Below are 230,686 nucleotides of genomic sequence, written 5' to 3' on the forward strand. Positions count from 1 at the left end.
GACTGTCAAAATCCCAAAAGCGCAAAGAGAGGATCGCATTTAAAGACCTATATTTGGCCCTCAAAATATATAGAGAAGCATGCTTTTTAGAAATTCCGCATTCCTGCTCAGCTTAATGGGCTGTACAATTACCTTAAATGCGCAAACCACATACCCTTCAAAACCATTAAACGATACCACGAGAAAACTGAATGAAGTCATGGTCAGAGAAAACAGGCTTCAGCTGCCCTTTTCCCAGCAAAACAGGAACGTCTCTATTATTGACCAGGAGAAGATCAAAAGTCTGCCGGTAAGGTCAGTAAGTGAGTTGCTGAGTTATGTCTCAGGTGTTGATGTCCGTCAGCGTGGCCCGGGAGGCGCACAGGCAGACATCAGCATGGATGGAGGGACTTTTGATCAGACCCTGGTACTCATCAATGGCATCAAAGTTTCAGACCCTCAGACCGGGCACAACATGATGAACCTGCCCATCAGCATGGATGATATTGATCATATTGAAGTACTGAGGGGATCGGCCTCCAGAATTTATGGCATCAACGCATTGACAGGGGCGATCAATATTGTCACCCGTAACGTAAAAAACACCGGCCTTTCTGCCACTGTCTTCTCCGGGAGCAGCTTTAAAAAGAAAGAAGACAATGGGAATACCTATGCCAATTATGGCATCCGTGCAAGTGGAACGCTGGCCTTAAACAGCAGTTCACATTTATTTTCCATTGGTCAGGAAGCCGGAAACGGTTACCGCTACAACACGGCCTTCAATAATCAGAAACTGTATTACCAGGGAAAAATAAATGTGGGAAAAACAGATCAGCTGGAAGTAATGGCTGGCTATACCCACAACAAGTTCGGGGCCAATGGTTATTATGCTGCCCCGGGAGATAAGGAATCTGAAGAAACGGTAAAAACAGCTTTGGCCTCCCTCTCCTATACCACCAAAATCACTGATCACTGGACCCTCACACCCAGAATCAGCTACCGCAACAATGTAGACGATTATTTATACATCAAACAAACTCCGGATAAATTCCACAACCACCATGTGAGCAATGTATTCGATGCAGAACTCAACAATACGATTCAAACCGCAATTGGTACTTTTGGCCTCGGACTGGAAGCCAGGACTGAACACATCAAAAGCACCAACCTCGGGAAAAGGAACCGCAGCAATACCGGCATCTTTGGGGAATATAAATTTGAACCCCTATCCCGTTTACTGATCAATCTGGGAATGTATACCAATTACAATTCGGATTACGGCTGGCAGGCCTTCCCCGGCCTGGATGCAGGCTATAACTTCTATGGCAACTGGCGCATATTTGCCAATCTTGGAACAGGGCAACGCCTTCCGACTTATACAGACCTTTATTATAATGGGCCTACGAATATCGGAAACGACCAGCTTCGTCCGGAAAAATCTAAATACGCCGAAGGAGGGATTAAATTCAACAATGAGCAACTGGTCATGAATGCGAGCTATTTTGTCCGCAGGATTGATAATTTTATTGATTGGCTGAAAGCAAAAGAATCTGATCCGTATCAGCCACAAAATTACAACCAGGTCGATACCAAAGGTTTTACGCTAAGTGCTGATTATCAGTTTTCCGGTCTTTCTGAAAACGGAATGCTCAACAAGCTCAGGTTGGGCAGCTCTTTTACCCATCTCGATCCGGCTTTCAAAACCACCATGCCCACTGCCAATTTTTCAAAATACACCATGGAAAGTCTCAGAAATCAGCTGAGTGGAACGGTCAATGCCCAGCTGTATAAAGTGTTAGACTTAACCCTTACTGCCCGTTATAATGAACGGATCAGTAAGAAAACATATACTGTAATGGATGCAAGGGTAGCCTTTAAACAACGTCATTACAGCATTTATGCAGATGCCGCCAATCTGTTTAATGTACAGTACATTGAAGCCGCCGCCATCCCTATGCCCGGCTCCTGGTTCAGCCTTGGCTTAAAGGCAGGAATCTAGTCTTAAATGGCTATATTTGGTTAGAGATCTCCCGAATATGGCCATTTTATTATCTTCCGGAAACTATTTCGGCATAGAGAAGAAGTTTAACGAACATCCTTTGTTCAAATTAAACCTCACCCACTATGCCCCTGCTGAACACATCCATGAGCATTACCATGAAAATGCTTACCTCAGCCTGCTGATCAAGGGGAATTATGAAGAAGTCAACAAACGCAACGATGGGATCATGAACCCGGGGGAAGTCATCCTCCGTCCTTCCGGTTACCGCCATGCAAATAGCTTTGGAAAAACCGGTGGGAGCTGCATGAACATTGAGTTCAAAAAAGATGCCCTGGATGCTTATAGTCTCCGCTCTGCATTACCGGAGCTTGCCACCACTTACCAGGCAGGAGCCTTCAGTTATCTCTACAAATTGCTCTATTCCTTCAGCAACGATCTTGACCCTGAAATATCAGAAGAATACATCTTCAACTGGCTGGCAGAACATCAGAATACCTCTATTCCTTCCCGTCTGGTCTGGCTTCCAAAGGTTAAAAAGATCCTGGAAACAGAACTGGAAACCCCACATACCATAGACAGCATTTCTGAAAGGGTCTTCGTACATCCCATCTACCTGGCAAGGGCATTCCGGGAACGTGAAGGACTCACTATTGGGGAATACAAACTACAGATGCGCGTAAAAAAATCTATGGAACTGCTGTTTAGCACCAAGTTCAGCATTTCTGAAATTGCCTATGCTACCGGATTTTCTGATGCGGCTCATTTCATCAAGTCCTTCCGCCTGTTTTACCCCGTTTCCCCTCATAAATTCCGTTCCGTATTAAAAGGTTAATCTGATACAATTTTCCTGTAACCGGCTTTCCTTCCTTTGTATAAAAAAAAAGATGAGGTCCAAAATCAAATATATGTATCTATGCTGCCTTCTGGGGTTCAGCAGCATCGGCTATGCACAAAAGAACCTTCAATACCGGATGGAGGTAAAAACAGATTTAACAAAAGGCAGCTTTTCAGTAAAAGGTATCCTATCTTTTCAGACCGAGGCCTATTCGGCAGATTCGGTACAGATCGTCCTAACCAAAGGAGATACAGAGCCGGTCATCCGCCTACTGAATACCGATGTTAAAATCAGCAAGACGGATACCTCCAGGAATTCTTCCGGTGATATCGTCTACCAGCTCAGCTTTTCCAGAAGCCTGGCCCCCGGCAGTCAGCTGAATTTTGATTACCAGTATGAACGTGGTTCCAGACGCAGCTTCCAGTATTTCATAGACAGTACTTTTTGTATGGCAGGTGGTTATGGTACTGCCTGGTATCCACAGGTAAATTCCCTTGCAGATGATGGCAGCAAAAAGTATACAAGAGGTACAGGAACCATCAGCGTTACCACTGCGCCTGCCCTAACTGCAGTGATGGCAGCCAGCACTGCAAAAGTGTTAACCGGCAGCCCGGCCAAAACGCTGGAGTTCAGCTATACCCAACCGGATATTTTCTCTTTATACATCGGAAATTACAATACCCATCATTATAACGGAATTGTCCCCTTTTATGCCTATACCCTGGCCAGTACACCTTATAACGAAGAAGTACCGATAAAATCAGAACAGGTCCTCTCCTTTCTCAGCACCCAGTTCGGCCCTTTAAAAATCCCCAGCTTCAGCATCATTGAATTTCCGGAACATGTGTCCGAGCAAACCGGAATTGGTGGGGCGAGTTTATTGGGTGGCATCCTGATGCCCAGCTCTGCGATCAGGAGATTTAACTATGCCCTGTTCGGTCATGAGCTTGCCCATCAGTGGTGGGGCAATCTGGTAATGGCCAAAGGAAACAAAGGGGAAGCCATCCTTTCGGAAGGAATGGCACAATATGGATCGCTGCAGGTGGTACAGAAGTTTGACCCGGAGCATGCCATTGATTACCGCAAAACAGGTTATCCAGGTTATATCAAAGATCAGTCTGGCTTTGGCTACCTGAAAAATGCGGCTGCAGGAAATGACGAACCACTGACCCGCTTAACCGGTAGCAATGACCACATCATTGCCGATAGTAAAGGCTTTCTTGTCCTGGAATTACTTTCGGAAACCGTAGGAAAGCAAAATTTCAATAAGGCACTTCATCAGATGACCTCCAAATATCAGACTTCCGGTCTCCGCTGGGAAGATTTCACAAAAGAGATCAGTCTGGCCAGCGGAACTAAACTCGATTGGTTTTTTAAACAATGGTTTGAGCAGACCGGTATTCCGGAATGGAAAAGCTCCTGGCAGCAGCAACAAAATGAAGTCCTGCTCAGCATCACACAACAAAACAACAGCTACCGTTTTCCACTCCAGCTCCTTATCACTTATGAAAACGGAGAAAGCAGCCTGAAAAAAGTGGAAATCAGCCAACAAATCAGCAAGCTGAAAATCCCGGTAAAAGGGAAAGTGAAGTCCATCAAAACGGATCCTTATTTTCAGGTGATCCATTGGGGGGAAGAAATGAAACCCGAAGCAGTGGCGATGGCTAAAGTATCTGCAGTCCAGAAACTCCGGATAGAACAGAAATTTGAAGCCGCCGAAAAATTAGCACTTTCTTATATCGATACCCTATCAAAATCCGACAAATACGGGGTTGAGTTCTCTCTCCTCTATATTTTAGGACGTATGAAAGGGACGCAGAAGAAAAACGCAGAAGCACTGGAATATTACATGAGGGCCGTCAGATGTGCTTCAAGAACTACAGATTACCTGGCGTACAGCTATTACAGAATTGCACAGCTTGCAGCAGAAAAAAAAGACCGGGAATTGTTCAACTGGGCGGTTCAGAATGCCTTAAAAGCAGATGAGCTCAACAACGACAACGACCATATCAGGACAATGACAGACCGATTGTCTTTTTAGATACCTGCCGGATGATCTCAATGATCCCTTCCTGCTCAATGATGTACATGCCCAGACGTTCCTGTGAAACGCCTTCTTTTAGCTGATAGGTAAATACCGGTTTGCCTTCTTTAAAAAAGGTATCCATGTATTTAAAAGAAATGTTTTCAAACCTGCGGAGCTCATCGGCCAGTTCAACGATATGGGTGGAAATAAAAAAGATGGAGTTATGGACATGTGAAAGCTCAGAGATAATTAACAAAGAAGCATCAAAAGCATCTTTTACATTCGTTCCTCTAAAGAGTTCATCAAAAATGATAAACATACGCTCCTGTTCCAGGAGCGTTGAAACCGCTTCCTTTACCCTTTTCACTTCGCTGTAATAATGACTCAACCCCTGGTTGAGGTTGTCCGGTAAATTAATGGTGCTCAGCAATCCATTGAAAATGGTCGTCTCCATCTGCGTTGCAGGAACAGGAAAGCCCAGGTGTGACAAATAGATGGCGAGGCTCAGGGATTTCAATAAGGAGGATTTCCCGGCCATATTTGATCCGGTCAGAAAAGTGATGTTTTCTCCTTTTTCCAAAGCAAGGTTATTCTTTACTGCCTGGTCAATCGATGGATGAAACAACCCTGTTAAACTAACCTTAACTTCATTGGCGCCGGAATAAACAGGAAAACTCAAACCCTTTGTACGCGCTGTATTGGAGATGGTTTCGAAAGCATCCAGCTCATAAACGAGCAACAACAAGGCTTTGATCTCCGACTTCAGTTTCCCGCGGCAAGCGTGATCCAGTCTGCTGAGCTGATAAAAACGTAACCTCTTTCTATTCCATCCCCTGGCCACTTTTAGCTGATCAAGCTCAAGAACCTGTCCGATCCTTTGCCCTATTGCTTTCAGGTGTTCCGGGGCATCCTCAGTCAAAAGAATTTCTGTAAAACCGGAAAGGTATTTTAATAAACGGATCAAATGCAGCAGTCCGCTGCTGATGGTATAATAATCACTGCCCGAACGCTTTTGAATAAAATACACCAGGGCATCCAGAATATTGTTTCTGGAATGGGCTTTATTAAACTTCAAATAATGTTCAATCAGGTCCAGCTGCTCGGCTTTGACTTCCAGAACGATCTTTTTATCATAGAAATACTGTATCGCCTCCTTCCGGCGATTCAAAAAGTCAATATCGGACGAGGGCTTTCCCATCATGTCGCGGATCATCTCTTTCCCCCCGATCGTCTTTGTCCACCTGAACAGCTGAACGATAGGATCTGAACCCGAACCATCTGTAAATACATTCAAGTCCCTGTAAGACTGGGCATCCATTTTAAAACTCATAGCATCTGCGATCAAAATCCCATGAAAGGTAATCAAAACATTGCAACAGTTTTCGCCAAAAGACATTTCACAATCATAATTTATAAGTGATCATTGATTATGCCGAATTGCGAATTTTATTTGATATTTTAAATACGGTTTTGAATTACACTTAATTAAATCGGAATGAAATCACGGACTCAAAAGACACTTCTTTTACTACTGGTTTGCCTGTTTTTTTCATTAACCTCACATGCCGATGAAAGCTTATCGGAGAAAGTAAAAAAACTGCCCGATCTTCCTCCCAAAGCCGCACAGGAACTGCTCTATCAGCTTACGATATCCTATATCAGTACGGCAAGCGATACGGATCATATTGCTGCAAATAAAAATATACTTTTAGCCGCACTTGAAGAAAGTAACATCTCCACAAAAAAAGCATTCGCTTATGAAATAGAGGCTTTGGCAGCTAAAAAACTGCGAAAAATGGAAGAAGCAAAACGCTATATCTTACTCGCCCTTAAGGAAGCCGGAGAAGGTAAACCACAAATAGCCAGGTTGCTGAATATCCTTGCTTTTATCGAAACCGATCTTGAAAATTATATGGGGGCCATGGAGAGCTACCTTATGGTTGGTAAAATCTATCAGAAAAACCGGGATACCGCCCGCCTGGTCGCCAATTATAACAACATTGCAGACCTTTATATTAAAAACAACCTGTATGAGGAAGCCATCAATGCCTTAAACCAGGCTACAGAACTGGCCACCAAACACAAAGATGGAGTGGCTCCATATTTCATCTATCAAAACAAAGCCACTGTTTATTTCTACCTTCAAAATCTGGATTCCCTCCAATACTATGCAAAGAAAACACTTAGCGCAAGAAAGAGCTTCCCCTATAACATCATTGCTGAACACCGCTTAAAGTACATGGAGCTCTTCTTAAAAAAAGATACCGCAGTAATTGATGCCATTAAACTGGTGGCAAACAATTACAGAGATCAGGACCATATCTTTACCACCATCCACCTTGCCCGGGCTTACCTGCTATTTGACAAAACCCGGGAGGCTAAAGAACTCATACTAAAACTCCTTTCCTCTCCTGCACTAAAAGATCCGGGATACACCCGGAGCATACTCTACGACTTATTGGGAGATACCTATCAGAAAGAAAAAAACTTCGAACTGTCCTCCCGTTACTATGAAAAAGGGATGGAACAATCCTTACTCAACGCAGAAAACATGATGAGGACCGGCAGCATCCTTACCTTTCTGAAATACGATGAAATTAAAAACAAATATGTCCTGGCACAGGAAAACATGAAAGTCAAAAAGAACTATTTCATGTTGTTAATGGCCCTTGCCCTGGTGCTTATTGTTGCGCTCTTCTTCCTCTACAGATCTGCCAGGGTGAAGAAAAAATACAATGAACTCATGTACAATAAATTAAGCAAAGAAATCTCTTTTATGAACTCCCACGAAGTGAGAAGATACCTGAGTAATATCCAGGGCATCATCATGGTGATTCAGATGAGTGAAGACAAAAAAACCGCCTATGTAGAACTTGAGGATGCACTTTTTGACTCTGCAGAACACCTGGACAATTCCATCAGAAACATCGTGAATAAGCTTCATGACCATACCGAAAGTTCCTACAGACATACTGGAAGTGCTTACCGGCATACCGGTTAATTTGTCCGTTTCCGTTCATCATCATTCCCAAAACTGCGGCGCTTTACGGTCAGATTATCGTTTCCAAAATGATAATTCAGAGAGATCCTGAAGAACCTGCTGCTATTGTTTTCACTGTATACCTGCCTGATTCCGTTGACTACCGAACGGTAATTTTTCAAATAGTTCTGATTGAATACATCATTCATCAGCAATGACAATTGCATCTTGTTTTTTAGCAGCGATTGTTGCAAGCCAATATTCAGTCCGGACATCGCCCCGATCTCATACAATCCCTTTTTAAAGGAAGAGCTATAGCTATAATCTACCTGCAGCTTCGTAGATTTCCCTAATGAAAAAGTATTATTGGTTGATAAATACAATTGCGCAGTGTTTTCAGGGCTGGCCTTAATCTGATTTATAAACTTACTTTTTGAGCCTAAAAGGTAGATTGAATTCTGGCTTTCCCAGCAAGAAATCAACTGTAGACTAAAGTTCTCTCCAAGCCCAAAGTACTGCTCTTTATAATAGTTTTCCCTGGTCAGAACCAGTGTATTTGTTGCTGGATCGGAGCTAAATACCGGACCATAGCCATCCCTGATAAGGTTAAAAAAGATATTGGTTCTCCATACCCCTTTGTAAACATGACTAAAGTCCAAATGATCACCAAAAGAAGGTTTCAAAAAAGGATTTCCTTCAGAATAACTGTTGCTGTTGATGTAGGAACGAAAAGGATTCAGCACCGCAAAATCAGGTCTGTTTATTCTCCTTCCGTAACTAAAGAGGAAATGATGCTTGTTCTCTTTATAACTGAAATAAAGGCTGGGGAATAATTTAAGGTAACTGTTTTTATTCCTCTGGTTTAAAGTGGCCGATTCCCCCTCAGTATCTGTATTTTCAAGCCTTAAGCCAAGTTGAATGCTCAGTTTAGGGTTCAGCTCTTTTACTCCATTTACATATATCGCCTGGTTATTTTCCCGGTACCTGAATTCATTGGAACGACCTGCATCTATCACAGCAGTACCGGAAATGGTATTAAAATATTGGATCTCCCCGTTACTTTTTACAAAGCTGAGCTTTCCTCCGTACGACAAGCTCATGAATTTCAGGGGATACTCCACATCAACCTTTACACTCCCATTTTCTATCCTTCTGCCGGAGACATTTCTTGCCGCCTGATTGGTATTCAAAAAAATCATATCCGGAGAAAAAACATTGGCTACAAAGCGGTTGTCGATTTTAGAATGATAACTGAAATAATCAAGGTCTGCTGAAATTTTCCGGCCAAGGGTGTCTAACCGGGAAATCACATGTGCATTATAGGCCTGACTTCCGGACCGCAGAGCCCTCTCCCCCTGGTTGATCAGCAGAGAATCCAGCTCCATATTGGGGTTGTAAATCCTGATGCCTACAAAATCTTTGGAATCCGGACGCTGCTCATTCCCCTGGTATTGAAGGCCGATACTCGTCTGGTCTGAAAGGTCATAATCAAATGCCATCCGGCCGGAAAGTTTGTCTTCTTTTTGTTTCCCATCGTATGTCAGCTTCCATGGCCCTGAAGGATAATCCGTATCCAGTTCCTGTCTCAGTTTACTATTTCCTGAAGTTCCGGATCCGCTTACTGAAAACCCGATTTTGTTTTTATGGTAGGAATAGTTATTGCTTAATGTGGCCAGACCATAACTGTTCTGATCATAAGATAAAGCAGTCGAATTTTTCCAGGAATTTCTTGTTCCTTTCTTTAAAATGATATTGATCAGGCCACCCGATCCCCCTGCTTCATATTTCGCCGGTGGGTTGCTGATCACTTCAATACTCCTGATGTCTTTCGCCGGTATTGATTTCAGAAAACTGATCAGGTCATTGCCAGACAGTTCCAGCATACGCCCGTTTACCATCACAGCGGAAGATCCTTTCCCCAGCATGCTGATGGTATTGTTTTGGACCACAACACCAGGAGCGGCACTGATGGCAGAAACACCATCTCCGGCTGAGGCAGCAATACTGCTTTCTACATCAAAGATTAAACGGTCTGCTTTATAAGTGATGGCTTTCTTCCTGGCAAATACCTCAAACCCTTGCAACTGACCTGGCTTTTCTGTCAACACAATTGTGCCCAGATCAAGCTCATCTTCAAGGACAAGATTTTTCTCCCAATCTCCCAATCCCAGATAGCTGACCCGGATCTTGTACAAACCTTTTTTAACATCCAGGTCAAAAGAACCATCGTCCTTAGTCAATGTTCCTTTAACAAGGTTCCCCTCAGGATTGGTTAAGATTACGTTTGCCCAGGCCAGTTGTACCAGGTTGTTTTTCACCTGTCCTTTAATTTTTAGTTGTGCACCTGCAAATACCGGCCATGCGATCAGAATGAATAAAATGACGCGTTTCATATTTATATTTTGTTTGCCACAAAGGTGCTGAGGCGCAACAAGGGAAACGTCCGACAAAAAAAGTCGGACTCTTTTTTTCATCGGGAAATCGGTCCGACTTTCTTCAAAACCGTACGACTTTTTGCAAACAGACTGGTAAAAGACCGTTTTCATCAATAAACCAGGAAAGGATAAGCATGGAACAGTAATGTCCTTCAGACAAAAGAATTGCGAAACTGTGTTGGTGTCAGGTCGGTATATTTTTTAAATGCAGTATGGAAAGAAGATTTCGAATTGAAGCCCACCTGATAAAAAACTTCCTGAATATTTAAACCACTTTTCGCCGGATCTTTTAAAATCATCATGGCTTTCTGAATGCGGTATTCATTCACAAAATCAAAAAAATGCTGATTCAGGTGCTGATTGATCAGGATAGACAATTCGCGTACGGGCATTTCCATTTGAATGGCCAGGTCCTGGACCGTTAATGAAGGTTCAAGGTAAGGTTCTGCACTGCTCATATATTCCTTCAGCTGTCTGATTTTTTTATGCTGTTCCTCATTCCCTTCCTGTTGCTTCATTGGAACCTCTCCTGCCAGAGCAGGAAGGCTATCCTCAATTGGCGCTAACCTGGAGTCAATCCCCCTGAACAGGTCGGGATAATACAAGGCCTTCATCACAAACCAGCACAAAATAAATACGGCATTGATCCCTACAAAAATCTGCGCCCCGTTAAAAATATCGGAAGATCCCATAAACAAAAGCAGGTCCTTAAACATCACGATCGTATGAACAACAGTGATGACTACAGTCAGCTGAAACAACCATTTATAAGTGATCGTGGCCGTATCCGTATAGTTTTCCAGGTAAACCTTTCTGTATTTCCTCAGCAGCAGAAAAACCGCAATGATATAAAATGCGAATTGCAGGTGGCCAAAAACCATGAAAATCGCTCCGGTATACCCCCCTCCGTAAGTAATTAAAAAGCTGACTTTACCTGCCGGTTCTGCCAGATAACAGACGGGTAATAAGTACAGGTTTTCGATCAGAAAAGGAAGCGCATGCAACAGGTGTTTAGGCTTTAACCTGAAATCTGTGTAGCAGCGTGCCAATGCATAAAGAAAGAACAAAGGATTGATCAAAGCTGAAGTGCTCCTCCGGAACATTTCCAGATCCGGATAATGCCGGGTAACAGGATAGATAAACCAACCGCTAAGGTCAATGGCATTCAGAATGATAAAAGCTGCAAGAAGAACATTGCCCAGCTTATTATTCGTAGCAACCGTGAGCAGGAAAAATGATAAAAGTAAGGATACAAAAACGGCAACTATTGAAATAATGGCGATTAGATTTTGTTCCACGGTTTGCTTTTGTTGGTTTATATACGAATGTAATACATTGTTTCAAATCCGGATGTCCCTGCTCAAAAAAAACACAGCTTAGATTCCTGCCTGGCGCCCCAGACACCCCTATAACCAGCAGAGTATCAACCCTTCCAAAACCATCGTTTTCCAAATCTCATTTGGAACTTACAAAATATTATTTATACATTAACAATTCTTTCGCATTGTTCAAATTCTTGTAAATAATGGATAAGTATGATAAAACTTCTGAATCTGCCCTCTGGCAAAGCTTTAAATCCGGCGATAAAACCGCGTTTAAAGCTATATATTACGAGTATTACATGCTGCTTTACCGATATGGGGTAAAAACATCTGCGGATACAGAACTTGCGGAAGATTGCCTGCAGGATTTATTTTTAAAGCTCTGGAAGAACAGAGAAAACCTTGGGGAAGTCAGCTCGGTTAAAAGTTATTTATACAGGGCTTACATCCGGACCTTGTTTGATGCCATGAAGAAATTCCGGAAGGAACACCAGTTTGGCGACCTCAGCACAGAGACCTCAGAAAGCAGCATCGAAGAGACCATTATCGAAGGTCAGACGCATACCGAAAGTAACCTCCATTTACACCGGGCCTTACAACACCTCAGCCGGCGGCAACGGCAGGTGGTCCTGCTCCATTATTTTGAAGGCCTTTCCTATAAACAGATTGCCGAAGTACTCCCCATAAAATACCAGGCCATCCGGAATTGCATCCATGAAGCCATTAAAGTACTCCGGAAGAACATTGCCTCCCGTTCAGGATAGCCCTGATAATTATTTTTCAAAAAACGGGTACAAAACACAGATCCCCCCGTCTGTGTAATTACAAAAGCAATAAGCAATGAAAAGAAACTACTTTGTATTAGGCCTGATCTTACTGACATTCTTTGTCATCTCCTTTTTAACCAATATCATCGGGCCCCTGGTACCGGATATCATCAGGAGCTTTTCTTTAAGCCTCACCACCGTTGCCCTGCTTCCCTTCGCCTTCTTTATCGCCTATGGGGTGATGTCCATTCCTTCCGGCATCCTGGTAGAAAAATATGGAGAAAAGAAAGTCATGTGCGCTGCTTTCTTCATTTCTTTCCTGGGTGCACTTCTTTTTGTAATTACACCAGGCTATTTCAGTTACATGTGTTCCCTGTTTTTTATCGGAGCCGGAATGGCGATGCTCCAGGTGGCCATCAATCCCCTGCTCCGGGTAGCCGGAGGCGAAGAACACTTTGCCTTCAATTCAGTACTCGCCCAGTTTTTCTTTGGTCTGGCTTCTTTCCTAAGTCCTTTGGTTTACTCTTACCTGGTGCTAAACATTGGTAAACCTGAAGGAGATTCCAGTGCAATCATCAGCTTTTTTGAATCCATCACCCCCAAAGCACTTCCATGGATTTCGCTTTACTGGATCTTTGCGATCATCTCGGTGCTCATGGTCATCGTCATTGCTTTGATCAAAATCCCTAAAGTAGAACTGAAAGGAGAGGAGAAAGTTGGAGGCTGGGAAACCAATACTACCCTCCTTAAAAACCCAACTGTTATCTTCTATTTTCTGGCCATATTTTGTTATGTCGGATTAGAACAGGGCGTAGCCAACTGGATGTCCGAATTTTTAAATACCTATCATCAGATTGACCCCAAAACAGCCGGCGCCAGTGCGGTTTCCTGGTTTTGGGGATTACTCACCATTGGCACCTTACTGGGACTCCTGCTCCTAAAGTTCATGGACAGCCGTAAAGTTCTGATTTTGTTTACCGGAGCCGCCATATTAAGCCTGGCTTTTGCCTTGTTTGGCCCGGCAGCAATTGCCCTTTGGGCTTTTCCAATGGTTGGTTTTTTCGCATCTGTGATGTGGTCCATCATCATATCCCTTGCCCTCAACTCCATGAATAAACACCATGGCGCCTTATCAGGAATCCTGATCACCGGAATTTGTGGTGGTGCAGTGATTCCCCTGCTGATCGGATGGATCGGCGATATGACCTCTCTGAAAACAGGAATGATCTTTATGTTCATCATGCTGACTTATATCCTGAACATAGGCTTCTGGGCCAAACCACTCGTTCAAAATGAAACCATCTCCAGTAAAAAAAATAAAAAAGCAACAAACAATGAATAAAGAATTACTGATCGGTGTTGACCTCGGGGGCACAAATGTACGCTCCGGGCTGATCAAGGGAAGTGAAATCCTTCAAATCGATAGCCGCCGCATCAGCTCCAAAGGAACCGAAGCAGAAGTCCTTGCTGAACTCATCGCCTCCATTACACAGGTCATGGACCCTTCTGTAAAAGCAATTGGCATTGGCGTACCCGGTATTCTGGATACCAAAGAAGGACTGGTCTATGATGTGCAGAATATCCCTTCCTGGAAAAAGGTTCCCTTAAAACATATTTTAGAAGAACATTTCCATATCCCCGTTTACCTGAACAACGATGCAAACTGCTTTGCTATGGCAGAATGGCATTTCGGCAAGGGACAAGGAACAGCAAACCTCAGCGGACTCATCCTCGGAACAGGAGTTGCAGCAGGCCTGATCTGTAACGGACAGCTTTATGAAGGCCGTAACTGCGGTGCCGGAGAGTTCGGAATGATCCCCTACCTTCAACACAACTATGAATTTTATTGCAGCGGCAATTTCTTTAGCCATTTCTATCAGATCACAGGGGAAGAAGCTTACCGTAGCGCAGTACAGCATGAACCCATTGCCTTACAGGCTTTTCAGGAATATGGAATACACCTGAGCTGGCTCATAAAATCAATTCTATACGCGGTAGATCCGGAAGTCATCGTTCTGGGAGGCTCAGTAAGCAAAGCTTTTTCCTTTTTTAAAGCAAGTCTATGGGAACATTTAGCCGATTTCCCTTACAAACCTGTTATAGAAAACATCAGGATCGAAGCCTCTGAAAAAGACAATATTGCGATCTTAGGTGCCGCAGCATTATGTCTTGCAAAAAGCTAAAAACAATAAAGCCCCAAATGGGGCTTTATTGTTTTGCGAGGCTGACCAGAATTTTGTCCTGCTTTTTAAAGCTGTCCAGAGTATTATCCTGCCTCAAATACTAACACAAATGCAAGCCTAAATTTTCTTTATTAAAAATAAATTATAAAAAATATAAAACAACAACAAAAATAGCCTTTAAATGTAAACTTATAAATAGTCATCAATTCTTCTGATTTTCCCCCTTTCTTTTTTATAAAGTGTAGATGCATCGTCATCCTGTATTTCAACCTGGTATTGACCGTCACTAAAATGAAAAGCATCTTTTCTGAGTGCTGTGATTAAGGTTACTTCATATCTGTTTGTTGATAAATAATGGTATTCAACTATGATATTTAAATTTGGATTATTGGTATCAACAAGGGTCAAAACCACTCTTTCTGACCTGCCATTAACGCTAAAATTTACAAAAGAAAAACCTCGTACTTTAATAGAATAATATAATAAATGCTTAGCAGCTTCAACTAAGTGTTTTAATTTCGCTAATGTTATATTTCAATAAAAAAATAAATATCTCGCCATAAAAGGAGTACAAAATTAAACTCAGCCCGTCTTAGATAGAAACCAACCTTTCAAAAGATGAAAAAGCTAAACCTACTCCTTCTTGTCTTGTTCCTATGTATGATTTCCTATTCAGAAGCTATTGCGGTAGAATATGTCCCCATTAAGGTTGAAAAGCATGTCCAGGGAGCGCCCATCACTTTAGGGATTCCCATTCCTAATGGTGCACTGTACTCCCCCGACCAGGTGCGCTTGCTGAACAAAAAAGGTAAAGAAATCCCTTCTCAGATTACAGAAGTGAACAATTGGATGCCCTTAAACAACAGCATCAAATGGATCTGGGTATTTTTCTTTGCCGATGCAGACGACAGCTATATGCTGGAATATGGGAAAGACGTGAAAAGAGAAGATTTTAAAGGCGACCGCGTCATCATCCGGAACGTTCAGCCCATGGGCAGTTATACCGAAGTAAGCACCGGCCCACTGAACTTCAAAATCAAAAAAGACAAAGGTGGCTTTTTTGAAGTAGTCAGGTTAGATACCGATAAAAATGGCTTTGACGATAAAGACATCATCGCACAGGGTGATAAAGACAGGGGTTCTTTTCTGGATCTTCTCGATCAGGAAGGACTCGATCCCTCTAAAGCCATCATCACCAGAAGTGTCATTGAAAAAGGCTCCGGCCCCCTCCATGGCATCATCCGTCTGGAAGGAGAATACCTGTATTCCAGAAAAGACAACAATGCCGCTCCTTTTGTACTCAGGATCCATGTCTATGCCGGAAAATCTTATGTAAAAGTATTACATACACTCACCTATACAGGGGTGCCAGATCAGCACCAGGTGCAAAAAGGAGAACACGCCAGAATTGCAACACAGAGCAAAGACATTGTTTCGGAAGAGGAAAGTAATGATAAAGGATGGAGTAAACCTAACGACCAGATTGCTGGCACCGGCTTCTCACTGAACTATAAACTAAACGGAGCGATTTCTTATAAAGTGGGTTACAAAGACGGGAAATGGTGGGAAAACCCAAAAGAAAAGATCTATGAATTTACAGAACAGGGAACGAAAAACACTTCTCTGTTTCAGACCGGGCCAAAACCAAATAAAGTGGCTCCCGTACCTGAATCCTCACAAACGACAAGAATAGAAGGTTTCTCGGCAAGCCTCTCTACAGATAAAAAAGAACAGTTAAAAACCGCAAAGGCAAGCGGATGGATGGACATCAGCGACAAAAAATGGGGAATCGGGATCGGTATCAGGTACTTCTTCGAAGAGTATCCAAAAGAACTCCAGGTTCTGGGTGCCACACAAACCGCCACAGCTTATCTCTGGTCGCCCCAGGCCGGGCCAATGAGCTTTGCCAGAGACAGCAATGCACCGGATGATGGCATCCTTGGTAATTTTGCACAGGGCCTGGCAAAAACAAGTGAACTGGTGTATTACTTCCACGAAGCTTCCGCAAGTACTGCCTCGGTACAACAATCCTTAAACTATATCCTTGATCCCGCAGTAGCACATGCCAGTCCGGAAACCTATGCCAATTCTAAAGTATTCGGCTCCTTCTCCCCTAAGGGCAACGACTTTCCGGAGTATGAACGCGGGATGGACTATAAATACGACTGGGTACTCTTCAACCAAAACTGGGCACCATGGTATGGTATGTTTGAATTTGGCGATTATAAAAATTACTACATCAACAACAAATGGGAAATGTGGGCCAATAATGAACCCGCACAGGATTATATGTTATGGATGCATTTCATGAGAACCGGTGAAGCAAAATACTTCAATGCCGCCCAGGCCACGAGCAGACATACCATGGATGTAGATAATATCCACTGGCCCAAAAAACCGGTCTATTATGGAGATACCAATCCCGTGCTGGACTACCTTCAGCACAAAGAAATGCCAGACTCCACCAGCCCCTACCTGGGTATCGGAAAAAGACATGGCGACCAGCACTGGACCGCTGTTCTGAGTGCCCACGTCTGGGTTCAGGGATGGCTGGCCGACTATTTCCTGGCAGCCGATCACCGCGGCCTGGACATTGCCCGTCAGACGGCCGATACTTACATCAAGCGCATCTGGGGAGACCATGACCTTATGGGCCGCAGGTTGTACCTCTCGGTATGGAACATGACCGAAGTATATGATGCCACCAAAGAGGAAAAATACCTGACCGATCTGCAGGACCGGGTAAAACACATGTTATACCTGCAAAACAGTACAGAACAAAATAACAGCCTGGTTATTGACCGCTACGGTTATTCCCAGGTCTATGCTTCCCAGGGACTGAGAAAATATTATCAGATTTCAGGCGATGAAAATGTAAAAGCAGCACTGATCAGACATGCCCGTTCGGTAAGAGACAATGAACCGGTTTCTTACTTTATGGAATCCTATCTTTCTTCCATTCACAGCTTATTGCTGGGCTATGAATTTACCAAAGATAAAACCTATCTGAATAAAGCGCTGGAACGTGCAGAAGTATTAAAAACAGAAGCTTCCCCTATAAAATTTGATGACTCAGCAACCCAGAAACAACTGGCAGAGACCTTACTGAAAGTGAGTCACCTTCCGCAGGATCCGGAAAAGGAATATGCAGAATGGGATGTCAGAAATGCCCTTCGCGTTTTCGGTTGGACACATGCCTACAATGTCCCTTACCTGCTCTACTGGCTAAGAAATGAAGATCAGAAAAAAACAGCTAAAAAATAATAAAAATTTACAGTACAAAACTTAAACCTCAACGTCTTAGCTTAAAAACAAACACCATTCATCCCCCAAAGAAAACATGAAAAAGAAAGTATTCAACAATGACCTCGAACGAATCGATGCCGCCTGGGAAAAACTGGAGCCTATGCTCGGAGAAGATCAGCCGGCAACCATAAAACTCAAACCCTGGTTTAACAGAAAACTGGCTGCCGCAGCCATCCTTATTCTGGCCACGACCATAGGCTTATGGTTCATGACTCAGCAAAATGGCGAACTGCAGTACGTCACCAAATATGGCGAAACCGCAAGGATCGTTCTGCCCGATAGCTCAGTTGTTTTCCTGAACGGAAACAGTAAGCTGAGTTATCAGAAAAACTGGTCTGGTAAGGGCGACAGGGAAGTGAAAGTGGATGGAGAAGCCTACTTCTCGGTAAAACATACCCATTCCAATCAGAAGTTCTTTGTGAGAATGGCCGACAGCCTTTCGGTAGAGGTCCTGGGAACAGAGTTCAACATTTCCAAAAGAAACAATGAAACCAGAGTCGTGCTGAATTCCGGAAAAATAGATTTTCATATGGATCGTATGAAAGATGAAAAAAGCGGGGTAATCCAAATGAAACCAGGGGATCTGGTAGAGTACCAAAGCAAAGCTCAGGCCTATACCAAACGTAAAGTAGATCCGGCAGTGTACTCTTCCTGGAAATCGTCCCGCCTGGTCTTTGAAAAAACCACGCTTAAAGAAGTATTAAAAACCCTAAAAGATACCTACGGACTTCACATAGAAGTTCAGGATCCCAGCCTGCTGAACAAAAGTGTGTCCGGATCTGCACCAACAAAAAACATAGACATCCTCATCAAAGGACTTTCAGAAATATTTAACATCAATTTCATTAAAAAAGGAGACACGCTTATCGTTACCACCACAACCGCCACTATCAACTAAATATTTATCATTAACCAAATTCAAACACTATGGTAAGAATTCTACACCTGCTACTTATCTTCCTGATACTTAGCTCATCACTGGTATTTAGTCGTGCCCAGTCTTATGCCCTACTCCCGACTGCCAATCATGGGGTATCCAGACCGGCTGCCCGACAGTTTAAGCCTTTAAAAGAGGCCCTTAAAGAACTCGAGCAAAGCCATAAAGTGTCGATCATGTTTGACAGTAAACTGGCAGAAAAAGTCAGGGTATATGTACAGGAGAACCCAGGTAAAGAGACCATAGAAACGGTATTGACAAATATGTTGACGCCGGTAAACATCAATTATAAAAAGATCGCAGAACAGTTTTATGTGATCAATTTCAAAGAGTCAAAAACAACAGAAAACACGGGAACGACCGGCCCAAAAGAAAAAGACAACAACGAACCGGCCACAGAAAACCAAACCAACCAGCTTCAGCCGGCCAGGCTGATCACGGTCTCAGGAATGGTGACCGATGGAAGTAACGGAGAGGTCCTTCCGGGAGTTTCCATTAAGCTGAAAGGAGCCACAACAAGCAGCAGCACCGATGGGAATGGAAAATATTCCATCCGTGTCCCTGAAAAAGGAACGCTTGTTTTCTCGTACATCAGTTATGTCACGAGGGAAGTGCCCATTACCGGAAACCCGGTATTGAATGTGCAGCTCCTGCCCGATCAGCAGAAACTAAATGAGGTGGTGGTTGTAGGAGTCGGTTATGGTACGCAACAGAAGAAAAACCTGACCGGATCTATTGCCTCCATCTCCGCAAAAAACATCAAGGATATTCCCGTAACGAGCTTTGAAAATGCCATCCAGGGACAAATTGCAGGTGTACAGGTACAGGAACCCAGCGGGGAACCCGGTGCCGCCACCACCATCCGCGTGAGGGGAATCGGATCGATCTCCGCAGGAAATGAACCTTTGTATGTCGTGGATGGTTTCCCGGTATCCAAAAACGTGGAGTCCGCAACCCAGGGAGATGTTTCCAAAAGAACAGTTGCCTTCCGCCCTGCCCCAGCCAATCCACTGGGGACCATCAGTCCGGGAGACATTCAATCCGTTGAAGTACTAAAGGATGCAGCAGCAGCAGCAATTTATGGATCAAGAGGCTCCAATGGGGTCATCATCATCACCACAAAGAAAGGAAAGAGAGATGGTACCTCCACCGTTAGCTTTGACTCCTATTATGGAGTGCAGACTTTAGCAAACAAAGTAGACCTGATGAATTCTGCCGAGCTGACCCGCTACGTGCTGGATGCAAAAAACAATGCCTATATCCAGGATTTCCCCAATGCCAACATCAATGACCCCAATTCCGTAAGGTATACCAGGAGTACCAATACCAGCTATTATATTCCCTCCGACTTTTCCAATCCTACCGGAACAGATACCGATTGGCAGGACATTTTATTCAGGAATTCCAGCATACAAACCTATAACCTGTCCCTTTCCGGCGGTGCCGAAAAACTGGGATATTACATCTCCGGAAATTATTACAATCAAAATGGAATCATCGATAAAACAGGTTTCAAGCGATACAGTTTCCGCATCAATATAGAATCTGATCCCGTTAAAAACCTTCGTGTGGGGGCCAATATCAATCCTTCCTTTACCGACCAGGCAAAAGGATCTACCAGTGCCCCTTATTTCGCAGACCCTCCGGGAGCAGTATATACGGCATTGGTAAATTCCCCAACGGTGAGGCCTTACCTACCCGACGGCAGCATCAACCAGACCAATAACCAAAGTCACCTGAACACGGAAAATGGAACAGGAACGAACATGACCGCATCAAGCAACCCTTTGGCGGTAGTGAAACACATCCATGATGACCTCTCCCAATTCAGGACCTTTGCCAATGCCTATGCAGAATACAGCATTTTTGAAGGACTGAAATATAAGCTGATGCTCGGTACCGACATCAACAACTACAACAGAAAATATTACCGGGAAAAAGCCTTTCTGGATCGCGCAGCAACGGTAGGTGTCCCTTATGGGCAATCCAACTCTTCATTGGAAACCAATTGGCTGGCCGAAAACACCCTTTCCTACAATAAAGTATTTGGCCGCCATAGCCTGTCTGCAGTAGCAGGATATACCGCCCAGAAAAACAAAATCAGAAACAATCAGGTTCAGGCAGAGAATTTCCCTGACGACCTGGTACAGACCGTAAGCGGCGGACAGGTAACGGGAGGAACAGCAACAGAAGAAGAATGGTCGCTGGTTTCCTATCTGGGTCGTGTAAACTATGCCTTTATGGACCGCTATTTACTGACGGCTACCATCCGTTCGGATCGTGCTTCGAGGTTTGGAGAAGGAAATAAAGTGGGCTATTTCCCTTCCTTCTCAGCCGGATGGAGATTGTCGGACGAGGCTTTCATGAAAGGCCTGAAATTCATCAATGATTTTAAAATAAGGGGCAGCTGGGGTAAGACAGGAAACTTCCTGATTCCCAACTATGCTTCCATCGGATTGTTAAATCCTTATAATTATGTGTTTGGCAATGTAGTGACCAATGGCGTTGCGCCATCTACACCAAGCAATCCAAGCCTGACCTGGGAGAAAAACAGACAGGTAGATATCGGGCTGGACATGAGCCTTTTCAACAACCGCATCTTCGCCTCTTTCGACTGGTACAACAAACTGACCTCAGACCTTTTGTTAAATGTTCAGGTGCCTGCAATCGTGGGTTATGGAAATACAAACCCACTGAGAAATGTTGGTGAAGTAGAAAACAAAGGCTTTGAAGCTTCATTGACCACGCATAACCTTGTTGGGGATTTCACCTGGAGCACCGACATGAACTTCTCTGCCAATAAAAATAAAGTGCTGAAACTCGGGGCTTCCGGAGATCCGATCCTGAGCTCAGGTGGTGCGGGTATCCGTCACATTACCAGAATCGGTGATCCGATCGGCAGTTATTATGGATATGTAGTGGAGGGTATTTACCAGACACAACAGGAAATCAATAATGCCCCTAAAGATAAACTGGCGCCTAAAGCAGCGCCCGGAGATTTCAGGTTCAAAGATGTTAACGGAGATGGAATCATTGACGCCAGCGACCGTACCGTCATCGGAAATTACCAACCCGATTATACCTACGGAATCACCAACCGCTTTAGTTACAAAAAGATCGAACTCAGCTTCCTGATCCAGGGCGTACAAGGCTCTGAAGTGCTCAATTTAACAAGAAGACACCTTGGAAACGGAGAGGCCAATACCAATTCTTATGCGTTTGAAAACAACAGGTGGATCTCTCCGGAACAACCCGGAGACGGAAAAACACCTCGTGCAGACAGGTTGGGGGATTTGCATGGGTTCAATAACCGCCCTTCCACCTATCAGGTCGAAAATGCCTCTTACATCCGCTTGAGGAATGTAACGGTGGCCTATACCCTACCTGAGAAAATCATGGGAAAATACTTCTCTTCTTTCCGTCTTTATGTTTCCGGAACCAACCTCTTTACCAAAACAGATTATGTGGGTTACAACCCGGAGGTGAACAACCAATCGACGGCAAGTGGCGTACAGGGTGAAGATTACGGGGCATACCCCCTATCCAGAAATTTCACTTTTGGTATCAATGCCTCATTTAAGTAGTGTTCCTAAACCTAACAACCAGAAAAATGAAAAAGAAATTAGCCTATATCATCATATCTGCCAGCATGTTATGCGCCTGCAGTAAAGATTTCACCGATCTGAATCCCATCTCTCAAAGAAATGTAAATGCCTTTTATAAAACCGAAAACGACATGCTCATCGCTGTTAATGCAGCTTACAAGGCATTGCAAATGAACGGTACTTACAACCAGAGCTATTGGATCATGAATGAAATGCGCTCAGACAATACCGATGGGGGTGCCGATAATACCGGTCTCGGTGCAGACCTGAATGCCATTGATAATTTCAATGAAAATGCAGCCACAGCCGAACTCATTACCACCGCCTATCTGGATACTTATGTGGGCATCAGCAGGTGTAACATTATCCTGAGCAGGATTGATGCGGTAAGTATGAGCGATAACCTGAAAAACAGAATTAAAGGGGAATCCTTATTTCTCAGGTCATTATTTTATTATAACCTCGCTGTAAATTTTGGAAGAATCCCCCTCGTGTTAAAGGAAATTACGGTGGAAGAAGGGAAAGATTACCCGCAGCTTCCGGCAAGCGAAATCTATAAGCAGCTCGTGGCCGATCTTGCACAGGCAGAAAGCTTCCTTCCTGTCAAATATACCGGACTGGACCTTGGCCGGGCAACCAAAGGGGCGGCAGCAACGCTGATGGCGAAAATATACCTGACCATGGGTGATAAAACTTCGGCCATCGCTCCGCTGAGAAGGGTTAAAAACGATTATGGTTATACTTTGGTCACCAGCTATTCAAAAATCTGGGGCATTGCCAATGAAAACAATGTAGAGTCCATTTTTGAGGTACAGTTCAAAGGGGGCGGTACCAATACCGGAAATGCATTTACCAATGCCTTCTCTCCATTGATGATCCAAAATACCGGAGCCTATAAAAACAGGCCTACAGCAGAAATGCAAGCAGCTTATGAAACCAATGACCAACGCTTTGCCGCTTCAATGAACCCCATCAACGGGCCATTAAATGCCGGACGTTTCATTCTGAAATACGGAACCACGACGGCCTATAATGAAGGGGATGCCGATTATAATTTCATTGTGTTGAGGTATGCCGATGCTTTACTGATGCTTGCCGAAGCTTTAGGCGAAAGTCAGGAGGCCTACGACCTCATCTTTGAGGTCAGACAGCGCTCAGGACTGGGCAGGATAGACAGCAGTACTCCGGGCACTTTTTCCGAAAAACTACTGCGGGAAAGAAGAGTGGAACTCGCCTTCGAAAACCACAGATGGGCAGATTTACTCCGCTTTGGAAAAGCAGCAGAAGTAATGAAAGCTCAGGGAAAAACACCAAGACTGTTGTTCCTCATCCCTCAGCGCGAGCTGGATATCAATTCCTCTTATACTCAAAACCCTTTAAATTAAAAACCGATGAGAAGAATCCACCATTTCAACCCCATAGTATTGCTGTCCTGTTTGTTCTTCCTGTTAACGGCCAGCGCAACGGCACAACAACAACCGGCTAAACCAGGTCCGGGTAAAATATTCCAGGACCTGAAGCGGCTCAACATCCTTGGAAATGTCTTATACCTTGCCGCCCATCCTGATGATGAAAACACCACATTGATTGCCTATATGGCGAATCAGAAACTCTACCATACCGGCTACCTTTCTTTAACCCGTGGCGATGGCGGGCAGAACCTGATCGGTCCTGAAATCCGTGAGAAACTTGGCATCATCCGCACACAGGAGCTCCTGCAGGCCCGCAGAACAGATGGCGGTTATCAATATTTCACCCGGGCCAATGATTTCGGTTTCTCGAAAAATCCGGAAGAGGTATTCAGCATCTGGGACAAGGAAAAACTACTGGCAGATGTGGTATGGGTGATCAGAAATTTTAAACCGGATGTGATCATCACCCGTTTCCCAAAAGACTCCAGAGCAGGACATGGTCAACATAGTGCCTCTTCTATTCTGGCAGAAGATGCTTTTGTAGCCGCAGCAGATCCCAAACGTTTTCCGGAACAACTGAAATATATCCAGCCATGGCAGGCAAAACGCCTCGTATGGAACATCAGTTCATGGGCTTTTAAAGACCCTGCAGCATTTGAAAAGATTGCCGGAGGCCTGTTGAAAGTCGATGTCGGGGTTTTCAATCCTTTGCTGGGAAAATCCTATGGAGAGATCTCTGCAGAAAGCCGCAGCATGCATAAAAGTCAGGGTTTTGGTTCTACAGGAAGCAGAGGGAGTACCTTTGACTATTTTGAGCATACACTCGGCCCGGCAGCAAAAAAAGACCTCTTTGAAGACATCAATACCACCTGGAGCAGGGTCCCGAACAGCACTAAGGTGGAAGCAGCAATTGGCAAAGCCATCTCTTCCTTTAATTCTGCCGATCCATCAGCCATTGTACCTTCCCTCCTGACCGCAAGAACAGAATTGCAAAAGCTGCCGGACTCCTACTGGAAACAACGGAAACTGGAAGAACTTCAGGAGGTCATCAAAGCAGCTACAGGCCTATACCTTGAAGCCACTTCAACTGCTTTTTCAGTGATTCCAGGAGGAAAATTGAATGTACAAATGGAACTGATCAACAGGTCGGCAATAGCGGTAAAGCTAAATTCCATCCTTTTCCCCTATCAGAACAGAGATTCGGTGTTGAACGTTCCGCTGCTCAATTCAGCAGGAAAAAGATATCAGAAAACCCTGACCGTTCCCGGTAATCTTGCGTTCTCTCAACCTTATTGGTTGCAGAAATCGGATACCCTGGGCATGTTTGACATTAAGAAACAAACCGATGTCGGCCTGCCGGAGAACAATCCTGCGGCAGAGGTCAGACTGAACCTGAACATTGGCGGGCAAGCCTTTCAGTATACCGTTCCTGTCGTGTACAAACACAATGATCCTGTAAACGGGGAACTTTATCAGCCCTTATCCGTAAGCCCTCCGGTTTATGCCAATATTGCAGAGCATGTATACATGTTTAATGACCAGCGCCCAAAACAGGTCAGCGTTTTTGTAAGGGCAGGAAAGGCAAACATCAAAGGTTCAGTATCCCTTAAATTACCTGAAGGATGGAAAGTTGAACCAGCAAGTGCCTCCTTTCAGATTGAGAAGGACAAAGCCGAAGAAACGATACAGTTTGAAGTATCCCCTCCGGAACATGCAGACATTGCAGATATACAGGCAATCGTTAGCCTGGACAATCAGACCTATAATAAAGGCATCAGTTTCATCAGTTATCAGCACATCCCTGAGCAGGTTTTGTTTCCGCTCGCTGCTGCTAAAGCAGTTAAACTGGACCTGAACATTAAAGGAAAGCGGATCGGCTATCTGATGGGTGCCGGTGATGAAGTTCCACGCTCCCTCCAACAGATCGGATACGAAGTCACCTTGCTGAAAGATGCAGATGTGAACCAGGAAAACCTGCAGAAATACAATACCATCATTGTTGGTGTAAGGGCATACAACACCCTTGACCGCATTAATTTCTACCATGATCACCTGATGAACTATGTAAAGAAAGGTGGAAATGTAATCGTACAGTACAATACCAATTCCGGATTAAAAACCAATCCGGGCCCCTTTCCAATGAAACTGTCCACAGACCGCGTAACGGTAGAGGGAGCAGAAGTACGTGTTTTACTCCCGGATCATCCTGCGTTTCAGACCCCCAATAAGATCACCAAAGCGGATTTTGATGGCTGGGTACAGGAACGGGGATTGTACTTTCCTTCAGAGTGGGACAAAGAATACCAGGCATTGATCTCGATCAATGATCCAGGCGAAAGTCCTAAGAACAGCAGCATCCTCGTAGCCAGATACGGAAAAGGAAACTTTGTTTATACCGGAATATCGTGGTTCAGACAATTGCCTGCAGGTGTTCCCGGAGCCTATCGCTTATTCACAAACCTGATTTCCCTGGGTCAATAGTTCGATACAAATCAGCTGTCATTTATCATGTTAAGAGACCACAACCCTTGTTGTTGTCTCTTAACATTTTCAACCATTCCTTAAAGATGATCAAAATCTCAAAAAACCTGACCTTTCAGGTCATTGTAGCTATTTTCTCAGGCATACTTGCAGGGGTCTTCTTTCCGGCCTTCGCAGATCATGCCCGCCTGATCAGCAAAACGTTTATCAATATGATCAGCATGCTCATTGCACCGATCATCTTCTTTACCATTGTTCTCGGCATTGCCAAAATGGGGGATATGAAAAAAGTAGGCCGTGTAGGTGGCAAGGCATTGCTTTATTTTGAAATCATTACTACAGTTGCCATCTTTATCGGATTGCTGACTGCCAATTTCATCCGGCCGGGAGATGGAGTGGTCCCTAAGCTCAGCAAAAATCCCAGTAACCTCAGCGCCACAAAAGACACGAACTGGCCGGAGTTTATCAGCGATATCGTTTCTCCAAACATATTTGAATCCTTTGCCAATGGCAATATCCTCCAGATCCTTTTCTTTGCCATACTTTTCGGTTTTGCCCTGAGCAAAATGGGATCTGCAGGAAGACACACGATTGTCGCTTTTGAAAACCTCTCACAGGTGATTTTTAACATGATGAAATTTGTGATGAAACTCGCCCCCCTGGGTGCTTTTGGAGGAATGGCATTCACCATCGGAAAATATGGATTGGCTACCCTGATTCCTATGGGAAAGATCATGCTGGTGGTCTATATCACCTGTCTCATTTTTATATTTGTGATCCTGAATTTCATTTGTTACCTCTATAAATTCAGTTTATGGCAATACCTGAAATACATCCGGCAGGAGATCCTGGTGGTGCTGGGAACCTCTTCTTCAGAATCAGCATTGCCAAGCATGATCCAGAAGATGGAGCGTTTTGGCTGCTCAAAATCGGTGGTAGGGCTCGTCATTCCTACCGGATATTCTTTCAACCTGGATGGAACCGCAATCTACCTGTCCATAGCCCTGATCTTTTTAACCCAGGTTTTTAAAATAGAACTCAGTGTTGCAGAACAGCTGAGTGCAATGGGGGTTTTGATGGTCACTTCCAAAGGTGCTGCCGGAGTAACAGGCAGTGGTTTTATTGTACTCAGTTCCACCCTGGTCTCCTTAAAGATCATGCCTATTGAAAATGTAACCATACTTTTAGGAGTAGACCGTTTCATGTCTGAAGCCCGCTCTATCACCAACCTGATAGGGAATGGAATTGCAGTTGTTGTCATTGCCAAAAGCGAAAAAGAGTTTGATGAGGAAAAATACCAGTTGGCCATCAATCCTAAAGTAGCACAGGAGCCTGTATTTTAAAAAAGCAGGTGCGTGACCAAACGCACCTGCAAATTCCCCAACGGGGTATTAACCTAACCCAGGTTAATTTCTAAATACGCCGACTTCTGCAAGAGAGGCATACTGACGACCATCAGTAGCAGAAGTGACGATCACTTTAAAATATTTAAAGGTCTTTTGAGCAGGCAGATAAATCACCTGCGGACCTCCTACATCCTTTAACACATAGTTTCCAAGAACAGTCCAACTGACATTATCGGTGCTGGTCAGGATCTGCATATCTTTTATTTTGCTGCTTCCTCCACGCTGGGTAAAGGTAAATCCATCTGCTGCAAGTGCCTGGCCCATATTCACCACAAAGTGATGCGGGAAGGTTGGCGCATTTGTATTCCAGCGGGTTACCCATGCAGTGCTACTGTTTTTATCCAGAATATTGGATACTTTTCCATCTTCCTCTACTGTCTCTTCAGAACTAAACTCAGTAACCTGCCAGTTTGTTTTACTGTATTCATTTTTATCCCCGAAATCAATAACCGGATTTCCATTCTTTATTTCATAAGGATAAGGAACATTCAGCCAGCTGCCGTTTTGGTCGCAGAACATGATTCTTAGCTCGTATGGATAATCTTCCGTATTACTGAATTCAGTCAAAGGCATACTTACGTAAAAGCTATCTACACCGATCTTTTGCGTTGCCCATTGAACCGCATCATAGTCCTTATTTCCACCTATTCCGTTTTTATTGCCATCGTTATAAAAGTTAATGTAATTTACCGTTCCCCCTCCGGAAAAACGCCCGGAAACCACAATATTTCCAGATTCATATTTAGCATTCAAACGGGTGATGACCGGAGTAAAGTCCGCATACCAATCTGTCCTCGTGACTTTACTAAAAACCTGATTGTTGTTTAAGATGGCACAATCGGCTTTAGTCAGGTAAGTAGGCGATTTCCCATAACTCGAGTTTCCGGCTCCCATCAGCGAGGTTCCAAATTGTGCATTTTCCGATTTCTGACCTCCATTATGAGGTAAGTTCAGGCCATGCCCCAGCTCATGCATCAATCCCCCGATCCAGCCGGTGGCAGCAGCTCCTGCCGGCCCTGTCGTTCCCAGGTCTTTAATGTCCATTCCGGGATAATCCAGCGCAAAACAATTACGTCCCAATCCATAAAAAGGAGCTTTATCGGCCTGAATGTCTTTCACACACATGATAATCAGGGTATGTCCACTCGTCTTTTCGCCCGGATGGGCAGCAAAATATTCGTCTATTTCTTTGAGCACATTTCCTGCCCCGCTATCATAGGAATAATTAGACTGATCCAGTTTCCCTTTGATTTCAACGATCTTAATTCTTTTCTTAGCTGCATCTTTAAGCAAGCCAAAGCTTTTATCTCCAAATCCCCAGTGCTTCATCCATTTTCCATAAAAATCCTGTCCCTGGAGCATCAATTCACTAATCCTGCGGTGGTAATCGTCATTCGCAGTCTTATCGGAAGCGATGAAATAAACCACATTCAGGTTGTAGGCATAATCAGATTTATAGTGGTATCCTGTATCTACCGGAACTTCTTCCGTAGGTACTCCGGGAACATCGCTTTTTTTACAAGCGAATAAAAAAGCCACTAATAAAAGCAGCAGGCAGGTCTGTTTGTTCATACAAGGTTTGTTTAGGTTGATTATTGGTAATTATTCTCCTGGTTAGAAAGAATAAACGAATATAAACCTCCCTGATAATGATCACTTTACTTGGAGTGTCCAATGCTGACACGATATTGCCATTCTTGCTAATGGTCCTGCATCAGCGCATTTCTTCCCCCATCGATAAGGTAAGTTGTCCCGGAAGCAAAAGCAGCATATTCACTGGCCAGAAAAACACACCATCCACCAATTTCTTCCGGTGTTCCCAGTCTTTTTACCGGATGAAGGTCAATTGTTCTTTGTCGTTCCAGTTCAGGCTCATCAAAAGAGTTGAACCAATCCTGATTGCCCGGAGTATCAATAAATCCTGGTGCAATGCCTACACACCGGATTGCAGGCCCCCATTCTATCGTCAGGCTATTTACCAGGCCCGTTAACGCGGTTTTAGCTACATTATAAGGGAAACAGCCTGGTATTGTATGATAGGCATGATTGGAGGTCATGATGATGATCATTCCCTTGCTTTGCTCAAGATATGGCCTGCATAATTTAGCAAGCCTCCAGTGTGCAGTCAGGTTCAGGTCCATATTCTCCTGCCATTCCTCTTCCCCGCATTCCGCAGCACCTTCAAAAAAGTTTTTCCCTGCATTGGAAACCAGAATGTCTATCCCTCCTGTTTTTGTGGTCTGAGCAACCAGCTGCTCCAGTTCTTCCGGCTTCCTGACATCTGCCTGGATATAATGGCCTTCGGTTCCTTCTTTTTTCAGGGTTTCAAGAAATAACGAAACAGCTGCGTGATCAGCTTCGGCCAGTGCACAACCGGTAACCCGGCATCCTGCTCTGGCCAGCATTTTTGCTACGCCCAAACCGATCCCCGAACTGACTCCGGTAACGAGGGCATTCTTTCCTTTTAAATCAATCTGCAAAGCCATGCTTATCTTTTTTTAAACCTAAGATCCTGTTTTAAACGTAAAAACCAGGTCTTGGAACCAATATCCCCGGATGTTTTTCCATTTCTTCTTCTACAAGGTCTACCCCCAGCCCGGGCCGGTCAGACAGCTGTAAATGACCATTGCTGATCATCTCTCCGATCGGATGAGTAATGACGGTATCCCTCCAGGGGACATCGTTAAACATGAACTCCTGTCTGAAAAAGTTAGGGACCGAAGCACAGACATGTGCACTTGCCAGGGTAGACAAGGGACCGTTCGGGTTATGAGGTGCCAGCAAAACATTATAAGTCTCCATCATCGTGGCCATCCGCTTCATCTCTGAAGGACCACCGCAACGGGTGATATCGGGCATCATGATGTCACAGATGTTCTGCTCAAGAACAGGCCTGATGCCATGTCTGGTATAGTGCCTTTCCCCCACACAGATCGAAACATTGGAGGGAATCCTTTCCCTCATCGCGCGGAGGTTATCCGCACTTTCGGGCCCTGCAGGTTCTTCGTACCAGGTGATATCCAGTGCCGATAAGCGCTGGGCCATTTTTACGGCAACCCGGTAATTTAACATGGCATGGGTTTCAATCATGATGTCAAAATCAGGCCCTACCGCATCACGTACAGCTTTGCTCACATTGAAGGCCAAATCTTGTTGTTGCGCGGTAAGTGTCAGATTGGAAGAAAGGTCTTCCCCATACAGGTAATTCGTATGGGCAAAGGGATCGAATTTCAAGCCTGTAAAACCTGCTTCTTTTACCTTTATCGCCTGTGCCGCATAATCCGCTTCATTGTGTCCCCCACCGGTAAACCAATAATTGGCGTAAAGCAAAATATCCTTCCGGAAAGCACCACCAAGAAGCTCATAACATGGTGTTCCCAAAACTTTCGCTTTCAAATCCAGCAAAGCCATATCAATCCCACTAATGGCACATAAGCTTGCGCCATAAGGCCCCATCCAGTTCAGGTCACGGTAGAGCTTTGTCCAGATGAAATCTGTTTTCATCGGGTCCAGACCAATGATCCTTTCCCCAACATGTTTGGCCGCATGGTATACAATCGGACTACCAGGCCAGTTTGTAGCCTCTCCAACCCCGGTATGCCCCGTATCCGTATATATCTTTAATAAGGTCCAGTTGTATTTAACCCCTTCTACCAGCCAGACTTTTACCTCAGTGATTTTCATCAGTGTATATTTGTTTTTTATCGGTTATGAAGCGATCATAAGCATATTCATTGCTGTTTGTAAGCGGTATGCTTATGATGGTTTCATCAGTGTATATTTGTTTTTTTCGAGTTATTTATTGATTTTCAATGGTACTCAAGAGCTCGTAAACTCGGTTTATAGGTTATTAAGCGATCATGAGATCCTTTTATTAACCTTAATTTGTTTGTTTAGCTGCCTCTAATTTAAGCTTAATTTTCCCTTTTAACTCAGAACCCATTTTTAAAGGCCTGCGTTCCTTGCTATAATAACTTGCAAAGAAGCCATCGGAGCCTCCACCATTTAACTCTGCCAATAGAAAACGTGTTTTATTTCCATCAATCCAGCTTCTGGCACTTTGCGTTCCATCAGAATAAACCCTCAGTCCATCTCCTTTATCGTTGCTCAGTCCGGCATGATAAATATTGGCCTTGGTACTTCTGAAATCCCTGCTTCCCAAATCATTTGCATCTGCAGACCATGGCCCTGCAGGCACCTTTAATGCTGCTTCCACATACTTCTGATGTACCGGAACTGCATGGATGTCACCAGAGGTCCGGGCAATATCGTTTTCAGGATAAACACTCCAATACCCTTTGCTGGAATAGTTCAGATGTTGGAAATCTGATGGCAGTTCAAAAGCCAGTCCCCATTGCCTGGGATTGATTTTCACCGTATCAGTTACCTTAAAATCATAGGCAATTTCAATCGTCCCATCTGCCAGGAATTTATAGTTAAACACCCCTTTCAGGTAATTGTAACTACCCTCTACTTTGACATTAACCGACTCCTTATCTTTTGAGGCAGAGACAGAGCTGGCTTTCCAATTCCCTTCCGGCTGGTACAGGAGAGGTTTGATGTTCCGCTGGTAATTGTTTCCTGCAATATGAGGTGCCCCACCATCATCTCCATTCATGGGAACCACCATGAGTGCAATTCCCCCAAGGATCTTGTCGCCGGTTACCAGTCCAGTGTTTTTATCAAAGCTATATTTTTGTGTACCACGGCTCAATATGAGCTGATCCCCAGATTTTTTAAGTTTAACCGCAATAGCCGGCTCTACCGGGATCAATACCTGTCTGTCCGAAAAATTCAGCTGTTCCTCCTGAGTAACAAATCCCCTAGGATCGGTAAAAGTGATACGTACCACTTTGGCATCATCCGCTACCTGCAGTTCCAGATCTCCTGATGACCTTGCCGGAATATCCGCAACGGCAGACCTCGAAACACCATCAACGATATAGTTAAACTGTCCTTCCTTCAGGTTCGCAAAGTTATACCTGTTCTCCAGTTGTAACAGCAGGATTCCATTCTTTGGTTTTGCTTCCTTCAGGTTAGTGATGATCAGGGGTGCATATGATTTCCTTACTGAAATAAACTCCGGTTTTTCTCTTCGCCAGCCATCCAGCACTGCTCCCCATGGGCCATATCCCACAATGGTACTGTCTGGTTTATGAAAGATATCATCAATTCCAGCCCAGATGGCACCACCCAGACAGGCCTGATGAGTATACATTTTATCATACATCTGGTGCAGCATTCTGCCCCAATCTGCACGCACATAAGGATCGGTCACCTCTTCCAGTCTGTTATAGGTCTGCACATGGCAATATTCACCGAACAACACCGGCCTGTCCGTAAATTTATCCGTTTGTTCAGGTCCGCCCAGACCAGGATAATGGATGTTCCGGATATCAGCTTTACTCCCTGCGTTGTTAAATCCTCCATAAGTCTGGTCATGGAAGGCTGTAGGACGTAAGGGATCATATTTTTTCACTTCTGTATTTACCTTATCCCAAAGCGGACTCCACCTGGACTCATTGGCAATAGACCAGATAATGATCGAAGGGTGGTTCCGGTTTCCACGGATGTTCTCAAAATTTGCCCTTAAGAAATGAGGAATAAAGTCCGGGTTCAGGTAATTCCACTCTTTCCAGATCGGACTGGCATGATGCTCCACCCAGGTAATTGCTGCTTCGGCCTCTACAAACATCCCTAAAGAATCACATGCCGCCAGGAATTCTTCTGCTGGTGGATAATGAGAAGTACGGATATAATTACAGTTCGCATTTCTGAACAACTCTGCATCTTTTTTGTTCAGGGCAGCACTGATGCTTCTGCCACTGAGTGTGCTTACATCATGCCTGTTAGCACCATGAAGTTTAATGGCTTTGTTGTTGACGAAAAATTGGTTTCCCCGGATATCAATCTGCCTGAAACCCAGTTTCTGCCTGTTCTCCTGAATGACTTTACCCTTACTCATCAATCTGGTGATCAATGTATACAGATAAGGATGTTCGGTATCCCATTTTTCAGGATGATCAACACGGACACTCAGGATTCCCTTTAAGTTTGTATTTGGACGAATGTTTTGCTTTTCAATGGAATTCCCATTAACGCGGAGTTCTTTATCTTCCCTGTCCAGGAGGATAAATTTCAGCGCTGCATCAGCTGGAAGCTTCGATTCGTTGTACACCTGATAGTCGATATGAAGATCGGCATGCTCATAATTTTTGTCAAAGGTGACCTGTGGATAAACTTCCCCGATATTCAGTTCCGGTAATGCCGTTAAAGTCACCTTTCTCAGGATTCCCCCTACCGTATGTGCGGCATATTGCGATACACAGCCCAGCTTATCGGAAACTGTTAAGCTCGCTACCTTTACTTCAATCTTATTCTTTCCTGCTTTTACAGCAGTACTGGCATCCATTTCAAAGATGACAAAACCGCCTTCATGTGTACCGATCAGCTTGCCATTCAGCAACACTTCACAATGAGAACTTACCCCATCAAAGCGCAGCTTGATTTTTTTACCTTTCCAATCCTGCGGGAGCTCAAAGGAGGTGGTATAGGAAGCATGCTGAGCAGAATCTACATGATAGCCCTGCATCTCCCACTCTCCGGGGACCTGAATTTTCCCCGCTTGGGTTTTATATTTAAAATCCCATATTCCGTTTAAAGACAAAACAGGAGATTGTACATTTTCTACTTTTGCAGGAACCGGCGACAAGCGTTCGGGTTTAAAAGAAATGCTCCTGATCTTTTCTGCCAGCACATCCTTATACACCAGTGGTTTTGATCCGGTAGATAATATTTCCAGGCGGCTAACCGGAACATTTGCACCCGAAAGTGCAAGCAGATCAAACGTAAATGCCCCATCCCGATAAACAGCGGCAGGAATGTCATAAGTGACCGTCAGCGTCTTTCCATAAGGCAATGCGACTGAACTGTTCAATACCTCCGTATCTGCCAGCGCTTTGACCTTGCGGTCTTTGGAATCAGAGAGATAAGTGACCTTGATCTGGTAACTGCTTTTAGCATCTGAAACCGCAAATGGAATGGAGATCCTGCCCGCAAAAAATATCGTTCTTTCTTTTCCGTCAAGCGGTAAAATATCAGCAGGAATTTCTCCCTGGGTATAGGTATAAACCTGTCCCAGCCTGGTTAGCAGGCAATCTCCACAATCTGCAGCACTATAGTTTTGAACGGTTTTGTAAACCTGACTGTAAACGGATCCTACAGTAAACAGCAGCAGCATTGTAAGGCAGCGTAATTGTTTTAACATTATATTTTAAAATTAGATTTTTTTCAGCAGTATATAATTGTTTTTTCGGCTTTAATGGCCTCCGGTTTACATAATCCCATAAGTTTCAAATGCGGCTTTGGCCGACATTCCTTCTTTAATCTTTTGAAAGACGAGTTTCTCGCCTCTTGCTTTCTCGAAAGCCAGTCGGAAAATCTCTGAGGAAGCTTCCTGAGGAACAATACAGACCCCATCCCTGTCCCCAATCACATAGTCACCATTCCTGATCAGCACCCCGTTCATTTCTATTGTGGTCCGGAAGTCGATCACCTTCCCCCTCGGGGCCTGGTCTTTAGCATAACTGCCATAAGAAAACGTTGGGAAATTCAATTCCAGGATGCCATTGGTATCACGCGAGTAGCCGTTAACTACTGCTCCCGCAGCCCCCAGTTTGATCGCCCTCATGCTCATCAACTCTCCCCATAAGGCATAGGAAGGGGCCGATCCTGAACAGATGTATACTTCATTCTTTTTCAAATCGTCCAGCGCTTCCAGCATCAGGCCAAATGGCTTTTGCAAAACAGGGTTATGTCCGGGATCTGCAGATTCAACAACATCGGCCTCCAGTACCGGCATCGCTCTGCCCACTACCACCATATCGCTTCTGAGTGGCTGTAGCTGAGGAGGTAAAAACTGGTTCAGAAAACCTGATTTATCCATAATATCACCGATAACAGCAGTAAAAAGTTCTGCTTTGATTAAGGCAATCAGCTCGTCATCCTTCGTTGGAATTTGCAATGGGATCATATGCTATATTTTTCAGGCAAGTTAGAGGCTCTTACCTCAAGTAACTCGTCTTCAATTGCCCAAAGCTGACACTATATTGTCAATTATTTTGTTTTATCAGAATAAAAAAGCAAATTAACCTTATGCAACCACTTCTATTCGAAAGAAACACCGTTTTATACCAGAGCATCTTTGTAAAGGAGGTGAATGCGAAATGTCTGACCAATCCTTTACATTTCCACAATGAGTATGAAATGGTATGGATGACCAAAAGCAATGGCAGAAGAATTGTTGGCGACAGTATTGCCAATTTTTCTGAAGGTGACCTGATCATTATGGGCCCGAATTTACCCCATGTCATGTACAACGACAAGGAATATTACGAAGAGGGAAGCGACCGGGAAGTAAAAGCCATTGTGACCTATTTCCGCCTGGACTGGCTGAACGACAATTTCCTCAACTCCACTGATGTCAGCAAATTCAAAGAACTTTTAAAAGACATTCAAAGAGGAATTCATGTTTACGGTGACTCAAAAGACCAGGTAGTGGTGTTGCTGGATAAATTGCTCCTCAGTACCGGTTTAAAAAGAATCATCCATCTGCTGAGTATTCTGGATTTATTATCCGATACCAGGGAATACCAATGCCTGTCCAGTACAGGATATACCAATCCTCATAACCAGAAAGACGTTCAACGCATTGATAAAATTTATAATTATGTGATGAATAACTTTACCCAGAACATCAGCCTGGAAGATACCGCCTCAATGGCAAACATGACTACAGCCTCATTTTGCAAGTATTTTAAAGGAAGGACACAAAAAACCTTTACCCATTTCGTGAATGAGGTGAGGATCGGTTATGCCTGTAAACTGCTCTACAATGACCACCTGACCATTTCCCAGATCTGTTTTCAAAGCGGCTTCAACAACCTGACCAATTTCAACAGGAATTTCAAACGTTTCATCAAGGTCAGCCCTTCGGATTTCAAAAGAAATTTAAAGATATAAGCCTTCCCTCTTCCCGTAATTCCATATCCTTAGCTTTCAATTAATTTTTCCATAATAGAGCTCCTTAAATAAATCGGTACATTATATTCGTTTTTTGTTATTTTTAACGACAGATAATATGCAGTCATGAGCGAGGAACCCACAAACAACTCTTTTGGAATTTTACAAAGTTTAAAGAAACTGATCTTTGAAGACAGTCCGGAACCGGCAAATTCTGACCCGAACCTGCCACCCCCTCTTCCGGTTACAGAAAACAAAACCACCGAAACTGTAACGAAGAACCCACAAACCAATCTAACACAAAATACTTCTGATCTGCCGGCAACGGACATCAAACAGATGAAGTTAAAAGTATTGGAGATCCTGGAAAAGATTAACCAGCCCGGGATTGATTTCTTTGAAGTATGGAACGCTGCCGCAGAAATGGGCAGTGTAAATGCAGGAACGCTGAAAGCTGCATTTACCTCTCTGAAATATGTAGACAAAACCCTGGACAAAGAAAAGCTCAGCAGAACCGGACAGAACTATGCCACAGAACTCAAAAAAGTAATCGACAAAGAAACAGCCGGAAAACAGACACAAAAGCAAAACCTTGAACAAAACCTGGTCAAAGAAAAAGCAAGCCTTACCGATGAGGTCCAGCAGATTGAGAAAAGCATCCTGGAGCTTCGCGAGAAGTTAAGTCTGAAACAAAAAGACCTGAATGAGATCAATAGCAAGTATGAGCCTCAACTCCTGGACATCGACAACAAGATCGCTATTGGCAATACTGCCGTTGCCGAAGTGGTTGCTGATATTCAAAATGCCCTTAACCTAATTGAAACCAATATAAATTAAACAAGCTCCTATGGAAAACAAAAGTCAATTCGTAAATATACCGGCAGAACTGAAAAGTCAGCTCCCTATATTTCAGGTCCTCGGGGACCATTTACCCAGTCAGCTTCAAACGCCGGAAGCAAAGAAAACCATTTCCAGCATTTTCTTCTGGGCCCTTATTTTAGGGGGTGCATTTGCTTTCTTCAAATTCCTGCCAATCATGCTGGAGTATGCCGCAAAAAGTATACTGTTGGTCATCTTTAGCATCATTTTAATAGTTTTATTGTTGCTGGCACCAAAGATCATTGCCTTACTACACCGTCTTGGAACCATTCTCATCTTTAAAGGAGAGAAAGCCATGATCCGTAGCAACCCGATAGAAACCTTACAGTTGTTATCAAAAGAAGCAAAAGATACCCTGAAACGTGTCAAAGAGAAGATCTCCAATGTTGATGGGGTGCGTATAGACATGATCCAGAGTGGGGAAACTGCACAAAAGACCGCAGAAGAAAAATACACTTATGCCAAACGTTTTACCGTAGAAGCAGCAAGTCTGGACGAAAAAGGTCAGCAGGAAAGCAGCAATAACAATACAGAGAAAGCAAATGAGTATGCCAGGGACGCTAAAGAAACCCGTACCAAAGCATTTTTACTGGGTAAAGAAGGTGAAGCTGAAGAACAAAATGCCAGAAGTTATGTGCAGTATGCCAACCAGTTTGCCAAAGTTTTAGAAGTCTTAAAAGACAATGAAAGTGCAGCCAGGATTTATGTAAGTACGCTGGACAGCAGCATTTCCATTATCTCTAAAAAACTGGAAGCCACTCAGAAAATGAAGAATGCCACTGAAGGTCTGGCCGAGGTATTTAACATTAAAGATGGATGGGTATTTAATGAAGCAATGGATGCTGCTACCGGAGCGATCAGTCAGAACATCGCCTCCATCCGCTCCAACCTGGACTTCCTTGATCAGAACAACAACATTACTGTTGGTGGCGCCCCTACACAGGGAGAACTGGAAGAGTTCATCAAAAAAGTAGACGAGCGAAACCTGAAAATGCTGAATGTCAGCAAAATGGCGGATTCATATTATGAATTGAAACCAGAAGAAAAAGTAGATAAAGGATTCTCCCTTTTAGATTAATCAATAAACCAAAATACAAACAAGAACATGGAAGAAAAATCAACCTGGGCCAGATTACGTTGGCCGATAAAAGCAATCATCCTGGCCATCCCAATCGTTGGAATAGGTTACTGGGCATTTGAAAGCGGTAAATTTGATGGAGCTGCTCCCAAATCTGCCACAGCCGATACCACACAAGCCAGCAGCCCGACAATGGCTTCCTCAAATGGCAGTGACGAAAAAAGAACATTCAACTATACTCCGGAAAAACCTGTTAACGGGGAATACAAAGGAGTTGTTGAAGTAGGCGCTTCAGGCTTTAACTCTTTCGTGGTAAATATCGACAAAGAGAAACGCTGGGAAATTGTGTCCAAAGATTTTGGTAAATCTTTCGTGTACGAAGGTATGGCCACGACTGCAGATATCCGTACCGGATTAAAAGATTATATCGGTGCCATGTTTGATAAAGGGGTGAAATCAAAAAACATCCACTTTGTGATCAGTTCAGGCGCTCAGAAAGAACCTAAAACTGCTGCAATTTCTACAGAATTGAAGAAAATGGGTTATGTGGTGAACCTGGTAACTGCGGAACAGGAAGGTAAACTTGCTTTAAAATGCGTGTTGCCAGCTTCTTATTATGACAACTCTTTTGTGGTAGATATTGGCTCCGGAAACACCAAGATTTCATGGATAGACGGAGATGTCAAATCTGTCGAAGCACCAGGTGCTAAGTATTATGAAAAAGAATTAAAGGATGATGCCGTTTATGCACAGGTGAAAAGCTCATTGGAAAAGTTGCCTGCGAAAAAACGTGAGATCTGTTTCATCATTGGTGGGGTTCCTTATGAACTGGCCAAACAAAGCCGTAACGGAGAAGAAAGATTCACGGTATTAAACAATCCTGAAAAATATAACACCGACAAAATAAAGATCAAAAGCGGGGTAAACATCTATAAAGCGATCAAAGACGCGACCAAATGTGATACTTTCGTATTCGACTGGGATGCGAACTTTACCATTGGATTCTTGTTATCCGTTAAATAAGATCCGCAAACCAATAAAAAAAGAGGGGTTCATCAAGGATGAGCCCCTCTTTTTTTTATTATTTCAATCCACTGACATTTACTTGTTGCAAAAATAAACCGATCGGTCTTATATTTGTGTGGTAGTTATAAAAGCAATGAAAATCACGTTGCTCTTTTTTTACCTAAAAATAGACCAATTGGTCTATTACATAATATAAGTACAACATTGAAAGATAAACAAGAACATTAAACATCAAATAAAATGGACATTACCAATAACACCATCCTGATCACTGGCGGAAGCGCAGGCATCGGATTTGAAATCGCTAAAGCTTTTACTGCTGCAGGTAATCAGGTGATCATCACCGGCAGAGATCAGAAAAGACTTGATGAAGCTCTACTTCAGCTTCCCGGAGCAATCGGATTTAAGGGCGACATCAGCAATGAACAGGATACTGAAGCATTGGTATCTACTTTACTAAAAGACTTCCCAACGCTCAACATCGTTGTGAACAATGCCGGACAGGCCTATAAATACGACATTGCAGCATCAGCTAATGCGTTCGGCAAAGCTCAGGATGAAATGCTGACCAATTACCTGGCTGTTGTCCGTCTGAATGAAAAACTATTGCCACAACTCAAAACACAAAACTCAGCAGCCATCGTTAATGTAACTTCCATCGTTGCCCTTGTTCCCGGTCAGCTGACCACTTATTCAGCCTCAAAAGCAGCCTTACATTCCTACAGCCAGAGCCTAAGAATTGCGCTGGAAAGAAGCAGCGGACAGGTAAAGGTTTTTGAGCTGATGCCACCATTGGTGAACACCAGCTTTAGCGCCATCATCAATGGTCATAATGGAATTCCTGCATCAGAAGTCGCCTCAGACCTGATCACAGCGCTTCAGGACGACAAATATGAGATTCATGTGGGCAATACCAAATACGTTTATGAGCTATCGCTAAGTGCCCCTCAGGAAGCCTTAACACTCATGAACCCGGTTGAGTAAAGCTTTTTTATAATATTTCATCAATCATTCCGAATGCTTTGGCCTCCGGAGCGGTCATCCAGTAATCACGGCTGGCCGCTTCATTGATACTTTCATACTCCTGCCCGCTATGAGTTGCAATGACGTGATACAGCTCTTTCTGAATTTTAAGGATCTCCCTCACACTGATGTCCATATCGGCCGCGGTTCCCTGTGTTCCACCGGAAGCCTGATGGATCATCACCCTGGAATGTTTTAAAGCAGAGCGTTTTCCCGCAGCACCTGCACACAACAAGACCGCACCAAAAGAAAGCGCAATACCAGTACAGATCGTTGCTACATCAGGCGAAATGAGCTGCATGGTATCATAAATTCCCAGTCCGGCATAGACTGCCCCTCCCGGACAATTGACATACAACTGAATGTCTTTCTCTGCATCCACAGATTGCAGGAAAAGCAGCTGAGCCTGGACTACATTCGCATTCCTGTCGTCAACCGGTTCACCCATAAAAATAATCCGGTCCATCATCAGCCTGGAGAATACATCCATCTGGGCAACATTTAACTGTCGCTCTTCTGTGATATAAGGAGTCATCGCCATTGGCCGCATAGCAGTCGATGCTCTGGAAATATAACTTTCCATATAGTTACTATTGATCCGGTGATGTTTCACCGCATATTGAAAAAATTCATTCTTGTTCATATATAATGTTTTAAAGGATTAAATTTCAGGCATGGCGATGCCCATCCCCTGTTTGGGGAAATGATTAAAGGTTTACAAAAAAATCGGGGTTATTTGCGGAAGAGTCTCAGCATCTTCTGCCGGAAAGACCGGTGTTCAGGAGCACTGAACAACAAGTCATGGACTTTTGCAATCTCTGATCTCAACTGTTGCCGCCCATATTGCTGAATCATATTATAAGTTCTTTTCTGCCAGTAAACGCGCTCCTTCAGTTCTGGTTGCAGAATCATTCTGGCTTCAAATAAAACCTGATCTGCGGGTTCCCCATCGGGGCTTAAGTAATTCTCAATTACGCGCAGTTCATTCCAGGACGTCTTCATACTTCAGGGATTTTTCTTTTACGGTTTCTTTAACTTTTTCCAGGCATTTAAACTTCTGGACGGTGGCTGAACGGGAACCTGAAAAGCCAAAGCGCGAGGCGATTTCCTTCATGTCCATCCGTTCATAATAAAATGCACTGAGCAGCTCCATACATTTCTGTCCGGCGGTCTGCAACAATCTCATTAGCCTGGGTGCAGAGATTTCTTCATACCCCGCATCACTCAGGTCCAGGCCCTCTTCAAATCCGGCTCCGAACTGGTCCAGGGGAACCTGATAGCTGCTTTCTTTGTAGCGCTTATTCCAAAGGTGTCTGGCGATTCCAAACAGGTATGATTTCTCGCTGTACTTCAGGACCACCTCTGTACGTTCTACCTTTTCATAATAAATAATCAGGGCGTCCTGAAACAAGTCTTTCGCTTCTTCAAAGGAGCCACCCATCCTGCTGATGTGCTTGGCAACCAAAGGAAAAGCATTCTGATACAGCGAGATCAGCCGTTGTTGAGGATCAACCTTTTGTTCTTCTATAAGGGGTCTTGTCGTCATAGCTATGAAGCATTTTATAGTATGTGACTTTTTTCAATCAGATATCACCTAAATTTCGTGATTATTTTATTATTAATTTTATTTATCCCCGGTTCTGAATGTTAAACATTAGCCATGAATGGCTTCTTTATTTCCATAACTCTGAATCAGTTCACCTTCAAAATCCAGCCATTCTTTCCATCTTTTATCTACATCAACATCAATTGTATACTTGCGCGCAAAGTTTAAAAAGGTGGTATAATGTCCTGCTTCTGAAACCATGAGGTCATGATAAAATTTGGCCAGTTCAGGATCTTTGATGTTCTGTGAAAGCACTCTAAAACGCTCGCAGCTTCTGGCTTCAATCATTGCTGCAAATAAAAGGCGGTCAATAAAGGCATTATTTCTGCTGCCATCCCGGCGACTGAATTTCACCAGACGTCCCACATAATCGTCTTTACGTTCACGGCCAAGGGTATAGCCTCTTTTATTGATGATCTCTATCACCATCTGGAAATGCTGCATTTCTTCAATTGCAATGGCGGTAAGTTCCTCTACCAGATCCATGTGTTCAGAATTATTGGTGATCAGCGTAATTGCATTGGTCGCGGCTTTCTGCTCGCACCAGGCATGATCCGTTAAGATTTCCTCCAGATTTGATTCCGCAATATTCGCCCAACGAGGGTCTGTCAATAATTTTAATCCTAGCATGGTATAAATAAATTCTTCTTTCCAAAATTAGGAATAATCATAGTCTTTGCATTAAAAACATCTATTTTGCATCAATTTTACAGAAATGAACAAAAAGTGCATATTGATCATTGGATTGGTTTGGCCGGAACCGACCTCCTCAGCGGCGGGTACAAGGATGATTCAGCTGGTTCAGCTCTTTCTTTCCGAAGGCTATGAGGTGATTTTTGCCTGTGCGGCTGCAAAGTCGGAGTTCAGTTTTAATTTAAAAGATCTCGGCGTATCCGAACGTGGAATTACCCTGAATGATGCTGGTTTCAACTTGTTTTTGAAAGAGATCAATCCTGGAATTGTCCTGTTCGACCGTTACATTATGGAAGAGCAATATGGCTGGAGGGTCCGGGAAGAATGCCCGGATGCGATGAGCATACTGGATACCGAAGACCTTCACTGCTTACGTAATGCCAGACAACAAGTGCTCAAAAGCGGACAGGCATTTCAAACAGCAGACCTCTTTACCGATATGGCCAAGCGGGAAATTGCTTCGATACTCAGGTGTGACCTGTCATTGATCATTTCTGAAGTAGAAATGAAAATCTTAACCGAACAATTTCATCTCGATCCTTCCCTGATTTATTATTTACCTTTTCTGGAAGAAGAGCTCAGCAGAGAAACCATCCGAAACTGGAGAACTTTTGAGGAACGGGAAGGATTTGTTTTCATTGGCAATTTCTTACATGAACCCAACTGGCATACCCTGCAAATCTTAAAAACAAAAGTCTGGCCGGTATTGAGGAAAAAAATCCCCGGGGCCATGCTTCATATTTATGGTGCATACAGCACACAGAAGGTGATGCAATTGCACAATGAAAAGGAGGGCTTTTATGTTCATGGGCGTGCGGAAGATGCACGGGAAAGCATCGCCAGTCATAAAGTATTACTGGCACCGATACAATTTGGGGCGGGGGTTAAAGGGAAGTTGATCGATGCCATGCAGGTGGGCACACCTTCGGTTACGACAAGCATTGGTGCCGAAGCCATGAGCGGAGAGCTCAGATGGAATGGAGAAATCACTGATGATCTGGCACTTTTCGCAGATCATGCAGCACTTTTATATCAGGACGAAACAAGATGGGAAGCAGCAGGGCAAAATGGAGCCACCATTATCAACGAGCGTTATGGAAAGTCAAAGTTTAGTAGTTCATTGATCAGTATTCTGGAGCGTTTGGCTACCGGGCTCAACAGACACCGCAGTCAGAATTTCTATGGACAGATTTTACAATATCAGACCTTGAACAGCACAAAGTATATGTCATTATGGATTGAGGAGAAAAAAAAAACCCTTAATTTATAAAGGGCCTTTACGTACTAATTTTTTATAATCCTCGAGCAGAGCAATGTACTTTTCCATCCAATAGTAAACAGAATCCGGAGGATTAAGCCGATGATCCACATTTAAAACCATCAGATCATCTTTACCCGCGAGTTGTCTGAACTCTTCTTCAAAATCATTCGAAAAGTCATAATTTATTACTTTACCTATCTCACAAATGACATCAGTATGCAGTTTTTTTTGCCGGAACCAGTTATACAAGGTCCGTCTATTGATATGCAAACGTCTCGATAGTTCGCTAATGTTCACATTCTTCCGCCGAACGGCAAGTTCAACGATTTCACCAGCATTGAGTTCCATAATTTTTGTAATTATTATATCATAAAACAATTTTTAGGTTAACAACAGGGATGTTTAAACTAAAAGCACAGAAGTGATCTAAGAGGATTCGAGCGCAGATTTGATTCCAGGTTGAGCGAGTAATAACAACAGAACATTAACTTGTCAAAACATTTGACATAAACACATAAAATTGAGGAATCTTACAATCAAATATATTTTAAAAAAAAGAACTGCAGGAACCTACTCATGCTCAAAAAGCTATTATTCATTGCCAAATCCTCAACAAGAGGTCACAAAAATGATCATCCCTCCTACTTCGCCCACATCATCATACCATGGATTTACGGTACTTTTCAATAAATTGCCCTCAATATTAAAATCATAATCTCCGGCAAGCGAGCTCATTTCTCCTTCTAAAGCCCTTCTTTTTAAAAGTGCTGAATCGGAAACATTCTCCAGGAAAAGGTCAAAGAAATTCTTACCAATCAGATCAATTCCTGATAAATTACAGATACTTAACAATTCTTTACAAGCCAGCAGATAATTCATATTCTTATCCAGCATGGCAACTGGCAAAGGAATTTTAGAAGTCAGCATATGGTGATTTTCCGTCACGTCATTGCCGACGCAGTTCTTCCAGCTTTCCTCAGTTTTACTCCGCAAATACCGGTTATAGCAAAGGGTATAATTTGCCGGATTTGAAAAGCCCAGCATAAATGCCATTTCCTTCTTACTGCAACCTGTATTTCGAATATGTTCTTCAGCAAATTCCATTTGCAGCTTTCTGAAGTAGAGATATGGGCTGGTCTGGAACGCAGTTTTAAAATCCCGCATCAGCTTAGAAACAGAAATATGGTGCAATGCCGCCAGATTCTCGACGGGAGGAAATCCCGAAAGGATAACCGTCCTTAGATATTCAGCGATTTGAATACTTTTATTATTACTCCCCATGATGTAGTATGTTATTTTTTGTCAGCACACGGTTGGACATGAAAAGGCTGATTAGCCATAGTTCATGAATAATTCTTGATTAAAATTGACCTTAAAAACACACCGGTTAAGATCCAACATCAAAATCGTGAAAAGAAATTACTGACAAAAGGTATTCTTCCTGAAGAACAGGCTTATTACTGATAAGATCGCGACCTGAGATTTCACTCAAATAAAGCCGCAAATTGATTCCAAAAGCCCCTAAAGCTCCTGAATATCCATTAAAAAATGCCCCCATTTTTAACTAATATTTATTTGGTTTCTTTACCATGTTTTAAGTGATGGATACACTTTTTTTAAAACCTCAGGGAATAACCAGAGTTAAGATAACAAAAAAATTACAATTACACATTTATACACTGATAGTTTACATTAGTACTTACATAGTCAGGAATAATTTCCTGCATTTTCCTGACGATTTGCCGGTCATCATTCAGCTGGATCAAAACCAGAAGTTCGTTAATGACTTGTGCAATATACTCGTAAGGATAATCGATGACCGCCGATATCTTGATCTTTTCATGATATGTCGGAATCACTGTTTCAGTTTTATTTAACAACTCTTCATATAATTTCTCTCCTGGTCTAAGTCCAATAAACCGAATTTTTATATCCGAATAAGGCAAAAATCCAGCTAGTTTTATCATGTTTATCGCCAAATTCAAAATTTTAATTGGTTTACCCATATCGAAAACAAAAATTTCCCCTCCATTTCCCATAACAGATGCTTCCAACACCAGTTGTACCGCTTCAGGAATCGTCATAAAATACCGGGTCACATCCGGATCTGTCACCGTAACCGGTCCTCCCATTTCTATCTGGGCCCGGAATCGAGGAACAACTGACCCATTTGACCCCAAAACATTCCCAAACCTGGTGGTAATGAACCTGGTTTTAAACAAGCGTTCCCGCTCATAATTCTGCAGGGATTGAATGTACATTTCTGCAATTCTCTTTGAAGCCCCCATCACATTCGTTGGCTTAACGGCTTTATCTGTAGAAATCATAATGAATTTTTCAACCTGATATTCCACAGCAAGATCTGCCAGGTTTTTCGTTCCCATTACATTGGTCAGAATCGCTTCCGAAGGATTATGCTCCATCATAGGTACATGTTTCAGCGCTGCCGCATGAAAAATGATCTCCGGCCTGCAGGTATCAAACATGTTTTTCAGCCGGCCATAATTCTGGATATTTATGATCATAAATTTACAGGTACTATCGGGGAAATTATCTTCAATTTCCAACTGCATTTCGTGAAGCGGACTCTCTGCCTGGTCACATAAAATCAGCAGGTCCGGATTGCATTTTAAAACCTGACGAATAATTTCAGAACCAATAGATCCCGCAGCTCCGGTAACCAGAACTCTTTTGCCGCAAAGCCCTGCGATAATATGTTCACAATCCATATGAATAGGCTCCCGTTGCAACAGATCCTCGATCTTCAGATCCGGAAGCTGACTGAGCTTTAACCTTCCTTTTAACCAGTGGTTGGAAGCGGGAACAGAAATCACCCTTATCCCACATTCCATACATTTTTCTATCGCCTGTTTCCTCCCTTCAATATCCTTGCAATCCTCCATTACAATCATTTTCTCTACACCATGTTTTTTCTTTAGTCCGGAAATGGCAGAGGATCCATACACTTTTTTTTGCTCCAGGTGTTTATGCATCCTGTCCGGATGATCATCCACAAAACCAAGCAGCTCAAAATTCTTTTCGCTGGCTGCATCAAGACCGTGCTTAATCAACAGGGAAGCCCGGTCGGCTCCATAGATCAACAAAACTTCTTTAGTCACCAGCTGAAGGTCTTTCAGGTAATGAAAGAGTTGCTTAACGATGATTCTAAGGGCAATAAGAAGAGAGGCAGAAATGAAAAAATTGATGATCAGCATCGAAAGAAACCACTGGCTATCAAAACCGAATTGAGGTTTTGCAAATGAATAAATCATCAGCACCAATAAACCACTCGTCAGGAGTTCCGCTTTAAATACCCGAAAAATATCTTCAATACTGGAATATCTGATCATGCCGGTATGAATCTTCATCGAGACAAAGACCAGGATAGAAATCAGATGATATAAAACCAGATATAACAGTACATCACGGTTAAATACAGCCTGATAGTCGCCCTGCTCCAAAATAATCAGGGATACCACAAAGGAAAACCCTACGATAAACTGGTCAATTAACAGAATAATCCACCTGGAATATACCTTTTCGCAAAATAGAATCTTTTTCATCAGTTTTGTTTGTTAGTGGTAATGAATTTACCTTACACTTTATGTGCGCATAAACGATAGAGCGGAAAAAAATCCACCCCGTTTTGAGGCCCCACTTCCTGCTGAAGTAATAAAGAGGCATAAATCTGCGGATCGGCTACAAAGCGCCAACTTTGATAATTTAAGGTCAGACTGGAAAAATTTGTCTTCCAGAGGAACAAAGAATCCTCCTTAAAACCTAATCCACCGCCCAGATTATAATATTTTACGCCTAATTCACGCGCACGGATTGTGATCTCTTCGGTTAATAATTTTGCAGGGGAATCAGCCAGATAATCGGTTTTGGTCCCTAATAAATGTGCCTGCATAATTCCATTGGTATGGACTACAATCGCTCCGCAAACCGGATAATCATCCTTGTCATAGACAAAGTATAACCTGGCATCAAATTCATCCGTATGAAGCAATATCTTAAAATAGTTTTCATCAAAATAATACGTTTCTAAAGCATCAACACGCAGCATGGTTAGGGTATATATCGAGACAAATTCTTTGATGTCTTCATCCGTACCTGCTTCATTCACATAATACCCTTTCTCCCTGAGCTTCCTGATCTTTCTCAGTACACCACCATGATAATTCAGCCGTTGCTCTTCAATAGATAGTCCTAGGTCAAAGACCACGATCTTTCCATTATCGACCAGGCCTCCGAAATGTGCCATCAATCCGGACTGACCCAGAAAAGGATTTAACCTGGAAAATACAGTAACCACCTGCTCTTCTCTTAGAAAATCTAAAAAACAACGCTTAAAACGCCTGATAAAACCGGCACTTAAATCCTCAAATTCCTGATTTGACAACGGCCCGCTATATCCATAAACAGAGCTCATGTCATAATAAGAGGAATCCGGGATGCTCCTTTTCATCAATGGGATAGCAACAAAATCCTGGCCCTCCTCATATACAAACATGAGCGCTTTTCCACCGCTGTTATCCAATGAATGATACGTCCAGGAATGGTAAAAATCATATCTTAAGGCTCTTTTCATCAAGCTTCTCCATTTGTTTTCTTCTGCCAGGGTGATACTGTATTTATGAGCTCCTGCGGTAGTTTTAACCTCCTTCCGGCAGCATTCCATTTCAATGAACCGGCCATTACGCCCGGTTTCTGCAAAACCATTTTTTTTGTAAATATGGATCGCTCCCAAATTCTCACAATCCACATCCAGCTTCACTGTGTTTAACCCAAGACTATTAAAGGCATAATCCAGAATTAGTGTACTTGCCTCAGTTCCAATTCCCTTCCCCCAACATTCCGGATCTCCAAGGAAAAGATGAAACTCGGCCGTTCCACCTGCAATATTGATCAGCTGAACATTCCCTACGTACTTTTCTGATGCCTTCAGACAAATTGCGAATCTTTTCTGATCCTTCCGCAGCAGGACTTCAGTTAACCATTTGGTTTCTATCTCCGGTGTAACAGGTTCCAATGGCCTGAAAGGGGTAAATTTCCAGATCTCCGGATTATTGCGCCATTGGAACGAGGTCATAGCATCAGCTATAACCAGAGGTCTTAAAAAGATGGATGATTTCATAACGAAGTTTTTAATATGTTTAACATACGCTTCATATCCGCATGGGTATAACGGTGGTCTATGGGTAAAGCGATCAGGTGACTCGTGAGGTAATGTTCATACATCATTTTGGTGGTCCATTCCAGAACATTCGGCCAATATGAAGCAACATATATGCGTTTATCCAGTAATTTTTTTTTCAGGCTCAGAGAAGAAGTCAACAGCGGATATACCATTGGTCCATTGATCACTGAGGCATCAAAACGATAATCATTATGGGCTTCCAGAAAATCATGGAGATACATAAAATTGGAATTCCTCCTGTATCTGCAGGTTTTGTAATCTATGCCCGACAAAATTTTCTGAGATAATGCGGACATCCTTCTTACGGGATTATTCGACAGCTGAACATTGTTATTGATAAAATCTTCGTACCCCGTTTCTATGCCCAGGTCAATGCTTTTGATCAGATGAGAAAACCGTTCAAAAGAAACATCCTGTTCCAGCTTCAACCTCTGCGGACTATTGATTTGGAGATAGGCCCCATCCGGAACACCAAAAAATTTCCGGCAGGAATAGAAAGTATCTATTCCTTCCTGTGGCGCAGAAAAAAAAGCCTGGGAATTATCTATAATCAGATTTTGAAAGAGCCGGCTCAGCCGGACTACCGTTTCCTGTTTCAAACCAAAATAATTGGTATACAGTAAACATTCATCAGGCCCAACCTCAAAATCCAGAACCGGATCCATCTGCTCATCTATGGTATAGTACTGAAAGGCAATCCCCAGCCTTTTCAGGGGCTCCAGCATGACTTCACAGGTATAATAAGGGACATGAACCAACCTGTACCGATTTACCCTTAAAAGGTATTCGAACGCATTTCTGCCGGTATTTAATTTTAGCAGAGAAGGATAAAACTCCTCCCCTCTGGATAGTTGCAACTCCAAATATCCTCCAAGTGATCTCATATGATCTGATTTGATTTGTGATTTACTCCTGACCTCTCTGATACATCCGCTTATGAACTGGTTGATAGTATTCCTCAAAATCAGCAGGAACCCTTGAATTGTAACCAATTACTTGTTTCAGATCTTCAGTCAGGCTTTCTCCAAAAGCATAGCCCAGAAACCTTGGGTAATCCATCTGCTGCTTCATAAAGGGTTTGGTAAAGGCCATTGTCAGTGCCCTTCTGGGTTCATCTGTATTGTTTTTTCCTGCTGCATGCCATAAATTGGCATCGAACAAAATGATGCTCCCTTTCTTCGCGAGGGCCCGGTCTGCATGCGCATAAAAATAATCCGCTTCTGGTTTTTCATCCTGCTGATGTGAGCCCGAAAGAAAATAGGTCGCTCCGTTTTCCAGGGTAAAATCATCCAGAATCACCATCATCTGAATCATCAGTTTAAAAGAACCGGTAAACGTCCGGATATCTCTGTGAACATTCTGGACGTAAGCCTGACTATTTTTCAAATTGATCACTGCTCCTAAAGAGTTGAGGATATACTGACCGTTCAGAAAGTGTCTGATCTGCGGATCTCCGTATTTCTGTTCCAGGAATTTCAAAGAAAACAGTTCCTTTTCTACCAGATGATGAAGTGTACCATCCATACTTTCGGCAATTCCGTTATTCAGCTGTATCTTCCTCCTGTATTCGTAAGCCGGCTGAAGCGATTGCTTAATGTCCTCCACAAACTGAGGATCCAAAGCATTTTCATAAACAATCCAGCCGTATTTCCAGATCACTTCATCAAACAGGCCCAGATCATTCAGCGCATAATCTAATCTATTTTCCATCAGAATATATTTGTTTTTATCGATTTACAATGATTGACAAGCTCAGTTTACCGCTGATGAAGCGATCATATCCAGCCGGACAAATACTTACTGTCTGTAAGCCGGAAAGAAAGCAGAATCAGGATTGATTCCCGCTCCTCGCAGAAGTACGAGCTCCTGGTACACCTGCTGGTCATTGATGTAACACCAGATCCGGTCGCTGACCTGTAAATCTGAAAAATGACGTTTGAACATGAACAGCGAATCTTCTTTTCCTCCTACACCACCACCGAGATGAAAGATCTTTTTCCCCAGTCGCCGGCCAATCATACTGATCTCGTCGGTAAGTAATTTGCTGGGAGATTGCTTAAGATACTTTTCGGATGTCGCAGATAAATGGTTCCTCACCACATGCTCAGAAATGAGGACCAGTGCGCCACAGATCAGCTCCGTACCATCATAAATCAAAACCAACCGGTTCTCAAATTCCTCCTGATTCAGGAGGCCGGTAAAATAGGCTTCATCAAAGTAATAACTCTGATGCGCATTCAGGCGGTCCATATTTTTATGGTACATTTCCGTAAACAGGCTGATGTCTTCCCGGCTGTGGGTATCTTTGATCGTATAATTGCTTTCCCGGAGTTTCTTTACCTGTCTTTTTAACCGCTTCTCATATCTCGACCTTTGTTCTTCAACAGAGATTGATAGATCCATATAAATGGTACTTCCATTCGGAAAAATCCCTCCGATATTTTCAAGCACATATTGTTGATTTAAAAAGGGATACAATCGGGTGAAGGCACTGACAAAACGTTCTTCCGTCAAAAACCGGCAAAATTCATCTTTAAAATGCTTTAAGGAGTTTTCCGTAATTCCGGCAAAATCAAGATCCGACACCGGCCCTGCATAACCATAAACGGAAGTCAGGTCATAAAATGAAGAATTGGCAATACTTCTTTTAATCATGGGGAAGGCGATAAAAAAACCAGCTTCTTCATACACAAAAAGAAGGGGCTCTCCCAGCTTATTCAACGAATGGTAATACCAGGTATGGTAAACTTCATAATCGCGGGAACGCCTGATATAAACATCCCACTGCTCCTTTTCCCGGACAATAAAACTTTGGTATAGCATACATTTTCATCAGTTAGTATGTTCCCTCAAGAACACGGATCATGGTTTCATTTACCTTATTGACATCAAACTTTTCAGTCGCATATTTCCTCCCATTGGCGCCAAAGCGGGCAATATCGTCGGTATGTCTGATGTAATATTCCATTTTGGAAGCCAGTTGCCTGGCATCTTTCACCGGAACCAGAAATCCGTTTGCTTTCCTCAGCAGCGGATTAATCGTTTCCCGGCAGCCTACAGAGTTGCAGGTAATCAATGCCCGGCCCATCGCCATTCCCTCCAGGAGGCACCTTGGGACCCCTTCCCCATAATAGGAAGGCAGCACCACAACTGAGGATTGCCTGATGTAAGGCCGTACATCCTCCAGTAAACCCAGGTATTGAATCGTGCCATCAGACCTGATCTTTGCGTACAAATCATCGCTTATCGCGTCAATATTGTCATCGTAAGGCCCGATCAGTTTAAATTCAACCTCTGGAAACTTCGCTTTAATGAGTTTTGCAGCCTCATAATACTCCTTAATTCCTTTTGCATTGATGAGGCGGGCAATCATTAAAAAACTGATTTGCTGTACATTTGGCGGAGAGTATTCATAGCTGGATAAATCCACACCTGAACCGTTAACCACCGCAAATTTGTTCCTTTTTGTGAGGACATGTTCCCGGATCAGCAGCTCATAATCGTCCTGGTTCTGAAAGATGATGTGTAACCTCTTACTGGCCCTCAAACTAAGCTTAAGCAATATTCTTGTTATTTTTTGCACCCAGGTTCTGGGGCCTGTATCCAGAAAATTATAGCCCAGTCCGGTTAACATTGGCGTGATGCGCTGCACCCGGCAATACTTCGCCACAAAAGAACCGTAGATGACAGGTTTAAACGTGTAAGGAAAGAATACATCTGGTTTAACCGCTCTGATGACCTTGTGCAAAGCAACAAGGTATTTCAAATCTGAACCAATGGAAACATTACTTGGGTTGAGTTCATTCTCGTATATTTTCACGCCCATTTCCTTTAGCCGCATGCTGATGGATTCCTGGTCGATCTTTGGGCTGAACACCATTACCTCATGTTTTTCTATCAATGCCTCCATCAATTTTCCTCTGAAATCCAGCAAAGAGCGTGGAGAATCACAGGAGATCAATATTTTCTTCCTATCCATTACCATCTTCCTATATTTTATGAGTATCATCAGTTTAAGAGCGGCAAAAACTTACGGGTATATATTTAAGGGGCGACCCGATAAAGATTTATCAGATCACCCCTTCAATATTAAAATCACCGTTTCCGGATTAGAAACGATTAAAAAAATTAGCGTGCCAATGTTGCCCCTGCTCCGGCAGATACCACTGCAGGAACATTTGCCGCAGCGATCAATACAGATTTGTATTCATAAGCTGGTGTCCATGTAGATGAAGCCGTAGAGATTCTATTGGCCTTACTATTGGCATAAATATTGGTTTCAGCTCCACTTACATAACCAGGTTTGGCATTGTATTCCGTAAAAATAGGAATCGCCTGGTTTTCAAAATAGTTATTATCAGTCCTGACTGTAGCCCCCATCGTTACCCCGATTCCATAACCACTGCCATTTTGCAGGTAATTATTAAAAACGTGGATATAGCCGAACCTGGTACTTGGCTGACGTTCAGAAACATTATAAAAATAATTGTTGTTTACTGTTACACGAAGGTGACCGATATCATCGGTATTTTCATCACCAAAACCGATCAGCATCGGAATATGACTGTCGTGCAGCCTGTTCCAGGATAGCGTCACATAATCTGCTCTTTTACCTACATCCAGCAATCCATCATAATAATCCCATCCATGGGTCCTGTCGGACGACAAATCACAGTGGTCAATCCAGATGTGATGCGCTCCTTCTTTAATGATGATGTTAGAATAAGTCACCACATTTCTGATGGTCATGTTCTGAACAATCACATTGTTGCTGCCATAGATCATCAGACCTACACCTTCCATACTGGATCCGGCTAATCCCTGAATGGTTTTATTGGATTTTACATTCAGGTATCCCGTACCTGTAATTTTTCCGGATACCAGGATGATGAGTGCTGAACTGGATTCCACTGCATTTTTTAAAGCAGATAAACTCGTTACGGTAACCGTTTGTCCACCAAGACCACCGGTAGTTTTACCATCCACCGATGCAAAGCCAATGGCTGCAGTACCGGAACCCGGTTTTTCCGGATTGGTTATTGGAGGTGTTACCGGAGGAGTAATTGCCGAATTGCCACTCCCATCAAGACTATAGGTATAAGTTCTTCCATTACTCCTTGGGTCTGTGTTATCTGAAGCCGAGAAGTACAAGCCTCCTGACCAATGACTAAAAAGGCCTTTTCCTTTATCTCTGATATCCGCATGCATCGCATGAGCCGGACCAAGTGCTTTTCCGTTTTCAAATACCTGAAGCGTAGAAACTGAAGGACTATTTCCGGAATCACTTGTTCCGGGAATGTTGATCACTTTGTAAGAAAACCCACCATCACTTACTGCTGAACCAACGTTTATGGTTTTTATTCCGGTAATGATGCTTCCGTTACCGCGGGCAGCTTCAGTGAGGTCTGATTGGTTCTCAAAGGGTACCACATCCGAGCCTTTTTTACATTTACTAAAAGTTAATACAACCAGCAGTAGCAGAAGGCTCATGGGTAGTCGATTTGTTAAGTTGTTTTTTCTTTCCATTTGTTATTTTTAAAAGTACACAATGGTAACGCGGAAAAGCACCACCTTATACGTTTTAAAAATTATGGAAAAGCACTGATTTTCAGTAAAGAAAGCCTCAAAAACAGACCTTTATAAAAAAGCCCGTTTGCAGGATTTTAGTTTTACTAATCAGATATCTACAATTAAAAAGCAGAATATTCTGCAAATTAATCAAATGAAAATCAAGGTTAGAAGAAAAAGAAAGTGATTAATATACTTTCTGCCAGAAAATTTAATATTTATTGTAAAAAAATCAGATTAATTTATTTTACCGGATAAACCGACAATAATCCTCCGGTACATTGGGCGTTAAACTGTAATTTTTTCGTCATAAAACCCAATCGAAATTCCTAAGCGGCTAAAAACTGTGTCAAAAATTTGAAAATATCAATCTTTATTTGTATACTTTTATAAGATTTTTCACTGATATCCTGCCGGCTCCAGCTGCTCTTGTATGTTTCCTGTTACCCTGTAAAAATCTTTATACCAGTTTACGAAATTCCGTACTCCTTCTGCGACAGATATCCGGGGCTGATAACCCATCATTTTTTTCATATGTGAAATGTCTGCCCAGGTTTTAACCACATCTCCGTTCTGCATAGGCAGGTAATGTTTCTGAGCAATGGTCCCCAGGTTTTTCTCAATCTCTCCAATGAATTCCATCAGGTCTACAGACTGCCCCCTACCTATATTAAAGACACGGTATGGAACTTTCGAACTGGCAGGATCTGGTTTACATTCGTTCCATTCCGGATTACTTTCTGCAGGATGATCGATCACCCGGACGATGCCATCAACAATGTCATCAATATAGGTGAAATCGCGTTTCATCATGCCATTGTTGAAGACTTCTATGCTTTTATTTTCCAGGATGGCCTTTGTAAAGAGGAACAGGGCCATATCCGGCCTTCCCCAGGGGCCATACACGGTAAAAAATCTTAGTCCTGTAGTTGGGAGCTGGAACAAATGACTATAAGCATGGGCCATCAACTCATTGCTTTTTTTCGATGCGGCGTACAGGGATACCGGATGATCAGCATGTTGATTTGGAGAAAAAGGCATGGCTTTATTCAATCCATAAACACTGGAAGAACTGGCATACACCAGGTGTTTGGTATGGTGTGTCCTGCAACATTCCAGAATGTTTAAAAACCCGGTAATATTTGATTCCAGGTATGCTCTTGGATTGGTCAGGCTATACCTCACCCCCGCCTGTGCTGCCAGATTGCATACCGCATCAAAATGACAATTTTTAAATACTTTTTTCAACTTCCCATGATCAGTGATGTCGAGCTTAACAAAATGATAATTGAAATATTTATTGCTCCTCAATTCTTTCCCATACTCCAGATCTGTCCTCATGATGCCCATTTCCTCCAGTCTTCTGTACTTGAGATCAACATCATAGTAGTCATTAATATTGTCTATTCCGATCACTTCATCACCTCTTTCCAACAGGTATTTTGCAAGGTGAAATCCAATAAAACCGGCTGTACCGGTAACTAATACTTTCATAACGATGGCTTTAAATTTTAGATTAAGAAAATCAGAATTACAGGCTTTTATGCCATACTTCCAGACTGAATACACAAAAGAGGATTTTAGCTCTTCTTTCATCAGAAATGCTGATCCGTCTGGCAATCAGCTGCTCAATGAATTCTTTTCTGATAATTTTAGGATACAAAGCATCTCCTGCAAACAGGTAGTGCTGCATCACTTCCCAAAGTTCATGGTCTACCCATTTTTGCAATGGGATTTCGAATCCTCTTTTCGGCTGATGGATCAATGCTTCCGGAAGGTATCTCTTTCCCAGATCCCTCAGGATCTGTTTGGTTTGAATATTCCTGATCTTAAAATGATCAGGTAATCCGGGAGCAAAATCCAGCACTTCTTTTGCCAGAAAAGGACTGCGCCCTTCGATTGAATGTGCCATGGTAGCGATGTCCATTTTTGGGAGCAGCCGGCTAAACAACATGGATTCAAAATCCATTAGTAACAGCTTTTTCAATGGAGATATCGCATAGCTGTTGTAGCGTTCCAGATCTGAAGTAATGGCCAGCATGGTTGGTTTTTGGATAAAGACGTCCTCAAACCCGACAAACAAATCTGAAGAAGCCGAACAATAAATTTTCACCAGATCGGTATAGCTCGCAAATTTCAACAACCGGTAGCAATACGTATAAAGGCTTTGCTTCTGATTGGCAACCGGCAGGATTTTAGCCAGAATACCGGAGCTGATTTTTGTAAACTGATTGGGGTTAAAAAAATCGATGTGCTTAAAAGGGACATATCTTCTGTAACCTCCAAACAACTCATCTGCCCCATCCCCGTTTAACACCACAGTAATGTATTTCTTAGCTTCCCTCGCTACATAATAACTCGGGATGGCTGAATTGTCTGAGTTTGGCTCCCCATGATTTGAAATGATCTTCTCTATGTCGTTTGACAGGTCAGAGAAATCAATCTCAACAACCGTATGGTCGGTATCATACTTTCTTGCCACTTTTTCCGCAAGCAGGGATTCGTCAAATGAACCTGCCACTTTCACCGTAAATGTTTTCAAACGGGATTGCTGCTGGGCAGCCATTGCAGTGACAATCCCACTGTCTATTCCCCCACTTAAAAATGAGCCCACGTCCAGGTCTGCACTCTCTATTCTGCGCTTCACCGCCCGGTTTAAATGCTGGTCCAATTGCATCAACGCATCCTCATATGGCAACTGACGGTCATTGCGGTAAGCCTCCTCTATTTTAAACCAGCAAATATCCTGTGCCTGTCCAGGCAGGGTATCTATCACTACATAATGCCCGTTTTCCAGTTCATTCACCAAATGGTAAGGTGTGGCTTTCCGGTAATGATGACCGAGATAAAGGTAATCCGCAAGTGCCGCATAATTAATTTCGGGCTTGCAAACCTGCTGAAGTATATTCAGCTCCGAGGAAAAAACAAAACTTTCTCCTTTTTGATAAATATACAAGGGCTTTTTTCCTGCCCTGTCCCTTGCCAGGTATAACCTGAGGTTCAGCGTGTCATATAGTGCGAAGGCAAACATGCCGTCAAATTCTTCCAGCATCTTCATCCCGATCCGTTCAAACAACATCAGAATCGTGAGTGTGTCGGAATTTGAAACCGCCTCCAGCCGGTATTTCTTCCGCAATTCCATATGATTGTAAATCTCCCCGTTGAAAACAATGACCAGACCATTGTACTTCATGGGCTGCTGACCGGAAGTACTTAAATCCTGAATGGCCAGTCTGGTATGGTAAAGGTTTACAGAACGGGAATTAAAGCAACCCTGCTCATCAGGCCCCCTGTGAAGCAAGCCAGCAAAAACCTGTTCTTCCGATACTGCGTATTCGTAATTTAATGTTCCAAAGATTCCACACATGGTGATCAGATTTACCGTTTTTCAAGCAAAACATTTTCAATTAGCCCTTTCCACTGCCTCATCACCCCCGTTTCAGAGAATTGTTGTGCGATGTATTCCCTGCCTGCCTGGCCGAGCGCTTTCTGCTCTGCCAATACCGTGTCCATTATCTTTGAAAGCCGGTCGGCCAGCTCATACTCATTCTGTTTTTCAAAGAGGAAGCCACATTTAACCGCAGTCAGGATCTCGTTATTTCCATCAATATCGGTAACCACCACAGGTAAGGCATAAGCCATCGCTTCCAGAACGGCATTGGGCATTCCCTCCGAAAAAGAGGAGAGCACAAAAGCGTCCGACCGACGCAGATAAGCCGCCGCTTCAGGTTGAAAACCGATGAGGTTTACCTTTTGCTGAATATTTAATTCTTCGATCATCTGGTATGGCCAGGTTGCCCCGGCCAATTCTCCCAAAATGTCCACACTAAAGTTCCGGCCTCTGATCAGTGCGATCGCTTTAAACAAAGTCGGATAATCTTTATTCCACCTGAAATGTCCTACACAGATCCATTTGAACACATCATTTTTTTTGACAATATCCGAAGGCATGACCGGAATCCTGATGCCATTATGAATCACGATACCTTTCTTTAATCCAGGATTCCGGCGTTCAAAATTAGTTCTGGAAGCCACAGAATTATAAACCACAGCGTCATCTAAGCCATTACTCCATTTAAATGGCATACGCCATTTGCCTGGTAATACGGAAATCCTGATACTGGAGATCAGTTTAAATTTCAATCTCATCTTCAGGAAACGGGCAAAAATAATGGCGATAAACATAAAGGCGATCATCACCTGAGGCTTAAATTTTTTCACATGGCCATAGAGGCTCCGAAGGTTGGATATAAAGTGTGCGGGCCAGCTCTTCAAAAAGAGAACTTCCAGTCCGGATTTTTCAAGAACCTCCTTAAACTCATCTACAGGTTTAAGCGAAATGATCAATACCTGATCTCCTTCTGATTTCAGAAAAAGTGCCAGTTTCAGCAATTGAGTTTCCGCTCCCCCTTTACTCATGGAGGGGGTCAGTAAAATGACCCGCTTAGACCATTTCATAAAAGGGCGGGCGATAGGTAAGCTCTTACTTGCTTCTGCTTAATCCGGAAAACCACATCCACATATTTTGAATCCCATGAATTAAAAAGACTGAAATGTTGTTTATAAAAGGCATATGCTTTTTTCCTGACTTCCATTTTAGGGTTAGGCTGATAAAACGGACTCACCTCCAGATAAATAGGCTCTGTACTCAGGTCATCATCCTGCCAGGTAATGTCAAAAGCACCAGTGGTCAGTTCCAGGGAATAGAAAGTATCTATAATATGCTGCCGCCATTGTTCCGGAAAAAAGTCGAAATCAACCTCGCTGCCATGACTTGTGGAAGTCGGCTTCCATTCTTTCTCCTTATTGATTCTCCAGTAATGAAGCACAATTTCCCCATTCACCAGGATTACCCTCAGGTCTCGCCTCATATTGATCAGTTCCTGGGCAATGATGTGTCTGTTCATTCTCATAAAATTTTCATCAGCCATCAGTCTGGCCAGGTCACAAAAGTCAGCGATCTTGTATACTCCTTCAGAAGCGCAGGAATGTTCCGCCTTAATCAGATAAGGAAACTTTAGTTTTGCATTCAGGAGGTGCTTCATGGAATCGAAAATCCTTGTCCTTGGTTCGTGAACCCTAGCCATATAAAACCGCTGGTGCATATAGGTTTTATTTTCCCAGAATATGGTTTCACACTGCCTCGGAAACACCTCATTTCCCTGAATCTCCAACTGTCTGGTGATGTGCAGCAGGATATTGGTATAATCATCAAAGCCATAAATATTGTATCCGCTATTGATGGAAAAGAAGATTTTATGGCCATGATATCTGCCGATCTTTTTACCTGTTACTATCCTGAACTGCTTATTTTCTGCTACCAGAGCGCCAATCGTAGCCATGTCCCAGATAAAAGTATCGGTTCCAAAATACAGAAGAGCAGGCCTGGGAATCCAAAGTATAATTTCACTTTTAGAATGGTAAAGTTTCCAGCACCTGATCCAGTTAATGCTGATGATAATCCTGAAAATTCTGGAAAACCTTTTGAGTATTCTGGTGAGTAATTTCATCTGTTTATTTTTTTTAGGTGTCGGATGAAGCCCTTAAACCCGATTGGGTTCACAATTTGAATTGATTAATTCGATTTCTTCCAGCCCTAAATAAGTAACAGGAAGGTCTTTTAGTTCGAGGATCATTTCATGGTACAACTTCAGCTCTCCATGCTCATGGTTATAGCTCAGGTCATCAATATAGACGACCGTAATTTCTCTGGAAACCAGTGTTTTGAGATAGTACATTTTATCCGCAGCCTTTGCGACCAGAATCAGGTCACAGCCCCCCAGTCCGCAAGACTCCAGCCATCGCTTTGTGACCTGATAGTTCAGGTAACTTCTGGCGGAAATAAAGATCACTTTTGCCATGGTCCGTTGATGGACAATCAACTTGCGCATACCCAGAAACACCGATAAAGATCGATACCTGTCTCTTTCATTACCGTATACCCTTCCACAAAGTGATGGCCAGGTATCCGCAAGTGTATTGTCTATATCCACGAGATAAACAGGGACCAGTGGGTCCAGGTCCCCAATGATCCTGTCAAATTTCAATTTAAAAACCCGGTTGAAAATCCCAAAATAGAGGTGTTTAAACAACCGTTTCATTGACCATGTCTAAAACAGAATTCATTTCCAGACAGGACTTCAGGCTTTCAATAATGTAGTTATTTTCCGATCTGGAACGCGATGCCAGCCTGATAAACTGACCTTCCAGACCAATCTTATCGTCACAGATCCTGATGTAAATGCCATAGGTAATCAATAGTTTGGCTACAAATTCCGAAGCCAGAATACCATTTGTCAGTTCGATGAGCACAAAATTTGCCATGCTCGGGTATACTTTAATGTAAGGAAGCTGACGGAGTTCTTTAATAAATTCCAGGGTTTCTATAATGTACCTTACCCTGAGGATGTCATACCTCATGGCAAAATCGCTTCTTGCATACAACCGGAAAAAGTATTCAGCAAGTCCATTAGAATTCCACAGGTAACCATTGCTCAGCAATGTTTGAACGTATTCTTTCTTCATAATCCCATAGCCAGCCCTTATTCCGGCCACACCAAAGTCTTTGGACATGCTTTTAATCACGATCAGATTGGGGTTATCCTCCACCAGATTGGCCATAGATACCAGTTGATAGTTCTTACTCTCATACGCAAAATGGATAAAGCTCTCATCGATGATGATATTTTTCACAAACCACAATTCGTCCAATATGCGCTGCACATCGGAAACCCGGGTGTACGCTCCGTTGGGATTGTTCGGGTTGATCAGCACGATGGTATCAGGCCGGTGAAATTTGACCTTTGCAATATAATTTGCAATATCTAAACTGTAATCCTCCTTTTTAGAAAGTTCATTGTATACCACTTCCACTCCTTCTTTTACGTATTCATAATAGGAAGAAAAAGTAGGGATATTGATCATGATCTTTTTCTCCGTAAAATTATGGATCACCGCCTGTATAATCTCAATCGCCCCATTTCCTATGAAAATATTTTTAGCGTTTATATCTAAAAAATCAGCAAGTATTTCGGCGATCACTCCATTTTGAGAAGGATAACATTCCAGCAGGTCCCTGATCTTTCCGGTCTCGAGTATCTCCTTATTGAAATATTCAATAAACAGGTCTGTAGCATAAGGATTGGATAAAAAACAGGCGTCAATTTTAATCTCCAGCTCAGGAAGTTTTTGCCTGAAGGTAAAAATACCAGGTGAATGTGATCCTGCTTCATTTTTTAAGATTTCTAGTTTTTCTACAACTATCAATTCTTCATCGGTAAATTTCATCATCTTGTTTCGGTATTGAATGGTTCAACAATAGAGTTCCCGAACTTTATGCTCCATTAGGTTCAGCGCAATGGCATACACTTTTAAGTGTTTGCATGCAGAAACACCAATGGCATATTTCTGTTCGTAATCTTTCTTCAGATTTATCTTTATCTCTTCCTTGTCGGGACTGGACAAGGCCTGTCTTAACGCTTCATAATAAGCCGCTGTACTGACATCCTCACTTAAAAAGCCAGTCACTCCGGTAACGATCATTTCTTTCATACCACCAATCGGTGTACAAACAGGAATACAACCTAGAGACATGGCCTCGATCAGAGAAATGGGCATTCCTTCCCAGGTGCTCGACAAGCAGAAGGCATCTGCGATACTCAGGTAGTCAGCTATGTTCTTCTTCCCTCCCAAAAACTCAATATTGACATCAGCATTCACCTGCTTTTTCAGCCTTTGGTACAAATTCCCATCTTTTACCTCTCCGATCATTAACAAACGGCAAGGCCTGATCATCGTTTCATTTATCTTTTTAACGACCTCAATTAAAAGCTTTTGATTCTTTTCCGGAGAGATCCGGCCAATATGAACGAGCAGAAAACCAGCATTTTCCCCTTTATATTTCTCTAAAAGTTGTGCTCTTTCTTCGGTCAGCATCAATGGCGGCCTCGCATTTTCAATCACCACATCATTCCTCAGCCGGTAGTATTCCCGGTAAGATTTACTGCAGTTCACAGATATGGTAACAGGGATGACCTTATTCCTTTTATAAAAAACTTTCCTGAACATTTTCAATATCCAGCCAGGGCATTCTGCCTCTGCAAGATTGTGTATGGTATGAAAAAAGACCGTATCATTTCTGTCCAGCCGGTACAACAGCAGGTACTCACTGCTATTCTGATGGCTATGCACCACATCCGGAGCCTGAATTTTAAGCCAGGCAGTGAGCCTCATCAGTACCGACCAGCTAAACCCGCTTTTCTTATCAAAAGAAACATAGGTTACCGCATCGCTGATCTCCTCCACAAAAGTGTCTTCTCTGGCATTTCCACAGAGAGAAACCAATATGATTTCATGTTCCTGTTTCCGGGCCATTTCATTGCAAAGGTCGATGACAAACCGCTCCGCGCCTCCCCTTGCCAGACTGCCTATCAGGTGTATGATCTTAGCCATATGCTTGTCCTTAAGTAACAGGTGTAACCAGTCGGCCTTCTTTTCTCTGCTGATACAGGTGAAGGATACTGAAATAGAGAAAAACAGTTGGCCCGTCTGCACTGATCAGCCATGGATTGTGCGAAAGCGCATTCACCGACACGCCAATAAAAGAGAAACAAAGACAGGCCAGCATGGCATTCTCCCGATCCCTCAAGCGACGGAAGACATACATCACCGCAGCACCAACCCTGTAATAAATTGCCGCCAGCAGCCCCAGCCCGAGGAAAGGGCCGAGATAAGTAAAAAATATCAGGTAAGCATTATGAGAGGTAATCCCGGAAGAAAATACATAATCCCGGTAAATGACATCCCCCCATTTTTTCCCGTAAAAGATCAGGCCATAGGGATATTCCGCATAAATCCTCAGGTTTTCTTCAGCCAGATTGGACCGGTCGTAAGCCGCATCATTATGGTTGTTCTTCACCAGAATATTATTGGTCATATCCAGGTTATCCTTTAGCACATAAGTGTATGCCAGTCCGCAGATCAACAACACCAATGCAATCGCCAGGACAGCCCTGAAACGATAATACAATACCAGAAACAAGAATACAGCCCCCACAAAACCCACAAAAACAGAACGTTGCATTCCCAAAAAAACAAACAACAGACAGGCAGCCAAAGCCATTCCCTTCACTGCCAAAGGTGTTTTAAACGTACAGGTACAAATGAATAAAAAAGGGATCAAAGCGGCCAGCTGATAACCATAAGCAAACTGACTGATAGAAATTCCCGCAGGGCTTTGTAAAATCTTATCACCCATAATCAATTCCCTCAGCGTATCCATTTCCCCATAAAAGTGATTGAGGACCATGACCACTGAGGAGATCACCAATAAGCCATAGAAGATCCATACTGAAGCATTGAACCTGCGCTCGTTATCTCCCACAAAATAGTTGAAATAAAAGGCACAGATCATGATGCACAGCATGTTGGCAGCAAAACTATTTGCCTCAGAAAGACCAATTACATAATAAATAAATGTGGCCAGACAAAGCAGGATCAGCTCCCTTGCATACCGGAATTTAACGGCTCCCTTTTCCCGGAATAGAAATACCAGGGGGAAGCAGAAGAGAAAAGGTGCAGGGATCCTGAAAAGATCAGTGAGAAATATCCCGAATGCCAATGTTGCCAGGTAAAACATCATGAGCATGGTCACAATTAATTTCATAGGAATCAGGTATTATTGATGCTGTGATTAAAAAAATCAATGAATTTATCTGCGTCATTTATGGCCTCATGATAACGTTGCTGGCCATTTTCAGCGATATGCCGGTAATAGGGATAATTGGTCACCATTTCGGTTAACTGACCTTCCAGGCCAGATAAATTCCAATGCACCGGAACATAGGTTTCATTGGCAATAAAGAGGTCTGGAAAAGTTTCTACATGGTTCATTACCGGTTTCACCAATACTGCTCCGGAAATGAAAGTTTCAAAATCACGGTAACAAATCTCCCCCCAGCCAAAAGGACTGACACTCAGTTTTGAAGCTTTGAGTTCTTTCCAGTACCTGGATTTACTGACATTGGCCCCCGTTGCCATTTGCAGGTTCATTTGCTCAAAAAGGTTAATCAGGTGGTTTCTTTGGTAAAAAACATCTTTTTGCCCGCTGCTGTCTTTATGGATCGTGCCGCGGTAAGCCAGATCGTATGGTCTTTGCTGATCCACATTGGTAAACCGGACAGGATACCATTCGTAACTCAGGTAATTGCTCAGCCGGCTCATTTTGTATCCGAAATACCGGTAATCATTGAAGCCGATATTCCATCCCAGCTTTACTTTATGAAGCTCCTCCGCCGGACAAGGTTCAAACCGTTTTCTTTGCTCCGGAGACAAACAGTTTAACCATACCCTGATGTCTTTGCTCCCCTCCTGATCGGTATAGTAATTTTTGTCCCGCAGCAGCTGTTTTTTAAGAAAGAAATCTACGTAAGGGATGACCGGAAAATCGTATGAACCCGTTGAATCGGCGGCATCAAACCAGATGAGCTGATCTACTGACCTTCTTAAGCTGAGCAGAAACCGAAACAGACTTTCCTCATTCCGGGCATTCCGCTTATTGATATTTTGCCAGCCATCGGCAAAATACCTGGAATGGATCATGACATAATCGGCATCAGATAAGCATTTATCCCGATGATCTACGTAAAACTCTACTTTCAGACCATGGTCCAGCAATTGCTTTTTCCATCGGTGAAAATGATGCGTCTCGCCATAATATTGCTTTGATGGCCAGTCCAGAATCTTTAAAATCTTCATTTCAAAAGGATGCTCTTAAGCGTATAAGAAATGATCTTACAATCAATCCAAAGGTTATGGTGATCGATATATTCCAGATTCTGACTGATTTTAGAGGGGATCACATTATGGATATAAAAGCTCTCCGGATCGTCAGCTGTAGCCAGCAAACTGCTTTCGTCAATATATTTAATCGAGGCCCAGTCTGTAATTCCTGGTTTTACGCTGAGCACCCGCTGTTGGCTGCTATCGTACATTTCCACATATTTGAGCACTTCCGGTCTTGGCCCCACAAAGCTCATCTCCCCTTTCAGAATATTCAGCAACTGAGGGAGTTCATCTACTTTATGTTTCCTCAACCAGCACCCTACCCTGGTAATCCTCGCATCATGATCACCGATAGTCAGCAGGCCCATTTTGTCTGCACCAGGACACATGGTCCTGAACTTAATCAATTGAAAACATTTCTGATTCAATCCTACCCTCGTCTGCCTGTAAAACACAGGTCCTTTATTTTCTCTTTTCAATAAAACAAACACCAGCAGAAATACCGGCGACAGGAAAAATAAGCCTGTCAGGGAGAAAAATATATCGAATATCCTTTTTGCATCCATGACCCAAAACCATTAAGATAAAACCTTTACTAATGTCTCTGTGCCTTTTACAAGCTGCACACATTCGATCACTGCATCCGTAATGTAATGGAGTTCAGCATCAGAAAGCTGAGGATAGATCGGCAATGAAACTTCATTTGCGAATTGCTTATAGCTATTGGGAAAATTTGCCATGGCATACCCCAGGCTTTTAAAATAGGTTAACATGGGCATAGGGATGAAATGGACGTTCACGTTAACCCCGCGGATCACCAGTTCATCAATCAGCTGATCCCGCTGTGCTTCGGTAATTCCCTTGATGCGCAATGGAAAAAGATGGTAGGAAGCCTCTCTTTTTTCATCCTGCATGACCGGCTCAATAAACCAGTCATGGGCCTTAAAGGCATCTCCATACCTTAAAGAAATGATTTTCCGAAGTGGCATTAAGGTGTTCACATATTGTTTGATCTGTGCAAGACCAATTGCCGCACAAATGTCCGGCATATTCATTTTGAAGCCTTTAAACAGGATGTCATATCTCCAGTTTGCCCCCTTCGATTTGGCAAAAGCATCTCTGTTCTGACCATTCATAGAGAACAGTTTCAGAAAGGTATATTCCTCCTGGTTATCAAATGGCTCCGGCAGGTTGAGACAAATACATCCGCCCTCTGCGGTAGTGATATTTTTCACGGCATGGAAAGAGAAGATCGTAATATCAGATTGCTGTGCTGCAGGTTTTCCATCGTAAATTGCACCGATGGAATGTGCCGCATCAGAAATCAGCAGGATCCTTCCCAGGCTGGTTTGTCTGGCTGTTTTAGGCACAAACTGTGTCCTGACCACCGGCTCCCGTACCAGTGCTTTCAACTCCTCATAGTGACAAGGTAAACCAGCAATATCTACAGCAATGATGGCTTTTGTTCTGGCACTGATTTTTCGTTTCACCATTTCCGGATCGATGGTGAAATCATCCAGAATGTCGACCATAACCGGTGTTGCCCCACAATGCAATACACATAAGGCAGTAGCGCAATAGGTATAGGCAGGCACAATTACCTCATCTCCGGGCCCAACACCAAACCAATTGAGCATCATAATGGCCCCTGAAGTCCATGAGTTGACACAAACCGCAGCCTTCAGGCCTGTCAGGTTCAGCAATTCGGATTCCAGTGCTTTAACTTTTGGGCCAGTGGTGATCCAGTTGGCACGGAGGGTATCCAATACTTCATCAATCACTGCCTGATCGATGAATGGCGGAGAAAATGGAATATTCATAATCTTAAAGTTTAGTTTGTTTTAACCGAGGATCAGTTCCTCCCATTTGTCGGAGATCACTTCCAGGGAATTGGTCTGACTGATCCCTCTGGCTTCATTTCCCAGTTTCTTTTTAAGGCTCAGGTCAAAAAGGACATTAAACATTGCCTTTCTAAGTGCGGTCACATTGCCATTTGGAATGAGCATCCCATTTATCCCATCTTCAATGATTTCTGCCGGCCCAAATTCACAATCCATTGCGATACAGGGGCATCCACTGCTCATTGCCTCAATCAGCGCATTGGGATAACCTTCATTTCTGGAAGGCAGGACAAACAACTCGGTCTGGTTATAGTAATCCTGGAGGTCGTCCTTAGCTCCTGCCAGAATAACCCTATCCTGTAGGTTCAATCTGTTGATCTGTGTTGTTAAATGCTCTTTTTCAACCCCCTGACCCACGATGATCAGGTCTATATTCTTAATTCTCAGCTCGCTGAATGCATCAATCAGCAGGTCAAAACCCTTTTCAAAGGACAGACGTCCAACACCCAGGATAAATTTTCGATGGTGTACAATCACATGTGTATCCGATTTAAAAACATAGACCGGATTTCTGATGATGCTGTAATTCTTGAGCCGGTTAAAGAGCCCATTGTTTTTCAGACAGGTTTCAATTCCTTTTGCCGGAACGACTACGGCTTTTGAGCCACTATAAATGAAATAAGACATCCACTTAAAGAAAAAATTAAAGCGGTTGATCGTATGATCGGGAGTTGTTCTTTCGGAAACAATGTAAGGGACGTTCAATAAACCACAGCTCAGTCCTGTCCAGAGATTGGCGCTGGTCATGAATGAAATCACACAATAGGGTTTTTCTTTCAGCAATACCCTTAACAGGCTAAGGTAGGTCAGCATCCCATAAATCAGCCTTCTGAAGAAGGTCTCTTTATATTTTCTTTTGAGCAAGGGAACCACTCTGATTCCTTCTGCCAGAGGATAACCCTGTTCGGCATCGTTCATGCACACAATCACCACTTCGTATGATCTTGCACTGAAACTGTTGCTCAAGGTAGAGAGCACTCTTTCTGCCCCTCCTTTTTGCAAGGTATAAATCACAAAAACTAATTTTAATCCAGACATGGCGCAGGTATTATAATAAGTTCATAATTGTATTCATGGCATTGCTGATCTTCCAGTTTCTCAGGTCAAACAGAAAATACTGACGGATATAAATTTTGAGCAATTCCTTTTTCATCAATCCGGAATACTTGAAATTCTTTATGGTGAGGTTAAAATCACTGATCATTCTTCTCTTCCGGAGCCGGGAGTCGATCATGCTCCAGATCCCACCGGTATGCAGGCGGTAACAAGCCATTACATCCGGCATCACAAATATTTTTTTACCCGTATTGGCAAGTGCATAAAGCTTAAAAAGTGTATCGGTACCATACGTCTCGAAGTACCAGGGCTCCTGCCCCACTGCTTTTACCGCATCCAGGTTCCTGATCATAAGGCTGCAGATTCTCGTTTCTTCTCTTTTGCCAAGCAATACGTCCTGGTAATCAAATTCCATACTTACCGGTTGCGCTTTAATATAAACGATATCGTCATTTTCATTGATCACTTTGCTATGGTGACAACAGATGACATACCCGGGATTTGCTTCTAAAAAGTCGACTTGTTTTTGCAGTTTCCCTGCATCAATCCAGAAGTCGTCACCATCGCAGAGCGCGATATATTTCCCTCTTGCTTTCCTGATCACATCCACCTGGTTTCTGATGGCGCCAATATTGCTTTCATGAGCAATCAGCCTGATGAGTCCGGGATACCTGAGCGCATATTCCGCAATCACTGATTTAGTGGCATCCGTTGAGCAGTCTTCCCCAACCAGGATTTCGAATTCAAAATTGGTTTCCTGCATCAGGAAGCTTTCCAGTGCTCCGGCAATGTATTGTTCATGATTATAGGTGATGCAGCATACGCTCACCATGATTTCGGGGTTAGTACTCATTTTAAGAGGGTTAAATTTAGCAGATGGAACCAGGAGATCGAACTAGTGGGCAGTACCGTTTTGGGCGATGACCAGGGCTGGATGTAAGGCTTCAATCGGAGCAGCAGGGTTCAGTTTCTCTGCCTGAGCCGGCTGGCCATAATTCTGCACCCGGAGGATGATACGGGTGATCAGGTCCAGGTCACTCGAAGTAAGCGTATGGTAAAGTGGCAAACAAAGGATCCTGGAAGCTACAGACTCGCAAACAGGCATATAGGCCGGAGCAAGAAAAGGCAAACTGGATAACGAGGGATAGAAATATCTTCTGCAATAGATCTTTTCATTTTCTAATGCTTTCTGACAGCTTAACATCAGGTCGGCACTATCAAATAATACCGGAAAATAAGCGTAGTTATAATCCAGATCTCCATTGAGCTTCGGATATTTTGCTTTTAGGTTGCTCAGCGCCCTCCAATAATAAAAAGAAAGCAACCTTCTTTTGTCCAGAATCTCATCGACATGTTTAAGGTTACATAAGCCCATTGCGGCATGAAACTCACAGTTTTTGCCGTTTATACCCAACTCAGAGAATTCTTCCGGACCATTGAACCCAAAATTCCTCATGGAGGCCATCTTTTTTAAGAGGTCCGGACATTGGGTAAATACTGCCCCTCCCTCAATCGTATGAAAAAGCTTGGTGGCATGGAAACTCGTAGTGCTGATGTCTCCATACTCGAACACCGATTTGTTTTTATATTTCGTTCCGAAACAATGGGCAGCATCAAAAATCACTTTCAAAGAATGTAGATCTGCGATTTTCTGAATCGCATCAATATCACAAGGATTACCATATACATGAGTAGCAAGAATTGCAGAAGTTCTTGGGGTAATGGCCTGCTCTATTTTAGCAGGATCGATGTTAAAAGTCTCTTCATCGATATCCACAAACACAGGAGTACAACCTTCCCAGACAATGCTATTGCTCGTGGCCACAAAGGAAAAAGGTGTTGTAATGATCTCTCCTTTTAAGCCCAGTGCTTTAATCGCGATCTGCAATGCCATTGTGCCATTGGAGACAAAGAGCAAATGCTTCACATTCAGATAATTTTTCAGCTTCAGTTCCAGTTCATTAACTAATGGTCCGTTATTAGTGAGCCACTGGCGCTCCCAAATACTGCTCATGTAGGATTCAAATTCTTGAATTACCGGGAGAAAGGGTTTAGTTACAGGTATCATCTTTTTAGGATTAATTGTTTAAAATCATGAATTGCGGCAAGCCTGAAGAGGCTGCTTCCAGCGAGATAAACGATCAGAAAGAAGGAACCATCGATCAGGATTCTGCTGAGGTCAAATAGAGAAAGCGGCTTCAGGCAGTATAAATCGCCGAGGTAACATAACATCCCTGCAAGCAAGGAGTTGCCAATAATCGGAGCTGCATCTGCCATTTGCTCCGGGATGGGATAACTGATCATTTTACCACTGTAAAAAGAGTTGATATAATAGCCGATGAAATTGAAAATCAATTGAAAATAAAGCAGTCCATATATCCCAAATGGAATGGCACATAAAATCCCGACCACACAAATTCCCTTTTTAACGGATTCCAGTTTCAGGATCAGGTCGCTCCGCCCTTTTACTTTCAGGATGTTTAAATTATAGGCATGTAATGGATATAGGATGCCTGCGAAACAAAGGATTTGAAAGTAAGGTACTGCCGGCAGCCATTTGCTGCTGAGCAGGAAGTTGAACAATGGTTCTGCAACCACAGCGAGCAGGATCAGCACCGGGGTATTCCAGAAAAGCAGCTGCTGCATCAGTTTCTTGTAGACCCATTTCAATTTTTCATCGTCGTCTACAATTTTAGAAAACATGGGATAAGTTACCTTATTGATCACCGCCGAGATGTTGCTCACCGGCAGCTGGCTCACCGATTCTGCCCTTGAATAATAGCCCAGTTGCAGGGCAGAATAGTATTTACCAATAATTAACACATATACATTTTTGTACAGAATATCGAGTAATCCGGTAAGCGTCATTTTATATCCGAAATGGAAATGCCTTTTAAAACAGGCCGGATTAAACACTAAATCCGGTGTCCATCCGGAATAGATCCAATGCATGATCGTCGATAAAAAAGACTGAAACAAACCCATCCATACCAGACTCCAGACCCCTTCACCTTTTAAGGCCAGAAAAACACCTAACAGTCCGCCTGCCAATACGGAAGGAATCTGGATCAGCATCTGAATCCTGAATTTCATTTCCTTAATCAGCCTTGCATTCTGCACACTGAAAAAGGCATTCAGAATAAAATCCAGTGCATATATCCTTAAAATTAAGGTCAGCACATCCTGGTGGTAAAAAGCAGCAACCAGGGGTGCAATCAGGTATACCAAACCATAAATCAGGATACTTCCCAGCAGGTTAAAATAGAAAACGGTAGAATAATCATCCTGCGTCAGGTCTGCTGAGCGAATCAATGAAGAGGCCAGTCCGCCATCCAAAAGGGAGTTGCCTATGGCAATGAATATGGTCAGCATCGCGATCAGCCCGAATTCTGCGGGCATTAAAATCCTTGCCAGAATAATGGTCATACAGAAACTGATCAGCTGTACACTGAATTGCTGTGTAAACGTCCAGATCAATCCTGATAAGGTCTCTTTTTTTAAGCTCATGGTGATCTGTACTACTGCGAATGGCCCTTAGGCTATTTTTGTTTTTGTAAAACACTGGCGTATCCCTGTCCCTGAACCCTTAAATTCCTTAAAAAATGAAGTACCGGTTTTTCTAGAAACCTCGTCACCAGCCATGCTGCAGTGACGATCAGCACAATGGTGATCAAAATCAGAAGGTATTCATTATGGATGTAGTGCCCCATGGTCCGCATCCAGACAAAACCGATGTTCTGATGAAGGAGGTACAAGGGATAAGAGATGTACCCGAGAAATATAAATGGTCGCCAGGTTAATATTTTAAGTTGGTTGTAGACAAATAAATAAAACAGCAGAAAGATGAAAACAAACACATAAAAAAGGGTCATTCCCGGATGTTCCAAGACCGCTGCAAGGAAGCAGAAGCCGATGAGCAGGTGCTCATGCCAGTCTCCTTTCGCAAATTTGATCTGGTAAAAAAGAATCCCAGCCATGAAGAACATGCCATACTGAAGGTTCAGAAAATAAGCACCAAAGGGCAATTTAAATAAGCTGTTACCGATCATCAGGCTCAGCCAGACGACGGCAATGGTCCTGACTTTACTCAACCAGCCCAACTGGAACAGGAGCCCCATGCTGACATAAAAAAACAATTCAGGAATCAGCGACCAGTATACCCCATCTATATTTTTGATGTTGAACACGCCCTGAAACATCGTCAGGTTCATCAGGAATACCGATACCGGCTGACTTTCAATTTTGGGATCCTGAGCCAGCCCCAGGATAAGGAAAGTAAGGATCATACAGATCCAATAGGTCGGGTACAATCTTGAAAAACGTTTATAGGCAAAATCCCCGATGGTAGTTTTTCCCTGAAGGGACATAAAAATCACAAAGCCGCTAATGATAAAGAACAGCTCTACCCCGTACTGGCCGATATTCCAATCGTATTTCTGAGGGTAATCATGACCGAAATTCAATCTGAATTTAGCGGTATAATGAAACAGCACGACATTGATCGCCGCGATCCCCCTTAAGACATCCAGTTCTTTTAAGCGTACCATAAATTTATAATGGTGTGTTACAAGCGCATATTGACCAGTTTATCCGGCAATAAAGACTTTAAATCATAGACGATGGTTTGCGCGTTACACATGGCCGAAATGTCGATATCCCGAAATTTACGGTGTGCTACGGCGAGGATGATGGCATCATATTTCCTGGTTTTCGATTCTCCATTCTGACAAATCACCCCATATTCACGTTCCACCTGAACCGGATCGGCCCATGGATCATGGATCACCACCTGTATGTTGTATTCCCGGAGTCTTCTTACAATGTCTATGACTTTGGTATTTCTAACATCAGGGCAGTTCTCTTTAAAGGTAAAGCCAAGGATCAGCACTTTACAATCCACCATTTTTCTGGAAGCCACCATGCGTTTCACCAGCTCATCGGCGATGTAAATCCCCATGCGGTCGTTGATCCGTCTTCCGGCCAGGATGATCTCCGGATAATAGCCTTGTTCCTGAGCTTTTTGCGCCAGATAATAAGGGTCTACACCAATGCAATGCCCGCCAACCAGGCCGGGTTGAAATTTCATAAAATTCCATTTCGTTCCTGCAGCCCTCAGTACTTCGCTGGTATCGATGCCAAGTTTATTGAAAATCATGGCCAGTTCATTTACGAAAGCAATATTGATGTCGCGTTGTGCATTCTCAATTACCTTGGCCGCTTCGGCAACTTTTATCGAAGATGCTTTATAGGTTCCGGCTAAAATCACCGAGCCATACAAGTTGTTGATCATCTCGGCTGAAGCAGGTGTAGAACCGGAAGTGATCTTTAAAATATGCGTTACCGTATGCTCCTTATCCCCTGGATTGATCCGTTCCGGCGAATAACCAACAAAAAAATCAGTATTGAACTTTAATCCGGATACCTTTTCCAGGACCGGAACACATTCCTCTTCGGTAGCCCCCGGATAAACGGTAGATTCATAGATCACCGTATCGTTTTTCTTCAAAACGCGGCCTATTGTTTTGCTGGCTTTCAAAAGTGGCGTCATATCCGGGCGGTTGTTTTTATCTACCGGCGTAGGAACCGTAACGATATACACATTACATTTCCTCAGCATTTCCAGTTCATTGGTACAAAACAAGCCTGTTAAGGTGCTGCAATCGTTCGTGATGATTTTCATCAGGTCGCTACCCTCAATTTCCAGCGTATGATCGTAGCCCATTTTCAGGTCGGCAATCCGCTCTACATTTGAATCGAAGCCAAATACTTTATATTTTCCGGCGAAGGCTACGGCCAGTGGTAAACCTACATATCCGAGCCCTACGATTCCAATTTTCAGCCCTTTAAGCACTTGAGTTGCCATTGTATATCAATTAATGAGTTCGAGATCTCCGATGTTTACATTCGTGAGCAGCACACAGTTGAGGCTGTCAATGACCACGACTACACTTTTTTGTCTGAGTTTAATGATCTGCCCTTGTTTATGGTTCATCAGCCCTTCTTTGATCATCACCCGATCGCCGACCTCCATCTGCTGAAGGTCCACCACTTCTACATCGGGAAAGGCCTCCATACATTTCTTGATCCCATCGATGACCGTTTCTCTTACCTGTGCAGGTCTTCCCATGTAATACACAAAATTCATTACCCCTAAGGTGACCCTTACTTTGAGTTCTTCCCTTGGGTCGATACACACAAATACATAAGAGTTGAATAGCGGCAATTCCACTTCTTTCATTCTATCCGCCCATTTATGTTTCACTCTTTTCAGGGGGCAGTAACTGATGATCCCCTGTAGTTTAAGCAATTCATCAACTTTCTTCTCCCATCTTGGACGGGTATAGATGACAAACCATTTTTTAGGTGCATTGACCCTGAGTGCGGATAGACTTTCCATAATTTTATGTTGAGAAATGTTAATAGACTGAGGGCTTTATACGGCTTCGCCTCCTCACTTACATGATGTTTGCTGTCTTTAAGAAATTTACCGTATCCCCCTTATTATTTTTTGAATCTACCGGAGCTGATTCCCGGCCTGTCACTATATCAAACGCACATTTTAACCTTATTTTCTATTTAAGCAGAGTAAGCATATCTGCCATATCTGTAGGCATTTTTATTTCCCTTGCCTGCATCATTAAAGACGATCATTGGATTTTTAAGCCGGCCGTTTTCACATATTTCTTCAAATATGGCCAGGTCTTCCTTATGGGTATAGTTGTACCTTACCAGGTAAATACTGGAATCGGCAAACTCAGCGATGGTAAAGGCATCTGCAACATGCCCTACGGGCGAAGTATCTACAATCACATAGTCAAATCGCTCTCTCAGCTCCGTAAACAGTGTTTTCAATTTAGCATTCATTAAGATTTCTGAAGGACTATCCGAGATTGCACCACATCCGATCACAAACAGATGCTCAGATCCGGGTGCTTTGATCAGGATGTCATCGACACCCATACTTTCGGATTTCAGGTAATCAGACAAACCTGTTTTGCTCTGCAGGTCCATGTTGTTTAACAAGTCGGGTTTGCGAAGATCAAACTCCAGGATCACCACCTTTTTGTCAATTAAAGACAGCGTAATGCCCAGGTTAATGCTAAAGAAGGTCTTTCCTTCACCTTTGGAGGTAGAAGTCACCAGCAACACTTTATTGCGCAGGTTCATGTCCATAAAATGAAGGTTAGAGCGGATGTACCTGAAGAGCTCGGAAATGGTATTGCTTTGATTCCGATGAACCACAATAGATTCCCCAATGGCTTTATGGCTCAGCTCACCCAGAATTTTTCCGTTCATGGCGATGTATTCCACATCATAAATATCTTTCACTTTATTGTTCAGTTTATCTTTCAGGTAGAGGACTGAAAATGGAATCGTTAAACCTGCCATCATGCTGAGCATATAAATCAATTGTACTTTCGGCTTGGCCGGAATAGGGTTATATGCAGGCCTGTCAATGAGCTTGGAAGTAGGAATCGTAGCCGATAAGGAGAGTTCTGTTTCTTCTCTTTTCTGGAGCAGGTATTGATAAAGCGTCGTTTTCACTCCTTGCTCCCGGCTTCTTTCCAGAAGGCCGCGCTCCATTACCGGAACATGATTTAACCGGCTCTCAAACTGAGAAGTTTTGCTGCTCAGTTTGTTTCTTTCCAGGGTAAGCCCTCTTCTGATCATCGTCAGGTTTTCCAGTAAGCTTCCTTTGAGGCCAGTCAGCTGCTCTGTCAGACTCACCACCAGCGGATTGTTTACACTGTTGTTCCGCAGCAGTCTTTCTCTTTCAATCTGCAGATTATTGTATTTATCAGTCAGGTTTTGCAGGGTAGGATCTTTCAATCCCAGTGTAGTGGGTACCAGTTCAAATGTCCCGTTTCCACCTCTCAGGTAACTAATGAGCGACTGTACAAGGCTTAGCTGAACCTCACTCGAGGCCAGTTGCTCATTGTAATTCCCCGACGATTGCAGGTTCATCTGTGCATCAGCACTCAGTTCTGTAATTCTGTTATCCCTTTTGTAATTCTCTACATCCTGCTCTACTCCGGACAAGTTTTTTGTGAGAAATTTCAATTTGCCATCAATGAACTTAATGGTGTTTAGCGCCATGATGTTCTTATTGTTGACATTTTCCAGATTGTACCTGGAGATCAGCGCATTCAGGATGTCTATTCCACGTTGTGGTATAGCATCCAATAAACTGAGCACCACGGTATTTGCATCTTTAATCACTGGCAAAACGGTTAATCCCGCAGTGCTGTAGGCTTGTGCCAGTTGTCCCAGGTCGACAAATCTGATCTGAATTTCCTGATCAGACACCTTAAACGCCGGGCCTTTCCTAACGGTTATGTTAAACTGAGGACGGGCAATGGCATAGCCAAAGTTGTAAATGGTTCGTTTCCCATTCTCATTTAAAATAAACTGACGGTCGTTGATGATGGTCAGGCTAAGTTTCTGAAGGTAAGCCTGATCATTATTTTTATTCAGGAACACATTTACCGGTAAGGTATTTCCATATAACTCCCGTTTTTTGAGCGGCAATTCATAAAAATAACTGACATCCATTTTCAGGTCTTTCAATACACCCTGAATCAAATCCCGGGAGCGCATCACTTCCATTTCATCAATAACAGTTTTAGAACTCCTGAACATATTCAGGTCACTAAAAGCTGTTCCCTTCAACAATCCATCTCCCTTTGTATCATCCTGAACCAGCAGGGTGCTGCTGACTTTGTACTTTGACACGGTAGTTTGCAGGTAGAGCCAGGCGGCTCCGAGACTTAATACCAGCGCAAGGACAAAGAAATACCAATGTTTAATATATTTCATCCCCTCTGCGATAATGCCGGGATTATTGATCGGATTTTGTTTGTTGTAAGGCATGACATTAGATTTTAGAAATGAAAACGTATTATTTTAAAACCGTAGCGGCCAATACAGCCACTGCAGAAATGGCTGCGACCACTAAAGGCATCAACCTGTTACTGTTGCTGACCTCTACCGATTTCGCCTTATCAGGCTCTACATAAATCACATCGTTTTGTTTCAGATAGAAATAGGGAGAGCTCAATACATTCTGACTGTTCAGGTTGATGCGTTCCATGATGCGTTTTCCATCCACTTCTCTGATCAGCAAAACATTTTCCCTTTTTCCGTAAGGGGTCATGTCGCCGGCCAGGCCTAAGGCTTCCAGCAGATTGATCTTTTCGTTGGTCACGGTAAAGGTGGAAGGGTGGTTTACTTCTCCGATCACTGTAACCCGGAAGTTCATGAATTTGATGTTTACAATGGCATTTTTCACATACCTGCTCAGTTGAGATTCCAGTAAAGTCTGGGTCTGACTAATCGTAAGCCCCTGTACCGGAACCAGGCCAAGCACCGGGAATTTAATGCTCCCCACTTCACTCACCCTGTACCCTTCCCTTTCGTATACTCCATTTACGGTAGGATTGCCTGGCATGGAAGCAAATAACACATTCGACTCCGGGCTAGTGCTGTTTACCGTGATCGACAGGACATCATTTTGCAGGATGGTGGGTTCTCCGTTATTCAAAATCTTCGAATAACGTTCAGTTTTAGAATCCAGATCACTGAAATAGACTAAATTTCTTTGTCTCGAACAGCTACTTAATGTTATTACCATTAAGTAACACACTACTAGTTTTAGATTCATAAAATACAATTTAAATTAAACACAGTATTTGTTTGATTAAATACTACAACATGAATTTACTAACTAATTGTAGCCCGTTAATGCGGTTCTCCCCAATTGTGAAGCAGCTTGTAGAACTTTCTCAGCTCGTTATACACATGTGAGAAATTTTTTATACACCTTGGTATAAATATTGATGAGTTTGAAATAAAACGTTATGAATAAAATCGTACTATCCTGCCTGTTGGTCTTCTTTACATTTCAATGCATTGCACAGAAAGATGGCGGAATGAAATCCTTGTTATCAAAAGGCGCAGTGCTCGCTCTGCCTGTCCCGGTAAAGAAAATTACTGAGGTACTTAAAGTTAAGCCCACCATGAGAAATGATGAAATCTATGGTGACGAGTATACCTGGAAAAGTCCCGGCGGACTTTTGTTTACCGCTTTAGTAGGGGAAGATAAAACGGCGCATTCTGTTTTCCTCGAGGCAACAAAAAAACAGGTGTTAAGCGGTTTACCTTATGACCTGATCCTGAATGGCAGTACACTGAAAGACTGTGAAACTAAATTCAAAGCCAATATTCTGGAAAAGCAAAAGCTCAATCCTGTTGACAATCCGGGAGAAACAACCAGCTTTATATTAAAGATAAAAAATGGGCAATACTATATCCATCTCGCATTTGATGCAAAGCTAAAACTGGAACAAATTACCATTTCGACCGCTAATCTTGACGCTGCCGGATAGTATTTTTTCCCATCGTTAACACCGGTTAGTACATTTGGAGACTAGCCGGGTTTACCAGGCATATACTTTAGTTTTTCTGCGAGCACCTTATACTCCTTTTCCAGCGTTCTAAAAGCCTTGTTGTCAATAGAAGCAGTTAGCCTCAATTCCATCATCCTGAAATATTCTGCTGAAACCTGGTCAAACCGTTTTTTTAACACCACATACTTTTCCTTTTCTTTCTGCACTTCAGGGCTGTCTGTCTCTCCATTGAGGTTTCCAAGATATACACTATTGGAAATTTGTTTCCCATCCGCTGATTTAAAGCAGATATAGACTTCCAGTTGCTGCTTCAGTCTTTCCTCATCCAGGGGAATAAAATGCGTTCCTGCATCCCTGCGACAAGCATTCAGATGGTCACCTGACTCTGCATCCACCGGATGGTGAACCAAAATCATCGCCATATCATTTACCTGTCCGCCTCTGGTATCCCAGCTGATTTGCAGACCGGTACCGGTTTTTACCATTTTCAGGTTTTCAGCAACTTTAAGCCTGCCATAACTCAGCACTACTTTACTGTAATCCACACTGATGTTAGGATACTCCCCCTTTAAGGCCTGTTTTTTATTGTAGGAAGTAGCCAGGTTGTGCTGATTTTTAAAGGTTCCTCTGGCTTCAATTTCAAAACTGGAATTGATAAAAGTGGTCATGTTACTTAAAAGCCTCATCGTGACCGCCATTGCCTGATAATTGGCCAGCTGTTTTTTACTGTGTTTGGTCCGTTTGGGGCCCAGGCTGCGTGTAACCACCCGTCCCTTTAAGACGTAGGAAACCAATTTTCCTACTTTTCCGATTAGTGGACCATGAGGTCCGTAAGGAGATAATGCCATAATAATTAGATTAAATGTTTTAACCTAATTTACCATAAATCCCATCTCCTAACAAGATGTGAACGGGGATTCTTTGAAATGTGATTTTAATGTGATCGATATGTGTTAACCTCCTTTTGAGCTTCCGGAAGATTTGGAATCACCGAATAAACGGGTCTGACAGGGGTATTGGCCTGGTAAAGGCCCTAGCGACTCCTGACAGGTCCCCAATGATTGCTCATAAGCAGGTTAACACATAAGGAACACATTGTTTCTACTCCCTGGAAACATTTAACAGACATGATGAAAGCACATAAAAAAAGCCTGCGCTTCATCTCAGGGAAAGCGCAGGCTTTGAAAAATATAAAATCAGTTTTTTTAAGCTTGTTGTTTTTTCTTTCTTTTCACCAGCAGATAACAGATGTATAAAAGCAGGATCCATCCCGGAATCAGTTCAACAGAGACTTTCATCCCTGTGATCCACATGATGGCTAAAATCCCGATCAGGAAAACCAGACAAATATAGTTTGATAGCGGATAAAGAAAAGACGGAAACTTGGTTTTGACCTGTTCTTCTCTTTTTCTTTGTCTGAATTTCAAATGGGTGATACTGATCATTAACCAATTGATCATCAACGAAGAAACCACCAGAGACATCAGGATTCCTAAGGCTTTTTCCGGAATGAGTTTATTAACGATGATACAGATTGCCGCAAAAATACTGGAAACCAGGATGGCCTTTATCGGTACATGGTTCTTATTCAGTTTCTTTAGAAAAGCAGGTGCATTTCCTTGTTCTGCCAGGCCAAAAAGCATGCGGCTATTGCTGTATACACAGCTGTTATACACCGATAATGCGGCTGTTAATACAATCAGGTTAAGCACATTGGCAATGATACTGGTAAAGTAAATGGTCTTTCCAAAAAGGTCAAACTGAAAGCCTTTTAAGCTTTCAAAGACCATTACAAAAGGACTGCTGTCTGTGGTAATGCTTTTCCATGGCGAGAGCGAGAACAGGATCACCAGGGCTCCTACATAAAAAATCAGGATTCGGTAGATCACCTGATTCGTTGCTTTAGGAATCGTTTTTTCAGGATTCTCCGCTTCGGCAGCTGTTATCCCGATTAATTCCAGTCCGCCGAAAGAAAACATAATCAGGGTAATGGCAGCAAACAAGCCTTCAAACCCTCCTTTTCCGTCGGAGCTAAACCATCCTTTTGCAAAGAAACCTCCGTCATTCCAAAGGTTTTGGATGCTCGCTTTTTCGCCACCGCTTCCGCTCAGCAGAAGATAAATACCGAAAACGATCATCGCAATAATTGCGACCACCTTGACGATGGAAAACCAGAATTCAACTTCCCCGTAAACTTTTACAGAGGTCAGGTTTAAGGCATTAATCGTCAGAAAAAAGAAAAGGCTGGAAGACCATAATGGGATCTCCGGCCACCAGAAATGCACATATATTCCAATGGCAGTAAGTTCCGACATGCTCACCAGGATATACAATACCCAGTAATTCCAACCGGAAGCAAAGCCTGCAAATGAGCCCCAGTATTTATAGGCAAAATGGCTAAAGCTTCCTGATACAGGTTCCTGTACCACCATTTCGCCCAACTGGCGCATGATAAAGAAGGCAATGATCCCTGCTAAAGTATATCCTAAAATCACAGAAGGCCCGGCAAGTACTGCTGCCGGCCCAATGCCTAAAAATAAGCCCGTTCCAATGGCACCGCCAAGGGCTATTAACTGAATATGTCTGTTCTGCAAACCCCTTACCAGTTTTTGCTCCTCAGGTTTTTGCTGTTCAGCTGTTTCGTCTGTTTGTTTCAATGTATGGTATTGATTTGATGGCAAAATGAGTATTTCAGCAAAAATGTAAACTTATATTCACTTCAGCGATTAAAAGCTTAAATAATTTATTGCTTTCTATAAATACCATTCAGGAAAATACTAAAACCGGATCAAAGGATCTCTGATCGGTAAACTTCCGGTCAGGCAGGAGGTAATCCTTTGCCAGATACACACATCTAGATATACAGACATAAAGATATCTAAATATAGAAATCTGGTCTGTTGTTATGGAAATCCTCTGCTCTGCGCATCCTGATCGTAGAATTATGGCAACACAACAATCGTAAAATCATGGAAGAGCAAATTAAAGATGCCCGTATGAAGTTCAAATGTGAGGAGAACTGGGACCAGATGGAAGTAACAGGTGATGCCCGTTTTTGCGGTGTTTGTCAAAAGAAAGTATACGACCTAAGCGATAAAAAAATGGCTTATTTCCTGCAGATCATGGAGGAGAACAACAACAATGTTTGCGGCAGGCTTCAGCCGGATCAGCTCGTAAAACCAGCACACCATGAGCCTTCTGTCTGGAAAAAATGGACCATGGCAGCCATGGTATTTATTGGTTTCGGGGCTGCTGCACAAAAAGCAGATGCACAGGGATTCCCGATGGGAAAAATAGCGCCTAGTGAAACGAAAAAACCGGAGCACATCAGAGAAGCTACTTTAGGAATTATCCTCGCACCCGAGCCGGCAGAAAATGCATCCTTAAGATCCCTGCACCAATACCTTGTTAAAAACTGTAAAGTTCCCGCTACGGCCAACGGCCGGCTGATCGCTTCGTTCAGCATTAACAAGAACGGTGTAATCAGCAATATCAGCCTTAGCGAGCAATTGCCTGCTCCGGTCCGTATGGAAGTGCTCAGGGTCATTAAAACTGCACCTAAATGGAAAGGTACAAACTACACGGCAGCTCCGCCCTATACCCTACACCTCGGCTTTAAAAAAGGGAAGATCATGCCTTATGGCAGTTAGCCGTTTTAATTTGCCCCTGCCCGCTCCGCTTCAGACTGAATTCCGTTCTTCCTGTCGCGCTTAAGGGAGGTTTTTCCAAAACGATAGCTGAAGGAAAAGATGAATTGCCGGGTATCATTTACGTTTTTGAAGCTCAGGTCTACGGAGCCCAAGCTTTTTACACAAAAGATAAAAAGTATGGTTTAATCCTATTGAACCGGGGAAAAATTGATATTTTAGCCTTTATCTTAAAAGATATTAAAATTACCTTTTCATATGTATATCGCTCTGCTATGTTTCCTTGCTTTTTTTGTGATCATGCTGATCATCAGCTATAACCGTCTGATCAAAAAGTTTAACCAGCTAAACAATGCTTTTTCGAGCTTAGACGTGATGTTAAAAAAGCGTTATGACTTGATTCCGAATCTGATTGAACTGGTCAGACAATACAGTAAACATGAAGAAAGCCTACTCCTGAAAATCGCCTCTTTACGTGCTACCGGCATGTCAGAAACACTTGAAATCGCAGAGAAAATGAATGTTGGCAAACAACTCAGTTCAACGGTAGCCGATATGATCCTGAACACGGAGGCCTATCCTGAACTCAAAGCAAATGAAAGCTTCCTGAGGTTACAGGCTACCTGGACGGAAAGCGAGGAGCAGATCGCAGCAGCGAGAAGAAACTACAACAATACGGTTACGATTTACAATGATGGCGTGATGATGTTTCCGGAAAGTATTTTTGCTTCCATTTTAAAGTACAAGCCGGTGGACCTTCTTGCGAACGTCGAAGAGGAAAGAGATAACATTAGTGCTAAAGCAATATTTAACCACTAATGGGGCTTAATTTGAATGAAACCCCGGACGAGCAGATCGTCTTACAGGATTTAGCGATCAAAAACAACAAGGAATTGCAGTCTGTTTTAAAGGAATTGGAAATTGAACGTAAACGACTCTACCTCCTCCAGATTCAGTGCACTCTTCTCCCCTTGCTAAGCCTGATTCTGATGGTAGCAGGCCCTTTTTTCCTGCCCTTTCCTTTTGCTTTTTACCTGCTGCCTTTTATCACCTTTTGCTATGGTTGCTCCTTGATTACTAAATTTAGTGAGGGTTTTACAGTCTTCAAAAAGGCGCATAAGGAAAAACTGATGATCCCTCTGTTAAAGGTCATAGATGAAAGTATTACCTTAAAACCCGAATCAGGGATTAGTAAAGGAGATTTTATTGATTCCATGCTTTATAGCATTTACCCTGATTACTACGGCAGCTCAGACTACGTCCAGGGAAAGATAGACAAAACAGAATTCTATTTTTCTGAAGTTGCTGCAGCGTATGACCTCGATCCCAAGCAAAAGAAGAAAGCTGCTGCACCCATTTTTAAAGGCATCGTTTTCCGTGCGGATTTCAATAAGAATTTTAAAGGGACCACAATTCTGAGCGCAGATCATTCCAGAAAACTTATTGTCCGCAATGGTCATTATCGCGGGGCAACAGGTGTTTATATCCCTACAGAAAAGATTGAAATGGAAAATACAGCATTCAATGAGCTGTTTAACATCAGGTCAACAGATGCGATTGAAGCACGTTACCTGCTTACTCCCCTGATGATGGAAAAGCTCGTTCAGCTTAACACAGGATCCGGTGGCACCATTGGTGTGGCCTTTACCAAAAACACCATCTATATCTCTTTCCCTATGTTTTTCTATTTTTTTGAACCTCAAATGAGTAAGAACCTGCTTGATCCCAAAACCCTTCACAGGGACCTGAGTGTGGTCAGGCTGATGTGCAATGTCATTAAAGAGCTGGGGTTGAATACCAGAATCTGGGGTAAAGAGTAAAGGGATTAAAAATACCGGAGAGAAAGAGAGACTATTTTAGTGCTAAAATTAAATTTAACAATTAATGAAACCAGATGTAAATGACAATTTTGAGCAGCAAGCAGTAACACAAAACTCAGCCATTAACAACAACATGGAACTGCAGGCACTTTTGCAGGAAATGGAAGTTAAACGTAAATCGCTTTATAAGAAACAAAACATCTCCAGTATTTGCATCTTTCTAACCTTAATTGTGATGGTGGCAGGTCCTTTTATATTGCCTCTTCCCTTTTACTTTTATGCTGTGCCATTTGTATTCTTTTGTTTTGGATGTAACCTGGTCAATCAAACTAAACCAGAACTTTTAGAGCTGAAGAATACGTACAAAGAAAAGATCCTCGTTCAGGCGATGAAAATCATTGACGACAGCATCATCTTCCAGCCTGATTCCGGAATCAGCAAGCGGGAATTTACAGCTTCATTATTGTTCGATATGGATCCTAATGTATACAGCACTGAAGATCTCATGATAGGAAAAATAGACAAAACGGAATTTTATCTTTCTGAAGTCAAAGCAGAATATAAAAGCAAACCGGGTAAGATTGAGTTCTCCACAGCTATTTTTAAAGGAGTCATTTTCCGGGCGGATTTCAATAAAAACTTTGAAGGGATTACCATTTTGAGTGCAGACCGGCTCAGGCTTAACATCAGCCCTTACGATAAAGTGATACCAGGTACACCGATCGAAATGGAAAATACAGCCTTCAATAAATTGTTTAACATCAGGACGACAAACGAAATTGAAGCCCGCTATTTGCTGAGCCCGCTCTTGATGGAGAAATTAATCGAACTCAATAAAAAATCCTCGGGAACTATTAGTGTAAGCTTCATCAACAACAGTATTTATATCGCCTTCCCACGCGTCAGACAGTTATTTGAAGTTCAAACACATAAAAGCTTCCTGAATGCTGAGGCGCTGGAAGAGGACCTATATGTGATCAGATTAATGTGTTTTGCAATTGAGGAGCTTCGGTTAAATACCAGAATCTGGGGTAAAAACTAAAAGAAATTAATGAAACTTGACTTGAATGACAGCTTTGAACAGCAAGCTATAGCACAGAACTTAGCCATTAAAAACGATGTGGCATTACAGTCGGTTCTGCAGGAAATGGAAGTTAAACGCAAACCGCTCTATCAGAAACAAAACATCGCTCTGACTAGTATTCTTTTAAGTGTTGTGGTGGTGGTGGCAGGTCCTTTTGTATTGCCCTTCCCCCCATTGTTCTACGTTTTGCCATTTGTAGCCTTTTGTTTTGGATGTGCATTGTTCAGCCACACAAAGCCAATATTCTCAGAGCTGAGGAATACTTATAAGGAAAAGGTGATGATCCCTGTTCTGAGTATCATTGATGACAGTATCACCTTCCAACCTGATTCCGGAATAAGTCAGCGGGAATTTACGGCGTCATTGTTGTTCAATAAGGAGCCTGATGTATACAGCAGCGAGGATTTCATCCGGGGAAAGATAGACAAAACGGAGTTTTATCTCTCAGAAGTCAAAGCAGAAACCAATGACAAACAAGGGAAGAATAAATCCACAACAACTCTCTTTAAAGGCATTATTTTCCGGGCAGATTTCAATAAGAACTTTGAAGGAATCACCATATTGAGTGCAGACTTGTATAGGGTGAACATCGCTCAACCCCATAAAGTCATTCCAACTCTACGCATAGAAATGGAAAATACAGCTTTCAATAAACTGTTTAATATCAGAACAACAGATGAAATTGAAGCCAGATATCTGCTTAGTCCGCTCATGATGGAGAAATTAATAGAACTCAATGAAAAATCTCCCGCCCACATTGGCATGAGTTTCGTCAATAACAGCATTTATATCGCATTCCCTTACGTCCGCCAATTGTTTGAACCTCAGATGCACAAATCCTTTCTCGATGTTGACGCGCTGCAAGCAGACCTATATGTGATCAGACTAATGTGTCTTGCCATTAAGGAACTTAGGTTAAACCTTAGGATCTGGGGTAAAGATTGAGCTGTTTCCATTTCAGGAAACAGCTGATCCAATTAACAATAGTCTCTGATCCAGTTTAAGATGAGGACTTTTGCCTCTTCAATATGCTCAAATTTCTTTCCGAACATGTTGAATCCTTTTATCCCCCAGGCATGATCTCCCTGAGGGAATACCTGCAATGTGGCAGAAATACCATGTTGCTTCAGGGCTTCGTAGTACAGTGTACTATTGACAGGGGAAACAACCTTATCGTCATCGCTGACTAAAATTAAGGCAGGCGGCGTATTTGCGCGGACCTGCTTTTCGCAGGAATAACTTTCTATCACCGAAGAGGAAGCTGCTGCTCCCAACAGATTTTGAAAGGTATCTTTTTGTGTATGCTGTCCCATTGAAATTACAGGGTAGAATAACATGGAAAAATCCGGGCGGTTGCTGATGCCCTCTTCTTTGAACAAAGTAGCCGACAATGCAGCAAGGTGCCCTCCTGCTGAGAAACCAGCTATACCAATCCTGTTTTCTTTGATCCCTGATTCCGCAGCATGTTTCCGGATATACCGGATGGATTCCTGTACATCATCCAGCGGGATTTCTTTATTTCCGTTTGGCATTCTGTATTTCAATACGATCCCTGTAATGCCGATCGTATTCAGCCATTCTGCAAAATCATATCCCTGTGAAGTGATGGCCAATCCTGCATAAGCCCCACCAGGGCAGATGATGATGGCAGTTCCTGTATTTATAGCGGGATCAGGGGTATAGATGATCAGTTCTGTTTCGGTCACATTGGTCAGTTCCAGGATCGCTTCCTGATCTGAAATTTCATGGCCGGATAATCCACTGATGCTGGGTGGATTTCCATTCCAAAGGTTTAATCTTTTTATGGTGTTCATATCATTGTGTTTTTTATTCTTTTTTACGTAGTGCCGCTCTTACTTCCGGGGCGATTTTGGTTCCGAATATTTCGATTGATTTCATCAAATGATGATGGTCAGGTGCACCCACATCCATATGTGCTGAAAAACGGGTAATTCCGAATAACTCTTCTGCATATAATATTTTATCAACGGCTGCCGCTGCATCACCAACGAATAGAGCTGCAGCAGGGGACCTCCCAAAGTCGTACTGTTCCCGTTGAAAAGGAAACCAACCCCTGCTCCTGCCAATCCTGTCCATCTGTGCAGCATATAAAGGGTAATAATATTCACTGATGGTATTGGCATCCTCACCGAATAAAGAATGGGAGAACATGCCCACCTGAAATTGAGACATGTCATGACCTGATTGCTGATAAGTTTCTTTGTACAAATCGTAGAGGGGTTTAAAACGTTGCAAGGGTGTTCCTGCTACGATGGCGAATACCAATGGAAGTCCTGATTTCCCTGCGCGAACCACAGATTCCGGCGTTCCTCCTGCGGCGATCCATATCCTGAGTTTATTGTTCAGGGCTCTGGGTAATACTTGCTGGTCTGATAAAGATGCACGGAAGCGTCCCTGCCAGTTAATCGTTTCTTCTTTGTTGATTTTAAGCAGTAAATCCAGTTTTTCTTCAAACAAAGCACTATAATCCTGCAAATTATATCCAAATAAGGGGAATGATTCGGTAAAACTTCCCCGTCCGGCCATCAGTTCCGCCCTCCCACCGGAGAGTAAATCTACCATTGCGAAGTTTTGATAAAGCTTAACCGGGTCTGAGGAGCTCAATACCGTGACCGAGCTGCTTAATTTTATCCTTTTGGTAAGGACTGAAGCAGCGGCGAGGATGATTTCCGGGCTTGGCACTGCATATTCCGGCCGGTGGTGCTCCCCTATCCCTAAAAGATCCAGGCCAACTTCATCTGCCAGTTTGATTTCTTCCATGAGTTCCTGTAAACGCTGTTGTGCAGGTTGTATTTTTCCGTTGCTGGGATCGACGTGTAAATCGCCGAACATACTGATTCCTAATTCCATATGTTATTTATTATTGTAGTATTATTCTAGAACAATCATTCTATTATTGATCAAAAAAATTAGCTTTTAATTTTGTCTTTCCAGACATTGAGGTAATCGTAGGTAGCATAAGCTTCAGTATCAAAAGCTCCCCATGCTCCTCTTTCTATCGCCAGGTTTACTGCTCTGAGCTGCGCCGGATGGAAGCAAAGGGTCACCAGGTGGCCCAAGCCGATCAATACCTGCCAATTGAGGACTTCTACGCCCTGAGGAGGAAAAATATCCCAGAAATGGTTGCGTGCGAGGATACTGGAGATCTCCTCCAGATTTTTGTTTTGCTGATGTTTCAGGATATAAGTAAGGGTCATTTTATCTGTCTTCATATCATTCTTTACCTATTATTTTTTGCAGCAATAACAGAACAATCGTTCCATAATTGATGACAAGATTTAAAGTTTCTATTTCTAAGCATTTCTTGAATGGGGGATTATTTTAAAATGTTTAATGTGTTCTTCGCCATTTGCATTACCATTTCCCGATCATTGTAGAGGGCTTGCATCTGCCATAATCCGGCAAAACTTCCTACAATAAATTGTGCAGATTGCCTTGCATTTTTCTCTGTTGGGATTTCAGCCGCCAGCTGTGCTTTGCTGATCAGGTCTTCAAAAATGGAAATCAGTGCATTGCTGAGTTGTTTGAGCACTTCTTTCACCTCATTGTCCAGCGGAGCCATCTCGAAAGAAGATTTCACAATCATACAGACCTTATCTTCTTCAAAGGAGCGTTCTATTGCTTTTTTGATGATCAACCCGATGGCTTTGAACGCTGATTTTTCTCCCAGGGCAGCCTTTCTATATTCTGCATAAGTTTCTAAAGCATAATTTTGCAGACTTTCGAGGAACAACTGATGTTTGTCTCCATAAGTATCGTACATGCTCCCACGGTTTACTTTCATCTGACTAACGAGGTCCTGCATGGAAGTAGCATGATAGCCCTTTTCCCAAAATAAATCGCGGGCTTTTTCGAGCTTTTCTGTAGGATCAAATTCTTTATTCCGTGCCATAGTGGAACAAAAGTATGTATTCAGAACGATTGTTCCAATTTAATTTATCATCATCTTATAGTGATGAGCCTAATTTGACATTTCAAACACAGCTATTATGGCGAAAGCGAATTTGGGGACATATGACCCTGTTATAAGCGATGAAAGCTCCCGAACTTAGGACTAAATATTGGAGGATATTTGAACTGAGCACAAACACCCGGATTAACCTTTTCTCGTGTTAGTCATGCAAGGATTTTCTGGCCATTATATGGTCCACGTTTTTCCGGGTGTGCCTCAGTTGCAAAAAAGACCTGATCAAATGATTTTTTACCCCCCCTGATGAATGGTTATACCAGTTTTAATATATACAATAATTGCATTGTTCATCTCCTTATGGATATATGCTAGCTTGCCAAAATTAAGGAATATCGCTTATTTCAAAGAGGTTTTAAAAAGTCAGGCTATTCCAAAATGGAGTGTTCCATGGTTAGCCTGAATCTTGCCAATTTTGGAGCTGGGAACGGTTATTTTATTGATTGTCCCGGAGACAAGATTGATTGGAATGTATATTTCCCTGCTGATGATGGTTGCTTTTACGATATACGTAAGCGGAATTATTTTTAGGGTTTACGACAGATATCCCTGCCCCTGTGGAGGGCTGTTCAGCAAAATAGGATGGAAAAAACATTTTAGAGTGAATCTGTTACTCACATTGATTGCAGGGATTGGGGTGGTTTTGATGGAAATAAACAGTTAGTTCTCTGATAATAAACTGTCAATCGGGATCTCCAGGATCTCCGCAATTTCATAAAACCGTCTCACGGTAAGTTCAGTTTCCCCACGTTCGAGTTTGGAATAAGCATTTTGTGAAATACCCATACGGGAAGCCATATATTCCTGACTATAACCCTTTATCATTCTCTGAATTCTTATTCTGGCGGCAATTGACATGACATTTTATCTATAAGTAACATAGGATATAACGAAATCAAGCTTAAATAGTTACAGTAAAGTAAAATTTAATGTAAAAATGTATCTACTTATGACTTTATATAAAGTTTGAATTAGAACAATTTAACAGCATTTCCATTTTAGCCCAATCTGAGCCTTAAGATGAAAGTTCAAGCTTCTGTAAATTGTCAAAAATCTGATTTGGCCAGGGTATGCCCTGTGATAAAGTTTTAGAATCTAACATGAGCGAGCGTATTTAGTTTAATTACAAATATTGAAAAATACATTAATCTTCGCAAAATTTTTGCACAAAAAGCCGTTTAGCACCTGAAATTTACCTTTTTACAGCTAATCGCTCAAGTCTTTAGTATTTCTCTTCATTTATATATTTGCATAAACCCTTTTCGGCAGATAATTACATTAACTTTAGAAAATCCGATACTTACTCCACCCAAATTTTAATCTTACCATCTTTTATTCAGGCATATGAAAAAAAACGATTCTGATGAATTAATCATGGCCAATAGGGAGATTGCCTTTCAACATCAGGAAAAAGAGAACCGTGCGGCAGAATTACTGATTGCCAATAAAGAACTGGTTTTTCAGAATGAAGAGAAGGAAAACCGGGCTGCCGAATTGGTCATTGCAAACAAGGAACTTCTCTTTCAAAATGAAGAGAAAGAAAAAAGAGCCGAAGAACTGATCATTGCCAATAAAGAACTTGCTTTTCAGAATGCTGAAAAGGAAAAACGAGCAGAGGAACTCGTCATTGCCAATAAAGAGCTTGCTTTTCAGAATACCGAAAAGGAAAAAAGAGCAGAGGAACTCATCATTGCAAACAAAGAACTCAAAAAAGCAGAAGATGACATTCGTAAATTAAATGATGAGTTAGAACAAAAAGTAATTGAACGCACTGCACAACTCGAATCTGTGAACAAAGAACTGGAATCATTTTCATATTCCGTATCCCATGATTTGCGTGCTCCTATCCGTGCCATCAATGGATACACTAAAATTATCATAGAAGATTATGTAGAAAACTTCGATTCAGACGGATTAAAAATCCTTCAGTCTATCATTCATAATTCAAAAAAGATGGGTGAATTGATTGATGATCTGCTTGCATTTTCAAAACTCGGAAGAAAGCAGGTTTCCTTTTCTGAAATTCACATGAATGAGCTCGTTCAGACGATTAGGGAAGAACTGTTATTTGAGAAAGGTGAAAACATTCCTCAATTTGAAATCAGCAGGCTTCCGGATTCAAAGGGCGACAAATCGCTGATCAAGCAGGTATGGATCAACCTGATTTCCAATGCCATTAAATATTCCAGGAATAAAATAAAGACGGGCATCGAGATCGGCGCTTATGAAAAAGATCAGTTCATTGTATACTATGTAAAAGATGCGGGGGCCGGATTTGACATGCAATACTATGACAAGCTTTTCGGAGTTTTTCAGCGGTTACACTCCCAGGAAGAATTTGAAGGCACAGGCATTGGTCTGGCCATTGTGCAAAAAATAGTACAAAGACATAACGGGACCGTTTGGGCCGAGTCTAAATTGAACGAAGGGTCCTGTTTTTATTTTACCCTTCCGGGTATAAACCATTAAACCAAAAAAATGAGCTACCATAACGTTGAAATTTTATTTGTTGAAGACAGTAAAGACGATGCTGCACTTACCATTCGTGCATTAAAAAAAAGCGGTTTTACCAACAAGCTTCACCATGTCATTGACGGGGCTGAAGCCCTGGATTTCATGTACTGCAAAGGAGCTTATGCAGACCGGAGCCCTGAGGAGTTCCCCAAGCTCATCTTACTGGACTTAAAGATGCCCAAGGTATCCGGTGCACAAGTGCTGGAAAAGATTAAATCAGATCCGCTTCTTAAATCCATCCCGATAGTGATGCTGACTTCTTCGAATGAAGGCCCGGATATCGAGCAATGTTTTGCACTGGGTGCAAACAGTTATATTGTAAAACCGGTAGACAGTGATAATTTCTTCCATGCGGTAAAGGAGATTGGACTATACTGGATGATTTTAAGTCAGCCTGCACACTAAAAACACTCAGACCATAACCTTTATCCCGTACAAATAATGCAAGGCAGTCTTAACATACTTATTCTTGAAGACAACGAAAGCGATGCTGATTTGCTTAACCGTGAATTGAAGAAATCCGGATTGAGTTTTACAGCTAAAGTTGTACAGACTCGGGCAGAATTTGAGAACGCACTTCAGAGTTTTGAACCAGATCTGATTTTATCTGATTATTCGCTTCCTTCCTTTGATGCGGTGACCGCTTTCCGTATCAAACAGGATAAGCATCCTCATATCCCATTTATTATTATTTCCGGTATCATAGGGGAAGAAAATGCAGTTGAGCTGATCAAAGCAGGTGTTACCGATTACGTTTCAAAAGATAAGCTATTTACTTTATCCACCAAGATTACCAGAGCATTAAATGATAGCCGGGACAGGAAAGAGAAGGCCTTAACTGAAGAGAAGCTGGAGGTCAGCAATCGGGAACTTTTAGAACTCAACCAGGAGCTGGAAGTTAGAGTGGTACACCGGACAAAAGCGCTTGCAGAAAGTGAAGGTCGTTTTCGGAGTATGATGGAAACCATTCCCCAGATTGCCTGGACAAATACCGTTAGCGCTAAGGTTGTTTTTTACAACCAACGCTGGTATGATTATACCGGCTTGGCTGAAGAGCAAAGTAAATTGCAGGGATTTAAATCGGTGGTCCATCCAGAAGATTTTAAGCTGGGGATCCGGCAATTCAACTCAATTTTACTGACCCGGACAGGTGGAGAGTTTCAAATCCGGGTAAAACGTTCAGACGGACTTTATATGTGGCACCTGATTCGTTTGATGCCAGTTATGGACCAACAAGAGGAAATTGAACTCTGGGTGGGTACCGCTACAGACATACACGAACTCCGGTTACTGCAACAATACAAAGATGATTTTATCATTATCGCCAGTCATGAGCTAAAGACACCCTTAACCAGTTTAAAAATGTCGTTACAGCTGATGGACAGGATCAAGGACAATCCAGCTTCAGACAGTCTGTCCAGGCTCATTAAACAAGCCAATAAAAGTATGGGAAAAGTGAATGGGCTGATCGATGACCTCTTGAATGCAAGCAAGGCCAACCAGGGCCAGCTTCAGATCAGTCCCGAACATTTTGTGCTATCGGAGGTCATTACCTCCTGTTCCAATGATGTGCAGGCAGAAGGCACATATACTGTTAAAATAGAGGGAGATCTGCAGGTTGAAGTATATGCGGATGTGATACGGATTGAACAGATTGTGATTAACTTCATCAACAATGCGATAAAATATGCCCCTGAATCAAAGGAAATACGGATCAGTATTAAAAAAGAGGATGAACTGATCAAAGTATCAGTTATTGATCAGGGACCGGGAATTCCCCCGGAGAAACTCCCTTTTCTTTTTGACCGTTATTACCGTGCTAAAAATGCCGAAAGCAAATATAGTGGCTTAGGTCTGGGGCTTTACATTTGTGCAGAAATCATAAAAAAACACAACGGTCAGATCGGTGTAGAAAGTGAATTGGGTAAAGGCAGTACTTTTTGGTTTACTTTAGCCGCTGTAGCAAAAGAATCCCGGGTTTAAAAGGGAGGGTTTGTTATAATAAAATTTTCCTTTTGATGCATTCAGCATAGTGGCACCAGCACTTACCGCAATGGCTTGTCCGGCTGCTGTATCCCATTCCATAGTAGGACCTTTCCGATAATACACCTGCGCTTTACCTTCGGCAATGATGCAGAATTTCAGCGAGCTTCCGATAGAAATTTTGTCCTTAACCGGAAATTCTTTCAGTACTTCTTCTTCTTCCGGATCAGCATGGGAGCGGCTCCCGATGGCTGTCCAGTTGCTATTTTCTTTAGATACAAAAATACGCTCCGGTGAAGCTCCCGGAATCATCTTAAAGCTTCCTTCCTCCAGGCTTCCATAATAAATCACATTTAATACCGGACTGTAAATGATGCCCATTACCGGTTCATTGTTTGCCATCAGGGCGATGTTTACCGTAAACTCTCCGTTGCGGTTAATGAATTCCTTTGTTCCGTCCAGAGGATCTACACACCAGTAAAGCGGCCAGTCTTTTCTGATTTCGTAGGGCACCTCTGCTCCTTCTTCAGACAATACCGGAATATCTGGATGCAGGGCGGTCAATCCTTTCATAATGATGTCATGGGAACGCTGATCTGCAGCTGTTAAGGGAGAGTTGTCTTTCTTAGCGGTAATCTGAAAATCCTGAGCCGGATCATGATAAACTTCAAGGATGGCCTGCCCTGCTTCAACAGCAATATTCAGAATGGGTGGTATCGTTATTTTATTCATCTTATTGCCAGCTATATTATTTTAGGATAAGGAGGTTGATTTTTGCACAATACTCTTTTAAAAATGGCAGTTCTATTTCTTTAAGAGCAATCGTTTCCATCAAGTTTTTATCAGTGGCCAGCGTTAAGGAAATTCCGACATCTGTTACTTTTTTTTCCGGATATTCCAGGGGGTCAATGAGTAAGAATAGAAATAGCTTTCTACCGATTGGATGCCAATAAGAAGTTAAGACGATCACTTCCGTAAACCACCAAAGTGTAGAAACATCTGCATGTCCATCATTTCGCCAGCCAAAAGTTTCAAATGTTTCGATCAACATTTTAATCCTTTGGTCCGGACTTATTGCTTTTTTGGTCATATCACTTGTCTTTTTACTATATCCATCTCTGTAAAGGCAGGCTTATCCTTCTTTGCAAAAGCAACTTTGTCCTTTTTATCAAACCCTAAAACAAATTTATGACCGGAAAGATCTTTGAATTTTGACATAGGCTAAAACTCAAGATTACAAAAAAGTTTTGAATTCTGCTGTTTTCAGTCAGACTTACCTGTCTGATCAAGATGGTAAAGGTGGATGTCCTGCTGAGGAAATGGGATGGCAATTCCATTGTCTTTAAAAGCAGCGACGATGGACATGATCAGGTCATTCCTGGTTGCAGAAGTGTCTCCGATATGTTTGGTCCAGAAATATACGCTCAGATCGATGGTACTCGTATTGAACTGCTCATAGTGCACCAGGGGTCCAGGATTTTTACTGATCCGTTCCTCATTGTTTAAAATATCGGTCAGCAATTGCCTGCATTTTTCGAGGTCTGCATCATATGCAATGCCTATTTTGATGGCTATTCTTTTGCGGTTTCCTCCCAGCGACCAGTTGATGAGGTGCGCGTTGAGTAAATCTCCATTCGGCATCACCACATCGGCACCATCCCAGTTAGAAATCACACTGCTACGGAAACCGATAGATTTCATCTTCCCCCCCTGCCCGTCGATCTCCACAATATCCCCTACATTCACAGGTTTTTCAAATGCAATGATCAGCCCGCTCACCAGGTTGTTCACCAGCGTCTGTAGTCCAAAACCAATGCCAACCCCCAATGCCCCCAACACAATCGTGATGCGGTCGACCGGGATTCCGGATGCTGCAACGGCTAAGAACAATCCGATACAGAGGATCGAGATCCGGACCAGCAATAACCAGCTTCCTATTCCCTGCCGTTCTGTTTTATCCTTACCAGAAGAAACATTCCGGTCTGATGCAAAAAAAGAAACGACCTTAGATACAATCACTGAAATGATCATGATCACGATGAAAAGCAGGAGATTGTTGATGCTAAACGTATAACTGCCCAGTGTACGTTCCTGACCAAAGAAATTTTGAAGTGGCTGGGATAAGTCATCAAATGAAGGAAAATTCCGGCCGAACAAGACCATCCAGCCCAGAATCAGTAACAGGTAAAATAACACCGGAGCTTTTTTACCTACCCTTTCGAAGTTGAGGTAAAAGAGCTTCTTGTCCTGTCCGGAGTATACATTAAAAGCAAGGAACAGCCCCTCATTGATGAGGCGTACCGTCCAAAGAAAAAGAATGGCAATGATCACGTTGAGGAAACCACTGATAAACAGTGTTTTTGAAAGATTATATCTGCCAAACAGATTTGCCAATGCTGATGCCAGTTCCAGGAAGACCATAAAAGCAATGGAATAGGTGATCCATTTTTCCTTCAGCTCTTCCCGATGTCCTTTTATGAGTGTGAGCAGCCCCATTATTCCACCCAGCAGGGAAATCACCAGCATAAACCACCTTTCCATCCTGGAGGCCTGCAATATCAGGTTTCCTGCTGCAGCAATCAGAAAGAAAACCACCATCATCCGCCATACCCACATCCAATACCGGCTTATATAGTCTTTAAAGATGATACTCAGACAAAAACAGGATATGGTCCAGAAGATCACATTCAAAATAAATGGGGGCGACAGAAAAAAGAATTGAAACAAGCTCGTGGCAAGCAGCATGGCAGAAAGCAATGGATACCTGAGCACGATCTGACCATCAAAATCTGTTTTCAGCAGGTTCGATTCTTTATAGATGCTTTTAAGCGAACGTAAATAAATAAAGGAAGTTGCAGTAAGCAGGATCAGTAAGAAGAGTTTGCCTGCATTATTTTCAGCGTAAAAGCTTAAGGTCAGTAATCCTTTCGTTTTCGAAAATTCCAGTATTTCTCCAAAAGGTCTGTAACTGCTTTGAGGTGCCCAAAGGTTGTTAAATTCTCTTTTGTAAGTATGGCTTGCCATCTCTTTCTGATAGCCATCGATTTCTTCTAAACTGCTTTGCAATTTAAAGACAGTCAGGTTGACCTGATTTAGCAAGGTCTGTATGTTATTGCTGGCCTGTTTAAGGGCTGAATCTATGGGTACAGTTTCATAAGCTACCAATTTGATCTTCTGCATGTATTTCATCAAAGTGGTCGAATCTTTAGGGAATTTGAACAATGCAGGTACACTTAAAAGGGAATCCAGCTGATAACGGAAATCATTCAGTTCCTGCTGGCGAACATCTAATTTCAGTTTTCTGGCATTCGCTTTATTGACGAGCTGGGCCAATATTTTTGAGGTAGCGGTGAGGTTACGGAAGGTTTGAGCAGTGCCTTTATTGGTAAAAACACCATCTCCTGCAATGGCATAATGTTCATCAATTTCTTTGATATCAATTTTGATACCGGGTGTATCCAGGTTGCCTTTGAGGTAAATCTTTGCCTTTTGCATGGTCCGCAAAATGCCGTCAAATGTTTTGATCTGAGCGATGGTTGCCTTATCTGCATCGAATTCTGCCCTGCTTTTCTCTGAAGAACGTTTTGCGAAGTCCTGCATCCTGGTTACAAAGTCCTGTCTGGAGCTGTCTTTGGTAACGGGCTTGTTCAGTGTATCTTTCTGCTGTGCATGCAGGCTGATGCAACTGAAAAGACAGGCACAGCAAAAAAGAAAGAAACCTGTTTTTTTAAGCGTCATCATTTGGCAAAGCATTAATACCCAATAATACGGAAAATTCAGGTTTGTTCTTTTGAAAATTAAAGAAACGCTGTAGATGTGATAGATCCCACATGCGCCTTCCCTTCCGTTAAGCGCATATGGGATCTAAAGAATAGGTAGGATCTGGAATTACTCAGAAGATCCTCCTGATTTACCCGGAGCTTTTGATTTTCCGCCAGGGAACCTGTTATTGTCGAAATGACCTTTTGGTTCTTCTTCCTTCTTATTTGTTTTTCCAAACTGCCAGTTTAAGCTCAGTTTAAAAATTCTGGAGTCGGACCGGGAGTCGATCTTGAAGACCTGATTGTGATTAGATACAATATCAGCCTTGAAAATTCCATTATAGAACAGATCGGATACAGAAAGTCCTACATTTAGTTTTTTGTTTAAGAATTTCCTGTTCATCCCAACGTTTACTTCTGCCATTGGTTTGTATTTAAAATTTGCATGAAGACCACCACTTTCATACCATCCAGATAGTTCCATGCTTAAATCCCATGGGAGTTTAAAGGAGTTGTAGGAATAAAAACCAAGGCTTTTGCCCTTTTCACTTACCACACTATTTTCTAAAGTGGCATTAAATTCGGTCGTATATGCATAAATACTCTGGTAATTTTCCCACCAGCTCACTCCCGGAACCGGGAAAGAAAGTGCTGCAGACCACTGGTTTTGTTTTCCTGTATTGATTGTCGTATAGTAAGACTGAAGGTTAGGCGTGGTGATGAAGCTGTAATAAATAGGATCCTTCAACGCGCTATACCCTACTGTCAGGTCTATAAATTTGAAAAATTGCTGACTCAGCTCCAGGTTGTTTGAAAACTGAGGCTTCAAATATGGATTACCTTTTTCTATGGTATAAGAATCCAGGTATCTGACCGCAGGATTTAACTTGTCGTACTCAGGTCGGTCTATTCTTCTGCTGTATCCTAAGGTAACGCTATAATCCTCATTTGGGCTATAGCCGATTTCGACATTCGGGAACAATGAAAAGTAGTTTTGACGGACCAGATTCTTACTGGAAGCGGAGTCTCCTTTGACATGGGTAAATTCCCCACGCAATCCTCCTTTGAAGTTCCACTTTTTGGTATTCATTTCAAAAAGTGCATATGCTGCCTGGATGGCTTCCTTGTATTGAAACTGATTTCCACGTGAAGGGTCAGGAGTCCAGCCCATATTTAAGTATTGTTCAGACTGCTGGCTGTTTCTGATTTTACTGAAACTGCTTTTAACCCCTGTTTCAAACTTCATGAAGTCTGCAATTTTATGGGTATAATCCGTTTTGAAGACGAATTTATCGATTTTGGAAGGATAGCTGTTTCTGTATCTCGTATATGATCCTGCCGGTTGTTGATACTCCATCCGCCTGATCTGATAGTCTTCCCGGTTGCCGGCATCCATAATCGTGGCTTGAAAGGACGATTTTAAGGTTTTATCCTCATCGAATTTATGCTGGTATTTCAGGATTCCATCCCAGTTTCTGAGCTTGGTCCGCAGGTCGTTCCTTTGAAGAACCAGGGCATCAGGACGGTAGTTTTTCTCAAAACTGGTGATCGTGTTCCCCAGTATAGGATTCTGAACATCGTTAAATGTGAAATTGAATCCTAAGGAATTTTTATCATCGAAGTTCCTTTCCAATCCGAATTTGAGAAGATGGCCTTTAGACTTTGATGGATTGACCTGCACTTGTCCCATTTGGGTGGGTTCTCCGGAAACTGTCGAAATTCTGAAAAGGCTATCTCTCTGCCAGCTGTGGTCGTAATCATAGGAATACAGAAAGTTCATGTCCCACTTATCATCTCCATAAGAAAGTGCCAGACTGTGATCTGTTTTATAATACCGTCCCTTACTGATACCGGAGGATAATGATCCGTTAAAACCCTTTTTCACTTTTTTGTTAAATACAAAATTGATCACTCCTGCATTTCCCGCAGCATCCATACTCGATGGGGGGCGGTTCATGACCTCAATCGTCTTTAAGGTTGTTCCGGGAGTAGATTTCAGTAAGCTTTTCAATTGATTACTTCCCATTTCCACAGGTTCTCCATCAATCATCACGACTACCCCTGCTTTGCCTTTGATTTTGATCTCCCCATCTTTATTGACGTTGACACCCGGAAGGCTTTTCAGCAGGTCAAATGCCGACTGGCTCTGGGCCAGCTGACTTTGTTCAACATTCATGGTTGTTTTTCCGCCCTTTATCGCGAGTGCCTGTTTTCTGGCCACAATTTCTACTTCAGACAAAACGGTCTGATCAGGTTCCAGTTTTAGAACCAGGTCGTGTATAGGTTCTTTCCGGAACTCAAGCTGACGGTACAGTTTTTTATAATTCAGGTAAGAAACCTCCATCATATACTTTCCGAAGGCCGCTTTGTTAAATGAGAACCTGCCCTCTCCGTCTGTGATGATGTGTTGTTTATTTACAGAATCGGCCAGATGGATTAAAACGACAGTAGCGCCGGGCAATCCCAGATTGAGTTCATCAACGACCTTTCCGCTGATGGGCTTTTGAGCAAATACATTTATAGTGCTCCATAAAAAGATAATAATAAATAGATTTAAGGTACGCATGTTCATAATTTAAAATGATGGTCAAAACTAAGAGGGCCATGATAATTACAGGGTGATAAATTGACTGAACTCTCTCAATTTTATCTTGAAACGTAATTCCTGACCACTGAACAGTAGCCTCTTGCAAAATCTTTGAGTACAGAGATATGGAAGCGATTGAAAAGGAGTTTAGGTTATTTCAGGAATAATTTCGGTCAGTTCAGTACCTAACTTGAGGTCTCATGAAGAAGTTTAGCCTAAATTTGAGGCATCAATAAATTACCGGAGCTTAGCATTCAGCAGGAATAAAGGACCGGGACGAATAAAGAATTAGGAAAGCACTCTATTAAAGAGTCAGATCAGTACGAATAAAAGGACGAGAATGAAGTCAACAAACAAGAGTTGGGTATTTAAATTATTAATGAGTTTCATCATTTCCTGTGGTCTGGTGCTTTCCCTTATTTTTATCAATCCCATCAGCGAGCTACAAAGTATCATTACGCTCGAGTTCAGCATGGAAGCGTTCCTGGAAATCATCTGGTTTCTCCTGATAGGATGGACGATCATGGAACTTAGTTTACTCATTTACAGAGTGATGGAAAGATTTATTCCATGGGAAACTTCTACCAGAAAAAGATTCATTACTCAGCTGATCGTTCAGTGCATTTCTATCTCCTCTATATTAGCCGTTTTTATTTACTGTACAAATTTCATCTTCTACGAAGATTCTGAAGCTTTCGATGACGACCTCGTTGGTTTCAGACAGCTTCTTTTTATCATCATCATTTTATCACTGGTCATTACCACCATTCATTCGGGGAATTACCTGATCAGGAAATGGAAAGATTCGATATTAGAAACCTCCACCCTAAAACAGGTGGTGCTGGAATCTCAGCTTCAGTCATTAAAGCTGCAACTGGATCCACATTTTCTATTTAACAATTTCAGCACCTTATCCAGTCTGATTTCAGAAGACCCGGATAAGGCTCAGGATTTTCTGGAAAGCTTGTCGCAGGTACACCGGTATATGCTTTTTAATCTCGACAAAAATGTGGTCTCACTTGAAAGTGAATTGGAATTTATAGCTTCTTATATCTACCTGATCAAGATACGTTTCAGAAATAACCTGGATATTGTTATCGATGACATTGCGGATTCAGCTCATAGGGGAATCCCTCCTATTGCGCTTCAGATCTTAATAGAAAACGCGGTTAAACACAATATTGCTTCTAAAAGCCATCCTTTAAAAATACACATATCGGCAGAGGATGATACGATCATTGTAAGCAATAACCTCCAAAAGCTGCCTAATCTACATTATTCGAGTAAGATTGGCCTTCGGAATATCATTGACCGCTATGCACTGCTTTCAGACAAAAAGCTTTTGATCCTGGAAACAGCCGAAGAATTTATTGTAAAACTACCATTACTGGATTTAAATACTAAAATATAATGAGGGTATTGATTATTGAAGATGAGATCCACAATTCTCAGCGTTTAGCTAAAATTTTACAGGAAGTAGAGCCAGGAGTGCAGATTCTGGCCATTCTGGAGGGTGTGGAGGATACGGTAAACTGGCTCGAAGAGCATGAGGACCCGGATCTTATTTTTATGGATGTCCGTCTAACCGATGGCTTATCCTTCGATATATTTACGAAAACCGAGGTCAAATGCCCTATTATATTTACCTCTGCATTTGATCAGTATGCCTTGCGGGCATTTAAGGTTAACAGTGTAGATTATCTGTTAAAACCCGTGAACAAAAATGAGCTGCAGCAGAGCATAGATAAGTTTAAGGCCAGTCTTAAAATGCCTTTTATGCCTTCTACCCTGAATGACATTTCGGCGATTCTGACACAGCAAAAAAAGAACTACCGGTCCAGGTTTCTATTGCCTATAAAAGACTCCTATCTCGCCTTGTCTGTTGATGAGATCAGTTATTTTGTAACAGAATACAGGGTTACAAAAGCAGTTGTTAAAAACGACAATGAGTATGTGATCCCATTTACGCTGGAAGAGCTGGAAGAGCAACTGGACCCGGATATATTTTTCAGGGTGAGCAGGCAATACCTGATCAGTAGCCAGTCTATCTCAAAAATACATAATTTCTTTAACGGGAAACTTACCCTTGTTCTTAAGCCCGAGACTCCCGAAAAGCTGGTCGTGAGCAGAGACAGATCAAGGCTTCTAAAAAAATGGCTGGATAGATAAAACTTTCTTCAGGGCTTACAAAAAAGGTGCTGCGCAGAGCGGCAGGGGACTGCTATGCAAAAAAAAGGAGGTTATCTAATTAATTACGAAAAAAAAATGAAAAATCAATCTACATCTCCCCCGGCAAATGCCGGACAAAGAATACACGAAATAGACATTATACGGGGCATGGCATTATGGGGAATCCTGATTGTAAATATGGCCCTGTTTTCCTTTCCTGCATTACATATGGACCAATCTGATTTCTGGCATGGAAACTTAGATCAATGGACCATTAAGCTCATCCATTTTTTTGGAGAAGGGAAATTCATTTCTGTTTTTTCTTTTCTCTTCGGACTTGGGTTTAGCATTTTCATGAAGCGTGCAGAAATGAAAACGGATAGCCCTAAAAAGCTTTTTTCCCGGCGGCTGTTTATTTTACTCCTGATTGGATTGCTTCATGGATATTTTATCTGGTACGGCGATGTCCTTTTGTTTTATAGTGTACTTGGCTTTATGCTCATGTTTTTCTGGAATTCCACTCCGCAACGCCTGCTTACCTGGGCATTTTATCTGCTGATCATTCCAGTGTCTATATTTATCGTCGGAGGTCTGATATTTGGGAGTTCATTTTTTGCAGAAGATCCGGGTGTTCTCCTCCAAAAAAAAGAAATGGCATGGAATGCGATAGCGGTTTATCAGAAAGGAGATTTGTCTGGCATTTTTCAACAGAATCTTCTGGATTTAAGGGACACACGACTTGGATACCTGTCTATCGCCCCTCAGATTTTCGCGATGTTCCTATTGGGAGCATATGCCGGAGTAAGAAAAATTTTTGACAACTTAAAAGAACACGAATCACTGATCCGCAATGTTCAGGTTGGTGCATTAATTATCGGACTTCCGATTGGCATTGCCAGTACTCTGTATCTTAATGCCCCTACAAACAGTTTGTCTTTTAATCTGATGCAGGTGGCCGGAACTTATATTGCCGGCCCGACGATCGGGATTTTTTACATCTGTTCCATCATCCTGTTGCTCAGAAAAGAGACCTGGAAAATAATTTTGAAGCCATTTACGGCAGTAGGCAAGATGGCTGCCACAAATTACCTCCTGCAATCCCTGATCTGTCTGTTCCTGTTTTCCGGTTTTGGATTCGCCTTGTATTCAAAGGTCAGCCCCTTTTATACATTTCTGATTTCTATTGCCATTATCGGCTTTCAGATTCTGCTGAGTAACCTATGGTTAAAACACTTTAAATATGGGCCTGTGGAGTGGATCTGGAGGTACCTGACTTATAAAAACTGATCACAATAATTTACTCCTGATGTATGAATATTTATAGAACCCTACCCTCGGAATTTATAATGGAGGCCAGCGAACTCTTTTCGGATGCTTTTGAAGATAAATTCCGTTATTTCTTTGGATCCAGGTCTGCAATACAACAAATGATGTCCTCGTTAATCAATAAGGAGCAGGTGATTGCTGTTGTTTCAGATAAAAATGAGCTGGTAGGCATCGCTGGCTACAGCTATAAGGAAAGACATATGATGGTGCTGGATACGAAAGCAATGCTGAAGCAATACGGACTGATCAAGGGCTTGTACAAGATTCTGCAATTGGGAATTTACTTCCCAAATGAAGTACCTTTGACCTATATTTATGTTGATGCCATCACCGTGAAGGCAGAATACCGGGGAAAAGGAATCAGCCGCCTGTTGTTTCATGAACTTGAAAAAGTGGCTTTCGAAAATGGGTTAACACATTTACAACTGGATGTTTCTGTTGACAATAAGCAGGCAATTAACGCCTATAAAAACATAGGTTTCCGTGAAGTGACATCTAAAACGTTTAGTCAGGGTACTGCCCGGAGGATTGGGATCCGCCGGGCGAGCAGGATGCTTAAAATCCTGAATCATTACCTTTTAGATCCGCTATGGATGCCAAAGAAATTTTAATATGAAGATTACATTTGAAAAACACAACCCATTATGGGAACAAGCTTTCGGGCATATTGAAAAAGAACTGGTAAACGTGCTTGGTTTTCTGAACCCCCGGATTGAGCATATTGGCAGCACATCGGTGAATGGTTTATCCGCTAAGCCAATCCTGGACATCATGATCGGTCTTAAGCGCGCTGCTGATCTCGATCTTTGTCCGCCATCGCTGATGGAAAAAGATTATGTCTATTATGAAAATTACAACCTGGATATGCCCTACCGCAGGTTCTTTGTAAAGCTGAAGGATTCCCCACAAAGTTTATCCTTACCCGTTCATATCAAACCCGGCGATATGATTCCTAAAGAACTACATAACCATACCCTCCGTTTAGCCCATATCCATATATTGCCATTGAATTCCGAACACTGGATACGTCATATCGCGTTCCGTGATTACCTTCGTACTCATCCTGAAGTCAGGGCCGGATATCAGCAACTGAAAGAAGAGTTAAGTCTGCAGGAATGGAAAGATGGAAATGAATACAATGACGCAAAGGATTCATTTATAAAAAGAGAAGAGCAAAAAGCCGTAAAATGGTATAATCAATTATAGCAATGAAACAGAATATTTATGACCACCCCGTATTCTTTGAAAAATATAAAGACCTTCGGGATAATGATAAGGGGCTCAATGAACTGATCGAACAACCGGTAATCAGGAAACTGATTAAAAATCCGGCTGGGTCAAATGTTTTAGACATTGGTTGCGGACTTGGACAACAACTCGCCTATATACTGACGAAATCACCGGGGAGTGTGACTGGTGTAGACATTTCAAGAAAAATGCTGGATGAGCTCAAAAGAAGAATACCTGCCGACCGTGTCGAACTGGTCTGTTCGGCCGTTGAAGATTACGCCATCAGGGAAAACCATTTCGATCTGATCCTCAGCTCCATGACCTTACATTATGTCGAGGATTTACCCGGATTATTTGATCGCATTTACAAGGGCCTTAAGACGGGTGGACAATTTATATTCTCCATTGAGCATCCGGTCTGCACTGCCTTAATGAAAGGATGGATCACGACAGAGGGAACAAAAGTATGGCCGGTGGCTGGTTATGCAAACGAAGGAATAAGACATCAGAACTGGTTTCTGGAAGGTGTGGTAAAATACCATCGGAAATTAAGCACAATAGTTAGGGATTTAATGGCAGTGGGTTTTCAAATAGACCATATGGAAGAGCCGGTACCGACTGCGGCAGTATTGTCGGGAAGACCAGACCTTGAGCAGCATCTGGACAGGCCTCCGATTTTAATCATCAGTGTATCCAGGAAACCATAACACAAATTAAACACGATATGGAAAGCTTAAACTTAAAACAAACCGCACAGAAATATGCCGGCTCCAGAAAGCTGAATGATTTCATTGAATATGGTGGTGTTGCCGCAGCTATTGAGACCGTTGACGGAAATATTTATACCGGGATCAGTATTGATACGGCCTGTTCCATGGGATTTTGTGCAGAGCATAGTGCCGTAGCAGAAATGTTGAAAAACGGGGAAAGCAAGATCAGGTCTATGGTAGCGGTGAATGAAAATGGAAATGCCGTTCCTCCCTGCGGAAGGTGCCGGGAATTGATCAGCCAACTGTCAAAAGAAAACTTAAGGGCAACCGTTGAGGTTAAAGATGGTGTAATTTTGACCTTGGCCGAGCTCCTGCCCTACGACTGGAAAGAGGACCTCGGAAGCGCCTGGTAAAACCTTTATCCATCAAATCTTCATGATCTAATTCTACAAAAATGAGTACTTCTTCAAAGATTAAAGAAATAAATACGGTACAGGAATTCAAAGAGTTTTACCTTCAGGATGCTCAGTATTCCTATTGTACGGAATGTAATCATCTGGAATATTCGCATGGAGAAGGTTTCCTTGAAATCATTGCTTTAGAGGATCTGCAGAAACTGCATAGCCGGCATATCGGTCATCAGTCCCGTAGAAAATTTTACAGCATTGTTCTTTTGTCTGAGGGAGAAGTTGAAGAAGTCATCGGGCATCAGAAGTATCATTTCGGTCCGAAAAGCATGTATTTTGTTCCTGAAAATCAGCTCCATTCCATTGAATCATGGAGCGAAGATCTAAAAGGAATCCTCTGTATGTTTGATGCAGACTATTTTCTCCTTTGCCTCAAACATCAGATCAAACTTAACCAGTTTCCTTTTTTTCAGCTGGATAAGGTACCCTACGTGAATTTATCAGAAAGAGAAACGCAGATGATGCAGCATCTGTTCTGGAAACTGAACAGTGAAAATTGCCAGAAGAGCACCTTTAATGACGATTTACTCGTCAGAATGTTTCTCAATATCATCCTGCTCGAAGCTGAACGTATTTATAACCACAAGGTTGTTGATCAAGCTTTCAGCCTCAGCCGGAAAGAGCAATTGGTAGCACAGTTTCAGCTCCTGGTGAACCAGCACTTTCTGGAGAAAAAACAGGTAAATGAGTATGCCGGAATTTTGTGTGTGCACCCGCATTACCTGAATGATATGGTAAAAGAAGTTTCGGGTTTTTCTGCAAGTTATTTCATTCAAAAACAGTTGATACAGGAGGCAAAGTCACGTTTGATGCAGACCAACCAGACTGTTTCCATGATTGCTACGGACCTCAATTTCACGGATGATTCTTATTTTGGCCGTTTTTTCAAAAAGATTACCGGCTTAACTCCCCTGCAGTATAGAAAAAAACATAAACATCAGTAAGGTATATGCCTTTGTTTTCACAGCCTGTAATTGATTTCTGGCAGGAACCGTTGCGCAATGGGACACTGCTCTACAAAGATGATGATTTTACGCTGGTTAGCCATGGGAGGATGCTCAGATTGCTGATCTGTGGATCTTAACCTTAGCCCCGTTCAGGGGAATGGGGCATGCCCGAAAACTGGTACGTTCCATTTGCAAATCTCCTTTCGAACAAGGTTATGAACCACAGTACCGTTGTCAAAGGGATAATCTGGCTTCCATTTCTCTGGCTAAAGCAGCCGGATTAACCTTATTCGGGAGCTGGAAAGTTATTTCTTCTGATTCCCGGGCCTGAGCTTTACATTGCCATGATAAAGAACAGGTGATCACCTGTGATATGTGCCAGTTTCCCTCCTATAAGTGTTAGCCTGGCATTCCAAATCCGGATAATTTTGTGCTATCAAATTTAAGAATCATGACGAATTCAGCACAACACATTCCCGAAACCGGATCATTAACACTTTTGCAATTCTATGCAGACTGGTGCCAGCCTTGTAAAATGATGATGCCAATTGTAGCCTCCATAATGAAAAAAGACTATGAATGGTTGACTATTCTTCAGGTAGATGTTGACCAGGAGCAGGCTATGGCCAGCCAGTATAACGTCAGGTCGATCCCCACATTTGTGGTATTGAAAGAGAACCAGGAGGTATGGAGAAATTCAGGCATGCTGTCCGAACGTTCGCTAACTGAAGAATTGACCTCATTAAGATAAAATCAAACCATATCTCATCTCATCACAAATGAATATTTTCAACAATCTTGAAAAACCAGTCCTGCTTCAATTTTCGGCTACATGGTGTGGACCTTGCAGGGCTTTAACTCCGGTTATCGATCAGGTAGAAATAAAAATGACCGAACATGCGGATGTCAAAAGAATAGACATTGATAAACAGGCACAAATAGCCAGCGATTTCTCCATCAGAGCAGTCCCTACATTGGTACTTCTGGACAAAAACGGAGAAATTTTCTGGAGACATACCGGCCTGATATCTGAAAAAGATATTATCCAGCAAATAGAAAATCTTAAATAACCATTCTGAAGAAGAATTGTGCCTTATTAAAATAAAAAATCGATGGAAAAAAGAAAATGTTTAATTATAGGGTCTGGTCCGGCAGGTTACACTGCAGCGATCTATGCTTCCAGATCAGGGCTTAATCCTGTTTTATTTGCCGGCCTTCAGATTGGGGGCCAATTGATCACTACCGGAGAGGTAGATAATTTCCCGGGATATGCGGATGGTGTCCGGGGCATACAGATGATGGAAGATCTTAAGCAGCAATCAGAAAGGTTCGGAACAGAAATAAGAAACAGTGAGGTCATCCATATCGATTTTAATGAACGGCCATTTAAGGTGACCACCGGCAGCGGTGAGCGGCTCTTATCAGAAACCATTATCATAGCGACCGGTGCTTCTGCAAAATGGCTTGGCCTGGCCTCTGAAGCACAATATTATGGTGCCGGGGTATCTGCCTGTGCCACTTGTGATGGTTACTTTTATAAAGATAAAGATGTGGTGGTGGTTGGTGGTGGTGATACGGCTATAGAAGAGGCTACCTTTTTATCCCATCTGGTTAGAAAAGTATACCTGCTGGTTAGAAAAGACACCTTTAAAGCTTCAAAAATCATGCAGGACCGCTTAGCACATATTGACAATGTTGATGTGTTATTCAATACCGAGCTTAGCGAGATTCTTGGGGATGACCATGGCGTAAATGGAGCCAAAATATACAATAAGAAGAGAGATAAGGAGGAGACATTGGTTGTACAAGGCATATTTATCGCCATAGGGCATACCCCGAATACAAAGATTTTTGAAGCAGATCTTTCTCTGGATAACAATGGCTATATCAAGACCATTCCTGGTTCTGCAAAGACCAATATTCCAGGTGTATTTGCCTGCGGAGATGTGCAGGATAGTGAATACAGACAGGCCGTTACCGCAGCTGGTTCCGGATGTATGGCTGCAATGGATGCCGAGCGTTACCTCTCTTCCAGGCTTCAGAAAAACGGTATTTTCTGTGTGGAATCCAATATCAACATCTCGACTGTGATCACTAAAAACGGAATCAATTGCATAGAGAATTACATCAATGATTAACAGAAGAAAATTTATCGTACAAAGTGCATTGTTATCCTCTGCACTGGCAATTCCCGGAAGCCTGATGTCTTTTGCAGCATTTGATCAGGACAATGCCCCACAGGTTTTTGATGTCATTATTGTTGGCGGCAGTTATTCAGGTCTTTCTGCAGCGATGGCCTTAGGACGTTCTTTAAGGAAGGTGCTGATCATTGACAGTGGATTGCCCTGCAACAGACAGACCCCACATTCTCATAACTTTATTACTCAGGATGGTAAGAAACCAAAAGACATTTCCAGCAATGCTAAGCAGCAGGTATTGAACTATGATACCGTATCCTTCCACGAAGATATTGCCTTAAAAATGCAGAAAAAAGGGGATCTGTTTGAGCTCAGCACCGCTTCAGGAAAGGTCCTTCTGGCAAAAAAAGTATTATTTGCAACAGGCTTAAAAGACATTATGCCCCCTATTCCGGGATTTTCCGACTGTTGGGGAATATCGATCTTACATTGCCCATATTGCCACGGGTATGAAGTTAAAGGACAGCAGACGGGTATTTTAGGCAATGGCAATGTGGCCTTTCACTATGCCCAGCTGGTATCAAACCTGACAAATAAGCTTTCCATTTTTACGGATGGCCCGGCTAATTTCAGTTCTGATCAACAGCAGTTGCTCCGGAAGAACAACATCAGGGTGGTAGAACAAAAGATAAAATCGCTGGTGCACCAGGGCGGTAAGCTTTCCGGTATCCTGGGACAAGATGATTCAACCCATTCGTTAACGGCCCTGTATGCAAGACCGGCTTTTGAACAACACTGTAAAATTCCGGTAGAATTGGGTGCCGGGCTCACCGAACAGGGATTACTAAAACTTGATAGTGTACAGCAAACCACGATTCCCGGACTGTATGCCTGTGGTGACAATTCTGCTTTCCGTTCTGTTGCGACAGCAGTTTCGACCGGATCACAGGCTGGATCTGCCATCAATATGGCACTATCAACCGAAATATTTAATTTAAGATAATACAAATGAATACCTATTTAGAACTCGTTATTTTTTCATTGATCATTGGCGTAGGCGCGACCATAGTCATGGACATTTATGCGGTCATCATCAAACGTTTTTTTAACATTGCTTCTCTGGATTACAGAATCGTAGGCCGCTGGATCGGACATTTTAAGAACGGTGTATTTTCCCATAAGAACATCTTACAGACCGCTCCAATTAAAAACGAGCGGGCGCTTGGATGGTTAGCACATTACCTTATCGGCATTTCTTTTGCCTTTTTACTGTTACTCATTTGGGGTACAGGCTATGCATACCAACCCACTTTCTGGCCTGCCATTACCATTGGTCTTTTAACGACCATCGCCCCCTGGTTTATGATGCAACCAGCATTTGGGTTTGGTATTGCCGCTTCCAAAACACCTAATCCGGCACTCGCAAGATTCAGAAGTCTGAAAGCGCACGCGATATATGGAATAGGATTATATTTGGCTGCGCTATTGCTCAGCATTGCTCTTTCTTAATAGAAACCAGGCATGCCTGGGATGATGAAAGGATAAAAAAATAAAAATGCAAACAGATCAATTATATCGGGATTCAAACCTGACCACCTTTTACGATTTTGACAATACCTGGTCTGAAGATTATGACCAATATCTAAAGCTTGCTGAAGAAGCCAGGACCGTACTCGATCTTGGTTGTGGTACAGGGACTTTGTCTGCTGCTTTGTGCCGGAATAATAAAGAAGTCGTTGGCGTTGATTATTCTGAAGAGATGCTTGCGATTGCTAAAACCAAGACCAATGAGGTGAAATGGGTACAGGGAGATGCCAGAACTTTAGACTTAGGCCAGAAATTTGACCTGATTATTTTATCCGGACATGTATTTCAGGTTTTCCTGAATGCCGAAGATAGAAAAGCAGTTTTGCTGACCATCAAAAGGCATTTAAATGAGCATGGGGTATTCATTTTTGATTCCAGAAACCCTGTTCCAAAAGAATGGGAATCCTGGACTAAGGAGCAATCTTTAAGGACATTTATTCATCCGTTTTTCGGGAAAGTAATTGGTTGGAATACCTTCCGGCTAGAAAAGGAAGTGGTGATTTATGGCACATTCTATGATGTTTTAGCTTCCGGAACCATTTACAATGCCTATTCCGGAATAACTTTCCCGACTTATGAAGAAATTTCTAGGTTGATCCGGGAATCGGGTCTGAAACAGAACCATCTTTTTGGAAGCTGGAAAATGGATAACTTTGTAAGTAATAGTCCTGAGATGATTTTTGTAGGGAGTTTAATTAAAGAATTTGAAATATGATCAGAGATTTTGAGCAAGGAGACATGGATCAAGTAGTCCAAATCTGGTTGGACGCTTCCATAATTGCCCATGATTTCATCCCTGAGGCTTACTGGAAAGGGAAGTCGGAGGAAATGAGGGAGCTTTACCTTCCTAACAGCAAAACATTTGTATATGAAAATGAAGATGCAGCGCTCCTTGCGTTTATTTCCATGAAAGATCATTATATCGCAGCACTTTTTGTTGCTCCGTTTGAACAAGGTAAAGGAATAGGTAAACAAATGCTCGATTTTGTGAAGCAATTGTACCAAAACCTGGAACTTGATGTGTATACGGAAAACCTGAATTCGGTAGCATTTTATAAGAAGCATGGCTTTATCATTCAGGAAGAAGGTATGGAAGAAGGCACTGGTCATAAAGAATATAAGATGTCGTATCACTCAGAAGAAATTCAATAAAATTGAAGAACCGGAACTCCCCTGCTAAAGCATATGAAGCTATCGGAGAGGTAAAGAATGCCATCGTTATCAGCAATTATCAAATTGCTATAATGCTGATGATTAGTGACAGATCTCATCTTTTATCAGCTAAACTGTTTCGGTTTCAGGTGTTGGGCGGCAAGTCCGACAATTTCGGCGATTCTTTTTTCTCTGGTTTCGGGGCGTTTGGCAAGGACAAGCCATTGTAAGATACTTTTTCTTACCGACTTACTTAAACTCAGAAAATATGCATTTGCAATCTGGTTGGCTTCGAGCGATTTGGTCAGGTCTTCTGGTATTTTCAACGCTTCCACCTCATCTAAAATGATCCAGGAACCATTTAGTTTTGCAGTTTCAATACGGTTTAAACCGGCTTTAGTCATCAACCCTTTCTCCATTAATTGCTGCACCTTTTCCTTATTCACTTTTGACCATACACTATTCGGCTTCCGCTTGCAAAAGAACTGCGTAAACCGCTCCTCATCAAGTGATTTTCTGGTACTGTCTATCCAGCCAAAGCAAAGCGCTTCATCAACCGCATCGCTATAAGTTATTGTTGGAATATTGAACCGCTTTTTATAATAGATCAGCCAAACCGATTGCTTTGAATCATGGTGTTCTTTTAACCAATTTCTCCAATCTTCCTGGCTTGCCGGACAAAATGTTTCTATATCTTCTTTTTGCATGCCACAAATGTAAACCTACCTGGTGACAACCTTATGTCAAGGGTTAAGGATAGCTCGTTAATTAATGCAGGCACTAACGGGACCTGTCGAAAAACTCCTGGAGCGTCAGTTTATGAGGTTCGAACTTTTCGCTGAGCATTTCCATTTTTTTTATCCTGTCCAGACGAAAATACCTGAACTCCTTTCGCAACCGGCACCAGGCCACCAGAAGCCAGTTTTCCTGTGTACTAAGTAAGGCAAAAGGTTCGATCAGCCTCGTTGTCGTTTCGCTGGCTTCATTGCTGTATTCAATTTTTATCAGATAAAAATTAGTGAGTGCAAACTGTAAATCAGACAAGTTGCTGGTATTTTTTTCCCTGCTCATGTTCTGACTAAACCGGGTTCTTTGAGAAAGCAGGTTTGCTTTGTCCTTTACAGTATGACCTAATACAGCTTTGATTTTCTCAATCGCTTCCACATAATTTCTGATGAAAGAAGTGTCTTTGTTTTTTAGCACCAATTGCTCGGCAAGGATTAAAGCATTGGCCTGGTTCTCCGTAAACATCACCGGGGGAATTTTATACCCTTCCATCAAAGTGTAGCCTTTTCCATCTTCGGTCAGGATTGGCACCCCCGCCTGTTCGAGTGCTTTTATATCCCTGTAAATTGTCCGGCTGCTGACCGAAAATTTATTCGCCAGCTCTGGTGCTGTCAAAAGTCGTTTCGTTTGGAATTGGATTAAAATTGCGGTCAGCCTTGAAAGCCGTGTGGTATCGTTATCATTCATACATCCCATTTAATCTGGCAACCACTAAGATAATGAAATTGATACATCCCGGTCATTCAAAAAAATCATCAGGTACAAGGCGAAACTAATAAATAATTAATTTTCACAGGAGTCTTCAGCAATTTATTCATTTTTGCAATTGAGGACGAAAATTCCAATAGGTGGAAGATTTCTGTTCATGAATCTGAGGATATGAAAAAAGCAATAGTACAGGAATCACAAAATGTGACTGACTACCCGAATAACAACACCATTTTCGCTGTCTGGAAGTTTAAGCATGCCATAGAAATCAAGCCTGCGTTCGAAAAACTTTGCAGCCTGGTGGCCAATCTGAACCATTCCTATGCGGTGCGTATTCCGGATGGGCGGGTAAGTTGTGTAATGGGTATTGGCCATGATGCCTGGGTTCAACTTTCATTACCAACGCCACTTCCTAAAGAACTGAAAAATTTTGAGGCCATCTGCGGATCAAAGCATACCGCAATTGCGACTCCCGGAGACCTGCATTTTCATTTGCGCGGGACCGATATGTCTGTTTGTTTTGATATGATCAGCGCCATCGCAGAAGTATTACAGCCTGTAGCCGATTGTCTGGAAGAAGTACATGGGTTCAGGTATTGGGATGGACGATCTATACTTGGTTTTGTAGATGGTACAGAAAATCCTACAGGTGAGCAGCGACAGTTTTTCGCCACTGTTGGTGATGAAGATCCGGACCATAAAGGAGGAAGCTATCTTTTTGTACAAAAATACCTGCACAACATGGGGAATTGGGCAAAGTTGCCTGTTGAAGAACAGGAAAAAGTGATCGGACGATATAAGTCAAGTGACATTGAGATGCCGGATGAGGTAAAGCCCGATAATTCCCACAGTGCATTGGCTAATATAGAAGATGAAGAAGGCAATGAACTCAAGATCGTAAGAGACAATATGCCCTTCGGAAATCCTGCTAAAAATGAAGTTGGCACCTACTTTATCGCCTATGCGAATACCTTCAGTACGACACATAAAATGCTGGAACGAATGTTTATCGGAGCTCCGGCAGGAAATTATGACAGGATACTGGATTTCAGTACCGCACATACAGGAAGTTTGTTCTTTGCGCCGTCAGTGAACATTTTAAAAGAATATACAGCAGATACCGACTCCTGAGCATGCTGTTTTTAACGTTTGTAAATCTAAAAAAAGAAGGAAATGAGTTCACATTTTGATCAGTACAGAAAAGAATTATCTGAGGCTAACCTGAGTTCAGTTGAAGATTTAGAAAATCTTATAAAACCGCTGATCCGATCTGCCACAAAAATTGAGGTTAAAAAAGCGGCAAAGCCATTAGAAAACACCTCCTTACTTTCTCATTTTGGCGGAAATCCTTATTTTGAAAAAGGAGAAGAATGGCCTGAAGCAAAAAATGGTAAACACCTGGATTTTATCTTCCAGATTTATAATAATGGGGAAATAAACCTGCCAGGGAACATTAAACTGGTTCAGTTTTTTTACGACTGGGAAGCGTTTCCCTGGGATACTAACGATGATGGATGGCTGGTAAAAACATATACCACACTAAATACAGCACAAATGGTAAAGATTGAAAAGCCTACTGAATTAGAAGTATCCAGCTATTGCGAAGTAACATTTACCACTGTACCATCATTGCCTGACTGGGAAGGCCTTGAAATTTATTCCAGACATGCGTCAAATTTATCCTGTATTTTAAATGAAGACGAACCATGGGGCAGTTACCAGAATGCGGTGGAAAAGCTGATCGGTGAACAGGATTACAGAAGTCAGATCGGTGGTTATCCAAACTGGGTTCAGGGAGAAGCAACCCCTCTAAGAGGGATTGAGCCAATGAAATTACTCTTTCAAATAGATTCAGAAGAGCAGGCAGGCTTAATGTGGGGCGATGTAGGGCTAATCTATGTTTTTTACGACAAAACCACTGAAGAAGCAGAATTCACTTTACAATGCCACTAAAGACCTTATTAAGTTAACGCTTAACTAAGGAAATTACTTTTTTACCCGCGGTTGCCAGTGCAACCGCAATCAATCCACCCACTAATCCAAACATTAATTCCTTAACTGTCGAGGGAATTGATGGCAATACATGGTGCAAATATTCAATATTGTGAACAAAAATACCACCTGAAACCAGGATCAATGCGAGCGTTCCGACTACGCTAAGAATCCTGATAATCACCGGGAGTGATTTAACCAGTATCTGGCCAAGGCCTGCAAAAAATCCTTTATCATTGGAACGTTTGATCAATTTATAGCCAAGATCATCCATTCTTACAATCAATGCAACGATGCCATAAACACCGATTGTTGCCAATAATGCCACAACAGAAACAGTCAGGATCTGTATCATTAGCTGTTGTTCCAGGACTGTTCCCAGAGCAATGATTACAATCTCTACAGATAGGATAAAATCTGTTGTTACTGCAGACTTAACTTTTGTTTTTTCGGCATCAATACCATCTTCCTTTACTTCTGCAATAACTTCATGCCCCTCTTTTGGACGATGGAAAAAATATTCAATTATTTTTTCTACTCCTTCATAAGCCAGGTAAAACCCGCCTAAAACCAGGATGACTTTAATTGCAACAGGAAAAAATACATTTAACAATAAGGCGATAGGAACAATGATCAGCTTGTTAATAAATGAACCCTTGGTAATTGCCCAAAGCACGGGTAATTCACGTGAAGACAAAAATCCAGTTGCTTTTTCTGCGTTCACCGCCAAATCGTCGCCCAAAATACCAGCAGTTTTTCTCGTTGCTATTTTTGCCGTCACGGCAACATCATCCATCAAAGCAGCTATATCATCCAAAATCGCAAAAAAACCTGCAGCCATATTTATATCATTTAAGGGGCTGCAAAATATAAATACGATTTTGAATTACAATCATAACAGCCGTATATATTTGATTATTTCCTTTCCATATTCTCAATCAGGATTTTAAATATAGCTTTGTGTATTGCAAACAGGCTGGAAAACAAATATGGATGAAATGATAAGTCTGGATGGAGCATTAGATCTGATCGGCAAAAGATACGTAAAACTGAAGGCGGATAGCAGGCAGGCATTAAAGGAATGTTCAAGGATCGAAGTATTTGAGAAAAACACGATACTTGTCAAAGCAGATCAGTATTCCAAAGCTTTAATGTTTATCATCACAGGAGCTTTGAGGGCTTACTATCTGAAAGATGGAAAAGACATCAGCGACTGGTTTGCTTTTGAGACTGATTTTATCTGTGAGATCAACAGCTTCTTTCTTGAAAAACCCAGTGACCATTATTTTGAAACATTGGAAAAATCGACCATCATGATCATTCCCAAGGAATCAATAATGAAACTTTGTGATCAGCACCATGACATAGAAAGATTGGCCAGGTACTCCACTACCAAAACGATGATCGGACTTCAGCGCAGGCTGGTCTCTTTGCAATTTGAAACTGCGTTACAAAAATACAACAACCTGTTGGCGGTGTATCCGCATATTACCCAACGGGTATCTTTAAGCCATATCGCCTCCTTTCTCGGGATCACCTTAGAAACGCTTAGCAGGATTCGAAATCCCAGAAACGGAATTTGATCTATATCAAATGAATTCGGGATAATTTAATAGAGTTTTGAGATAAATTAAATCTCATGAAAACCTTATTAATCATCGGTGGTATACATAGTCTGCTCTTTGGTCTGTTTCATTGCATGTTCTGGAATAAATTAAGGTGGAAGACCGTGCTGAAAAAAATCGATCCGGGCAACGAAGCCGTAATGCAGATCTTAAATCTCCGGATCATCTATATTTTCTTTTTGCATTCTTTCCTGTGTTTCTTTTTTACAGATGACCTGTTGGCTACTCCCCTTGGGAATATGATACTGATCGGATCTTCCATGTTCTGGCTCGGCAGAACAATTGAACAATTCGTTTATCAGAAACAATTGCCATTTAAAGATCCTGTAAATATGGTGGTCACCATTATGTTTATGATCGGAATTGCAATTTATACCATCCCATTTATAAGCTAATATGATGCTCACAATTGGAGGATATTTGAATATTCTGATTTCGTTTGGACATATTGCAGGTTTATTTCGGGCGGAGCAAATGTTCAGACTAACCGGAGTAGCGCATCAAATGAAAGAGCTTTCTGCCCTACATTATACTTTGCCCTATGCATTAACCGTCTTTGTTGCTCTTGTATTCTTTGTGTTTGGTTTATATGGACTTTCAGCTACAAAAAAATGGATGTGGTTACCTTTTCAAAAATCCGGGATTTACCTCATCTCAGGAATCTATTTTCTAAGGGGATTGGGAGAACTATTAGCTGATGGGCTGAGTGGTACAAGTACGCTAACCGGCACGTTTTATTCTATCATCGCAGTAGGTATTGCAATATTATATTTATCAGGTGGTCTGAAGTTGAAACGGCTTCGGGACTAGAGAGGTCATGTTGAAACAAAATTCTGCAAAGAAATGCCATTTTCATCGAATACCTCCAGCACCGAAGAACTTACCCTCATGCGCTCCAGGCTTTTTACCAGTTCCAGGCCAATATTTTCAGTGCAGGCCACACGTAATATCTGATCACAATCCTCAAGATCGACAGACCATTCTGAGACCCCATGGAAAGTCACGATAGCCTGATGAATGTGCTGTAAATCCATTGGCGTATGAATTACCGTTGATAATATGATGATATATCCGGACATAAAAAATCTGATTGAGATAACAAATGTATAAATAATTTGCAAACAAACCATTCGTTCGGTATCTTTGAGAAATGGAGAATCCATACAAAAGAAAAAAAGAGCCGGAAGCCAATAAGCAACTGATTCTCAATACCGCAGCAGAGATCGGCGCTACTTCTGGCTGGTTCCAGGTGACTTTTCAGGCCATTGCCGATCAAACCGGATTGAGTAAAGGAGGCATTATCCATCATTTCCGCAATAAGGAAGAATTGCTGGAAGAACTGGTAGGCCAGAGTCTTGCAGAGCTGACGGAATGGGTCATTGAAGAAAAAAAAACTTCGGGCAACCACATTGCCCCTATTGCATTTCTGCGTTTTGTGATCAACAAAAGCAGTGACCTCCACTACCGCAGAACTATGAAAGTCATTTTACAGGCTGCACTTGTTAACGAGCATTATAAGAAAATGTGGGAGGATTGGTTTACGGAGCATATTACCGGTGGATCTGTATCCGATCAGGACATCAATAGCCTCATTATTATACTTGTTGCAGATGGGCTATGGTATGCAGATAATCTTGGCATTTATGGCATCAGTGCCGAAAAGAAAGAACAAATTATTAATAAATTATTGACGTTATAGCTAGATTTCCATGAACAATTCCAGTGAAACCACCACCCACGAAGGCAAAACATTTACCGGCATCAATTATGCAGACAAGCGGCTGGAGAATCGGGAATTCATCAATTGCGAATTTGTTAATTGTGATTTTTCCAAAAGTGACCTGAGCCATAATGACTTCATGGACTGTCATTTTAAACAATGTAATTTCTCCCTCACGATAGTTACAGGTACCGGATTTAAGGATGTTACATTCACAGGTTGTAAGGTGTTGGGCATTGATTTTTCAAAATGCAACAAGTTTTTATTCTCTTTTTGCTTTGAGCAGAGCCATCTGGATTATTCTACCTTTTATGGCACCAAGCTTAGGAAAACCAAATTTACAGACTGCTCACTAAAAGAAGCTGATTTTGAAGAAGCAGATTTAACTTCCAGCGTATTCCATAACTGTGACCTCTCCGGGGCAACATTTGTCCGGACTGTGTTAGAAAAATCAGACTTCCGTACGGCAAGAAATTTCAGTTTTGATCCCTCTGTTAATAAGGTCAAACAGGCAAAATTTTCTGCATTAAATCTTGCTGGTCTGCTTTACCAGTTTAATCTGGACATTGATTATGATGGCTAACCGAATCGCGAAAGCGGGGCCGGTTTCAGCTCTGTTTCTTCTTCTTTTTGGGCTTTGGAACCGGCAGTTCCTTTACGGAGATTCGAATCAGCTCGCTTAACCATCCTCTGTCTTCAATTTTGTCTTCGATTAAGAAAAATGGTTTTGCTCCCGGATATGGAGCTGCCTCAACGATATCGCCAATAAATTCCCTTCCTGAATTGGTTGGTTTTATAAATAGTTTATTATCGCAAATGAGTCCGAATATTTTTCCATCGGAATAAATTCCATATTCACCGAACATCTTTTTGGCAGTTATTTCGCCTGCATTTTCGACTTGTTCCAGTACAAAGTCTACAAATTTTTGATCAGAGGCCATTTATTGGTTGTTTAGTTGAAAGTAGGGATAATATTCTGCAGAACTATGTAAAAAAACCGGCTAGCTTATTAAGCCACACTTATGACCATAAAAAGCAAAAACGACGTTAGATGAAAAACAAGCATAGATTTACCTGTTTTTATTTTCCAAAGGTTTTTAAAAAGGTTTCAAAATTTAAAGCCTGAGGTTTCTTTTTTAAGTAATAACGAAGTTTCCCTGACTTATCGAATTCATCATCAATGTTATCAAATATAAAAGGAACAACTTCTTTACCATTTTGATTGATGAGGCCGTATAGATAATTACTGCCATCTGCTGTGCGAATTCCCGCAATATAGTAGTCTTTTACCTTAAAAAAAGGATCGATAAAGTCATATTTAAACGGGGTTAAAATTTTCAAATTCTTGTCTGTTAAGGCTTTTTTAGATTTATTGTTTTCTGCTACAAAAAGCAATGGATATTTGATATCAGAGGCGATATGCTCATTAATTGTCTGTAATCTTTTTATTTCGTTGTTGGGCAGCTTCTTAAAATTTAAATCATAAATTTCATCCTTATCAGAATTTTTATGGGCAATAATAAATGTATCGTATTTATCAAAATAATGATACTCAAAAGGTATCACCACTTTACTGCGATTTAAGACTACTCCAGCAGCAGACTCATCGCCAAAAGATTTTTCAAAAACATCATAACCTGGCTTTAGTGTTTCGTTATAATTTTCAAACTGCGGCAAGGCTATCAGTTTTTTACCCTTCACATCAAGCCAATGTAGTTTCCCATCAACAACAAAGTACTCGTTACCCAGCTGTTTCATTTCTTCAAATCTGGCGGTTATGATTTTATCGCCATCTTTATTTGATACACCGAATTTTAAACCATTGCCCTTTTCGTAAGTATTATAAATGATGTTTGGATTATTTACATCAAAATATTTCTTTGCCAGGTAATGGTTATTAAATTTCACCATTCTGCTGTTTTGAAGCGATTTAAACTTTGTCGCCACAAAAACATCAATTGTTTTAATATCATCCGGAAATTCTACGATAACAAATTGATTTTCAACGGAAATCACCTTTTTTCCTTTCTCTGCAACCTCTTCGTATAAAGCGATATCGCCAAGTTCTTTAGCTTTCCCCTGACTTAAGCCGGAAATGTAGTTGTTGAATTCAGCCATATTATCCTTGGCAGCCAATTGATTCTGATCGATTTTATTTAACAATTTCCCGGCTTCATTTACGTCATCCTCTTCAAGTACAGCTAGAAAAATATCCAGTAATTCTTTTAATTGACCTTTAATGTCTTTCTTTATTTCCAGCATTGGGGTAGAACTTAAAGCACTACTATTCATCCTGACATTCTTGTTATTGTAGGCTTGATAACCAATCACATCTGAGTAAACTGCAATTGGTATTTTCAATTTGGCGACATTGCCCTTAATGGCCTCGACTTCAACGGTATGATTTTTATATTCGACGTTTTTTTCTGATTTTCCGACAGCAAATTTTTCAACATCAACAGGAAGTTTCAATTTAATTTCAGTCTCTATACTATCAATACGTTTAAGCCCAATATCACCTTTCGCCAGCCTCTTTCCTTTAAAAAAATAGCTTTTTTCAACGGTTTCTATTTCCTGTTCAAAGGGCTTAAATATGCTATCGTTCTCTTTAATGACGTGATCATCGTCAGTAAGACCATATCTGCTTTCAAATTCAAACCTTTTCAGCGTGTATAAACTATGTTTGTTATCGTTTTCATTAAAATCCTGATTAAAATATAACTGCTTACAGTAAGCATTAAAGATTTCTTCAACTTTTGAGGTATTATAATTCAGTGAAAACTCGGGTTCAGATTTTTGGGCAATACTTTTTTCACCCGAGGAAAAGTGTGAAGTTAGCTGCATATTTAAGCTGGTTAGCTTTATCAACTTGTTTAGCAGAGCCGTATCTTTTTTTAATTGCTGCTTAAGGTCATCAAACTTCAGCGCTTTTAAGGAAGCAATATATTCCTTTGCCTTTTGGGTTTTTGGGGTCTTTGGGGTACTTTCGCCACCACAGGAGCTCAAAAACAAGCTTATAATACAGATAGTAACTGTAAATTGATATTTCATTTTTACTTTCATAGTTAGCTTTTTATTCATCATTTGGGTCAATAATATTTATTAATCCCAAACTTGAGGATAGCAGTATATCGACATTTTATCTGTATCGTGAATAGCTAAAAAGCCATTTTTATATTTTATCCTTCAAATTTCGTTTCGAAGATAAACCTAATGCTCCAATTTTAAAAGTTGATGATTTATAATTAAAATGTACCTCATCATATGTAAAGAGAGTTCCTGATTGCTAAAGCACATTTTCTGATTTTTTCCCATTTGATTTAGGTTTAATCGCAGATTTTGCCCCTAATACATTTCAAACAAAGGAGATGTGACAATAAGACAAAAGGCACAATTACAGCAGGTAATAAAGTATAAGGAAAAGTAATCAATGCAATATTTGGAGTTTCAAATGCAAGTAATTGTATCGGAGAGGGAGCTGAAAGTATAGCTATTGAAACAATTAAGAACAAGAAAAGTAAACCCAGGATATTCCACCATCTGAAAATCTTTATATTTAATCGTTTCCCTGCGAGCATAGAATAACTTAACATAGCAATAGCAGAAATCCCGATAAAAATATCAAAATTCCAACCCTGGAACGTCATAAGAACAGGAATACTTCCTTTTAGAAAAAGCTGAAAAAGAACAAGTTCAACAGGGAGCCTTAAAACATGTATTGCGATTAAGTAATTGATTTTCAAATTCAAAACATTCATTGTCCGATAGCACAGAACTACTAAAATCAAAACAGGAAGTAGTACCCATATCATTCTTGGTGGCAAGACAGAGGTATTTTGAAAGAAACCACGATAAGACAGGACTCCACATACGATTAGCCATATAGATCCAAAAATCAAAACTGTTTTACTTTTACCTGTACCCAGATAAAAAAGTAAAAATGTCAGGATCGCAATCCCAATAAATGTCATTTGAAGTAGCATAATATTATCGCAGAATAAATAGAACACAAAGCTAAATTCAATTTAGAACAACACACTTGCCTTATGGCAAGAAAACAACAGGCCTGCTATTCCTTTGCAATGTCTTTTCGGATCCTACTGAGAGAAGTATCAGTAATGCCGAGATAAGTAGCAATATACTTTAGTGGAACATTTTGAATAACGAGTGGTTTTTCTTTTAAAAGCCTTAAATAACGTACTCTTGCATCATCAGCGATCATAGCGATGCTATGGTTTTTTAATGCAAAGTAACTGCCGGCAAGCGTAAGACGACCTTGTTCCCGAAATGATTCAATTCCATGAAACAACGTTTTAAAAGAATCAAGATCAATTTCCCAGCATACACTATCTGTAAGTGCCTGTATGTTTTCCCTGGTGGAGCTTTTTAAAAACAATGAAGACCATTCAATAGCGATGTCCCCCGGACAGTAGAAATTCGTACTTGTATCTTTTCCTCTGATGTCCGTTACAAAAGATCTCAAAAAGCCATTTTGTAAAAACCAATATCTGTCGGCAACCCTTCCCTCTTTAAGCAAATATTCATTTTTACGAAATTCTAACCGCTTAAACATGGAGATGATCTGATCCAGCTCTTCTTTATTGAAGTCCTTTGGATTAAAGATGCTATGTAAAAAATGTGTTTCGAACATTGGGTAGCTGTTTAGCAATAAAAAAACGAAGCTAAAATAACCCACATATTATTATAAAACCAACATTGTTGTCATACTTCAGACCTCTGCTTAATTAACGATTCAGTTAAATACGGTGTTATTTTTTCGAATTACGAATCGATTAATTTCTATCAAATTTACTAAATACACATTCCAACAACACCAGCCACATAAGTTTCCTAAAATAACACACAAGAAATTTATTTTATCTTTTCTTTGAAATAAAACAAATTATAAATATATTTAGTTAAAAATATTCTAAATCACTAAGTAAATAAAGCTAGATTTCTTTAATCTAAACAGCATAATTGATATAAAATTAGTGCCATCCCCCCTAATTTATATTTAGAAAGCAAACATGACGCAAAAAAAAATTACAACTCTTGTTTTCAAGTAGATGTATATAAAAATTTGTACAAATCAGGAGCATTTTGTTGCAACAAAACGCTCCAATAACAAGCATGTAGTTACAAAATATATGTCGCCGGAATATTACCCCGCGTGGTATGGTAATAATTTCACAAATAAAATTAATTTTATGAACAAGTTAAATGAGAGCTTAAAAAACAACAACACTCTTAACAGAGCTGAGTTAAAAGAAGTAATGGGCGGTAAGTATGCCTCAATTTGTGATACGGGCAGTTGGAGTAACTATGATATCTGTTTTAATTGTATGGTAGCCTATGGTGTTGGCCTGGAATCGGCAGACCGACAGTGTATTGCTGTTGGAGCTCATTGATTAAGCACTTTCAATTGATATAAATTTTATAAAAAGCCCGGTTTTTTTTTACAATGCCGGGCTTTTTATTGTATCGATCTATCTTCTATTTCACAGCCTAGTACATCGAATTTCCAAAATATTTAATCCCTGCAGTAAATCAGTTTGTTTTTAAACTGAAGAGCCCCGGATAAATATCCGGGGCTCAATTGAAAGCGTCTGTTAATTTAAATTTTGAACAGGCTAACTGCATCCAGCTGATTGGAAGCTGGTGTCACAAAATAAGTTTGCACCCTTCCTGTTTCCCCTTTTTTAGGGAGATACAGCTGACCGGTTCCACAGTTACTCAGTCCCTCGTCATCGTTAAAGGCCCATTGATCTGTAGTACCTGTTTTGACAAAGTACCAGGTATAAGTCTCAGTGGCATCTTTAAAACCTTCAGTAGTCACATAATCTGAATAGGTCCAGGTTGCAGGTTTTACGTTCCTGGCGATATAGACCGTCTTTCCTTCCTTATTCTTCATAAAAATATCTATCCCATCGTTACTTTGGGGATAGTAAATGTAAAAAGCCATCTTGTTCGTGGCAGGGTTTGCTGCCGGAGCTTTGATCTCTAAGGGACTGCCGTTGATAAAGACAAACGGAAAAAAACGTTCCAGTTCAGGGGTATTCAGGCTCAACTGATTTTGAAAGACCTCTTTTCCTGAAATCACATCTTTAATTTTTAATAAGCCTTGTCCCTGACTAGCGGGATAAGTATACACTTTACCAAAATTCAATTGCTGATCAGGTTTAGTCTTAAATTTATCGTAGACTACTGCATCCAGGGACACTTCCAGTTCACTGTTTCCAATGTTATAACCTCTGATTTGTATGCTAACCGCTTTTGTCTTTATTTCTTCTTTATTGCAGGAAACAAGTCCTGCTGCTGCTATGGCAAGCAGCATTAGTCTTTTCATATTGATCATCATCTGTTTCATTGTTGATAGCTATTGATCTAATCGGGTAAAAAATCTCATCAAACCTCCGGAAGGAGCTTCAGAGAAAATGTAAAGTTTGGAAGATGCAGTGGATGACTGGGGCTTTGGTGCTGTGGATGTTAGCGGATTCCAGGAGTATGCCGTTCCATCGGTATAAGGGATGTCCGTTCCGGCCTTGTAGATACGGACCACAAAGGAGGCCGTGGTTGTCACCCCATTATACACCTGCGTGGTGGTAGAAAACGTGGGTATGGTAATAGGCGGACAAAACTCATAAGGTTTCACATTTTTTGCCCTTCCAAGCTCCTCAAACACCTTAGGTACCAGATAATATTTACCAACCACAAAGTCAACCGGCTCTGTATAATTGGTGGTGGTTGGCTGGAACATATAGAGTAGCTTGATTTTGCCCTGTTCAACAGCAGGCTTTTCCGGCATAGGACCGGTCCGGCCTTCTGTATAAAAAAAGTTAATTTTTATCCCGGAGTCCTCTTTTTTCAACTCCCTTTCCAGTACCAGTTTTCCGGAGATCTTCTCCGCAATCCTAAGCTTAATCCGATCTTCATTTGGTCTGAAAGTATAAGCAGTTGTACTTTCAAAACGGGAATTAGGCTGCAACGGAGTAATAAGGTCAGTCGTATCCAACTTAACCGTCAGTTCTTCACTGCTCGCATTGTAACCGATCAGATTAACGCCAAACAGCTCTTCTTTATAGAGAAAGTCCTGATCTCCTTTATTACAGGCAGTCAACGCCAGTAGTATAGTACCCAGGCAGGTCAGGTAAAATTTATTCAATTTCATGATGTTAAAAATTAAATCCATATTAAAAGTGGTAAGATAAGCTCAGGCTGAACGAAGTACCGATCTTACGGATGAACGTATCTGTATCTCCAATCCGCCTGATTTTCCCCTCTGGGGTCGTCTCCGTATAGCCGTTTTGATATTTCTCTGAAAATCCATCTTTCCATTCGTAGGTATCTGACCATTCGCCCATCGGGCCATTTGCTCCCGGCTTTATTTTATAGGTGTCATCAGAATTAATAAAGAAACGGTAAGGGCTGTTGAGCAGGTTGCTCATATTAAACCTGGCTTCCATCTTTTTGCTTTTCAGGAACTTATACCCAAGTTGAGCGTCTAACTGATTACGAGGCCTTTCGAGTTCAGAATACTCAGGCTTCATCCCTACGGTAAATGTCTTGTAGCCCGAATGATTGAAGGCTACGTTGGCACTTAAACGATCTCCCGTATAGTTTAGCCCAATATTATACAATACAGGTACCTGACCATATAGTGCCCGCTTTTCTCTCAAATATTCCTTGGTTCTGTAAGCATAGGTTTTACCATCATTATCTTGCCCATAGCCCATAGTGGAATAGCGAAAGGCACTTGCCTGTACTTCTGAATTTTGAAGTGTAAGGTTTCCACTGAAATAGATATTGCTTAAAAAATTCCAGTCCTTATTGATGAATCCCAGGTTTTTGCGCACATCGAACTCCCATCCATTAACATTCGCATAGTCAGAATTGGCAGTGATCAAATCAACTAACCCACTGCTATTGGTTACGTCCAGGTACATCTCCACAGGGTTTTTGAAATGTTTTTTGAAATAACCGGCAGAGAGCACCTCTCCTGCTGATGGATACCACTCCAAACGCAGATCGTAGTGAGTGATCAGCGTGGAGACTACACCAGTATTCCGCTGTATCCTGCCATGAAGATGGTTGAAACGTGAAAAACTGGAATTCTCAATCAATGCGGGCCTGACAGCCGATTTGGCATAGGAAGCGCGTATGTTGAAGTCGGCCAGCGGCGTAATGGTAAGATTTGCAGAAGGCAGATACAACCATTTCTTTTCATCAGCACTGGCATCCAGGGTCTTATGCACCAGATTTCCGGTTTCCATATCTACATAACGGTTCTTTTCCATATTCTGCATTTCCGACTTTGCGGCCTTATCTGCGGCAGAATCCTTTATCTTTTCATATTTATAATACTCTCCCCTGATCCCCCAAACCAAACGAATCCACTTGTTAAAACGGTTGTCCATCATCCCAAACCAGGCCTGGTTACTGTTCCTTCCTATATAGTTGTTATTGTTGAAATCAGAGGGGTGATAGAAAAGATCATGCAGGGGATCATTAAAATCAACGCTCCAGGTTTGTACCGGCCTAAAGCCACCGGTATAACCCTTTGCCGAACCAATTGGTAAAACGCTCCAGGCAAAATCACCCTTTTTATTCAGCAGCTGATAACCTGCCTTGAACACCTGTGCTGACTTCCCGATACTGAACTTATAGCTCAGTGCGGCGTCCGCTGCCCAGTTAGTTTCTACGTATTTATAGGAAGAACGGCTTAAGGGCCCGGGATTTTCAGTAACGTTACTGGCCTGATAAACATAGACAGTGCTGTTCTGCGTTGTTATAGGTCGGAGAATAGCGTCTACTGCATCTTGTTCATGATTGTTCACACGATTACGTGCCAGTCCCCAGTCGAACTTTAACCTGCCAAAAGTATGTTCTGCGCTGATGCGGTTCTGAAACAGATCGACAAATTTAGGGCGGTCATATTCGTTGATGGCCGGATTTTCGGCATAGCCGATATCCTCTCCCCAACCAGAAACACGAAAGAACTGATCGGCGAAGACTCTGGAATAGAAATTACGCAAGGTGATCTTGTGGTTCTTACTGTTCCAGCCCATATTAACCAATGCGGCTAAACTGGTCGTAAAATTATATTGACTGGCCGTTGTCTCCTTTAATTCCTTATTGGTAACCGGATCATAAAAAGTGTCGCCCAGCTTGTTGAACCGGCCTCGTTCATAATGAGAAATGTCATCTATAGCCTGTTCATTTCGGTAAGTCAACGAACCTACAAAACCTAAACGGCTATCTTTTAATCCGTAGCTCCTGCCCAGGGTAAACTGATAGTTTTGTCCGGGAGCAGCCTGATAAACACGCGTTCCAAACCTTTGTAAACCACCGATCTTTTTGTTTTGTGCAGCAATCATATCGGGCGTAATTTTTTGAACCCCTTCAGGTATATTGGTATTCGCCGGATCCGTTGGGATATAATTTGTCTGTGTAAAAATTAAAAGATCCTTCGGAAAATGATTCCTGTTCCCATCATCAAAGCCCAGATAATCATTTTTTCCACGTTGATATCCCAAAAAATCCTTGCCGGTACTTCCATTGGTGTACTTGCTTCCTAAACTGATTGACATGAAATTCTGGTCAGGTATTGCGATGGTATTGATCTGTACCAATCCGCCACCAAAACCAAAGCTCATATCCGGAGTAGCTGTTTTGGAAACCACCACATTATCCACCAGATTGCTTGGGATGATATCGAACTCGAAGTCCCGCACCTGTACGTCTGTGCTGGGCAGTGTGGCGCCATCCATCATCGCCAGATTATAACGTTCGGCAATACCTCTGATCACTACGCGTCGGTTGTCGGTGGCACTTACCCCGGAAATTCGTTTCAGGGTTTCACCGATATTCTTATCCGGCAATGCAGAGATCTGTTCTCTGCTGATGCCATTTGAAATGCTCGCCTCATTTTTCTGACGGGCATACAGGGCACTCACACTTTCCTTTTTAAAGGTTCCTGTAACCACTACCTGATTTAAACTTTTGGCGGAAGGGTTCAGTACCACATTAAGGTTGGTTACCTGTCCGGCTTTTACTTCTATATCCGTAATGCGTTTGGTCTGAAAAGAAATATAGCTCAGTTCAAGCGTATAATTTCCAGCCGCAACATTGAGGGTATAACTTCCGTCTACCCGGCTTTGCGTAACCTGCCCTGTCTGAATGAGTTTGATATTCGCTCCGGGGAGTGGTTCTCCACGATCATCGACGATCTTTCCGGCAATCCGACCAGGTTGCTGAGCGGGAATTTTGACAGGATGATCCTCTTTAGTATACAGCACTACTGCCCCTCCCTGCTCCGTGAATGCCAGGTTACTGTGCTTCAATAGCTGGAGAAGGATATTCTTTAGCTTTTCTTCATGATAGCTGGCAGCTTTAACCGATATGGCTTTAGCCAGTGAAGGGTCATAGGCAAGCCTTACTTTTGCTTTAGTTCTTAGTTGTTCCAGGGCGACAGACAAAGGTTGTCCTTCTCTGAACCGGATGTCAACTTTTGTTTCCAGCGCCTGAGGAAATGCTTCGCTGGCATACAGCGAAGTCATGATGTTAATGGAGACGAAATATAGGATCAGTGATATTTTCACACCTATTTTGATTATAGACATTATTTTTTAATACTTTTATTGTGTTTACAAGTTAAACCCGGCGTTTGCTCATTGAATGACGAGGAAGCTGCAATTTTCTGTCAGTAGCGCAAACACCAAAACATTCGGTATCTATCCAATAGATACCGTTTTTTTTAGTAGACTATCTCATCAATATTACCTCCTTGTCTTTAATCTGATAATTAAGTCCATGTATCAGTTTCAGCTGATTCAGAATAGTTTTAGGGTCATCAGTCCGGTAAAACTGCATCGAAACAGTTAAGTTTTCGAGTGTTTTTCCCCTAAACCTGACTTCCATAGAAAAGGCATTGCCAAAGGTTTGTGCAAAAGATTTCAGTGAAACATTGTCAAGAATATATTCCCCGTTCAGCCAGTTTTCGGCCAGATGAGCTGTACTGTCCAGTTTTACTGTTTCGCTTACCCTGTTAAAGCTGAGTTGTTGTTTAGGTAACAAAATGCCCAGCTGCATTTTTTTGTTGCGTACGGCGACTTTTCCACTGAGTAAGGTCACCCGGATATCTGCTGCCAGAGGATCATTGTTGATGATGAACTTAGTTCCCAGCACCTGAGTGGTAATCTGGGAGGCATGTACCAGAAAGGGATGTTCCGGATCATGACTGACCTCACAATAAATCTCTCCTGCCGCTAACTTTACCTCACGATTTTCCTGTATAAAAGGCTGGGCAATGGCAACCTTTGCACCGGGTCTCAAATGAATCGTAGAGTGATCTGGCAAGCGGATCTCCTTAAACTCTCCTTTATTCGCTACATAGCTCAGCCAGACCTGTCTGGTGATGGAGGGCATTGAAGTCAGGTAAGCCCGGTAACTGAAAGTTCCTGTAGTCATCAAGACTACCGCAGCCGCAGCAACATTAAGCCAAAGCCTTTTCTGCCGCCGTGTTCTTATCTTTCGGCGGATTTCGTCCAGCATTTCTTCGCCAGTCCTTGTTTTTTCCTGTGGATTGGAAAAAGCTTCAAAAGGCACACGGTCGTCTGTACGGGAGAACCAGGCTTCCGCCTCCTGGTCTGTACTACGTCTTTCAGTGAATATATTTTTCTTTGCCATACATATAACTCTTCGCAGCGAAAGCCAAAATGTACTTTAAGAAATAGCTATAAATAAGTTAAATTTTTGTTAACAGGATTGCCAATACCCCGGCAAGATTTGCAGGTTCTGAATAGAATCTTTTTGTTTGCAATCTAAGACGTTCCAAAGCCATAGAGACGTTGTTCCTGACGGTTTGTTCGGACAGAGAAAGTTCATCTGCGATTTCCCTGACAGATTTGTTTTCGACGCGGCTCAACCGAAATGACAGCTTCATGTTGACCGGCATCTTCTCAATTTCCAGATCCAGCAGCTCCTGCAGTTCTTTCGTCTCCAGTTCAGTAGGCGCCGGTACAATCAAAGGTTCGTCTTCCTGATAAAGCGTTTCTCTCTGCTTTGTGCTGATTTGTTTTCTGTACCAGGAAATGGTCTGTTTTTTTGCTGCACTGTTTAACCAGGGAGCCAATGACCTTTCGGCGATAATCCTGTGACGGTAATTCCAAAGGTTAATGAATATCTCCTGTAAGATGTCTTTAGTTACCTCTCTGTCGTTAATACGCCGATAGATCATGGTGTAAACTTCCGGCCAATATTGTTCGTAAAGCGCTTCGAAAGCTTTCTGATCACCATTTTTCATCGCGGTGATTAAATCCTGATCGCTAAGTGTCAATTGATTCACGCTGCGAAGTTAGCATCACTCAGGTTACCATTTTATTAACTTATCATGAACAAAACGAAGAATTTGAATTCTTAACACGCGATCAACCTTCTTTATTTTTCTATCACCTTAAAACCAGGCCTTTTATCCAGCGTGTATTTAAAATTCAAGGTTATGGCTCCCTGCTTTTTATCGAGCTTTAGTTTCTCCAACAGATTTAGTGAGCTATCATTTAAATTTAAAATATTACCATCGTTAACCCTGATCTCGGTCATTAAGCAGAGATGGTCGTCTTCAGATAGATTGGTTTGAACATCCTGATCAATAAAGTTCCAGTTTCTCATTGACGAATTCCCGATAATGGAATACATCAATGCTTTGTTAAAATTGATCAATTCAGCAATTCTTTCCGGTGCTCCGGAACCTCTGCTTAGTTTGCAAAGTGATACTTTAATTTCTTCAGGTAAAAAGACAACATCTTCAGGCAATTGGCTTGCCAGATTAAGCATGATCGCCACCTGAGGTTCTGCAACCAGAGCCCGGCACATCGTTTCGCTGATCACAATATCAATCCCAGATGAAGGTACGTCCCACAACGAAGCATCACATTGATGAATACTTTTAACATATGCACGCAAATCAAATAAGTCTATAACCTTTTCCAATATCTCAATACTTTCAGGGTTAATCTCCAGAAATGTAAATTGTACGTTTTCTGGTTTGAGCATCATCATAATTGGTAATGCGAGTGCGGCAAATGGGCCGGTTCCAGCATACAGGACATGAGTTTGTTTCCTGTTCCGGCCAATCACTCCTAATACAGATGAGTAAAGAGCCCTTGAAAAGCGTTGGGTTCTAAAAATCTCCCTGATACATTTTGCGGCCCAAAAAGTTCCTATCGCATTGCCATTAAGCGTCTGAATGTGTTCTCTTCCAACCGAACCATCAAGATCAAATTCCTCAAATAAAAGATCAGCATAGCCCATTACTGCAGGGGCCAGTTTATCATGAAAGTTTTCGGGATTGAGGATATCTCTACTATATTGGAGCAACCGCTTTTTTAGTTCTGTTTTTTTCAATTTGATCAATAGTTATCTGGTTAGTTATAAAGCATTATATGCAAAGCGCAATTCAATCCAAATGGCCTGAACCAGACGCTTCCCGAACCATTTTCTGGCTGGTTTATATTGAATCAAGGATTTTGCATCATTTGAAATTTCTTTAATTCACGTATACAGTGGTTGTAGGCAGTAGTTGTTTAATTCTGATACCATCTGCGGGAGGATATGCATTATTGTACAAATACAACGTTTTTAGTGTCGCCGATAACTTTCCGAAGTCATCGGACAGGGACTTCAGCTTGTTTGTGGACATCTTTATAATTGTTATTTTAGGCAGATTAAAAAATCCAGCAGGCAACTCTTCGATCTGATTCTTGTCTAAACGGATTTCGTTCAGATTTTCCAGATCACCGATCGACTCAGGAACTGTTTTAATTTTCCCATATTCAACATGCAGATAAACCAATCTGCGCAGATTTCCCAAATCGGCCGGCAGTGTTTCGAGTTCGTTTGAATACAAAGTGCAATATTTTAATTTCATCAATTTTGTGAAAGAAACCGGAAGACTTTTAAACTGACCTGCAATAATCAGGTTTTCCAGATTCTTTAAATTGCCAAAATTATAGGGCAAAGCAGTCAAAGCCGGCCCGGTTAGCTGGAAATCCTTAAGATCTAAATTCCCAAATGTGGATGGGAGCTCCTTATATTTCCCTTCCATAATCAGTGTATCCAGAGCGCTCAAACTTCCAAAATCATCGGGCAATACGGAATTTTCGGTTTTAGTGGTAAAGTACATTCTCCTCAGGTTCCTGAGTTTAGAGATTGAAGCCGGAATGTTTTCAGCAGTACTCACCAGCAGGACCTCCAGGTTGGACAAGTCTCCGATCTTCGATGGCAGTCGCTGAATTGGATTAAGATTTGCCTCTAAGTATTTTAATTTTTTTAATTTACTAAAACTCTCTGGTATATATTCCAAGCCTATAGCGGTACATTTAAAGTATTCAAGACTTTCAAGATCCCCAAAACTCTCCGGAAGGGAATAGATACCTCCACCATAACCCAAGATTAGTTGTTTAAGTTTACTTAGCATACCGATATTTTCAGGTATAGACGAAATCTTGGTACTGGTAAAATTGAGGGTTTCCAGCTGTCTGAATTTATCACCAATAATTTTAGGAAACTCCCCTACAGAACTACCTTGCAGATCCAGGAACCTGAGATGGGTTAAGGCCTGTAAAGCAGGAAATTGCAGGGTATCACGGAGGATCCAGGCAGCAGCACTGGCATTCAGATCCAGTTTTACAATGTGCCCATTTTCATAGGCAAGCCGGTAAGATGACGGATCCAGCTGCAAATCATAAAGTGCTTCCTTCTCTAAATAATTACCTGTCTTAAATTCCCAGGTAGCGGAAGCTGATTTACTGCCGTAATAGGTGGTCCAGGTAATTTTATAACTGGTATTTGCATATCCCTGGAATTGTACATACGGTGAATTGATATCAGGAACGACAGTACCTCCTGCAATCAGGCCGAGAAGCTTGGCGTATTTTCCCTCAATCGTCCATAGCCCATTATCATATTTATTACCAGTTAGGAAAAACTGGGTACTATTCCCTGGTGCATTATTACCAATAACCGCTTTTAATGGTTTGAATATGACCTGAACTGTTGATTCCGAATACTTTGTCCCATTTGCCATCACAGTCCATTTTAGTTGATATGTTTCCCCCGGCATACCGTTGAATTTCGAATCAGGCTTAACATCACTGGAGAAATAAACTTTGCTTTCAACAAGGCCCTTTTCGATGGTCCATTTTCCGGTTTGGCCTGCTTTGAGACTATCAGCATTGAGGGTCACCTGGAAGTTTTCAACGTCATTTTGATTTGTTCCTGCGGCTGCAAAGGGCAATGCTGGTTTAATTTCTGTTTTTTCATCTTTCTTGCAGGCAAACAGGCATGAAATTAAAATCACAAAGAACGTATATTTGAGATTTGGCATAGAGCAGTTAATTAACCTTTTATAAGGAAGATTAAATGTAACCAGAGTTTACATAAACTCAAAATTAATTTATATTTACTGTTGAAAATAAACTCTCAAATGCGAAAAATACTATTACTCTTATGTGTGTCTGTTGTATTGTTCTCTTGTAAAAAAACAGGCATTGACGAAATAGAAGGAGATTCTTTTAGAATCTCCATACTGCCGATACAAAATCCAGACTTCAATCAATTTAAAATTGCCGGCACTTTAGAAATAAGGAAGACTGCCAGCGATATTGAATACGGTCTCGTAGTTAGTAAATTATTGAATCCAACTGTTGAAAATGCAAAAATATATAAGATTGGCGGTTCCATGAATTCTGTAGATTTCACTAAACAATTAACAGATTTAGATACAGGTTCTGTATACTACGTAAGAGCATACGGTAAAGGAAATGCAGTAACAGAGTACTCCGCCAACCAGCTGATTGGGAAAGTTTCCCCCCAGATCTTATCTACAGACAACGACATAAATTATGGCAGACCATTGCTTATCTTTACTAACATCAATACACTTACCGCAGCATCGCCAGTAAAAGTTTTCCTTAATACGACCGAGCTTGTAGTCACCTCTATTGGCAACAGCAATGTAGGCAATACAATTACAGCACAACTCTCTGGTCAGCTTACTCCAGGTGTCTATACGTTAAAAGTGTCTGTAAATAATCTTAACCTTGTCTATCAAAAAAAACTGACGCTTCTTGAAGGCACCTGGCAACAGCTGGAAAATCTGCCTTCAGATAACGGCGGCATGATTGGTACTGCTGATTATTTTGTCAGCGGGGACTGGATATATACTTACAGGGTTGCTTCACAACATATCACTACTATTGCAGACTTCCATAAGTACAATTACAAGACCAGACAGAAAGTATTGCTTACTCCATATGATCCTATCTACAGACTTGAAAAACCGGCTATTCTGCAAGAGGGCTCTAATGTACATCTGATCGGTGGCGATCGGATTAGCGGATACCAAAATGCAATTACTACAAAATCACATTATGTTTATAGCATGACCGCAGACAGCTGGACAAAAGAAGCCGATTTTCCTGGTGGAGAAAGAAGAAATCCAGTCGCTATTGTCGCTAATCATAAACTTTATGTTGGTATGGGTTATAAAGCAGGTTCATTCGGCTCATCCTCTGGCTCTACCTATTACACAGATTTCTGGTCTTATGACCTGACTACAAAGGTATGGAAAAAGGTTTCTGACTTTCCTCAAAGCAAAGGGAGACTGCTCAGTGGTTCTTTCAGCATTGGATCTAAACTATATATAACTGGCGGAGCAGCAGCAGAAACGGGCAGCTCCTCTTCAAGCACAGCATCAAAGGAAACCTGGTGTTATGATACTGTTACCGACCAATGGAGTAAAAAAGCAGATTATCCCGGTAAAGGTGAAATAGCCTTTACTAATTTTTCAATTGGAAACTTTGGTTATGTTGGTTTAGGCGAATCACTTACTTATCATTCCCATTTAGGTAAAAACCTGGACCGGCAATTTTTCAAATACGACCCTGCAAATGACAAGTGGACTGAAGTAAGTAAACTCAACCAGGGAATATCTCAGGGCATGTCTGGTACCAATGGTATTCAGGGATTTGCGGGTGGCGGAAGTGATTCCTATGGTGCCCCCGATAAAACACTATATGTTTTCAGCCCATAATTGTATATAAACTTATAGTTAACAGGATCTCAGTAGTATATTTCAGTTCCCACCAGGGTAGTGTATATACCTGAATTCAGGTGTAAGTTGGCTGAGTATATTATCCGAATTTACACCTTAAATCTGCGAATTTATGCTATTTACGCTTAATAAAATACTTATATAATTGATTAAATAAATATTAATCAATTATTGATAATTTAAAATAAAATCATAAAATTTATACTGTGTGATTGGCCGATTCACAAATTAACCATTTGTAAACCATAACTTTAAATTCATTCCTAATGAAAGTTAAATATTTAAGCCTATTGCTCGCAGGACTTATTTTTAGTTCCTGTAAAAAAGGTATTCAAAATACCGAAGATCCGACATCCCGGCAGCTAACCGCTAAAACCAAATCTGATATTTCCATCACAGCAGCTGGTGTGACTTTAAATGCCGATGGCCCGGGAAATACCTATAGTTTAATCAATAGTGTACTGGGCGGAACGGCCTATGAGGTACCTGATTGCGGGCATGCCCAGAACCACATTAGTGAGGTTTTTGATCCCGTACTCAACACCAATGTATTTGTATTTTCCGCGCATGTTGCATTAGACGATGACCGATGCCAAGCCACCGATCGTCAGCGTACCGAAATTAAAACTTATGGTCCCTCTCCGGCGAACCTTAAGGCCTCTAATGGTGAAACCGTTACGTATCGCTGGAAATTTAAGATAGATGCCGGTTTTAAGGCTTCTTCCAGCTTTACCCATCTTCACCAGATCAAGGCCGGTGATGGTGATGATGCCGGCGCTCCGCTAATTACCATTACACCACGCTATGGGGCTAATAATACGGACAAAATGGAGCTTATTCACGTCAACTCTTCGGGCACAAGCACTAAAGTTAAAATAGTTAACCTGGCACCTTTCAAAGGCAATTGGGTAGAAGTTGTAGAAACCATCAAATTTGGTTCTTCCGGAACTTATAACGTCGCGATACATAAAGTAAGTGATGGAACAAGTTTAATGTCCTATAGCAATTCCAATATTGATATGTGGAGATCAGGTACAACTTTTTGCCGGCCAAAATGGGGAATTTACCGCAGTCTGAATAATCCTTCCCAACTGAGGGATGAAGACGTTCGTTTTGCTAATTTCTGCATTGCAGAAGGAAGCGCTACCTGCCAGTAGTTTTGCCTGTAGAAGCACCGATCTTAGTGCCTCAACACTAAAGATCATCTTTAATCAGATAAAATTTTCAGCAAACAATTGCTTATTAAATTTTAAAAACTAAAAGCCGTTTTTCTTTCAGAAAAACGGCTTTTTAAGTAGTGGCCTCAGTTGGGCGCTTCTCGAACCATTCCCTACCTGTTTTAATTTTTCACCTGTTTTTGCCTTTTCGTTGAAAGGTCGAGTATACAATAATTACACTAACAGCCATTAAAACTGAGGCAAGGAAAAATGGCGCTCCTGAAAACCTGAAAGGCGCTTCATCATTTGTGAAGTAATAGAACAAGTTTGTCATCAAAGGTGGGGCTATGATCGAAGTTGCACTCACTAAACCTGTTAAGGCTCCTTGCAGTTCGCCTTGTTCATTTGACAGAACGTCTTTAGACATTACTGATTGAATTGCAGGGCCACAGATTCCACCCAGACTGTAAGGGATCAGGAAAACAAACATCATCCATCCTTGATTTGCAAATGCAAATAGTAACAATCCCAGGGTATAGCATATCAGTCCATAATAAATGCTTTTCTGCTCCCCGAACTTAGGTGTTGTCCATCTTATTAAAATACCCTGAACCAATCCCAGCAGCAACCCAAGCAGCCCAAGGGAGATACCGACCATTCGTTCAGTCCAACCAAACTCATACATGGTAAAGAAATGCCAATTGCTCTGTACAGCATGCATGGCAATATAAATCAATGTCAGGGCGATGACCAAACCAGAAATTTGAGGATACTTTCTTAAGAATTTAAAAGATCCAACCGGGTTTGCACGCTTCCATTCAAATGCCCTGCGTTTGTCTTTATCTAAACTTTCCGGAAGGATAAAATATCCATACAGAAAATTTATCATGCATAGCACAGCTGCAGCATAGAATGGGACTCTTGCCCCATAGTGACCTAGCAATCCTCCAATGGTTGGACCTATAATGAATCCCAGCCCCAAAGCGGCTCCAATCATACCAAAATTTTTAGCCCTATCCTCATCTGTTGAAATATCAGCGATATAAGCACTTGCAGTTGAGAGACTAGCCCCCGTTAATCCGGCAATGACCCTGCCTAAGAACAGCCAGCCGATAGACGGAGCAAAAGCAAGAAATATATAATCTACGGCAAATCCAAAAAGAGAAATCAAAATAATAGGGCGTCTTCCATATTTGTCACTAAGATTCCCCACCACAGGTGAAAATATAAATTGTGTAAAAGCATAGGCAAAACCAAGCCAGCCACCATATTTGGCAGCCTCAGTAATATCACTATGAATAAGTTCTTTAATAAGTTTTGGGACCACTGGAAGTATGATTCCCCATCCAGTAATATCAATCAGTAAAGTCACAAATATGAATCCAATAGCTGCTTTTTTCGTTGAATTTTTCATGGTGTAAAAATAGACAGCGCCTGAGCGTGTTTTTTTTACACATTCATGGTAGTTACATACAATTTGTAAGATACTGTGAGGTTGCTCACAAGCACTGCCTATTGCCCCTTTCTAAAAGCCCCTGGCGAAACTCCGGTGATTCTCTTAAAAAACCTGCAAAACAAGCTTGTTTCTCCAAAATGCAATTCATTGCTGATCTGCTTGATTGATAAACCAGAAGATTTAAGCAATGTCTTAGCGTGCAATATCATGGCATGATCAACCCATTGCAAAACTGATTTTCCTGTTTTTTGCTTCAGAAAAGTAGAGAGATACTGAGGGGTTAAATGAAGTTTTTCTGCATAGAATTTAACACTCCGCTGCTGAGTTGCGTACTTTGAAATCAATATGTAGAAATCGTCGATGATTTCATGTGTACGGCTCTTCACTAAACTGTTATGATCAGTCAGTCCCGAATATGCTTCAGAAATCATATACATTAGTGTAATAACAAGATGTCGCAGCATTTCAGCTTTCCTGGAACTCTGACTTTTATGATAGAAGTTCTGTATAAGTTCTACCAGTTGATTCTTTAGCGTCACTTCTTCATCTTGAAGTCTGACCACAGGTTGCCATCGAATCTGATTGTTCATTACAAACTCCTGTAGGATTGGAAATGCCGCAATAAAATCTAACGAAAGGCCAATGGTCACTATTTCTGCATTTTTGCTCAGTGATTTTGTATCTATCATCAATCGCGGTTGCAAAACTGCGATGTCTCCTGCGTTGATTTCGTATTCTAAAAAATGTATTTGGGCTTTCATGGAGCCTCGTATCATAAAGCCTAACAGCAATCCATCAAACAGACGACTATGCGCTGTATACTCCTTTTCAGGGTGGTTCTGTTGACGCAGAACGACTATCCCTTCCATCTTTTTTGAAGGATCAATGTTGTACAGTTTAGATACATTGTCCAGGGTTAAGAATAGGGCCATGTTCAAATGTCGGAAAAATGCACATTTATAACAAAAATTGCTGATTTACGTCTAATCGCAGATTTAATCGGGAAATAATGTATAGACTCTAAAGTTCCTGTTGAATAAACCACTCAACATACTGAGGTATAGAAGTACCTGCATAATAAAATAACGTCGATCGCTAAGCTTTTTCCAGATTGAGTATAATTCTATACTGATATGTCGTAGCAAAATCTCTTATCAATGTTGTTTTTCCAACCGATCGTGCACCTCTGATGATAAGAGGCTTACGACTATCCCTTAATTTCCTGCTATTAAGATGATTTTCAATGTTTCTTTTAAATGACATATAACGAGCATGATTTCTTTTGGTTTTGTAACAAAACAAACCCAAATTCACCCATATTTTGTAACAAAGCAAGTCTAATTTGAATACCGTTACGTTTTCGTTACAGTTTTCATGAAGAATTAACGTAAAAGTCGTGGCCGGTAATCAAAATCAGAAACAAAAAAAACCATTTTTCGTAAAGAAAAACTAAAGAATATTTGTATCTATAAATTCATAACTGATTAAAATTCCTATCCTTAAAGAGGTTTATGGCAAGATTTTAGCAAAAAGACTTGATAAACAGCAAAACATTGGAATTGAAAAATGACAGTTAAAATAATAACATACTCGGTACATTCCCGGCTTTGTTATTTTCTACCCAAGAGCAGAAATACTTTGAGCACTTAGAACGTTTTTTATTGCTTATTGAACCCATAATTGAGGATTACCAATAAAGTCTTGAATAATTTACTTAAAGATTGGTTCTCGCATACTATCTATTTTTTCTGATAAGCCGAAAGCACTTCCTTATCTCATCAATGAGTATTCCCGGTTGTTCAAGTGCCGCAAAGTGACCTCCTTTAGCTAAGTCATTCCAATAAACTACATTATTGTTAAATCTTTCATCAGCCCATCTGCGGGAACCGCCGGTAACGTCTTTAGGAAACTGGCTTACGCCGACAGGTACATTTACCGGAATGGAACCCCAGGTGACATCAGCATTTTCTCTGTATAATCTAGCGGATGATGCTCCTGTATTCGGCAACCAGTACATCATAATATTGTCAATCATCTCATCCAATGATAAAATACGTTCGGGACTTCCGTCGTTATCTGTCCAGTCATAAAACTTCTCGTATATCCAGGCTGCTTGCCCAACAGGAGAATCCGCTAATGCGTATCCGATTGTTTGAGGTTTTGTTGCCTGCTCTTTGGCGTAGCCAGATAAATTATGCAGAAAATGGTTTGCTTTTTCTATATAGGATAGTTCTGTTGAGGTACTTTTTTCAATTTCTTCTGAATTGGGTGTGAGATCAATGGTACTGACGTGTACTCCGATAAGTCCTTTGGGAGCTTTGTTCCCTATCGTCATTGCTATTAACTCCCCCCAATCGCCACCGTGTGCTGCCCAATAATCTCCGTAGCCTAATCTACTCATGAGTTCTATCCAGGCATCTGCGATACGTTCCCTGTTCCATCCTGTTTCATCCGGCTTCTCAGAAAAGCCATATCCCGGCATTGAAGGTATGACCAAATGAAAAGATTCGGGGACATTTTCTCCGAGTTTACCATAGGCGTTTGGGTTGGTTAGCGGACCAATTATTTTATGAAATTCCAGTATCGATCCGGGCCAACCGTGTAAAAGTAACAATGGCAGTGCATTAGATTCGGAGGAGCGTATATGAAGAAAATGAATGTCTAAACCTTTTATTTTGGTTGTGTAGGAACCAAAATTATTTATCATTTCTTCACATCTTCTCCAGTCATATTCTTTTTGCCAATATTCACACAAGTACTGAATCTTCGATAATGGTACACCTTGGCTCCAATCGCTGACAGGTTCCTTTTCCGGCCATCGGGTTTGTGACAGCCTTTGTTTTAGATATGTCAACTCCTCTTGAGGTACGTCAACATTGAATTTCCTGATCTCATCGCCAAAAGTTCTATTAAGTTTTTCATTAGTAGTAGCGGCTTGTAGTAATCCAGAACTTAGCGGTATAAAAGATGCTGGACCGATTATACTTGAAGCTGCTCCTAAGCTCATCATCTTTATGAATTTTTTTCTATTTATTTCTCCCATTTCAAATTAAAAAAGGGTTGAACCTCTATTATTAATGTTCTATTGATACATTGTATCTTACAAAGATATTTTCTAAATCATACTCATTCATCAGTGCTATACAAAAGTATATCGTTATATATACGCAAGTATGATTTCGCCCTATCAAAAGATTTTCATTGAAAATTTAATTCTTAATATTTTCCCGATGTTCTTTTCCCCACTTGATCATTTCGATAATAGTAGGAGCAAGTGTTTGAGCATACCCGGTAATTTCATATTGAATCATATTATCCATCGTTACTGTTCGGGATATTAATTTATTTTGTTCCAGTTGCTTTAATTCTTTGGACAACATTCTAAAGGTAATATTCGGAACCGCTTTTGCAATTTCACGATAGCGTTTACTTCCACAAATAAGTGCCAGAATGATTTTCATTTTCCATTTACCGCTAATTACATACATCGTGTCTTCCAGATATTTCATATCAGCCTGAAGATCTATTGGTTTATTTTTTCTTATTGCCATCGTACACTGTGCTATACTTTTATATATCGCTTACAAAAGTATAGCGTTTTTTTAATTTGCTTTTTGAAAGAATTAAAACAATTTTAATTATAGCAATAACGGAAACCAATCAACAAAAAGCTTTTGTTCAATTACAATATGGTGTCGGTAATGATGAATTGAAATGGTTGAATTCACATCCTGTACTAACTCCTGATATGGATGAAATACAGATAAAAGTTTATGTAACTTCTATTAATCCGATTGATTAGCAGACGATGGAAGGAAACATGACCCTATCCCAAATAGTGGACAAATCTAAAGTGGATTTTCGGGCTCTTGTAAAACAGAAAGGTATTTATCAAAAAAATAATAATATACGAAAGTGTTCCCCCATGACATCTTAAAAATGAAAAAAAAACGATACTTGACACAAAAAAGAGGGGCTTCATCGAGAAGTCCCTCTCAGCAAAATCTTATACTACCCGAACTCTTTGTTGCAGGATTTGAACCGATTATCAGATCGTCAGATTAAACAGACTCAGATTTTCTTTCATCCAATCTTTTAAACTGATAGCAGGGCGCCCCAATAGATCCGAAACTGTATTTGTTGTTACTGCAAGCGAATCAAGCCTTCCATCATATACTTCTTGCAGCAATCCTAGTCCACTGTCAGAATATGTTTTTTCCCTGTCCTCCGGTAAAACGAACTGACCACTTTCGATAGCTGCAAACAAATCTGCGGGCGTATGAGCGAGATAGGAAATTTGTTTTTCAGTAACTTCACTGAGCAGATGGGCAGCATCTGCTATGTTTACATTCTCGGTTGATAAAAAATAATGTTTGTCTGCATGTTTTTCAGGTCCTTCGGCAAGAACAAGTGCCGCAACTTCGGCTATATCCTTTACAGCAACAAATCCTGTTTTCTTATCTCCAATAAAACTTTGCATTACACCATTTATAATTGGAGCAAAAACGGGTATCTGGCTATAAAAGGTGTTAGGATGTAAGATGCTCCACTTAATGCCGCTCGCTTTAATATAGCTGTCAATCATTTCATGCCATGCAAAATGTGGATTGGTCATCTTACCATTGCCAAAAATGCCCAGATGAACGATGAAATCTACACCTGCATCAACAGCTGCATCAACAAGCGTTTTACTTTGATGGATCATTTCAACCGTATATCCTGTCAACAAGTAAATTCGGGTGATCCCTTTCAGTGCAACTGGGAAAGTCCGTGCATCGTTCAGGTCTATATAAACAGCATGTTCCCCTTCATCATGCCATTGCTTAACCTGTTCTTTTTTTCGTGAAGCCAGTACAATGGAAAATGTTTCTTTCCTTGTTTTCAACGCTTGCACTACTGCCTTTCCGGTTAAGCCGGATGCCCCTAATACTAAAATGCGTGGAGCTGTGTTTGTCTGTTCCATTTTTCTAATTTTTAAATTGTTTATTAATAACTATGTTTATTTTAATGAACAGTGTTCATCAAAATAGCAAAAAAAATCCCTTATTTATTTTTTCAGCGTTATAAGGGATAAATATGCATTAAAAATATCTTCTGATTGAATTGTTGTATTATCCGTTGCCATTTCTTTATCGCTTGTAATGCATTCCAACTGTTTTTGGAGGCTAAGCATACATGCTCCATGTAAAAGTGACCATATCATCATAACAACCTTATCTGTATCAGTATCTTTTAATAGGCCGCCTTTCTGGCATTGCAGAATAATATCTTTCAGCATTGTATAGACTTTATTACCTTCATCCCAGTGCTTTTCAGGGGTCTTTTTGGCATACATTAGTTCATAAAAGTCTGAATTTTCCTGCGAAAATTTAAGATAAACAAGCCCCATGGTCTTTAACCTATCAAAAGGATTCTCAATGACTTTTAGGATTTCCAATTGTCCAATCAATATTTTAAACCCCTCTTTATGCAGGTCATAGAAAATATCGCTTTTATCCTTGTAGTACAAATAAATCGTTGCGGGGCTGCATCTTATTTCGGATGCCATCTTACGGATGGACGTTGCTTCAAAGCCATCTTTTAAGAACAGTTTTTTTGCAGCATCTAAAATCTCTCGCTTAAACGATTCCTTATATTTTAATTTACGTTCAGAAATACCCATATCACAATATTGGGTACAATATTACTAAACAGTGTTCAGTAAATCAAATAAATTCCTTTTTTATTCTTCGATATTAGTTGTTGTGTATATCTTAGATATGGTTTAACTTCTCTAACTCTTTTGGGAAAATGTTTAAAGGAATCTTCGGTCTTTATCGCATTAGAAATAACAACATCGTCTCCAGGATTCCAGTCAGCAGGAGTAGCGACTCTATAATTATCAGTTAATTGAAGCGAGTCGATAACCCTTAAAATTTCATTGGGATTCTTAATTTCACAAGTAAAATAATGGAACATAGGAGTTAGAAAAATATTGGAGATTCCAGCACCTGCATAAAAATTACAACGCTCCATAGTAGTTAAAACTGTAAGAGAATTGCTTTTGAACGGGGATCTTGATGCAATTGATTATAAAACGGTCAAATTGGAATGTGAAGACAAAATAGCTATTCTGGAGGCAAAGTTGTTAGATGTTGAAAGCCCAAAGATTAATATTGAAACAAAGTTGAAAAACGCTATTAATGTACTCCTATAGCTTGATTTATTCTATAAAAATGGAAATGTTGCTCTAAAAAGAGAGATAATTGGTTCGATGTTTCCTGAAAAAATTAAGTTTTGACGAAGAGCAACATCGAACTACTCGACTGAATGAAGTTGTGTCAATTATTTGCATGATTTCCAATGAGCTAGGAAGCAAAAAAAAGTGGGTAAACGACATCGAAACGTGTTTACCCACTCGGGTGGGCCATGATGGGCTCGAACCATCGACCAAAAGATTATGAGTCTTCTACTTTGACCGTCCATTAAAGGACAAAAATCATCATTTCTAGCTTACAGAAGCAATATAATCACTTTTTTTAAAACTTCAAAATTTTGCTCCGTAACGTATTTGTAACGGTTTATTCAGAAAAGATGAATAATTATGATACACACTAAATTGCTTTTTGTGGTTAAATACTCCTGTTGAAATATACAGCACTTCTTGATTTCTATAGTTAATTCAAATATTCAAAAATCAAGAGTTATTGAAAAACATATTTAAGTGTTTGCTTAAATAAGAAAACTACTTGTATCTTTATCACTTTATTTAATCCTAAAAAAGGAAATTATGGAAAACAATCAATCGTGTATCAGAGTGTTTGCCGACAAGGTTCAAATAGACAATTGTCGCGAAATACTTCAAGACAACAACAAAGCATTCAACGAGTTGAGCGGACTTTTAGCATTGGCAGGAAACGAAGTAAGGCTGAAAATCTTATTTCTCTTAGAAGAAGAAAACGAACTCTGTCCTTGCGACCTTTCAGACATTCTCGGAATGAGTATCCCAGCCGTTTCACAACATCTCAGAAAACTAAAGGACGGAAACGTTATTGAAGGGAGAAGAGAAGGACAAACCATTTTCTACTCTTTGAAACAAGAGCAACTGACCTTGCTTCGTCCATTTTTTAAACACATCATAAACAATTCAAAAAAGGAGACAGTATGAACAAGAAAAACAACAGACTTGTTGGAGCGGGAGTTCTTTCGGCAGTAGCAGCATCACTTTGCTGCATAACACCTGTATTGGCTCTTATTTCAGGAGCATCAGGAGTGGCATCTACATTTTCGTGGATGGAACCAGCAAGACCTTATCTTATAGGTATTACTGTTTTGGTATTGGGCTTTGCTTGGTATCAGAAACTCAAACCACGAACAGCCGAAGAAATTCAGTGTGATTGCGAAGAAGACGAAAAGAAACCTTTTATGCAGACCAAAACATTTTTGGGAGTTGTAACCGTGTTTGCAGGCTTGATGCTCGCTTTTCCAAACTATTCACACATTTTCTATCCTTCAAACGACAACAAAGAAGTTGTAATCGTCAATGCCTCGGACATCCAAACCGTAACTTTTGATTTAAAAGGAATGACTTGCAATGGATGTGCTTCACACGTACAAAATGCCGTAAATAAGTTGCCGGGTATTGTTAAGATAGATGCGAGTTACGAAGAAGCAACTACCAAAGTGGAATTTGACCAAACCAAAGTGAGCTTGGCTCAAATTGAAGAAGCCATCAACGGTACAGGTTACAAAGTGGTTGGCAAGAAATAGTATTTTTTTGTTTTTTTTATTTAAGAATCTTATTAAATAATTACACAATGAAAAAGAATTTGATTTTATTGAGTGCTTTGTTCCTAATTGGAATTACTCAGGTCAAAGCCCAATGTTGCAAACCGAATGACAGTAAAGCACAAACAGAAAATGTAACACAACAAGTAGGTAAGACCGTGAAACTGAAAATTACGGGGATGACTTGTGCAGGTTGTTCCAACCACATTTCAAATGCCCTTAAAAAAGTGGACGGCATTAATGAACACAAAGTGGAATATCCGGCGATTTGGCAACTATTCAATACGACCCGAAGAAAACAAATCCTGATCCTATCATTAGGATAATTGAAAAAACAGGCTATAAAGCTGAAATCATCAAAGAAACTCAAAAAAAGAAAGCGTAATGAACAAAGAAACCATAAAACTTGACATCACAGGTATGACCTGCGACCATTGTGCCACAGGCATTGAAAAACTTCTTTCAAAAAATGAAGGAGTAACAGAAGCTAAGGTAAACTATCCGAAGGCCAGTTGCGAATGTTCTTATGACCCTTCAAAAACCAGCAAAGAAGAAATCATCAACACCATCAACGGCATGAAAAACTATCGTGTAAAAGGTGAAATTTCAGAAACAGGAAGTTGTAACAACAACCATTTTGACCTGATTATCATCGGTGGTGGTTCGGCAGCATTTTCAGCAGCCATAAAAGCCGAAAGTTTAGGATTATCAACCTTAATGGTAAACGGTGGATTGGATTTTGGCGGAACTTGCGTAAATGTAGGTTGTGTGCCATCTAAGAATTTAATCCGTGCAGGAGAAAATGCTTATCACGCTACACATTCCAACTTTGCAGGTATAAAACCAAAAGGTGTTGATATTGATTTTCCACAAGTTATCAAAGACAAGAAAAAATTGGTTGCCGTACTTCAAGAAAAGAAATATATGGATGTGGTGAGCGATTTTATAAATTTAAAAATGATTACAGGTTGGGCGGAGTTTAAAGACAACAAAACAATTGTTGTTGATAATAAAACAGAGTATACAGCTTTGAAATTTATCATTGCCACTGGTGCCACTACAAATATTCCAAGCATTGAAGGATTGAATGAAATTGGCTATCTGACCAATGTTTCGCTTTTTGATTTAGAAGAAAAACTCGAAAGCATCACTATTATGGGAGCAGGTTACATTGGTTTGGAAATAGCTATGGCATATAATCGTTTAGGTGTAAAGGTACGTATTATAGAATTTACAGACCGAGTATTGCGGAAACAAACCCCTGACATTAGTGAAGTATTGGAAACTCAAATGCGAAAAGAAGGTATTGAGCTCCTCCCTAATTTCCGTGCTGTTAAATTCGAGAAAAAAGGAAGTGAGACAATCATTCATTGCAAATGTCCGGACGGTTCTTTTACGCAAATCACAGAAAAAGGGAGAATAGTAGTTGCGTCAGGAACAAAACCCAATACACAAAGGCTGGGATTGCAAAACATAGGCATAGAATTGAACAAAACGGGTCATGTTTTGGTGAACGAAAAAATGGAAACTAATTTACCTAACATCTATGCAGTAGGCGATGTTGCCAATACACCTGCATTTGTTTACACAGCCGCCTTTGAAGGAAAAATTGCTGTAGAAAATTCTTTTTCAGGAGCTGAAAATAAAGCAGATTATACTTCCTTGCCTTGGGTGGTTTTTACTGACCCACAAATTGCAGGTGCAGGTTTAGACGAAGTACAGGCAGAAGCCAAAGGCATTCCGTTTGAAATTTCAAAATTGGAACTTAAAGACGTACCGAGAGCCATAGCAGCAAACGACACAAGGGGTTTTATCAAACTCATTCGCAACACCGAAACTGACAAATTGATAGGTGCAAGAGTAGTTGCACCTGAAGGCGGAGAACTTATCCAACTATTAAGTATGTCAATCAAACACGGAATAACTGTAAAAGACTTGGCAGACAGTTTCTACCCTTATCTGACTTTGGGAGAAGGCATCAAATTAGCAGCAATAACTTTTGGTAAAGACGTATCGAAATTGAGTTGCTGTGCAAGTTAATATTTAACAATAACGGAAGTTTGCCTATACAATATCAAAATCACTCAAATCATTATTCCTCAAAGTGGAAGAACTGGCTTCTGTTTCAGATGAAAGTGTGCTATCCAAAAGCTCGGCAATTTTTCGGGAAGCACCTTTGATGGAATTTTCCAGCAGGCTGAATAATTCGGCACCCTGCAATCTTTGAACTATCGTAATCGCCATTTCCTTTTGGGCTTGCTCCAAATTTTCCTTTTTGGAATAACGCCCCTACGGAGCTTGGTTCGTCATAGGTAACCCCTTGAGCAAGACTATCATCGCCACCGGATATTCCGTACCTGTTCCATTCTTCTTCCTCTTCCTTTAAATCAGGCATATTTCTGAAAACATCGTCCATTGCCAAAAATTCAGTTCCTTTCGTGGAAATCATACCCTCTAACTTTAACGGTTTACCTTCCATTAAGATTTGTTTCTGGGCATCCTCTAATTTCACGCCCTTAATTTCATCGGGAATTTTTATGAAATCTGTCCGTAATGCAACAAGTTCATTGGTAAGCATGTCCACACTGATAATAGATTGTAATGATTACCATGATTTTGTCGCATTTCCATTTGTTTATGATCTTTATGTTCCATAATACTGTGATTTTATTGTCTTTAATTAAAAACTAGTCGATCTTGGCACTTCTAAGTCTTAAAGAGTTTAGAATAACGGATACTGAACTGAAACTCATGGCAAGCGCAGCTATCATTGGTGATAATAAAATCCCAAAAAATGGATATAAAAGACCTGCTGCAACTGGTATACCTAAAACATTATAACCAAGAGCGAAAAATAGATTACCCTTTATATTGCCCATTACTTTATGGCTCAAAAACCTCGCTTTTGCAATTCCATTGAGGTCTCCTTTCACTAATGTTACTGCTGCACTTTCAATGGCGACATCTGTTCCTGTACCCATAGCAATGCCAATATCTGCCTGTGACAAGGCAGGGGCATCATTTATACCATCACCTGCCATAGCAACCTTTTTACCTTCAGCCTGCAGTTTTTTGATTTCATTTAGCTTGTCCTCTGGAAGCATTCCTGCTTTAAAACCATCTAAATTCAAGGTTCGGCTAACGGCTCTTGCTGTATCTTCATTATCGCCAGTGAACATGATTACTTTTAAACCTTCTTCCTGAAGCTTTTTGATAGCGGTTGCACTAGAGGGCTTGATTTTATCTGAAATAACCACAAAACCAACAGCTTCATCCCCGACGGCCAAATAAGAAACTGTCTTTCCTTGTTTTTGCGCAGACTTAACTAGTTCTTCCAATTCGGGATTAATCTTGGCTTTAACGTGTTCCATTAGTTTCTGGTTACCTAAAGCAAGTTTTTCGTCTTTTAAAGTACCCGTTACACCTTTACCTGTTACAGCTTCAAAATTTGAAATTGGTTGAACTTTTACTTTGTTTTCTTCCCCATAACGTAATGTCGCCTGTGCTAAAGGATGTTCACTGCTACTATTTAACGCTACTATTCTTTCAAGGACTTTCTTTTCATCAAAATCCGGATTTGCACTAACGACCTTTTCAACCGATGGCTTTCCCTCTGTAACCGTTCCAGTCTTATCAATGATGACAACATCAATGACATTCATTTTCTCTAAGGATTCTGCATTTTTGATAAGCACACCAGATTGTGCGCCTTTTCCTACACCTACCATTACCGACATAGGCGTAGCAAGACCAAGCGCACATGGGCAAGCAATGATCAATACTGCAATAGAATTAACGAATGCATAAACATAAGATGGTTCAGGCCCATAGATTGCCCATACCACAAATGTAGCTATTGCAATCAACACCACTACAGGAACAAAATATCCTGAAATCTTATCAGCCATCTTTTGAATGGGGGCTTTCGATCGGCTTGCCGAGTTTACCATTTCGATGATCTGGGACAGCAAAGTTTCCGAACCCACTTTTTCGGCAAGCATTACAAAAGTTTTATTACCGTTAATTGTACCTGAACTTACGTTATCTCCCGTCTTTTTTTCAACCGGGACAGGTTCACCAGAGATCATGGATTCATCAATTATGGCTTCTCCTGTTTTAATACTGCCATCAACAGGTATTTTTTCCCCAGGTTTCACCCTTAATAAATCTCCCTTTTGGATATCGTCAATGGAAACTGATATTTCTTTATCTCCCACAACCTTTGTCGCCGTATTAGGCGCTAATTTCAATAGTTCTTTAATGGCACTATTAGTCTTACCATGCGCTCGTGCTTCTAAGAGCTGCCCAAGCAATACCAGGGTAAGAATAACTGTTGCAGCTTCAAAATAAACGTAGACTGTACCATGGTGGGTTTTAAACTGATCTGGAAAAACATCAGGAAAAAGCAGGGCGACAAGGCTAAAAAGCCAAGCCACCCCCGCACCAATTCCTATCAACGTAAACATATTTAGTTTCCAGGTTATTAGCGATTGCCATGCACGCTGAAAGAACATCCATGTTGCATAAAAAACTACCGGAATGGAAAAAGCAAACTGAACCCAGTTCCAATATTTCAGTTCCATCAAGTTAAACAACGGATTATTTGGAATCATTTCCGTCATTGCTATGGTAAAAATGGGAATAGTAAAAATTGTAGCAATCTTAAATTTACGCAACAAGGTGTCATAAGTTTTATCTTCCGCTTCCAAGTTCACGCCCGTAGGTACCAAGTCCATCCCACATATTGGGCATGAACCTGGTTGATCTCTAATAATTTCGGGATGCATAGGGCAGGTAAATTGTGTTGTTTGTTTTAATTCAGGCTGTTTTAGTAAATCCATCCCACAAACAGGACAATTTCCTGGTTTGTCATAGGTTTTATCCCCTTCACAATGCATAGGGCAATAATATACACCACCAGTTTCATTTTTATGAGCCTTTAATGGGGCATTATCATGATGGGAATGAGCAGAAGCAGAATGTTCCTGATGGTCGTGATTATGTATTTGTTTATCCTCCGCAGTCTTATGGAATCCAGACATGTGAATCTTGTAATTTCCAGCAACCGAAAGAACTTCCTGCAACTTTTCGGTTGGAATGTGCTTATCCATTGTGATTATTGCTTCAGCAGGCTCCAAAGTAACCTTAGCAGAAATCCCATCAATTGCATTCAAGGCATTCTCAACTTTAGTTTGACAACCTTGGCAGGTCATTCCGGTTATTTTATAAGTATGTTTCATAAGGTGATGATTTTAATAAGTTAATAGTTTAAGGTTAGTCCGGCACCATAGCCCATGTCACTATCATAGTGGGTAGATAGACCAAAATATTTTGTAACTATATATCTAAAACCTGCCATGTATTCCTTATCTGTGTTAACCATAAATTGAAAGCGTAATCTTTTGGAGATAGGAACATCTTCTCTCATCAACTGAAATCTAACATTACCTTTATGATCAACAGAAGCATCAGCTACAACTAACATCGGCAAAGTGTATTGCACCCCTAAATGAAACACCTGTCTAAAGTTTTTGGTATTTTTTTGTCCAAAAAGGTTGTCTCCGGGTGATAATGATTGTCCAAAAATATTTTTGTCCATTAGATCAATCGTTCTTTTACGAAAATCCCATCCCACATAAGGGAAGAGCCATTGATTTCGCCCGATGTACCTTCCAAAATGACTTTCGCTTTCATAGCCCATTTCTTTATCAAAGCCAATTCTCCATTCGGTTGTAAAGCGGTAGCGTGTGTTAGCCAACATAATCTCACCATCACTACCATTTGTTTCTATTCCAATTCTTGCCATTGGATGAAATTCCCTATCATCACTGAACAATTTGCGTTGCGCTAATTTAGGGTTAGGGATTTCGGGATTAGGTGGCGAGTTTTCATAACTGAATACCCTTCCCATTCCACTCATCATGTGGTAAAGGATATGGCAATGAAAAAACCAATCACCTCCAGGTTCTGTAGCCGCAAATTCGATGGTATCCCTCTCCATTGGCATAATGTCTATGATGTTTTTCATAGGTGCATTTTCACCTTGTCCATTCACTACTCTGAAATCATGACCATGTAAGTGCATAGGATGACGCATCATACTATTGTTGAATAAGATGATCCTCACATTTTCGCCTTTCTTAATCAGGATTTTATCACTTTCTGAAACCGTTTTGTTATCCAAAGTCCATACATAACGATTCATATTCCCTGTGAGATCAAACTTTAACTCTTTCCATGGGCCATTAGGTAAAGTTGTTTTCTTTGGATCACGGAGCATTCCATAATTTAAAGTAACGATGTCGGGGTTATCAGCGGCCATGTTCATTCCTGCCATGCTTTTATCGTTTGGCATTTGCATACCTGACATCGCTGCTTTTTTATTTTCTACCTTAGAATTCTCTTCACCTGTTACTTCCGGATACATCACAGTATTCATGTCCATGACCTGATTCTGCATTTTCATGCCTTCCATTTCTACCATGTTACCGTTCATATCCATCATGTCATTCATCATTTTCATTCCGGCAAAATATTTCAGTTTTGGTAGTTTCTGAGCCGGGACTTTTTCTCCTTTACCCAACCAGAGTGATGCCGATTTTGTACGGTCTTCAGGTGTCACCAGAAATTCGTAACTCTTATTTTCTGGAATGGTTACTACCACATCATACGTTTCGGACACAGCTATAATTAATCTGTCCACTTCTACAGGCTCTACATCATTTCCATCCGTAGCTACAACAGTTATTTTACCACCAGAATAAGTCAACCAGAAATAATCAGATGCCCCACCATTGGCAATTCGTAGCCTTACCTTATCACCTCCTTTAAACTGTGGCTGGACATTCTGATTCTTGCCGTTGATCAAAAATGTATCATAATAGACATCACTCACATCCATCGCATTCATACGCTTCCACTCATTAGTCACTTTGGTTTTGAAATGTCCTGTTCTGATCGCCTCCGCATAACTTTGGGTAGTTCCTTTTTTAATTGCAAACCAATCGTTTGCATTCTTCAGACTTCGGTGTACTTCCTCTGGTTTCATATCAGTCCATTCACTGATGACCACTGGAAGAGTTGGAATCTCCCATTCTTTTCTTTTGTTCATAATGAAAGCACCGTACATTCCAATTTGCTCCTGGAGTTCGAAATGACTATGATACCAGTGTGTACCATTCTGAACGATGGGGAATTTATAGATATAGGTTGAATGAGGTTTAATAGGCATTTGCGTAAGGAAAGGAACCCCATCCATTTTGTTTGGTAAAAATAGACCATGCCAGTGCAGGGATGTCTCCTCATTCAGATTATTATGCACATATATCAATGCCGTATCACCTTGCGTAAATGTTAGAGTTGGCATTGGTATCTGTCCATTTACAGCAATTGCCCGCTTTGTTTTCTTTCCATAAGTTACTGTTGTATCTGCAATGTAAAGATCATAGCGAACAGTACGAGGCGGCGCACTATTTGAAATGGTTTTAATTGGCCCTAAATTTAACTTTGCCCTTTTGATGTTTTCCATTGTGGCAGTATTATCTCCCATGTCCATCCCCCCCATGTCATCCATTCCGTCATTCTTTTTGGAATGATCTTTTACAGGCATTTCCATTTGGTCATGCTTAGGTTTAGTCGCCTTAGCTTTTTCCGGCACCAGTTTCATTCCACACTTAGGGCAATTGCCGGGCTTTGTCGCATGGATTTCAGGATGCATCGGACAGGTATAGGTTACCGTTTGCGTTGGTTCATTGTCTCCTTGTTTTTTCATCGGCATATTCATATCACCCATATCTGATGCCTTTACAGGTTGGGACTTTTGATCTGGGACAGAAACCTTCTGTTTAGGAGCTGTTGTTTTTTTAACAACTAGCTTCATACCGCATTTTGGGCAATTTCCAGGTTTACTAGATTGTATTTCCGGATGCATGGGACAAGTATAAATAGTCTCTGCCTGCTTATTACTTTCTTTTTTTGGCATTTTCATTCCTTTCATCTCCTGGGCAGAAACCGTAGAGTATAGAATCAATAAAAAGGCCGTTAATATGTTTTTCATTTCTTTGGTGATTAAGGGTTAGTTAAAGATTCTTTTTGTTTAAACTATCCTTTGAATTTTGAACCCAGCTGATAATTAACGATTTCTCCGCTTCGCTCAAAATGGCATTTCTATGGATCAAGGTATATGACGACAAGGGCATAGTGCCATCTTTTAAACTGTTCTCTATGGAGCGTAATTTACTCTGCTGTCTTCTTGGAGTATAGGTGCCAAATTCATTAAAATTTAATTCTTCTTTACCAGATTGTATATGGTAATCCATAAACCAGTGGAAGGGCTGCACATAAGTATACCATGGATAGTCGGTATTATTACTATGGCAATCATAGCAGGCTTTCTTCAAGATTCCCTGTACATCAGGTGGCATGGTAACCATTTTGGAAATGTCATTTGGCATAGCCTGCCCACTTTTATTGCGGGCAGGGTGTACAAACTGGATAATTATAAGGATTACCAATAACCCAAGAGGTAATTTCTTTATGCCGTTCATGGCTATTATTTTAATTCTTCTTTAACAGTACCGCAAGTTGGCATAGCCTTTCCAAGATAAGGGTTTTTAATATCCTTCACTTCGCTCAACCAGATTGCCCCCTTATTGTTATTGTACATCGGACAGTGGTCAACATATAAAGGTTGATTGGTTCCAAGTAGTTTAACAAGGTCGTACATATCCTTACTCAACATATCAAAATGTTCTCGCTGATGCGCTATGTTTCCTGTATTGGCACCAATATGTTCAGCATGCTCTTTAGCATCATCTTGTATATCAGTATAGGCTTTACTTTGTTCTGGTGTTAAAGATTTCTTATCAAAAGAAGCGAAGCCAGCAACCATTTCATTTCCTGCTGCTGCTGCGTCTTTATCATTATCATTTGTAAAGGCATTTTTTAATTTTAGATATGAACTTAACAATGCGGCAGTAGAAGTGCCTTTTTCTGAAGATTCTGTTACAGCGGACTTAGTTGATGTAGCCTCTGAAGTAGCAGCAGTTTCAGTTTTATTACTACCATTAGAACAAGCAGCTAGAAATAGTAAAGAAAAAGCCATGCTATAAATTAATGTTTTCATCTTATTTTAATTAAAATATTTTTAAATGGTTGATTACCTACTTAAGGACAAAAGCGTATTTCCGTTATCCTTTAGTAGAATTATTTGATAAAATCTGAGAGTCAATTGTACAGTCACGACCCCAGTAAAGGTGAGGCTGTACAATCAACAAACAGAATTACTTTAAAGTTTCCTTTACTTCCCCGCAGGTTAACATTTGTTTACCGAAATAAGGATTTTTAATCGCTGCGTTATCAGAAAGCCAATAACTCTTTTTCATTGGGCAATAGTCATAATAGACTGGGTCTTTAGTAAGCTTTACAGCTTTGGCCAGCTTGAAAAGATTAGTAGAAAAATTAGCGAAATGCTCTCTTTGATGGGAAATCTCTTTTGTTTCCGAGATATGCTTGGCATCAAATGCAAGTTTATCCTGAAATCCCATGAAAGCAGTCATTTCTGCCTTTGGCATTGATTTCATATCTATACTTGCTAAAGCTTTAGAAAACTCACTTGCTTTTGATGCAGCCGCTGTTGCATCGGAGTTTACTAACGCATTTTTGATGTCGTAGTAAGAAGTTAATAATGATTGTGTCTGGCTGCTTTGAGCAAAACCAGGTTTGATCCATGCAGTTGCAATTAAAGCAACTACCAAAAATATCTTTTTCATGATGTAATAATTTAATGTTTATACTTATTCTTAGTCATAGCAATAGCTATGTGAATGTATTTGTAGACGCTAACAGCAGTAAGCTTGCTGTTTAGCAACTCACATTAAATCTTATATCTGAAAACTTTGAATGACAATGCGAATGTCCTCGTTAGGCGGCCTTTCTCTATGGTCTACATAGACGCTTTGATCAAGTTCAACATCCGTTACGGGAACTAATAAGGCATAAGAATAATCAGGAAGCCAAATTATAGGTAAAACTACTTGCACCTTGCCATTTTCAGGAACTAATTTGCTTTGAGTAACCAAATCATTTACTAAAGTTTTACAACAAGGATCTTCCTTTGAGAAATTCTGACCAGATATTGGGCTAGTTTTGTGTTCATGCCCATCTGAATGATGGTGATTATTCGCCATATGAACATGATGAGGAGATTCAGAATGAAAATGATCTTCATGATGATCCTCCTCCATTCCTAAAGCACAGCCAAAACCTACAACAGTATTGAGCAAAAATATAACTAACAGAAAGATAGCTTTACTTTTCATGACTAGGCAAATCTAGTATAAAGATGCAAAAATAAATTTACATAATTCCGAGCTTTTTTTACATCTATTGGTTTCACATTAAAGTTCGTCTAAGCAAAAAAATCGTGATATACGGTTTATAATAATCTATTTTGAGGTAAAAAATAACTTCTATCAAGCTTGAAACTAGTGAATAAAAAATATTCACTAGTTAAATGATCTTATAGCAACTCGTACTCTCCCTTTAATCTCAAGGTAACTAAGATATCTTTACCTTCTTCATTTCTGAAATACCATCCATGTTTCCCTTCAAATGGGGATAGAAAAGTACCTACCATGTTATTTGAATAAGCAATGGTATAGCTATCAAAATAAGTATTCTTACTTGGTTTAAGCTCCTTTGGTTCACCATGAAAATCAAAATAAAGGTCTCCTTTACTAGTTAACCACTCGTATTTCAATTGCCCATATTTCAACATCCGTATCTTATATTCAATACCCTTTCCGGCAGGAATGGTTACCCTAACAGTATCTTCCCTATGTGTATATTGTTGTACCGGAGCAGGTAGGTCGGCCTCCGCTGGCCTTTTTACATCTGGCCCTGAACCGGCCTTTTCCAATTTGATAACAGGGTTGTTTTTTTTTACCGTCATTTGAGACTCTTCACCCATACCATTATCTGGAACATATAGTTTTCCAAAACCAAAAGCCTTCCCTGTTCCTAATGGGTCAAGACCGTATTCAGCAGGTAAGATTGCTGTAACCAATAAGATAGCGGCGACTACTAATGCTATCAATACCGCCTTTATAATTTTACTTTTTTCTATGATTTGATGACTCATTTCTGCCATTGTATGTTTTATTTAAGATGTAAAATAACCTGTTAACTGAAACCCTAATAATAGGAACCCTGCTGCCATGAGCATGGTATTTGTAAAAGTGGAAAATTTCATAAAGCTTGGGTATTTACGCCACACGGTAATCAACGTAAGAACCAGAGCGAGGGCAATAAACTGACCTATTTCCACACCAATATTGAAACCTAGTAAATTGGTAAATAAACCCTCCTTACCGAAATTAAAGTCCTGCAACTTACTCGCCAGACCAAAACCGTGAAATAAACCAAAGATCAGAACTGCTGCTTTAGTGTTTGGCTGTTTACCAAAGAAACGTTGAAAACCTCCAAGATTGTCAAATCCCTTGTAAACAATAGAAAGTGCGATAATTGCATCTATAAGATAAGCATTGATAGCAATATTACACATCACTCCAAGTAACAAAGTGATACTGTGACCTATGGTAAAGAAGCTGACATAAAGCAGGACTTCTTTTGGTTTATATAGAAAGAAAATAACCCCAACCAGGAAAAGCAGGTGATCATATCCGGTAAGCATGTGTTTGGCTCCGATGTAAAGAAAAGGGCCAAAGGCTACGCCGTTATTACCTGTTAAAAAGGTTTGGGTATCACCGTCTACACCATGCGCAAAAAGCTGGTTGCTGACACCACATAAAATGAATAGTACAGCAAGCGTAATTATTTTTTTAAAATTCATATTTTCCATTTAAAAACAGGTCTACCCTAATCTGAGATCAGGATAGACCAATTTTGTGATTAATTAGTGTTTGTGACCATGAGCGGCCTCTGCGCTATCCATTGCTACCGTATCTTTAGCTACAGTTGCACTATCAGTCTTAATAGCTGTAGTATCTACTGCTGGTGCCGTTTCTGTAGCTGAAGAATCTGTAGTTGCTTCTTTCTTAGTTTCATTTGAACAAGCCGCAAATAACATCGAAGACATGGCTGCAATAATTAGTGTTTTTTTCATTTGATTTTTTTAATGATTAATGGATTATAGAATTTATTGTTTATTTGTTTTTGATATAAGAAGAAGCGCAATCGCCAATATCCCCAATGAAATGATGCCCCCATAAAGGAAGTCATTTCCTGGGAAATAGCTTCCGGTGAATCCAGCAATGGGGTAGGCAATCGCCCACCATAAGTGGGAAAAGGCAAAATGAGAGCCGAATACTTTCCCTTGTTCCACTGAGGCTATATTTTCTCCTATCAACGTTTCGGAAGGCATCTCTGCTAAACTTTGACCTAATCCGGCAAACAGCCAAAGGACTAACAAAACAGTATAGCTGACATAATTTGCTCCTGCTATAGCTAGTCCAAGTAGCAATACACCGACGATCAGCGATACACGTCTGCTTTTAGACTTATCCAGATTGCCCGCAACAAAAGCCGCTACCGCTGCGCCGATACCAAAGGCAGCCATAGCCCAACCGTATTGTTTATCACCGAGTAAAAGCCCGCTTTTGATATGGCCAACTGTGTTTACTAAGATTTGTGCCCCTGCAATTGCAGAAATAAATTCAATGGCCAGGGCAAATCGGATCAACTTATTTCCAAAGAGTAGTTTTGCTCCTTTGACTACATCTGCCCATGCAGATAAAGGCTTCTCTGATATTGGATGAGCAGGTCTACTGATCAGTTGAGCTGGAAGCATCAGGATCAATATACCTGCAAGAATAAACGATGCGGCATCAACAAAGAATATATCCCTTGGTCCAAACCATACGGCTATAATTCCGGCTAATCCTGGCCCAAGTACTCCTAACAATTGAAATGTTGCGGTAGATAGACCAATCGCCTGCCTGTAATTCCGTTGGTCAACAACCTGTGGAATTATGGATTTATAAGTTGGCGTAAAAAAAGCATTGAACACATTTAAAAGAAAAACCAGCACATAAATCTGCCATTCGGCATTTACAAAAGGCAAACAACAGATAATTGCCATTCTGATAAAATGTGTGATATACAATATATTTTTTCGGTCAACCCGATCCGCTAGTACTCCGGCAAAGGGGGAAAAAATGATGAAGGCAACCACTCTAAGAGTTAATGCAGAGGCTAGAATTACCGCTGAATTTTCCTTACCAAACTGATAGGATAACAATGCAAGCCCTACCCAGGTAAATGCATCACCTAACAAACTGATAGTTTGTGCGAAATACAAGATAGCAAATGCTTTATGTCTTAGTGCCTGAAAAGGCTCCTTTAACACCGTTATGAGTTTTGCCTGTGCCATTTATTCCTCTACATTTTTCATTGCTGAAAGAAGGGTGTAAGCTCCTTTAAGTACAACAGCAGAATTATGGTCAAAATCCTCTGGCAGGATAACCTCTGTATATCCTTCCTGTTCAATACCTTTTTTCACCGGGATCATTTTGAATGTAGATCCTTTTGCATCTGAAGAGGTAATCTGAATAAATATGTAATCCAGACCATCGGATTGCACAATAGCTTCGTGAGGTAAGGCTGGTACAGACTGATTTGTAGTTTCAATCATTGCTTTGGCATACATACCCGGGAACAAAGCTGCGTTTTCGGTATTAAGCAAACGGCAATGAACAGGTACAGTCCCCTCATTACCAGTCGATTTTCCAATCAGAAAAACTCTCGCATTGCGATTGTATCCGGTTTCATTCGCCAATGCGAATTTAATTGATTGACCTACTTTAATTTTAGAAGCATCTCTTTCGTAAACATTCAATGCGAGGTGCATTTGACTTTTATTGGCCAATTCAAATATTACGTCCGTTGGATTGACATATTTTCCGGTAGTTGCGTTGTTGAGCGTTACATATCCGTTAATAGGTGAATACAAATTACTGGTTTTAGAAATCTTTCCAGATTGAAGGCTTTTCGCATTAATCCCTATCAGCGACAGTTTCTGCTCCAACCCATTCATTCGCGCCTGGATCATTTTATATTCAGAATTTACCTGCTGAAAAGTTTTTGCCGAGTTTACATCTTCTTGCCTAAGTTGTTCCTGCCTCTTGTATTCCAGGGCTAAAAACTCAAAACGGCTTTTGCTTTCCAAATATTCCTGCTGAATATCAATAAATTCAGGATTTTCAATGATGGCAATCACTTGTCCTTTGCTGATTTGTTGACCTAATAATAAACCAGCGCTTTTGATATACCCTCCTAAAGGAGCAGATATGGAAACCATATTCTCTGGGGGTACATCAATAGCACCATTTGCTTTAATGACATCACTCAATGAACGCATTTCTAATTTACCTGTTTGTAGTGCGGCAACTTCGTACTGATCTTTAGACAAGGTTACTTCATCACTAGGTTTAGCGGTCGCCGCCTCCTCTTTCTTTTCTTCTGTGGAAGCCTGATTACAGGCTGTAATGGTTAAAAGTGACAGCGTGAAAGCTGCGATATAATTAAGTGTCTTCATTTTGCTATTTCCTATTTTTACTTTTTACCTGTGATATTTTCTATATCCAATAGATTCTGGTTATAAGCAAAAAGCTCATCCAGGTAATCAGATTTAATTTTAATGGCTAAGGCTAAACTTTGTAAGTATTGCAGGTAAGCAATTTCACCCCCTTTAAACCCTGCTTCTGCATTCTTAATGATCAGATCAGCTTGTTTTAACGCGCCTTGTTCATAATAGGCCAGTGTGCTGGCATGTTTCTGACTCTGTTGTAAGAGCTGACTAAAATTGCCCTGCAAAATACTTTGCTGATCCTGTAGATTTGCTGATGCAATCTGCTGACTTACTTTAGCCGCATTTACCTTAGCCCTGTTTCCCCCAGGCAACAATGGAATACCGACACCTACCTGAAAACCACTAAACCGATCCGAGCCCGTATAGTTCTGTGTCATCCCGTTAAAGTTTTGCAGCCCATTAAAAGACTGGTTGAAATATCCAACCGAAAAATCAGGCAATCCTTTTGCTTTTTGAACCTGTGTTTCCTGTTGCTTAACCCTCAATTCCTGTTTCAAATAATTCAGGTAAGGATTACCCGCTAGTATGGCGCTATCCTGATTAACCTTAACAGGCTTTCTCTGAAGTTTATTTTCAAGAACAATAATCTGCTGGTCGGTATTGAGCAATGTTTGCAGTTCTTTTTGAGCAATATGAATGTCTGCTTCAACTTGTCTACCCGCATTTTTAAGTTCCATTAATTGGGTTTCCGAGGTTACCTTTTCCAATCGGTTACTTTCTCCTGTACGGTAACGCAGGTCACTCGCCTTTAGCAAATTGGTATATAGGCTATCCTGATAATGTATCAGGGTCTTTTTTTCGTCCAGATATACCAGCTTATAGTAAACACTTTTAACCTTATTAATCAATATCAATGCCTGAACATCAAATTGCCCCTGTGCCTTGGTTACATTCTCTGATGCTAACTTGGACTGTCCTGAATAAACGGTTGGAAATTCTATTTTTTGGCTGACACTAATGTGGTTGTCCCTTGTATTACTATTGATCTGTCCCTGCTGATAGATCACATTGGTGCGTTCAAGCGTAAGGCTGCCTTTTTTTAGTTCCTTTTGATAATCAACTCCAAATGCCGCAGCCTTAACACCATTATTATTTTTCAAGGCTAGATCAATCGCTTGTTGAAGGCTCAACTTTTCTACCGGGCCATCTTGGGCAAAAGCACCAGAAGGCATGAACAAAATAGATGACAATGCCAGAATAATAAGTGTGTTCAAGGCAGTACCTGCTTTTGGTTTGTTAAATTTTTTCTCAAAAAAGATATATAACACCGGGAGTACCAACAGCGTAAGCAATGTAGCGGTAAGCAGACCACCGATCACCACTGTGGCCAAAGGACGCTGAATTTCTGCTCCTGATGAATTAGAGATAGCCATAGGAAGAAAGCCCAATGAAGCAACAGCCGCAGTCATGAGTACGGGGCGTAACCTTATTTTGGTTCCTATGAGTACACGTTCGTTAATATCGGTCATTCCTTCTTCTTTTAAGCGGTTAAACTCAGAGATCAAAACAATTCCATTTAATACTGCAACACCAAAGAGTGCAATAAAACCAACACCTGCTGAAATACTGAAAGGCATATCCCGGATCAATAAGGCAAAGACACCACCAATAGCAGAAAGCGGGATGGCGGTAAAAATAAGCAATGTCTGTTTGATAGAATTGAACGTAAAATAGAGTAAGCAAAGGATGAGCAACAACGCCACCGGAAGCGCAAACGCCAATCGTTTGTTGGCTGCCTGAAGGTTTTCAAATTGGCCGCCATAGGTAACATAGTAACCAGCAGGAAACTTTATTTTCTGATCAATCTTAGCTTGAATTTCTTCTACAATGCTGGCCACATCACGGTCACGGACATTAAAACCAATGGTGATCCTTCTCTTGGTATCGTCCCGTTGAATTTGATTTGGGCCATTTTTAAATTCCACTGAAGCGACTTCCTCCAAAGGAATTTGCTGACCTGTTGGTGTAGAAATATATAGTCCTCTAACATTACCAATATCCTGTCTATCTTGTTTGTCTAAGCGTACAACCATATCAAACCGTTTTTCCCCCTCGTAAACCAAACCTGCGGTTTCACCTGCAAATGCGGTTTTAATGGTTCGGTTGATCTCTTCGATATTTAATCCATATTGGGCAATTTTATCCCGGTTAAACTTCACCTGTATCTGAGGCAAACCCGTCACTTCTTCTACATAAGTATCATACACCCCCTGAATAGGCTTGATCAGTTTACCGATCTTTCCTGCCTCAGCGGTCAGTACATCCAGGTCTTCTCCGTAAACCTTCAGCACCACATCCTGTTTTGCACCAGTGATCAGCTCATTAAAACGCATCTGGATAGGCTGCTGAAAGCCAAAGGTAGCCCCTGGTATTACCGCAAGCGCCTTCTGCATCGTATCGGCCAGTTCCTCTCTGGTCTTGGCACTTGTCCACTCGCTTTTATCCTTCAGGATCACCATCATATCACCCGCTTCAATGGGCATAGGGTCGGTTGGGATCTCTCCTGATCCGATTTTATTCACCACCTGTTTGACTTCAGGAAAGCCAAGAATGATCTTTTGCGCCTTTCTGGATACCTCGATCATCTGGTCAATAGAACTTCCGGTCAGCACCCTTGTTTCCACTGCAAAATCTCCTTCATCCAATTGAGGGATAAATTCCCCGCCCAAACGATTAAAGGTTATTACGCTGATCACAAAAAGAACAATTGCCGTGATGACCACAACTGCCTTGTGCTGAATAGCCTTTTTAATTAGCGGACTGTATAATCTCTGGAAGTAATCCATCATTTTATCTGAAAAATTACGCTTGTGAGTAGTGTTCTTGCTTAAACCTAAAGCGGCCATCATAGGCACATAGGTAAGTGACAGAATAAATGCACCTAGAATTGCAAACATCACCGTTTCTGCCATAGGCCTGAACATCTTACCCTCAATACCCACCAATACCAATAAAGGCAGGTATACAATCAGGATTATGATTTCCCCAAATGCGGCACTTGTTCTGATCTTAGAGGAAGCCTGATAAACCTCTTCATCCATTTGCTGCTGATTGAGCCGGGCAATTCCTTTTGCGGCAAAGCTTCCTATGGCAATACGGTGAACGATACTTTCCACTATAATTACTGCCCCATCCACAATAAGTCCAAAATCTATCGCCCCCAGGCTCATCAAATTGCCCGAAACCCCAAACAGGTTCATCATACAGATGGCAAACAGCATAGATAATGGAATTACAGAAGCCACTACCAACCCCGCACGTAGGTTCCCCAAAAACAGGATTAAAATGAAGATCACAATCAATGCTCCTTCAATCAGGTTTTTGGATACCGTACCAATCGCATTATCAACCAACTTTTTACGATCTAAAAAAGGCTCAATAGTTACACCTTCAGGTAAGGTCTTTTTGATCTGCTCAATTCTTTCCTTCACGTTATTGATCACCTCAGAAGAGTTGGCACCTTTCAGCATCATCACAATACCTGTAACTGTTTCACCTTCTCCATTTCGTGTTGCAGCACCATAACGCACACTGTTTCCAAACTGAACAGTAGCCACATCCCGGATTAGTACGGGGATTCTGTTATTGATTTTGATCACGATCTTTCCAATATCGTCCAAACCACCCACTAAGCCTTCACTCCTGATAAAGTAGGCATTTGGTGACTTATTAATGTAAGCACCTCCAGTATTTTGATTATTGGTTTCCAGTGCTTTAAATATGTCGGCAATACTGACATTTACACTACGCAGGCGATCAGGATTTACAGCAATTTCATACTGTTTGACATAACCACCAAAGCCGCTGACCTCGGCAACTCCCGGAGTACCCAATAACTGGCGTTTAACGATCCAATCCTGAATGGTACGTAATTCAGTGGCATCGTATTTCTTTTCATAACCTTTTTTAGGGTGGATCACATACTGGTATATTTCACCCAGACCTGTGGTAAGAGGAGCCATTTCAGGCTTACCCACACCTTCAGGAATTTGTTTGGCGGCATCATTTAAACGTTCTCCAATCTGCTGACGTGCCCAATAGATGTCTACATCTTCTTTGAAAACTACAGTAACTATGGACAGGCCAAAACGGGAAAAGGAACGGATTTGACTAATGCCAGGAATGCTGGCCATTGTTTGCTCTACCGGAAAAGTAATTAACCTTTCGGCTTCCTGGGCGGCCAGACTTGGGGTGACAGTGATGACCATAACCTGATTGTCTGTAATATCAGGTACGGCATCAATAGGTAATCGGGTAATGGAATAAGCACCCCATGCAATCAATGCAAGGGTAAATAAACCAATAACAAGCTTATTCTTAATAGAAAACTCTATGATCTTATTGAGCATTTTGAAAGTTTATTGTAAAAAATCAGAAAAAGAGATTGCATAGGCAATCTTGTTCATTTACTTCAACAGCAAATAATTCCGGTAATTAACAATAAACAGGGGGGCCTCTTAGTGAAGCTGCATCTATATGAAATAGCGCAGGGGGATGCTCAGGTGGTGGTGTACAATACTGTTGAACAATTACAATGGGTTCCTGTGTAAAATTATACAACACCAAAACCAAATTCACAGGTACACTGACATCTAAGTGCTGGAAATCTAATTTCTGAACAAAGTCACCATCAAGTTTTACATTATCAAAAGGGGTCGCTGAGCGGTCTTCATGATGATCGTGGTGATCTCCGGCATACTCAATTGCTTCTTCATCATGATGGTGCGAAATGAGGTTATGAGCCAATAAAAGGCTGAACGCAAAGCCAATAAAAACACGGGCAATCCATAATCTCATGTTGCAAATATATACTTAACTGTTAGAAATCCTGTGCAATTGTATAAATTGCTATCGAAATAGAAATAATTTAACTCAGACATTGCAGGTGAGGCCTGAAAAAAATGCTATAAAAGCCGTCACTGGAAGCACTCCAAAACAAACACCACAAGCAAAAAAAGGTCATGGGCAATTTTCTTGATTCTTTTGACCTTCTAGTTCTTTATTATTATTTCGTTCAAAGCAGATCTCATCAGTACAACAATTATCCTCTAGGTTGCAGGGAACACCAGTTAAAAAGAGTACATAAAATGAAAAAAGGCAAACGAACCATTTCATGGTTTCAAATATATCAAAATTTTAATTCCATTGTATGTTTTTTTGCTTCAAACGAATTGCCCAACTGAGGTCTTTAATCATATATGCTTTAAGTTCTGCACCAATAGTTTTTCACAAGCAATTTCACTTAGAATTTCTGCTGTTCTTTCGTCGTAGCTAAGCTCCCTTGTTCCATCAAATGCTTCTATTAATTGAACAGTAAGTATGGTTCCTAGTTTTAAATTTTTACTGTTTAAAAACTTCAAAAAAACATCAGAAGAGTGAATAACACCAGATAATTGAATAGTTTCTCCAACTTTGCACTCACTTAATTTTCTTTGATCAGGAAAATCTATTTTTCCATTTTTATCAGGTATAGGCGCACCATGAGGATCAAATTTTGGGAAATCGAGGGCTTCATCCATTTTATCAAATAAGGCATTTGACTTTACATGCTCAACCTGTTCTGCTATCTCATGCACTTCATCCCAGCCAAACCCCATTTTTTCCACTAGATACATTTCAGTAAGACGGTGTTTTCGGATAATTGATGCAGCTTCTTTCTTTCCTGTCACCGTAAGGATTACTGGCTTATAGGTTATATACCGAACTAAATTTTTATCTGCTAGACTCTTCATCATGCTAGTCACAGTTGGCATCTTTATTCCTAAAAACTTACTCAATTCATTCACACCAGTCTCTCCGTTTTCATTAGCCAAAATGAAAAGCGCTTTTAGATAGTTTTCTTCTGTTTGGGAAATCATAGAACAAAGTTAAACATAAAACCTTTCCGAATCATCTAATAAAAAATCGAATAGTCGAATTAATTTTGTTAGTGATATCTAACTTTATATATTTGCATATTGAAATATTAAAATTAGACCAATGAAAAAATCTTTACTTGTTACATGTATTTTAGTTGGACTTGTCACAATTATACAATCCTGTTCTAAGCTGGAACCAGCTTCGCCTAAAGACGAGAACTTATTAGATGGGCCGGTTGAAGGGTTAAGTTATGAGGAAAGCCGAAGGTTTCTATCAGGAGATGTAGCATTTAATGACGAAATCTTTACTCCTGAAAAAGGCTTAGGGCCAGTTTTTGTAGCTACAAGTTGTGGAAGTTGCCATGCAGGGGATGGCAAGGGACATCCATTTACCACACTTACCCGTTTCGGACAAATTGACGAAACAGGTAACAAGTTTCTAAATCAGGGTGGCCCTCAATTACAGAATAGAGCTATACCTGGATATATGCCAGAACAAATACCCTTAGGAGCTACCTTTTCTAAATTCACACCTCCTGCTAATACTGGATTAGGTCTTTTAGAACTTGTTTCTGATGCAGACATTCTGGCAATGGCAGATCCAGACGACAATGACAACGATGGGATTTCCGGAGTTCCAAACTATGGTAACCTGCCGCAGTATATAATTCCCTTTGCTAATGCAATTCAAAAAGATGGAAAATATATCCATCGATTTGGTAAAAAGGCTGCTGCTTATAGTCTGTTACATCAAACTGTAAATGCATATAACCAAGATATAGGAATTACTTCAAGTTACGATCCGGTAGATGTTTATACTCATCTTACCATTGATCCAGAGATTTCGACCCAAACCGTAAATGATGTTGTGTTTTATTTGCAAACGCTTAAAGCCCCCATTCAACGTCAGCAAAATGACTCTGAAGTTAAAAATGGTCGGGTAATATTTGACAGGATAAATTGTTCAGGTTGTCATAAACCCACTTTAAAAACAGGCATATCCACTACAAAGGCACTGTCTAACAAAACTTTCCATCCTTATACTGATCTATTATTGCATGACATGGGAGCAGGACTTGATGATGCTTATACAGAAGGGACTGCAAAAACTTTTGAGTGGAGAACACCACCACTTTGGGGCTTAGGTCTTTCACCAAACTCTCAAGGCGGACAATATCACCTATTACATGACGGGAGAGCAAAAAGTATTGAAGAGGCTATAACCTTACATGGTGGCGAGGCTGCTAATGCAAGAAATGAATATATCCAGCTTTCAGCGGCTGATAAAAATGCACTCATCAAATTTTTAAAGTCACTGTAGCCATGAAAAGAAAAGATTTTATAAAAAACTGTGGTTATGCTTGTTTAGCAGGGCTGGGAATTCCAACCCTGCTAGAAAGTTGTAGTTCTTTACAGATTTTATCAGGAGAAATTGCTGATGATAATTTGGTTGTCCCTATATCAGATTTTATAATCAAGTCTAATAAAAAACAATTTAAGAAATATATCATTGTGACCAATGATCTGCTAAAATTTCCTATATGCATATACCGCTTTAATGAAAACACGTATTCCGCTTTATGGATGGAATGCACTCACTTAGGAGCAGAATTACAAGTATTTGGAGACAAACTGCAATGTCCCGCCCACGGTAGTGAATTTAACAACAAAGGAATAATGCAAAATGGCCCGGCTGATACCAACCTGCGAACATTTGCAATCGTTATCGAAACGAATCAACTAAAAATCTCCCTTAAAGCGATATGAAAAAAGTAATTACTACACTCACAATTATATTAATTGGATACTACATAGCAGAAGCTCAAATTGACCCGAAACTTCTTAAAAGATCAACATTAGACACAGCTAAACAATCCTTAAATATGGATGCCGTTTACGAACGACCATTCATCACTGTGGGGAAATTACCAGTTTCTTTAGGGGGGTATATGGAAGCAAACTGGCAACATTCAGGTACAGATGGTGTTTCCGAGGGACATCAATTTCAGTTTAGAAGAATGACGCTATTTGTTGCTTCCACTATTAGCAAACGCATTAAATTTTTATCTGAAATTGAATTTGAACCAGCCGAAAAGGAAATTGCAATAGAATTTGCCGCCCTCGATCTTGAGCTTCATCCCCTATTGAATTTAAGAGGTGGAATGATTATGAACCCAATAGGTGCCTTCAATCAAAACCATGATGGGCCAAAATGGGAATTTACGGATCGTCCGATTGCGATGACACAAATGTTACCTGCAACATGGAGTAACGCCGGATTTGGCATTTATGGAAAACACTATAATACAAATTGGATGTTTGGTTATGAAATTTATGCATCCAGTGGGTTTGATAATTCGATTATTGCCAACAAAGAGAATAAGACCTTTTTACCAGCTGCAAAAGAGAATACTGAAAGGTTTGAAGAAATGGCCAGCGGTCAACCGCTATTGACAGGAAAAATTGCAGTCCGACATAATAAAATAGGAGAAATCGGATTATCCTATATGGGCGGGATATATAACAAATGGCTAGATGACGGGATTGTAATAGACGACAAAAGAAGGTTAAATATATTTGCTATTGATTTTAACACCACTTTGCCTAACCTTAACACTTTTATTACCGCAGAATGGGCATGGATCAATATAGATGTTCCCACAACATATTCGCAACAATTTGGTAATAAACAACAAGGAGGATATGCCGACATTGTACAGCCAATATTAAAAAGAGAAATTCTGGGTTGGCAAAATGCCACCATCAATCTTGCCTGCCGCTTTGAATATGTTGATTGGAATGTTGGAAAATTCAAAGAAACAGACGAAAATATTGGTGATGAATTATGGAGCATAATGCCTGGGATTAGCTTTAGACCAAGACCACAAACCGTTCTAAGGGCTAATTACAGAATTCAAAGTCAAAAGGATTTGTTAGGCAACCCACCAACCAAAACTGCCGCAATACAATTTGGAGTATCAACTTATTTTTAATTGGAACTTTGAAAATGAAATAGCCAAAATCAATTTACATTATTTAACAGGGCGAAGTACGCATACACGCCAAAAACCATACTTGAATCGAAATGGTATAGAAGAATAAAAAAATAATGTCTAAGAAAGTAATTGACATTTTTAAATTCTTCTTTTTGTCCCCACGATTTGACTTCGCCGCCATGTTGTTTTTTCCTACGAGTTTGTTACACCTCTACAGAATTTCAGCAACACGATTTGTTTTCTTGTATTGGGGGACATGGAACTGTCCCATAGCTACAGAACACACAGCAGTCTCCATCTTGAGGTTTTAATCTTGTCTTGCATTTTTCGCATTCATAGAAGTACTGGCAAGAATCTGTCGGCATTATCTCCATTTTTTGATGTTGGCAAACAGGGCAAGTTATGGTAGATTCTAGTATTATTGCTTTAGTTGTCATTGGTTGATTTATTTATGATTTTATAACCTGTTTCTTTCTCTACTGCCTCTTCCAATTGTGCTAAAGAAATCTGCGTAGAATCAAATTTTACAACAGCTTGTCCTTCCCCATAAGCAATGCTTTTGGAGTTCCTAGCAAATAATATCCGGATCTCTTCAATACGTCTTCAAATTACACGATTTATCCTACCTTCAACAATAGATGCAAAAATTTTATTTTTCTCTTGTAATACTGAATTATATTTTTATACATTTGGAAAAAATATTTTTTTGTGAAAATAGTTAACTGGCTTATTGTTATTATCATCCTTGTCATGAATTTCGTGCCTTGTAAGGATATGAACAATTCCAGAGCTACTGTAACAAATAGAATTTCTAAAACTATAGCAGACGACGGCCATTCAAAATCTGATCTTGATTCCTGTTCTCCATTTTGTTCTTGCTCCTGCTGCAATACACCTATACCAATCAATCAAGTTGTGCATATAAAAACCATATCCTTAATATTGAAAAAGGAATATGTTGATTTATATTCGGCCAATGCAGCTTCCGTTTCTCTTTCCATTTGGCAACCGCCTCAATTAAGTTAGTTAAATCATCATGTTATTGCTTGCGGTTCATTTCTCATGAAGTGTTGTCGACTATGCATTAATTAGTTTTTTATCTAACATAATTTTAATTCGATGCTGAAAAAAATCATTCAGTTTTCTATACAGAACAAGCTTGTTATTGGACTGTTTACCCTTGCATTAATTGCCTGGGGTATTTATTCCCTTAAACAGCTTCCTATAGATGCAGTACCTGATATTACAAACAATCAGGTGCAAGTTATTACTTTAAGCCCTTCACTGGCCAGCCAGGAAATAGAACGCTTAATATCCTATCCGGTAGAACAGTCCATGTCTACTATTCCTGAAATACAGCAGGTTCGTTCCATATCAAGGTTCGGATTATCCGTAGTGACCATTGTGTTCCACGATGACGTAGATATTTACTGGGCACGTCAACAGGTTAATGAAAAGTTAGCTGAGGCTAAAAATAATATTCCCGGCGGTTTGGGAAACCCTGAGATCTCACCTATATCGACTGGTCTTGGTGAGATATATCAATACGTGATCCATGCCAAGCCGGGATTTGAGAAAAAATATACTGCACTTGAACTTAGAAGCATTCAGGACTGGATTGTAAGAAAGCAACTTTTAGGCACACCCGGCATTGCAGAGGTGAACAGCTTCGGCGGCTTATTAAAACAATATGAAATTGCGCTGGATCCTGATAAGTTAAGAAGCTTTAACTTAAGTATTAATGACGTCTTCACTTCATTAGAACAGAATAATCAAAACACGGGTGGCGCTTATATTGATAAAAAACCTAATGCATACTTCATCCGAAGTGAAGGATTCGTAGGCAGTATCTCTGATATTAACAAGATCGTAGTTAAAAATAGTCCAAGTGGTATACCAGTACTAATCAGGGATATTGCAAACGTCCAGATTGGCAATTCTATTCGTTATGGGGCACTTACCCGTGCTACACCTGAGGCACAAGGAGAAGCGGTTGGTGGTATCGTAATGATGCTTAAAGGCGCCAATGCAAATAACGTAGTAAAACAAGTTAAGCTCAAAATAGAGAGGATCAGCAAAACACTTCCTGAAGGGGTGGTCGTAGAACCATTCCTTGACCGGAGCGCTTTGGTAGATAGAGCAATGGGCACAGTCGCTAAGAACCTGATTGAAGGTGCGTTAATTGTAATCTTTGTATTGGTACTGTTCCTTGGAAACTTCCGGGCCGGACTGGTCGTTGCCTCAGTGATTCCGCTGGCGATGCTGTTTGCCATTTCCATGATGAACCTGTTCGGGGTATCAGGAAACCTAATGAGCCTGGGTGCAATTGACTTTGGTCTGATCGTTGATGGAGCCGTAATTATTGTAGAGGCCACGATGCACCACCTAGGCATGCGTAAAGCAGGCAGAATGACTCAGGAGGAAATGGACAAAGAAGTATATGAATCTGCTGTAAAAATCAGGTCTGCTGCTGCTTTTGGGGAGATCATCATTTTGATCGTTTACCTCCCTATCCTTGCATTGGTAGGTATTGAAGGTAAAATGTTTGGCCCGATGGCCCAAACGGTTTCCTTTGCAATCCTGGGTGCATTTTTACTCTCTATGACGTATGTCCCTATGGTATCTGCATTATTTTTGAGCAAAAACCCAACCCACAAAAGAAACTTTTCTGATCGTATGATGGATTTCTTCCACAAATACTATCACCCAATGATCAAAGGTGCATTAAAACGCAGAATGGCTGTGACGATTACCTCTATCGCATTATTGGTTGTCAGTCTATTCGTCTTTAGCCGAATGGGTGGAGAATTTATCCCAAATCTGGAGGAAGGTGATTTTGCAGTTGAGACCAGATTACTAACAGGAAGTTCCCTATCCCAGACGATTGATAAAGTGAACCAGGCATCAGCCATTCTAGTGAAAAAGTTTCCGGAAGTAAAAGAAGTGGTTGGCAAGATTGGCGCTGCTGAGATTCCTACGGATCCGATGCCGATGGAGGCTTGTGACTTGACCATCATCCTAAAAGACAAAAAGGAATGGACAAGTGCTAAGACCCGCGAAGAACTAACTGAAATGATGAGTGACGCCCTCAAAGAGGTGGCGGGTGTGAGTTTTGGCTTCTCCCAGCCCATTCAGTTACGCTCCAATGAACTTATATCTGGTGTCAGACAGGACATTGGTATTAAAATATTTGGTGATGACTTGACTGCATTAACGGATTTTTCTAAAAAAATCGGGAGCATTGTTTCTTCGGTCGAAGGTGCCAAAGACTTATACCTGGAGCAAGCCGAAGGTCTTCCCCAGATAGTAGTTAAAATAAACAGAGATCGAATTGCACAATACGGATTAAGTGTAGAGACTGTGAACCAGGCTTTAAATGCAGCATTTGCCGGACAATCAGCGGGGCTGGTTTACGAGGGAGAACAGCGTTACGACATGGTAGTTCGCCTGTCTCAGGAAAACCGTCAGGGTATTGATGACGTTAAGAATGTATTTGTTACTGCACCAAATGGCAATCAGGTACCATTGGAGCAACTTGCTGATGTAGAGTTTAAAATTGGCCCGAACCAGATCCAGCGTGAGGACACCAAGCGACGTATTATTGTCGGTTTAAATGTACGCGGTCGCGATATTGCCAGTGTGGTTGAGGAAATACAGACTAAAATAGAGCAGCAGGTTAAGTTGCCGGCCGGTTATTATATTACCTATGGCGGTCAGTTTGAAAATCTTAGAGAAGCAACCAAAAGATTATCAGTAGCAGTACCCGTAGCTTTGTTACTCATCCTGTTGTTATTGTATTTTTCTTTTGGTTCTATTAAACAGTCCTTGCTGATCTTTTCTGCCATCCCAATGGCCGCTATCGGTGGCATCTTCGCTCTACTGCTAAGAGGCATGCCGTTCAGTATTTCGGCGGGTGTTGGTTTTATTGCACTTTTTGGGGTTGCTGTACTTAACGGGATCGTGCTGATCACTGAATTTAACAGGCTCAAAAAAATAGGAAAATATACCTTGAACGAAATTGTACTGAAAGGAACAGAGCTGAGGTTAAGGCCAGTACTAATGACTGCCACTGTGGCTTCCCTTGGATTCCTGCCAATGGCCATTTCAACAGCCGCAGGTGCGGAAGTACAAAAGCCTCTTGCCACAGTTGTGATTGGCGGTCTGCTTACCTCAACAATTTTAACCCTTATTGTATTACCCGTGTTATATACTTATTTTGAAAGCTGGAAGGGCAAAACAAAGTCTATTCCTGCGACTGCAATTGCAATCATCATCAGTTGCCTGTTGTTCTTTAGCCCAACTGCAAAAGCGCAGATACCTGGACAAACTTTAACCATGACCCAGGCGATTGAAACGGCCATTAAAAACAACCAGGCAGTAAAATCTTCAGGATTGCAGATTAACCAGCAACAGGCCTTAAGAGGAAGTTCAACTGACCTGGGCAAAACAAGTTTCGATATCCAATATGGCCAGTTTAACAGCATACGAAAAGACAATAATTTCAGTGTATCCCAAAGTATCCCAAACCCTGGGGTATTCAAAAACCAGAGAGGTCTATACGATGCCCGAATCAAAAGTGCCGAAATTAATCTGGCTGTTACCCAAAAAGAACTGAGTTATCAAGTGAAAAGTGCATATACGCAACTGGCATACTTTGTTGCATTACAGGACTTATATAAAAGCCAGGATTCTGTATACAGTAATTTTGCAAAGGCAGCATCATTGCGCTACAAAGCAGGTGAAACCAATTTATTGGAAAGTACCACTGCCGAAACCCAATATAATGAAGTGTTAAACCAGATGAGTAAGAACCGATCTGATATTCTCGCCTACACAGCTGAGCTGCAAAGACTGCTCAATTCACAGGATATTATTGAAATTGCGAAAGACCAGTTTAAGCAAGACGAATACAATAACTTGGCATTAGACAGTGCAATTTCAGCTAATCCTCTGCTTGCGTTGCAAAAACAGCAGATTGTTGTCGCAGATAAGGCTCTTGCATTAGAAAAAGCACGTTCAGGCCCTGATTTTACCGTCGGTTATTTTAACCAGTCAATTATCGGAACGCAGAATGTCAACGGAAATGACCAGTATTTTAGTGGCAGTAAAAGGTTTCAAGGCGTTCAGGCCGGCATTTCCCTTCCAATTTTCTTTAAACCTTTTTCATCACGTATCAAAGCAGCAAGAATAGAAAAGCAAGTTGCGGAAAGCCAATTTAACTTATTTGAAACTAATCTTCAAGGGCAGTATAAACAGGCATATCAGGATTTACAGAAAAACGCAAGAAGTATTGACTATTACAAAAAGAGTGCTTTACCCAATGTGAATCTAATTCTAAAGCAATCACAAATCGCTTTTCAAAATGGTGAAATTGGTTATGTAGAATACTTGCAGGCCTTACGTACTTATTCAGAGATCCGGTTTAATTACCTGCAGGCCATCAATCAATACAATCAATCAGTTTACACACTTCAATACCTTATGGGTATATAATCAATAAGAAATGAAAAAGACAATTCATAATATCACACGTATCACTTCAGTACTGCTCTTGGCTATTTTAATCGCCTCTTGTGGTGGAAATAAGAAGGAAACTGAGGCAACAGCAGCCCCGGCAGAAGAAGCCCATGAGGAAAATGAGAATTCAGTGGAGATTACCCAATCACAATATAAAGCAATTGGTGTGACCTTAGGCTCACCTGAATTGAAGTCATTAAGCGGACTTTTAAAAGTTAATGGTTACATCGATGTTCCACCGCAGAATTTAGTAAGTATCACCACCCAAATGGGCGGCATAGTAAGGTCAACACCACTTTTGCAAGGCAGTAGCGTTAGCAAAGGACAAGTGATAGCTGTGCTTCAAAACCAGGAATATGTACAGCTTCAGCAAGATTATCTGGAAAGCAAAAGCCAGCTGGAATTAGCCGATTCGGAGTACAAACGTCAGCAGACGCTTGCAAGTCAGAATGTAAATTCACAAAAAACCCTGCAACAGGCAAAATCCCAGTATCAGATCATCCAGGCCAGAGAAAATGCATTAAAGCAACGCCTACGCCTGATCAACATCAATCCCGGCAGCTTGTCTCCTACGAATATCAGAAGTGAGATAAATATCTACGCACCAATCAGCGGTTATGTGACCAAGGTAAATGTGAATAGCGGGAAATTCATAAACCCTAATGATGTCATGTTTGAAATTGTAGACAATTCAAACCTGCACGTTGAGTTAAAGGTCTTTGAAAAAGATGTGGACAAAGTGAAACCGGGACAAGGCGTAAGATTTATCTTAGCGAATGATCCCGATACCATTCAACAGCGGGCCGTAGTTCAGCTGGTAGGAAAGGAAATTGCAACAGACAAAACCGTTACTGTACACGCAATTGCCAAAGGAAGCAAAAATTTTATTCCGGGTACTTATTTAAAAGCTTATATCGAGGCCGGTACCACCCAAGCTATGGCCTTACCACTCAGTGCTGTAGTTGATTTCCAGAATAAAAAATACATTTTCATTGCAAAAGCGGCAGGAAAAGAGGCCGGCCATGCAAAAGAAAAAAATGAAACGGGACATAAGCATGATCCAAAGGAATCAGAGCATGAAAAAGAAGCTGAAGGAGAATCCTTTCACTTTGAGATTCTGGAAGTTACTACTGGAACCAGTGATGGCGGATATATACAGTTGGAATTGCCAAAAGGTATGGATCTTAAAGGAAAGGTTGTTTTAACGGGAGCTTACGATCTGCTATCGAAATTGAAAAATAGCGAAGAACATGAGGGGCATTAGAAAATACTCAAAAAGAACTAAGTAAATAGAATGAAATTATGTGCAGCAAATCTGCGCACATAATTTCTATGTACCCTAATTTAAAAAATGGCTTATGACTTTTAACCCGTTGAAAAGCCGGTATGCGGTACTTTATGCGTTTGCGGTGTTTTTCATAACCGCATCGATATCGCTACGTATTGCTTTTATTTATGTCTCGCTTAAAGATACCGAATTGACTTTAAAAAGCGCCTTAAGTATATTTACGAAAGGTTTGATTTTTGACTTTGGAGTAGTTTTATATTTTGGCCTCTTGTATGCAATTTATCTATTATTACTGCCTCAGAAGTTAAACCGCTCATCTTTTAATAAGGTTGTCAGTTATATAATTGTCTTTTTAATGATCTTAATCTCTGTGTTCTCCTTTTTTGCGGAGTTCACCTTTTGGGGAGAGTTTGAAAGTAGGTTTAATTTTATTGCTGTTGACTATCTGATCTATACGCATGAGGTTGTTAATAATATCAATGAATCTTACCCTTTGCCCTACCTAATTTCTGGTGTAGTTGCCATTACTATTGCAGTTATGGTTCTACTGATCAGGACCAACAATTTTAGTGACAGTTTCAAATCCAACACAAGGTTCAAATGGCGACTTATCCATTCGCTGATCATGGGTTTATTGATTGCTGTTTACGCATTGTACATAAACAATAGCTGGGCGGAAAAAAGTGAAAACCGATATCAGAATGAACTATCTAAGGCGGGAATTTATTCCTTCTTTTCGGCTTTCAAAAACAATGAACTCAATTATGAACAGTTTTATTCACTATTGAGTAATGAGCAGGCTTTTGCCATTACCCGGAGTTTACTTAAGGAGTCAGGCTCCAGATATACAGGTAACTTACAGTCGATTAGAAAAAACATCAAACCGTTAGGCGGTGAACAACAATTACCTAATGTAATCATGGTTGTACTGGAAAGCTTTAGCGCAGATTTTATGGGGAAATTTGGGAATGAACGGAAAATTACCCCAGTATTGGATTCTCTGGCAGATCATAGCTTATTCTTTACGAATATGTATGCCACCGGCACAAGGACAGTACGGGGAATGGAGGCATTAACACTGGCTGTACCCCCAACCCCCGGAAACAGTATAGTCCGGAGGGAAAAGAATAAACAATTGAGCACTATTGGCAGCATTTTCAGAACCAAAGGCTATCAAACAACGTTCTTTTATGGAGGCGACGGTTATTTCGATAACATGAACCAATATTTTGGCAGTAATGGGTTTGACATTGTGGACAGGGGCAGGAAACTCGCCATTGGTGATGATTACAAAACAAGAAGAACGATGATACCCGACAACGAGGTCAATTTTGAAAATGCCTGGGGAATCTGCGATCAAGATTTATTTGGTGCAGTACTTAAGGATGCCGATGCAAAATTTACGGCTAAGCAGTCATTTTACAATTTTGTAATGACCACCTCCAACCATAGGCCGTTCACTTATCCTGAAAGAAAAATTGACATTCCCTCTGGTTCTGGCAGAGACGGCGCGGTAAAATACACTGATTTTGCAATTGGTCAATTTCTAAAACAGGCCAAATCAAAGCCATGGTTCTCCAATACCATATTTATTTTTATAGCGGACCATTGTGCAAGTAGTGCCGGTAAGAACGAGATCGATGTAGCGAAATATCATATCCCCGCATTAGTCTATAATATACCGAATAGTAGGCCAACTCGTATAGATAAGATCTGTTCGCAGATAGACCTTTATCCCACTTTATTTTCCTTACTGAACTGGTCATACATCAATAATAATTATGGCAAAAATGTACTGGACAGTACTTATGTTCCCAGGACAATGATTGCCACTTATCAGAAGTTGGGTTTTATGAAGAATGACAGTTTGGTCATTTTAAGTCCTCGCAGGAAAGTTGAATCCGCTTTTTACAACAGATCAACAAACGAACAAAGGAAGGAAAAAGTTTCTCAGCAACTGATCAATGAGGCGATTGCCTATTACCAGACAGCCTATTATTTATATAGTAAAGGAGGGCTAAAAGAGTAACCTCTCGGCCGCTCAAAGTTTCAACACTAACATCAATCCCATAGTTATGAAAACAGACAAAAAAAATGGAAATCAACCAAAAACCCTACCTGTGAAAAACGGGGCTAAATCAGCGAGCACCAAAGTCGGGGCCGTTGGTAAATCGGATAGTCATGTCGAAGAAAAAGGGCATGAACACAGCGGAGTTTTCGGAAAAAATACAGAGCTGATATTTTCATTGATTTGCGGAACTGCTCTGGGAGCGGGCTTCGGATTATCTTATGTGGCAGGTATGCCTGAACTGGTCAGTCTTATCCTTTATATAATTGCCTATTTCTTTGGGGGCTTCTTTACGGCCAAGGAAGCAATTCAAACCATAATGAAAGGCGGGTTTGAGATTGATTTCCTGATGCTGGTTGCTGCAATCGGGGCTGCCATATTGGGTTCATGGATGGAAGGTGCCCTGTTGCTATTCCTTTTCAGTTTGGGACATGCACTGGAACATTACGCAATGAGTAAAGCACGTAAATCCATTGAGGCGCTGACCAGCCTAGCTCCCCCAACTGCATTGGTGGTTAGGGATGGCAGCCAACAGGAAATTCGTATTGAAGAATTGGTTTTAGGGGATCTCATTGTCATCAAACCCAACAGTAAAATACCGGCGGATGGTGTGGTTATCAAAGGCGAAGGAAGCGTAAATCAGGCACCGATAACCGGGGAAAGTGTACCGGTCGACAAATCGCCTGTTCCTGATCCAAATAAAGATTACACCAATGAAAAAAGCATTAAACCCCAATACCGTGTGTTTGCAGGTACCATAAACGGGGCAGCTGTTCTGGAAGTTAAGGTGATCAAAGAAGCCAAAGATTCAACCATTTCCCGTCTGGTAAAAATGGTCAATGAGGCGGAGAAACAAAAATCTCCAACTCAGTTGTTTACAGATAAATTCGAAAAGTACTTCGTGCCAGTTGTACTGGTACTGGTGGCAGCGCTATGTTTTGCTTTCCTGGTGATCGACGAACCATTTAGCAAAAGCTTTTACCGGGCGATGGCTGTATTGGTGGCCGCTAGTCCTTGTGCGCTTGCCATTTCCACTCCAAGTGCGGTATTAAGCGGTGTCGCCCGTGCTGCCAGAGGTGGGGTTTTGATTAAAGGCGGAAGACCACTAGAAGACCTGGGATCTCTGAATGCTATTGCTTTTGATAAAACCGGCACGCTGACTGAAGGAAAACCTCAGTTAACCAACGTGATCCCGTTAAACGGGATTTCTGAGGAGGATTTACTGGTCGTAGCCATTGCAGTAGAGAAACTAAGTGACCATCCCCTTGCAGAGGCTATCGTCAAAGGAGGTCTTGAAAAACTTAAAAAGCAATCTATTCCAGAGGCCAGTAAAGTGAAAGGCATCACAGGACGGGGCGTACAAGCGGAAGTTGGCGGTAAAAAGATACTCATTGGAAATAAGGCATTGTTTGAAAAAGACAATGTACCAGCGGAGATCATCAAACAAGTGGAAGACCTGGAAAAGGGTGGTCACACCTCTATGCTGGTCAAACAGGATAAGGATTTCATAGGTATTCTATCTCTGATGGATGTACCCCGTAAAGAGGCTAAAAATGTGCTGAAAGAACTTTCTGCGTTAGGTATTAAAAAAATGATCATGCTGACAGGGGATAACCAGCAGGTGGCTGAAGCTGTTGCTAAACAGATCGGCATCACTGATGCGATGGGTAACCTCATGCCAGAGGATAAAGTTAAAGCTGTCCAAAAACTGGATAAATCGGAAAAAATGGTGGCTATGGTTGGTGATGGTGTTAATGATGCTCCGGCAATGGCCAAGAGTACGGTAGGTATTGCTATGGGAGCTGCCGGATCTGATGTCGCTTTAGAAACCGCAGATATTGCCCTAATGGGAGACAAGCTGGAAAGTCTGCCTTTTGCAATAGGCTTAAGCCGCAAGGCAAAGGGTATCATTAAGCAAAACCTTTGGATTAGTCTGGGTGTAGTGGCAGTTTTGATACCGCTTACGATTCTGGGGGTGACCTCTATCGGGCCCGCAGTGATGGCACATGAAGGTTCCACCTTAGTCGTCGTTGGGAATGCACTTCGCCTCCTTGCCTATAAAAACAACCAAAAACAAACCATTAAGTCTGGAAGAAAGAAGAAAGCTTAAAGACAATATCATTCCCTAAAGCCTTATGGCTGGCCATCGTTTTCCGTGCATACGACGGTGGCCAATTGGGAATAACGGATCTATTCTAGCAAACGCTACAAAGATGAAGAATCCAAAAGTTTAACCTGATTATCCAATGAGAATACTAGATACCTATTTTCCCGTTATGGTGACGGTTACGGTTTTTTCTGCCCTGCTTATTGGATTTATCCTTGCAGACCATCACATTTTAAGCGACATCGTAGAAGTTGACGAAACCATTCTTTTTTGGGCAAACGACAACCATAACCAATTTATTGCTAAGCTCATGCTACAATCAGGAAACTTCTATTTATTAATTCTCTTTTATGGTTTCCTGGTATTAATGACACTTTTTTATGATAAGATGAAATTTATGCAGGTACTAGTTTTTATCGGGTTGTATGTTGTGGTTTGCAATGGAATGATCTTCACGGTCAACTTATTGTTTGCACACCTGCGTCCATTATATATGGAAACTATGGCTGGTTCCATGCAAGTAAAAGCCGTCGGGATTGGCAAACAGTTTGGTTGTCTTCCTATGTCTTCAAGCTTAGCGGGAATTGCCTATTTCAGCTGTCTTTATTTCAAGAAACATTACTGGCCGCTCAAAGCAATGGTTGTCGCCTGGGCAATTATCAACTTGTATACTAATTTACATAGTGGTTGGAACTACCCACACGAAATCCTCATTGGGGTAGTAATCAGTCTCGTTATTGCCCATTTTACTTTTAAATTATACCTCTATTATTTAAGAAGGGGAAAATTAACATGGTAGACCGTCTAAGAAAAATAGCCAATTACATCAACCAAGTGGATGCACATCACAAGTTGTATACTTCAATAGGAGTTTCAGTTCTGTTTTTTGTAGCTACTACAGGTAAATTTAAAGATCCGATTCATTACATGCTGACTTGGCTAGCGTATGTTATGAGTACATTAATATTGGCATGGATCACCATTCTAAGCTCCCATCCTGCCGATGTAAAGCATGAGGCTCATGCTCAGGATTCCAGCCGGACAGTGATTTTTTTCTTTGTAATCGCAGCGGCATTCGCCAGTCTATTGGCTGTGCTTTTACTCTTGGAAAATGCCTCATCCCAAACCGAAAAGGAATTTTCCGGAACCGCTATAATCCCTCTTGCTTGCGTTGCAGGCTCTTGGTGGCTCCTACACACCGTATTTACATTGCGCTACGCCCATCTTTATTATTGCGATTTGGACCATCATAAGGGAGGAAAAAACATAAAACCGGAAGGCTTAATATTTCCAGATGAAGAAGAACCCGACTATATGGATTTCACTTACTTCTCTTTTGTTATTGGAATGACCTTTCAGGTTTCAGATGTGCAGATTACTTCTAGAAAAATAAGACGGCTGGCCTGGATGCACGGCATTTTAGCTTTTGCCTTTAACACGTTTATTGTCGCATTAACAATTAATATTATCGCAGGCATTACACAGAAATAAATCAAAATTTTAATACTAAAAAGAAATATTTATGACGTGGACATTAGAAAACTTTCCGCTCGAAATGCAGGATCTGAAACCAATTATAAGGGAAAAAGCGATTGAGATCGCTAACAAGCTAAAACAGGAAAGAACGGTTAATGAACTGGCCATTGTTGAGGAAGCTATAAAACAAGCTGAGGAATGGTTTTTAAATCTTGAGGGATAACCTATGGATTTAATTGGAAAAATGGACTTGGAAAATGAATTAAGCATTGCTTTACGACTTTTGATCGCCCTTCTTCTTGGTGCATGGATTGGATTCGACCGGGAAAAACACGGAGGTAGTGCCGGCATAAGGACCTATGCTGCTGTTTGTTTGGGTGCAACCTTATTTACAGCCATTGGACAGCATTTAAATGATACGGCTGCTGTCTCCAGGATAATAGCTAATGTAATTGTTGGCATTGGCTTTTTGGGTGCAGGAATTATTTATAAAAATGATAAAAGGAACCAGTCTCAGGGGTTGACCACCGCTGCTACAATTTGGTGTACAGCCGCGATCGGTGTTGCAGTTGGGTTGAATATGCTCATTATCGCATTTGCCTCATCGGCGGCGATTTTCTTTTTATTAATCCTTCACCATCAGCAATGGTATTTAAAGTGGAAGAAGAAAATGCAGGAATATCATAAGAATGAAGACTTAGACGATTGAGGGATGAAGTCGAATGCACATAAAAATAAACTGGATAAATCGGTGAAAAACACAATAAATATGCCTAGACCTTCACTTAAACCTAAAACAAAAAAGAAAAAAAAGACTATTAGGCCAGGGCTTTATTCGATGATTTTTTTCTGGATACTGGCAGTTTTACTCGGAGCTGCTATTATCATGAAAATGATCCATTTTTTTAACACCCATTGGTAGTCGTAAAATCAGATCAAATAATTTAAAAAATGAAAAACCACATTACATATACTATTTCAATCCTTTTGATGTTTTGGACTACAAGTTTATTCAGTCAATCTCCTCCGGTAGTTTTCAAATCGATATCTGATACATCAGGTAAAAAGAAAGCAGATCAACAACAAAATTTTAAAAACCCTGTTCGTGTATCGTCAATCATCATTCCTTCAGTTGCGCTAGCTTATGGATTTGTAAAGCTGGGAAACAATGCGCTGACAAATTTGGACGTTGAGGCAAAACATGAATTTTACAGCGAACATCCCCACAAGCAATTTATAGTCGACAACTACCTTCAATTTGCACCTGGGGCAGCAGTGTTTGCACTTAATGGATTAGGCCTTAAAGGTAAAAATAGCCTCTTAGATCAAAGCGGGGTTTATTTATTGTCCAATATCATCTTAAATGCAACTACCCAAAGCCTTAAGGGGATCACCGCTGTCACTAGGCCAGATGGAACTCCGAGAGCATTTCCCTCCGGCCACGCAGCGGAGGCATTTGCCTCGGCTGAATTTCTTCGCAGAGAATATGGTGACCAATCGGTCTGGTACACGATCTCAGGCTATACCGCAGCTGCAACAGTAGGGATTTTGAGAATGTACAACAATAGGCACTGGTTTAGTGATGTGGTGGCGGGAGCTGGACTTGGTGTACTGTCAACCCAGGCCTCGTACTGGTTATACCCCAAAATCAAAAGAATATTCTCCAACAAACCTAAAAATAATGCACTAATTATGCCGACTTACAGATCAGGTACTTTCGGACTCGGGATGGTGAAAACATTTTAATCAATTAGGTGATATGCCATGTCAATCTAAACTCGGTGTCATTAGACAAGTTCCTCCAAAATTGAAAGGAGGTAAAGCACCTAAAAAACGTGAACAAAAGAAAAGAAAAAAATATGCGATCACTTTAATGGATATTATATTTTATTTTTTCTTTATACTGATCATGTCGGTCGTTGTCTTTGGTGCCTATGCGCATATTTCAATTTATTACTTGAAATAGATGATCAGTGATATATAAAATTAGCAGTCTGCAAATTAATATTTCGTGGTTTAAAGGAAAAGCCATTCCGAACTCACAGGTTATCGTTGAAAGGAAATCCGTATCGTCTTGAGCCAACTTTGGAACTCGTCCCTCCCTTGCTTCAAAGCAAACTTTTTTTCCGTAATTATTTAATCCTGTTACATCAATTCCATGTTGAAGAGTAGCTTAGAAAGCTCAATGTGTGCTTGAAAAAAAACGGCTTCTATATAATTTCCTAATTTTTTATTTTGTCCATGTATGAAGTTAGAAGAAAAAGCCATCGAGATAACTTTGCAATCTCCTAGATCTGTATGAATATGTACCTGATCTATATCCAACCCCTAAGCGATAGCACAAAACATAAGAAAGAAAGCAGCTTAAAAAGGCTGCTTTTATCACTTTTTATCTCTAAAGAAGGTATTTAAAACTTTCAGGATCACTAAAAGTAGAAAAAGCAGAAAATGCATTAAAAATAAAATAAGGCCGTTTATCACTTTCAATGGTATGACCCCTCTTTCTTTTTTATATTTGCAGTATTGATTTACAAGGTAATCAAGTGCAGTAAGCACCATTACTAAATCGCTACCGATAAAGTTTCCCACTCTTGTAAACTACTCTTTATTAGCTACTTTTGGTTATAATAATCTTTTTACACAAAAAAGAAGGCTAGATAGCCTCCTTAAAACTTTATCTTTATGCGATGGTGAACGTCGGTATAATTGAATTCCAGTTTGTCCTAAAGCGACCTGCCTTGTGACTTGTTGTGTTCGTTTGTATTTTCCGCTGAATTTATACCATGTTGCCCAATATCCTGAACCAATGGTTTTACATATTGGTCTGCGAAAAGTCCAGCGTTTTTTAAAATGCTTTCAGGGATGTTCGTATTTAAGATCTTAACCCCATCCTTTAGCTCTTTGAATATGTTTTTTGCGATGGTGTTGGTTACGCTCTCGGGGCCTTTGGGATGAGACAACACTTGTTTAAGTGGCACACTGTAGGTTTGGACGCTCCATGAATTATCATTGGGTTTGCCAAATACAATACCTTTTTCCATATCCTTTGCCACCTTCTTCTGGATTTTTTCCAACTCTTTTTTACCTAAGTAATCATTAAGTAGGTCATCAATGTGGTGTTCAAGTGTCATAGGTATAGAAAATGCCTCCATATAATCATCTTTAGGATAATGTTTATCAGGAAGTGCTTTCGCATATTGCTCTGCCTGATGTATAAGTTCTCGTCCCTCTTTATTATCTCCATCGTAATAGGTCGGGCCTCCACGACCATCGTTTTTTGCGGTTCCTACACGTTTGCCTTCGATGTATAGACTCGCCTGGAAAGCAAGTGTTTCTTCGCTAAAGGATTCGTAGTACTTGATATTTTTTAGTTCAATGTTCATAGTGCTGTTGTTTTAAGATTCTCTTTATTTGGTATCGATTTTATTAGGTTAAATTTTAAGCACGGCAATAGAGCCTGGTCCGTAGGAACCAGGCTCTATTGCTGTTAGTTATCTGCTTTTAAGATTCTTACACGTAGTACTTAGTGGTTAAATCAGATTAAACTGTTCGCGAAAAGAACAGTAGCCGTTTTTAGGTTTGTGGGTGCGTATACCTGAGCGTATGCCAACAACTTTTTCAAAACGGTTTAGTGAAAAAGAAGTGGCAGGGATATTGAATTTGCGTTTGCGATAAGTAATCTGTATTAGATCGTCGGTGACCTTGAAAAAAGCGTCTTTCCCCGACTTCCACAATGCGACTTTACAATCTGTGACCCTGCCTGTAAGTTCGGCATCAAATAGCGTATGCACCTTTGCGTTGACAAAGTGTTGTTTCAGAAAAGATATTTGATCCGCACTGGCCAACAACCCTAAAGAAGCAAATGCAACACTGCCTGGAATCTTTAGCCAATCTGGTCGTTTTTGGCAGAAACAAAGAATATCAGTTGCTGAATGGCTTAAAAACAAATGCCTGACCTGTGCGGGTAATCCCTCATACACCAACCACATTCCAGTAGAAACAGGTACAAGGTGCCTCTCGTCCGACCAAAATTCTATCGCTGTATCCCGTTGATTATCCTGATAGGTAAAAAGGATAGTGCCATCCTGAACAGTTATGCGGCTCACAAAAAAAGCCAATGTCTCCGGGTTAATAGAAAGTGGGCACGGATCGGCTAACAAACCCATTAGCGAGATGAGGTGCGCCCGTATCCTCGACTATATTGTGAACCTGTTTCATAGTCTTTATGCTCGCCCACGGTCATTTCCTTTTCTCTTTTAGGTTTTCCTACCATACTATCAGCTAGGGCCTGATTATAACCTTTGGTGTATTCTTCTTTTTGGCCGTCCTTATTCCCGGCAAGGTTGCGAATACCACGGAGCAGTAAATAAGAAATACCGCCGTCCATTAATACCGAAAGTATCAATGCCTTTCTGTCTGACCTGATCCCCTTGCTGTCGGTCGCGCTGTGCTGGATGCGAGTGCCTTCGTCCAATTCTATTACATCTCCGCGTTGAAATGCTTTCTGCTGTTCCTCTGACATCACTTGCCCGTTGATTTTTATAGGAGCTTCAACCTGCTCAGGATGGTAGGAGACAAATTCTCTGGTTTGCTTGTCGTATTCGATAATCAGCATCGCCAGTTTTTTATCGGCCTGCTCATAAACTTTCTGTATCGATTGTAGTTTACCGTCCAGAAGTACCCTGGCTTCTTCCTCGCTGAGCAATGGATGTGGTTTGACCTCCTTATAGATGGGGTGCAGGTTCAGCGTGACGGTGCCATCAGGGTTGCGATTAAGGGATAGTTTGGCATCCAGTTGTCGGATTTCAAAACCATCCATCTTCAAATGAAACATGCTGCGCATGTCTGTTCTTCGTCCCGCTAGCAATGCGTCGACATCTTCATTGCTTAGATTCAACTTACCTTCCTGGTAAAGTCCTAGCTTTTCGAGTTCTTTAATAGGCAACTCATTTTCCTTGATAAATGTTTCCATAATTAACAGATTGAAATTTTGTGATGATTTAGCGTCTTGCCACAATAGCAATTGCTGTGTCAGCTTCCTGAGAAATGGAAGTATCAGTCCCATCAATTGTGCGGGTTTTGTCCTGAGATTGCTGTTTTACCTGAAGCAAAGAACCATACAGCATATCATTTTTAGAAAGCACAAAGTTGTGTCCTGAGTTCAAGTCCTCCATGCGTAGACGACCCTGTTTCAGATGACCATTTACTTTGTAAATTGTATTGTTATAAGCAATTTCGTCACCTGATGACAGATATTTAGAGTTTGTCTGATTTCTTGATCCCTTCGACTCCGGTATATTTTGCAACTCAGTTTTAACTTCCCTTTTTTGTTCTAAACCTGTGAGGTAATTGAGAATTTTCTCAGCGTCAGTAGCAGCGGCATGTATTTCAAAGGGTGTGTCCTGCAAGACCTTAATCCAACTATCCACATAAGCGGTGTGCTGTCTGGGGTCATGTCCGATCCGCAATTCCTGACCGATCAGCAGAGAAGCGATTTCTGCACGTAATTCCTCACGGGCATATGCTTCGGAGCCAAACTGATTCATTATACTACGGTCCAATCTGTCCTTATGTCCAGTCCAATGGCCCAGTTCATGAAGAGCCGTTGCATAATACTTGTCTGGAGCATCAAACTGCTCTTTCAGCGGCATAGTAATCTGATCCTTGAACGGGCTGTAAAATGCATCGTCTCCGGCCCGATGGATAATATCGGCGCCAGAACTCGCAATCAGTTTTTCTGCTCGTTCTAATGGCTTCCAACCTAACTCTTGGATGTCTGGTTTTTGTAGGATGGGAATCCCATTTACCTGCGCAGCATTGAATACCCAGGCGGTGGTAATGATTGGGCGATCCAGTTTTATAGAAATCTTGATGGGTTTACCATCATCGTTCAACATAGGTTTACCACTTTCATCCCTTTTGGCCACTAAATCAGTTGTTTTAACAAACTGGATTAGAGAAGCCTTTTCACCTTTCTTGACACTCCACTGGTTGGCGGATGCCTGGTTAAAGGTTATCCATCGAGGATCTTCGTAACCGTTAAGCAACAAGGAAAAGGTATTAATACCTTTATAGCGGTTTCCAGTGACGGCATTGTAAGGGAGCTCAAAAGATGGAAGATCATCGCTGTTCCAAGGTTTTTGCCAGGGAGCAGTTCCGGCTTTCAGCTGTTCAATGAGTTTTTCGGCCACCTGTATGTGCATGGCCTTAATCTTATCATTCGCCATCTTCTCCTACCTCCTGAGGGGCATCTTCTTCTGGCAGTTCGTCTGCATAGTCTACGCCATAAATGGCCGCTTCTGCGGCTGTAAGGCCAATAGCCTGGCCAGCTGCAAGTGTATTTAATTTATCTTGCAGGGTTCTTAAATGTTGTTCCATAAGTAATTAATTGATGGTTTGGCCTAGCTGTTCGGGCAGTAACAGTGACCTTAAAAAATGTAATGGGTTGATGTATTTATCCTTAAACCTGATGCTGAAATGCAGGTGTTCTCCGGTCACCCGGCCTGTTGTTCCGGTGACACCTATGACCTGACCTGCTGTTGCAGGCTCACCTGGTATGACCAAGATCTGGGAAAGGTGTCCGTAAATACTTTGAAAGTCTCCATGAGAAATTCTCACATATTTGCCCAGGATTGGATTAAAACCTGTATCCGTTACAGTTCCGTCCAAAATATTTAGTACCGGATCACAACGGGCAGCAAAGTCAACGCCTCTATGCAGGTCATACTTATTAGTCACCGGATGTACGCGGTATCCAAAACCAGAGGTCACACGTAAATTTATTAACGGTAAGCTACTACGATATTGGTCATTAATTTGTGCTATAGCTACAGCTGAATGAGTCAGTAAAAAATGGACAACGACATGCAACACGAATATTCGAGGGTTCATCGGCTACGAGAAGATTGAATTTCGATTTCATCTGCTAGCCCACATTTGATGAAATCCTCCAAGGTAACAAGGGAATTTTTGCCAACTTCCTCAAAGCCGATGGCCCACCGAAGTGCTTCTTCAATTGCTCCTGTTTGTCCAATATTTTGCAGTCTGTAAATATCCAGTAGTATCCTTACATCTTTGGGGTCTAGTTCGAGCAATTTTGTCTGTATAGTTGCCAAAACCATTTCTTTTGGTTGTAAGGAAAGTAGGGCGTTAGTACTATAAACCCCAATATTATTGTAAGGAAATTGTACATGCACTTCATCATTTTTGAGGTTGATTTGAGCAATTAACCCGACCTGACCTTGCATACGCATTGGATCATCAGTTAATGGATGTACCATTACTGATTTGTTCAAAAGTTCTTCCATTTCTAAATTATTTAGCGCCTGTGAATTGGACGTTGTTCAACTTCAACCTGATTATTGTTGACTAAGCCCAATTTATCTTGAAGTAAATTCTGGCTATGGGCTCTAACTGCATTATTTGTAGTTGACATTTCAAGAGCAGTTTTGTGGTTTATTGGAAAGATTGACTGTGCCTTCAAACTGATTTCTAAAAGCGTTTTAAAATCTTCCTTTGACAGTTTTTGAAAATTTGAAATTGCATTTGTGCTTATTTCATCAGATTTTTTCAAGACAAATAAGGCATTACTGCTATATAGTGCCTGTTGTCCTTTTTCAAAGCTTATGTAAACATTGTCTCCCTCAATATCTATATCTGTTATCATACCAATCTGACCCTGCTTGCCTGCCGGGTCGTTTAGTAATGGATGCACCTGCGCATAAGTGCCAAGAAGTTGTTCCATAAAATATAGTTGTTAGGTGATTAATTTGTTATTTGTTAAAGGTTTGCTTCATTATTCCTTTAGGCTGAGGTACACCAACTGATGTCTGAGCAATTCTGAACTGTTTTACAACCTGCTGCACTTCCTCATTAATCTTTTGAAAGTTCTGCCGGAGTATTTCCTCTTTTCTGCCTTTGAAATCGTAATAGATTGGCAAGGACCGATAGCTTTGTTCTTCTTTTTTGATAGACTCTACATCCAGATTTACCCGACAGTTTACTGCCGAGGGCTGGTATTTCCCTGTATAGGTTTCAACGGCATCTGACGCGATCAAACCCACCATTTCGCCAGCTCGGAGGTTCGCAATCTTGCCAGCAGGAATCAGCGGTTCAAGTTTTTCACTCAGGGAAACAGAGACTTTCGTCCGGTCGATACTCAGACTTTCACCTTCCTGTTTTACCTTGCCAAATAGTCGTTCCAACCAATCTAACGTATCCTTGTTCTGTACAGATCCAGATAGCACATTACCGACCACAGAAGTGATAGTAGCAGCAGTTTCTTTACCATATTGCTGCTGAAATTGTTGAAGGCTTTGGATTCCGAGTACAGACGCAACCAAATTGCTTCTTGCTTGACTTAAAACCTGCTCAATTCGAAAAATATAGAGACTTGGGGCCTCATCTATGACAAGTCCAACGGGTAAATTGCCTTTAGTGTTTACCAGTTTAGTTACCCTATTTAGCACAAGGGAATAGCAGGCTGAATTAGTACTTTGTGTCAAAGGATCGTTGGCGAGCACCAAAATTGACGGGTTTTTAGGATCACTTATTTTTAGCTCGAAATCATCCCCGCTGAATACCCAAAAAGTTTCTTTTGTAGCCAATCTGCTGATAAAGATTTTAAGGGTACCTACTTGTCCTTCTAACTGATCGAAAGCTTTGGCCTGATAAGCACTTTTAAATGGGGAAAGTAGTGGTACCAGTTCCGGTTCAGAAAAAAGTGCGCTGAAAATGTCATCATAGGAAAGGTTTAAAAAAGAAAGCACATGCGGAGGGCTTGAATACCGACCATCTTCGTAGCTGCTGAAAAAATAAATGCATGCGGCCAGAAAATTGATAGCGGATTGTGTAAAGAACTGGTCACTGCCCCCCGAACGATCACCTTTTTTCATGGCCTCAACTAAGGCTTCTGCTGTTTCAGAGGCATCGGCAAGAGTATTGAGGTATTGCCTTTTCCAGGGGTTTACTCGTTCGCTTTTTTCAACTTCATTTAGATTGATAACGTGGAATTTATAATCAAGGCATTTCCCTTTTTGTTTTGCCAATAAATAATGGTGATAGGCAACCTTGGCCAAGTCAGGATATTTTATATCATAAATGCATAAAGTGAAAGATTTGGCGATGAATTGCTTTATTATTGGAATAATAACTGAAAAAGTTTTACCCCCACCGGGAACTGATATTAAAAGCAGGCTTCTGAATAAATTTGCCAGCGGAATGAATCCTTTATGTACCTTCTTTTTATAATAGAATAACATAGGTATATTCACCGAATACGGTGTCTCAATCGGTTTGACGGGTTGCATAAAGGATTCCCCCTCAATGTTCCATTTATCTTTACCAAGTTTTGAACTGATGATCTTCGATACATTATCCATAGCGATATGGATCAGTAAGGTTCCGAAAATTGCGGTGACGATGTACAGCAGATCAGACCAGCCAGCACCCATCCAAATGGCCGGTGTATGTTTTCCCTGAAACAAGATTCCCGAAAAGAAAACGATAAGACCAGCTACAAGTGGATAAACAATATGATTTTTGGGATTGAGGTCTTTGTTTTTTCTGCTGAGCGTACCTACTGAAACCAGGCAAATCAACAGTAGAGTAAATAGTTTGCTGTAAATGAGCTGGTGGTAAAATGGTAATCTGGCAAGCCTGATTACAAAAAAGCGTAGGTTAAATTTGTCCGTATAATCCTGTGTTAAAAATTTACTGGCGTAAAAAAACAGGAAAACTTCGATCAAGACGGACAAATAGATACCAAATTGCAGGAACTTGTAAAGGCTCTGCTGTTCCTTGGTTTCTTCCATATATCAAGTTTTGCTTTTAATGGATAAAGGGAGCTCAATGGAGACTCCCATTATTTGGACATTTTATAAACTGTCTGCTTTCAGAATATCACTGTATTTCATTTCTAGGGTAAGCACCCTCCCGGAAATCTGTTTTTCAGTCAGTTCAATATTTAGCAACTTATTACCCGGAAAGGTTACCTTTTTCAGGACATAGATATTTCGGTATTGCTTCTTAAATATGCTGTTTGGATACAGTTGCCATACGGGCTTAATTTCTACAGATTGTACGTTTGTTGCTTTTGTAATCTTTTTATCTTCGATTTTGAAGCGCTGTTCGTCCACATCGTAAGGCAAGTTGCTATTGTTAAAATATGTGATATCAAGAAATATGTGATCACCTGCGGCATACACATGGTTCAGTTTGGCCTTTAAACCGAAAGCCTTTGCCTTTCGCACAGACTTACCAGATGGTTTCTGTAGAATCTGAATGGCAAAATCCTGCATCTGCCTGGTTGTTAGTGAAATTCCAGGGACGTCCAGCGGCTGGGTATGTTCCGGTAATATATTCACTTGTGTGGGGACGATAAGTGATTGGTCATCCACATAGCGCAGGTTATATTGAGCAATAAAACTTTCGCCAACAATGGTTACTACACCAGGCTCATCTAAGGGCATCTTGACATCTGGAATTATCTTTAAGCGCAATACATTCTTTAAAGGCAGATCGCCCGCAACTGCGTGGGTGGATATGTCAACATATTGAATGGGTTCGGGAGAAATAAAGTGCAATGAAATATCCCGACTGATCAGAATATCTGGTAGATCTTTGCGGTATACTCCTGCTGGGATTTGTGCATAAAGCCCCTGGGCCACCCATAAGATGGCCACTAAAAAAAAGATTAATTTTTTCATAAAAAATATGGGTTAATACTTGTTCTGAGTGTTTTTGAGTTCTTGCGGGTCAATAAGATAGACCTGGGTGTTATATTTCAGTTTGGCTTTATTGCTACGGATCAGTTTGCTAACCGCCGTTGTAGTAGATTGAAACATTTTTTGCAGCATGCTCATGACTAGCTGGTTATTGTTTTCAGCTTGCTGTTGAATCGTCATACCCTGGCTGGCATCGCTACCAAGTACTTTTGAAAATTCACGGAATGCAGATGCGGGGACATAAAGCCCAGGCAGGCCGTCATTATCGTAGATGTCAAGTCGGACAGGTAGTATATTGTTATTTTGAAAAATGGAGCTAATTGATAGGTTTACCCGTTGACCGCTAAAGCCTGTTATCTGGGCATATAGGTATGTACCTTTTTTAACTAAAAACCGACCTGCGGTCATGTCATCTAACAGACGGATACGTAGACGAGAACCTGCATAGCCAGTGATGTCCTGATCTACTATGGCACGGATAAAACTATCTTCTCCATTAGCTGAAATGGTATTGAAAAGTGCCGTGGACGCCGAAGTTTTAGAAACGCTGAGTTTTTTTTGATTTTTAAGCTCCCGTTCAGCAAGGGCCATCTCTTTTTCTCTGGCTTGTTCTGATTTGTAATCGGGGTCGTTTGCTTTGCCCATGCTGTCGATCAGTGACATTTGTTCCCGAAAAATTTTCATGGGGTCCGTTTGTCCCTTATTACCAGGCACCTCTGATGTGGTAGGTGCCGATTGTTGCTGCTTTAATTTGGAAAGTGCAGTTGCCAAGTCTCGGTCTGTATCGTAAGTTTTTGGTGGCTGTGTTTTAGGGACTGCGTTGGGAAAGGTTGAATGTGATGTGCGTGGTTCGGCGGCTGTGTTACCATATTTCCTTTTCATTTCCCGGTCGATGGAATCCAACATCCTTTTTTCCATTTGATTGTACAGGTCTGGAACTTTTTGCCTGTTGGTTTGTTCGTCTGCGATCCCACCGACTGCTGTGTAACCATCGGCATCCTTGTATTGCTTACGGTAAGCGTCCAACTTATCTTCAATACCTTTGTTTTTAACCTCTTCGGAAACATCCACCAATGTTTCCTGTAGCGTATTTCCATTTTGTTGTACGGGTGCATCTTTTCCAAAGCTGCTTTTCCATGCGTAAAAAAATAAGCATAGGAAAGGAAGTAGGATCAGTGGTAGCACATATCGCGGTTGCTTGAAATTGATCTTCATAATTAGGGTGTTGGTTTAATATTTAGCTCATTATGGATGATTTCCAACTGCTGAATTGCATCTTTGACAAAAAGGCTATCGGCAGCAGTCAGCTTTTCTTTGTGCAGTACTGTGTTGATCTGATTTTGCAGATCAAGCACTTTCTGAAATGCCTGCCCGGCACCTATGATCTGTCCGAACCCCTGGGCTACATTGGTGCCTGAGCTGGAAAGCGATGGCAATGACTTGGGTTCTTTTACCCTCATAACCGTAAAGGCGAATACGCCTGAAAACAGTATAGACGCCAGCATGAGGGCAAATATTTGCGTTGGGTATCTGGAGCTGACGAGTTTCCAAAGAGCCGACAAGCGGAGAAAGTACCCTCCGAACTCTTTTCTGAGCTCGTATAAAAGATTTGGGCGGGGTTTAAAATGAGTTTTTCTGTACATTTTCAATGTCTTTATTTTCCAATGTTTTCCAACGGGTAATAAGTACCGCATGGGGATTGTTATCAGAGCGGATTTTCAGGTCTTTTAGATAACCTTCAGTGACGAGCGAACGAATAATCGTGGAGCTGCGACGGTCTATTTTCTGGCGACCGTAGTAACGGAAATACTTAAGACCCTCATCAATAAAAATTGAATCGGTCTGAAGTGTCAACACAGCACTGGAGGAGAGAATTGAATTGAAAAATCCTTTTTCTTTAAGGTTGTTATACTGAAGTGCACCACTTTCATCGACCAGGTACATCGCTCTTTTCATCTGATATTCGATATACTTATCATCAGGCGTAAGCGAAAAGAAAAGACTGTGGAAAAGGTTGACGTGCGAACGATATTCCGCAGCGCGGTTCATTTGAAGATCAGTTTGCCTGGCTAGCAGCGGTACGCTGTTTGCATCTAGCACGTAGACGCTTTTTCGAGCGTCTGCAACCTGTTTGTAAGCAAACAGGGAAACGATCAGGACGATGACAACGGCCAGGATAAAACTTCCTGCGGACAAAAATGTGGCAAGGCGTACTTTGGCTTCGATATTTTTTACAATCATTATTTCATCATTTTGCTTAAGATTCTGGACATATTTGAAGCACCTCGACCCATCGTGGAAGCAGCAGAGCTTATACCGGATGTAGACACGATCCATGTACTAATGCTGGGAACTGCTAACATGGTAAGACCTCCAATCAAAAAGGTTACGATTACCATCCCGAAAGAGAGCAGGCCATTTCCGGCAAGCCACCCAAGTTTTTCCAAGCGGTCGGCAGAGGTGCCGACAAGCTCTTTGTAGCGGCTTATCTCCGCTTCCATAGCATAATGCTGGAATAAAGAAGCGACGTACAGAACCAGAAAACCGATACCTGTATAAAGATTAACCGAAATGAACCTTGCAACCCATGTAGTAAAACTGTCCCTGAATGCAGGAAGGATGCTGATTGCGACTGAGAATGGCCCCAGTATAATCAGTATCGTAGAAAAGATAATCTGGATAATGAAGATGAGATATACACAGATCCGAAGTACCCATAAAGCCAATGTTTCCAGAATGGAAGTGGCAAGGAGTTGCAGACCGACTTGCATACGGTTACGTAACTCCACAATTGGGTTCCAAACCTCAGCAAAACCTTCCTTAACAGTAGACTTCACCGATTCCCAGGCATTTTGGTACCAGGTATCTGCCTCCTGTTTAGCTGTTTCTGTTTGGGCCTGCACAGTGAGCAGATTATCTGCTACCTGTACCATCAGCTGGGCTCTTTCCAGTCGTAAGTTATTGACTTCTGTTTGGCTGCTATTAAACATAATCTCAGTCTTATTTGCAATTATATCTGTGGGAAAGGAGACCACTCTGGTAAAAGGAGACCACCAAAGAATTACCATGACCAGACCAAACGGACGAAGCAGTGGCATAATTTCCATTTTTTTATCACCCGACATCATTTCATATGACTTAACGGCAAAAAAAATGAGCATGAAAATGGCCGATAGTGCCTGTGCATCTGCAATAAATGCATCATAGTGCGTCCACAGTGTATTTTTCATTTCCTTTAAAAAATGCATCATACCTTCTTCGTAGACCCCGTTGCCTTGCAAAAAATTGAAAGTTTTTTTAAATGAGTCTGGCACATTTCCGGAACCTGATTGCATAAAAAAACCGGCAGTGCCGGTCAGTAAATTGGTTATGTTCATCATGTTAGAGTTTGGATTTCCTTAAAATTTCGTCAGCGATTTGCTGATCGGTTCTGAAACCTTGCCTTTCTACAATGGGCTGGTCCCTGGACTTCATTTTGTTTGTAGATTCACTAAGAGCTAGGAATTTTCTGGCGTACTGTTTTTTTGCCTCCCAGGAAGTATTTAACCGACGATATTCCAAAAGCAGCCTGTGGTAGGTCAGTAGCCTTGAACCACGGTCAAGTGTTGTAGTCATTGCACCGTCCAGGCGTTCCTTAATTCCTGAGGACTCTTCGCGATACCACTCGTAAACGCCGTTGCGAACCAGGTAGTCAATTTCTTTTGCGGGAATTCCAGACATCAAATTTGCATCTTGTTCGTTTAAAAGAGGTTCAAATTCATGACGGTAGTATAGCATCCACAATGGATCGGCAGTAGAAAAAACAGCTGAATAGTTTACCGCTTCGGTTATTGCAGTATTTCTTAAAGTATCAGCATGCAGTTTATAGGCGTTTTCGGTATTTTGCATGGCCGCGGCAAAAGCCAGACGCTGAGTTTGTGGTCCGACAGGTCCCAATGGACGGAGGTCTTTTTTAGGGTAGTTCGGGTGCCACGCCCAGGTAAGCCAGTAGTTTGGATTAAGTCCTAAAAAGCCGCTAGTTGGGGTAAATTTCTTCCTGTCCCATTGTTTGAAAACCATACGTTCTTGCTGGTTAACAATAGACTGGTCTCGAATGATACGCTGGGCTCCTGCAGAAGCGGCCATCCCCAAAATAAGTATGGCTAGAATATAATGTTTCATCGTTTATTGTTTTAAAATTTGATAATTACGGATGATATCATTGGCCATCCGAGTATCTTGATTTATAAAATCTCTATAAGGATTAGCCGTTTTTAACACCCCGTTCATTTTTGCCCAATACATAGATCTACCCATACTATAACATAGTGCCCTCATGACTTTTAATTCCAGGATGACCTTACGTAGTAAAGCATCTCGTTTGTCGTAGTCCATCAACACATTGCCGCCTTCTTTTAAAATAAAATCAGATACTTCGCTAACCAGGGTAATTCCACGGGATTTCAGTTGCCTTGCAACATCCTCGGCAAACAGCAATAAATAGGGCTCGCTGCCTGCAATAGAGATCATGGTATTGCTTTCCTTAATAATCTCTGTACTGATTCGAGCAATCTGTGTGGCGGCTATACCGCTTCTCAATGCTTGATTGACCTGGGTAAGTGAATTATAAATCAAGTTCTGCACCATCACCACTGAAGAGATATTCAGATTTATGTCATCCAAACGATTGTTAATGGTGCTTAGATAATTGTTATGGGTATTTTCTGCTGCCAAACGCACGCTGCCGTTCTCATTAACAATCGCAAAATGACCGCGGTCGAAAACTAATTTTTGCGCATTTGAACTTTCTGTACAAACGAGCAGCAAAAAACCTGCGATAAATAGTTGGCACCTCATGGCGTTGTTGCTTTAAGAATAGAGGCATTACGTAATATATTATCAACAAGCTGTTTATCTTGCTCAATAAAATTGGCAAAGGGGTTCAACGAGCGTTTTCGGTTAGCATGGAACATGGCCGTGGCCAAACCTTTACTAGCCCCTTCTATCAAGCGGAGTTCAGTTAATGCATGTGAAAAAAGAATTTTGCGGTCGCTTGCTTTCATCTGGTTGATGTCGCCGATACTTAGGGCCAGACCAATAATATAATTCACCAACATTCTCGCTCTGTCTGCAAGGTCTTTTTCAGTCTGGAACGCTAGTGAAATCAGAATAGGATTATCACTAGCCAGCTGGTAGATTATATTTTGCTGTCGGATGATCTCTGAAACAACTGGGCTGGCTTCCAGTCCGATCTGTGCGGCATCAATAGCCAGTCCCACAGTATGAAAACGGCTTTGTAATTCCCTGTACTTCGTCTTAAGTTTGCTCATTTGTGTTTTATTTACCTCTTCGTTTGCAGAAGTAACTGCCTGTTTATTTTTAGCTTCTTCCTGTCTGCTATTTTCGCTTTTACTTTCGGCTACCAACTGGTGAATTAGTTCTACATTGAGCTGGCAAAAAGCATGTTGTAGTATCCCGAAAAGCAGGAAGATTAGGATAATCATTCCTTTCATTTTTTTAGGTATTTAGCGTTTCTGATGATATCATTAGCAATCCTTACATCAATATTTATATAACCGGAATAAGGATTAAGAGAATTAAGAATACCGCGCTGTTTCGCCCAAAACATCGTGCGATGCATTCCATAAGCAACACCCCGTAAGATCATCAGTTCGGTCCTGATGCGGTTTAATAATTTTGCTCTTTCGCCAGAATCCATCAGGTTGTTTATGCCACCCTGCAATACAAAGGAGCTGACTTCCGCAGCCAATGCCGTTCCCCTTCGTTTGAACTCGCGAGCACCACCTTCAGCAAAGAGCAGCAGAACCGGGTTACTTTGAGCAATTGAAATAGCCTTGTTTACATCGGAAACAATATCCATGCTGATGTCGGCAATATCCTGAATGGCCAACAAGGATCGTACGGCGGCAGATACCTCACTTAACCCTCGGTAGATTTGTTGCTGCAAATCATTTACGATGACCAGCTGGCCAGTTACTGCCAATTGACCACGTTGGATCAATGTAAGGTTATCATTCGTTCTATTGAGCTGCCCGTTGATAATTCCTGAGTGTGCAGCCATAGCACCCGCCGTGGTTGGGTCCACATAAATCTGGGCAAAAACAGGACAGGCTGTAATAAAAAGTCCTGCAATTAGAAGTGATCGTTTCATACAAAATCGGGTTTAAAATATTCAGTTGAACTTGGGATGGGTATACCATCCTTATTAATCTGGCGGATAAAGGCATCCAAAGGCAATCCGCTTTTTTCCATATCGGAGACAAAAGCTTCCAATCCGCTTTGATAGGTCCCGTAGGTGCGGGTATAGATTTCCACCGCACTTTTTTCCGGTTTTTCGGTAGTATAGGCCAAATACTGAAAAATAGAGACCTCCACGCCGTACACTTCCCCCGAAGCACCCCTTCGGATATATACCTCTTTAAAGCGCCCCCTGTTATCGGTGTTGCCCAGTTTATTAATGGTAAATATCTTCTTTTGCTCGATTTCAGTAATGGCCAGGAGTTTGCCGATCTCCTTGTAATTCTCTTTGAACTTGCTCTGGTCTAGCAGGCAAATGGTATCCGAATTGTTCAGTATACTATCCTTGACCACTGCATTGCCGATAATATCCCCCAATTCCTGGGTGACCACGATGGCCTCGCCCCAAAATTTACGGACAGTCTTATAGAGGTACAAAATGTACCCTGCCATTAAAGGTGAGGCGATTGCCTTCCACGCCTCTTCAATTATGAGGGCCTTTCGCTGATCCTTACGATGTCTCATCTTCTGGATGAACACATCCATAATGATCAGTGTCACTATGGGAAACAGAATACGGTTCTCCTTAATGGCATCAATTTCAAAGACAATGAACCGCTCGGAAAAAAGGGATGCGTCGGCAGGCTCGTTGAGGATACTTTCAAACTCTCCGCCACGGTAAAATTTCTTTAACACGTACCTGAACTCGTCCAGGTCGAACGCAATCCTTTCCTCGATTTTGATCTCCGGTATTTTCCCGAGTGCGAACTCATAAAAACTATTAAAATCAAGAGCGGTAATTCCCGTCCGTTCATGCCTGATACTGCCCAGTTTCTTTTCCTCGTTTACTGCGGAAAAATATTTTTGATTGAAAGCAGCCTTAAACGGAGTCGTATCAGGATCTTCTGCCAGCAGGACTTCATCTAAATCACTGATTTCCAGGTTAAGCAGATTATCATCGATCACATCGAAGTCCATATCAAAAAGAGGGTTCTCCTTCATGCTTTCAAAGACACGTTTGCGTATGCTGAAAAGCTGTTTATGGGATAGGCCGGGATACCCCGGATTGAAATATCGGCTATAGTAGGCGGAGATTACATTGGAAATGACATCACGCTCAACCGAGCTTATGGTCCCTTCGGCACCCTTCCACAACAGGCTGACCAGGGTAATCAGAAAATCCTTTTTTTCTATATTGTATTCACTTTCAGCAATGGCAAAGGGGTTCATCGTAATCGGCTTGCTGTCCGACCAGGTAATGTACTTGCCCCGGAAATAATCGCACATCCCGGAATAGGAATGCCCGGTATCCACGATCACCACATCCATGTTATAGAGCATATACTGCTCAATCAAGGCGTTCATAAAAAAACTCTTCCCGCTGCCTGATGGGCCGAGCACAAATTTATTTCGGTTATTGATCCGGTTGGTGCGCATGGGCAGGTCTGCGGGGTCTATCCCCACGGGAATACCTTGGCGGTCGGTAAAGCGAACCAGGAAGTCCGAGGGTTCATCTTTTAACAGAGATTCCTTAAAAAAGAAGCAGAGGGCAGCATCGGCGGTTGTCAAAAACCAGTCGTATTTTTTTAGTTCTACACCATTGCCAGGCAATGCGCAGCGGAAAAGTTCTAACTGATTATAGGCGTTTCGTGATGGGATAATTCCCTGCTGAAAAAGTGCTGCATCAATATAATTAACAGCCTTCCTGATTTGTTCTTCCTCTGCACATACGATCATGGAATAATGGGCATTGACGAGCATTTGATTTTCTCTTGCTACATCAACCAGCAACATATCTATATCCTCAACGCAGATGAGGTTGGCCGGATCGGGAACGCCTGAATGGCGTTTACGTTTCAGCTCTAGTTTATTGAGTGTTAGCTGTTGTGGTGGTATCTCTAACAATTGGTTATAAATGATAACACGATATCCAGGAACCTGATGTAAAAAAGAAAGGTTATCTACCGGAAAATCCCGCATTCCTTTGTTATCCTGCTTTTCGGTGTAGGGGCCTAACTTTTCCGGTAGATCCACCGAATCGGTATTGACCATGCTGATACAACGGATGGCCAGATTACCCAAATTCAATTGTTCATCCCCACAACGCATATTATTAAGAGTGGTATGGGGCGAGGCAAACTCCATGCTAAGCACCTTACTTATGTATCGGTTGATTTCAACCTCATTCAAAAAGCTTGGGTTGAATCCGGCATTGGCTAGCAAATCTGAAATTTTAATCACGTTCTGAAAGAAATCTGACAATACTTTTTTATCATAAGTATAGAAAGCACCGCGTTTAACCTGCTTGGTAATAATCAGGTAGGATTTAATGTCTGTATATTCTCGTCCTTCAAAATGTGCGTGATACTTCTGTTGTAAAAATTCGCTCTGATTTACACCCTTATATTTCCTGCGGATGAAAACATCCTGCTTTTGTATTATGTGTCCTTCGCCTAGAATCTTAATGATGTTTAGCAATACACTTTGATAAGCATTGTAAGCATCAGGGTCGGCGCCGTATTGCGGCACCGGGTTACTAATGTGCAGGATCATGGAGAAATCACCATTCTCGCCGTACAATAGCTGTAAGCCATTATAGGTATCGATCCCAGCAAAAGGAATTTTAAATCCTGTTTTTCTTTCTCGCTGCATAGTTTAGTTTTAAGTGGACTGGATGGATAAAAATCCCTGTGTTTCGGGTTTTGGAGTGGAGGCCGTCTTTCTGTCGAAAAAAGGTATAGGTGAGCCCAGCTGAGATCAGGGCAATGGTCAAAAAACCACCTAAGTACATACTGGTGAGGGCTCCAGTAAGGCCTCCGATTATCAGACCTCCAACTAAGGAACCTAATCCCCAATAAATGAATTTTCCTTTGAACCCCCGGTAAATAAGGGGCTTTTGAAGCCCCTTATAGATTGCATACTTAGCGATCATTATACGCCGAAAAATGCTTTGATTACCACCGATACGAGTACCAGGAATAAACAGGAACCGCCCCAGGACATAAGTTCCTTGTTTATGTCCTGGTCCCCCGCGTTCCATTTGATGTACACGCGAACCCCACCGATCAATCCGACTACCGCACCGATAGCCAAAATCAGCGTAGATACTGGATCTACGTAACTTGTCAGGGAAGAAGTGGCGGCGTTTATACCGATGGAACCTCCGCCTTGGGCAAACGAAGATTGAGCCGCAAGCATTGAAAATGCAGTGATTGCAAACAGTTTTTTGTTGTTTACTGTCATGAATTGAGAAATTAAATGGTGAATGAAAAATTGAAAAGGCTGTTTAATGCACCCCGAACAGGGCTTTGAGGGCTGCCCCGATGATAGAAAAGAAGAGGCAGGAAAAGAACCAACCCATCACTTGGGCGTCTATATGATGTTTGCCGGATTGCCAATTGGCATATACCCGAAGACCGCCCAGTATGCCACTGATGGCACCGAGGACAAGTACTAAGTCAGAAAGGCTGAAATACCAACGATGCATTTCTCCACTGACCTCGTAGAATTCACTGATACCTGGCGGTGATTGTGCCGTAGCCAAAAAAGGCAGGGCAAAAAAAAAGACAACCGGAGTTGTCTTTAAAAGTGGATACTTGAATTTCATCGTTGCCTTAATAAGGTATGGCTTTGGTGTACTCGATGACCTCGGACTGGGCCAGGGCGAAAAGTTGTTGAAGTCTTACTCCGCCAGTGCTAATAAGCGGACCAGAAGATATAACCTGCCTGCTTTTGGGTTCGGGTGATGGTTCATCAGAGCCGACCTGTTTGGGCTGGGTTTCTTCGGAGAATACGAGTTCGTCCTGGCTCGTGTCTGTGATCGGTTGGCCTCGTGACCTTATCATGTCAAAGAGGATGTTAAACAGGTAATAAAGGGAATAGACAGCGGCAATGCTGAGTAGAAATTGTGTCCAATTCATAATTTGATGGTTTTAATGTTTTCTTTGACGTATTCTATAAGTTCAGGGTGGGTAAGAAGAAAATGTTGCAAGCTGAATGCGATTAGTTTGTTCATATCAATTGCTTTGGCAATTTTCAATTGCTTCAACAGGAATACAGTGCGGTCATCCAGGCGGATCAGCAGTTTTTCCCTTCCTGTTAGTTCAAAAGCCAGGATACTTTCAAACAGGGTATCGAGCTTTGCGTCTGGGGGCTTTTTAGTTAATTTGTTTATAGGTGTTTGCTTAACCGCAGACTTGCCGTCCTCTATTTCCTTATCGGGATGTCCATCTTTTTTAATGGTTTCTCTTAGCTCATCGGCCAATGATTTAATCTGGCTCATGTATGGTCCTCCCAATCTAGGTACTGGTTATAGATCAGATCAAGCAACGGCAATACGACTGGGTATAAAATTAGTGGTGTTTGGAAAGTGCTGATCCGCTGAAAATCCACGCGGTCAGCAAGGCTTGGAGCAACCACCCCAAAACGCCGCAGTACATTTTCAATTTCAGTCTTTGTTTCATATTTCACTGTATTTTTAACACGGTTAGGAATAAATATGAATGGGGCCTTATCATTGATCTTCCGTAGCACCATTGCAAACAGTAAGGTCGAATCCACAGAAAATTCATCATAGGCGAAAGGACAAAGGATAAGGTCACATGCAGCAAACAAAGGCAGCAGTCCGTCATCATCCATTTTTCCGGGGAGGTCGATCAATATGATTTCGCCAGATCGGTTGCTCAGTGCATTGTGTAGGGATGGAAAATGTTTAAGATCAGCTGGAACAATTTCATAAAGTGGCTCATTTTCCAAAATTCTTGCCTTTTGAGCTTTTGTGGCCAACGACTGTTGATAATCCATATCCAAGACAGTGACGTTACGCTTTTTGATTTGAGTAAGGTAATTGGCCAAAAGTAGCGTAAGCGTACTTTTGCCGGCACCACCTTTTTGATTGCCTAATAGTATTAGCATAATAATAGTTTTTTAAGTTCTTTTAGGAGGTGTTATTTGAGAAAGGTTAAAGAACCAGGTCGCTTTAAGTTATCGGGTATTGGTTCTGGTTTTGCGCTTACGCTGCCTGTTACGACCAAGTATAGCTTCATCGTCGATGTCATCGGCAATATCCAAATTGATTTCTGGGAACGAGGTTGTAGGAGTTGGTTCTTCTGTAAATCCTGAAACCTCTGAAGACTTGTCTGGGGGAATTGAAGAATCGGTATCATCTTGTTTTACCCTTTCGCTTTGTAGGGTTGGGATTATATCATTATTAATAAAATCCCCGGCTGACTGATCTGGTGCAACATAAAAATCGGAATCTCCCAGTTTGACCGTTTCACTTTCAAAAGTTAAAGTTATATCGGTATAATTTGAATCCTCTGCTGACTGATCTGTGATGACATTGGAATCAGAATTATCCTGTTTGACAGTTTCATTTTCGACAGGTGACTCATTGTCTTGTTGAAGATCGCTTGATGGCTTAATAAATTCGGCAATTGGCATCAGTTCGCCGCCTTTGTAAACGGTCGTTCTTGCATGGTCTATTACAGTGTAACCGTAAGGAGGCAATCCCGGCTTTCCGTGATAAAGGATCTGTAAACCAAACTTTGAAGAAAGTACTTCTGCGAGCTCTGAAGTATATCCTGTAGGTTTGGCTACACTACCTCCGGGCAGTGGCGTTATTAATGGAACAGCAACTGGACTATGATTTAATCGGTATTTTTCCGTTATCGCTCTTAGCTGTGCTAAGCGGTCGATGTTTTGATTGTAAAGACTAATCTTAGCATCAACTTCGGAAACATCAATGCTTCCCTGTAGCTTGCCATACTTAAAAAGCTGATATTGCCCTCCTGTCAATTTCAGGGAATAACCTTGGCATTCCAATAGCATCATAAACTGGGGACGAGTTGAAAAATTGTAACTCATTGCCTTTTCCAGGTCTTTGTTTACAGTCTCTTTTTCATCGAGTCCCATTACTTGATTTAAAACCTGGTAAGCGCGGATTTTTTCGTAGCTGTCATTTATCTTTTTGCCATTTTCATCTATGCGGGTAGAGACAATGTGAATATGATTATTGTCCGTGTCTTTATGGAAGACCAATAAGTAAGGCTGGTTTTCATAACCCATCCCTTTTAACCAGGCAGTAGCGATTTCAGTGAGTTGTTCCTTGCTATGTGATTTTCCTTTACAGGAAATGACCGCGTGGAACTGCGGATATTTAATCCTTGCGCTTGTTTTCGAACGGGCTTCGAGGTAATTGATATAATCCTTTGGTCTAAGATGTTCCAGGGCTTGCAAGGCACCGAAATTTTCCACCTTCATCAGTTCGCCTTTATCGTTTTCTATTTTGGTTGTGTTGTAACTTACACCTTTAAACGTGGCGGACGGGCGAAGGATTTTTACGATCATGATTAACCTTTCATTAAGCGGATGACTTGGCGAATACTTTTTTCGAGCTCCTGCAGTACGGCGATGTATTTGCCTAAAAGACTATTAAATTCAGTAGAAATACTTTGACTTAGCATGCCCTGTTTGTGAAGTATATTGGCGTGCCTGGCTAATTGGTTTATATTATTACCTGATCGGCCAAGTTCTGTTCCGATGTCATTTAGTTGTTTCATCAGTTCTTTACTGTTCACAAGCATTTTGGTTGCTTTTTGTAGTACCCGGATGCGAACTATATCGGCACGACTGATACCTAGTGATTTTTCTAACTCTATGAGTTGCTGCAATTCCTGCTCGCTTAATCTTAACTCAAAACGGCGGGTTTTAAGTACAAACCCCTTGTCAGTAAGCTTCTTGCTGTTCCCCATAGTTAATAATTAAGGCTTTTGCTCAATGGACTGGATAACGCGGAATATTTCTAGTGCGACTTGTGGTACAATTGCATTACCGTAAGCTTTTACACTTTCGGCTCTCCATGCTGAAAAGGTAATTCCGTCCAATTCGCTGGGAAGCCCATCATCGCCGCCACAAAACGGGGGTTCAACTGGCCATGTCTCCCAGCTGGGAATTTGGTATTGCCAATCTGTGCTGTGGTGGGTAAAATTCGGATCAGACGTTCCAATATGGAGGCTGGCAAATTCCCCGGTTTCTGTTTGTACCGTTTCGTTTGGGTTTGAAGTGTGTAGTAGACCAGAAAATCTGTCAAAGATACTTGACCTCCGTTTCCCTTCGCGTTTTTGCGGTTCGCCAATTGTCTGCCTTCTTTTATTTGCGCTAGTGTAACTCCCATATTGCTGATCTCTGTCGCTGTTGGTGTGGGCAACAAACCAGACCCTGTCTCTCTGGTGCGGGGCGTTAAGGGCAGCAGCCGGAATACAACAAACGACTGGTGTGCCATCTTTAAGCTGCGGTAATACATATCCTGCTGCACTGATTTCTGAAATAATGCTTCCGATAACTCTTCGCTGGAGTCTGATAATGGTACTGTCCGCTTGTTGGTTACTGTCCTGACAAAAAAGCTCAACCGCTTTAATTTCCATTTCAGAAAGACTGTCTGGTTCGAGAATGCTGAAGAGGCCAGCAACGTTTTCAAGAACAATCCACTGAGGTCGTGATTCTTTAATAATTCGGCAAGCCTCTGGGAAGAGATAGCGGTCATCCGCTTTGCCCTTTCGCTTTCCGGCCTGACTGAATGGCTGGCAGGGAAATCCCCCGGAGATGATGTCAACGTGTCCTCTAAACTGAGCTGCGCTGAATTGAAAGATGTCGTCATAATGAAGGGTGTTTGGCCAATAATGTTTAAGAATGGTTTGGCAAAAAGGATTCCTTTCGCAGGAAAAAACATTCTGCCATCCTAGCCAGGTAGCTGCGATGTCAAACCCGCCGATACCGCTGAATAGGCTGCCGTGTCTAAACATAGGCGGCTTTCTTAAATTCGTGGCTAAGCATTGTAAGACACGGGCACGGCGAAGGCATTACGACCTTCGTCATGATAGAATTGCGTATTAGCATAGGCTAAATTTTAAGGGTTAGAAATTGGATTTGGGCGATTGCCTTAGAACGGTGATATGAACGCTTTGCCGGAAAAAAAGGGAGTTGCGACCTTTTTTCTTCCTTAACTGCCTTTCCCCAACGGGGTTAGGCAGCTTAAGGCAAGTTCGTTTTTGTCCACAGACCAGCCGAAGGCGGGCTGTACGGACAAAAACACAACTTGCCCAATAACAAACAAAAAAAGGTAGTTATACCATTCCGATGAAAATTGGGACGATTGCAATGAACTGTGGGGGTTAATTCCATGATGTATAAACAGATTGTTGTTTAGACAGAATCCTTTATTGTCGCATATTGGTTTAGATGCTTATAAGGATATACAGATAAATAAACATATATGTCTATATAGTTATTCAGGCTACTGGTTAGTTATTTATAAACTTTTCCGTATATACAGATAGATAAATAAACATACAAAGGGATAGGTGTAAATCAGGATTGGTAGATAAATATATATTTGTTTAGCTATATATATAGTGAACCATATAGGTGGATAGACAGGTAAATATATAGCTGTCTTTAGGAATAATTGCATATCCATAATGTTAGATAAAGGAGTAAATAGATAAATAAACAGATAGCCCTATAAGTGGATATGTTTATCTTTGTATATATAGATAACTTAACTGGAAATCGTCAGCGTTTCCTTCCCGTACTATAACTTGCGGTTTCGACTGGAGTACATTCAACTAAGCGTTTAGAACTATTGAGATCGTCTTTTAACTTTTCATTATAATCCTTATAGCCTGCATACTCATATGAACAGTCAACCGCATGGGGTATTTCTTTCTTTAGTAATTGGGCGCAATTTCGGCCAGGATCATCGTTATCAAAATACACATCTACAGTATGGAAATTCTTAATTCGATCAATGGCATAACCTAGCATCGTAATCGCGTTCAGGACAATAATTGTGGGTTTTAATTTCGGGTGCAGTAACTGCCAGCTTAAATAGTCCATATACCCTTCGAAAACTGCAACATGATCTGGATTGCCTTGGATTACTGAGATACCTTTTTGACCTATGGTACTTTTAAAGCCCTTTGCATTGCCAAACTCCCAGGCACCATGTTCGTTCTGCCAACCTACAGCATAGTAAGCAGAGGTATTTTCGGGATTATTTATACGATTGTAATAAACTTCTTTTACCCGTTGACTTTTAGCTATTTCAAACAGCCCCCTGGAATGAAGATATTGGGTAAGAACGTAATTGCTACCCAACTCCCGAATGTTGATCAAACCCCATTCGTAAGTTCCTTTTTCTGGGTCTTTTGGATAAATTTTGGGAGGAACGTATTCAGGAATTAAAGCAGTATCCATATCGCAAACTTGCTGTATCTTGTTCAATACTTCAACAAAGGACAGATCTGGCCAATATGCCGTACCCAGCTGTACGATGCCACCTTTGAAAATACCAGTTGCATTTGCACCACCCCAGTCTTTCCAGCAGTTTCCTGCATCCCATACGGTAAATGATGGTGTGTCCTTTTTGGTATCTCTCAGCATACTATGATAAAAGTGTTCTTTCCCGGTCTTTCTGACTGGATGGTGACCCAAGCGAGCCAAAAAATCCACAATAGAAATATCTTTCAATGTGGCAACATCGATATAATTTGGCATGACAATACAAATTGGTTAGGGATTGATTGCTTTAGAATTTTCGTTCATAATAAGAACTACATTCTCGAATTTTTCAGCCCGTTTTTTTGCAGCATTTGAAAACTCTGGAGAGTTCAAAATCAATATGCTGGGACCAGGTAACTTGTTTGTATATTTCCAGCTGAGATAATTAAGATAATCATCAAACAGTGCCAGACTGTTTTCTTTGCCGGGTATAAGGGTCATGCCTTTACGACCGAGGCTGCCGGAAAAATTCTTGCTGATCACTTCCCATCCTCCATTTTCATTTTGCCAGCCAGCGGCGAAAAAATCCTTACGTCGGTGTTTTTCATCCACGACATAATAATAAACTTCTTTAAGATGGCCGATGGCCATCTCCCATAGACCTTCTGATTTCAAATAGTCTGTTATTTCAGTATTGCAGCCGACTGGTTTTGTTTCCTGAATGTGATAAAATGGGATTTTAATCGCCCGTCTTTTTCTACCAACTGGCTTCGAATTAGCTGTAACAGACAGTAGCGAGTACGTTGTGAATAGTTGGTTAATCTTCTCTGTTATTTGGTACGAATTAAGTTCTGGCCAATAGGCCATACCAAAATCTATAATATCACCGCTTTTCTTTGTTAAACGGTCGTACCATACATCCAATTGGGTGTTTACAAGAAATGTAGGTTTGGCTTCGTCAGTTCTTAATACATTAAGATACAATTGTTCATCGCCATTGCTTTTGGTTGGTTTGTAGCCAAGGCGAGCTATGAGCCTGCTTAGAGTCACCTGGTCCTTAATGGAACCTGCATTTAAAAATGAAGTTTTCATAGTTTTATTGATTGGAATGGTTTCAGATATAGAGCAGAGCATCAAGCGATTTTCGAATTGTTTCGGCTTCGATACGGTCGATACGCCAGGCGGCCGAATAACTGCCGTCTTTTCTGCGGGTAAGTAGTCCCTGATCAATCCAATGTTCAATGTTCTTCCTTCCATAAATCCGGTATGCCTCAGACTTATTGATATAAGGCTTAATTTTTCCGGTTCTGGCAAGGGCGAGCTTGGCGCCCATTTCAGCGGCATCTCGTAAAAGAATGCCGAGCTGGTGATCAGTTAATAGAATATTCATAAATAGAGAGTTTATGAGCGATAGAAAAGGGCATGAAATATCCCTAAGAGAACCGGCAACGGGGAACGAACCCGTTGTAATTCGCTTTGCCGGTTTGATAAATCGGGATTACTAGCGTCGTGTCCTACGACACGGGCCTCTTGGGAATTATACACGATAATTTCCTCGGCCTGCCAATGCGCTTTCAGATTGGTGCTTGATCCGCCATTTTCTCTGGTCATGTTTGCCAGAAAAAAACAACGAATACCTAACCTCACTTTCGCAAAATTTCCCGTTCTTAGGCGGGTTAATGCTTCATCCCTGTACGTCAAAGACCTTTCGGAAGTGAAGAAGTTTACCGCTCTGCCACAGGCAGGTAGGTGATCCGGTTGCTGGATGCAGCTATTGCTTCCAGTTTTTTTCGGTCCAAGTATTTTCGGGAAGATCTTTCTGAATGGATTGGGCCGATCAGTTTTTCGCTGATCCAACGATCCACATTGCCGCGGCCAAAAAGTCTATAAGCTTCGGCCTTGCTGAGCTGGCCCTGTAATTGTCCGCTCTGCAAAAGGGCTTTTGAAGCGCCTTGCTCGGTAGCATTTTTTAACAGGTTAACCAGGTCTTTCAGCTTCATAAGAGTTCCTTTAATGTTGGTTTAACTATCATTTCCGAGACAAAGCAAGAATTTAGAGGGGGGCTAAAACAGGGACAGGGGGTGACTGAAAAACGGTCACCCCCTGTCTGGGAATTGTTATGATTTAATTATAAAATGCCTTTTAAGAACCTTTAAAATTAGATAGGTTATAATTTTCGTTGAGCCAATTGAGCATCCCGATCAGATGTGCTTTTAGTTTTTGTGCTGTCGCAAACTCTACATCGGTAGATTTTTTTCTGAGGCTTTCCGCCGATATAAACGGAGCTTGCGGTGTTGAAAAATGGGAAGCAAAAAAAGTAAACTGGTCTCCAATATTCTCTTTAGCCAAAAGTCCCTTTTCAACGAACAAACGGATAAATAGTCCAAGTTGAGCAACAGATAAAAATATTTTCAAACGATGGTTCGATTTAGAAAACTGCTCATCCTGATTAACTACCCTCCGTAAATCGATGAGTTGTTTAAGATGTCGTTCTTTATTAGACAATAAGGTTTTGAAATGATCTTCGGTTGAAACATGACAGGGGAACATTTTTATTTTACGTCCAGCCAATCCGTTAAACCTATCTTGTTCAGCAATGATAGTTAACAGTTGGTCGTGCAGATTTGGGATATCATTGAGCCTAGAATTTAGATCATTGCTGTAGAAATCAAAAAAACTTCTGGTGTTAAATTCATTTATAAATAATATATCAATCAGTTCTGAAGTATCTGCTAATTCAAGATTAGCAATTTGTCTAATCAGGTTCCAGATATAATCTACTTCATATTGATTAATTTCTTTTTTGTTTATAAATAGAAGAAATTCTCTTTCAATCAAATGGTACAATTTTTTTTCGATTGAGAATCGTTTTAAGATGTTTAAACAATTAATGACAACTGTTTTAAGTTCCATTTTTAAACCTGAATAGTTGTAACGCGTAAGGGGTATTTTTGAACCCACTTTTGGTTCGGATTGCGACACGGCAGCAATGGTTTTTTCCAAAGCATTAAGTAGATGCAAGTAAATTAATCTTAATTCCGAAGATGTTTTTTTGTGTTTACTCCCTGATGTTAAACAGATAAGGTAACCGTAAATTGTATTGCTGAGGTTTACTAATTGCCTAAGTTGTATAGTAGTATGCCTTCGGGACAATGTTGTTCCAATAAAAGCCTGCTCTGTGTAATTTTTCAGCTGATCTAAAAAGCCACTTTCCAATTTTAAAAGGTCTTCTTGGTTGATTTCATTATTAATTAATGCTTTGGGATGTAATACTTCATCCACCCATTGGAAGATTTTAAATGTCAAATTCATAGTACAGGGTTTTAGATGTTAATTTCTCCCAAGTTGAAAACCTCAACCATATAAAAAAAGTGTATTAGGTGACATGCTAAATGTGTCATATTTGCCCATAATGCACTATATAGGCCATTTTAAACCAGTATTTACCTGACATTATTTGGTGTTTTTTTTCTGAAACAGTATACTTACATTAGCAATATGATGTAACAGAAATTACAAACAAAAATATTAGCGACAGCTATTTAACCTTGGTACAAGAAAGCGACTATACAAAAAACACAAGGGAGATGAATGGACTGATCAATCACATCATGGCGTGGCGGTTATCTTTTCCTGTGTATAGGTTCTTAGTCGAGCCACTTGTACGAATACGTCTAATTGCCCACGCTTTTTTAATTATGTACGACAATAAAGAATTTATAAATCTGCCAATAAGCGGACTTGAAGTAAGTGATTATTTCAAGGAAAAATCCAAGCAGATGGGTTTTTATACAATTAAAGAAATAACTGATTTAGGATGGGGAAAAGTTCTGAAAATGGATCACTTCTGTTATGACTGGTTCAACGAGTTGGTTAGGCTACTAATGAGCAAAGGTTTATTAGATCTTCTTGAAACGAAATAGCTATAAATCCTGATATCCATGCTTTAAGCTGATCCTTGAAATTTGTATCAATAAAATTTATAAGTAATACTAGCGAGAAGCGTATTCTTTTTACGATACGTGCAGGAACGTCATTTTTTGGGCCAAAGATATTTCTCATATACTGCGGTGATGGTTTTTTTGTACGCGCAGTTCTAATATGTCTTTCCGTAAATGTGTAGAGGTTAGATTTAAACTTGGTTTTGATAACATGCGATTCAAGCATTATCCTGATCAGGAAGAAAAGCTCTTCCAGTGTTGCATTAATTTCAAAATAAAGGTTGGGAATTAGGCCATTCTTTGTGTTTTGGAAATTGGGAAAATGAACAGCTCTCATGCGTTCTATAGTTTCCAATTCCCTCCTGATAGAGCCGCTTATCGATTGGCCAATTGGCATTACATCTTTATTATAGCCATGTTTGCATTCAGGTCGAATATTCTCAATAGTTTTCAGTAATGCAAGCAGCTCTAACTCCTGATCTTCATAAGGCATGTTTTGGGATGCCACTTTTGCCGAATATTCCAGCATAAACTCATAAAATGCAAGTGGGTTGAAATCATATCCTATGAGCAACTTTATAAGTTTTAAAGTATTATCTCCTTCCTTTGGTAAATTGGTCAGCGAATTTAATTCGTTCGCAAGGATGACCATATAGTTAAACTGATGCCAATCTTTTATTTTCGGGTTACTGGTATAGTAAAGGAGCCCCAGGTACTCTGTGACAATTTCAATCAAGCTATAGTCAACATTGCCTTGCTGTAAATTCCAAATGATCAGGTTACTTTGACTTCGTGCTCCTACATTGTTATGTATTTTCCAAAGTGGAATATCCGCAGTGAAGTCAAAATATTCTGAATGAATATTTTGGAGGAAATCTAAAACCTCGATTGTTTCGGGGCCAATTTCCCCAAATAGATTGATACTTTTTAACAGAGAAGCGCAATCAGTCGTTTCATTCTTTTTGAATAAAACAAAAATATCGTTTGAAAATGTAGTCAAATTCTTTTGCAGGCCCTTTATGAATATAGAGAGCTTATCGGATGTATCGTGTTCTTCTATTTGCTCTTCAAGGCTTTCTCGAAAAGCGCTCCAATTAGTTCTTAATAATGTCGCGTGGTTTTCATCAATGCCATTTGCAAAATCGAGGTTTTTGAGTTCACCTAAAATTTCGGTAAAACTTCTTAGTTGTAAGATTAATTTTAGCAAAACAGTTTCCTTTCACAATGTTTTCTTAAGCGTTAGACATCTTTACTCAACCAGCCAATATAGACATGCCTTAAATATTTGGAATGACTTTTAGTTTTGTATTAGTAAATATCACAAAAATGTGGAAAAATTGAAAATTTATTTTTGTCAGGAAAAATCACTGTATAAACCATAAAGAAGCCACATATTTTAACAATATGACACTTTTCCAAAAGGATTATGTCATGTATTTTTTTAATTAAATGTTTGTTAATTGCCAAATAATTAACGATCATTTAACATGGATGCTCTAATAACGAAACTAGAATCGCTTAATACAGCTACAAAAAGTACTGTTGATCTGCTAAAGACACTCTTTATTAAAACAGAGTTTAAAAAGGGATGGATGTTCGGGAATGGCACCTGGCAATCTGTGCCAATGTTATATTATATTTCATATGGGCTCGTTAGGGGATCTGTTGAATTAAAAGAGGAAAGTTATACCCTTTGGATGCTCGAAAATGGATTTTTAATTCCAAGTAATGGATTTCTTTCCAAAAGGGGTATGTCCGAAATCATCGAGTTTTTGAGACCTACGCAAGCTTATGTACTAAATCTTATGCGGGCAGAAAAACTGGCTAAGGACGATTTAAACCTATATAAGATGCTTTTAGAAATATATGAAGAAAACCTTTTAGATGGCCGAAGAAGGGAATTAATGTTACGTATTTCCAATGCAAAGAACCGATTAGACTTTTTTAAATTACATAATCCCGAACTTGAAAAAGTAATGACCGATGAACACTTAGCACAAATGCTCAGGATAGATAAAAAATATTACTATAGCGTTAAAAAGGCTCACTAAAGAAATTTCATATTTTCTCTTCTTTTTTTACCAGGGTTCTCTTAATCTTATTGTATACCAATTTTGGTGTCTTTTCACACAAAATAGATGTTAGATTTCTGATCCTAAAAAGGTTAGAAATATTCCTAAAGTTTTCTTTTTCGCCTATAGTTTTCCGGTCATTCGTCTTCTAATTTTACCTATCAGCTAATCAGATATGAAAAAGGAAAACATTTTGACCATCATTACTGCAATTATTGCAGTGCTTTTCTTCTATGCAGCTTTTAGTAAGCTAATAGATTATGATAAGTCAATCGACCAGATGCATAATCAGATTTTTCCATCTTTTATTTCTTCAATTTTAACCTGGTTAATACCAACCCTAGAAATAATATTAATGTTGGGACTTCTTTTTCCGACTACTAGAATAAAGGCATTACTGGCCTCCTTGATTTTGTTAATCATTTTTACACTTTATATAGCAGTAGCAATGACCGGAGCATTTGGTAGGATACCTTGTAGCTGCGGTGGAATTTTAGAGAATATGAGTTATGGTACCCACCTCATTTTTAATTTAATATTTATTGCATTAGCTATTGTAGGACTAATAATAGAAAACAATAAATGGTATAACTTTTTTAAACGAAAGGAGCATATAAATCAATATAAATGAAAACTTTAAAACAGGACGAAAGGCCTACCTGTAACATTAGATACAATCATATTAATTTGATAACGAAATTGGGGCTTCTAGGATTTCAATATCACAACGGTTTTACCACAGACATTACGATAGAACCACAAATATTAAGAACATGAATAAATTATTCAATGCGCTAAAAAGCGTCAACAAATTCGGTTTAATAGCAATTATGCTAGTTGCATTGGCAACTATGGCATTCACACCGTCTAAAAAAACAATTGCTCAAAAGTACGGGTATAACCAAGTTACTGAGAGGTGGGTTCTAATTGAGGGAAAAACAATGGACAACTCTAATACTCCAGCTCCTAGTACATACAGATGTGACTTGAGTACAGAGACCTGTAGCGGTCTTTTTAGCACCCCACCTACTGATGGTTCATCTATTCCAGATGCTGGGACAAAAGTACCTGGAGATTTTTCGCTAAACTAAAATCAATAAATGGGTGTCCAAAATTGAACACCCATTTATCTACTATCTTGGATTTTGCTCTATTCCATTACCTAATTCAGTATTGGGTAATAAAAAGGTATATTTTGGACTGTTAGGTAAAAGCACAATTTCTGCTTGGTCCCTTTTTCGTTTTAATGTTACAGCTGTAAGCGGTTCTTGGTTTAATCTTCTAAGATCTGTCCACCTTATGCCTCTGGCTACCAATTCCTTTTTTCTTTCTAAAAGTATTTTGTTCAATAGTTCTGTTTGGCTCAGTCCCTGTACAGGCACAAAAGTTCCTGTTTTGTATCGCCTTACTAGAAGAAAATTGAGGTCTTCTCCTGCTACATCCAATTTCCCTAATCTACAAGCACTTTCGGCACGAACAAGAAAAACTTCGTCATTAGCTATGCCTACGTATCCTCTAAACCGCCCATTCGAGGGGATAAAATATAACGCTTTTCTAAGATCCCCTTGTTCATAAGCACTTGTCAAATCATCACTAAACTTTACTACCGTAGAACGAACAAAAGCATAAGATAAGTTCTCGCTATTATAAGATACTTCTGGATTTCCATTAGGTAAGGTTGCTGGAAATGGATTGGATGCTGTTGCATCCAAACTGTTGTAATCTATTAGGTTATTATTAATAGACAAGCTTGCTTCTGCATAATCAAAAGCATTTCGATAATTCTGTTTGGTCAAATAAACCCTGGCAAGAAGTGAAAAACAAGCCCATTTGCTTGGCCTTGACTTAAAACTTGCAATTAGAGGTAAAAGTTCTGCGCTGGTTTTTAGATCACTTGCTAACTGAATATAAAATTGTTCAAGTGTTCCTCGGCCTGGCCTTTTATTTACATCAGATGATAAGGGCATAGGGATAGCGGGAATTGTCGTAGCTGTTTCCATATTATATGGTTGTGCAAAAAGTTGAACAAGATTGTAAAACGCAAATGAACGGACAAACAGTGCGCTTCCTTTTATATTATCATATCGTGCTGGATCAATATTCCTGTCCAATTTCTCCAAGCCATCCAATATAATATTGGCATAAAAAACCTGCTTATATGGTGTATCCCAATCGGCAATAACAGTAGCAGCTTGGTATATATCATCAGCCCAATAATAAGCGTTGCTCTGTAAAATGTTCAATCCAGTCCCATTATTGGTCACTGTATATTCGTCACCAGCTATGATGTTTAGTGCTGGATTTACATTAAAAACAATGTTATTGTCAAGTAAGGCTTGAAAATCATTTAATGTGGTCGGAACCAAAAGTGCCTTATTGGGTTTTTTATCAAGGAAATCCTTTTCGCATCCTGCAAAAAAGATTGTTAGAGAAACTCCTATAATTATTAGTGCTTTTTTCATTTTGTGATTGTTTTATTAAAAATCGATTTTCATACCAAGAGAAATTGTACGTGGAAGTGGAGCCAATTGATAATCAGGATCAATATTGCTTTTTGTTGCCTTCCATAAAATCCCAAGATTATTAGCATATATGTATAATTGAACGTTTCTAACTGGCAGTTTTGTCATTTCAGATCTTGACAGGTTGTAGCTTAAGTTTACATCCTGTAACCTGATGTGATCTCCCTTATCAACCAAGATTTCAGACCTCCCATAAAAGCTGTCTCTGTTAGTGTTTGGTATCTGTGGAATAGATGGAACCTGGCTTTTCTGCTCATCTCCTGGTTGTTGCCACCTTAAATAATAATCTCCGTGTGATCCAAGACCGTAAGTGTCACTATATACCACAGAACGCCGCCTGAAATAATATCGTAAACGGTAATTAATGCTTATAGAAAGTGAAAGATTGTTCCATGATATATTATTCCTAATAGCACCAAAAAATAACGGTCTTGCTCTTCCATTGAATTTAAGGTCGGATGCTGTAGTCTGTCCAATTATTTTTGCATAGTCTGAACTTACTGAGCCATCATGCAAATATCCTAGTGGGTTTCCATTTGTAGGGTCAAGACCTGCCCATTTGTAGCTATAGATTGCATAAAGTGGTTTACCTAATTGAGGAGTATTTAAAGAAGTAAGAAACTGGCTCACTACTCCATCAACTTTGTAATCGGTTACCTTATCAGAAGCATATGTAAATAGGTAGTCTGTAGACCATTTGAAATTCCTGTTTAGGTTTTTGGTATAGAGATTTGCTTCAATGCCATTTCCTTTAATATCGGCATTATTCCCCTTAAAAGAACTTATGCCAGTGTAGTGAGGAAATGTGGTTTCCCCAATAAGATCAGTTCCATTCTTTGCGTAGTATTCTATACTTCCTCCAACCGTACCTTCGAATAATTTAAAATCTACACCGAAGTTTGCAGTTGAAATTTTCTCCCATCTCAACTCTGGATTTGGAGGGTTAATTATATTTGCATAAGGTTGTTTTGTTATAATATCATTGCCATTATAGTACATGGCGGTAGTATAAGCAGAAAGAGATTTATCAATATTACCGCTATACCCATAAGTGGTTCTAATGCGAAGATATGGCAGCCATGTTAAATTATAAATGGTCTCCTTAGATATTTCCCAACTGGCCCCTACAGACCAAAGAGGTACACCTTTTTGATTGGGATTTACCCCAAAAAGATTTGATTTGTCGATCCTTCCACTTACAGACAAAATGATTCTTCCATCAAAAGTATATGCAATATTAGAGTAATAAGATAGATACCGATCTGTAAGTTCTTGTCTGTTGTCTCTATTTGGTATAAGATTGTTATTGGATTGAGGGTAAACAAAATTACCGTATGTATGCACATAGTCAACTCCTTTGCCTGCGGCATGTTCACTATCATAACCATAAAATCGGTATGAATTTCCAATAATATTCAAATCTCTAATTTCAGCACCAGCCAAAGCATTTAAAAAATGTTTATCTCCAAACCCTTTATTATATGTTAGTTGAGTACGTATATTGTTCTTAATTGAAGATTGTTCAGTGTTATCTAATATGCCACCTAATGGTACAGGTCGTTCAATTGGCGAATTCGGTTTAATGATAGTAAATTCATTTATAAGATTTCTTGAATAATAACTATCTGCACTATTCAGGTTTTCAGATTTTGAAATTGTTTTACCGTATTGGTATTGCAAAGAAACATCGAGCTCTTTTATTATATTATATCTGGCCTCTGTATTGATAAGATAATCAAATGAGTTTACAAAATTGTTTGAAAGATTTAATTCCTGTAATGGTCTATAATTCCAATCTAAAAGTCCAATTCCATTCATTGAAAGTTCGTTAATATAGTTTGTTCTGTAATTCCTGGCAATAGGAAATGGAATACCATTGGCATCGGCCAAATGCGCATAAGGATATATTTCTGTACCCTGTAAGCCAAGGCTTGTAATACCAGGGTTATTTTGATTAGTTCTACTATTGGTGTATAAAATATTTGCAGACACATCTAACTTATTTTTTAGCAGGCTGAAGGAATTTCCAATGTTAAGTGTCAAACGATCGAAGTCGTTACCCTTTAAGTTTGAAAAATTTTTATCGTAACCTGATGAAATGAAGTATCTATGATACTGGCCACCACCCTTTAAGCTAATACTGTATTGCTGGTTTAAACTTTGTCTTTGTAAATATTTATCATAATCGTTGCGGACATCAAATTCTTTTAGCTTTTCAAGCTGGCTGTTAGCATCTGTTTCACTGATTTTGCCATCACGTTTGGCAATAAGGAGTTCAACTACAGGTGTAAGTGGTTGTTTTGTAACTGAAGTTTCGATTGCATTGTAATATCCCTGTGTAAACAATTTTTGTTCAGTTTCTATATAGTCTGATGATGTCATTTGAGGTATATAAAACAAATTTGGTTTTGCTCCAACAGTTAAATTTGAATTAATGGAAATTTGCGTAGGCTGATTTAGTAATCCTTTCTTCGTAGTTATCACAATTACCCCATTTCCTGCTCTTGCTCCCCAAATAGAAGCAGCAGCGGCATCTTTAAGAACAGTAATATTTTCAACATCATTTGGATTTATATTACTTATGTCTCCATCATAGGGAAAATTGTCCAGAACAATTAAAGGCTGATCGTTGGCATTTATAGTATTTTGCCCTCTTATACTAATGCTGTTAGTTTTAGAACTACTTTCACGATTAAAAATTAAACCAGGTACTGCGTCATTAAGGCGTGAAAGTACATCCGTGCTGATCCGCCTGTTTAGCAATTTGTTATCTATCTGTGCAAATGAACCTGTAGCTCTTTCCTTTGGAACCCTTTGGTATCCGGTAGAAAAGACAGTTACCTCACTTAGCTGTTCTACACTTGATTTTAGCCTTATAACGAGCGTTTTGGTTGCATTTTCAGGTTTTATCTCTAATTTAAAATCTACATAACCAACATATTTTGCTGTTAAGGTTTCCCCATTCTCTACATTGATAGTAAACTTTCCCTCATTATCAGTCAGCGATACATGAGCATTTTTATTTGTTGTTATAGAAACTTTTTCAATCGGAAGATTTGTCGACTCTGAAACTACTTTGCCTGTTATCCTGTATTGTGCAAAAACGCACGGGGCAATAGTAAAAAATGCCAGTTGCAATATTGTTATATAAAGATACTTATTCATGATTTCAATTATTTTACTGTTAGTCCGGGAGCATCTTTGATTACCAATATTTCTATTGGTGCTTCTGATTTTTCAAAAGCGAGGTCATAGCGCATAAGCGCCTTGTTTATGGAATCGATGTTACTAAGGTTCGCATCAAGTTCAATGTCAACCTTTCCCAAATAGCCCGTTCCATCGATAATAGGATATGGGCATTTTTGTTGGTAGATCATGTTTAGTTGGCTTATTAATTGGATCAGATAGGTATTTACCATTTTACATCCATTGTGACTAAACGAAGCAGAATAGGGTTGACCAATGGTTCCTATTTTATCGACCTCTGAAGTTCTTTTAAGAATGTAGACCTCTTTATTACGTTTTTCTATAACAGCCCTATATTTCGGAAATAGTTTACGCAGGTCATCTCGCATAAACTCATAAATATTTTTCGCAAACTCTGGTTCTACATTTAGTTCATAACAAAAGCCATTACCATTCTCTAGCCATTTACGATATGCAGTGCCTTTTAATTTACTGTTTATTAGGTTACTATCAATTGTTTCAATTACAAGCCTATTTTTAGATAATATAAATTTGTCTCTTAACGCAGTATCATAAAGCAATAGTAAAGGACAATTGAGTATTGTAATTTTTTTTCCAGCAATGCTGTCAATAGATACATCCATAATCGGGGTAAGTCCAGGAATATATTTAGTTAGAGTAGATGAATACGCTGTCACGATATCAACATCGCTTAGGTTTGCGCGCAGTGACTTTTTAATATCGTAAGGTCTGTATTCGTCCTTTTTTTGCTGTAAAGTTGTTCCTTTTGACAAAAAACTCTTAATGGCTGTTTCGTTAACTTCTTGGTAGCTCGTTATTGCAGCGACATTGCCTGATGCGCCAATCCAAACATAATGTGGAAGATAAATGTGCGGGAAAAGCCTATGCAATTCTTTGCTGTCTGTTACTATAGGTAAATTATAATGTTTCTTTTGTTGCTCTTCTAATTTTGAAAGAAATGGCATTGCTACTTTCTCACTTTGATAGGTAACAGAAAGAACCTGTATTTTATCACCAAACTGTTTTTGCAGACTATCCATTTTAGGGATCATAGCAATACATGGACTGCACCAAGTTGCCCAAAAATCAATGATCAGTAGCTTCCCCTTAAAGTCCGAAATCTTCGCAGTTTTCGCTTTGTAATTATGGATATTTGTAATAGTAATATCTGGAACCTGTTGACCAATCTGTATACCTTTTGTAGTAACATCAATAGCTTTACTACTCTGTGCTTTAGCACTATAACACCCAATAATAAGAGTAAATAGATAGATAATTATATATGTGTATTTGTTGGGGAAAGGCAATACCAATCCCATACGATGTATATCGTTCATTTTTTTTGATTAATTTTAGGATTTAATACTAGGTAGCTTTGATTATAAAGATAAAGCAAAGTGACGGCGATCCCCCTGGTTAAGGATGCCGCCACCCGCTATTATTAACTACCTAGTCAGGTGCTTTGATTATAAGCTTATAGCGGTTTTTAATTGAGCAGCATTGCTCAATTCGAACCGTCGGATATAAAGAAACCCAGATCAGCGCAGGTCTCTTTTGCTCATTTCTGAGTTCTGAAAAACCGACTCGTGGATACAAAAGAGTACCTGCGCCCAAAAAGGGTGTTAGTTGAATTTTATTTAACATATCTCAAATTTCTAGCGTTTTTCAGAACCTGGAAACGAGAATATGCTCATTAACATGATGTTACAACACGAATATAACTATTATTACTCAATACTCAAAACTTTCTCTAAAATAACCTTTAATGCGTTTTAAATATTCCATTATTTGTTGACGATGCATAAAAGAGGTATAATACAAAAGGTAGGGGATAATTTATTTTATTTAAAAAAATCTGCTAACGTATCTTTTGAAAAAATTGCATTAGCTACTGATATATCACTTTCGCATGTTAGAAATGCTTGTAGTGGGGAGGCCAATATAACAATCGCATATTTAGAAACTTTTGCAGCCTTTTTTGGGGTGACGGAAGCGGATCTCGTCTCTGAAACTAAAAATTTTCCTTCCAAGGAGAGCTTACAAAAAAACATTCAAAACTATTTACTAGACAAAGGATTCTCAACTACTTTCAATTTTAAAGAGTTAGGTCCAACTTTATTAGTTGAAAATTATCTATTAAATTCTTCAGCTAAGGAACCAGTTTATGCGTTTCAAATTAAGGAAGCTATAAATAACCAACATCAAACAAAATACAAAACAAACGATATTTCTAGAGTTCTAAATAATCTATCAGAACAAGGTCTGCTTACTAAAACAGATACTGGTAATCCGAAAAAACCAAAATACCGTTTAAATTAGGAAGTACTCTCAGAGCGATAGTTTTCAATGCGCTCCAGACACATTTTTTTTGTAATTTCTATCATTTTACCAATACGCAGATTTAGCTCTTGAACATCATGAAGTGAAATCTCATATTCTTTTTTATACTTTCCGCCAATGTAAGCGCGATTCAATAGATCAAACAAATTTCGTTCATAACTATCACGGTATTTGGTCGGAAATATTTGGTCAAGTTCTTCAGAGTAACCTTTTACTGATCTTCTGTATTTCAATAGGTTATGTAGCTTTGGTTTATTCCCAGTATACACTAACAAAATTGTACTGTACAAAGATTCAATTGTATTAAACAAATTCCAGGCAGTTAAACTCTGCCGTGTATTCCTTTCAATGTTTCTCTGTAATGAGTTCTGAGCACTTGCATAATGTTCTTCAGCATTGAAAAGCCAATAGTCATAATACTCAACTGAATTTTGTAACATTTGAGCCATTGATATAGGTTTTGGTTCTCTTAAAGTTGTTTCACCTAAATCGTATAATAAAATTCCCTCATTATAAACAGGCACCATAAAATAGTCGCCCTTCTCCAAAAGTTGATTAATATGGTCTATGTCATACATGAAAAAGTTAATATCTGGTCTAACTTTTAACCTTTTCTCCAACTCATTTTCCAGTTCAAACTCTTTAACGTTTGTTTTATTAGTGATTATGATTAAGTCATAATCACTAATATAGTAGTACTTAATCCCGCCTTTTATGTAAACGTCTTCGACGTAAGCATTTTTCACATAGCTTCCATAAAGAATAATCTTGTCTGGATTAACAAATTCTTTAATAACTTCTATGATGCTATTAATCTCATTTATCTTAGCTTCTGGCAAATCCGGGAGAGTTATTTTCATACCATAAAGATACAGAATTGGTCACAGAAAATAAAGGAGACCCATTTTTGGAGCTAAAACTGGTAGACCGAAAGTTACAGCTCATATTGTTTCTCCTTCATTTCCTTGATTTTTTTTCTGGCAGCTTCATCGGCTTTTTCTAAAAACAAGTTACACCGTTTTAGTATTATACCTAATTCATTAGAAGAAGCATCGATGTTTCCTGTATAACGCACCTTATTGAAGCTATCCGTAAGTGTCGAGAAAAGTTCTAAATCTTCAATATTTGTTCTTGGAAATATTTCCTCTGGGAAACTTAAGAAGCTACAACAAAGATCCATTAAATGACCAAGACTATTTCTATTTGGTTTATAATCAATAAAAACTTGTAATAGGCCAAGGCAAAGCTGTTCTAATCCTTGATTGAACATGGACAGTTGCGCTGGTAGAGATTCACAACTAGACAGGTCATTTGCAGATTCAATAAAGCTTTCAGCATTGTTGTATCTGTTATACCAATCTACCAAAAAACGGTCGAGTTCTTTTTTGGAATATTGCTCAATGTATTGTACTTCGCCAAGGAGTTCTGCAAGATCATCACCATTGGAAAAAAGTGTCAATCCATTTTTTAAAGCGCCAAGCAGAAAACGCTGATGCATTTCCAATCCTTTTTGGACTTGCTTTTTTGTAAGTACAACAAAGGAAAACTTGTCGGTGTTCTGTTCAGAGTTATTCATTCCCTGTAAGTTGTATAATTCCTGTTCAATATTTTCTTCGGTAATAATCAATAAATCATAATGGACATGCATTTTATGCTGGCTTTCATTAAGCAGAAGCATTTTTCTCTCTGCTTCATAAGTTCTTTTGCCAAAACAATATATTCTTTTGGCACCTTTGTGTAAAGCAATTTTTTCAACTATTGAGTTCAAATCATTTTCTGATATTAGTTGGTTTGGAACTGTAATTTCTTCAGCTTTATCTTTTTCTGTTGATGTCCCAGAAATGTGTTTATCCTCAAAAACTTTAAGCATATCTAAATAGATTTGGTTGACCATCTTATAAACAAGTTCCGCTTTCTCTATCGCTAAGACTATTTTCTCTTTTCTTATCTGAAAACCATCTTCATAGCGGACAGCTAAATAGGCATCGTCAAGGTGGCGCATCAATTTATCTTCTTCCGCATTACTTTCGTTAAAAACATTCCCTAAATCTTGCATGTGAGGACGTACACAATCCTGATGAACACGTATTGAATGGGTAACCTTATCTTTGCCTAGTGTAAATAGTTCTATTGCACGATAGGTGATTTCTATCTGTTGGTGAACCATGAAAGCCGTTTGAGGATAATTCCCTTTTTCATAATAGAAAAGGGCACCTTCTTTAATTGCATTTATTTTATCCATTTCCTTTTGGAAGTTCCGTTTAGCCTTGTCCATCAAACTATTAATATCAAAAGCTTCGGGGATTAAAATAAAATCCGATGTAGGATTAGTATAAAGTAAGTTTTCTGGTCTGCACGTGTCATAAAAAAACAGATTTCCTTTTTTGATACCATCTTTTACTATGTATGAAAAGTAGGCTCTGTACCAATAATGAGGATAATCTGCTAAAACCACATTGAAAATGGGAGTTAATTCCGACAAGACTTTGTTTTTTTTATCAGAGATAAGTATAATAAGCCCTGTTCTGGTGTTATTGCCATCGACCTGTTCAATACAGTAAATCCGTTCGATTACTACAAGGCTAGTAAGTCTTGTAATAAGTTCGTCAAGCTGGCCTTTATTTTTTTCTATAGTAGTGTCCATAAGTTATTGTGTTAGGTTAAAATTCTCCAAACCTATTAAGCTGTAGGTTCTGTTACCTTTGTTAATTTTTACTATCAAATAAAGACAGCTTTTTAACAAAAACATCCTTAGCTATATTTATGAGCGTTTGCACTTTGTTGCACAAAATGGAAATATCTAAAACCTCGCTGATGTCAAACCGATCCATTGCTTGGGATTGGTACGCCATGTATAAGCATTCTAGGCTTGATTTGTCAATTATCCCGAACAATTGGGGCATATATAAACAGGCATGCTTTTGAAGCTTAAAGAGATTATGGGTTCCATTAAATGGAAAATGTTCGAATGTCCATAAAATGGTTCTAAATATCTGTTCCAATGATTGGTGAATCATAAGTGCCGATAGATTTAGCATGTTTTTTTCTTCACATTCAATCGCTCTTTCTAAAGTGTCTTGGGTTTTTTCAATACCTTTTTCAAACACATCCTTTGCTATTTTTTTAATTTCGGTTAAGACCTCTTGCGGTGTTTGAAGTAAACGGTACATAGTACCTGAAAAAACCAAGTGCTTTTCTTTGAAATGCGAACTATAATACGGGTGTCCGTCAGTCAGATAACCATCTAATTTTGTTGACGAATGAACGGAAAGAAGCACATTGTTGTTTTGGAAACATGCCACTTTGCTGATCGTTCTTAATGGTTTATCAGATGATAATTTCTTTTCTCTATTAATTACCAGAACAATTTCAGTACTTGCTTTAATGTCATAATCCGTAATAGCTTCATGGTTTAACAAAAACATTCTTTCGGGCTCTACAAGGGCTATTAGCAAATCTAAAATTGGTTTTAGATTTGCTAACTGGTTTCCGATTTGAAGCAGACTACCAATTTGTCTTGTCCAGTTTTCATACTCCAATTCGTTTGATACAGGGCTAAGAAAAATGTGGTTAGTGGTACAGGGGTTCTGATTTGTTATGGCGTAATTTTGATCACCATTATTATATATTGACATACTGACTTTTTTAAGAATGAACTGAATAGTGAATTTTATTTTCGATAGTTCTCATTTGAAGTATATTTTTAGCCATGAGTTCATATATAACCTGCTTTAAAAATCTTGGCCTAAGTATGGGGTTAAAATAGTTAAGTCGGATTTGCTCATAAATATTTAGAGGGTGCCGGGGAGATCTTAAAAAAGAACAATCCAATAAATCGGTGAGAATTGCCCTGAACTCGCTTATCGCATCCACTTGCTGATGTTGTTCAATACGAAATGGTAATTCTTTAAATTTAATAGGCTTGTTTTCCTTTATTCTCTTTTCCTTATCAATAATGATCTGCCAAGGATGTGTAAGAGTATGGCAATAAATACCATCATTGAAAATTCGTGCTCCTTTTATCAATCGTTTTTGTTTAAAACCGTAATCATCCGGTTCAAAATTTAGTGGCGCACTAAATGGCGCTTTATATATGGCAGATAATAGTACTTTATCTTGGTCAGAAATATTACATCCATTCATTTCTTCATATTCGCAATAGAAATATGGATGTTTGCCCATTAGAAAAGATACTTCTTCCTGAGTATAGCCCAAGGCGATACGTGACTTACTGAAGCCAAATCGCATATTAAATTCTTCTTGGCTTACCAGCCCAGAATATCTATGTGTTTGTTCGTTCATACTATGTTGGATTTACTTTCAATAATTTTCATTGTTCTTTTGCTATTAATGAAAAGCTATCGTTGAAAATCCGGATTTTATGTGTCGTCAAAAACGTGTATCATAATACATTTATAATGTTTAACATTATAAATGTAGCGTATAACATTCTATTTTCAAAAATTAAGTCGATTAATTTTTAAACCAGGTTATATTTAATGACTATAACAAGGAAAAAAGACAATAAATGACTGAATTTGGGGAATATTTAGCGAGAAGGTCAGTAAGCAAAGCGCAACTAGCTAGACGCACAGGATTGACTGTATCTAGGATAAATGATTTAACCTTAAAGGATAATGCTAGGCCAATGGGATTTGAAATATATTTAGTTGCATTAGCAATTGAAGCCGATCCTTGGGATATGCTAAAGTCTCTATATGGACATTTAAAACTAAAAGAAACAACTGAGGAAAAAAATGAGGAGGAATAAATGCAACTAAAGTAGGCTGATTTATTGATTACTATATATTTTATGTAACTTTAATATTGAGAGCGTTAATTAACGGGGTAAAGTCAGCTTTGTCTTCCCCCGTTTCTTTTAAACAACGTCTAATTGTTTTTGGGAAAACATAATGCTACAAATAAATTAACCTATCCTTTAACCTCTTTACTTGGTGGATTTACTACCTGCTTATGCTCAATCATAGAAATATATCTAACCTTAAAGTGGTACCCATATCCCTAATCAAAAAAGGTAATATTCTTGTAAATCTAGGCGAAGTCCTTGAGATTGATGAATTTCCAAACCATATTAACCTCATAATTTCTCGTTTGAATGAAAAGCAGGTCGTTAAATTTGAAAAGGAAACATCCTTGATGATAATATAAATGAGGGTATAGTTAAGGAAGTTGATCTATTATAACTTTCCTCTCACGACTTAACAAAATGGACGAATTATACTATTATACCCAATCTGGACTATATTTTTCGCAAGAAATTCAGACCAATCCTCATATTACCATTTTAGATATTGCCTTTAGTTTTTTCTTTGGTGTACTGTTAATAACTGTTTTGACTTTAACTTTAGATCAATGGAGAAAAGAGCATATAAATGAAATGTTAAGAGAGCGTTAATTGGGCGGGGGATTGTATTTTTATATAACCTCCGTCTTTTTCGATACCTTATTGTTTAATAAACGTTTGCCTACCAAATATATCACGGAGCACTTATTTGTGTTTGCTTTTTTTAGCTTGCTCAAACGCTTCATCGATCATCTGGGCAATAGAAGCTTTAATACGCTCCATACCTTCATTTGAATTAAGATCTATTTCGCAAAACTGTTCTTGTTTGCTTTTTCTATATAGCATAAGTAAGTATATTCCTGCTACAAGTAAAGCCGTTCTGGCACGAATATCAATATCTGTGTTTTGAAAATCACTATCCGTTAGTTTGAGAAAAATACTGCCGATTCGCTCTCTTTTTGCACTTATATCTGAAAGCAAGGGGTTATCCTCGCTGAGATGCCACATTAAGATATTTTGCTGCTCCTTATTTATTGAAAAGTTATCTAATTGCCCCAATAATAACTTTTTCATCAGTTCATTGGCATCGCCGTTAGTATATTGTTTCACCAATTTTTCTGCCTGATCTTCATAGGCCAAGTAATAATCTTTTCCTTTAATATAGGTTTCAATAAGTTTATCCACTGTTCCGAAACAATCATATAGTGTCTTCCTATCAACCTTAGCTTTTTCGACTATTTTAGCGATCCGAAGTCCCGTATAACCCTTTTCCTTGATAATTTCGCCTACAGCGGTTAATAGTTTGAGTTTTGTACGTTCTTTGTCCCTAATTGGTCCTGCATATTTCCTGCTTGGTTTGTCCATTTTTTTGACTAATTCCCCAATTAAAATTGCAAATTTTGCAGGAAATATCCAATTGATTTAATACAGTTTAAAAAATAACAGAGAAGATGACTGCTTTATTATTCCCTTTTCAACTCATGAGTTAGAACAAATTATATGCTAAAAGCGGCAAAAACCTCTGTTTTGTATCTTTACTTGATATAAAGTATATTTGATTAATAACTTGTTTCACTGGCAATTACTTAACGTTTTATTATTTATGATGATGTTTCAATCTAAGGGTATTTCAATTGACAGGTCGCAAAGTAAAATACTTGGGATCATCTTGCTATGTATATTTTTCATTAGCAATGTGCATGCACAACTTCCAATAAAGATAGTCAATGGAAAGGTAACTAGAGATGATGGAACTTTTGGGAAATTCCAAATCCAAAAGTATACACCTTTGATCGACAGTTTAAATAAAAATTTAAAGTTAAATCCGAAAGACACCACGAGCCTTTTTATACGTTCAACCCTTTACTTGTTTTCCAATGATGTGCAGTCAAAACCGAACCAGAGAGAGAAAGGTGCTTTGGAAAATCTTATTCTAGCAAAAGACATGGTTGAAAATGCCGTTTCCTATGGTATGCAAGATCTTCGTTTAAAGATTTTGCGGGCTCAGATTTATAGAGAGCTGGTATATAGGTTTACTGGTGACGAATCCTGGATGTTTGACAGTAAACAAACCGCAGTGCGTAGAAAGCAATTTAATAATTATAAGGAGTTAGTGAATAAATACTATCAAGAGTTGGCTCTTTCTGATTCTAGTCGTGCTTACGATTATAATAAGTTAAAAGTAACTGACGTATATCCTTTGTAGACTAGAGTATTTCTATAAGAAAACCCCAAGCCATTTAAAAATAGAATGGGGATTTCAGAATTAAATTGATTTATACGTAATTGTAAAACTGATTATGAAAGGTTACAATTAAACCGATAATCGCCAATATTTAAAGTTATTTTTTTCCAATTCGATAAAGGAATAGCATCCAGACCCCGAATGCAACCAAGAATGCTGGCAAGGGATTTTCCATTGTTGTACCAGCCAAAAAAGCTCCAGTTCCAATTATACAGGTCAGGAAGAACAAAATTAGGTTTTTCATGATGCTCAAATTTAAGATGTTAAATTAATTAAATACACCTGCATGGTTTAGCGTTAAACCACACAAGTGTTTTTTTATGCCACTTCTTTTAGTAATCTTTCTTTCTTCTTTTTTGCAGCAACCTTCATATCTAACCGCCTTAACAAGGTTACAACCTTAATTTGTACATCGTCTACGATATTCCAATCTTTTTCGATATAAATATCGGTTGTACTATGCTCGCTGTCTACATGGTTTAATGCCTGTGCTACATCGTCTCTGCTCATCCTACAGGAATTACGGGCTATAGTCGCAAAACTATGTCTTGCCCAATAGAGTGTAAGTTTTTCTATGTCCGTTATCTTTCTTAGCTGTTTCATTCCCATTCCCAACGCTTTATTTAGACCATTAGAGTCTACATATCGGGTAGAAAGCTTTTCTATGTATTTTTCCAACAATGGTCTGGCTTCATCAATAATTTTGATACTGATAAAGGCATCGTCCTTTCTCTGATCTTCGGTTTTTGATCGGTTATAATCTATTCTTCCGTTTCTAATATTTCTT

General features: G+C 40.7%; 210 protein-coding genes and 1 pseudogene (1 of these 211 cut by a window edge). 78 read left to right on the forward strand and 133 right to left on the reverse strand.

All coding sequences use genetic code 11. The features are described 5' to 3' along the window. Positions 1 to 79: 79 nt before the first annotated feature. The 3 genes from BUC20_RS20140 to BUC20_RS20150 are packed head-to-tail and all read left to right on the forward strand — an operon-like array spanning position 80 to position 4,857. Positions 80 to 1,978, forward strand: a complete 1,899-nt coding sequence (locus BUC20_RS20140) for a TonB-dependent receptor plug domain-containing protein (protein WP_073232888.1) — start codon at positions 80 to 82, stop codon at positions 1,976 to 1,978. 37 nt (positions 1,979 to 2,015) lie between these two features. After that, positions 2,016 to 2,813 (forward strand): helix-turn-helix domain-containing protein, encoded by a 798-nt coding sequence (locus BUC20_RS20145; protein WP_073232889.1) that lies wholly within the window; start codon positions 2,016 to 2,018, stop codon positions 2,811 to 2,813. A gap of 52 nt (positions 2,814 to 2,865) precedes the next feature. Continuing rightward, positions 2,866 to 4,857, forward strand: coding sequence for a M1 family aminopeptidase (locus BUC20_RS20150; protein ID WP_073232890.1), 1,992 nt, complete (start codon positions 2,866 to 2,868; stop codon positions 4,855 to 4,857). Here BUC20_RS20150 and BUC20_RS20155 read toward each other — a convergent pair. Then, positions 4,826 to 6,172: a MutS-related protein gene (locus BUC20_RS20155; RefSeq protein ID WP_159441134.1), complete on the reverse strand. Its 1,347-nt coding sequence runs from the start codon at positions 6,170 to 6,172 to the stop codon at positions 4,826 to 4,828. The genes BUC20_RS20150 and BUC20_RS20155 overlap by 32 nt on opposite strands. A gap of 165 nt (positions 6,173 to 6,337) precedes the next feature. On the opposite strand from BUC20_RS20155, the gene BUC20_RS20160 reads away from it, so the two are divergent. Next, positions 6,338 to 7,843, forward strand: a complete 1,506-nt coding sequence (locus BUC20_RS20160; protein ID WP_073232892.1) for a tetratricopeptide repeat protein — start codon at positions 6,338 to 6,340, stop codon at positions 7,841 to 7,843. Here BUC20_RS20160 and BUC20_RS20165 read toward each other — a convergent pair. After that, the gene (locus BUC20_RS20165; RefSeq protein ID WP_073232893.1) at positions 7,840 to 10,215 is read right to left on the reverse strand and encodes an outer membrane beta-barrel protein; all 2,376 of its coding nucleotides are present in this window, start codon (positions 10,213 to 10,215) and stop codon (positions 7,840 to 7,842) included. The genes BUC20_RS20160 and BUC20_RS20165 overlap by 4 nt on opposite strands. A 194-nt stretch (positions 10,216 to 10,409) precedes the next feature. Next, entirely contained in the window at positions 10,410 to 11,555 is a 1,146-nt protein-coding gene (locus tag BUC20_RS20170) for a helix-turn-helix domain-containing protein (protein WP_073232894.1), read from the reverse strand. Between the two features lie 227 nt (positions 11,556 to 11,782). Between BUC20_RS20170 and BUC20_RS20175 the strand changes: the two genes are divergently transcribed. From BUC20_RS20175 to dctA, 9 genes are all read left to right on the forward strand, one after another. Next, the gene (locus tag BUC20_RS20175) at positions 11,783 to 12,343 is read left to right on the forward strand and encodes an RNA polymerase sigma factor (protein WP_073232895.1); all 561 of its coding nucleotides are present in this window, start codon (positions 11,783 to 11,785) and stop codon (positions 12,341 to 12,343) included. Positions 12,344 to 12,419: 76 nt separating this feature from the next. Further along, positions 12,420 to 13,688: an MFS transporter gene (locus BUC20_RS20180; RefSeq protein ID WP_073232896.1), complete on the forward strand. Its 1,269-nt coding sequence runs from the start codon at positions 12,420 to 12,422 to the stop codon at positions 13,686 to 13,688. Then, positions 13,681 to 14,529 carry an ROK family protein gene (locus BUC20_RS20185; protein ID WP_073232897.1) on the forward strand — a complete coding sequence of 283 codons (849 nt, stop codon included), beginning with the start codon at positions 13,681 to 13,683 and terminating at the stop codon, positions 14,527 to 14,529. Before BUC20_RS20180 ends, BUC20_RS20185 begins: the two co-directional genes overlap by 8 nt. 618 nt (positions 14,530 to 15,147) lie before the next feature. Further along, on the forward strand, positions 15,148 to 17,793 hold the full coding sequence (locus tag BUC20_RS20195) for an exo-rhamnogalacturonan lyase family protein (protein ID WP_073232899.1): 2,646 nt from the start codon (positions 15,148 to 15,150) through the stop codon (positions 17,791 to 17,793). Between the two features lie 76 nt (positions 17,794 to 17,869). Continuing rightward, positions 17,870 to 18,733, forward strand: a complete 864-nt coding sequence (locus BUC20_RS20200) for a FecR family protein (protein WP_073232900.1) — start codon at positions 17,870 to 17,872, stop codon at positions 18,731 to 18,733. A gap of 29 nt (positions 18,734 to 18,762) precedes the next feature. Then, positions 18,763 to 22,356, forward strand: a complete 3,594-nt coding sequence (locus BUC20_RS20205) for a SusC/RagA family TonB-linked outer membrane protein (protein WP_073232901.1) — start codon at positions 18,763 to 18,765, stop codon at positions 22,354 to 22,356. Positions 22,357 to 22,382: 26 nt separating this feature from the next. Further along, positions 22,383 to 23,762 carry a RagB/SusD family nutrient uptake outer membrane protein gene (locus tag BUC20_RS20210; RefSeq protein WP_073232902.1) on the forward strand — a complete coding sequence of 460 codons (1,380 nt, stop codon included), beginning with the start codon at positions 22,383 to 22,385 and terminating at the stop codon, positions 23,760 to 23,762. Between the two features lie 6 nt (positions 23,763 to 23,768). Beyond that, positions 23,769 to 26,270, forward strand: coding sequence for a PIG-L family deacetylase (locus BUC20_RS20215; RefSeq protein ID WP_073232903.1), 2,502 nt, complete (start codon positions 23,769 to 23,771; stop codon positions 26,268 to 26,270). Between the two features lie 86 nt (positions 26,271 to 26,356). Next, complete coding sequence (gene dctA / locus BUC20_RS20220) at positions 26,357 to 27,613, forward strand: C4-dicarboxylate transporter DctA (protein ID WP_073232904.1); 1,257 nt, start codon at positions 26,357 to 26,359, stop codon at positions 27,611 to 27,613. A gap of 63 nt (positions 27,614 to 27,676) precedes the next feature. Here dctA and BUC20_RS20225 read toward each other — a convergent pair whose 3' ends face one another. The 5 genes from BUC20_RS20225 to BUC20_RS20245 all read right to left on the reverse strand — a co-directional run bounded on the left by BUC20_RS20225 (position 27,677) and on the right by BUC20_RS20245 (position 35,708). After that, the gene (locus tag BUC20_RS20225; protein ID WP_073232905.1) at positions 27,677 to 29,248 is read right to left on the reverse strand and encodes a discoidin domain-containing protein; all 1,572 of its coding nucleotides are present in this window, start codon (positions 29,246 to 29,248) and stop codon (positions 27,677 to 27,679) included. A 128-nt stretch (positions 29,249 to 29,376) separates the two neighbouring features. After that, a complete protein-coding gene (locus BUC20_RS20230; protein ID WP_073232906.1) occupies positions 29,377 to 30,162 on the reverse strand; it encodes an SDR family NAD(P)-dependent oxidoreductase in 786 nt (261 codons plus the stop codon). 31 nt (positions 30,163 to 30,193) lie between these two features. Further along, a complete protein-coding gene (locus BUC20_RS20235; RefSeq protein WP_073232907.1) occupies positions 30,194 to 31,360 on the reverse strand; it encodes a mandelate racemase/muconate lactonizing enzyme family protein in 1,167 nt (388 codons plus the stop codon). Positions 31,361 to 31,556: 196 nt separating this feature from the next. Then, entirely contained in the window at positions 31,557 to 34,943 is a 3,387-nt protein-coding gene (locus BUC20_RS20240) for a glycoside hydrolase family 2 protein (protein WP_084529109.1), read from the reverse strand. 66 nt (positions 34,944 to 35,009) lie between these two features. Next, positions 35,010 to 35,708 carry an RraA family protein gene (locus tag BUC20_RS20245; protein ID WP_073232909.1) on the reverse strand — a complete coding sequence of 233 codons (699 nt, stop codon included), beginning with the start codon at positions 35,706 to 35,708 and terminating at the stop codon, positions 35,010 to 35,012. 122 nt (positions 35,709 to 35,830) lie between these two features. On the opposite strand from BUC20_RS20245, the gene BUC20_RS20250 reads away from it, so the two are divergent. From BUC20_RS20250 to BUC20_RS20270, 5 genes are all read left to right on the forward strand, one after another. Next, positions 35,831 to 36,697 carry an AraC family transcriptional regulator gene (locus BUC20_RS20250; RefSeq protein WP_073232910.1) on the forward strand — a complete coding sequence of 289 codons (867 nt, stop codon included), beginning with the start codon at positions 35,831 to 35,833 and terminating at the stop codon, positions 36,695 to 36,697. Positions 36,698 to 36,823: 126 nt separating this feature from the next. After that, positions 36,824 to 37,534: a hypothetical protein gene (locus tag BUC20_RS20255; RefSeq protein ID WP_073232911.1), complete on the forward strand. Its 711-nt coding sequence runs from the start codon at positions 36,824 to 36,826 to the stop codon at positions 37,532 to 37,534. 10 nt (positions 37,535 to 37,544) lie between these two features. Next, entirely contained in the window at positions 37,545 to 38,654 is a 1,110-nt protein-coding gene (locus BUC20_RS20260) for a hypothetical protein (protein ID WP_073232912.1), read from the forward strand. A 27-nt stretch (positions 38,655 to 38,681) separates the two neighbouring features. After that, entirely contained in the window at positions 38,682 to 39,677 is a 996-nt protein-coding gene (locus tag BUC20_RS20265; RefSeq protein WP_073232913.1) for a hypothetical protein, read from the forward strand. 243 nt (positions 39,678 to 39,920) lie between these two features. Next, positions 39,921 to 40,664: an SDR family oxidoreductase gene (locus BUC20_RS20270; protein ID WP_073232914.1), complete on the forward strand. Its 744-nt coding sequence runs from the start codon at positions 39,921 to 39,923 to the stop codon at positions 40,662 to 40,664. Positions 40,665 to 40,671: 7 nt separating this feature from the next. Here BUC20_RS20270 and BUC20_RS20275 read toward each other — a convergent pair whose 3' ends face one another. The 4 genes from BUC20_RS20275 to miaE form a co-directional block, all read right to left on the reverse strand. Then, positions 40,672 to 41,346 carry an ATP-dependent Clp protease proteolytic subunit gene (locus BUC20_RS20275; protein WP_073232915.1) on the reverse strand — a complete coding sequence of 225 codons (675 nt, stop codon included), beginning with the start codon at positions 41,344 to 41,346 and terminating at the stop codon, positions 40,672 to 40,674. 89 nt (positions 41,347 to 41,435) lie between these two features. Continuing rightward, positions 41,436 to 41,705, reverse strand: a complete 270-nt coding sequence (locus BUC20_RS20280; protein ID WP_073232916.1) for a hypothetical protein — start codon at positions 41,703 to 41,705, stop codon at positions 41,436 to 41,438. Further along, complete coding sequence (locus tag BUC20_RS20285; RefSeq protein ID WP_073232917.1) at positions 41,686 to 42,249, reverse strand: RNA polymerase sigma factor; 564 nt, start codon at positions 42,247 to 42,249, stop codon at positions 41,686 to 41,688. The genes BUC20_RS20280 and BUC20_RS20285 overlap by 20 nt, the downstream gene beginning before the upstream one ends. Before the next feature lie 108 nt (positions 42,250 to 42,357). Continuing rightward, entirely contained in the window at positions 42,358 to 42,939 is a 582-nt protein-coding gene (gene miaE / locus BUC20_RS20290) for a MiaE family protein (RefSeq protein ID WP_073232918.1), read from the reverse strand. Positions 42,940 to 43,024: 85 nt separating this feature from the next. On the opposite strand from miaE, the gene BUC20_RS20295 reads away from it, so the two are divergent. Continuing rightward, the gene (locus tag BUC20_RS20295; RefSeq protein WP_073232919.1) at positions 43,025 to 44,272 is read left to right on the forward strand and encodes a glycosyltransferase family 4 protein; all 1,248 of its coding nucleotides are present in this window, start codon (positions 43,025 to 43,027) and stop codon (positions 44,270 to 44,272) included. Here BUC20_RS20295 and BUC20_RS20300 read toward each other — a convergent pair. From BUC20_RS20300 to BUC20_RS20445, 29 genes are all read right to left on the reverse strand, one after another. After that, entirely contained in the window at positions 44,267 to 44,611 is a 345-nt protein-coding gene (locus BUC20_RS20300) for a hypothetical protein (RefSeq protein WP_073232920.1), read from the reverse strand. The genes BUC20_RS20295 and BUC20_RS20300 overlap by 6 nt on opposite strands. Before the next feature lie 261 nt (positions 44,612 to 44,872). Next, positions 44,873 to 45,544 (reverse strand): helix-turn-helix domain-containing protein, encoded by a 672-nt coding sequence (locus BUC20_RS20305; RefSeq protein WP_073232921.1) that lies wholly within the window; start codon positions 45,542 to 45,544, stop codon positions 44,873 to 44,875. 383 nt (positions 45,545 to 45,927) lie between these two features. Next, the gene (locus BUC20_RS20310) at positions 45,928 to 47,826 is read right to left on the reverse strand and encodes a nucleoside-diphosphate sugar epimerase/dehydratase (RefSeq protein ID WP_073232922.1); all 1,899 of its coding nucleotides are present in this window, start codon (positions 47,824 to 47,826) and stop codon (positions 45,928 to 45,930) included. A 32-nt stretch (positions 47,827 to 47,858) separates the two neighbouring features. Next, entirely contained in the window at positions 47,859 to 49,400 is a 1,542-nt protein-coding gene (locus BUC20_RS20315; RefSeq protein ID WP_234994563.1) for a GNAT family N-acetyltransferase, read from the reverse strand. Further along, entirely contained in the window at positions 49,397 to 50,347 is a 951-nt protein-coding gene (locus BUC20_RS20325; protein WP_073232923.1) for a hypothetical protein, read from the reverse strand. Before BUC20_RS20325 ends, BUC20_RS20315 begins: the two co-directional genes overlap by 4 nt. A 22-nt stretch (positions 50,348 to 50,369) precedes the next feature. Beyond that, the gene (locus BUC20_RS20330; RefSeq protein WP_073232924.1) at positions 50,370 to 51,173 is read right to left on the reverse strand and encodes a phytanoyl-CoA dioxygenase family protein; all 804 of its coding nucleotides are present in this window, start codon (positions 51,171 to 51,173) and stop codon (positions 50,370 to 50,372) included. An 87-nt stretch (positions 51,174 to 51,260) separates the two neighbouring features. Further along, positions 51,261 to 52,286 (reverse strand): GNAT family N-acetyltransferase, encoded by a 1,026-nt coding sequence (locus BUC20_RS20335; RefSeq protein WP_073232925.1) that lies wholly within the window; start codon positions 52,284 to 52,286, stop codon positions 51,261 to 51,263. A gap of 13 nt (positions 52,287 to 52,299) precedes the next feature. Further along, positions 52,300 to 53,442, reverse strand: a complete 1,143-nt coding sequence (locus BUC20_RS20340; protein ID WP_234994564.1) for a glycosyltransferase family 4 protein — start codon at positions 53,440 to 53,442, stop codon at positions 52,300 to 52,302. A 149-nt stretch (positions 53,443 to 53,591) separates the two neighbouring features. Then, complete coding sequence (locus BUC20_RS20345; protein ID WP_073233909.1) at positions 53,592 to 54,953, reverse strand: pectate lyase family protein; 1,362 nt, start codon at positions 54,951 to 54,953, stop codon at positions 53,592 to 53,594. Between the two features lie 477 nt (positions 54,954 to 55,430). After that, positions 55,431 to 56,525 (reverse strand): NAD-dependent epimerase, encoded by a 1,095-nt coding sequence (locus tag BUC20_RS20350; RefSeq protein WP_073233912.1) that lies wholly within the window; start codon positions 56,523 to 56,525, stop codon positions 55,431 to 55,433. A 37-nt stretch (positions 56,526 to 56,562) separates the two neighbouring features. Further along, complete coding sequence (asnB, locus tag BUC20_RS20355) at positions 56,563 to 58,398, reverse strand: asparagine synthase (glutamine-hydrolyzing) (RefSeq protein ID WP_073232926.1); 1,836 nt, start codon at positions 58,396 to 58,398, stop codon at positions 56,563 to 56,565. A gap of 11 nt (positions 58,399 to 58,409) precedes the next feature. Next, entirely contained in the window at positions 58,410 to 59,489 is a 1,080-nt protein-coding gene (locus BUC20_RS20360) for a glycosyltransferase (protein ID WP_073232927.1), read from the reverse strand. Next, on the reverse strand, positions 59,486 to 60,541 hold the full coding sequence (locus tag BUC20_RS20365; RefSeq protein ID WP_073232928.1) for an ATP-grasp domain-containing protein: 1,056 nt from the start codon (positions 60,539 to 60,541) through the stop codon (positions 59,486 to 59,488). Before BUC20_RS20365 ends, BUC20_RS20360 begins: the two co-directional genes overlap by 4 nt. Before the next feature lie 33 nt (positions 60,542 to 60,574). Beyond that, positions 60,575 to 61,132: a hypothetical protein gene (locus BUC20_RS20370; RefSeq protein ID WP_073232929.1), complete on the reverse strand. Its 558-nt coding sequence runs from the start codon at positions 61,130 to 61,132 to the stop codon at positions 60,575 to 60,577. Next, the gene (locus BUC20_RS20375; RefSeq protein WP_073232930.1) at positions 61,116 to 62,321 is read right to left on the reverse strand and encodes a pyridoxal phosphate-dependent aminotransferase; all 1,206 of its coding nucleotides are present in this window, start codon (positions 62,319 to 62,321) and stop codon (positions 61,116 to 61,118) included. The genes BUC20_RS20370 and BUC20_RS20375 overlap by 17 nt, the downstream gene beginning before the upstream one ends. Positions 62,322 to 62,342: 21 nt before the next feature. Next, on the reverse strand, positions 62,343 to 63,482 hold the full coding sequence (locus tag BUC20_RS20380; RefSeq protein ID WP_073232931.1) for a glycosyltransferase: 1,140 nt from the start codon (positions 63,480 to 63,482) through the stop codon (positions 62,343 to 62,345). A 10-nt stretch (positions 63,483 to 63,492) separates the two neighbouring features. Further along, entirely contained in the window at positions 63,493 to 64,695 is a 1,203-nt protein-coding gene (locus tag BUC20_RS20385) for an O-antigen ligase family protein (RefSeq protein WP_073232932.1), read from the reverse strand. Positions 64,696 to 64,700: 5 nt separating this feature from the next. Next, a complete protein-coding gene (locus BUC20_RS20390) occupies positions 64,701 to 65,786 on the reverse strand; it encodes a glycosyltransferase family 47 protein (protein ID WP_073232933.1) in 1,086 nt (361 codons plus the stop codon). After that, on the reverse strand, positions 65,783 to 66,379 hold the full coding sequence (locus BUC20_RS20395) for a sugar transferase (RefSeq protein WP_073232934.1): 597 nt from the start codon (positions 66,377 to 66,379) through the stop codon (positions 65,783 to 65,785). Before BUC20_RS20395 ends, BUC20_RS20390 begins: the two co-directional genes overlap by 4 nt. A 12-nt stretch (positions 66,380 to 66,391) precedes the next feature. Next, a complete protein-coding gene (locus tag BUC20_RS20400; protein WP_073232935.1) occupies positions 66,392 to 67,633 on the reverse strand; it encodes a DegT/DnrJ/EryC1/StrS family aminotransferase in 1,242 nt (413 codons plus the stop codon). Between the two features lie 21 nt (positions 67,634 to 67,654). Then, positions 67,655 to 68,752: a glycosyltransferase gene (locus BUC20_RS20405; RefSeq protein WP_073232936.1), complete on the reverse strand. Its 1,098-nt coding sequence runs from the start codon at positions 68,750 to 68,752 to the stop codon at positions 67,655 to 67,657. A 10-nt stretch (positions 68,753 to 68,762) separates the two neighbouring features. After that, on the reverse strand, positions 68,763 to 69,623 hold the full coding sequence (locus tag BUC20_RS20410) for a glycosyltransferase family 2 protein (protein WP_073232937.1): 861 nt from the start codon (positions 69,621 to 69,623) through the stop codon (positions 68,763 to 68,765). A 42-nt stretch (positions 69,624 to 69,665) separates the two neighbouring features. Continuing rightward, a complete protein-coding gene (locus BUC20_RS20415) occupies positions 69,666 to 70,838 on the reverse strand; it encodes a DegT/DnrJ/EryC1/StrS family aminotransferase (protein WP_084529111.1) in 1,173 nt (390 codons plus the stop codon). Beyond that, complete coding sequence (locus BUC20_RS20420) at positions 70,835 to 72,277, reverse strand: lipopolysaccharide biosynthesis protein (protein ID WP_073232938.1); 1,443 nt, start codon at positions 72,275 to 72,277, stop codon at positions 70,835 to 70,837. The genes BUC20_RS20415 and BUC20_RS20420 overlap by 4 nt, the downstream gene beginning before the upstream one ends. Before the next feature lie 32 nt (positions 72,278 to 72,309). Continuing rightward, positions 72,310 to 73,317, reverse strand: a complete 1,008-nt coding sequence (locus tag BUC20_RS20425; protein WP_073232939.1) for an acyltransferase family protein — start codon at positions 73,315 to 73,317, stop codon at positions 72,310 to 72,312. A 17-nt stretch (positions 73,318 to 73,334) separates the two neighbouring features. Continuing rightward, entirely contained in the window at positions 73,335 to 74,633 is a 1,299-nt protein-coding gene (locus BUC20_RS20430) for a nucleotide sugar dehydrogenase (protein ID WP_073232940.1), read from the reverse strand. Positions 74,634 to 74,639: 6 nt separating this feature from the next. Then, on the reverse strand, positions 74,640 to 75,167 hold the full coding sequence (locus BUC20_RS20435) for a UpxY family transcription antiterminator (RefSeq protein WP_073232941.1): 528 nt from the start codon (positions 75,165 to 75,167) through the stop codon (positions 74,640 to 74,642). A gap of 179 nt (positions 75,168 to 75,346) precedes the next feature. Continuing rightward, positions 75,347 to 77,641 (reverse strand): GumC family protein, encoded by a 2,295-nt coding sequence (locus tag BUC20_RS20440; protein ID WP_073232942.1) that lies wholly within the window; start codon positions 77,639 to 77,641, stop codon positions 75,347 to 75,349. Between the two features lie 28 nt (positions 77,642 to 77,669). Continuing rightward, a complete protein-coding gene (locus BUC20_RS20445; protein WP_073232943.1) occupies positions 77,670 to 78,431 on the reverse strand; it encodes a polysaccharide biosynthesis/export family protein in 762 nt (253 codons plus the stop codon). Positions 78,432 to 78,627: 196 nt separating this feature from the next. Here BUC20_RS20445 and BUC20_RS20450 point away from each other — a divergent pair, with 196 nt between their 5' ends. Next, positions 78,628 to 79,155, forward strand: a complete 528-nt coding sequence (locus BUC20_RS20450; protein ID WP_073232944.1) for a hypothetical protein — start codon at positions 78,628 to 78,630, stop codon at positions 79,153 to 79,155. A 41-nt stretch (positions 79,156 to 79,196) separates the two neighbouring features. Here BUC20_RS20450 and BUC20_RS20455 read toward each other — a convergent pair whose 3' ends face one another. Together BUC20_RS20455 and BUC20_RS20460 are read right to left on the reverse strand one after the other, a co-directional pair. After that, positions 79,197 to 80,024 carry a DUF6266 family protein gene (locus BUC20_RS20455; protein WP_073232945.1) on the reverse strand — a complete coding sequence of 276 codons (828 nt, stop codon included), beginning with the start codon at positions 80,022 to 80,024 and terminating at the stop codon, positions 79,197 to 79,199. A 357-nt stretch (positions 80,025 to 80,381) separates the two neighbouring features. After that, positions 80,382 to 81,833 carry an amino acid permease gene (locus BUC20_RS20460; RefSeq protein ID WP_073232946.1) on the reverse strand — a complete coding sequence of 484 codons (1,452 nt, stop codon included), beginning with the start codon at positions 81,831 to 81,833 and terminating at the stop codon, positions 80,382 to 80,384. 312 nt (positions 81,834 to 82,145) lie between these two features. Between BUC20_RS20460 and BUC20_RS20465 the strand changes: the two genes are divergently transcribed. Then, entirely contained in the window at positions 82,146 to 82,826 is a 681-nt protein-coding gene (locus BUC20_RS20465) for a hypothetical protein (protein ID WP_073232947.1), read from the forward strand. A 5-nt stretch (positions 82,827 to 82,831) separates the two neighbouring features. Here the strand turns inward: BUC20_RS20465 and BUC20_RS33950 are convergent, their stop codons facing one another. Beyond that, a complete protein-coding gene (locus BUC20_RS33950) occupies positions 82,832 to 82,978 on the reverse strand; it encodes a hypothetical protein (RefSeq protein WP_159441135.1) in 147 nt (48 codons plus the stop codon). Positions 82,979 to 83,081: 103 nt separating this feature from the next. Between BUC20_RS33950 and BUC20_RS20470 the strand changes: the two genes are divergently transcribed. The 4 genes from BUC20_RS20470 to BUC20_RS20485 all read left to right on the forward strand — a co-directional run bounded on the left by BUC20_RS20470 (position 83,082) and on the right by BUC20_RS20485 (position 86,672). Further along, positions 83,082 to 83,642: a LemA family protein gene (locus BUC20_RS20470; protein ID WP_073232948.1), complete on the forward strand. Its 561-nt coding sequence runs from the start codon at positions 83,082 to 83,084 to the stop codon at positions 83,640 to 83,642. Beyond that, on the forward strand, positions 83,642 to 84,643 hold the full coding sequence (locus tag BUC20_RS20475; protein ID WP_073232949.1) for a DUF3137 domain-containing protein: 1,002 nt from the start codon (positions 83,642 to 83,644) through the stop codon (positions 84,641 to 84,643). Before BUC20_RS20470 ends, BUC20_RS20475 begins: the two co-directional genes overlap by 1 nt. A 64-nt stretch (positions 84,644 to 84,707) precedes the next feature. Continuing rightward, complete coding sequence (locus tag BUC20_RS20480; protein WP_073232950.1) at positions 84,708 to 85,685, forward strand: DUF3137 domain-containing protein; 978 nt, start codon at positions 84,708 to 84,710, stop codon at positions 85,683 to 85,685. A 9-nt stretch (positions 85,686 to 85,694) separates the two neighbouring features. Then, entirely contained in the window at positions 85,695 to 86,672 is a 978-nt protein-coding gene (locus tag BUC20_RS20485; protein WP_073232951.1) for a DUF3137 domain-containing protein, read from the forward strand. A gap of 32 nt (positions 86,673 to 86,704) precedes the next feature. On the opposite strand, the gene BUC20_RS20490 is transcribed toward BUC20_RS20485, so the two are convergent. The 4 genes from BUC20_RS20490 to BUC20_RS20505 all read right to left on the reverse strand — a co-directional run bounded on the left by BUC20_RS20490 (position 86,705) and on the right by BUC20_RS20505 (position 89,640). Further along, the gene (locus BUC20_RS20490; protein ID WP_073232952.1) at positions 86,705 to 87,541 is read right to left on the reverse strand and encodes an alpha/beta hydrolase; all 837 of its coding nucleotides are present in this window, start codon (positions 87,539 to 87,541) and stop codon (positions 86,705 to 86,707) included. Between the two features lie 13 nt (positions 87,542 to 87,554). After that, complete coding sequence (locus BUC20_RS20495) at positions 87,555 to 88,598, reverse strand: LLM class flavin-dependent oxidoreductase (protein ID WP_073232953.1); 1,044 nt, start codon at positions 88,596 to 88,598, stop codon at positions 87,555 to 87,557. Between the two features lie 59 nt (positions 88,599 to 88,657). Beyond that, positions 88,658 to 88,960 (reverse strand): hypothetical protein, encoded by a 303-nt coding sequence (locus tag BUC20_RS20500; RefSeq protein WP_073232954.1) that lies wholly within the window; start codon positions 88,958 to 88,960, stop codon positions 88,658 to 88,660. A gap of 104 nt (positions 88,961 to 89,064) precedes the next feature. Beyond that, positions 89,065 to 89,640 carry a TetR/AcrR family transcriptional regulator gene (locus BUC20_RS20505; RefSeq protein ID WP_073232955.1) on the reverse strand — a complete coding sequence of 192 codons (576 nt, stop codon included), beginning with the start codon at positions 89,638 to 89,640 and terminating at the stop codon, positions 89,065 to 89,067. Positions 89,641 to 90,130: 490 nt separating this feature from the next. Here BUC20_RS20505 and BUC20_RS34455 point away from each other — a divergent pair, with 490 nt between their 5' ends. After that, positions 90,131 to 90,379, forward strand: coding sequence for a MauE/DoxX family redox-associated membrane protein (locus BUC20_RS34455; RefSeq protein WP_394334166.1), 249 nt, complete (start codon positions 90,131 to 90,133; stop codon positions 90,377 to 90,379). Here BUC20_RS34455 and BUC20_RS20515 read toward each other — a convergent pair. Beyond that, positions 90,376 to 90,573, reverse strand: a complete 198-nt coding sequence (locus tag BUC20_RS20515) for a helix-turn-helix domain-containing protein (protein ID WP_073232957.1) — start codon at positions 90,571 to 90,573, stop codon at positions 90,376 to 90,378. The two genes, BUC20_RS34455 and BUC20_RS20515, sit on opposite strands and share 4 nt — an antisense overlap. 486 nt (positions 90,574 to 91,059) lie before the next feature. Here BUC20_RS20515 and BUC20_RS20520 point away from each other — a divergent pair, with 486 nt between their 5' ends. From BUC20_RS20520 to BUC20_RS20530, 3 genes are read left to right on the forward strand one after another with little or no spacing between them, the layout of a single operon-like run. Continuing rightward, entirely contained in the window at positions 91,060 to 92,184 is a 1,125-nt protein-coding gene (locus BUC20_RS20520; protein WP_200800980.1) for a sensor histidine kinase, read from the forward strand. 9 nt (positions 92,185 to 92,193) lie between these two features. Further along, positions 92,194 to 92,634 carry a response regulator gene (locus tag BUC20_RS20525; RefSeq protein WP_073232958.1) on the forward strand — a complete coding sequence of 147 codons (441 nt, stop codon included), beginning with the start codon at positions 92,194 to 92,196 and terminating at the stop codon, positions 92,632 to 92,634. Positions 92,635 to 92,670: 36 nt separating this feature from the next. Continuing rightward, positions 92,671 to 94,212: a sensor histidine kinase gene (locus BUC20_RS20530; RefSeq protein WP_073232959.1), complete on the forward strand. Its 1,542-nt coding sequence runs from the start codon at positions 92,671 to 92,673 to the stop codon at positions 94,210 to 94,212. Here the strand turns inward: BUC20_RS20530 and cysQ are convergent. The 4 genes from cysQ to BUC20_RS20550 form a co-directional block, all read right to left on the reverse strand. Continuing rightward, positions 94,180 to 94,944: a 3'(2'),5'-bisphosphate nucleotidase CysQ gene (cysQ, locus tag BUC20_RS20535; protein WP_073232960.1), complete on the reverse strand. Its 765-nt coding sequence runs from the start codon at positions 94,942 to 94,944 to the stop codon at positions 94,180 to 94,182. The genes BUC20_RS20530 and cysQ overlap by 33 nt on opposite strands. A gap of 16 nt (positions 94,945 to 94,960) precedes the next feature. After that, positions 94,961 to 95,302 carry a hypothetical protein gene (locus BUC20_RS20540; protein WP_073232961.1) on the reverse strand — a complete coding sequence of 114 codons (342 nt, stop codon included), beginning with the start codon at positions 95,300 to 95,302 and terminating at the stop codon, positions 94,961 to 94,963. 173 nt (positions 95,303 to 95,475) lie between these two features. Continuing rightward, positions 95,476 to 97,953, reverse strand: a complete 2,478-nt coding sequence (locus BUC20_RS20545; protein WP_234994566.1) for a mechanosensitive ion channel family protein — start codon at positions 97,951 to 97,953, stop codon at positions 95,476 to 95,478. A 147-nt stretch (positions 97,954 to 98,100) separates the two neighbouring features. Next, positions 98,101 to 100,539 carry a TonB-dependent receptor gene (locus BUC20_RS20550; RefSeq protein WP_159441137.1) on the reverse strand — a complete coding sequence of 813 codons (2,439 nt, stop codon included), beginning with the start codon at positions 100,537 to 100,539 and terminating at the stop codon, positions 98,101 to 98,103. 361 nt (positions 100,540 to 100,900) lie between these two features. On the opposite strand from BUC20_RS20550, the gene BUC20_RS20555 reads away from it, so the two are divergent. The 15 genes from BUC20_RS20555 (at position 100,901) to BUC20_RS20630 (ending at position 112,286) form a co-directional block, all read left to right on the forward strand. Beyond that, the gene (locus BUC20_RS20555; RefSeq protein ID WP_084529115.1) at positions 100,901 to 101,971 is read left to right on the forward strand and encodes a sensor histidine kinase; all 1,071 of its coding nucleotides are present in this window, start codon (positions 100,901 to 100,903) and stop codon (positions 101,969 to 101,971) included. Then, positions 101,971 to 102,729: a LytR/AlgR family response regulator transcription factor gene (locus BUC20_RS20560; RefSeq protein WP_073232963.1), complete on the forward strand. Its 759-nt coding sequence runs from the start codon at positions 101,971 to 101,973 to the stop codon at positions 102,727 to 102,729. The genes BUC20_RS20555 and BUC20_RS20560 overlap by 1 nt, the downstream gene beginning before the upstream one ends. Positions 102,730 to 102,825: 96 nt before the next feature. Beyond that, positions 102,826 to 104,016, forward strand: coding sequence for a DUF418 domain-containing protein (locus BUC20_RS20565; RefSeq protein WP_159441138.1), 1,191 nt, complete (start codon positions 102,826 to 102,828; stop codon positions 104,014 to 104,016). Positions 104,017 to 104,039: 23 nt separating this feature from the next. Next, entirely contained in the window at positions 104,040 to 104,666 is a 627-nt protein-coding gene (locus tag BUC20_RS20570) for a GNAT family N-acetyltransferase (RefSeq protein WP_084529117.1), read from the forward strand. Position 104,667: 1 nt separating this feature from the next. After that, positions 104,668 to 105,261, forward strand: coding sequence for a GrpB family protein (locus BUC20_RS20575; RefSeq protein ID WP_073232966.1), 594 nt, complete (start codon positions 104,668 to 104,670; stop codon positions 105,259 to 105,261). A gap of 2 nt (positions 105,262 to 105,263) precedes the next feature. Next, complete coding sequence (locus BUC20_RS20580; protein WP_073232967.1) at positions 105,264 to 105,992, forward strand: class I SAM-dependent methyltransferase; 729 nt, start codon at positions 105,264 to 105,266, stop codon at positions 105,990 to 105,992. Positions 105,993 to 106,009: 17 nt separating this feature from the next. Beyond that, positions 106,010 to 106,408: a cytidine deaminase family protein gene (locus BUC20_RS20585; protein ID WP_073232968.1), complete on the forward strand. Its 399-nt coding sequence runs from the start codon at positions 106,010 to 106,012 to the stop codon at positions 106,406 to 106,408. A 41-nt stretch (positions 106,409 to 106,449) separates the two neighbouring features. Continuing rightward, positions 106,450 to 107,406, forward strand: a complete 957-nt coding sequence (locus BUC20_RS20590) for a helix-turn-helix domain-containing protein (RefSeq protein ID WP_073232969.1) — start codon at positions 106,450 to 106,452, stop codon at positions 107,404 to 107,406. Positions 107,407 to 107,839: 433 nt separating this feature from the next. Beyond that, positions 107,840 to 108,160: a thioredoxin family protein gene (locus tag BUC20_RS20600; RefSeq protein WP_262497432.1), complete on the forward strand. Its 321-nt coding sequence runs from the start codon at positions 107,840 to 107,842 to the stop codon at positions 108,158 to 108,160. 28 nt (positions 108,161 to 108,188) lie between these two features. After that, positions 108,189 to 108,479, forward strand: coding sequence for a thioredoxin family protein (locus tag BUC20_RS20605; protein WP_073232971.1), 291 nt, complete (start codon positions 108,189 to 108,191; stop codon positions 108,477 to 108,479). Between the two features lie 42 nt (positions 108,480 to 108,521). Next, positions 108,522 to 109,547, forward strand: a complete 1,026-nt coding sequence (gene trxB / locus BUC20_RS20610; RefSeq protein ID WP_073232972.1) for a thioredoxin-disulfide reductase — start codon at positions 108,522 to 108,524, stop codon at positions 109,545 to 109,547. Further along, positions 109,540 to 110,550: an NAD(P)/FAD-dependent oxidoreductase gene (locus BUC20_RS20615; RefSeq protein ID WP_073232973.1), complete on the forward strand. Its 1,011-nt coding sequence runs from the start codon at positions 109,540 to 109,542 to the stop codon at positions 110,548 to 110,550. The genes trxB and BUC20_RS20615 overlap by 8 nt, the downstream gene beginning before the upstream one ends. Before the next feature lie 5 nt (positions 110,551 to 110,555). Then, positions 110,556 to 111,056 (forward strand): DUF2938 domain-containing protein, encoded by a 501-nt coding sequence (locus BUC20_RS20620; protein WP_073232974.1) that lies wholly within the window; start codon positions 110,556 to 110,558, stop codon positions 111,054 to 111,056. A 46-nt stretch (positions 111,057 to 111,102) separates the two neighbouring features. Next, complete coding sequence (locus tag BUC20_RS20625) at positions 111,103 to 111,849, forward strand: class I SAM-dependent DNA methyltransferase (RefSeq protein ID WP_073232975.1); 747 nt, start codon at positions 111,103 to 111,105, stop codon at positions 111,847 to 111,849. After that, positions 111,846 to 112,286: an N-acetyltransferase gene (locus BUC20_RS20630; protein WP_073232976.1), complete on the forward strand. Its 441-nt coding sequence runs from the start codon at positions 111,846 to 111,848 to the stop codon at positions 112,284 to 112,286. The genes BUC20_RS20625 and BUC20_RS20630 overlap by 4 nt, the downstream gene beginning before the upstream one ends. Positions 112,287 to 112,411: 125 nt before the next feature. Here BUC20_RS20630 and BUC20_RS20635 read toward each other — a convergent pair whose 3' ends face one another. Together BUC20_RS20635 and BUC20_RS20640 are read right to left on the reverse strand one after the other, a co-directional pair. Beyond that, the gene (locus tag BUC20_RS20635) at positions 112,412 to 112,993 is read right to left on the reverse strand and encodes a YdeI/OmpD-associated family protein (RefSeq protein WP_073232977.1); all 582 of its coding nucleotides are present in this window, start codon (positions 112,991 to 112,993) and stop codon (positions 112,412 to 112,414) included. A 73-nt stretch (positions 112,994 to 113,066) separates the two neighbouring features. Further along, a complete protein-coding gene (locus tag BUC20_RS20640) occupies positions 113,067 to 113,759 on the reverse strand; it encodes a helix-turn-helix transcriptional regulator (RefSeq protein WP_073232978.1) in 693 nt (230 codons plus the stop codon). Positions 113,760 to 113,951: 192 nt separating this feature from the next. On the opposite strand from BUC20_RS20640, the gene BUC20_RS20645 reads away from it, so the two are divergent. Then, positions 113,952 to 114,911 (forward strand): Dyp-type peroxidase, encoded by a 960-nt coding sequence (locus tag BUC20_RS20645; RefSeq protein ID WP_073232979.1) that lies wholly within the window; start codon positions 113,952 to 113,954, stop codon positions 114,909 to 114,911. 42 nt (positions 114,912 to 114,953) lie between these two features. Next, positions 114,954 to 115,733, forward strand: coding sequence for a DUF1963 domain-containing protein (locus BUC20_RS20650; RefSeq protein ID WP_073232980.1), 780 nt, complete (start codon positions 114,954 to 114,956; stop codon positions 115,731 to 115,733). Positions 115,734 to 115,746: 13 nt separating this feature from the next. On the opposite strand, the gene BUC20_RS20655 is transcribed toward BUC20_RS20650, so the two are convergent. Then, positions 115,747 to 116,613, reverse strand: coding sequence for a DUF808 domain-containing protein (locus BUC20_RS20655; protein WP_073232981.1), 867 nt, complete (start codon positions 116,611 to 116,613; stop codon positions 115,747 to 115,749). A 148-nt stretch (positions 116,614 to 116,761) separates the two neighbouring features. On the opposite strand from BUC20_RS20655, the gene BUC20_RS20660 reads away from it, so the two are divergent. Genes BUC20_RS20660 through BUC20_RS20670 form a run of 3 tightly spaced genes read left to right on the forward strand, consistent with a single transcriptional unit; the run spans position 116,762 to position 118,207 of the window. Beyond that, complete coding sequence (locus tag BUC20_RS20660; RefSeq protein WP_073232982.1) at positions 116,762 to 117,355, forward strand: Crp/Fnr family transcriptional regulator; 594 nt, start codon at positions 116,762 to 116,764, stop codon at positions 117,353 to 117,355. Positions 117,356 to 117,411: 56 nt separating this feature from the next. Then, on the forward strand, positions 117,412 to 117,792 hold the full coding sequence (locus tag BUC20_RS20665; protein WP_073232983.1) for a hypothetical protein: 381 nt from the start codon (positions 117,412 to 117,414) through the stop codon (positions 117,790 to 117,792). Between the two features lies 1 nt (position 117,793). Next, positions 117,794 to 118,207 carry a hypothetical protein gene (locus BUC20_RS20670; RefSeq protein WP_200800981.1) on the forward strand — a complete coding sequence of 138 codons (414 nt, stop codon included), beginning with the start codon at positions 117,794 to 117,796 and terminating at the stop codon, positions 118,205 to 118,207. A gap of 5 nt (positions 118,208 to 118,212) precedes the next feature. Here BUC20_RS20670 and BUC20_RS20675 read toward each other — a convergent pair whose 3' ends face one another. Next, the gene (locus BUC20_RS20675; RefSeq protein WP_073232984.1) at positions 118,213 to 118,476 is read right to left on the reverse strand and encodes a hypothetical protein; all 264 of its coding nucleotides are present in this window, start codon (positions 118,474 to 118,476) and stop codon (positions 118,213 to 118,215) included. 71 nt (positions 118,477 to 118,547) lie between these two features. On the opposite strand from BUC20_RS20675, the gene BUC20_RS20680 reads away from it, so the two are divergent. Together BUC20_RS20680 and BUC20_RS20685 are read left to right on the forward strand one after the other, a co-directional pair. Further along, a complete protein-coding gene (locus tag BUC20_RS20680; protein WP_073232985.1) occupies positions 118,548 to 119,096 on the forward strand; it encodes a TetR/AcrR family transcriptional regulator in 549 nt (182 codons plus the stop codon). A 10-nt stretch (positions 119,097 to 119,106) separates the two neighbouring features. Next, a complete protein-coding gene (locus BUC20_RS20685; RefSeq protein WP_073232986.1) occupies positions 119,107 to 119,700 on the forward strand; it encodes a pentapeptide repeat-containing protein in 594 nt (197 codons plus the stop codon). A gap of 25 nt (positions 119,701 to 119,725) precedes the next feature. Here the strand turns inward: BUC20_RS20685 and BUC20_RS20690 are convergent, their stop codons facing one another. The 4 genes from BUC20_RS20690 to BUC20_RS20705 all read right to left on the reverse strand — a co-directional run bounded on the left by BUC20_RS20690 (position 119,726) and on the right by BUC20_RS20705 (position 123,768). Then, the gene (locus tag BUC20_RS20690) at positions 119,726 to 120,058 is read right to left on the reverse strand and encodes a TfoX/Sxy family protein (RefSeq protein ID WP_073232987.1); all 333 of its coding nucleotides are present in this window, start codon (positions 120,056 to 120,058) and stop codon (positions 119,726 to 119,728) included. A 139-nt stretch (positions 120,059 to 120,197) separates the two neighbouring features. After that, positions 120,198 to 122,180, reverse strand: a complete 1,983-nt coding sequence (locus tag BUC20_RS20695) for a WG repeat-containing protein (protein ID WP_234994567.1) — start codon at positions 122,178 to 122,180, stop codon at positions 120,198 to 120,200. 263 nt (positions 122,181 to 122,443) lie between these two features. After that, positions 122,444 to 123,100 carry a hypothetical protein gene (locus tag BUC20_RS20700; RefSeq protein WP_073232988.1) on the reverse strand — a complete coding sequence of 219 codons (657 nt, stop codon included), beginning with the start codon at positions 123,098 to 123,100 and terminating at the stop codon, positions 122,444 to 122,446. Positions 123,101 to 123,186: 86 nt separating this feature from the next. Continuing rightward, the gene (locus BUC20_RS20705) at positions 123,187 to 123,768 is read right to left on the reverse strand and encodes a Crp/Fnr family transcriptional regulator (protein WP_073232989.1); all 582 of its coding nucleotides are present in this window, start codon (positions 123,766 to 123,768) and stop codon (positions 123,187 to 123,189) included. Between the two features lie 559 nt (positions 123,769 to 124,327). Here BUC20_RS20705 and BUC20_RS33740 point away from each other — a divergent pair. Further along, positions 124,328 to 124,528, forward strand: a complete 201-nt coding sequence (locus BUC20_RS33740) for a hypothetical protein (protein WP_143166863.1) — start codon at positions 124,328 to 124,330, stop codon at positions 124,526 to 124,528. Positions 124,529 to 124,734: 206 nt separating this feature from the next. Here BUC20_RS33740 and BUC20_RS20715 read toward each other — a convergent pair whose 3' ends face one another. From BUC20_RS20715 to BUC20_RS20745, 7 genes are all read right to left on the reverse strand, one after another. Then, a complete protein-coding gene (locus BUC20_RS20715; protein ID WP_143166864.1) occupies positions 124,735 to 125,466 on the reverse strand; it encodes a hypothetical protein in 732 nt (243 codons plus the stop codon). A 30-nt stretch (positions 125,467 to 125,496) separates the two neighbouring features. Beyond that, complete coding sequence (locus BUC20_RS20720) at positions 125,497 to 126,288, reverse strand: hypothetical protein (RefSeq protein WP_073233930.1); 792 nt, start codon at positions 126,286 to 126,288, stop codon at positions 125,497 to 125,499. A gap of 22 nt (positions 126,289 to 126,310) precedes the next feature. After that, entirely contained in the window at positions 126,311 to 129,739 is a 3,429-nt protein-coding gene (locus tag BUC20_RS20725; RefSeq protein ID WP_073232992.1) for a TonB-dependent receptor, read from the reverse strand. Between the two features lie 142 nt (positions 129,740 to 129,881). Beyond that, a complete protein-coding gene (locus tag BUC20_RS20730) occupies positions 129,882 to 130,805 on the reverse strand; it encodes a FecR family protein (RefSeq protein ID WP_073232993.1) in 924 nt (307 codons plus the stop codon). A 58-nt stretch (positions 130,806 to 130,863) separates the two neighbouring features. Further along, the gene (locus BUC20_RS20735) at positions 130,864 to 131,463 is read right to left on the reverse strand and encodes an RNA polymerase sigma factor (protein WP_073232994.1); all 600 of its coding nucleotides are present in this window, start codon (positions 131,461 to 131,463) and stop codon (positions 130,864 to 130,866) included. 92 nt (positions 131,464 to 131,555) lie between these two features. After that, the gene (locus tag BUC20_RS20740) at positions 131,556 to 132,521 is read right to left on the reverse strand and encodes an SAM-dependent methyltransferase (protein ID WP_143166865.1); all 966 of its coding nucleotides are present in this window, start codon (positions 132,519 to 132,521) and stop codon (positions 131,556 to 131,558) included. 142 nt (positions 132,522 to 132,663) lie between these two features. Then, a complete protein-coding gene (locus BUC20_RS20745) occupies positions 132,664 to 134,502 on the reverse strand; it encodes a leucine-rich repeat domain-containing protein (RefSeq protein ID WP_073232996.1) in 1,839 nt (612 codons plus the stop codon). Positions 134,503 to 134,601: 99 nt separating this feature from the next. Between BUC20_RS20745 and BUC20_RS20750 the strand changes: the two genes are divergently transcribed. Together BUC20_RS20750 and BUC20_RS20755 are read left to right on the forward strand one after the other, a co-directional pair. Next, positions 134,602 to 136,209, forward strand: a complete 1,608-nt coding sequence (locus BUC20_RS20750; RefSeq protein ID WP_084529119.1) for a Kelch repeat-containing protein — start codon at positions 134,602 to 134,604, stop codon at positions 136,207 to 136,209. Between the two features lie 287 nt (positions 136,210 to 136,496). Further along, positions 136,497 to 137,387: a heparin lyase I family protein gene (locus BUC20_RS20755; protein ID WP_073232998.1), complete on the forward strand. Its 891-nt coding sequence runs from the start codon at positions 136,497 to 136,499 to the stop codon at positions 137,385 to 137,387. Positions 137,388 to 137,577: 190 nt separating this feature from the next. Here the strand turns inward: BUC20_RS20755 and BUC20_RS20760 are convergent, their stop codons facing one another. The 7 genes and pseudogenes from BUC20_RS20760 to BUC20_RS20795 form a co-directional block, all read right to left on the reverse strand. Further along, positions 137,578 to 138,801 (reverse strand): TCR/Tet family MFS transporter, encoded by a 1,224-nt coding sequence (locus BUC20_RS20760; protein WP_073232999.1) that lies wholly within the window; start codon positions 138,799 to 138,801, stop codon positions 137,578 to 137,580. A 98-nt stretch (positions 138,802 to 138,899) separates the two neighbouring features. Further along, a complete protein-coding gene (locus tag BUC20_RS20765; protein WP_234994568.1) occupies positions 138,900 to 139,712 on the reverse strand; it encodes a helix-turn-helix domain-containing protein in 813 nt (270 codons plus the stop codon). An 866-nt stretch (positions 139,713 to 140,578) separates the two neighbouring features. Further along, positions 140,579 to 141,886 carry an epoxide hydrolase family protein gene (locus tag BUC20_RS20770; protein WP_200800982.1) on the reverse strand — a complete coding sequence of 436 codons (1,308 nt, stop codon included), beginning with the start codon at positions 141,884 to 141,886 and terminating at the stop codon, positions 140,579 to 140,581. Between the two features lie 166 nt (positions 141,887 to 142,052). Beyond that, positions 142,053 to 142,394 carry a winged helix-turn-helix transcriptional regulator gene (locus BUC20_RS20775; protein WP_073233001.1) on the reverse strand — a complete coding sequence of 114 codons (342 nt, stop codon included), beginning with the start codon at positions 142,392 to 142,394 and terminating at the stop codon, positions 142,053 to 142,055. Between the two features lie 497 nt (positions 142,395 to 142,891). After that, positions 142,892 to 143,806: an NmrA family NAD(P)-binding protein gene (locus BUC20_RS20785; protein WP_073233003.1), complete on the reverse strand. Its 915-nt coding sequence runs from the start codon at positions 143,804 to 143,806 to the stop codon at positions 142,892 to 142,894. Between the two features lie 84 nt (positions 143,807 to 143,890). Continuing rightward, positions 143,891 to 144,505 carry a TetR/AcrR family transcriptional regulator gene (locus BUC20_RS20790; RefSeq protein WP_073233004.1) on the reverse strand — a complete coding sequence of 205 codons (615 nt, stop codon included), beginning with the start codon at positions 144,503 to 144,505 and terminating at the stop codon, positions 143,891 to 143,893. Positions 144,506 to 144,540: 35 nt separating this feature from the next. Beyond that, positions 144,541 to 144,774, reverse strand: a pseudogene (locus BUC20_RS20795) (hypothetical protein); the annotation flags it as partial. A gap of 838 nt (positions 144,775 to 145,612) precedes the next feature. Between BUC20_RS20795 and BUC20_RS20805 the strand changes: the two are divergent. The 4 genes from BUC20_RS20805 to merA are packed head-to-tail and all read left to right on the forward strand — an operon-like array spanning position 145,613 to position 148,650. Further along, positions 145,613 to 145,990 carry an ArsR/SmtB family transcription factor gene (locus tag BUC20_RS20805; protein ID WP_068402182.1) on the forward strand — a complete coding sequence of 126 codons (378 nt, stop codon included), beginning with the start codon at positions 145,613 to 145,615 and terminating at the stop codon, positions 145,988 to 145,990. Continuing rightward, a complete protein-coding gene (gene merTP, locus BUC20_RS20810; RefSeq protein WP_068402185.1) occupies positions 145,987 to 146,592 on the forward strand; it encodes a mercuric transport protein MerTP in 606 nt (201 codons plus the stop codon). Before BUC20_RS20805 ends, merTP begins: the two co-directional genes overlap by 4 nt. Positions 146,593 to 146,639: 47 nt before the next feature. Further along, positions 146,640 to 146,936 (forward strand): cation transporter, encoded by a 297-nt coding sequence (locus BUC20_RS20815; protein WP_232324601.1) that lies wholly within the window; start codon positions 146,640 to 146,642, stop codon positions 146,934 to 146,936. Positions 146,937 to 146,994: 58 nt separating this feature from the next. Beyond that, positions 146,995 to 148,650, forward strand: coding sequence for a mercury(II) reductase (gene merA / locus BUC20_RS20820; protein ID WP_068402187.1), 1,656 nt, complete (start codon positions 146,995 to 146,997; stop codon positions 148,648 to 148,650). Positions 148,651 to 148,750: 100 nt separating this feature from the next. On the opposite strand, the gene BUC20_RS34505 is transcribed toward merA, so the two are convergent. The 15 genes from BUC20_RS34505 to BUC20_RS20895 form a co-directional block, all read right to left on the reverse strand. Next, positions 148,751 to 149,188 (reverse strand): DUF3945 domain-containing protein, encoded by a 438-nt coding sequence (locus BUC20_RS34505; RefSeq protein WP_068402189.1) that lies wholly within the window; start codon positions 149,186 to 149,188, stop codon positions 148,751 to 148,753. A gap of 109 nt (positions 149,189 to 149,297) precedes the next feature. Then, positions 149,298 to 151,850, reverse strand: a complete 2,553-nt coding sequence (locus BUC20_RS20830; protein ID WP_073233005.1) for a heavy metal translocating P-type ATPase — start codon at positions 151,848 to 151,850, stop codon at positions 149,298 to 149,300. A 20-nt stretch (positions 151,851 to 151,870) separates the two neighbouring features. Further along, a complete protein-coding gene (locus BUC20_RS20835; RefSeq protein WP_084359276.1) occupies positions 151,871 to 154,666 on the reverse strand; it encodes a multicopper oxidase domain-containing protein in 2,796 nt (931 codons plus the stop codon). 22 nt (positions 154,667 to 154,688) lie between these two features. Next, positions 154,689 to 155,156, reverse strand: a complete 468-nt coding sequence (locus BUC20_RS20840; RefSeq protein ID WP_068402194.1) for a heme-binding domain-containing protein — start codon at positions 155,154 to 155,156, stop codon at positions 154,689 to 154,691. Positions 155,157 to 155,161: 5 nt separating this feature from the next. Further along, positions 155,162 to 155,734, reverse strand: a complete 573-nt coding sequence (locus BUC20_RS20845) for a DUF3347 domain-containing protein (protein ID WP_068402196.1) — start codon at positions 155,732 to 155,734, stop codon at positions 155,162 to 155,164. A 157-nt stretch (positions 155,735 to 155,891) separates the two neighbouring features. Beyond that, the gene (locus tag BUC20_RS20850; RefSeq protein ID WP_068402198.1) at positions 155,892 to 156,380 is read right to left on the reverse strand and encodes a DUF3347 domain-containing protein; all 489 of its coding nucleotides are present in this window, start codon (positions 156,378 to 156,380) and stop codon (positions 155,892 to 155,894) included. A 111-nt stretch (positions 156,381 to 156,491) separates the two neighbouring features. Further along, positions 156,492 to 156,929, reverse strand: a complete 438-nt coding sequence (locus BUC20_RS20855) for a hypothetical protein (RefSeq protein ID WP_068402200.1) — start codon at positions 156,927 to 156,929, stop codon at positions 156,492 to 156,494. Between the two features lie 200 nt (positions 156,930 to 157,129). Further along, entirely contained in the window at positions 157,130 to 157,759 is a 630-nt protein-coding gene (locus BUC20_RS20860) for a hypothetical protein (RefSeq protein ID WP_068402201.1), read from the reverse strand. 12 nt (positions 157,760 to 157,771) lie between these two features. Further along, entirely contained in the window at positions 157,772 to 158,461 is a 690-nt protein-coding gene (locus BUC20_RS20865; RefSeq protein WP_068407547.1) for a HupE/UreJ family protein, read from the reverse strand. A 63-nt stretch (positions 158,462 to 158,524) separates the two neighbouring features. Beyond that, positions 158,525 to 158,734 carry a hypothetical protein gene (locus BUC20_RS20870; RefSeq protein WP_068402203.1) on the reverse strand — a complete coding sequence of 70 codons (210 nt, stop codon included), beginning with the start codon at positions 158,732 to 158,734 and terminating at the stop codon, positions 158,525 to 158,527. Between the two features lie 33 nt (positions 158,735 to 158,767). After that, positions 158,768 to 160,000 carry an MFS transporter gene (locus BUC20_RS20875; protein ID WP_068402205.1) on the reverse strand — a complete coding sequence of 411 codons (1,233 nt, stop codon included), beginning with the start codon at positions 159,998 to 160,000 and terminating at the stop codon, positions 158,768 to 158,770. Next, positions 160,001 to 161,164, reverse strand: coding sequence for an efflux RND transporter periplasmic adaptor subunit (locus tag BUC20_RS20880; protein WP_068402207.1), 1,164 nt, complete (start codon positions 161,162 to 161,164; stop codon positions 160,001 to 160,003). 17 nt (positions 161,165 to 161,181) lie between these two features. Continuing rightward, positions 161,182 to 165,567 (reverse strand): CusA/CzcA family heavy metal efflux RND transporter, encoded by a 4,386-nt coding sequence (locus BUC20_RS20885; protein ID WP_068402209.1) that lies wholly within the window; start codon positions 165,565 to 165,567, stop codon positions 161,182 to 161,184. 85 nt (positions 165,568 to 165,652) lie between these two features. Beyond that, the gene (locus BUC20_RS20890) at positions 165,653 to 166,015 is read right to left on the reverse strand and encodes a hypothetical protein (protein WP_068402211.1); all 363 of its coding nucleotides are present in this window, start codon (positions 166,013 to 166,015) and stop codon (positions 165,653 to 165,655) included. 395 nt (positions 166,016 to 166,410) lie between these two features. After that, positions 166,411 to 167,076 carry a metal-dependent transcriptional regulator gene (locus BUC20_RS20895; protein ID WP_068402213.1) on the reverse strand — a complete coding sequence of 222 codons (666 nt, stop codon included), beginning with the start codon at positions 167,074 to 167,076 and terminating at the stop codon, positions 166,411 to 166,413. 121 nt (positions 167,077 to 167,197) lie between these two features. On the opposite strand from BUC20_RS20895, the gene BUC20_RS20900 reads away from it, so the two are divergent. The 3 genes from BUC20_RS20900 to BUC20_RS20910 are packed head-to-tail and all read left to right on the forward strand — an operon-like array spanning position 167,198 to position 170,069. Beyond that, entirely contained in the window at positions 167,198 to 168,397 is a 1,200-nt protein-coding gene (locus tag BUC20_RS20900) for a di-heme oxidoredictase family protein (RefSeq protein WP_068402215.1), read from the forward strand. Between the two features lie 2 nt (positions 168,398 to 168,399). Further along, positions 168,400 to 168,843, forward strand: a complete 444-nt coding sequence (locus BUC20_RS20905) for a QcrA and Rieske domain-containing protein (RefSeq protein WP_068402217.1) — start codon at positions 168,400 to 168,402, stop codon at positions 168,841 to 168,843. After that, positions 168,840 to 170,069 (forward strand): hypothetical protein, encoded by a 1,230-nt coding sequence (locus BUC20_RS20910; RefSeq protein WP_068402219.1) that lies wholly within the window; start codon positions 168,840 to 168,842, stop codon positions 170,067 to 170,069. Before BUC20_RS20905 ends, BUC20_RS20910 begins: the two co-directional genes overlap by 4 nt. 224 nt (positions 170,070 to 170,293) lie before the next feature. On the opposite strand, the gene BUC20_RS34415 is transcribed toward BUC20_RS20910, so the two are convergent. Beyond that, complete coding sequence (locus BUC20_RS34415) at positions 170,294 to 170,509, reverse strand: GDCCVxC domain-containing (seleno)protein (protein WP_073233006.1); 216 nt, start codon at positions 170,507 to 170,509, stop codon at positions 170,294 to 170,296. 271 nt (positions 170,510 to 170,780) lie between these two features. Between BUC20_RS34415 and BUC20_RS34460 the strand changes: the two genes are divergently transcribed. From BUC20_RS34460 to BUC20_RS20965, 10 genes are all read left to right on the forward strand, one after another. Continuing rightward, positions 170,781 to 171,098, forward strand: coding sequence for a DUF6660 family protein (locus tag BUC20_RS34460; RefSeq protein ID WP_368388870.1), 318 nt, complete (start codon positions 170,781 to 170,783; stop codon positions 171,096 to 171,098). Between the two features lie 93 nt (positions 171,099 to 171,191). Then, positions 171,192 to 175,565, forward strand: a complete 4,374-nt coding sequence (locus BUC20_RS20925; RefSeq protein ID WP_068402223.1) for a CusA/CzcA family heavy metal efflux RND transporter — start codon at positions 171,192 to 171,194, stop codon at positions 175,563 to 175,565. Between the two features lie 10 nt (positions 175,566 to 175,575). After that, complete coding sequence (locus tag BUC20_RS20930; RefSeq protein WP_073233007.1) at positions 175,576 to 176,853, forward strand: efflux RND transporter periplasmic adaptor subunit; 1,278 nt, start codon at positions 175,576 to 175,578, stop codon at positions 176,851 to 176,853. 94 nt (positions 176,854 to 176,947) lie between these two features. Then, complete coding sequence (locus BUC20_RS20935; RefSeq protein ID WP_068402227.1) at positions 176,948 to 178,906, forward strand: LTA synthase family protein; 1,959 nt, start codon at positions 176,948 to 176,950, stop codon at positions 178,904 to 178,906. Between the two features lie 46 nt (positions 178,907 to 178,952). Continuing rightward, positions 178,953 to 181,055: a heavy metal translocating P-type ATPase gene (locus tag BUC20_RS20940; RefSeq protein ID WP_084359278.1), complete on the forward strand. Its 2,103-nt coding sequence runs from the start codon at positions 178,953 to 178,955 to the stop codon at positions 181,053 to 181,055. Between the two features lie 136 nt (positions 181,056 to 181,191). Further along, positions 181,192 to 181,851 (forward strand): hypothetical protein, encoded by a 660-nt coding sequence (locus BUC20_RS20945; protein WP_124558626.1) that lies wholly within the window; start codon positions 181,192 to 181,194, stop codon positions 181,849 to 181,851. Continuing rightward, positions 181,845 to 182,543, forward strand: coding sequence for a DUF1345 domain-containing protein (locus BUC20_RS20950; RefSeq protein WP_073233008.1), 699 nt, complete (start codon positions 181,845 to 181,847; stop codon positions 182,541 to 182,543). The genes BUC20_RS20945 and BUC20_RS20950 overlap by 7 nt, the downstream gene beginning before the upstream one ends. Before the next feature lie 31 nt (positions 182,544 to 182,574). After that, complete coding sequence (locus BUC20_RS34100) at positions 182,575 to 182,751, forward strand: DUF2188 domain-containing protein (RefSeq protein WP_170123288.1); 177 nt, start codon at positions 182,575 to 182,577, stop codon at positions 182,749 to 182,751. A gap of 3 nt (positions 182,752 to 182,754) precedes the next feature. After that, positions 182,755 to 183,237, forward strand: a complete 483-nt coding sequence (locus tag BUC20_RS20955; RefSeq protein WP_198163530.1) for an MgtC/SapB family protein — start codon at positions 182,755 to 182,757, stop codon at positions 183,235 to 183,237. A 242-nt stretch (positions 183,238 to 183,479) separates the two neighbouring features. After that, positions 183,480 to 184,274: a phosphatase PAP2 family protein gene (locus tag BUC20_RS20965; RefSeq protein ID WP_068402233.1), complete on the forward strand. Its 795-nt coding sequence runs from the start codon at positions 183,480 to 183,482 to the stop codon at positions 184,272 to 184,274. A gap of 977 nt (positions 184,275 to 185,251) precedes the next feature. Here BUC20_RS20965 and BUC20_RS20980 read toward each other — a convergent pair. From BUC20_RS20980 to BUC20_RS21145, 33 genes are all read right to left on the reverse strand, one after another. Beyond that, positions 185,252 to 185,911 (reverse strand): hypothetical protein, encoded by a 660-nt coding sequence (locus BUC20_RS20980; protein ID WP_068402237.1) that lies wholly within the window; start codon positions 185,909 to 185,911, stop codon positions 185,252 to 185,254. Between the two features lie 147 nt (positions 185,912 to 186,058). Continuing rightward, complete coding sequence (locus BUC20_RS20985; RefSeq protein ID WP_068402239.1) at positions 186,059 to 186,694, reverse strand: hypothetical protein; 636 nt, start codon at positions 186,692 to 186,694, stop codon at positions 186,059 to 186,061. Further along, positions 186,694 to 187,500, reverse strand: a complete 807-nt coding sequence (locus BUC20_RS20990; RefSeq protein WP_073233010.1) for a DUF4099 domain-containing protein — start codon at positions 187,498 to 187,500, stop codon at positions 186,694 to 186,696. The genes BUC20_RS20985 and BUC20_RS20990 overlap by 1 nt, the downstream gene beginning before the upstream one ends. Before the next feature lie 28 nt (positions 187,501 to 187,528). Then, entirely contained in the window at positions 187,529 to 188,755 is a 1,227-nt protein-coding gene (locus tag BUC20_RS20995; protein WP_073233011.1) for an ArdC family protein, read from the reverse strand. Beyond that, positions 188,745 to 188,906 (reverse strand): hypothetical protein, encoded by a 162-nt coding sequence (locus BUC20_RS33955; RefSeq protein ID WP_158673985.1) that lies wholly within the window; start codon positions 188,904 to 188,906, stop codon positions 188,745 to 188,747. The genes BUC20_RS20995 and BUC20_RS33955 overlap by 11 nt, the downstream gene beginning before the upstream one ends. A 6-nt stretch (positions 188,907 to 188,912) precedes the next feature. After that, positions 188,913 to 189,299 (reverse strand): M23 family metallopeptidase, encoded by a 387-nt coding sequence (locus BUC20_RS21000; RefSeq protein ID WP_159441139.1) that lies wholly within the window; start codon positions 189,297 to 189,299, stop codon positions 188,913 to 188,915. Between the two features lie 116 nt (positions 189,300 to 189,415). Next, positions 189,416 to 189,835 (reverse strand): hypothetical protein, encoded by a 420-nt coding sequence (locus BUC20_RS21005; RefSeq protein WP_073233013.1) that lies wholly within the window; start codon positions 189,833 to 189,835, stop codon positions 189,416 to 189,418. 11 nt (positions 189,836 to 189,846) lie between these two features. Then, on the reverse strand, positions 189,847 to 190,272 hold the full coding sequence (locus BUC20_RS21010) for a hypothetical protein (protein ID WP_073233014.1): 426 nt from the start codon (positions 190,270 to 190,272) through the stop codon (positions 189,847 to 189,849). Positions 190,273 to 190,300: 28 nt separating this feature from the next. Continuing rightward, positions 190,301 to 192,340, reverse strand: a complete 2,040-nt coding sequence (locus tag BUC20_RS21015) for a TraM recognition domain-containing protein (protein ID WP_073233015.1) — start codon at positions 192,338 to 192,340, stop codon at positions 190,301 to 190,303. A 63-nt stretch (positions 192,341 to 192,403) separates the two neighbouring features. Further along, positions 192,404 to 193,234, reverse strand: coding sequence for a conjugative transposon protein TraN (traN, locus tag BUC20_RS21020; RefSeq protein ID WP_073233016.1), 831 nt, complete (start codon positions 193,232 to 193,234; stop codon positions 192,404 to 192,406). A 12-nt stretch (positions 193,235 to 193,246) separates the two neighbouring features. Next, a complete protein-coding gene (gene traM / locus BUC20_RS21025) occupies positions 193,247 to 194,467 on the reverse strand; it encodes a conjugative transposon protein TraM (RefSeq protein ID WP_073233017.1) in 1,221 nt (406 codons plus the stop codon). A 2-nt stretch (positions 194,468 to 194,469) separates the two neighbouring features. Beyond that, the gene (locus tag BUC20_RS21030) at positions 194,470 to 194,895 is read right to left on the reverse strand and encodes a hypothetical protein (protein ID WP_124558628.1); all 426 of its coding nucleotides are present in this window, start codon (positions 194,893 to 194,895) and stop codon (positions 194,470 to 194,472) included. Beyond that, positions 194,873 to 195,493: a conjugative transposon protein TraK gene (gene traK / locus BUC20_RS21035; protein WP_199748275.1), complete on the reverse strand. Its 621-nt coding sequence runs from the start codon at positions 195,491 to 195,493 to the stop codon at positions 194,873 to 194,875. Before traK ends, BUC20_RS21030 begins: the two co-directional genes overlap by 23 nt. Beyond that, entirely contained in the window at positions 195,493 to 196,632 is a 1,140-nt protein-coding gene (locus BUC20_RS21040) for a TraJ family protein (protein ID WP_233603806.1), read from the reverse strand. The genes traK and BUC20_RS21040 overlap by 1 nt, the downstream gene beginning before the upstream one ends. A gap of 1 nt (position 196,633) precedes the next feature. Then, complete coding sequence (locus tag BUC20_RS21045; protein WP_143166866.1) at positions 196,634 to 197,311, reverse strand: hypothetical protein; 678 nt, start codon at positions 197,309 to 197,311, stop codon at positions 196,634 to 196,636. A gap of 105 nt (positions 197,312 to 197,416) precedes the next feature. Beyond that, positions 197,417 to 198,088 carry a hypothetical protein gene (locus BUC20_RS21050; RefSeq protein ID WP_073233019.1) on the reverse strand — a complete coding sequence of 224 codons (672 nt, stop codon included), beginning with the start codon at positions 198,086 to 198,088 and terminating at the stop codon, positions 197,417 to 197,419. Beyond that, positions 198,085 to 198,735, reverse strand: coding sequence for a hypothetical protein (locus BUC20_RS21055; protein WP_124558629.1), 651 nt, complete (start codon positions 198,733 to 198,735; stop codon positions 198,085 to 198,087). Before BUC20_RS21055 ends, BUC20_RS21050 begins: the two co-directional genes overlap by 4 nt. Positions 198,736 to 198,740: 5 nt before the next feature. Continuing rightward, positions 198,741 to 199,403: a hypothetical protein gene (locus tag BUC20_RS21060; RefSeq protein WP_068402265.1), complete on the reverse strand. Its 663-nt coding sequence runs from the start codon at positions 199,401 to 199,403 to the stop codon at positions 198,741 to 198,743. Then, the gene (locus BUC20_RS34225) at positions 199,400 to 202,141 is read right to left on the reverse strand and encodes a TraG family conjugative transposon ATPase (RefSeq protein WP_073233020.1); all 2,742 of its coding nucleotides are present in this window, start codon (positions 202,139 to 202,141) and stop codon (positions 199,400 to 199,402) included. The genes BUC20_RS21060 and BUC20_RS34225 overlap by 4 nt, the downstream gene beginning before the upstream one ends. Positions 202,142 to 202,420: 279 nt before the next feature. Beyond that, complete coding sequence (locus tag BUC20_RS21075) at positions 202,421 to 202,732, reverse strand: DUF4134 domain-containing protein (protein ID WP_084529129.1); 312 nt, start codon at positions 202,730 to 202,732, stop codon at positions 202,421 to 202,423. A 43-nt stretch (positions 202,733 to 202,775) separates the two neighbouring features. Then, positions 202,776 to 203,096, reverse strand: coding sequence for a DUF4134 family protein (locus BUC20_RS21080; RefSeq protein ID WP_073233022.1), 321 nt, complete (start codon positions 203,094 to 203,096; stop codon positions 202,776 to 202,778). Positions 203,097 to 203,103: 7 nt separating this feature from the next. Next, positions 203,104 to 203,409 carry a hypothetical protein gene (locus BUC20_RS21085; RefSeq protein WP_073233023.1) on the reverse strand — a complete coding sequence of 102 codons (306 nt, stop codon included), beginning with the start codon at positions 203,407 to 203,409 and terminating at the stop codon, positions 203,104 to 203,106. Beyond that, a complete protein-coding gene (locus BUC20_RS21090; protein ID WP_073233024.1) occupies positions 203,406 to 203,771 on the reverse strand; it encodes a hypothetical protein in 366 nt (121 codons plus the stop codon). The genes BUC20_RS21085 and BUC20_RS21090 overlap by 4 nt, the downstream gene beginning before the upstream one ends. Beyond that, positions 203,768 to 204,403, reverse strand: coding sequence for a ParA family protein (locus tag BUC20_RS21095; RefSeq protein ID WP_073233025.1), 636 nt, complete (start codon positions 204,401 to 204,403; stop codon positions 203,768 to 203,770). The genes BUC20_RS21090 and BUC20_RS21095 overlap by 4 nt, the downstream gene beginning before the upstream one ends. Before the next feature lie 69 nt (positions 204,404 to 204,472). Further along, on the reverse strand, positions 204,473 to 205,837 hold the full coding sequence (locus BUC20_RS21100) for a relaxase/mobilization nuclease domain-containing protein (RefSeq protein ID WP_073233026.1): 1,365 nt from the start codon (positions 205,835 to 205,837) through the stop codon (positions 204,473 to 204,475). Positions 205,838 to 205,839: 2 nt separating this feature from the next. Continuing rightward, positions 205,840 to 206,241, reverse strand: coding sequence for a ribbon-helix-helix domain-containing protein (locus tag BUC20_RS21105; RefSeq protein ID WP_073233027.1), 402 nt, complete (start codon positions 206,239 to 206,241; stop codon positions 205,840 to 205,842). A 9-nt stretch (positions 206,242 to 206,250) separates the two neighbouring features. After that, a complete protein-coding gene (locus tag BUC20_RS21110; protein ID WP_073233028.1) occupies positions 206,251 to 207,291 on the reverse strand; it encodes a DNA cytosine methyltransferase in 1,041 nt (346 codons plus the stop codon). A 769-nt stretch (positions 207,292 to 208,060) separates the two neighbouring features. After that, positions 208,061 to 209,044: a toprim domain-containing protein gene (locus BUC20_RS21115; RefSeq protein ID WP_073233029.1), complete on the reverse strand. Its 984-nt coding sequence runs from the start codon at positions 209,042 to 209,044 to the stop codon at positions 208,061 to 208,063. Between the two features lie 15 nt (positions 209,045 to 209,059). Next, positions 209,060 to 209,860: a hypothetical protein gene (locus tag BUC20_RS21120; protein ID WP_073233030.1), complete on the reverse strand. Its 801-nt coding sequence runs from the start codon at positions 209,858 to 209,860 to the stop codon at positions 209,060 to 209,062. Positions 209,861 to 209,882: 22 nt separating this feature from the next. Continuing rightward, complete coding sequence (locus BUC20_RS21125) at positions 209,883 to 210,158, reverse strand: hypothetical protein (protein ID WP_073233031.1); 276 nt, start codon at positions 210,156 to 210,158, stop codon at positions 209,883 to 209,885. A gap of 334 nt (positions 210,159 to 210,492) precedes the next feature. Then, positions 210,493 to 210,768 carry a hypothetical protein gene (locus BUC20_RS21130; RefSeq protein WP_073233032.1) on the reverse strand — a complete coding sequence of 92 codons (276 nt, stop codon included), beginning with the start codon at positions 210,766 to 210,768 and terminating at the stop codon, positions 210,493 to 210,495. A gap of 142 nt (positions 210,769 to 210,910) precedes the next feature. Further along, positions 210,911 to 212,080, reverse strand: coding sequence for a hypothetical protein (locus tag BUC20_RS21135; protein ID WP_073233033.1), 1,170 nt, complete (start codon positions 212,078 to 212,080; stop codon positions 210,911 to 210,913). Between the two features lie 561 nt (positions 212,081 to 212,641). Beyond that, on the reverse strand, positions 212,642 to 213,916 hold the full coding sequence (locus tag BUC20_RS21145) for a hypothetical protein (RefSeq protein WP_073233035.1): 1,275 nt from the start codon (positions 213,914 to 213,916) through the stop codon (positions 212,642 to 212,644). 280 nt (positions 213,917 to 214,196) lie between these two features. On the opposite strand from BUC20_RS21145, the gene BUC20_RS21150 reads away from it, so the two are divergent. The 3 genes from BUC20_RS21150 (at position 214,197) to BUC20_RS21160 (ending at position 215,872) form a co-directional block, all read left to right on the forward strand. Beyond that, the gene (locus BUC20_RS21150) at positions 214,197 to 214,760 is read left to right on the forward strand and encodes a cyclic nucleotide-binding domain-containing protein (protein WP_073233036.1); all 564 of its coding nucleotides are present in this window, start codon (positions 214,197 to 214,199) and stop codon (positions 214,758 to 214,760) included. A 196-nt stretch (positions 214,761 to 214,956) separates the two neighbouring features. Next, a complete protein-coding gene (locus tag BUC20_RS21155) occupies positions 214,957 to 215,412 on the forward strand; it encodes a MauE/DoxX family redox-associated membrane protein (protein WP_073233037.1) in 456 nt (151 codons plus the stop codon). A gap of 142 nt (positions 215,413 to 215,554) precedes the next feature. Next, positions 215,555 to 215,872, forward strand: coding sequence for a hypothetical protein (locus BUC20_RS21160; RefSeq protein ID WP_073233038.1), 318 nt, complete (start codon positions 215,555 to 215,557; stop codon positions 215,870 to 215,872). Positions 215,873 to 215,914: 42 nt separating this feature from the next. Here BUC20_RS21160 and BUC20_RS21165 read toward each other — a convergent pair whose 3' ends face one another. From BUC20_RS21165 to BUC20_RS21175, 3 genes are read right to left on the reverse strand one after another with little or no spacing between them, the layout of a single operon-like run. Then, positions 215,915 to 217,243, reverse strand: coding sequence for a RagB/SusD family nutrient uptake outer membrane protein (locus BUC20_RS21165; RefSeq protein ID WP_073233039.1), 1,329 nt, complete (start codon positions 217,241 to 217,243; stop codon positions 215,915 to 215,917). A 15-nt stretch (positions 217,244 to 217,258) separates the two neighbouring features. After that, a complete protein-coding gene (locus tag BUC20_RS21170; protein WP_073233040.1) occupies positions 217,259 to 220,468 on the reverse strand; it encodes a SusC/RagA family TonB-linked outer membrane protein in 3,210 nt (1,069 codons plus the stop codon). A gap of 8 nt (positions 220,469 to 220,476) precedes the next feature. Next, positions 220,477 to 221,847, reverse strand: coding sequence for a TlpA family protein disulfide reductase (locus BUC20_RS21175; protein ID WP_073233041.1), 1,371 nt, complete (start codon positions 221,845 to 221,847; stop codon positions 220,477 to 220,479). A gap of 460 nt (positions 221,848 to 222,307) precedes the next feature. Between BUC20_RS21175 and BUC20_RS21180 the strand changes: the two genes are divergently transcribed. After that, entirely contained in the window at positions 222,308 to 222,829 is a 522-nt protein-coding gene (locus BUC20_RS21180; protein ID WP_073233042.1) for a helix-turn-helix transcriptional regulator, read from the forward strand. Here the strand turns inward: BUC20_RS21180 and BUC20_RS21185 are convergent. The 4 genes from BUC20_RS21185 to BUC20_RS21200 form a co-directional block, all read right to left on the reverse strand. Further along, entirely contained in the window at positions 222,826 to 223,710 is an 885-nt protein-coding gene (locus BUC20_RS21185) for a nucleotidyltransferase domain-containing protein (protein ID WP_073233043.1), read from the reverse strand. The two genes, BUC20_RS21180 and BUC20_RS21185, sit on opposite strands and share 4 nt — an antisense overlap. A 74-nt stretch (positions 223,711 to 223,784) precedes the next feature. Further along, positions 223,785 to 225,494: a HEPN domain-containing protein gene (locus BUC20_RS21190; RefSeq protein ID WP_073233044.1), complete on the reverse strand. Its 1,710-nt coding sequence runs from the start codon at positions 225,492 to 225,494 to the stop codon at positions 223,785 to 223,787. 61 nt (positions 225,495 to 225,555) lie between these two features. After that, a complete protein-coding gene (locus tag BUC20_RS21195; protein ID WP_073233045.1) occupies positions 225,556 to 226,485 on the reverse strand; it encodes a hypothetical protein in 930 nt (309 codons plus the stop codon). A gap of 10 nt (positions 226,486 to 226,495) precedes the next feature. Next, entirely contained in the window at positions 226,496 to 227,152 is a 657-nt protein-coding gene (locus BUC20_RS21200) for a hypothetical protein (RefSeq protein ID WP_073233046.1), read from the reverse strand. Positions 227,153 to 227,378: 226 nt separating this feature from the next. Between BUC20_RS21200 and BUC20_RS21205 the strand changes: the two genes are divergently transcribed. Continuing rightward, on the forward strand, positions 227,379 to 227,621 hold the full coding sequence (locus BUC20_RS21205) for a helix-turn-helix domain-containing protein (RefSeq protein WP_073233047.1): 243 nt from the start codon (positions 227,379 to 227,381) through the stop codon (positions 227,619 to 227,621). A 456-nt stretch (positions 227,622 to 228,077) separates the two neighbouring features. After that, entirely contained in the window at positions 228,078 to 228,266 is a 189-nt protein-coding gene (locus BUC20_RS33760; RefSeq protein WP_143166867.1) for a hypothetical protein, read from the forward strand. A 93-nt stretch (positions 228,267 to 228,359) separates the two neighbouring features. Here BUC20_RS33760 and BUC20_RS21215 read toward each other — a convergent pair whose 3' ends face one another. Continuing rightward, positions 228,360 to 229,019: a TetR/AcrR family transcriptional regulator gene (locus BUC20_RS21215; protein WP_073233049.1), complete on the reverse strand. Its 660-nt coding sequence runs from the start codon at positions 229,017 to 229,019 to the stop codon at positions 228,360 to 228,362. A 238-nt stretch (positions 229,020 to 229,257) separates the two neighbouring features. Here BUC20_RS21215 and BUC20_RS21220 point away from each other — a divergent pair, with 238 nt between their 5' ends. Continuing rightward, the gene (locus BUC20_RS21220) at positions 229,258 to 229,860 is read left to right on the forward strand and encodes a hypothetical protein (RefSeq protein WP_073233050.1); all 603 of its coding nucleotides are present in this window, start codon (positions 229,258 to 229,260) and stop codon (positions 229,858 to 229,860) included. 357 nt (positions 229,861 to 230,217) lie between these two features. On the opposite strand, the gene BUC20_RS21225 is transcribed toward BUC20_RS21220, so the two are convergent. Then, positions 230,218 to 230,686, reverse strand: the 3' portion of a protein-coding gene (locus tag BUC20_RS21225) for a site-specific integrase (RefSeq protein ID WP_073233051.1). Its footprint extends 833 nt past the window's final position; 469 of the gene's 1,302 nt are visible here — the last part of the coding sequence; its start codon lies beyond the right edge, outside the window; its stop codon occupies positions 230,218 to 230,220.

Origin of the sequence: Pedobacter caeni (assembly GCF_900129215.1) — a bacterium.
Taxonomy (GTDB): Bacteria; Bacteroidota; Bacteroidia; order Sphingobacteriales; family Sphingobacteriaceae; genus Pedobacter; species Pedobacter caeni.

Bases quoted from the DNA above. Each gene is read 5' to 3' on its own strand.
- BUC20_RS20140 (WP_073232888.1), top strand. From the start codon at position 80: ATGCTTTTTAGAAATTCCGCATTCCTGCTCAGCTTAATGGGCTGTACA.
- BUC20_RS20145 (WP_073232889.1), top strand. From the start codon at position 2,016: ATGGCCATTTTATTATCTTCCGGAAACTATTTCGGCATAGAGAAGAAG.
- BUC20_RS20150 (WP_073232890.1), top strand. From the start codon at position 2,866: ATGAGGTCCAAAATCAAATATATGTATCTATGCTGCCTTCTGGGGTTC.
- BUC20_RS20155 (WP_159441134.1), bottom strand. From the start codon at position 6,172: ATGAGTTTTAAAATGGATGCCCAGTCTTACAGGGACTTGAATGTATTT.
- BUC20_RS20160 (WP_073232892.1), top strand. From the start codon at position 6,338: ATGAAATCACGGACTCAAAAGACACTTCTTTTACTACTGGTTTGCCTG.
- BUC20_RS20165 (WP_073232893.1), bottom strand. From the start codon at position 10,215: ATGAAACGCGTCATTTTATTCATTCTGATCGCATGGCCGGTATTTGCA.
- BUC20_RS20175 (WP_073232895.1), top strand. From the start codon at position 11,783: ATGGATAAGTATGATAAAACTTCTGAATCTGCCCTCTGGCAAAGCTTT.
- BUC20_RS20180 (WP_073232896.1), top strand. From the start codon at position 12,420: ATGAAAAGAAACTACTTTGTATTAGGCCTGATCTTACTGACATTCTTT.
- BUC20_RS20185 (WP_073232897.1), top strand. From the start codon at position 13,681: ATGAATAAAGAATTACTGATCGGTGTTGACCTCGGGGGCACAAATGTA.
- BUC20_RS20195 (WP_073232899.1), top strand. From the start codon at position 15,148: ATGAAAAAGCTAAACCTACTCCTTCTTGTCTTGTTCCTATGTATGATT.
- BUC20_RS20200 (WP_073232900.1), top strand. From the start codon at position 17,870: ATGAAAAAGAAAGTATTCAACAATGACCTCGAACGAATCGATGCCGCC.
- BUC20_RS20205 (WP_073232901.1), top strand. From the start codon at position 18,763: ATGGTAAGAATTCTACACCTGCTACTTATCTTCCTGATACTTAGCTCA.
- BUC20_RS20210 (WP_073232902.1), top strand. From the start codon at position 22,383: ATGAAAAAGAAATTAGCCTATATCATCATATCTGCCAGCATGTTATGC.
- BUC20_RS20215 (WP_073232903.1), top strand. From the start codon at position 23,769: ATGAGAAGAATCCACCATTTCAACCCCATAGTATTGCTGTCCTGTTTG.
- dctA (WP_073232904.1), top strand. From the start codon at position 26,357: ATGATCAAAATCTCAAAAAACCTGACCTTTCAGGTCATTGTAGCTATT.
- BUC20_RS20225 (WP_073232905.1), bottom strand. From the start codon at position 29,248: ATGAACAAACAGACCTGCCTGCTGCTTTTATTAGTGGCTTTTTTATTC.
- BUC20_RS20230 (WP_073232906.1), bottom strand. From the start codon at position 30,162: ATGGCTTTGCAGATTGATTTAAAAGGAAAGAATGCCCTCGTTACCGGA.
- BUC20_RS20235 (WP_073232907.1), bottom strand. From the start codon at position 31,360: ATGAAAATCACTGAGGTAAAAGTCTGGCTGGTAGAAGGGGTTAAATAC.
- BUC20_RS20240 (WP_084529109.1), bottom strand. From the start codon at position 34,943: ATGTTAAAACAATTACGCTGCCTTACAATGCTGCTGCTGTTTACTGTA.
- BUC20_RS20245 (WP_073232909.1), bottom strand. From the start codon at position 35,708: ATGATCCCATTGCAAATTCCAACGAAGGATGACGAGCTGATTGCCTTA.
- BUC20_RS20250 (WP_073232910.1), top strand. From the start codon at position 35,831: ATGCAACCACTTCTATTCGAAAGAAACACCGTTTTATACCAGAGCATC.
- BUC20_RS20255 (WP_073232911.1), top strand. From the start codon at position 36,824: ATGAGCGAGGAACCCACAAACAACTCTTTTGGAATTTTACAAAGTTTA.
- BUC20_RS20260 (WP_073232912.1), top strand. From the start codon at position 37,545: ATGGAAAACAAAAGTCAATTCGTAAATATACCGGCAGAACTGAAAAGT.
- BUC20_RS20265 (WP_073232913.1), top strand. From the start codon at position 38,682: ATGGAAGAAAAATCAACCTGGGCCAGATTACGTTGGCCGATAAAAGCA.
- BUC20_RS20270 (WP_073232914.1), top strand. From the start codon at position 39,921: ATGGACATTACCAATAACACCATCCTGATCACTGGCGGAAGCGCAGGC.
- BUC20_RS20275 (WP_073232915.1), bottom strand. From the start codon at position 41,346: ATGAACAAGAATGAATTTTTTCAATATGCGGTGAAACATCACCGGATC.
- BUC20_RS20280 (WP_073232916.1), bottom strand. From the start codon at position 41,705: ATGAAGACGTCCTGGAATGAACTGCGCGTAATTGAGAATTACTTAAGC.
- BUC20_RS20285 (WP_073232917.1), bottom strand. From the start codon at position 42,249: ATGACGACAAGACCCCTTATAGAAGAACAAAAGGTTGATCCTCAACAA.
- miaE (WP_073232918.1), bottom strand. From the start codon at position 42,939: ATGCTAGGATTAAAATTATTGACAGACCCTCGTTGGGCGAATATTGCG.
- BUC20_RS20295 (WP_073232919.1), top strand. From the start codon at position 43,025: ATGAACAAAAAGTGCATATTGATCATTGGATTGGTTTGGCCGGAACCG.
- BUC20_RS20300 (WP_073232920.1), bottom strand. From the start codon at position 44,611: ATGGAACTCAATGCTGGTGAAATCGTTGAACTTGCCGTTCGGCGGAAG.
- BUC20_RS20305 (WP_073232921.1), bottom strand. From the start codon at position 45,544: ATGGGGAGTAATAATAAAAGTATTCAAATCGCTGAATATCTAAGGACG.
- BUC20_RS20310 (WP_073232922.1), bottom strand. From the start codon at position 47,826: ATGAAAAAGATTCTATTTTGCGAAAAGGTATATTCCAGGTGGATTATT.
- BUC20_RS20315 (WP_234994563.1), bottom strand. From the start codon at position 49,400: ATGAAATCATCCATCTTTTTAAGACCTCTGGTTATAGCTGATGCTATG.
- BUC20_RS20325 (WP_073232923.1), bottom strand. From the start codon at position 50,347: ATGAGATCACTTGGAGGATATTTGGAGTTGCAACTATCCAGAGGGGAG.
- BUC20_RS20330 (WP_073232924.1), bottom strand. From the start codon at position 51,173: ATGGAAAATAGATTAGATTATGCGCTGAATGATCTGGGCCTGTTTGAT.
- BUC20_RS20335 (WP_073232925.1), bottom strand. From the start codon at position 52,286: ATGCTATACCAAAGTTTTATTGTCCGGGAAAAGGAGCAGTGGGATGTT.
- BUC20_RS20340 (WP_234994564.1), bottom strand. From the start codon at position 53,442: ATGGATAGGAAGAAAATATTGATCTCCTGTGATTCTCCACGCTCTTTG.
- BUC20_RS20345 (WP_073233909.1), bottom strand. From the start codon at position 54,953: ATGAGCCTTCTGCTACTGCTGGTTGTATTAACTTTTAGTAAATGTAAA.
- BUC20_RS20350 (WP_073233912.1), bottom strand. From the start codon at position 56,525: ATGAAAGTATTAGTTACCGGTACAGCCGGTTTTATTGGATTTCACCTT.
- asnB (WP_073232926.1), bottom strand. From the start codon at position 58,398: ATGTGTGGAATCTTTGGAACATTAAATTACGAATACGCAGTATCGGAA.
- BUC20_RS20360 (WP_073232927.1), bottom strand. From the start codon at position 59,489: ATGAAATGGTCTAAGCGGGTCATTTTACTGACCCCCTCCATGAGTAAA.
- BUC20_RS20365 (WP_073232928.1), bottom strand. From the start codon at position 60,541: ATGAAATTACTCACCAGAATACTCAAAAGGTTTTCCAGAATTTTCAGG.
- BUC20_RS20370 (WP_073232929.1), bottom strand. From the start codon at position 61,132: ATGAAACGGTTGTTTAAACACCTCTATTTTGGGATTTTCAACCGGGTT.
- BUC20_RS20375 (WP_073232930.1), bottom strand. From the start codon at position 62,321: ATGATGAAATTTACCGATGAAGAATTGATAGTTGTAGAAAAACTAGAA.
- BUC20_RS20380 (WP_073232931.1), bottom strand. From the start codon at position 63,482: ATGGCTAAGATCATACACCTGATAGGCAGTCTGGCAAGGGGAGGCGCG.
- BUC20_RS20385 (WP_073232932.1), bottom strand. From the start codon at position 64,695: ATGAAATTAATTGTGACCATGCTCATGATGTTTTACCTGGCAACATTG.
- BUC20_RS20390 (WP_073232933.1), bottom strand. From the start codon at position 65,786: ATGAAGATTTTAAAGATTCTGGACTGGCCATCAAAGCAATATTATGGC.
- BUC20_RS20395 (WP_073232934.1), bottom strand. From the start codon at position 66,379: ATGGATGCAAAAAGGATATTCGATATATTTTTCTCCCTGACAGGCTTA.
- BUC20_RS20400 (WP_073232935.1), bottom strand. From the start codon at position 67,633: ATGAATATTCCATTTTCTCCGCCATTCATCGATCAGGCAGTGATTGAT.
- BUC20_RS20405 (WP_073232936.1), bottom strand. From the start codon at position 68,752: ATGTCTGGATTAAAATTAGTTTTTGTGATTTATACCTTGCAAAAAGGA.
- BUC20_RS20410 (WP_073232937.1), bottom strand. From the start codon at position 69,623: ATGAGTACTAACCCCGAAATCATGGTGAGCGTATGCTGCATCACCTAT.
- BUC20_RS20415 (WP_084529111.1), bottom strand. From the start codon at position 70,838: ATGATACCTGTAACTAAACCCTTTCTCCCGGTAATTCAAGAATTTGAA.
- BUC20_RS20420 (WP_073232938.1), bottom strand. From the start codon at position 72,277: ATGAGCTTAAAAAAAGAGACCTTATCAGGATTGATCTGGACGTTTACA.
- BUC20_RS20425 (WP_073232939.1), bottom strand. From the start codon at position 73,317: ATGGTACGCTTAAAAGAACTGGATGTCTTAAGGGGGATCGCGGCGATC.
- BUC20_RS20430 (WP_073232940.1), bottom strand. From the start codon at position 74,633: ATGGCAACTCAAGTGCTTAAAGGGCTGAAAATTGGAATCGTAGGGCTC.
- BUC20_RS20435 (WP_073232941.1), bottom strand. From the start codon at position 75,167: ATGGAAAGTCTATCCGCACTCAGGGTCAATGCACCTAAAAAATGGTTT.
- BUC20_RS20440 (WP_073232942.1), bottom strand. From the start codon at position 77,641: ATGCCTTACAACAAACAAAATCCGATCAATAATCCCGGCATTATCGCA.
- BUC20_RS20445 (WP_073232943.1), bottom strand. From the start codon at position 78,431: ATGAATCTAAAACTAGTAGTGTGTTACTTAATGGTAATAACATTAAGT.
- BUC20_RS20450 (WP_073232944.1), top strand. From the start codon at position 78,628: ATGAATAAAATCGTACTATCCTGCCTGTTGGTCTTCTTTACATTTCAA.
- BUC20_RS20455 (WP_073232945.1), bottom strand. From the start codon at position 80,024: ATGGCATTATCTCCTTACGGACCTCATGGTCCACTAATCGGAAAAGTA.
- BUC20_RS20465 (WP_073232947.1), top strand. From the start codon at position 82,146: ATGGAAGAGCAAATTAAAGATGCCCGTATGAAGTTCAAATGTGAGGAG.
- BUC20_RS20470 (WP_073232948.1), top strand. From the start codon at position 83,082: ATGTATATCGCTCTGCTATGTTTCCTTGCTTTTTTTGTGATCATGCTG.
- BUC20_RS20475 (WP_073232949.1), top strand. From the start codon at position 83,642: ATGGGGCTTAATTTGAATGAAACCCCGGACGAGCAGATCGTCTTACAG.
- BUC20_RS20480 (WP_073232950.1), top strand. From the start codon at position 84,708: ATGAAACCAGATGTAAATGACAATTTTGAGCAGCAAGCAGTAACACAA.
- BUC20_RS20485 (WP_073232951.1), top strand. From the start codon at position 85,695: ATGAAACTTGACTTGAATGACAGCTTTGAACAGCAAGCTATAGCACAG.
- BUC20_RS20490 (WP_073232952.1), bottom strand. From the start codon at position 87,541: ATGAACACCATAAAAAGATTAAACCTTTGGAATGGAAATCCACCCAGC.
- BUC20_RS20495 (WP_073232953.1), bottom strand. From the start codon at position 88,598: ATGGAATTAGGAATCAGTATGTTCGGCGATTTACACGTCGATCCCAGC.
- BUC20_RS20500 (WP_073232954.1), bottom strand. From the start codon at position 88,960: ATGAAGACAGATAAAATGACCCTTACTTATATCCTGAAACATCAGCAA.
- BUC20_RS20505 (WP_073232955.1), bottom strand. From the start codon at position 89,640: ATGGCACGGAATAAAGAATTTGATCCTACAGAAAAGCTCGAAAAAGCC.
- BUC20_RS20515 (WP_073232957.1), bottom strand. From the start codon at position 90,573: ATGTCAATTGCCGCCAGAATAAGAATTCAGAGAATGATAAAGGGTTAT.
- BUC20_RS20520 (WP_200800980.1), top strand. From the start codon at position 91,060: ATGAAAAAAAACGATTCTGATGAATTAATCATGGCCAATAGGGAGATT.
- BUC20_RS20525 (WP_073232958.1), top strand. From the start codon at position 92,194: ATGAGCTACCATAACGTTGAAATTTTATTTGTTGAAGACAGTAAAGAC.
- BUC20_RS20530 (WP_073232959.1), top strand. From the start codon at position 92,671: ATGCAAGGCAGTCTTAACATACTTATTCTTGAAGACAACGAAAGCGAT.
- cysQ (WP_073232960.1), bottom strand. From the start codon at position 94,944: ATGAATAAAATAACGATACCACCCATTCTGAATATTGCTGTTGAAGCA.
- BUC20_RS20540 (WP_073232961.1), bottom strand. From the start codon at position 95,302: ATGACCAAAAAAGCAATAAGTCCGGACCAAAGGATTAAAATGTTGATC.
- BUC20_RS20545 (WP_234994566.1), bottom strand. From the start codon at position 97,953: ATGATGACGCTTAAAAAAACAGGTTTCTTTCTTTTTTGCTGTGCCTGT.
- BUC20_RS20550 (WP_159441137.1), bottom strand. From the start codon at position 100,539: ATGCGTACCTTAAATCTATTTATTATTATCTTTTTATGGAGCACTATA.
- BUC20_RS20555 (WP_084529115.1), top strand. From the start codon at position 100,901: ATGAAGTCAACAAACAAGAGTTGGGTATTTAAATTATTAATGAGTTTC.
- BUC20_RS20560 (WP_073232963.1), top strand. From the start codon at position 101,971: ATGAGGGTATTGATTATTGAAGATGAGATCCACAATTCTCAGCGTTTA.
- BUC20_RS20565 (WP_159441138.1), top strand. From the start codon at position 102,826: ATGAAAAATCAATCTACATCTCCCCCGGCAAATGCCGGACAAAGAATA.
- BUC20_RS20570 (WP_084529117.1), top strand. From the start codon at position 104,040: ATGAATATTTATAGAACCCTACCCTCGGAATTTATAATGGAGGCCAGC.
- BUC20_RS20575 (WP_073232966.1), top strand. From the start codon at position 104,668: ATGAAGATTACATTTGAAAAACACAACCCATTATGGGAACAAGCTTTC.
- BUC20_RS20580 (WP_073232967.1), top strand. From the start codon at position 105,264: ATGAAACAGAATATTTATGACCACCCCGTATTCTTTGAAAAATATAAA.
- BUC20_RS20585 (WP_073232968.1), top strand. From the start codon at position 106,010: ATGGAAAGCTTAAACTTAAAACAAACCGCACAGAAATATGCCGGCTCC.
- BUC20_RS20590 (WP_073232969.1), top strand. From the start codon at position 106,450: ATGAGTACTTCTTCAAAGATTAAAGAAATAAATACGGTACAGGAATTC.
- BUC20_RS20605 (WP_073232971.1), top strand. From the start codon at position 108,189: ATGAATATTTTCAACAATCTTGAAAAACCAGTCCTGCTTCAATTTTCG.
- trxB (WP_073232972.1), top strand. From the start codon at position 108,522: ATGGAAAAAAGAAAATGTTTAATTATAGGGTCTGGTCCGGCAGGTTAC.
- BUC20_RS20615 (WP_073232973.1), top strand. From the start codon at position 109,540: ATGATTAACAGAAGAAAATTTATCGTACAAAGTGCATTGTTATCCTCT.
- BUC20_RS20620 (WP_073232974.1), top strand. From the start codon at position 110,556: ATGAATACCTATTTAGAACTCGTTATTTTTTCATTGATCATTGGCGTA.
- BUC20_RS20625 (WP_073232975.1), top strand. From the start codon at position 111,103: ATGCAAACAGATCAATTATATCGGGATTCAAACCTGACCACCTTTTAC.
- BUC20_RS20630 (WP_073232976.1), top strand. From the start codon at position 111,846: ATGATCAGAGATTTTGAGCAAGGAGACATGGATCAAGTAGTCCAAATC.
- BUC20_RS20635 (WP_073232977.1), bottom strand. From the start codon at position 112,993: ATGCAAAAAGAAGATATAGAAACATTTTGTCCGGCAAGCCAGGAAGAT.
- BUC20_RS20640 (WP_073232978.1), bottom strand. From the start codon at position 113,759: ATGAATGATAACGATACCACACGGCTTTCAAGGCTGACCGCAATTTTA.
- BUC20_RS20645 (WP_073232979.1), top strand. From the start codon at position 113,952: ATGAAAAAAGCAATAGTACAGGAATCACAAAATGTGACTGACTACCCG.
- BUC20_RS20650 (WP_073232980.1), top strand. From the start codon at position 114,954: ATGAGTTCACATTTTGATCAGTACAGAAAAGAATTATCTGAGGCTAAC.
- BUC20_RS20655 (WP_073232981.1), bottom strand. From the start codon at position 116,613: ATGGCTGCAGGTTTTTTTGCGATTTTGGATGATATAGCTGCTTTGATG.
- BUC20_RS20660 (WP_073232982.1), top strand. From the start codon at position 116,762: ATGGATGAAATGATAAGTCTGGATGGAGCATTAGATCTGATCGGCAAA.
- BUC20_RS20665 (WP_073232983.1), top strand. From the start codon at position 117,412: ATGAAAACCTTATTAATCATCGGTGGTATACATAGTCTGCTCTTTGGT.
- BUC20_RS20670 (WP_200800981.1), top strand. From the start codon at position 117,794: ATGATGCTCACAATTGGAGGATATTTGAATATTCTGATTTCGTTTGGA.
- BUC20_RS20675 (WP_073232984.1), bottom strand. From the start codon at position 118,476: ATGTCCGGATATATCATCATATTATCAACGGTAATTCATACGCCAATG.
- BUC20_RS20680 (WP_073232985.1), top strand. From the start codon at position 118,548: ATGGAGAATCCATACAAAAGAAAAAAAGAGCCGGAAGCCAATAAGCAA.
- BUC20_RS20685 (WP_073232986.1), top strand. From the start codon at position 119,107: ATGAACAATTCCAGTGAAACCACCACCCACGAAGGCAAAACATTTACC.
- BUC20_RS20690 (WP_073232987.1), bottom strand. From the start codon at position 120,058: ATGGCCTCTGATCAAAAATTTGTAGACTTTGTACTGGAACAAGTCGAA.
- BUC20_RS20695 (WP_234994567.1), bottom strand. From the start codon at position 122,180: ATGAAAGTAAAAATGAAATATCAATTTACAGTTACTATCTGTATTATA.
- BUC20_RS20700 (WP_073232988.1), bottom strand. From the start codon at position 123,100: ATGCTACTTCAAATGACATTTATTGGGATTGCGATCCTGACATTTTTA.
- BUC20_RS20705 (WP_073232989.1), bottom strand. From the start codon at position 123,768: ATGTTCGAAACACATTTTTTACATAGCATCTTTAATCCAAAGGACTTC.
- BUC20_RS33740 (WP_143166863.1), top strand. From the start codon at position 124,328: ATGAACAAGTTAAATGAGAGCTTAAAAAACAACAACACTCTTAACAGA.
- BUC20_RS20715 (WP_143166864.1), bottom strand. From the start codon at position 125,466: ATGAAAAGACTAATGCTGCTTGCCATAGCAGCAGCAGGACTTGTTTCC.
- BUC20_RS20720 (WP_073233930.1), bottom strand. From the start codon at position 126,288: ATGAAATTGAATAAATTTTACCTGACCTGCCTGGGTACTATACTACTG.
- BUC20_RS20725 (WP_073232992.1), bottom strand. From the start codon at position 129,739: ATGTCTATAATCAAAATAGGTGTGAAAATATCACTGATCCTATATTTC.
- BUC20_RS20730 (WP_073232993.1), bottom strand. From the start codon at position 130,805: ATGGCAAAGAAAAATATATTCACTGAAAGACGTAGTACAGACCAGGAG.
- BUC20_RS20745 (WP_073232996.1), bottom strand. From the start codon at position 134,502: ATGCCAAATCTCAAATATACGTTCTTTGTGATTTTAATTTCATGCCTG.
- BUC20_RS20750 (WP_084529119.1), top strand. From the start codon at position 134,602: ATGCGAAAAATACTATTACTCTTATGTGTGTCTGTTGTATTGTTCTCT.
- BUC20_RS20755 (WP_073232998.1), top strand. From the start codon at position 136,497: ATGAAAGTTAAATATTTAAGCCTATTGCTCGCAGGACTTATTTTTAGT.
- BUC20_RS20760 (WP_073232999.1), bottom strand. From the start codon at position 138,801: ATGAAAAATTCAACGAAAAAAGCAGCTATTGGATTCATATTTGTGACT.
- BUC20_RS20765 (WP_234994568.1), bottom strand. From the start codon at position 139,712: ATGGAAGGGATAGTCGTTCTGCGTCAACAGAACCACCCTGAAAAGGAG.
- BUC20_RS20770 (WP_200800982.1), bottom strand. From the start codon at position 141,886: ATGGGAGAAATAAATAGAAAAAAATTCATAAAGATGATGAGCTTAGGA.
- BUC20_RS20775 (WP_073233001.1), bottom strand. From the start codon at position 142,394: ATGGCAATAAGAAAAAATAAACCAATAGATCTTCAGGCTGATATGAAA.
- BUC20_RS20785 (WP_073233003.1), bottom strand. From the start codon at position 143,806: ATGGAACAGACAAACACAGCTCCACGCATTTTAGTATTAGGGGCATCC.
- BUC20_RS20790 (WP_073233004.1), bottom strand. From the start codon at position 144,505: ATGGGTATTTCTGAACGTAAATTAAAATATAAGGAATCGTTTAAGCGA.
- BUC20_RS20805 (WP_068402182.1), top strand. From the start codon at position 145,613: ATGGAAAACAATCAATCGTGTATCAGAGTGTTTGCCGACAAGGTTCAA.
- merTP (WP_068402185.1), top strand. From the start codon at position 145,987: ATGAACAAGAAAAACAACAGACTTGTTGGAGCGGGAGTTCTTTCGGCA.
- BUC20_RS20815 (WP_232324601.1), top strand. From the start codon at position 146,640: ATGAAAAAGAATTTGATTTTATTGAGTGCTTTGTTCCTAATTGGAATT.
- merA (WP_068402187.1), top strand. From the start codon at position 146,995: ATGAACAAAGAAACCATAAAACTTGACATCACAGGTATGACCTGCGAC.
- BUC20_RS34505 (WP_068402189.1), bottom strand. From the start codon at position 149,188: ATGCTTACCAATGAACTTGTTGCATTACGGACAGATTTCATAAAAATT.
- BUC20_RS20830 (WP_073233005.1), bottom strand. From the start codon at position 151,850: ATGAAACATACTTATAAAATAACCGGAATGACCTGCCAAGGTTGTCAA.
- BUC20_RS20835 (WP_084359276.1), bottom strand. From the start codon at position 154,666: ATGAAAAACATATTAACGGCCTTTTTATTGATTCTATACTCTACGGTT.
- BUC20_RS20840 (WP_068402194.1), bottom strand. From the start codon at position 155,156: ATGAACGGCATAAAGAAATTACCTCTTGGGTTATTGGTAATCCTTATA.
- BUC20_RS20845 (WP_068402196.1), bottom strand. From the start codon at position 155,734: ATGAAAACATTAATTTATAGCATGGCTTTTTCTTTACTATTTCTAGCT.
- BUC20_RS20850 (WP_068402198.1), bottom strand. From the start codon at position 156,380: ATGAAAAAGATATTTTTGGTAGTTGCTTTAATTGCAACTGCATGGATC.
- BUC20_RS20855 (WP_068402200.1), bottom strand. From the start codon at position 156,929: ATGAAAAGTAAAGCTATCTTTCTGTTAGTTATATTTTTGCTCAATACT.
- BUC20_RS20860 (WP_068402201.1), bottom strand. From the start codon at position 157,759: ATGGCAGAAATGAGTCATCAAATCATAGAAAAAAGTAAAATTATAAAG.
- BUC20_RS20865 (WP_068407547.1), bottom strand. From the start codon at position 158,461: ATGAATTTTAAAAAAATAATTACGCTTGCTGTACTATTCATTTTATGT.
- BUC20_RS20870 (WP_068402203.1), bottom strand. From the start codon at position 158,734: ATGAAAAAAACACTAATTATTGCAGCCATGTCTTCGATGTTATTTGCG.
- BUC20_RS20875 (WP_068402205.1), bottom strand. From the start codon at position 160,000: ATGGCACAGGCAAAACTCATAACGGTGTTAAAGGAGCCTTTTCAGGCA.
- BUC20_RS20880 (WP_068402207.1), bottom strand. From the start codon at position 161,164: ATGAAGACACTTAATTATATCGCAGCTTTCACGCTGTCACTTTTAACC.
- BUC20_RS20885 (WP_068402209.1), bottom strand. From the start codon at position 165,567: ATGCTCAATAAGATCATAGAGTTTTCTATTAAGAATAAGCTTGTTATT.
- BUC20_RS20890 (WP_068402211.1), bottom strand. From the start codon at position 166,015: ATGAGATTATGGATTGCCCGTGTTTTTATTGGCTTTGCGTTCAGCCTT.
- BUC20_RS20895 (WP_068402213.1), bottom strand. From the start codon at position 167,076: ATGATTTCCCAAACAGAAGAAAACTATCTAAAAGCGCTTTTCATTTTG.
- BUC20_RS20900 (WP_068402215.1), top strand. From the start codon at position 167,198: ATGAAAAAATCTTTACTTGTTACATGTATTTTAGTTGGACTTGTCACA.
- BUC20_RS20905 (WP_068402217.1), top strand. From the start codon at position 168,400: ATGAAAAGAAAAGATTTTATAAAAAACTGTGGTTATGCTTGTTTAGCA.
- BUC20_RS20910 (WP_068402219.1), top strand. From the start codon at position 168,840: ATGAAAAAAGTAATTACTACACTCACAATTATATTAATTGGATACTAC.
- BUC20_RS34415 (WP_073233006.1), bottom strand. From the start codon at position 170,509: ATGACAACTAAAGCAATAATACTAGAATCTACCATAACTTGCCCTGTT.
- BUC20_RS20925 (WP_068402223.1), top strand. From the start codon at position 171,192: ATGCTGAAAAAAATCATTCAGTTTTCTATACAGAACAAGCTTGTTATT.
- BUC20_RS20930 (WP_073233007.1), top strand. From the start codon at position 175,576: ATGAAAAAGACAATTCATAATATCACACGTATCACTTCAGTACTGCTC.
- BUC20_RS20935 (WP_068402227.1), top strand. From the start codon at position 176,948: ATGACTTTTAACCCGTTGAAAAGCCGGTATGCGGTACTTTATGCGTTT.
- BUC20_RS20940 (WP_084359278.1), top strand. From the start codon at position 178,953: ATGAAAACAGACAAAAAAAATGGAAATCAACCAAAAACCCTACCTGTG.
- BUC20_RS20945 (WP_124558626.1), top strand. From the start codon at position 181,192: ATGAGAATACTAGATACCTATTTTCCCGTTATGGTGACGGTTACGGTT.
- BUC20_RS20950 (WP_073233008.1), top strand. From the start codon at position 181,845: ATGGTAGACCGTCTAAGAAAAATAGCCAATTACATCAACCAAGTGGAT.
- BUC20_RS34100 (WP_170123288.1), top strand. From the start codon at position 182,575: ATGACGTGGACATTAGAAAACTTTCCGCTCGAAATGCAGGATCTGAAA.
- BUC20_RS20955 (WP_198163530.1), top strand. From the start codon at position 182,755: ATGGATTTAATTGGAAAAATGGACTTGGAAAATGAATTAAGCATTGCT.
- BUC20_RS20965 (WP_068402233.1), top strand. From the start codon at position 183,480: ATGAAAAACCACATTACATATACTATTTCAATCCTTTTGATGTTTTGG.
- BUC20_RS20980 (WP_068402237.1), bottom strand. From the start codon at position 185,911: ATGAACATTGAACTAAAAAATATCAAGTACTACGAATCCTTTAGCGAA.
- BUC20_RS20985 (WP_068402239.1), bottom strand. From the start codon at position 186,694: ATGGGTTTGTTAGCCGATCCGTGCCCACTTTCTATTAACCCGGAGACA.
- BUC20_RS20990 (WP_073233010.1), bottom strand. From the start codon at position 187,500: ATGGAAACATTTATCAAGGAAAATGAGTTGCCTATTAAAGAACTCGAA.
- BUC20_RS20995 (WP_073233011.1), bottom strand. From the start codon at position 188,755: ATGGCGAATGATAAGATTAAGGCCATGCACATACAGGTGGCCGAAAAA.
- BUC20_RS33955 (WP_158673985.1), bottom strand. From the start codon at position 188,906: ATGGAACAACATTTAAGAACCCTGCAAGATAAATTAAATACACTTGCA.
- BUC20_RS21005 (WP_073233013.1), bottom strand. From the start codon at position 189,835: ATGGAAGAACTTTTGAACAAATCAGTAATGGTACATCCATTAACTGAT.
- BUC20_RS21010 (WP_073233014.1), bottom strand. From the start codon at position 190,272: ATGGAACAACTTCTTGGCACTTATGCGCAGGTGCATCCATTACTAAAC.
- BUC20_RS21015 (WP_073233015.1), bottom strand. From the start codon at position 192,340: ATGGAAGAAACCAAGGAACAGCAGAGCCTTTACAAGTTCCTGCAATTT.
- traN (WP_073233016.1), bottom strand. From the start codon at position 193,234: ATGAAAAAATTAATCTTTTTTTTAGTGGCCATCTTATGGGTGGCCCAG.
- traM (WP_073233017.1), bottom strand. From the start codon at position 194,467: ATGAAGATCAATTTCAAGCAACCGCGATATGTGCTACCACTGATCCTA.
- BUC20_RS21030 (WP_124558628.1), bottom strand. From the start codon at position 194,895: ATGTACAGAAAAACTCATTTTAAACCCCGCCCAAATCTTTTATACGAG.
- traK (WP_199748275.1), bottom strand. From the start codon at position 195,493: ATGATTGTAAAAAATATCGAAGCCAAAGTACGCCTTGCCACATTTTTG.
- BUC20_RS21040 (WP_233603806.1), bottom strand. From the start codon at position 196,632: ATGATGAACATAACCAATTTACTGACCGGCACTGCCGGTTTTTTTATG.
- BUC20_RS21045 (WP_143166866.1), bottom strand. From the start codon at position 197,311: ATGGTTTTCAAACAATGGGACAGGAAGAAATTTACCCCAACTAGCGGC.
- BUC20_RS21050 (WP_073233019.1), bottom strand. From the start codon at position 198,088: ATGAGGTGCCAACTATTTATCGCAGGTTTTTTGCTGCTCGTTTGTACA.
- BUC20_RS21055 (WP_124558629.1), bottom strand. From the start codon at position 198,735: ATGATTATCCTAATCTTCCTGCTTTTCGGGATACTACAACATGCTTTT.
- BUC20_RS21060 (WP_068402265.1), bottom strand. From the start codon at position 199,403: ATGAAACGATCACTTCTAATTGCAGGACTTTTTATTACAGCCTGTCCT.
- BUC20_RS34225 (WP_073233020.1), bottom strand. From the start codon at position 202,141: ATGCAGCGAGAAAGAAAAACAGGATTTAAAATTCCTTTTGCTGGGATC.
- BUC20_RS21075 (WP_084529129.1), bottom strand. From the start codon at position 202,732: ATGACAGTAAACAACAAAAAACTGTTTGCAATCACTGCATTTTCAATG.
- BUC20_RS21080 (WP_073233022.1), bottom strand. From the start codon at position 203,096: ATGAAATTCAAGTATCCACTTTTAAAGACAACTCCGGTTGTCTTTTTT.
- BUC20_RS21085 (WP_073233023.1), bottom strand. From the start codon at position 203,409: ATGAATTGGACACAATTTCTACTCAGCATTGCCGCTGTCTATTCCCTT.
- BUC20_RS21090 (WP_073233024.1), bottom strand. From the start codon at position 203,771: ATGAGCCAGATTAAATCATTGGCCGATGAGCTAAGAGAAACCATTAAA.
- BUC20_RS21095 (WP_073233025.1), bottom strand. From the start codon at position 204,403: ATGCTAATACTATTAGGCAATCAAAAAGGTGGTGCCGGCAAAAGTACG.
- BUC20_RS21100 (WP_073233026.1), bottom strand. From the start codon at position 205,837: ATGATCGTAAAAATCCTTCGCCCGTCCGCCACGTTTAAAGGTGTAAGT.
- BUC20_RS21105 (WP_073233027.1), bottom strand. From the start codon at position 206,241: ATGGGGAACAGCAAGAAGCTTACTGACAAGGGGTTTGTACTTAAAACC.
- BUC20_RS21110 (WP_073233028.1), bottom strand. From the start codon at position 207,291: ATGTTTAGACACGGCAGCCTATTCAGCGGTATCGGCGGGTTTGACATC.
- BUC20_RS21115 (WP_073233029.1), bottom strand. From the start codon at position 209,044: ATGCCAAATTATATCGATGTTGCCACATTGAAAGATATTTCTATTGTG.
- BUC20_RS21120 (WP_073233030.1), bottom strand. From the start codon at position 209,860: ATGAAAACTTCATTTTTAAATGCAGGTTCCATTAAGGACCAGGTGACT.
- BUC20_RS21125 (WP_073233031.1), bottom strand. From the start codon at position 210,158: ATGAATATTCTATTAACTGATCACCAGCTCGGCATTCTTTTACGAGAT.
- BUC20_RS21130 (WP_073233032.1), bottom strand. From the start codon at position 210,768: ATGAAGCTGAAAGACCTGGTTAACCTGTTAAAAAATGCTACCGAGCAA.
- BUC20_RS21135 (WP_073233033.1), bottom strand. From the start codon at position 212,080: ATGAATTTGACATTTAAAATCTTCCAATGGGTGGATGAAGTATTACAT.
- BUC20_RS21150 (WP_073233036.1), top strand. From the start codon at position 214,197: ATGGATGCTCTAATAACGAAACTAGAATCGCTTAATACAGCTACAAAA.
- BUC20_RS21155 (WP_073233037.1), top strand. From the start codon at position 214,957: ATGAAAAAGGAAAACATTTTGACCATCATTACTGCAATTATTGCAGTG.
- BUC20_RS21160 (WP_073233038.1), top strand. From the start codon at position 215,555: ATGAATAAATTATTCAATGCGCTAAAAAGCGTCAACAAATTCGGTTTA.
- BUC20_RS21165 (WP_073233039.1), bottom strand. From the start codon at position 217,243: ATGAAAAAAGCACTAATAATTATAGGAGTTTCTCTAACAATCTTTTTT.
- BUC20_RS21170 (WP_073233040.1), bottom strand. From the start codon at position 220,468: ATGAATAAGTATCTTTATATAACAATATTGCAACTGGCATTTTTTACT.
- BUC20_RS21175 (WP_073233041.1), bottom strand. From the start codon at position 221,847: ATGAACGATATACATCGTATGGGATTGGTATTGCCTTTCCCCAACAAA.
- BUC20_RS21180 (WP_073233042.1), top strand. From the start codon at position 222,308: ATGCATAAAAGAGGTATAATACAAAAGGTAGGGGATAATTTATTTTAT.
- BUC20_RS21185 (WP_073233043.1), bottom strand. From the start codon at position 223,710: ATGAAAATAACTCTCCCGGATTTGCCAGAAGCTAAGATAAATGAGATT.
- BUC20_RS21190 (WP_073233044.1), bottom strand. From the start codon at position 225,494: ATGGACACTACTATAGAAAAAAATAAAGGCCAGCTTGACGAACTTATT.
- BUC20_RS21195 (WP_073233045.1), bottom strand. From the start codon at position 226,485: ATGTCAATATATAATAATGGTGATCAAAATTACGCCATAACAAATCAG.
- BUC20_RS21200 (WP_073233046.1), bottom strand. From the start codon at position 227,152: ATGAACGAACAAACACATAGATATTCTGGGCTGGTAAGCCAAGAAGAA.
- BUC20_RS21205 (WP_073233047.1), top strand. From the start codon at position 227,379: ATGACTGAATTTGGGGAATATTTAGCGAGAAGGTCAGTAAGCAAAGCG.
- BUC20_RS33760 (WP_143166867.1), top strand. From the start codon at position 228,078: ATGGACGAATTATACTATTATACCCAATCTGGACTATATTTTTCGCAA.
- BUC20_RS21215 (WP_073233049.1), bottom strand. From the start codon at position 229,019: ATGGACAAACCAAGCAGGAAATATGCAGGACCAATTAGGGACAAAGAA.
- BUC20_RS21220 (WP_073233050.1), top strand. From the start codon at position 229,258: ATGATGATGTTTCAATCTAAGGGTATTTCAATTGACAGGTCGCAAAGT.